The following is a 230,686-nucleotide window of genomic DNA, read 5'->3' as shown; positions in this document are numbered from 1 at the left end:
CAAGTAGTTTTCGCTGCTCCCGCCTCAAACGATTCCTTGTGCCCGGCCATGACGACCGGAGTTCTCTCAGGACAACAGGGCCTACTTCTTGCCGGCAATCTCCCGCAGATACTCTCCGTAGTCGTTCTTGTACTGTCCGGCCAGCCGTTCTAGCTGGTGCGCGTCGATATATCCCCTGGCAAAGGCTATCTCCTCGATACAGGCGATCCGAAACCCCTGACGGTCCTGAATGGCCTGGACAAAGGTGCCTGCCTGCTGCAGGGATTCATGGGTCCCGGCATCAAGCCAGGCAAAGCCGCGGCCAAGCAGACGAACCGTCAATTGGCCCCGCTCCAGATAGGCCTTGTTCACATCAGTGATCTCAAGTTCTCCACGGGCCGAAGGCTTGAGAGCCTTGGCAACGGACACGACCTCATTGTCGTAGAAATAGATTCCGGGGACAGCATACTTGGACCTGGGGTGCTCGGGTTTTTCCTCAATACCCAGGACCACGCCCTGTTCATCGAACTCCACAACGCCATACCGGGAAGGATCCTTGACCGGATACCCAAAGATGATTCCCCCCTGTTCGAGCCGGGAGCTTTCGCCAAGAATGCTTGAAAGTTCATCTCCATAAAGGATGTTATCGCCCAGAACCAGACAGACATTGTCCTGGCCAATGAAATCCTGCCCGAGGATAAAGGCCTGGGCCAAACCTTCGGGCCGTGGCTGTTCAAGATATGACAGGGAAATGCCCAGGGCCGAGCCGTCGCCCAGAAGCTCTTTGAACAACCCCAGATCCCTGGGAGTGGAAATGATCAGGATATCCCTGATACCCGCCAACAGAAGTACGGACAAGGGATAATAGATCATGGGTTTGTCGTAGACCGGAAGCAATTGCTTGCTCACGGACAGGGTCAGGGGGTAGAGCCGTGTGCCGGAACCGCCGGCAAGAATAATTCCTTTCATCGCGTACCATATCCCGTTTGAGGTGTCGCCGCCCAGTGTAACCTGCAGGCTGTTTCAGGCGGGTGCGTTTGAGCTGTCAACAGACAGATATCTATTCTTAATGAGGGGGAAAATGATGGTGCGGACATTCTGCAACCCCTTCATGGCTGCGGGTTGCGGCCTGACCGTCTTCGAATCCCGCGCCCCAGGCATGACAACGTGCCCACATCGTCCATATGTAATGACAACGGTCGCGCCATCTGGTAGGCACCCTGTCTAGCTTCTAACATGCAAACATGCAACGCACGCGGGTATGGCATGAACCCTCTTTTCTTTCTTCCCTTTGCCCTGCTGATGTTCGTTCTGTTCATCATCCTGCTTGTCTTTCTTTTCGCCTTTATCCAGATCGGGGCCATTTCCGTGGCCTTTGCCAAACTGGGCCTGTCATCGGGGCAGGTTTTTCTACTCCTTGTGGGTTCTTTGCTGGGCAGTGCCATCAATATTCCCTTGTATCGCCGGCCCTTGCCCATCAACCTAGACGACGGGTTCCTGGAGATGGACTTTCACGGCATCTGGAGGCATTATCGAAAATTCAGTGCCCGCCCCATGGGGCGCATCACGGAACAGGTCATTGCCATCAATTTTGGTGGCGGGGTGATCCCCTGCTTCCTGTCCATGTACTTTCTGGTTCAAATCGGTCCGTCCCTGGGCATGGCCCTGGCCTTTGGCGTGGTCACCCTGACTGTCTACAGGCTGGCCCGTCCGGTCCCCGGGCTGGGCATTGGCATCCCTTTTCTGATCCCGCCGCTTCTGACCGTCCTGGCCACCTGGATACTGGCGCCCCCCGGTCAGGAAGCGCAGGTGGCCTATGTTGCTGGCAGTCTGGGCACCCTGTTCGGGGCGGATATTCTCCACCTGATGCGTGACAAGAGCATGAACCGCCTCCAGGCTCCCATGCTGTCCATTGGCGGAGCCGGAACCTTTGACGGCATTTTTCTCACGGGAATTCTGGCCGTACTGCTTGCCTAACCTTCACCTTTCCGACAACCCATGCGAACAACCCTTGTGGAACCACCTTTTTCGACCTGCCAAGGCACGCCCCAGAGGCTCCTTCTTGCCGAAGAACCTCTGGATCACCCCGGACCGACCCTTCTGGGCACCCGCGAGATACACCGCATGCGGGCAGGCGATCTTCTCGGTCGGGACACGTCTCCCCTGTTGCAGGCCGTTGCCCGGATATGGAACCCCACCCCTGACGGCAGGAGCGTTGCCGCCTGGATCATGCAATGCCTGGAACATACCCTGCCACGGGACGAAGCTCTGCACTGGCTTCCACGCGCCCGCTCCCTGGCCTGGATCACCCTGAGCGACAAGGGATCACAAGGCAAACGGGAAGATGCCAGCGGTCCGATCATCGAAGACCAGGTGCGGGAAACCATGGAACTCTCCCTGGCCAGGGGCTTTCTGATTCCGGATTCCCCAACCCGGCTCAGGGCGTTGTTGACCGATCTGGCCCTGTTTCAGGGCTTTGATCTCATCCTGACGACCGGTGGTACAGGAGTCGGTCCCAGGGACATCACCCCGGAAACAACCCTTGCCGTCATCGATAAACGTCTGCCGGGATTCGAGCATGCCATGACTGCAGCGTCCCTGGCCAAAACGCCCATGGGGGTGATCTCCAGGGCCGTGGCAGGAACCCTGGGCTCCTCCCTGATCATCAACCTCCCGGGAAGCCCCAAGGCCGTCCGGGAAAATCTGGCCGCAATCCTGCCGGCCATCGGCCATACCCTGGACAAGCTTCAAGGTGATCCCCGTGATTGCGCTTCGCTGTTTGCCTCATAATTCTGTGCTGCGGATTCAAATCTTCAAGCATTATGGGCTCGCCAGATCACGCAACCCTATTCTATACAAAAAGCAGATTCTTACCATCTTTGTAGGACCAATCCATGGATAGTCCCCAGCACTTGTTTCCTCCGGTCCCACCCGCCATCAAGGGTTCTCCCTTTGACATGGCCTTTGTCATTGATCGACAAGGGATCTGTCTTGACATTCTGGCCCTGGATCCGGATCTCGTCTTACAAAAAACCTTCACCAAAGGCACGAGCCTTGCCGAAGTTCTCCCCCCTCAGATAGGCCAACTCCTTCCGGAGATGATCCAACAATCCCTTACCAAAAATATCCCGCATCGTGTAGAATTTCCCCTAACCCATGCGGCCACAGGGAGTGAACATTGGTTTGTGGCTCGCTGCCTGCTTCTGCCATGTTCCGTCCATGCGAAACCTCGATTCCTCTGGTACGGCCGGGACAACACCGCTCATAAAATTCGAGAAACCGAACTGACCATGTACCGGGATCATCTCGAAGAGATGGTAAAACTCCGAACCCAAGAACAACGTAGAACCAATGAAGAACTCAGAAAGGAAATCGATCGGCACAAGCTAACCTCAAAAGCCCTTACACTGGCTCGAGAACGCTATGACCTGGCAATTCGGGGGGCCAAGGACGGCATTTGGGACTGGGATTTAACCAATGACTCGGTGTATCTTTCTCCCCAATGGAAAGAATCCCTGGGATTTGCCGATCATGAAATTTCCAATGATATCTGGGAGTGGGCCACGCGGATTCAAAAGGATGACTACGAAAAGATGCTCGAAAACTTTGGCCGAATCCTGCGCAGCAATGAATCCAACTTTGCCAACGAGTACCGGATGTACCACAAGGACGGGTCCATCCGTTGGATTTATATCAAGGGCGCCGTGCTCAGGGACAGTGAGGGGAAAGCCGTCCGGATGGCCGGGACGTGTACGGATATCACCGGGCGCAAACATGCCGAAAACATTTCCAGCATGCTTTTGCAAATAGCCAATGCCATCAACACCACTGTTGATTTGGAGGAACTCTACGCCTCCATCCACAAGATCCTGCTCACCTTTATAGAGGCTAAAAATTTCTGCATCGCCCTGGTGGACCCCAAAAAAGACAGACTGGTTTTCCCGTATTTCCGGGACGAGATCGAGCAGCAGTTCACGGAACTAGAACATTTCAGCGCCAATACCCAGGGCGGGATCGTCAAGGTTGTCAAATCGGGCAGGACCCTTGTTCTGACCACCAAGCACCAGATAGATTCCCATGGCATCGGCATGCCCGCCAAGATTTGGATCGGGGTACCCCTCAAATCCAGGGACAAGGTCATCGGGGCTATGGCCGTCCAACATTATATCTGGCCCGACCACGACACCGCTCAGGACGTGCAGATCCTCGAAGCCGTGTCCTCCCAGATCGCTCTGGCCATTGAACGCAAGGCCAATGAAAAGCTGCTCTCCCATCTGGCCATGCACGATTCCCTGACCCATCTCCCCAACCGAATTCTGCTCAGGGAACGGGTTGGACAAGCCCTGCGCCGAGTCCAGCGGAACAAGGATTATCATTTTGCCTTGGCCATGATTGATCTGGACCGATTCAAGTTTGTCAATGATTGCCATGGGCATCACGTGGGTGATGCCCTCCTGCAGAAAATGGCCACCCGCATTCACCGCTCGCTCAGATCCATTGATACTCTGGCCCGCCTCGGTGGAGATGAATTCGCCATCTTGTTCGAAGAAATCGGGACCTCCCACAAGCTTATCCATAAAATAAAAAAAATTCAGGCAATCATCCAGAAACCTTTCTCCATCAAAGGATATGATGTCCAGATCGACTCGAGCATTGGATTAATCCTCAAGACGGGCTCCTACAGCACGGTGGACGACCTGCTCAGAGATGCGGATACGGCCATGTACCAGGCCAAGAGCATGGGGCCGGGCAAAATCCGAGTGTTCAGCAAGAGCATGCACCGTCAGAACATGATCACCATGAGTCTCGAACAGGATTTGCGTCAGGCCTTAACCAGGGACGAATTTTTCTTGGAGTACCAGCCGGTGGTCAACTTCGTGACCATGGACGTGGAAGGGTTCGAGGCCCTGCTTCGCTGGAGACATCCCACCCGGGGACTCATCTCCCCGAACCAGTTCATTCCCATTGCCGAAGACACCGGACTGATCCGGGAGATCGGCCTTTGGGCCATGGAGCAGGCCTGCTCGACCCTGGCCACATGGCACCGGGAGATCCCGTCATCACGTCGCATGACCATGGCCGTAAATCTTTCTGCCAAACAATTGAACGTGCTTGGTCTTTCCAAAAAAATCAGGCAGATCATGGACGCCAGCGGGATTACGCCTTCGGTCTTGAACATTGAGATCACGGAAACCGCGATCATGGAAGCTCCCAAATCAGCCCTGGCAGCCCTCAAGCAGATCAAGGCCCTGGGCGTGGGCGTGGCCCTGGACGATTTTGGTACGGGCTATTCGTCCCTGTCCTATCTGCACAATTTCCCCACAGATACCATCAAGATCGACAGATCCTTTGTCGCTGCGATTCAGAATGATGAAGAAAGCCTTGAAATCGTCCGGGCCATTGTCATCCTTGGCAACAGCCTGAGCCTCAAGGTCATTGCCGAAGGAATCGAGACATGGAAACAGTATGAAACCCTAAAGAACATGGGCTGCGATCAGGCCCAGGGATTCTTATTCTCCCATCCCCTGGGCGAGACCATTTGTCGAGAACTTCTCGAACATCCGGAAACAATCCCGTGGAAACACGCCATTCCGCATCTTGATCCGTAAACATACCACCCCAACATCAAGCCAAGGGATTGTCGGCTCGTAGGCGCTTGTCTTTTTGCACCCCTGTCTTGCAAAGCCCGCTGTTCCCACGCCACGGCCCCATTTCCAAAGACACAACCAACACTTTATGTTCAGAAAAAAATACGCATACAACCGGTACATTAATCCCCCAAAGCGATCCAAACGGGCTTTCCTGCTCCCCATAGCCATACTCGGTGCGGGAGCGCTCATTTGTGGCCTTTTTTTCACCCAGCAACCCGGAGAAACAACCCCGTTCGCATCGCACGGGACAACAACGGCAAATGATCTCCCTTCCCCCAAAGGGATGGAGGCCTCAAACCCCACACTCTCCCTTGTCACTCCTGCCCCCCAACCGCAGCAGATCACCTCAAAAGTTGTCAAAGGAGACACCATCAGCGGCATCCTTGCCTCCTACCTGACCCCTCCGGACATTCTCCAGCTGAGCCACGTCTGTCAGCCCGTGTTTCCTCTTTCCGACATTCGCCCGGGTCACCCCTATGTTCTGGTTCTTGAAAACAAGATCCTGACCAGGTTCGAATACGAGATCAACGAAGAACAGAAACTCGTCGTCACCTGTAACCCGAACGGCTTTACCGCCACCAAGCAAGATATTGTCTATGAGATCAAGCGGGAGGTCGTGCAGGGAAGTATTGATTCAAACCTTTCTCTGGCACTGGAGAAACTGGGCCAGGGTCCCGGCCTTGCCGTGATGATGGAAGACATTCTGGGCTGGGACGTGGATTTTGGCAGGGATATTCGCCAAGGAGACCGGTTCAGACTTCTGGTGGAAAAACGGTATCGCAAGGGTCAACCCGCTGGATACGGCCATATCTTGGCCATAGATTTTCACAATCAAGATACAACTATCAGGGCATTCCGCTTTACGGACAGCAAGGGCAGAACCTCATATTTTGATGAAACAGGGCAGTCCATGCGCAAGGCCTTTTTAAAGGCGCCCCTCTCCTTCACCCGGATATCATCCGGGTATGCCAACCGACGATTTCATCCCATCTTGAAACGGTGGCGGCCCCACCACGGCGTGGACTATGCCGCTCCCAGGGGCACACCTATCCGCAGTGTCGGGGACGGCGTAGTGGTGACCAAAGCCTATGACAAGGCAGCAGGACGATACATCAAAATCCGCCATGCCCGAGGCTACGAAACCGTGTACAATCACATGAGCCGATTTGCCCGGTCCATCCGCAAGGGGGTTCGCGTGAAACAGGGGCAGGTCATCGGGTACGTGGGGTCCACAGGGTATGCCACGGGCCCGCATCTTGATTTCCGGGTCAAGCGCCACGGATCCTATATCAATCCCCTGCGCATGAAATCGCCTCCCACCAACCCGGTCCCCCCCCAGGACATGGCCCGATTCAAAAATGAAGTGACCTTGCTGGCAAAAGCAATGAACGCGCCCCGACTTGAGGACAGGAACCCCAAGGACAGGATCATGGAAGCCGGGGCCAAGGGGGATGCGCCTCCCAAGGGATGAACAAGCCTCATGGAATCAAGGGACCAAAGCGCGGTTGCGCTCCCGTCCCCCAAAACGATTCACAACTCAACGTCCTCGTGCTTGGAGCTGCTGGATCACCTGCCGGGTCAAGGCGTCCACGGCGTTGACAATCTCCCGGATATGGACGTGTTGTGCCTGATCCACATGGATGCCGCAGGACACACTGACCCGCACGTTCAGGGCCGAAGCCATATCCCTGGCCACGGTCCTGGCCAGCTCATCCTCCTTGTGCCCGGTCACGGCCAAAACGGAAACCGTTGCACTGGTCACCCTGTTGTCCCGAAGGCTTGGCCGGGGTTCGGCCAGGGCAACGGCCCCGATATGCGGCCTGTGACCTCCAAAAACGGCCACGCACAAATCTGTTCCCATGGGTACAACCGCAAGACGGATCAAGGTCCCGGCGGCCTCACTGAGCAATTCAATCATGGTTGTCTGTTCCTGCAGGTTTGCAACGAGAAAACACCATGCCCGCCCTGTTGCCCTTGTTGTTGTAGGCAGCCCCGAAAACATGTCGTTGCACTGATCGGACGCAGGGCGTGGACGACAAATTTTTGTTATACGATTATATCCCGACCATAGATAGACGGGGACAAAGACGTTGTCCATGCAAGACATCCCGTCGTGTCCATCAGTCCATCCCAATGACGGACATTTTCGAGCAAAGATCCCCCCATCTGGATGACGATGGTACAGTGACCACCAACTCCGGCTCCACCTCGGTTTCTGCCGATGTTCATGTCAGTCCCAAGACAGCTTCCCAGCTTCCGGATGCCTTCGTAGGCCAAGAACAAGGCTTCCGAAGCAAACACCTGAAGGGTGACGAGGCTCTAAAAACCGAGCCAGACAACGCTCTTCCGATCTGGATATCGCCCTTCAGGACAAGTTCCAGTCCGTAAACTCAACGCCACTTTTTGTAACAAAAAAACCCGCCAAGGCGGGTTTTTTTCTGGTCACAGACAACTGCAATTCCGTGCATCATCCTCCAAACCATCCTGAAGGCAGAATCTCGAGGGCCTTGGAGTATTCGTTACGCAGCTGCTCCAGCTTGGAACCGATGACTTTTTCCTGATCCACGGTTGACGGACACGCCTCAAGCATCTGGTCCTTGATGGATTCAAGCTCACCCACCGTGGAAGTGATCATGTCCAGGGTGTGCTGCATCTTGGACATATCGTCACCCGAAAGCTTGTCGGCGGCAACGAGGATATCGTACAGCTGGGCCTTCCAGGCATTGAGTTCCATTTCAAGGCCTTTGCAATACCGCTTTACCGCATCCTGCTTCCCCGCATCAGTTGCACATCCCTCAATCCCACTGCAGCTCGGGCACGGTCCCGGATAATCCATGTTCGCCATAGTCTCCTCCGATGCTTGTTTACGGTTGAGGGGAAGGGAGTGTTTCCCCTGCCCCACGAAATACATGTTCCATACAATGGACAGATTCTTCCTTGGATAGCATCATGAAAACACAATATCAACCCGCATCTTCATTTTTTTGCGATCCCTTTCCAAACCGATCATCGGTTGCTGACAATCTTGACAACCCGGTATAAGACACCATCCAATGCCCCAACTATCAACAAACAAGCAACATTTCCAAGGACAACAATCCCTTGGGGTGCCGGGAAGTTCACGCATCCCGGAGATTTGCACCCATCAGCTGTTTGCCAGAACCTGAACCTGTTCGATCGTCACCCTTTTATTTTCCTGTTTGACTGGAATCTTACATCAATGTAAATTGAGGTATTTTCCAATTTTGTTTTCTCATACGCGTGCATCACGTTCACCTCCAACACCACAAGGACCCTTGTTCATGAATCAGAAGAAAAAATCCAATGATGTCCTCGGCACCACCAACCGTGGCAACCCTGCCGAATCCGGTCTTTGTACCCTGTGTCGGGCCGACTGCCAGGGAAAATGCGAAACATGGCTGTCCAGTCTCGTGGGTCGCAAGCTGCTGTATCCTCGCGATTTCGGAAGCGTCACCGCAGGCAGCGACAACACCACCCATGTAGGCGTGTCCTACAACTCCCTGCGCATCCAGGGGTACAACTACGGGGCAAAGGGCATGCATGCCGGTCTGTCCACCAATCCGGACGACTGCATCTTCCCCAATGTCAGTCTGGAATCCTCCTTTGGCGCGGAGGTAAAAACCAAGGTCAAAATTCCGCTGATGACCGGAGCCCTGGGATCCACCTTTGTGGCGGAACGGTACTGGGAATCCTTTGCCACAGGCTGCGCCCTGGTGGGTATTCCCATTGTTGTTGGCGAAAACGTGGTCGGCGTGGACCGCAAAGCCGAATTCAAAAATGGCAAAATTACCAAGTCCCCGGAACTGGATCGCCGCATTGATACATATACCCGTTATTACAATGGCTACGGGGCAATCATCGTTCAGATGAACGTCGAGGACACTCAAAACGGTGTGGCCGAATACATTATTGACAAATATGGCAATGACGTCATCATCGAACTCAAATGGGGCCAGGGCGCCAAGGATATTGGCGGTGAAATCGAGGTCAGCAGCCTGGATTATGCCCTGTTTCTCAAAAAGCGCGGCTATCTTCTGGACCCTGATCCTGAAAACCCGGAAGTGCAAAAAGCCTTTGAGATGAAGTCCATCCGCTCCTTTGCCCGCCATTCCCGCCTTGGGTACACCAGCATCTCGTCCCACGAGCAGGTCCGGGAAGATTTCATGAACGCAGTGGCCTATCTGCGCAAACTCGGATTCCAACGCATTTCCCTGAAAACCGGCTCCTATGGCATGGAAGCCCTGGCCATGGCCATCAAGTTCGCCACGGACGCCAAGCTTGATCTTTTGACCATGGACGGTTCCGGTGGCGGTACGGGCATGTCCCCCTGGAACATGATGCAGACCTGGGGAGTTCCCTCCATCCTGCTCCACTCCAAGGCCCATGAATACGCCTCCATCCTGGCGGCCAAGGGCGAAAAGGTCGTGGACATGGCCTTTGCCGGCGGGTTTGCCCGCGAAGACCAGATTTTCAAGGGGTTGGCCCTGGGGGCGCCGTTTACCAAAATGATCTGCATGGGCAGGGCCCTGATGATTCCCGGATTTTTGGGTTCAAACATTGAAGGGGCCCTGCATCACGAACGCAGGGAAGCGGTCAAGGGCAACTGGACCAAGCTGCCCACCTCGGTGAACAAACTGGGCAACAGCCCGGAACAAATTTTTGCCGGATACTACGACGTGGCCAAAATCGTGGGCAAGGACGAGATGGCCAAAATTCCTTTTGGCGCCATCGCCATGTATACCTTGGCGGACAAACTGAGTGCCGGTCTGCAGCAGCTCATGGCCGGGGCCCGGAAATTTTCCATGTCCGAACTTTCCCGCGAGGATCTGTGCTCTGCCAACCGGGAAACCGAAAAAGAGACCGGGATTCCCTTTATTACCGACGTGCATGACGATATCGCCAAGAAGATTCTCAACAGCTAGCGATTCATCACGTCCTGGTTGATAAAAAGCCCTCTGGTGCGGAACCTGTCCGCATCAGAGGGCTTTTTCATATAAGGGCCTGTTGTACATCAGAACAACCGGCCAAAAGGCTGCACCCATAGACAATGGCTATGGGTGCAGCTCCAAACAATCATAACTTTGCATGCGACAAAGCCTGCAACCTGATCTATGGACATGGCATGGTTTTTCTGCAGCCATCAACCACACCTATCGCCCAGACAACCTCCCGGGGCAACCTGACCTTCGAGTCGGTCAACGATCAGGGTTCGGCCCTGCTCAACGAAGATCACCTTCTCATTGGCACGCACACCTTCGGGGTCTTTGACGGCGCATCCAGCCTGACTCCGGGTCGATTCCACGGCATGACCGGGGCCTGGTGGGCCTCTTTTCTGGCATGGTCGGTCTTTGCTCATGAAAAGGAGATGTCGCTGACGGAAACGGCTCGACAGGCCAACATGAAAATCCGGCAAGCCATGATCGCCCATAACGTTCCCTGTGACCAGAAACTTGAGTGCTGGTCCACCAGCGCAGCGGTTTTCAGGGTCAAAAACCAACGCCTTGAATGGGTACAGATCGGCGACAGCCTTGTGGGGATGATCCACGAAAACGGACATGCCGAACTCCTCACCCCTTATCACAACCACGATCGCGAAACCCTTGACCACATGAGCCGTCTCGCAGCTCAAGGAGTCGACAATGTGTGCCAGGCGGCCATGCCTGTCATCAAAAAGGTCCGCCAAGGGATGAACAAAGAATACGGGGTATTGAACGGCGAGCAGGCCGCCCTTGACTTTCTTCACGCGGGCGTTGTCCCTGCCAGGGGAATACGACACGTTATCGCCCTGACCGACGGCATGTTTCCCCCGTCACAAGATCCCGGAAACCGTTTCGATTTTACCGCCTTTGCCAGCCAATTCCGGGAACAGGGGCTGACCGGGATTCTCCAGGATATCCGTGCCCGCGAACAAGCTGATCCCCAATGCCGACTCTTTCCCCGTTTCAAGCAGCATGACGACGCCACGGCCGTGGCCGTTACCCTTGGCAAGTCATGAGGCCTGGAGCGCCTGGGATATTTTGCCATCACGGCTATGGAAACGAAGCATGTGAGCACAGCGTGCTTCCCGGTATCCGGTGAACATGCCAGCACGTGGAGGCTGTCCGGTTACAATCTACCTCCCCGACCCATTGACAGGAGTACGTTTGCAAGCGCCGTTATCAGACTTCATTACCCGCTGATACACGGCATTGATCCGCTCAAACACGCCTGACCAGGTGAACCGTTCGAGCAGTTTCCGAGCCTCGCCACATGCCTGGACATCATACCCGGCCCGCACCACAGCCATCTGATGGTCCAAGGCCCTGACCAACGCCTGAACAAAATCTTCTTCATGCTCAGGGTACGGGCTATCCACTGACTGCATCCGGGGAAGGGGAACACGACGGATGACCTGGGGGGGCAGTTCTTTGAAAATTTCTGCAATCCCGGGCAGATCGGTCGCCACCAGAGAGCATCCGCTCGCAAGGGCCTCCAGAAGAACCAGAGGAAGCCCCTCAAAAAACGAGGGCAGGACAAACATGTGCGAGCGCCCCAGCAGCCCGGCCAGTTGCTGCTGACTCAGGGCTCCATGCATGACAACCCTGTCACCCAGAGACGCGGCCAGGGCCTGAATATCCTGTTCCTCCTGCCCGCATCCGCTCCCGGCCACATGGAGCACAAAATCATGGTCCAGCCTCCTGCAGGCACGAAGCAACCAGGGAACACCCTTGGCCCGGCTCAACTTGCCGGCATAGACCATGTGTACGGGCGGAGGCCTGAATCTTTGGGAAGAGGGAACAAACAGCGTTTCCTTGAAGCCCGCTCCGGTAACAGCCACCTTGTCCCTGTCCAGACCGTACAGACGGACAATGGTCTCTTTTTGTTCGCAACTCAGGGCCATGACCGCGGCAAGTCCTGCACACCCGGCCCGGACACGATCCCGAAGATGGGGGCATTGCCTGAACTGCCGAAGATCCGAACCATGGCAGGACGCCACCACGGGAATATCCGGGAACATCCGACAGGCCAGGGCCGTGAGCAGCCAGAGATGATTGGCATGAATGATATCAGGAGCATGTTTTTCCACAGCTTTTTGCAGAATTTGTTCAAAACATTGTTCGTATCGTGCAATCTGAGGGGCACCAAGGTCGGAAAAACAGGTGCTGGTGTACGGCATAACGTCACTCATGCCCACAATGGGAAAAGATATATCCTGTTCAAAACGAACAGCCAGGATATCCACAGCACACAATTCCCGCACTGTTTCAGGCACGCAATAGCTTTGGGGGATGCCTGCCACAAGGGCATTGGAGTAGCCGTGTTCAACCGCCTTGGCCATGACGGCCTGCACATACACCCCGCTTCCGGTGGAATCAGGTCGTTGACTTAAAAGATGTAGTATATTCATGGGATGCACAACAATGGGGTTGGTGGAATGGCTTTTGTGCCTTGTTCCACTAATGCCATGCCCTTCAAAGAGCAATCAGGAGAACCCTAATGATCCGCATTGACATTCCCGGGGACAGCCCCCTTGAACTTGAACACCTGGTGCTTGATTTCAACGGCACCCTGGCCCTGGATGGGCAGCTCCTCCCCGGCGTGCTGGAACGACTGCAAACCCTTGCTGGGGATCTTGCCATCCACATTGTCACGGCCGACACCTTTGGCAATGTGGCCAAGATGTTTGCTGCAACCGACCTGGATATCATTGTTCTCGGGCCCCAGGACCAGGACCTGGCCAAAAAGCAGGTGATACACGATCTCGGACCAACCGCATGCGTGGCCGTGGGGAACGGCAGAAACGACGTGTTCATGCTCCAGGAAGCGGCATTGGGTATCGGACTCATCCAGGGAGAAGGTGCCCATGCCGGCATTGTGCGTACAGCCCATGTGATCTGTACCAGCATTCTGGACGGTCTGGACCTTTTGACCCACCCCCTGCGGCTGGCAGCAACCTTGCGACATTAACAAGGAGGAACAGTCTCTCTCCTCCCCGAAGCCATTACCGACAACCCCAACAATCAGGAGATATCAATGGGTAAATATGATGCCATGTGGGAAAAACTGAACATCGACCTGCCCGCCCACGAGGGACTCATGGAGGTGCTGGGCAAATTTTACGGGGACATTTATCTCTCCCAGCAGGGGCGCCTCCAGGGCATGGAATACCTGGATCTGGTCCTTTCGGAAATCCATGGCCTTCGGGTCAAAGAACTTCAGGAAGCCAAACAACTCCAGGGACGCAAGGTCATCGGCACCTTTTGCGTGTTCGTGCCTGAAGAGCTGACCATTGCGGCCAACGCCATCCAGATCGGTCTGTGTTCCGGCGCGGATGCGGGCAAGGAACAGGTGGAAAAGCTCATCCCCAGAAACACCTGTGCCCTGATCAAGTCGTTCATGGGCTTCAAGCTGGCCAGACTGTGCCCCTTCACGGAATCCTGCGACCTCATCGTGGGAGAGACCACCTGCGACGGCAAGAAAAAGGCCTATGAGACCTTCGGGAAGATCGCGCCCATGTATGTCATGGAAGTGCCCCAGCGCAAAAGTGAACAGGACCGGGCTCTCTGGAAGGCAGAAATTCTCCGGTATAAGGAAACCCTGGAAAAGTTGACCGGCAATACCATTACTGCCCAAAGCCTGAAAAAGGCCATTGTCATCGTCAACAACAAAAGAAAGGCCATCCAGCGGTTGAACAAGCTCCGTGTTGCCGATCCTGTTCCCATTTCAGGACGTGACGCATTGCTCATCAACCAGGTGGGTTTTTACGACGACCCGGAACGATTCACCAACCAGGTCAATCTCCTGTGCGATCAGTTGGAAGAAAAAATCGCCCGGGGCGAAGGCGTTGCACCCCAGGGAACCCCCCGACTGCTCATGTCCGGTTGCCCCATGGCCGTGCCCAATTGGAAACTTCCTTACGTCACCGAGAGCTCCGGAGCCGTCATTGTGGGAGAGGAATCCTGCGTGGGAACCCGCAACATCCGGGATCTGGTGGATGAATCAGGCCAGACCCTGGACGAAATGATCGACGCCCTCACTGACCGATACCTGAAAATCGACTGCGCCTGTTTCACCCCCAACAGCGAACGGGTGGACAATATCCTGAACCTGGCCAAAGAGACCAGGGCCGACGGCGTCCTCCAATACACTCTCTTGTTCTGTCAGCCCTATGCCCAGGAAAACTTCCGCGTGGAAAAAAGCCTGCAAGATGCAGAAATCCCCTCCATGGTCATTGAAACCGATTATGGCATGGAAGACGTGGAGCAGCTCAAGACACGCATCGAGGCCTTTGTGGAAATGGTCAAATAAAAAAGGAAACAGTGCGCAGTTGGCAGTGTGCAGATAAAACCACCTGTAATACATCGATATACGTACACATTCACTGACTATATAATCAACAGCTGTAATCAAAACGGAAATTTTTTATCTGCGCACTGCGTACTGTGTCCTGTGCACTTTACTGTTCACTGTGCCCTGTGTACTCTGTCATGGCTGCTTTCCGCTCCCTACAACCACCAACAGTGATACCAACATGACCCTCATAGCAGGAATCGATATAGGCTCCCGATCCATTGAAGCCGTTGTTCTTGATGGCGATACGGTTGTTTTTTCCAAAAAAATGCCCACAACCTTTGATCCCCTGCAACAATGCCGGGAGCTCTTCAAGGAAATCAACGCGCCCCATGTGGTGGCCACGGGCTACGGCCGCAATCTCCTGGCCGAATCAGGTCTGCACCCGGACGTTCAGACCGTTACGGAAATTCAGGCCTATGCCCTGGGGGCCAGGGCGGTACATCCCGAGGCGCGGACCATTCTGGATATCGGCGGCCAGGATACCAAGGCCATCTCTCTGCTGGCCAACGGCAAGACCGCCAAGTTCGAGATGAACGACCGCTGCGCTGCCGGCACGGGCAAATTCCTGGAATTCATGGCCACGGCCCTGCAGATCCCCATTGAGGAATTCGGGGATTTTGCCCTGCAGGCCACCCACTGCCCCACCATCAACAGCATGTGCACGGTCTTTGCTGAAACCGAGGCCGTCTCCCTCATGGCCCGTGGCGAATCCCCGGCCAATATCGCCCTGGGACTGCACCAATCCATTGTCAACCGGACCAAATCCATGCTCACCCGTGTGGGCATCACGCCTTCCCTCGTCTTTGCCGGGGGAGTGGCCAGAAATCCGTGCGTGGTCAAAAACCTCGAAAAAGAGCTGGGGATACAGATCGTCATCCCGGACAATCCGGACATGGTCGGCGCCCGGGGGGCTGCCCAATGGGGGAGGAAACACTTCAATGCATAAACCCAAATCCTTTGACACTCTTGCCACCTACAAATCCCGAAGCCTTCCCCTCATTGACGAGGCCAAAGAGCACGGGACCAAAATAGGCGGTCTTTTTTGTGTATATGCACCCACAGAACTCATGTATGCTGCGGGAGTCATTCCTGTGGGATTGTGCGGCAAGAATCAGGATCCCATCCCTGCAGCCGAACGGAATCTGCCCGCCAACCTCTGTCCGCTGATCAAGTCCAGCTACGGATACGGCATCACCCATTCCTGCCCCTTTTTCGCGGCGTCCGACTTTATCGTGGGTGAGACCACCTGCGACGGCAAAAAAAAGATGTACGAGCTGCTGGCCCGGATCAAGCCCGTACATCTCATGCATCTGCCATATACCCAACACGCTGCATCATCCCTGGATTTCTGGACAGGGGAGCTGCACAGATTCGCAACCTTCCTGGAACAGGAAACCGGCAACAAGATCACCCCCCACAAGCTCCGGCAGGAAATCCAGCTGCACAACCAGGTAAGAAAGCAGCTCTTGCGCATCACGGCCACAGGCAAGGCTCCAGTTCCGCCCCTTTCCGGCCTGGACATGCTCAGCGTCACGGAAACCAAAAGCTTTGTGGTGGACATGCAGGACTATCTGACCCTGCTGACCGCGCTGGCCGATGACCTGGAAGCCCTGGTTGCCTCCCGGCAACCGGATTCAAAGCCCGGGCCGCGCATCCTGTACACGGGCTGTCCCACAGGCAAGGGGTCGGAAAAAGTGCTTAAAATCCTTGAGGAATGTGGCGCTACCGTGGCCGTGCAGGAACATTGCTCCAGCCTCAAGGATTTCAATCTGCTGGTGGACCAAGACGAGCCTGATCTGTACAGGACACTGGCCAAAAGATATCTGGACACCCCGTGTTCCTGCATGACCCCCAACACGGGAAGGCTTGATCTCATCAGTGAACTCATCAATGATTATTCCATTGACGGGGTGGTGGATCTCACCTGGCAATGCTGCCATACCTATAATGTGGAATCCTTTTCCCTGCGGGAGCATGTGGAACAAAAGCACCAGCTCCCCTTTCTGCATATTGAGACAGACTATGCCCAGTCAGATACGGAACAGCTCAGAACCCGGATTGAGGCGTTTCTGGAAATGCTTTGACCACCCCTCTGCATACCGATTGAACAAAACAAAGGCCTGCAAACAAGATATCTTCCTGTTTGCAGGCCCTTGTTTTTAACATGCCTATTGTATCCTGATAAACCCATGGACATGAAGTCCTTTCTTGCCCCGTTCACCCCCTAACGACTTCCTGTTCCAGCATGTCCAAAATGCTTGCAGCCATGCGCCCGTATTCGGGCATGGCACGATCCCGTGGCCTTGCCATCTCCACCTGGATCTCCTTTTTGAAGCGTCCCGGACGAGCGGACATGACCATGATACGATCAGCCAGATAAATGGCTTCGTCCACGCTGTGGGTGACAAAAAGGATGGTCGTCCGTTTATGCTCCCAAATCCGCAACAATTCCTTTTGGAGCAAAATTCTGGTATGCGCATCCAGAGCCCCGAAAGGTTCATCCATGAGCAAAACATCCGGCTCGGTGGCCAGGGCTCGAGCAATGGCCACACGCTGGCGCATACCTCCGGAAAGCTCATAAGGAAAAGCATCGGCAAATCCCTCCATGCCGATAAGACGCAGATATTCCTGCCCGATACTGCGGCGCTCTCCCTCAGATATGCCGCGAAATTCCAACCCCAAAGTGACATTGTCCATGACGGTACGCCATGGGAACAGGGAATATTCCTGAAAGACCATGCCCACATCACGGTGAGGTCTGGTCAGCACTTGTCCCTGAAACGTTGCACTGCCAAAAGAGGCCTGTTCAAGTCCTGCCAAAATCCGCAAAAGCGTTGATTTACCGCATCCCGAAGGCCCCACAATACATAAAAAATCATTGTGAAAGACCTTGAAGTCCACACGATCCAACGCACGAACGGACTCACCGCGTTCGGTAATAAACTCTTTACGCAATCCAGCAACTTCTATCACTGCATCCCTCATCTCAAATCCTTGATCCGGACGCCAGTAAGGGCTCCCATAAGATTTTTTAAATACCTTGTATTCCATGACATTGTTACCATGAAGCACATACATCTACGAACAAATGCCAATACGTCTCTAGTTATCTATTCAAACGCTGCCACTTGAATTTTTTCACTTCAAAATAGCGAAACAAGGCATCCATGATGGCTCCCACCAAACCTATGGCCACCATCCCGGCAATGACGATATCCGTTGAGGCTACAGTATAGGCATGAGTGATGAGATAACCGATTCCTGCAAGAGACCCGGGAAGCATTTCCGCGGAAACCAGACACATCCAGGCAATTCCCAGACCGATACGCATACCGTTGACAATGGCGGGCATGGCTGCGGGCAAAAGCACCTTGAAAAAGATGGTTCGCTCTCCGGCACCAAGCATCCTGGCAGAGTCGATAAAAACTCTGTTCACATTTTTTACACCATGAATGGCACTGGTCAGGATGGGGAAAAAAGCGCCTATAAAAATAATGAACACCATGGAATATTTAAAATTGGACAAATAGATGAACCATTGGCCATCTTCCACACCAAACATATCGGCCAAGCTGGCTACCCCAAACCAGGCCATGACCAGGGGAACCCACGCCAATGGGGGAATGGGACGAAACATGTTCAAAAAATCACTGAAGAGGGTATGGGCTACAGAGGAGTATCCCATGGCAATACCCAAGGGTATGGCTATAACCGCGGCCAGGATATACCCGATCAAAACCCTGAGCAACGACACCAGGACGTTGCTCACCAACGATCCCATGGAAATCAGGTCCTGATGAGGCTGAATCAGCAGATCAAGCACTGCGTCCACCGAAGGCATGATAACCTGATTATCCACCCGGCCGGCAATCCAGGACCATAAGAGGAGAAAAAGTAACGGCGTTGTCAGGGAAAGAGAAAATCTGGAAACGAGTTTATGCATAACAGTCCCACTGTTCTTCATGTTTGAACCCCGGTCTCTGTCAGACCGGGGTTCAGAGAGTGCCTGCTAATGGAGAAACCTGAAATCATAAAGAAGCGGTTTGACCTCATCCAGGGTCTTCCCCTTGAGCCGTCCCTTGAACTTGTCCATGCTGTTCAAAATATCCAGATATACGGCTTCACCATGCATCCAGTTATCTGACGGTTCTGTGGTATAGATGATAGTCGAATTTTCAATGGCCTTGGCGGGAACACCAATCCACTTGGAAACAATTTCGCTCTGTTCGGCTGTATGGGTATTGCTCCACTCACCACACTTGGTCATCAATTCTAGCATTTTTTCAACAACTTCAGGGTGATCATCGATAACACTCTGACGTGCGGCCATGACGCAACAGGGAAAATTGTGCCATTCTCCGGCCGGGGGAAGATCCCGCAGGTCAAGGGCGATATGACCGACGTTCTTGAGCTCGGCGACCTCGGGATGGGGAGCTGGACCGACCCAGGCATCCACCTGATGACCCACTAGCGCAGGGATCAGATTGGATGTGGATTTGAGATCCACCAAAAGGACGTCTGCATCAAAATCCGTGGCATCCTGAGTTACCTTAAGACCAACCTTGTTCAGGGCACCTTCTATAACAATACGCGGAGCACTTGTTGGTGAATGATAGCCGATCTTGACGGGCCGCTTGGATGCTTTGATATACGCAAGGACATCATCCCAGCCATTCACGGAGCTCCCCTGGGGAAACACCAAACCCATACCATCTACATGAAGAGGGCATACCATCTTGATATTGCTCCCCTTGTCGATTCCTGACATAATGGCCGTACCGGAAGCCAAAGCCATATCCATCCGGTTCATAGCAAAGAGGGTCGTTGTTTCAGAACCACTCTTGGCTACAATGATATTCAATGTAGCCAATTGTGTATCTCCGTCCATCAGTGCATATTTCATCTTTTCCACAACAGGTTTGAGATAAACCCCAAAATTCTTAAAAGCCTCTCCCTTGGCCATAGCCACCACCAAGGGGGTATGATGGGTGGTAAAAATATACCCCATATTATAAATCGGAGTTTTTTTACTGGCTACGGCCGCTGAATGCATCGACACAACAAGGCCGAAAACAAAGCAAACAATGAAACTCAAACTTTTGAGGCTTCCTTCACGCATAAATTTCTCCCATTTGGTTAAACAACTACACGACATCAAATCTATAAAATATTATAATACAATGACTAACCAGAAATATGTCAAATTGCATATCTAAATATCTTAAAAAGCGATCCATCATGTTTTTCTATCAAACATGAATAAAATGTGATGACAACATGCAAAACCAACACAAAAATCAGGTCATTTGATGCCAGAAAACAAAAGCATGTACTCTACTGTCAATGACCACATCAATTAACTTCAACACCATATTGCTCCATGACAAACAACTTGAGCATAAAAACATCATACCCATAAAAAACTATTTTTATTTTGCGTAAAACTTACTCCAATCACACTTTTTTTTCATTTACAAACCCACAACAGCACAGAGCTGAAGGTTCAAGGAGAATACAACCATGTACTTCCCCCCCCCTCTCTCACGCAGGGATTTTCTCAAAATATCGGCCCTGTCCCTTGTGGGCCTGACCGCGGGATGCGCGGCCAATCCGGTCACAGGGGAATCCCAGTTCATGCTTGTTTCACGAGATCAGGAAATCAGCATCGACAAGCAGCAGTCGCCGTACCAATTTTCCGCTGACTACGGGGCCGTACAGGATCAGGCGCTGAGTCAATACGTAACAGAGGTGGGCATGAGTCTGGCCACCAAAACCCATCGTCCCGACATGCCCTATTCCTTTCGGCCCCTCAACGCCGTCTACGTGAATGCCTACGCCTTTCCTGGCGGCAGCATCGGACTCACCAGGGCCATCATGCTCCAACTGGACAACGAAGCAGAACTGGCCGCCCTGCTGGGCCATGAACTGGGGCACGTCAACGCCAGGCACACGGCCGCACGCATGAGCAAGGGGCAACTGACATCCCTGGTTGTGGGGCTGGGAGCAGCCGTGGCCGGTACGGTAAGTGAAAACATGGGGGATATTGCCGCAGGGCTGGGCAACCTTGGAACAGGAGCATTGCTGGCTCGCTACAGCCGGGAAGACGAACGTCAGGCCGACGATCTGGGCATGCTCTACATGATGCGGGCAGGTTATGATACCGAGGGCATGGTGGGACTCATGGACATGCTCAATGAACAGCACCAGGCAAACCCCAGCGCTCTGGAACTCATGTTCGCCACCCACCCCATGTCCAGCGAGCGGCTGGCAACGGCAAGACAAGCAGCAGCAGGCAAGTACGCCACCTCAAGTGAATACCGGCTCAATCGGGAACGGTATCTGGATAACACCGCATCCCTCAGGCGCATCAAGCCGGCCATCCAGGAAATGCAAAAGGGATCGGACTTCATGGGGAAAAAAGATTATGCTCAGGCCGCCAAGCATTTTGAAGCCGCTCTGAAGCATACGCCCAATGACTATGCCGGACTTCTGCTTTTGGCCAAATGCAGGCTGGTACAGAAAAATTATGCGGAGGCAGCCCGTCGGGCGACCCGGGCCCAGGCCGTATATCCCCAGGAGCCCCAGGCACTCCAGGTGGCCGGCATGGCCCAGCTCGGCACCCGGGAATACGACAAGGCCCTGAAAAACTTCACGGCCTATGACAAACAACTTCCCGGCAATCCGTACACATCTTTTTACAAGGGCCTGGCCCTGGAAAAAATGGGCCACCGCCAGGATGCGGCCAAGCAGTACTACCAATTTCTGCAGTCGGTAAACCAGGGTGAGCAGGCCAAGTATGCCTACACCCGACTCAAGGAATGGGGGTATGTGCAGTAAAATACAACCATCCCATCCTGTCTAACGACAACTTCTCGGCCAAAAGTCTGGGTCAATTTCAACAGAGGATTCTGACCTCTTTACATGGCCACGACAACCCGGTCTTTTCACCGTCATATCCAACGGAGAAGAGACCGGTTTTTTATGCAATGTATCTTGTCTAAATACGTTGTACTCATACCGGACAGTGAACACATGCACCCACTACAAAATAAATCAAAAAATATCTGTTTCTTTCATATTCTTGTTCATACATACAATATAATTGTTAGACATAAATACATCATAATACTATATAACGATTCAAAATTCATTTTCAATCACAATACATGCCATGACCAAATTGACCATAACATCAAGGATTGTGGCAGGAGCTGAGCATCAAGTTACGTTCTTCTAAAATATCAAGTGGATAAATCAATTTTGACATCTTTATGGAAAACCTTTGGGAAAAAACCAAATTTTTCTTGCAAAAATTAACAATTCTTTATATCGGCTCAAATTATTTATACTTATTAATGGACCTTAATCAGTGTGAAAGTACACATCAGGACTAAGACCGTGCAGGTTGCCTGCAATTTTCCATGAACAGTTGGCCTTTATGTATGTCAAAACGGTAGGATAAAAAGGAGGAAAAGATGGGAGAGTGGAGACGTTGGCTGATGGTTTTCATAATTTCTGGAGCATTGGGCTGGCCCGGGGTCTCACTGGGGGACTCCATTATAGGGCTCGATATCAGCGGGAATTCCACATACACGGTTTACAAAGATATACAGGTGACAAACACTAACACTAACACTACGCCCACCACAATTGGAATATATAGTAAAGATTCTCTCGAAAAATTGGATAAATTGGATATCCAGGGTGCAACCGTCAAGGCAACGGGAATAACGGATAATATTTATGGTGTATCTATTGAAAACGATGTCGAATCCTTCTCCAACTCAGGAACCATCTCTGCTACCGCAAACGTTGGGGACGCAGCAGGGGACAACTCTGAAGCAGATATAAATGACATTTATGGGGTATATTTTGATGAAGAAGTCGCATCTTTCATAAACTCAGGAACCATCTCAGCTACCGCAAACATTGGGGACGCTTCTGGGGATGGTGCAAAGACACATGCAAAGTACATTTATGGTGTGAATGCTTATTCAGGACATATCGAGTCATTCACCAACTCCAACAACATTATCACCAATGTTGAAATAGGAAGCGCAACAGGAGATGATACAAACGCCACTATAGAGTATATTGGCGGCGTTTCAGGAAAAATTGATCAGATTCATAACTCTGGAAACATTTATGTTACTGCAACTGCAGGCGATAGTGTTGGAGAAAATGCTTCCGTCGATCTCCTTGGTATAACAGGAATCGTTACTTATGATGGCGATAACCGAACAATCACAAATGACGGCAATATCTCGATTCAGGTCAAAGCAGGCAAAGGCTCTACCACCAGAGGGGTGATCGGCATCTTGGATAGTCGCAGCCAAGACACCATAATCAACAACACCGGAACCATTTTTGTTGATGCCCCCTATGGAAATGGAATTGCAGCCATTGCTCTCTATAATGCCACAAATGCCATCATCTCAAGCCCCGGTAAAATATATACCACAAACGGCGGCAGGGCTCTTTATGTTCTTAATGAATCTTCAGTAAAATTTTCAAACGCTTTTTCCGTGCCTCTTTACGGGAATCCTGAAGGCGCAGACTACAAAAGCCCCATATATGTTTCCCAAGGTTCCACTCTTGATCTCAATAATGCGGCATTACGCGTTGCCATTACCCCTGGCGAGAGCATAGTATTTGACACCCCGTATCGCATCATTGAAGAGAAGGAAGAGGATTTGGTCATACCATCTGACTGGGTGTCTTCAGGAGCCCAAGAGGAAAAGGGTATTGGCGATATCATTTCACAGTTCGGCAAGTTGGAAAAAGGGTTCACCAACCCCGATATCACGGTTTCCTGGTCCGGCAAGGATAAAGGAAAAAATGCCACAGTATCCTTTGGATATGAACCAAAGGAAAGTACTGCTGCCCTGAGCCTTAGGGCAGCACACCAGGCGGTTGGACAGGGAATCACCATGATCCAGAACCGCATCATTTCCCAAGTGCTGGCGTCCAACCTGAACTCCGAAGAAGAAGCAACCTTGCTGGCCGATTCCGGCACCATTGCAACCGATGCAGGCTTTACTTCTGTGCGACCTGACCAAAAAAGCAATAATACACTGTTCCTCCGCCCCTACCTGACAACGGTGAATCATCCTTCGGACGGCGGTATGGGATATGACGGCACCACCACTGGTCTGGTTCTGGGCTATGACTGGAATTTCAATCCGGATTTCACCCTGGGAGTTCACGGCGGCATCGCCCAAAGCAATGTCGACTTCAAGGGAACCGGGTACAGTGACAATTCCGACGACCAGAATATTTATTCTCTGGGAGCCCACGGTTCATACAATTACGAAGCCTGGCATGTAGATGTCACCTCGACCCTGTACACGGTCCGCCATGAATACGACGGACTCACCGGAGCCAACCTGGAAATACCCGAAGAAGACGACTATACCAGTTACGGCGCTGAAACCCAGATCATGGCCGGCTATCTCTTCACCTTCGGCAATCTGGCTGTGATGCCCGAACTAGGGCTTGGCCACTCCTGGGCACAATGTGACAGCCACACCTCTGATGCCGACAACTCCGACTGGAACACCCACTACGGCTCCTACGATGATCACGTTTTCAGGTCCATCCTGGGGGTCAACCTCATGGGCACCTGGGAAATGGGCGGTGCGCGCGTAACCCCGTCCCTAGGCCTTCGCTGGGAACAGGCCCTCACGGACAACGACATCGAGGTCAGCCAGTCCCTGCCCAATACCGGAAGCGTCAAGGTCAGCGACAACGTCTCGGATTCATCCTACATCGCCGACGCCTCCCTCACCTTTGCCAAGGACAATGTCAGCATGGAACTGGGATGCACCACCCAGTACAACGACGACTTCACGGCCAACGGGGCGTGGATCAATTTCAAATGGGGATTCTGATCCCTTCCATCTGAACTACTACATCTGAACACACATACCCAATCGGCCCTTTCTCCGTAACATATAACGGAGAAAGGGCCGATTTGATTCGCGGTCAGAATACCTGGTTGTCCTGATGTTCATTGATTGATGCAAAACAGGCCGCACTGTTTTTTCTCCGGAGAGAACAGGCAAGGAGTGACCTTCCGTAATTTCGTGCAGTCAAGATGATTATGCCGAAGGGTTTGTTCGTACAGGCAAAACTGTCCTCAAGGTCTTTGAACGGAGCCAGGAGAAGGGCGATGTTGCCTTGGCTTCAGAAAGCGTCCCCCATGCTCCTGCGTTCTGCTTGGCATTACCCGTTTGAAACGGCAAGGCACCTCAAATACTTCTTCTTGTGCATTGAACCCAATCCATCAGGATACGCAATTATTTGAAAAAAAACATATTTATCCGAAAACGATAAAAAGATATTTAAGCTTCATTAAATTATTTTCTAGACGGCACGTGTCTCATATGATAAAAATAGAACAATTTTTTAACAAGTTAGGATATCTTCGTCCTTTGTGGCCCTGTCTCTTACGAAAACAATACCTTTCATTCATCAAACATGGCAGTTCCTGCCCCATATTGCATGGCGGTTAACATTTCAAAAGGAGAAAAACCATGAAAAAAGATCAAACACCGGACCAAAAACCAGAAGCAGCTCCTCATACCGAAAAAACAGTACACAATGAACAATCCGCACGCACTTTGCCTGCCCCAGAGACAGTCAATGCCATCATCAGAAACAGGGTGCACAGCTCTCTGGCCATCGCCCTTGTTCCTGTCCCTGCTTTCGACATGGCCGCACTGGCAGCCTTGCAATTGGAAATGATCTACAAACTCGCCAAGGCCTATGACATTCCCTTCCAGGCCCAGTGGGGCAAACAGATCACCATTGCCCTGGTCGGCGGCATCCTGCCCAGTCTGCTCACCCCAAAACTTTCCGATCTGGCGCGCTACATCCCCATTATAGGCCCCGGTCTGGGGCTGGCGACCCTTCCCCTGGCCAATGCGGCAGCAACCTATGCGGTGGGCAAAAGCTTTGCCGATCATTTTGCCACGGGCCAAGGGCTGGACAAAGCCAGCATGAACAAGATCAGCGACTCCATCAAAGCTGGTTACGAAACCAGTAAAAAGACCGTCAGCGGATGGATCGGAAAAGGCAAGGCGCCCACGGAAACAACCGTCGAAACTCCAGCTTCCTAAATAGCTCGTCGTATGAGGCCACAGGATAATCACCTCTCCTCGTGGCCTTTTTTTGTCATGCAAGGAGATATGACAAGCAGAGATATCAACATGTACAAAAACCTCATAATCAACCTTGGCATGTTGTTTTTGCTCGTCATTCCTTGCGTCTGTCATGGTGATTCCACCTACGCGGCCACTGCGCAAGCTGAAGATCTGCTCTTACTCATCCAGAACAATCATTTTACGTCCACAGGCATCAGCAGCAATGTGGGGCTGAACCTGGGAAACAACGATCCTCCCACTATCTCCGGCATGGGGGTTGACCAGGACGGAACATTCCGTATCGGCAGTCAATCCAAGATGTTCGTTGGCAGCGCCATCCTGCTCATGGTTGATAAAGGGTACTTCAGCCTGACCGACACCCTGGGCGATCTGCAAAAGAAATATGACGTGGATCTGGGCGTCTCGGAACTGCCCGACGGGGCAGAATCCATCACCGTGGAACAATTGCTAAACATGAGTTCGCAGGTCCCCAACTACATGGGTAGCACACGTTCCGGATCCACCTCCACCCTTTGGGACGAATGGATCGCAGCCGATTATGGATCTCTGTCCCCTGAAGTCACTCACACCGAACTGGCCGCACTGGGTTTGTCCAACTATCCGGAGGTAGCCAGCTCTCCCTGGGAAGGCACCTATTCCAACACCAATGCAGTGATTCTCTCCCTTATCGGCGAGGCTGCCTATGCAGCCAAAACCAACACCAACGCAACCATTGCCGATATCCTTAACGAACTGGTCTTTACCCCTGCCGAAATGAACGCTACCTACCTGGCCATGGACTCAAACGCCACAGATATCATCGGTTCGGAAGCCGGGAAAGAGATCACGGAAATGGACCCAACCATCCCCTGGGCCTCAGGGGCCGTGGTTTCCACAGTTGAAGACCAGCTCAAATGGATACAGATACTGCAGACCAACACCCTTTCCAACGGCACATCATTCCTCCCGGAGGAACTGTTCGCGGCCCGCACCGATCTGGCCAATAGCACGCTCATCAGCATGGGCGGCATCCCCTTATGGTACGGCTATAATGTTTTCACACTGGACTTCACCGGCAGCGGCGTCCCCCTGTCCCTGATCGGTCACGGGGGCAGCATCGCGGGATACAGTTCTTTTTCCGCCTGGTATCAGCAACTGAACTTGGGATTGGTGGTCAACGTGCCCAGCCTGACTACCATTGATAAAAACGGCGTCTATACCATCACGCCGTGCGAAATCCTGCTCATGGATCTCATCCGAGGCATGGAACGTTTGTACCGATCTGACGGAAGTCTCAACGCTAACCTGTCCGGTGTATCTGCAGGTACCTACGGCGGGTATACATCCTTTGACTCCATTATCACCAATGCGACCAACAGCACCTCGTTTCTGGTGGAAGCCAGCGGACGGACCACCTCCTATCTGGATCTGACTCTCATAGATGTAATCGGCAATCCCATCGTCACGACCATTGACCCCACCCTCACCTATTACACCAACAGCACTGGCACGGCCGCAGTGGTCCTGACCAGTGGTGTCAACGGCACCGTGGCCGACAATGCCCGCGCTGAAGCCTATGGCCCGGAAACATCTGTCTTCTCCATCCAATCCGGAGCAAGCCTTGATCTGTATGGCGAGGTAGGCGCGTACGGCGACGCGGCTTCAGCCATTGTGGTTCAAAACCAGGCTAGCCTGAACACGGCAGAAGACTCCCTGGCGTATATGCAGGGGGGAAACGGCAGTGCCATTTCCGTGGAATCCGGAGCAGACACGGTCACCATTGGTGGGACTGCTGCGGTTTTGGGACCGTCTGCAGCACTTCGCGTGGACAACAGCACGGTCACGGTTACCGATACAGGCAAGCTTGCCGCTGTAACCACTTCCCGTTCAATGAATGCAACCTTTCACACCGTCAGCGAAGATACCCATGCGGTCTATGGCGCTGTTCTGGAAAATAACGCCGTCCTTGATCTCTACGGAACAACGCAGGCCACTGCCGTGTATGCCTGGGACGGGGAAACCATCACACAAGGCGAGTACATTTCCGATGCCTCGGACATGCCCGGTGTCCTTGCCGTCGGCGTCAGCATGCAGAATTCCACAGCCAACATATACGGACTGGTCAGCAGCACGGGTTATGGCGTAGAGATGCGCGACGGTTCTTCCAACACGCTCAACATTAATGGCGGCGCTGTTGCAGGCACACTCTATTCAATCAAGGGTGGCAGCGGCGACGATACGGTTCTCCTGTCCAATGGAGGGTTGCTCGACGGCAATATTGACCTGGGAGGGGGAAACAACAGTCTAACGGTCTCTGACGGTTATCTCATCCTGGATCTGGACGAAGGCGCAGGCATTGCCAATGCCGATACCTTGGAGTTCTCCTCAACAATATGGATCGACCCGGGCCTGTCCGGTGTGTTGGGGGATGCCAACTACACCCTTGCTTCCGGCGTGACCACATATGCGGGGTCCGCAGTCATCCTCAACGACATGAATCCCATCACCTTCAGTCTGTCCCATGACGGCACGGATGTGCGGTTGTACAGCAGCCGTGATTGGACCTATTATGCCGACAATATAAGCAATAATGACCTGGGATCGACCCTGGACACCATGGCGGCAGCAGCGGTGCAGAATACTCTGTCTCCCACCGGCACATCCCTGATTGCAGCTTTGGACAGATCAGATACCCCGGCTGGGGCTGCAGCCCAACTGCAGCCGCATACCACCAACGGTCTGGCCCTGGCCCTGGTGCGTCAGACTCCTGACGTGCACCGCGCCCTCCAACACCAGTACCACATCCCCACCCGGGAGGAGCGGGGCTGGTTCGCTTTTGGCAGACTCCACGGTCATTTCGGCCACCAGAATGGCAACGGCGAAGCAGCTGACGGCTATGACATCTACGGGAACGGCATGGCCCTGGGCGGAGGGAGAAACTTCAGTCCCCATCTGCAGTTTGGTCTCTTCCTGGACTACGGCACGGAGACACAGGATTTTTCTTCCACCGGCGACATGGACGACACCATCCTGCGCATGGGTCCCTTCATGCGTTGGTCCTCCGGGACAACAACATGGAGTACGGCCATATCCGTGGCTACCCATGACGTGTCCTCCACCCGCAACGTGCCTTGGCTGAACGAAAGCAATGATGCGGACTTCAACATGCGCGATGCCATGGTCTCCACATCGCTTGCGCACAGTTTCCATGTGGGGAATCTCGAACTCGAACCCCTGGTTGAAGGCGTATTCATGATTCTGGACAGCGATTCCTACAAAGAGGACGGCGGCATCAGTGCGTTGAGCGTGGACAGCCAGCAAAGCAAGTATCTGGCTTCAACAGCCGGACTCCAGCTGAGCCGAACGTTTCACCTTGGTACTGCCACACTCACTCCCAGGCTGGGCATGGCCTGGTGGCATCAATGGCTGAACAGACCCGACATAAACGCTGCTTTTCGCAGCGATCCAGCCTACTCCTTCAGCACCACAGGGGCCAAAACCGATCAGGACCTGTTACGCCTCAACGCAGACCTGGATCTGGAAATAAACTCCGGCTTGCACTTCAAGGTAAAATACTCCCGTTACAATGGAGCCTCCATGTATGACAATAATGTCCTTGCGCTGTCGTTTGACTTTGCATTCTGATGCTTCTTTCCTGCCATAAACAGGGAAAGAGCCTGAGGCACATTCATCCCATCCAACTCCATAGACATTAAGGTACGGCAATCAATGGAAGACCCGATTCAAACGATTATTTCCCTGGCCCACACCACCCTGGGCCTCAAACCTGAAGAACTGGATACTGAAACCAATATTCTCGAACTGGGTCTCGATTCCCTGATGATCATCAAACTGGCCCAGGAAATAGAAAGGCGTTTCGGCGTTGCCCTTGAAGCACGCTGGTTCCTGACAACCATGCCTTCCCTGACCGATTTGGCCAACCATGTCATGGAATTGCGCTCCAATGATGCCGTGCCCATGGCCAAAGCAGAAAAAGCGCCGCCGGATACCTCCGCCAAACAAGCTCCCCTTCCGGCAATGGATCCCCCTCCCAAGGCCATCTCTTCTCCTGCCAGCACAAATCTGCACCCGTTATTTGCAGCTCAGCTCCAGAGCATGCAGGAGCTTTTTGCCCAGCAGTTAAACGCACTCCATCCTTCCTCATCACCATCCTCTCCTCCAACGGCAGAACCCGCTTCCCCTTCATCTCCGGCCCCCCAGAAACAGGTCCGGCTGAAACGCAACATCCGCGGTTTCGTGTTTGAACCTGCCCCCCTTTCGGAACAACAGGCAGCCTTTGTCTCTGGCCTGGTACAAAGGCATGCCCAGCGGACGCAAAAGTCCAGATCCCTGGGGCGACACTCCGCAGTCCTGGCCGACTGGAAATCCTCCCTGTCCTTCCGTCCTGAGCTGCATGACATTGCCTATCCCATTGTTGCCGACAGCACATGGGGCGGGCGTTTTCGCGATGTGGACGGCAACGAGTACATCGACATAGCCGTGGGCATGGGAGTGCATTTTCTCGGACACAATCCCCCGTATGTGGTGGAGGCCTTGCGCAACCGCCTGGGACGCGGTTTCGGCCTCGGACCGCAATGTGATCTGACGTCCAAGGCTGCAGAACGTATCAGCCGATTGACCGGCATGGAACGGGTCTCATTCTGCAACACCGGCACCGAAGCGGTTATGTTCGCCATTCGCCTTGCCCGGGCCAAGACGGAACGTCCCCTCATCGCCCTGTTCAACGGCTCCTATCACGGCACCTTTGACGGCATACTTGCAGCTTCGGAAAACGGCGGCACCGGCACCTACTCACCAGGAACACCTCTGGCCATGGTCCAGGACGTGCTCGTTCTGGACTACAACAGCGATACGGCCTTTACCCTGCTGGAAGAACGCTGGCAGGACGTTGCCGCAGTACTTGTTGAACCGGTGCAGAGCCGCAAACCCAACCTGCAGCCACAGACCTTTCTGCGCCGGTTGCGGCGCTTCACCCGGGAAAAAGGTATCTGTCTCATCTTTGACGAAGTCGTCAACGGATTCCGTTGCGCTCCTGGCGGAGCCCAGGAGCATTTCGATATACGCGCGGATCTGGCTTTGTACGGCAAGGTGGTGGGCGGAGGCCTCCACGTGGGTGTTGTTGCCGGCAGTAAAGAATATATCGACTATATCGACGGCGGATTTTTAGGAAAAGACAACCACCCGGCCAAGAACAAAACCATTGTTTTCGGAGGAACCTTCTGCCGCCACCCTCTGAGCATGGAAGGAGTCTGCGCCGCCACCGGCTATCTTTTGGAACAGGGGCCGTCTCTTCAAAAACGGGTTTCTGATCAGACCAATCTCCTGGCTGATCGCCTCAACCTCTGGTTCCAGAACAACCAGGTGCCCCTGCGCATGAGAAACTTTGGCCCCCAGTTCATTTTCGAAGGCTTTGGTCCGTACAGCGCCCTTGCCAACCCCATAGAACTGACCCTTTTCTACCTGCTGCTCATGGAACGCGGCATTTACACATGGGAACGACGCACCTGCGGTCTGAGCACCGAGCACACCGACGAAGACATCCGTCAGATTGAAACAGCAGTACGGGAAAGTGTTCAGGCCTTACGCCATGGCGGATTCACCTTCAAACTGGACCACGGCACCCCTGACATCTTCACTCCCATGTCCCCCACAGAAGAGCGTCTGTATGCCATCTTCCAGCGCGAACACGGCCAGGATGCCTACCACCTGCCCTTGGCCTGGAAAATCCAGGAAACCCAACAGCCCCTGGACGTGGAGCAGCTGGAAATCAGCCTGGGACAATGTATCCTCCGCCACGAGGCCCTGCGATCAAGTTTCCACCATATTGATGAACACCTGGTACGCAAGGTCGTGGACGAACCAGCCTTTGCCCTGGAACGCATACATGCAGGTGAACGTACGGTTGAAGAGATCCTAAGCGATTTTATCCGTCCCTTCGACCTGGAACGTGCTCCCCTTATGCGCGCAGGACTGGCAACCCTTGCCGACGGATCACATGTATTCATGCTTGATCTGCTGCATATCGTTGCCGACGGGACCTCACTGGGCATCCTGCTCGATGACCTGAACGCACTCATGAACGGCCATGCCCCCATTGAAAAACCCGTGTCTCTGCGGGATATTCCTCATGTTGCAGACCAGGATCGTGCAGCAGAGGACACACAGTTCTGGGTGCAGCGTCTGCAGGATCTATCCCCGCGGAACATCCCGTTGGACTTCCCGTCTCGCAGCGGTTCTCCTGTGGGGCGGCAGGAATGGATAACCCTGGATGCTGAACTGACCGCCCAGGCGTACCGTGCCTGCCGTACCTACAGCGTGACCATGAATATGTTCCTCAACGCTATATACACCCTCTTCCTGCACAAAATCACCGATGGGACCCGCTTTTGTGTAGGCATGGCCGATGGCGGACGTCACGACGAGATCATGGACCGGGTTGTGGGCATGTTTGTCAACACCGTACCTCAGGACTTCAGGATACAACCCGAGTGGACGCTTCCTCACTTTATGCAGCAGATCCGCCTGGCCTGTGCCGAGTCCATGGCCAGAAACCGAGCGCCCTACAGCGAAATAGTCAAAGGATTGGATCGGTCCCCGGCAGCAACCATGCTCAGTTACGAAAAGGCCGACCAGCGACGTCCCACCTGGCCCGGTCTTTCCTTCACGCCTCTTGTGCCGCCGGGCCGCGGTGCCATGTACGATTTTGCCCTTGATATAGTGGAAATGGACGGTGTTCTGCACTGCAACCTGCTTTCCTCCGAGGCCCTGCGCCCTGAAACAGCCCGCTGTTTCGGGCAATGCTTTGCCCATCTGGTCAAGGAGGTTGCCCGACTGGCCACAGATCCATCGGTTACGTTACGTTCGGTTTCAGCATTGCCTCCGGTCCAGGCCCAAAAGGTATTGCATGACTGGCAGGGAAAGGATGTGCCCTTTGACCTGAGCCATACCATTGTGCACCTTTGCAACGAAGCCGCCCAACGCTACGCAGACAGGACCGCACTGGTCTTCCGGGACCATCATATCAGTTACGCCGAGCTGGATCGCTCCAGCACCATGCTGGCAAAACACCTGGTCTCCCTTGGTGCCGGACCAGAGCAGATGGTGGCCATCCGTCTGGATCGCTGCCTGGAATTTGTGATCGCCATGATGGGCGTCATGAAGGCCGGGGCCGCTTTTGTGCCACTGGCCCCGGACGCACCCACCCAACGCATCAGATTCCAGCTTGACGATACAAACCCCTGCGCCCTGATCAGCACGGCTGATCTCCGTCCCACAGAAGAATACTTTTCCGGCCCGTGGATTGATGCGGCCACATTACGCCATCTGCCCCCCCAGGACTCCCTGCCAGAGCCGCCAGCACCAGGCCCAAAGGATCTGGCCTATGTCATCTATACGTCGGGCAGCACCGGACAGCCCAAGGGCGTCATGGTTGAACATGGCAGTCTGACCAATCTCTGCCAGTGGTTTACGCGTCATTACGCCATCACGCATAACGACCGAACCACGGCGTTTGCCCCGTTCATCTTTGATGCCTCCATCTGGGAATTTTTGCCCATGCTCATGCAGGGTGCCACAGTTCACATTCTTGACGATCAAACGCGCCACGATCTTCCCCGCATGGAAGACTACCTGCGTCGTGAGCGCATTACAGTAGCCTACTTTCTGTCTCAGGTTGCCGAAATGATCGATGGCGCGAGCCTGCCGGATCTGCGCCTCATGCTCTCGGGGGGTGAAACCCTCCACATGGCCCGGCCTCAAGGGAATTACCGACATTGTAATTCGTACGGGCCCACAGAATGCACTGTCACGACAACCAGTTTTGACCTGGACGGCACGTGGCCCGTACCCATTGGTCAACTTGTGGACAATACCCGGGCCTTGATTCTTGACATCGACGGCAACCCGCGTCCTGTGGGAGTACCCGGAGAGCTCCACCTGGCCGGGGTGCAGGTGGCCCGGGGATACCTGAATCGTCCGGACCTGACTGCCTCTGCATTCCTGCCCAACCCCCTGGCCCCTCAGGATTCGCCCTACGCACGCATGTACCGTACCGGTGACATCTGCCGCTGGCTCCCCGACGGCAATATCCAATTCTTGCGCAGGGCCGACAGTCAACTCAAAATCCGCGGGCACCGCATTGAACCCCTTGAAATCGAAAAGGCTCTTCTCGATTGTCCCGGCGTGCGTCAGGCCGCAGTCATTGCCTGTGAAGAACATGGAGTACATCACCTCCATGGCTATGTGGTGACAAATGATGCGACCCTGTCCATGAACGACCTGCAGACAATGCTGGCCCAACGTCTGCCCGCCTACATGGTTCCGGATCGTCTCATGGCCCTGGAGAAGATGCCGGTCAACGCCAGCGGCAAGGTGGATAAACAATCCCTCCCGGCCATCCCCAAAAATGCAGATCGCCCCTTTACTCCTCCCCGGACAAGGGAAGAACGCCTCCTCGCCGAAATCTGGTCGGAACAACTCCATGTACCCCAAGTCGGCCGTGAGGACAGTTTCATTGATCTGGGAGGTGACTCCATCAAGGCCCTCATGATCACATCACGCATCCGGGCCAAAGGCTACTCTCTGGACGCCAGTGATCTCCTGCGCGGCACAACCATCGCCTCCCTGGCCCCCCGGATGACCGCGGTCAACACGCAGGCGGGGGCCGGTACGGAACAACCAGACCCCAAGGTTCCCGCAAGCGATCTGACGTATCTGGAATCACTGTTTGGTGAGCGCATGCAGCGAGTGTACAATCTGGCCCCCCTGCAGCAGGCCATGCTCTTTCACGCCCGGTTGCATCCGCACTCCCATGCGTACATGGAACAGAATCTTCTGCTCCTCCGCGGAGAACTCCGACCGGACCAGTTGCACCAGAGAATAAAGAGCCTGCTATCCAGACACGACATATTCCGTACAGCCTTTGTCCATCATGGCGTATCCAGGCCCTGGCAGGTGGTCCTTGGCACAGTGGACATGGACACCATCCTGACCAGAGAAGACATGAGTTCCCTGTCCACAAAAGACCGGCAGCAACACATGGCCAGCCTCATGCGCAAAGAACGCGCCCGTGGGTTCGATCTGGAACATCCGCCCCTGATCCGTTTCACCCTGGCGCGCATCAGCGACCAGGAGCACCTGTTGTTGTTCACGGTGCACCACATCATCCTTGATGGCTGGAGCGTAGGCATCCTCTTCAACGAATTGTTCCCCCAAACACCCCCGGTGGAACATCCCCTGCAGTTCAATGCATTCATAGACTGGTTGAACGCCCAGGACCAAAAGACATCGCTGCATTGGTGGAAAACGCATCTTCAGGGAGCCCAGCCGTCCCAACTGCCCGGATACCATGCATCCACAGGTGATGTGCAGAACCGGCGTCAAGCCTTGGAACTGGACCATGATCTCCAGTCCCGCCTGCACGCACTATGCGCACGCTCCAATGTCACCCTCAACGTACTGCTGCAGGCGGCATGGGCCCTGTTGCTGAGCATCTCCCTTAGGCGCAAAGATGTTGTTTTTGGCGAAGTGGTTTCGTGCCGCTCCCCGGAGCTGGACGGGGTGGAAAATCTCATCGGGCTGTGTTCCAACACCGTGCCCGTACGCCTGCATTGCGATCCTGCCCTGAGCTTTCTTGATCTTGCACACCAGTTGCAGGATACGGCCATTGAGGCACGCAGGCACGCATACTGCGCCCTGGCAGACATTCTCTCTGCCTCGGGGTTGCATCAGGACCTGCTGACGCATTTCTTTGTACTGGAAAACCATCCCCGCCCCCATGTGGCCCAAGGAATCCAGGGCGAGGTGATCGAGGAATTCAGTCAGACCAACTTCGATTTTGCCGTGGTCTGGGAACCTCAGGACCGCCTGGCAGGCATGCTGGTTTACAACGGGGCCTGTTTTGACGAGTGGCGTATCCGATCTCTGGCCCATGCCTACGTGACCGTGCTCGAAAACATCAGCCGCACCCCGGACATGCTGTTGGGGGACGTCTGTCTGGTTTCCCCAAGCATGCAGGACATGATCCTGAACCATTTCCGGGCACCCGAGGTGAGCTATCCTCCGGTCACGGTGGTTGAATTATTCCGCCAGAAGGCTGCCAGCCAACCCCAGGCAACCGCGCTCGTCTTTGGCCACAAGCACCTGACCTATAAAGAGCTGGATCAGCACAGCGATGCCCTGGCAACACGCCTGCGTGATGCAGGCGCCGGCCCGGAACAGGTGGTGGCCGTGCTTCTCCACAGAGGACTCGCCTTTCCCGTGTCCCTGCTGGCAGTGCTCAAGGCTGGAGGGGCTTTTCTGCCCCTGGCCGTGGACGCCCCCCGACAACGCCTGCAGTTTCAGCTTGAAGACTCCGGTGCCGTGGCGCTCATCAGCGAAACCGAGCTGATCTCCTCCCTGGATACCCAACTGCCCTGCTTTGATGTGAACAAGGCACAGTTGTTTACCAGCAAAGCAGCCCCCCTTCCTGCGCCCCGAATCACGGATCTGGCCTATGTCATCTATACCTCAGGCACTACCGGACTGCCCAAAGGGGTTGCGGTTGAACACCGCAGCCTGACCAACCAGACCCTGTGGACCGCACGTCATTATGCCCTGAATCCCGATTCACGCCTGACCCATTTTGCCGCACACGCCTTTGACGTCTCCATCTGGGAAATCTTCCCCGGCCTCACGGCCGGGGCCACACTGTATATACTTGACGAGGACCTGCGGCATGATCTCCGTGCCCTGACCCGTTATCTGCGTCATAACGGTATCACCGACACGTGGATGCCCCCACACATGGCAACCCTCTTTCTCAAGGAAGGATCTGCTGTTGATAGTCTGAAAACCCTGACCGCCGGTGGTGACGTTTTCACGCCCCGGGATAATCCTCCCTTCAGCCTGTTGAACAACTACGGCCCCACAGAATGCACCATCACCTCCACCAGCTGTCGGGATGCCGGTCAGGCCAATCCGCGCTCCATTGGCAAACCCGTGCACAATACAGACATGTTCATTCTGGATGAGCACGACCATCTCCTGCCCGTTGGTATCCCCGGAGAATTGTGCATCACAGGTATTCAGGTGGCCCGCGGGTATCTGAACCGGCCCGATCTGACCGAAACCGTGTTTGTCCCCAACCCCTATGCCACAGGCCCCGACACCCAAAGGATGTACCGCACCGGAGACCTTTGCTGCTGGCAACCCGACGGCAGCATCGAATTCTTGGGCCGTATTGATGCGCAGCTCAAGATCCGGGGGCACCGCATCGAACCGGGGGAAATCGAATCAACCCTCCAGACGCATCCCCTTGTGGAGCAATGCGTCCTCCGGGTCCATCAGGGACAATTGTGTGCCTATGTTCTGCCCAAAAATAAGGCCGAACTTGATCAGGAGACCATAGCCTCCTTTGCAAGGGAACAACTCCCTCCCTACATGGTTCCGGAACATGTCATCTTTCTCGATTCCCTGCCTTTGACCGTCAGCGGCAAGATCAACACCAAAGCCCTGCCCGCGCCCGAGATGCTTCAGGCAGTATTCAAAGCGCCTGAAAATGAGGCCCAGAAAAATCTCTGCGACGTACTGGCCGAGGTGCTGGACCTGGAACGAGTAGGACTTGACGACGACTTCTTTCAACTTGGCGGTGATTCCATCAAAGCCCTGATGGTTGCCTCACGCCTATGGAGCCGGGGCTACCACTTGGAGCTCAAAGAACTTTATGCACGCACCGATCTGGCCACAGTGGCCAAAAGCATGCATCCCGCGGCTGCAGACAAGGCAGACCTGAACACCACATGGCATGATCCGACCGTACAGACAGCCACCCGCGAACATCTGTCAAAGCGTGTGCCCAACATCACCACCATATGCCGTCTTACCCCCATGCAGACGGCCATGCTTGCTGCGGCCCAACGCGATCCCGGGGCTTATATCATTGACAACTGGGCAGAAATACAAGGGAAGCTGGATCCGACAGCTCTGCAAAACCGCTGGCAGGAGATCACCCGACGCCATGACGCCCTGCGCACCATTTTTGTTCATGATGAACACCAGCCCTGGCAGGTGGTACTGGACAACAAAGCATCGTTCTTTCGCTACCAGGATCTGCGCAACCTGCCTCAAAGCGCCCAGGAAGCAGCCATCCGGAAAGCCCAGGCAGACATGCCCGTGCCTAGGCTGGACAGGGATCCTCTGGTCCGCATCCTGCTTTTCCGTCTCGAATCCCAACGATTCCGAATGCTTTTGTCCTGGCATCATATTGTTATGGACGGCTGGAGCCTCGGCCAGGTGCTTGGGGAACTCTTTGCCCCGGAAACACCGGAAAAACCGCCGGTGTCCTTCCTGGCACACATCCGTGAACTGACCCGTCAGGATCCCCTTGAAAACCTGAAATGGTGGCAGGAAACATTGAGGGAGTTGTCATCACCGGCTCTGCTTCCGCGCCGAAGTGTGGACAATCAGCTTCAGACAACCGAGACGGGCCCGGCACAACTTCCCTTCCAGCTCACCCGCCAGGTGGAGCAGGGTCTGCGTTCCCTGGCATCCAAGCACGGTCTGACCCTGAACACGCTGCTCCAGGCGGCCTGGGCCATTGTCCTTGCCCGTCATGCAGACCAAGACGACGTCCTTTTCGGCAACGTCATCTCGGGCCGTCCGGCCACCATCCCCAACGTGGAAGAGCTTGTGGGACTCTGCGTACAAACAGTACCGGTCCGGGCGGTCTATACACCGCAACAACCCTTTATAGATTTCGCCTCCTCCATACAGGACTGGAATCTGCAGGCCGAGGCCCATGCACATTGTCCCATGGCCCAGCTCAACGAACTTACCGGCGAGGCCATGCATCAGCTCTTTGTTCTCGAAAACCAGCCCCCGGTCAGAACACCCGATGCATTGACCATCACCCCTCTGCACAGTTCCGGGTATACTGACGTGGAATTTGCCGTTGAATGGACTGATGCAGACCGTCTGAGCTGTACCTTTCACTACGACACGGCCAGCTTTGAAACGTGGCGAGTGGAGGCCCTTCGCGAACACTACCTGACTCTGCTGGAAGGGGCCGTCCAGACGCCCGATGCGGCCATTTCCACCCTGCCCATGCTCACTGCGGCAGAAAAACGTCGTCTTCTGGTCCACTGCAATCGCACGGATCGAACCTTCGAGACAGACAGTACCGTGGTTGATCTGTTCCGCGCCGTTGCCCGACAGAACCCCGGGAAGACAGCCCTTGTGTGCGCAGAGGGTACCTGTTCCTATGGCGAACTTGATGCTCGTACCGATGCTCTGGCCGCCCGTCTGGCCGCCCAGGGGGTCACCACCGAGACCATGGTGGGGATCCTCATGCCGCGCAATGAAGATTTCGTCATAGCGGCTCTGGGCATCATGAAAGCCGGCGCAGCCTATCTTCCCCTTGATCCTTCCTGGCCTGCAGAACGTCTGGAATTTATTGCACAGGACGCAGGGCTTTCCATCCTTGTGGACACTCAGGCAACGCGCCATCTGCTCACCCTGGCCTCAGTAACGCGAGTGGACCTTGCCAACCTGCAGGAACATGCGTCCCCTGTTCCTTCGGCACCCCGGCCACAGCATCTGGCCTATGTCATCTATACTTCGGGCTCCACGGGTCAGCCCAAAGGGGTACTTCTGGAGCATGCCGGCCTGGTCAACCTGTGCCGCTGGCAGCATACGGATTTTCCCCTCACCGCAACCGATGTGTGCACGACCTATGCGCCATGGACATTTGACGCTTCTGTGTATGAAATCTTTCCGGCCCTGACCGCCGGAGCGACCCTGCATATCATTCCCGAACCCCTGCGGCTGGATATCGAAGCCCTGCGCGACTATTTTCATGCACACGGCATTTCAGTGTCCTTTCTGCCCCCCCAGGTGGGCCATCAGGTTCTGGACGGCCATGAGTTTCCCGACCTGCGTGTGGTCACCCTGGCAGGCGACAAACCAGGCCCCCTGACTCCACGTTCCTACCAGCTGCGCAACTGCTACGGCCCAACGGAATTCACGGTGTGTGCCACGAGCTGGCCCGTGACCACGTCACGCACCAGCCCCCCCATCGGCACCCCCATTGCCAATACCCGATGTCATATCCTTGGCCGACATGGCCAGTTGCAGCCCTTTGGCGCTCCCGGAGAGCTGCATCTGTCCGGTATCCAGATCGCCAGAGGCTATCTCAACCGACCAGAGCAGACAGCCCGGGCCTTTGTGGCCAATCCCTTTGCCCAAGAAGGACCCCACGCCCGCATGTACCGCACCGGGGACATCTGCCGCCTCATGCCCGACGGCAACCTCGACTTCATCGGCCGCATGGACGGACAGGTCAAACTGCGGGGACAACGTCTGGAGCTGGGAGAAATCGAATCCGCACTCCTGGCCCATGACAGCGTGGACAACGCTGTGGCCGTACTGCATGAAGATGGAGAAAAAAACCTGCTGACAGCGTATGTCACGCCGAGGATGGAGGATACGGAGTTTCTGCTTGATTGGCTGACAACACGGCTGCCGCGCTGGATGGTCCCGGGACGCATCTGCTCCCTGCAGCATCTGCCACTCACAGCCAACGGCAAAATCGACCATGCGGCACTTCCTGCACCACAGGAAGAAGCAGCCCCAGCCCCATCGCAGCCACGCACGGAACAGGAAAAGACGGTGGCTGCAATTTGGAGGGAGGTACTCGATGTTGCCTCTCCCGGCAGGGAGGACAACTTTTTTGCCCTGGGCGGCGATTCCATCAAAGCCATGATGGTGGTCTCCCGCCTGCGGGCCCGGGGATATCAGCTGACATCGCAACTTCTGTTCAATCATCCAAGACTGTGCCAGGTGGCCGCCAAACTGCAGAAATCCCGCACAACAGAGCCACCAGTCCCTGTCAGTCCCACACCGCAACCACCCGAGCGGGATCTGCACATTCTTGGTCAACGTTTTGGGAAACGCCTGCTGGCAGTGCATCCATTGACCCCCATGCAGGAAGGTCTGCTCTACCATCACACCCGCGAGCCCGAATCAGCAACCTACATAGAGCAGAGCAATCTGGACCTGCGCGGCCCCCTGGATATCGAGGCATTACGAACTCGGTTGGCTGGGTGTGTACAGCGCCATGCCATGTTGCGCACACTTTTTGCGTGGAAAGGGCTGAGCAGCCCCTGGCTCATTGAAGTATCTGATGCAGGTGTTGTCCTTGAAGAAGAAGATCTGCAGGACCTGCCAGAAGATAAGCAGCTCGAGCGCATGGAAGAGCTGCAGCGTTCGGTGCGCGAGCACGGCCTTGACCTGGAAGAGGGACCGCTTTTTCGCCTGATTCTCTGTGTGCTGGGACCCAATCACCATGCCCTGCTGGTTTCTTTCCAGCATAGTATCCTCGACGGCTGGAGCATGGGTATCCTGGCCTCGGAATTATTCAGCGCCGAGCCTCCTGCTCCCACCGCGCCCTTCAGTACCTACATACACTGGCTGGCTTCACAGGATCACGCTGCTGCACAAGCCTTCTGGCGCCAATGGCTGCAGGGGGCCGAATCCACGGATCTGCCCGGACACCGCATCAAGGCACAGGGTCCCTATGACGGCCAAACCATTCCCCTTCATTGCGGGTCTGACCTGTCCCGCAAACTGACCGCCTTGGCAGGGGACTGCCAGGTCACCATAAACACCGTGCTGCAGACCGCCTGGGCCCTGGTTCTCAGTAGAGCGGTCAATAATGACGACGTGGTTTTCGGCACAGTGCTCTCGGGACGCAATATTGATCTGCCCCACGTGGAAAACATGGTCGGATTGTTTGTCAACACCGTACCCATGCGCATTACATTCCCGGACAACCAGCCCCTGCGCCAGGTATTGACCCGGGTACAGGCAGACATGCTTCGCATGGAACCCCATGCCCATATTCCCCTGGCCCATATTCAGCAGCTTACTCCTCTGGGCAATGGCCTTATCAACCACCTGTTTGTCTTTGAAAATCTGCCGTCATCACATCCTGACCAGGCCCTTGGCATAACCACATCCGGGGGATTCAACCAGACCAACTACGATCTGGCTCTGGTCTTTGAACAGGGACAGGAACTCAACGGACGTCTGCAATTTAACGCCACGGCCCTGGACACATGGCTGGTGCAGGATCTGGGCAATCATTTTCTGCACGTACTACACCAGATGGCAGACAATCCGGACATCATTCCATCAGCGCTGAGCCTTTGTGTTCCAGCAACAATCTCCCCCATGGCGGTTTCTTCCAAAGATACGACAGTGGTGGATCTGTTCCGCAGCAGCGTGGCCCGTCACGGCCAAAACATTGCTGTGGTCTGTGGGGACAACAGCCTGACCTATGAGGAACTGGACACACGAAGCGATGCTCTGGCTCACAAACTGCGCGAACTGGGTGCCGGTCCGGAACGCACCATCGCCATACTCCTGCCCCGCTCGGCAGAGTACATGGTGGCCCTGCTGGCCATCCTCAAATCAGGTAGTGCCTATGTGACTCTGGATCCGGCATATCCCCAAGACCGAATGACCCATATCCTTTCGGACGCTGCTCCCTGTGTTCTCATCAGTGACCCCTCCATGGCGGAACTGGCAACCGCCTTTGACGGACCGCGTCTTGATGTCCGCACATCATACACGCCCACATCCAAGAGTCTGCCCGCGCCACATCCGGAAAGTCTTGCCTATGTGGTCTACACTTCGGGCACCACAGGCCAACCCAAGGGGGTCATGATCGAACACCGGAGTCTGGCCAATTTCTGCACCTGGCATATCCAGGCCTATGAGGTCACTCCCGAGGATCGTGCCGGTCTTGTCTTCAGTTTTGCCTTTGATGCGGCGGCCTGGGGCATTTTCCCGATCCTTGCGGCAGGCGCAACCATAGATGTGCTTGACGACCCCCATCGTACCAGCCTGCAGCGCATGCATACCCACTTTGATACCCATGGGATCACCCTGGCCAACATTCCCACCGTGCTGGCCGAGCAGTTCCAGACATTGGCTCCTCCACGATCCCTGCGACTGCTGGCCACCGGAGGAGACGCCCTGCGCACCTTTCGCCCCCAGCCCTACAAACTGTACAACGAATACGGGCCCAGTGAAGCAACCATCATGGCCACGCACCATCTGGTGCAGGAGGAAAACAAACCCATCCCCATCGGCCGATTCGTGGCCGGCACCCAATGTCTCATTCTGGATCGCCATGGTCATCTCCAGCCCGACGGCCTGCCCGGAGAACTGCATCTGTCGGGAAAGGCCCTGGCCCGCGGCTACCGCAACCAGCCGGATCAGACGACCCATGCTTTCGTCCCCAACCCCTTTGCCAGGGACAAGGAGGGGGAATACGCCCGCATGTACCGTACCGGGGACCTTTGCCGTCGTCTTCCCGACGGCACCATGGAATTTCTGGGAAGAATCGACAATCAGCTCAGTATCCGCGGTTTCCGTATCGAACCGGCGGAAATCGAGCAGATTCTGCTGGCCCGGCCGGAGATCCGTTCGGCAGCCGTCCTGGCCCGACCGGATGCCAACGGTGATGTTGTACTCTGCGCCTATGTTGTGGCCGAAAAATGGGACGAAACCGCATTGCGGGCTCTGCTGCGTCGCAAACTGCCCGCATATATGATCCCTGCCCTATTCATTCGCATGGAAGCCTTGCCCCTGAATACCAACGGAAAAATCGACCAGGCAGCCCTGCCTGAACTCGTCCGGCCACAGCATACCGAGGGTGAACCGCCATCAACAGCCCTGGAGTTGGCCCTGGCCCGTATCTGGCTGGATGTGCTGGGCATGGACACGGTTTTCCTGGATGACGATTTTTTTGAAATGGGCGGGGATTCCCTCAAGGCCATGCGCCTGATTGCCCACGTGGAAACCAATCTGAACTGCAGTATACCCATTTCCGAACTCATGAACGGCGTGACCATACGCACCTTGGCCCGTCGTATACGCGACCTACAGGAAGGTGAGGAAGAGAAACAGCCATTTCTCATACCCGTGCGCGAAGGCAGCGGATGTCCCCTTGTCCTGGTCCATACGACCGGTGGGTCTGTGCGCTGCTATCACCATCTGATCAATGCCCTGCCCAAGGAACGGCCTGTTTTTGTCCTCCCTCCCTTCGGCATTGATCATGGCCAGCAACCGGACACGCAGCTGGAAAAGGTGGCTGCACGCTATGTGCCGAGCCTGATCCAACGGTTTCCCAGGGGAGATTTCCTGTTGGTGGGCCTGTGCATGGCCGGCATGACCGCCTGGGAAATTGCCCGCCAGTTGCTCGAGGCCGACTGCCCGGTACGCGGCGTGATCTCCTTGAACACCCGAGACCATCTGCTGGACGATGACCTTGGAAACCCCGTCCCCAGAGACCAGATTCCTCAGGAAGTGCCTGAACAGGCCATTGCTGTCGGACTGGAAGCCCTGACCGGTTATGAAGATGGTGCTCCATCCGTGCCATCAATGAAGCGCCTGCATGCCTTTCTTCAGGCCCAGCTTCTGGCGTGGGCCCATTATGAACCTCAGCCCCTGCCCATACCCATGACATGTATCCGTCCCAAGGATCCGGTGAACGGCTCCTACCAGTCCTTTGAGACCCGCCCCCTGGGCTGGGAAAATCTGGCCCTGGGCGGCATGGAGGAACGTTACTGCCCGGGCAACCACTTTTCCATGCTCAAGGATCCACATGTAAGAAGCCTGGCGGCCATCATCGAGGAGATTGCAGCGGCTCCCCGACCAAGCATCCAGAACGTTCCCCTCACTCCGATCCAGCGGTGGCTCTTTTCCCTGGACATGAATCACGCACAGTTTTTTCAATCCGTGATTCTGCGCACGGATCGTTGCCGACCGGCCACCGTATACAAAAAAGCACTTGCCGAACTCAGCCGACGCCACGACATGCTGCGTGCTGTCTATCCCCTGGAAAAGGGTCAGCGGCAACAACATATCCTTACCAGCGGTCACAACAGGTTTGGTCTGCGAACCTGTACTGCGGACGAGTTGCAACAGGTGGCTGCCGACATTGCCCACAACCTGGACCTGGCCAGGGGGCCTTTGGCCTGGGCTGTTCTGGTCCCAGGCCGGAAAGACAAGGAACCGGACCGGTTGGCCCTCATCATCCATCACCTTGTTGTGGACGGAGTGTCCTGGCACCTCATCCTGGGCGATCTGGCTGCAGCCCTGCACTGTGTGGACCACGATCTTCCCGTGGAACTTCCCAGTGCCCCCCTGGCTCAGCATGGTTCCTTTGCCCAATGGGCCGCACGCCTGATCAAGCATGCACAGAGTCCGGAGGTACAGCAGCAAAGGGATTTCTGGAAAAAACAGCTCGCGTCCAGACCCTCAGGGATACCTGTACAGGGCACCGTTGAGACACGACGCAGTTGCGAACTCATCACCAGAGATCTGATTCTGGACAAAAAAAATACCCGGCTTCTTTTGGGCCCATGCCACAAGGCCTATGATACCAATATCAATGATCTGCTGCTCACGGCTTTGCTGCTGGCCGTGAAATCACAAAGCGGCACCCGGAAACTCCTGGTGGATCTGGAAGGCCACGGACGCCAGGAATTGTTTGAAAATCTTTCCCTTGGGGGCATTGTGGGCTGGTTCACCACGGTGCATCCAACAGTGCTGTGCGCGGCCACGGATATCCCTGCCACCATCCGCTCCGTGCACCGTTCCCTCCGTGCTGTTCCGTCCAAGGGGCTGGGCTTCGGGGTCTTACGGTATCTAGCCGAAATTGAAGCATTGCAGGACTACGAAGCCGACGTCCTGTTCAACTATCTGGGCGACGTCTCAGGCAGCACCAGCGGCCCGTTCACTCTGGAAGAACTTGGATTTTCCAGTGATGTTGACAACGATTTTCCCCAACAGGCCAAACTGGCAGTGACCGGTCTGGTCCAGGACCATCGGCTCAGACTCAACGTGGATGCACATCCTGCCGAGTTCTCTCCCCGGTATCTGGAAGATCTGCTTGAAAAGATGCAAACATATCTTCATGAAATCATCGCTCTTTGCACCCCGGGAAGAACCGCATGAAGACCACCTCCCTGCTCCTGGCTGCACCTGTCGAGCACATGGACAGGGTAGACGAAACCACGTTCCTCTCCCTGATCCCGGACGCCGACAGCCGTTTTATCCGTCGCAACCGGCGCAGGAGTGATCGGTTGCAACGGATGCTGGCCAGGCTGCTCGTGGCTTACGGCATGCAATATCTTGAGGGATGGAACATGGACAGGGGATTGGCCGCGTTGGGTCATGAGTCCAAGGGCAGACCAATACTTGCGGGCAGTGGGCGGCCCATCAGTCTCAGTCATTCCGGCCGCTGGGCGGTCTGTGCCATAGGCAGTGCCGACCAGTCGTGTATCGGCGTGGATGTGGAAAAGGTACGCCCGCTGCAAGTGGAAGAATTTGCCATTGCCTTCACCCCAACGGAACTGCAGGTCATCCGCCAACAGCCAGATCCCGCATCGGATCTCATCAGACGCTGGACCATCAAGGAAGCCATTCTCAAGGCCCTGGGCACGGGCTTGCTGACCAACCCCCTGGACATGGAGACACTCACATGTCCCCTGACAGCCAAAAATCTGTCCTGGTTCTGGCGCCATTATCCATTGGAAAAGGGATACTGGCTGACAGTGGGCACACCGCCGCCCCCATCAGTCATGCCCTTGCTTCTGCCCACAGCCGAGGACCTGGTTTCGGGCATAAAAAAACCTCCAGGCCACACGGCTTGAAGGTTTGTCCGGGTATCTGGCGCGGCTGGACAAAAGGACAACATGGATCAAAAACCAGGCAGCCTCCGGATGGGTCCCTGCATTGTTCATGACTCCCGGGGATCATATGCGGCAGAACAATTCCCATGCCCTGAAACATATTGTCCAAGGGTGTTTTTCAGAACCGTCTCCACTCCGGATGGCCGTTCCAGAACATGAAAATGCCCTCCCGGCAGGACTGATGAAACAAAATCTTCCGTGGTATAACGCCTCCAAACCAGAACGTCAGCCTCATCAACAATATCCCTGTCACCACACACGACGGTCATGGGCACGTCCACGGCCTCACAAGGCGAGGGAGACCAGTCCAAAACGGCCTTCAGATCGGTGCGCAAAATGGGAACAAACAAGGTCATCAACTCGCGACTGGCAACAATCTGATCCTGTATCCCACCGAAATAGCCGGCGCTTTTTACCCACAACTCCTCATCGGGAAGAAAGGGCAACTGGGGCGCAATATGGTGACGTCCCGGCGTACAGGTACTGGAAATAATCACGTGCTGCGGCATCATGCGTGCCGTTTCCTGCAAGGCCGTGGTCAATGCATAGGCCAGGATACCGCCCATGCTGTGGCCGAACAACGCATAATCGTTCTTGTTGCCGTCGACATAGGCCTCCACCTGACACTGCAAATCGGCAACCATATCCGGGATATTGTCCAACAGGGCCTCGCCCATGCGCTGGCCGTGCCCGGGCAGATCCAGAGGTACGAGTTGTACCCGGGATGACAAATTCGGGAAAAGCGCCGGATACATGGAAGCACTTCCGCCTGCATGACCAAGCAAAAACAGGGTGATCATGCCCCTTTTTCTCCATCAGAACCGGCACCCAAAAACTCCTGCTGCATCTGGCAGACCTGCCGGAATGTTTCCTGTTGCAGCAAGGCCAGTTGCGCAGACACATCTCCCCCTCCATGTCCAGCCATCTTTTCAGGGCTGAAGGAAGAATCCGGCATGATCGGCCCTTTGTTTCCAGGTGCCCTGGGCACGGGATGCTGCACAAAATCAGGCAGCAGGTGTTCCCGTTCAAAAGGATAAACCGGCATGGCTTCAGGTCGCAGCACACCGTCAGCCTCCCAGCCCCAATCCGGTTCACAGCCCATGACATAAAGGCGGGCCAGACTCTGAGCCAGAGGTTGCATCACCGCGCCGGGATTCTGGGAAAAAAGCCATATGCCATCTTCCCGGCACTGACGACCGTATGAGGTCAGAATCGGGCTGGCACCAAGCTCGATGTAGACATCCTCCCGGGCGTGGAGCATGGCATCAAGAAAACGTACGGGCCTGCGCGTCTGGCGACAAAAATAATCCGCCCAGTCCGTATCTGCAGACAGATACTCGCCACTGCACCCCGAGAGCATGCGCAACCTGGGCGCAGAAAAGGTTTTGCCGCGCAAAAAGGTTCGGAAATCATCAAGCATGGGTTCGATCATGGGGCTGTGAAATGCCAGGGACACGGGAAGAGGCCGACTCTCCAGACCGCGTTTGCGCAGACTCTGCACGGCATCATCCACCTGGCCCTGTTCTCCGGCAATGGTCACGGTCGCAGGGCCATTGACCGCTGCCAGGGACACCCCGGGAAACGTGCTCAGGACGTCGGCCACTTCGCTTTCGCTCCCCAGAACGGCTGCCATGGCTCCCTGGTCACGGATGGAAGCTGCCAGCTCACCACGGGTCAGGGTTATGTCCAGACCCGTCTCCAAGTCCAACACCCCTGCAATATGAGCGGCTGCATATTCTCCGATACTGTGTCCGAAAACAGCGTCAGGCTGCACGCCACATTCCCGCCAGAGAGCGGCCAGAGCCGCCTGATGGGCATAAATGGCCGGCTGAACACAACGGATATCCTGGAGTCGGGGATCGTTCTCGGCAAACATGACCTCCAGCAGGGAATACCCCAGACGCGGCGCAGCCAGCTCATCACACCGCTCCAGCACTTGGCGAAAAACCGGAAACAAGGCGGCCAGCTCCCGGCCCATGCCGCCCTGTTGCGAGCCCTGACCACTGCACAGAAACAGGATGCCGGGCCTGGTTTTTCCCTGCCTTCCCCGAACAACACACCGCTTTTTCTTGCCGGCAACAAAGGCGCGCAGACCGGTCAAGGCTTCTTGTGCATCAGCCGCAACCAGGGCCAGGCGTTCCGGTTCCTGGGGCCGCGCAGCAGCAGCCGTGCACATGGCCGAAAAATCCTCCCCCTGTTCCAGCAGCCGTGCACAACCAGCAGCCAGACGACTCAGACCGGCAGCAGAGCGCGCGGACAAGGGCAGTACCCGGTAATCCGGCTCTGCCCTCGTGGTCCCGGCCTTGTCAGACACGGGCTCCGGCGGCTGAGCCACCAAAAGATGTACAAGAGTTCCTGTGATCCCGAAGCTGTCAATACCGGCGATGCGCCGTTCATACCCTTCAGGCCAGGGCCGGGTCTCTGCCACAACCTGGACGGGCAGTTGATCCCACACCAGCAAACCGTTCAGCGGGGTGCAATGCAGACTGGCGGGTATCACGCCGTCGCGTACCGCAAGTACGGCCTTGATCAGTCCGGCCATGCCCGCTGCTGCTTCCAGGTGGGCGATATTGCTTTTGACCGACCCGATAAGGAGTTTGTTCTTGCGTGATCCATAAACCCGGGCCAGGCTCTCCACCTCAATGGGATCTCCCACAGGGGTGCCTGTTCCATGTGTTTCCACAAACCCCACCTGGGCAGGCTGTATGCCCGCATTGGCCAGGGCCCGCGAGATAACGTGCCGTTGCCCGGCCGCACTGGGGACGGTGAATCCCGCACTCCTGCCGTCCGAGCCCACAGCTCCGCCCAGAATCACGGCATGGATGCGATGCCCCTGACGCTGGGCATCGGATAATCGCTCCAGCACAAGAACGCCGCCGCCCTCACCTCGGCCAAAGCCGTTTGCGCTGTTTCCAAAGGCCTTGCACCGTCCGTCGGGCGCCAGGGAATGCATGGCGTTCAACCAATGACTGGGCGTGGGCCCCAGCAGCAGATTGACCGATCCAACCATGGCCAGCGTACATTCACCGGCCCGCAGACTGTTCACGGCATTCATCACGGCAAGCAGGGCAGTGGAACACGCCGATTCCACGGCCTGGCAGGGCCCGTTCCAATCGTAAAAATAGGAAATGCGTCCGGCCTGGGCACTGTTCATGTTCCCGGTCATGACATAGGGATCATCTGCGGAATTGCGGTCCGTACCCAACTGGTCGAAAAGGTACTCCGTGCCGGTCTTGCCTGTGAAAACGCCAACGTCCTCACCGGCCAGAGCCGACGGCAGCAAGCCAGCATCCAGCAGGGCCTGCCATGACAATTCCAGCAACAGACGGTGCTGAGGGTCATTCATGGCCGCTTCCGCAGGGATCTGTCCGAAAAGCTCCCGGTCAAAGGCAAAAAGATCATGTTTGAGCAGGGCCGCATACTCAAGGCCGGGTACACGCGGAGCTGCGTCTTGGTCATGACGGCTTTGCCACAATGCTGCACGCTCTTCGGGCACCCGGACAACCGCATCGTATCCGGAACGCAGCAGATGGCCAAAGAGGTCCGGCGTGTCCGCATCCCGGTGGGCATCACCAGGAAAAAGGCAGGACATGCCTATGATGGCCACGGGTTCATGCATGGTCTGCACCTCTCCCTGCAGCTCATGAATGAGATCCCGCGCCCTGCGTAATGCAGTCTTGTACTGCTCTTCCCGTGCACGATCCATCAATCTTCCCCCAGCAAACTGTCAATGTCGTTCAGCAAGGCCTGCCGGTCCCGGTCGGCAAAATGGTCCACGTTTGCGATTTCCACGGGTATCTGCTCCTCTGTTTCCGAACCGTTGCTCCCCCTCAGCCATCCCGCTATCTTTTCCAGGGTCGGATATTCAAAAATCAGGGATACGGGTATGGTCCGACCCAGCTCCCGACCGATAATGTTACGGAATTCCACGGCCAGGAGGGAATCAAACCCCTGCTCCAGCAAGGGCACCTCCACGGCCAGATGGGCAGGATCGCTAACCCCGATCAACCGGCAGGCCACAAGGCGCAAACCTTCCAGCAGGCTCGCCGCATCGGTCGCATCGCCCAATACAGCCTCAACGTTTTGCATGTCATCCTGGTGCAACCATTGGGTGGATATCAGGGACGCGAAATAGCCGTTCGAACCCTGTTGCAGGGATTCAGACCGGGCCTGTGCAAAACGTTTCCAGTCCATATGCATGACCCCAAAACACGGTGCCAGGGGAGATGCGGCCTGAAATGCTGCCAGAGCATCGTCAGCTTGCAGGGAAACAATGCCCTGACGTTCCAGATGCGCCCCTCGGCGCTTGGTTGCCACGGCCATGCCTCCCTCGGCCCATGGCCCCCAGCACACACTGTTACCCGCCAATCCCTGCTGCTGGCGCCACCAGGCAAACACGTTGAAAAAAAGATTGGCCGCATTATAGTTGCTTTGTCCCTGAGCTCCGAGCAGGGTTCCGGCCGAGGAATAGAGAACAAAATGCTGCAGTTCATCATCCCTTGTGGCCAGGTGCAGATTAACGGCTCCGGTAATTTTGGGCTCCATGACCTTGTGCATACGCTTTGGGGTCATCTCCATGATCACTCCGTCATCCAGAAGACCGGCCGCATGATAGACTCCACGCAGGGGGGGAGCCTCCTGTCGCAAACCGGTCAAGGCCGCCTCAACCTGCAGCACATCGGTCACGTCCACCTGCAGATCAAAAACACGCACCCCCTTTTGACGCAGATCCTCCAGGGCCTGACGCCCGGATTCCGAACGGATTCCTGAACGGGACATCAGGGCCACGGCCTCGGCGCCCTTGTCCCCAAGCCACCGTGCCAGATGCAGCCCAAGGGAACCGGATCCGCCACTGATCACATGCGTTCCGGACAACGGGACGGCATCTGCCTGACGGTCCGACTTGAGGTGTACCAATGACTGGGCATATACACGACCATGACGTACAGCCCGGTGATCCTGCACTGATTCGGCCTGACACAGCCTGGCACAGAGCTGCATGTCCTCGTCGCTCCACGCCGTACCGGGCATGTCCACACAACCACCCCAGAGATCCGGATGCTCCAGGGCGAAACTGCCTCCAACACCCCACAATCCTGCCCCGGATGGCTGCACTTCATCGTCTTCCAGCACCTTCATCACCCCGCTGGTGATCACATGCACGCGCAATCCAAAGGATACGGCCTGCTGCAACGCAACCAGCATATCCTGACAGACCCGTATTTCCCCTGCGGCCAGATCATCCACGTCGGAACAAGGACCATGTACCAGCAGCAGATGACCGCCTGAAGTATCCACATCAGCCAGGGCCCGGGCCAATTCCCTGCCTGATGTCGGCAGAACATGGGCGCCAAGGACCTCGGCCAGACGAGCCCCTGTTTCAGCTCGGCCCAGCGATGCCACATACACCTGCCCGGAACCGGCCTTTGGCAGCTGCGCGTCATCCCATTGCTGCACATAAACCTGTTGCAGGGGATCACTGTGCATCTGGCGGTACAGGGTGGCCCTATCGGTCATGCGGAACACGAATCCGGACAGCTCCATGACCACCTGTCCCTTGTCATCCATGGCAAGAGTACCGCCCTCCAGGGTTGCATCTCCGGATCCCCGTCTGGCCCGGGCATGGCACCACAAGGCCTCGGGTACCGGTCGCCACAGGCTCAACCGTTCCACATGCAGCGGGATGAGCAAGGCCTCCTCGGTCATCATGGTATCGGCCAGTTCGTGGAAAAAAGGCGGCAGGATGGTCTGCAGCACGGCATCCAGAGCTCCGGGGTAGATCACATGCCCGGCCTCGCCGGGATCGCCACGCCGGGCCTGTACCCGGCACATGGACTCGCCATCCCGGACCGAAATATCTTCGATACGCTGAAAACCGGGCCCCACTTCATATCCCTGTCCCAGGAAACGGTCATAAAAGGCGGTTTTGGTTTCCCGATGCGCGAACAACTGCCCTGGTTTGCGCACGGGAACGGATTCCGGTCCCGGCTGGAAAATCACCGTGCCGGTACAATGGGTCAGCCAGTCTTCCTCCCCCTGTCGGCTCACAAGACGAAACCGGCTCTCGGAAGCCTGCGGGGTCTCGATAATCACCTGCACGTGCCGGGTCTGCCCCGGTTCCACCACCAGCGGGCTGAGAAAATCCACGTTGCCCAGCTGACAGCATTCCGTGCCCCTCAATTCCCGCACTGCGGCCAGGATCATGGCCATGTGACCGGCAGCAGGACTGATGGCCTTGCCGAAAATGACATGTTCCTGCACGAATCCGGGACCGGTCTCGGAAAAATCCATGACAAAGACAGCGCTATCCCCCAACGCCGGGCTGTCCAGACGGTGGCCCGGCACGTGGTCACTCCGGACAAACCCCGACGGCGGATCCACCTGCACATCCATCCAATGCTGTTGACGCTGCCAGGGATATCCGGGCAGGGGCACATATTGGTCAGGAAACGAGGCAAACACTTCATCCCAGTTCAGGACCACACCCTCACCATACAGACTGGCCATGGCCCCGAACAGGGACCTCAATCCGTCCTGCTTGGGGCTTAAGGTAGGGAAACACTGCAACGTGAGGCCACATTGCCAGACCAGTCCGGACAATGCCGTGGATGGACCGGCCTCAACGGCCAGAGAACACTGCTCGCTCATGGTCTGCACGGCGCTGAAAAACCGAACCGGCGCGACAATCTGATCACGCCAATAGGTCCAACGTGTCAGTTCGAGGGAAGCCATCTGCCCGCTGACCGTGGAAATCATGTCCATGCGTGTTGGCCGGGCCAGCTCCACCTCCTGCAGCGGACCTTCAAAGGCCTTGGCTGCTTTGTCCATATCCGGTGAATGAAAGGCATGGGATACACGCAGTTCCCGATACGCCACACCGCGATCTTTCAGATCCTTGAGAAAGGCAGCCAGGGCGGCCTGGGGCCCGGAAACCGTCAGGCTTACAGGAGCATTGATCGCTGCAATACAGATCTGCGGGTGCCCGGCCAGCAATCCGGCCACCTCATCCTCGGAGGCAAAGACCGCGGCCATACCTCCTGACGGAGCCTGGGCCATGCACCGTCCCCGATGAAGTGCCAAAACAAGCATGTCTTCCAGGCGCATCACCCCGGAGGCCACAGCGGCCGGGTATTCACCAATGCTGTGCCCGGCCACATAATCAAAACCCAGGCCAAAAGATTCCCACAAACGCCAGAGAGCATACGACACCGAGGCTATAACCGGCTGGGCATACTCCGTACGAGCCAGCTCCTCTGCCGACATGCCGCCATAGATCGCCTGCAGCAAATCAAAATCATGGGCTTGAAGAAGAAGGTCACATTCCTCCAGTGCCTTGCGAAAGACCGGATACATGGCAAACAGGGAGCGTCCCATGTCCGGATACTGCGAACCCTGCCCGGTAAACAGCAACCCCATTGTCTCGGGTTGTGCTGCTGCCCGCACAGGCATGGCCGTTCGCAACTGTTCCGCCACCTCGCCGGGGGTACTGCCCACAACGGCCACCCGCCAGGCAAAATGGTGCCTCCGGCACGCGGCACTGCGGCACAGGGCCGCCAGGTGATGCGGCGTCATATCCTGTACCTCAAGGGCGGTTGCCTGGGCCAGATCCCGCAGGGCTTCCTCTGTCTTGGCTGAAAGCAGGAGCAGAAAGGCCGATGGCTCCTGTGTGGATTCCTCAACCGCAGGCTCCACATATTCCTCGATAATGGCGTGACCATTGACCCCGGAAAAACCAAAAGAACTCATCCCGGCACGGCGCGGATGTTCACCCTCCCAGGGCTGTAATGTCCGCGGTGCCTCCACGCCCCGTCCCTGCCAGTCAAAGCGGGTATTGGGAGTCTTGATATGAATATTTGCCGGGAGAGCCCCATGCTCCAGGCACAACATGAGCTTGGCCAGGGAGGCAAGGGCGGAAACCGGCTCCAGATGCCCGATATTGGCCTTGACAGATCCTATGCGCAGCAGCGTGCCCGGACTGGGCCGATAGGCATCCGCAAGGGCCTCGAGCTCAATGGCATCGCCAAGAGCCGTGCCCGTACCATGGGCCTCCACATAGCTGACATCTTCGGGCCGCAGGGCGGCATCACGCAACGCCTGGGCAATGACCTTCTGCTGTGACAAACCATTGGGGGACGTCAGACCATTGCTCTTGCCATCCTGATTCAGGGCCGTACCCCGGACCAGTCCCAGAATACGATCCTTGTCCCTCTGGGCATCCCTCAACCGCTTCAAAAGCACGACCACGGCACCCTCTCCCCGGCCATAACCATCTGCGCTGTCATCAAAGGCCTTGCTTCGTCCGTCCGGACTGATAGCCCCGAGTTTACTGAAGCAAATGTGCAGATCCGGCGTGAGCATCAGGGTCACCCCCCCCACCAGGGCCATGTCGGATTCACCCTGACGCAGACTCCGGCAGGCAGCATGCAGGGCAACCATACTCGAAGAACAGGCCGTATCAACGGAAAAGCAGGGTCCTTCAAAACCGTAATAATAGGAAACTCTGCCACAGGCTCCGCTCAGCGTCGTGCCGGTGAGGGAATAGGCGTCAATGCGTTCCCGCACATAGGATTCACGGTGGGCGTGGCTGTACTCGTTGTTGGTCATACCCACAAACACGCCAACATTCTTGCCGCGCCAGGCAAAGGGATCGATACCTGCGTGCTCAAAAGCTTCCCAGCTTACCTCAAGAAGCAGACGCTGCTGCGGATCAAGCTGGGCCGCCTCACGGGAGGATATATTGAAAAAATGTGCGTCAAAATCCTGGAGACGGGGACTGGGAGCTGTCAGAAAAGCGGCCTCACAGGTGTACATCTTGCCCGGAGCGTTACGATCCGGGTCATAGTACCGCTCCCGATCCCACCGATCCTGCGGCACCGGAATAACCGCATCCTTGCCGTCAACCAGGAAACGCCAATACTCATCCATGGAATTGATCCCGCCGGGCAGACGGCAGCCCACACCCACAACGGCCAGCGGTTCTTCCAGATGCTTACAGCTGACGGACTCGCCGGACCCGGTTGCAACGTCATCACCAAGACATGACAGATGATCGGCCAACCGGGTGATGTCGGGATGGTTGAACACCGTGGAAACCGGCAGCGCAAGTCCCAGTGATTGGCCCAGGCCGGAACAGAAACGCACTGCCAGCAATGACGTCAGACCATGGGTACGGAAGGGCTCGTCATCGCCCATCTCGCACTCCGGCAGCACCTGTTTCAGCTCTTGGCGGATCAGTTTTTTCAACTCGCTGCGACGCCGCCTCCGGGATTTGTCTGCCGCCTGTCCCAAATGGGCATCAGAGATACCGGAACATGCCGATGGTGCCTCTTTCCAGCCCTTCAGGATGTCCGTGGCTTGCTGCAATGTCTGGCTGGCGTCCGTATTCCGGCACATGGTTCCCGTGCTTTCCACCCTGTGACCCATGGCGGATGCGGTCTCGGCCATGGAATCCTGCAACACGGCATGGGGAGCGATTTCCACAAAACAGGCAGCGCCCCTATCCAGGGCACAACGCATGGCAGCCTCGAAACGCACCGGTTCACCAATGTGCCGACACCAATAGGCCGCATCAAAATCTCCGGGCCGGGCAACTTTGCCGTGCAGCGAGGACAGGATGGGAATACGGGCTGGTTGCGGGGTGAGCGTGGCCAAAGACTCGGCAAACTCTTTTAGATGTGCTTCAATGACCTTACTGTGAAAGGGAACATCCACGGCAAGCATGCGGAAAAAGACATGGGCAGGACAGGCATCCCCCAATGCCTGCAACGCTTTCGGGTCCCCACTGCACACGGTTCCCGACGGGGCATTGATGGCCGCAATCTGCACACGATCGTTATACGGCTGAATCATGCGCTCCACATTGTCAGCAGGCAGTCCCACAAAAGCCATCCGCCCTTGACCGCTGACCCGGACCAGCAACTGACTGTGCGCCAGAGCCACCCTGGCCGCATCGGTTGTCGAAAGCACCCCTGCAGCCCAGGCCGCAGTGACTTCGCCCCCGCTGTGCCCCATGATCATATCCGGCTCAAAACCACTCTCCTGCAACGCACGAAACAGGCCGCACTCCACAGCCAGTACACAGGGATGGCCCATATGGGCAGGTCGGATGTCACCGGATTGTGTGTAGAGCATCTGTTCCACAGACCAGCCGGCCATGGGGGCAAAGGCCTGGTCAAATTCACGAAATCCTGCGGCAAATGCGCCCCCCTGAACCATGAGTTCGCGGCCCATCCCCGGCCACTGGGTTCCAATACCGGAAAAAACAGCAACGTATCTCGTCATGAACAACCTCTTGGGAATCCATCTAAACGTCCAGATATTCTGAAAAGCCGGACCGGCCTGTACCTTGTCCCGGCAGGAACCATGCTTCGTTCCTGACCACTTTTTTGTAACCTGCATATGTGCAGGTTACACACCTCATGCGATTTCGGTTCCTTTTCATGCATTCCGCCTGCAGACCATTGGTCTTTGAGGGATCGCTATGATGTGTTCTTCTGTTCTGCCCCCGTGGCAGTCGATCGTTTCCAGCTCATGACAACCTTGAAAAACCAGGGCACAAACAGGGGCGAAATAACCGTGGCGGCTATCATCCCCCCGATAACGCTGCTTCCCAGCACATGTCTGCTCCCCGAACCGGCCCCCGATGAGATGACCAGGGGCACACACCCCAGGATAAAGGCCAGAGAGGTCATCACAATGGGCCGAAATCGCAGTTGTGCCGCTTCCAGGGCCGCCTGGGCCGGAGAACGCCCGGCCGCACATTGAGCAGCCGCAAACTCCACAATAAGAATGGCATTCTTGGCCGCGAGACCGATAAGGGTGACCATGGCCACCTGCACATAGATATCGTTGGCATACCCCACCGCAAAAATCGTCACCAGGGCCCCGAAAAGGGCAAAGGGGACAGCCAGAATAACTGCAGCAGGCAGGGTCCAGCTCTCGTACTGGGCAGCCAGGATGAGAAAAACCAGCCCCAACCCCAAGACAAGGGCCCGGTAATTGGTGCCGCCGCTGGCCTTTTCCTGAAAGGAAGACCCGCTCCAGCCAAGGGAATATCCCGGGGGAAGCTCGGTCCGCACCAGCTCTTCCAGAGCCTTCATGGCCTGGAGATTACTGTATCCGGGAGCGGCCTGCCCCGAAATGCGGGCCGCCGGAAGACCATTGAAGCGTTCCAGGGCAAAGGCCCCGCTGGTAGGCATGGTGGAAACCAGATTGTCCAGGGGGATCATGGCGCCCCTGCGGCTGCGCACGAAAATGGACTCCAGATCCTCGGGACTTGTGCGAAACCGGGATTCCGCCTGCATGTACACCTTGAAGGCCCGGCCATACAGGGTAAAATCGTTGATGTACGTCCCGGCCAGCGTGGCACTCAGGGTCTGGTAAACATCCGCCACGGATACATCCATGAGCTTGGCCTTTTCCACGTCAAGGGCGAGAAAGACCTTGGGGGTTCCCAGATTCAGACCGCTCCCCACCCCCTTGAACTCGGGCCTGGCAGCAGCGGCCGCAGAAAGTTTCGCTGCCTGGGCCGCCATCTCCTCAATGGATGCCCCCGAGGTATTTTGCAGAAATCCTTCCAGCCCGCCCACGGTGCTCAACCCCACGATGGGCGGAGGGTTGAAGGCCGCGAGCATGCCGTCGGTCACCCCGATGCCAAAAATCCTGCCTGCAATGGCCGAAGAGGACTGATCCGGAGTCCTCCGCTCTTCCCAGGGGCGGAGCATGACAAAGGCAGCCCCCGCATTGCCCACGGTGCCCCGTCCGCCAAGGAGATCCATACCCGCGATGGTCAGCACGGCATCCACCGAAGGATCCTTGAGCATGGTCGAAGACAGCCTATCCAGGGCTGCATCCGTACGGGGCATGGTGGCTCCCTCAGGAAGCATGGCCACGGCAATGACGTAGCCCTGGTCCTCGTCCGGCGCCAGGCCTTGGGGTACGCTTTGGAACAGTTCCCACATGCCCCAGCCCAGAAGACACAGGAGCACCACTCCCAGCAGAGAAAAACGCAGGAGAAGACGAACTCCTGCCAGATAAACGCTGGTCAGCCCGTCAAAAATCCGGTTGAACATGCGTGTGAACCATCTCTCGCGTCCATGGCCCGGCCTGAGAAGCCAGGCACACATGACCGGGGTCAGGGTCAGGGCCACAATGCCGGAAATGGTCACTGACAGGGCAATGGTGATCCCGAATTGCCGGAACATCTCTCCGGTCATCCCTCCCATGAAGGAAACCGGCACAAATACGGAACAAAGGACCAGGACAATGGCGATGACCGGCCCGGTCACCTCCCGCATGGCCTTGGACGTGGCCTCCCGGGGGGACAATTGCTCGTCACGCATGATCCGCTCCACATTTTCCAGGACCACGATGGCGTCATCCACCACGATGCCTATGGCCAGCACCATGCCGAACAAGGTCAGGGTATTGATGGAGAACCCCAATGCATACATGCCGGCAAAGGTTCCCACAATGGCCACGGGCACGGCAATGCAGGGGATGAGGGTTGCGCGAAGATTCTGCAGAAAAATGAAGATGACCAGGGCCACAAGGATCATGGCCTCAAAGAGGGTATGCACCACCTCCTCAATGGAAATACGCACAAAGGTGGTCACATTGTAGGGAATGGCGTATTCCACACCAGGAGGAAAATCCCGACTCAGTTCCTCCATGGAGGCTCTGATGTCCTGGGCGGTCTGCAGGGCGTTGGCTCCCGGGGTGAGGGTAATACTGATTCCGGCAACAGGTTGGCCGTTCAGCTTGCTGCGCACCCCGTAATCAGCGGCACCAAGTTCAATGCGCGCAACGTCCCGCAACCGCATGATCCCCTTTGTTTCATCCACCCGGACAATGATGTCCCCGAATTCCTCCTGGGTGGCCATGCGTCCCTGCGTACTCACCAGCCAGGTTGTTTTCAGATCATCCGGAGCTGGTTGCAGGCCCATGGTCCCGGCAGCATACTGGGCATTCTGCTCGCGGATTGCCCTGGCAATATCCTGGGGGGTCAACCCGAAAGCGGCCAGCTTGGCCGGATCGAACCAGATGCGCATGGAATATTCCTCGGCAATGAGAGACGCCGCCGAGGCCACACCGGGCACGCGCTTGAGGCGATCGATCACGTTCAACGCCGCATAATTGTTCAAAAACAGGCTGTCATAACGACCATCAGGGCTGGACAGGGTGATAATCATCAAAAAAGATCCCGAACCCGAGGTCACGCTGACCCCCAGACGGCGGACCTCTTCAGGTAATCCTGCCTGGGCGGTCTGGATCAGATTGCTGACCCGATTGCTGGCCACCTCGGGATCGGTTCCCAGGGCAAAGGTCACTGTCATGGACATGACCCCGCTGGCCGAGGAGGTGGACTGGACATACAAAAGATCCTTGGCACCGTTGACCGCCTGTTCCAGAGGAGCCGCCACGGTCTGGGAAATGACCTCGGGACTGGCACCCGGATAGATGGCCGTGACAGATACGGTGGGAGGCACCAGGTCCGGATACTGGGCCACGGGCAGACGCTGCAGGGCCAGGGAGCCCATGATGACAATGAGCAGAGAGATTACCATGGCCAGTACCGGACGACGTAAAAAAAAGAACTCTCCCATACCCTTATACCTTTGTTCCGGTTGTTCCCGACTGGTCTGCAGGGTTGGCCATGCGGGGATTCACCTTCATGCCGGGGCCCACCTTTCTCACCCCTTCCACAATGATTCGTTCATCTCCCTCGAGTCCCGACGCCACCAGCACCAATCGGCCCACCCGTGCCAGGATTTCAATGGGCTTAAACCTTGTGGTGTCGTCCGGGGCAACGACAATAACCATGGCAGAGTCACGTCCCTGCAGCACGGCCTGCTCGGGAACGGCAAGGGCATTGATGAAGGTCAGAATATCCAGGGTAACCCGGACCACCTGCCCGGGCAGCAGCGTTTTTTCAGGATTGGGAAAGCTCGCCTTGGCGATCATGCATCCGGTTTCGCGGCTGATGACCGGATTGCCGAAAACCATATTGCCCGCATGAGGATAGGGATGTTCCTCATCAATGAAAAGATGGGCAGAGATGGGCGTATTCATGACAGCACGTCCATCGGCCAGATACCCCTGAATACGGCGCACCTGCGTATCTGAAACCGGAAAGACCACCTGGACGGTATCCACATCATGGATGGTGGTCAGCAGACTCTGCGATGATCCAGCCTGGATGAGACTGCCCACATTGTGGCGGGCCATGCTCGCGAATCCGTCAATGGGAGCCTTGACACGGGTCAAATCAAGATTGATGCGTGCTGCCCGCAGGGCTGCTTCAGCCTCGGCAAGGCCCGCCCGGGACGACTCGTATTCCGTTTGCACGGCATCCAGATCCCGCTGACTGATGGAATTTCTTTCGGCCAAAGGCAGAGCCCGGTCCAGATCCCGCTTGGCCCTGGCCAACCGCGCCCTGATGCTTGCCACCCTGGCAGCCGCCTGATCCACCACCGCCTGGTACGAAGAGGGATCAATCTCAAAAAGCACATCCCCGGCCTTGACCTTCTTGCCTTCGTCATACAACCGTTTTTCAAGAATTCCAGTAACCTGGGCCCGAACCTCTGCCGAGCGTATTCCTTCCACGTGACCCGTGAAGGTTCGCTGCAATGGAATGTCAGCGGGCGTCACCTTGTCCACCAGCACCATGGGAGCGGGGGGGATTGCCCCCTTCTTGGACGTCTTGTTTTCATTCTCGGGCAGGCAACTCCACAATGAAGTCAGAAGAAGTCCCAAAAGAATGACTGCAACCAATTGTAATCCAGAAAAAAACTTCATTGCGAACCCCCATTGGCACGTTCACCCGTTGTCATGGATTGCGTTGAAGAAGATGCCGCCTCCCCGGTCCAACCACCGCCAAGGGCCAGGCAGACATCCACCATGGCGTTCAATTGTTGAGTGCGGGTGCGCGCCCAGGCAAGCTGGGCCGCAAAATGGGAGCGGTCGGCATCCAGGACATCCAGAAAATTGGAATAGCCGTTGCGATAGCGGTCATCAGCCTTGATCACCGCCTCCTTGAGATCTTTCACCTGACGTTCCAGAGCATCTGATGCCTCGGCCAGCCGGGCCTGCCGGTTCAATGCGTCACGAATATCTCTGAACGCCGACTGCACGGCCTTGTCATAGTCTGCAGCAGCCTCACGGCATTTGGCCTCGGCCATCTGTTCACGGAACCTCGTCCTCCAGAAATCAAGGGGAAGGTGGATGGACAGGCCGTAGGTCCAGCTTTCTGCGCCACTTTGGGTGAGATCACCGGCATACATGGCCGCCAGACCCGACTGACCGGTCAGGGAAATGGAAGGAAAATAATCGGCTCGAACAACCCCCACATCAAAATGAGCTGCCTGCAGAAGCTGCTCGGCAGAGCGGAGATCGGGACGACGCATCAGCAGTTCGGAAGGCAGGCCGTCCGGAAGGACAGGCACGACAGGAAGGAGATCAAGAGAGGTGGACGTGTTTACCGAGTCGGAGAAAATCGCGGAAGGAGAACGTCCCAGCAGGAGGAGCAGTGCACTGTGTGCCGAATCGGCATCCATGCGGGCCACAGCCAGGGTATACCGGGCATCCTCTACCTCGCTTTTGGCCCGCAGAAGATCCGTTTTGCTGTAAAAGCCAAATTTTTCATTCACTTCATAGAATTCAAAAGCCTGCAGACGCTGTTCAAGGGTCTTTTCTGCTATGCGGATCTGAAACTCGGCACTGAGCAGGGCAAAATATGCCTTGACCGTGGTACCGGCTATGAGCAGGCGTATGGCCTCAACATCGGCCGCGGTTGCCAGGAAAGCGGCCTGCCCGCTCTGGAGCGCATTACGGTATTTCCCCCAGAAATCGAGTTCCCAGGCAGCTCCGACATAGATATCATGGTTGCTGTATTCTTCAGATCCTGGGGGAGGAGCGCCATAAATGCGGGTCGATGTCCAGGTCTGGCTGCCGCTGCCGTCCAGAGACGGGGTAGGAGCAAGATCGGATCGGCTCAGGCCCACGGCAGCCGCTGCCTGCTCCAACCGGGCAAAGGATGTGGCAAGGTCAAGGTTGTGCTCCAGAGCCCTCTCCACCAGGCCATTGAGCACAGGATCATTGAACCGTTGCCACCACTGCTCTTCAAGCCGTGTTCCTGCCCGATTCTCCCAGGAAACCGGAATATCCTGTACAGGACGATGATACGAAGGCGACAAAGAACATCCGGCAAGAAGAATGAACGCAATCCATAAGCAGTTCTTCACGGCAACTCCCGTTCTGTCATACGACACTTTGGACCTTACATGCATGATGTTCTACGGTACAGTACTCGTAACTTGTTTTACACCGGCAACGTAACCATTTATCAATAAAAATAAATTGATATGATCACAGCAGAGATGGCTGGCCACTTTCGCCTTCAAACATTACGCATGGTTCTGGCCACGTGGTCCCAACCTGTTCCATCTGCGGGATCCCCGTGAAAAAGAGACATCATTCTTGCTTCACAGCCACAGATACCGAGAAAATGGGGCTGGCATGCCCAAAAAAGGTATGGTATGTAATACGTTAGACAAAATGTTACACAGAACATCCAATCCTCCCACCCTATGGAATCCCCATGAAGATAGCCATCTGTGCAAAACACGACCTGGCCGGCAATCTGGCCTTGAACATTCTGGTTCGAGCCCTGGCCCCGCATCACCAAATCCATGTCATTTTGTCCGACTATGTCCTCAAGGCTGAACGGGAAACCCCCTCGGCAGCCACGCTGCTCACCTACGAACGTGATTTTCCCCTGGAAACTTTCTACCCCTTTCTGGAACAGCATGTTCCCGTGGGAAGCGGTGCCCTTTGCCTGACACCTGCAGGGCTTTCATCCATGTTTCAGCTTCCGGTGCACCACTGGGGTCGAGCCCGTTCCAGAGAGGTCATAGATGCAATGCAACGTCTGGCTCCGGATCTGATTCTCTCCTGCCGCTACGACTACATCTTTCCCGAAGAAATCCTTGAAATCCCCCCTTTGGGCGCCTACGGCATGCACCCGGGCAGGCTCCCTCAAATCCAGGGATTGTGTGCCCCTTTCTGGGCCATGCTCCAGGAGCATGACCGTTCGGGATGCACCCTTTTTCAGATTGACAAGGGCATTGACAGCGGCCCCGTGGTTGAAATCGGATGGACCCCTGTCAACTACTCCCGCTCCCTGTTGTGGAACTTTGTACACACATACTTTGCAGGAGTTGCTACGTTCCTGCGTCACCTGCCTACCCTCATCCAGGGCGACCACCTGCAGACACATCCTCAGGACCCATCCGCCCGGCGATACTACAGCTATCCCACGGAAGCTGATTTCAGACGATTCCGGGAAAAGGGAAACGCCATTGTTACCTCGGAAGATTATCAGGAAATGCTCTCCTGGTACCTTCCCGGAGGCATGCAGGATCCTCTCATGTCTGAAATCAAACGCCTTTGTCCCCTGACGGACTGTTGAGCCGCCACAAACACATGAATGCCACAGCCAGCACGCAGCCCCCGACTCCCACCCATAGCAATATGGCCGACACGCCAAAATGCGCCAGGGCGACCCCAAAAAGAATCGGCCCCAGTACCTGACCAACGCGCTCCAGGGTCCTGTAGATGCCGGCGGTCTTGCCCCGCCCCAGACGCTGTGCCGAGGGCAAGGCAACAATGCAAAGCATGGTCGAGGGAGCGGCCAGGCATTGAGCCATACCGCTGAGGATCACGGCAAAGACAACAACGACCATCTGGGATGACAACCCCGCAATGACCATGGATGCCCCTGAAAGCAGACCCGTGAGCATGGCAAAAAATGCCTTTTTGCGGGATCGATCCAGAAGACGGCCCCAAAGAGGTCCCGCAGTGATAAAACACAGGCCGTAAACCATGAAAAAACGCCCGATATCTCCTTGTGTTGCCTGGTTTTCGGCAAGCATCAGAGGAAGCATGTAATACAAAAATCCGGTCAGACATAAGGCAACAGGAAAACCTATGAAGACCAGCAAAAATTGCATGCGGGGATCTTTGAGAAACGCCCAGACCAGGGCCGCCTCGCTCCCTTCTTTTCGGCTTGGCTCCTGAAAAGACGGGTCAGGAGTATGCGCTTTGGATCTGTTCAGGACCAAGGCGAAAATGGAAAAAGGCACCAGCACGGCAGCAACAAGCAAGACGGTCTCAAATCCCAGACGTTCAGCCAGCAGAGCCCCGGCGGCTGATCCGCAGATACTGCCCGCAAAAATGCCAGCAAAGACTCCGGCCAAGCCAGCCCCGGAATTTTTATTATCAAGCGTGCCTATCTGGGCGGCCATCAAAACCAGACCAAACCCGAAACCGGAAATACCGCGCCCGGCGATAAAACCCGGCAGCGAGGAGGCTGTCCCGGCCACAACAAGGCCAAGGGAGGCAACTGCTGCCCCCAGAATGAAACCACGCCGCCATCCGAATCGTTCGGAAAGGATCCCTCCCAAAAGCAGGGCCACCCCGGCGCAGATCATCTCGGCTGAAATGGGCATTCCCTGCAATACCTCCCGGGAAATCCCCCACATGGGGGCAGGGAGTTCGCGGGCCATGAGAGGGATAAAGGAAATGCACATGTCATAGCCCAAAAAGAACAGGAACCCTGCAGCACGCAGGGTCACCAGCATCTCGTTGTGCAAAACAGGGGCTTCCTGTTCCTTTTCCGTAAAAATGGCTTGGGCCATGCGCACGGACAGCATGCGCAAAAGGCGGGCAAGCTCCATCAGAAAAAGCAGACTGATCACCAGGGAGGTGGTCAGATCAATGGCCAGGGAACGGACCTTGCCAGCCAGGTAGCCGGTATCCGGATACAGACGGATATTCATGACCCCCAGCCGCTGACGAAAACGGCTGGGCCAATAGGCATCAATGGACGTCTCCACATATTCCGCCCCCCCGTCCAATTGCCCTGCAGAGGCCAGCACATGGCCCTCCGGCAGGACCAATGCAGCCCCGCTCAGTTCCGGATGCATGGCAACGATACGATCAAGCAGGGCACCCGAATCCTTGAAGGAACGCACATCCACGCCCTTGTGGACCATGTATTCGAAATCACGCTCTATGTAATGGGCCGTGAATCCGGCCTTGTCCCGGAGGGTCTGCTCCATAAACGAATGAAACAAGGTCAGCATGGCCCCGGAGTACGCCAACTGCGTGCCGCCGATGAGCACAATCAACAGAATGGAAAGGGATCTGGAAAATCGGGCACGGGCCTGAGGAGTCGCCGTCATCATGCCGATCCAACCAGCCAAGGCAACACAGATCATCACGCAGGAAACACCCAGGAGCAGCAGGGCCCAGCGCATGAAGCCCCGGGTCACGGAACCGAGTCTTTCTCTGGAGATTTCCAGAGCTATACCTCCCACCAGCCCATCCTTATGCCGGAGGGGCACAAGGATGCGATAGGTTGCAGGTCCCGCCCAGGAATCCCGGAGCATCAGGGAGGGGTCATCCAGCACTGAACGATCAAAGGTCTGCCGGGTGGATGACACTTCGGACTCCGACGATCTTCCCTTCTCGGTCTTTCTTTTCTGCAGGTCGGTTTCCTGAGGAACCGCATAAAGCAGGTTACCCTGGGAATCCTCGATTTCCACGCGCACAATCCCTTCTGCACCGTCACGCAGGTCATGCAGCAGATCGGTCATGCCCGTATATCTTTCCAAAGGCTTAAAGCGTAATCCCCGTTCAATGGTCAGAGCCAGATGCTCCCCGGCACTCCGATACCCGGCAAGAAGAGAACGGGTGGCCAGCCGATCCAGGGTGGATACGGACAAGAGGGCATTAAACCCCATGGTCAGCACGAAAACCAGGGTGGAAAGAATGCCTATGGAAAGACGCAGGGAAACAAGGGGATTGCCTTTTTTCATCAGAGGTCAGTTCTCCTCGGGTAATACGGCCGGACGCCTTTGTTCAATATTTCGGCAGAAACCACGAGCACGTCCAAGGGGAACTGAAAATCGTTTGCTGACGCGTTGTACCTGAAGATACGTGACGCGCACTCTCATGGGACCCAAAACACCCCACGGCAACTCCAGGGGGAAAAGGAGAGGCCGTTTGTTGGCGCCCCAAAAGGCTGTAGCCATGACATGATGGAGACAAGGGAAGAAGCAAGCCAACAGCCTGGCGCAACCCTGTCCCGTAAAAGGAAAAAGGAAAGTGGCCCGCACATGGAGGGAAAGATACAAAGCCTCTGTCCATAACACCCCAAACGTTATGAATGCTCCGAACACGAAAGATGGTCCCGGTCCTTTTGGGAGGAAGCTGCGTCCTTTTTGGGCTGAGCAGCCAGAACAAGCAGGAAGCCCACAGGAGGGGTCAAGAGCATGCTGGCGAAAAAATTCCCCCAGAAGCCAAACCGGCAATTACGCCCCAGGTAGCCGACAAACAGGCTTCCCAAGAAAATCAGAAAAGATAGTTGCATCTCCTTATCCCCCTGCTGATCATTCTATAAAAGAGTATTGGACTCAAAGACATTGCATACGTCAGCACCCTGCTCCATCATTTTTCAGAAGTATCTCCCAGGACGGTTTTTTCCGGATTGAGCAGGGTTGCATCAAGCTGTTTGAGAAAATCAGCAAATTGTGCCTTGCGATCCTTCCATCCCGTGTCGCCACCCTTTTCACGCATGGCAGGGTCTTCGGCAGGACCGGTGACCGGAGCAGCTTGCTTGGCAGATGCGTTGGACACATTCTGAAGCGTGGCGTTTTCCCCATCCACTGGTTTTGACGCATCCTGTGCATTGAGGATGATGGGCAGCCCATCCTTGCCGCCTCCCACCACCACGATCTTGGCGTTTTGCGATGCAGCCAGGTTCTGGGTGGCACGGATGCCCTCGAAGCGCAGATAATTATCCGTCATATTTTCGTTGACCAACCGCTGATAGTACCGGATGCCCTGAGCCTCGATGGCCTTGCGCTTGGCCTCTTCCCGGGCTTCAAGCAAAAGATAGTGATAACGCAGATATTTTTGTTCCGTTACCAGCTTATCCTCTATGGCCTTGCTCAGTATTTCAGGCAGCACGATTTTTCTGACCACAAAACAGTGCACGAGAATGGGTATGCGCCCCATTTCTTCGGCAGCATCAACCAGCATCTTGTCCTGGAGTTCCTGCCTGGCCGAGGAGTACAAATCGTCGGGACGATAGCTGCCCACAGTCTGCCTCACGGCCGAGGTCATGATGGGCAGGACGACCTTGCGCTTATATTCCGGGCCGATCTGCTGATGCAAAAGGGGCAGGCTGTCGCGCACCAGCTGATATCGCAACGAGGCCTCCACTTTCACGGTCAGACCATCTACGGTCAGGACGTCCACCTCCTGGGTTTCCTCCTGAATGCGGACATCATAAATAAACAGGATGTTCCATGGGGCGATGAGGTGCAGCCCTTCCTGATAGGTTCTGTCCAACTGGGTTCCCCCGCCAAACCGGGAATACAGAACGCCCAATTCACCAGGACGGACGGAAATGACCATTTGCGGCCAAAGAAACACAAGTATAAGCGTGAATGCCAAACCAAAAACAATACAATGCGTTCTGTATTTGCTTAATTTTCGACGTATGCACAAAAGTTTTTTATTCATTAGTGAAATCGATATTGTTGTTGTATATAAGATTCTCCACCACGCCAAAATTTATCAAGCATATGATCTATGCATTGTTTTTCAAAAACAACACATCTTTCTACGTCATTTCCAGTCTGGCCAACACACATACTGTACATTACAGGACATATATTTATTTTTTTAACAAAATTTCCCATGTCAGGATGAGACTGAATATCTTTTCTTGCCTGTTCTACCAAATCTTTAACATAGGAATTGTTGCAAGTCCGTATTCTCTTCGTATAATCATAATTTGTTTTATAACACTCGAGACGTTCATGAATAATAGCAACATGCTCTTTTGAGCTTACAACAGATGGGAGAGTCTTGTTGACTTCTTCATACAATGCCCGCACCATTTCAATATTTGTTTTCGGTTCCAGGGAATGATATCCTTTTGTCCCCAAAATAACCGCTCCGACGACCAGAAAAATGCAAACAAAAAAAATTCTCATGACTTTTCCTTGTCGTGGCCGTTTTCAGTAAAGACACCGTCTCGCATGCACAAAACACGATCGGCTACATGAAAATACCTGTCATCGTGGGAGATGGCCAAAATGGTTTTCCCTTTGCGTTGCAGATCCGGCAACAGGGATTCATAAAAAAAGTTTCGAAATCCCGGATCGAAATCCGCTGCAACTTCATCAAACAGATACACATCCCGATCTTCCAACAAGGCACAGGCAAGGGCCAGACGTTTTCGCTGGCCAGCAGAAAGTTCCAGGGTGGAAAAAGAGCCGTCCTGGTTCACAGAGACTTTGGATTCGATGCGCATCAGTCGCAGAACATCTTCAACTTGATCTGCTGGGGCATGCACGCCCAAGGGAGTGCGAAAAAGATGAAATTCCGAGGGCAGAACCGCGAACAGATTACGATATACTTCCATACCCCAATCCGCCAGGGGCCGGTCATTGCAGAAAAACATGCCTGATTGAGCCGCATACAACCCGGAAAGCACGTTCATGAAGGTGGATTTACCTGATCCATTCCCCCCCCGGATGAAAACCAGTTCTCCACGCCGCAGCACAAATTCATCCACGTGAATGCCAAAAACGCGCATTCCCTGCTTGTCAAAATAATCAAACCGAACATCACGAAGGCACAGGGACTCGAAAGGGGGGACTACAGGATCCTTGTGCTGCCAATGGGTAGCTATCCCCTTGATCTCAAATTCCTCGGCCATGGAATCCAGGCGCTGTTCCAAAGAGGTCAGATCCTGCAGGTTCATTTCCACCTTGGTCAAAAGGGGAACAAATCCCACCAGACTCATCATGGGACTCAAACTGAACATGCTCAGTACCAGAATGGTTGAGGTGGCAGTGACATCAAGGCCCAGAAAGCCCGGCATCAAAAAAAGAATAAGTCCCAAAATCAGCAGATTGAAAACCGCAAAAAACGAAATGGCCAGGGCATGGCGTCGCTCCGTTGCCTTGCGGGCCGCTGCTGCCCGCCCCAGACCGGGCATGACATAGTTGGCAAAAAGATCCGAAGTCTTGGGCTTGTGTTGCTTCAGCTGACGAAATCCATCCTGCAAATCCAGCAGACTGGCTGAAAAATCCGTTTCAGCACTCCCGGCCGTTTCCATGAAGGCGTAGACCCCGTGAACAAGACGCAGAAAGATCACCAATCCCAGACACAAAAACACAATAACAACAAGGGCGCCGGGTACGGATACCGTGAACATCTTGAGAAAGGACACCAGAATCATAATGGTGCTTGCAGCTGACGCCATGAGCATCCGGGTGGCCTCCACCACCATTTCGCGCTCATCCACCAGAGCGGACTGTACCCAGCCCTTGTCCAGTTTGTCATACTCCTTCAACGAAATGCCGCGAAGTTTGGTGGCCACACGCATTCGCCACTCCATGACGCCCCGGAGTGCGATCAAAGCGGCGTGCTCCGTCATATACCTGAAAAGATAGTAAAAAATACCCAGACACACCAGAAATGCCAAAAAGGTATGAAAGCGGATCCCTGTGTCACAAAGCTGTTCCAGCCCCTGCAACACGGTGAAAACAGCCAATCCCTGCATCAGGCCTGCTGCAAGACAGGCAGCAACGAGTTTGGTTCCTTCAGGACCGGACCGGGATCTGAGCAGAGTGAAAAAATACGAATTCTTGATGTCCAACATGGATTTCATATGAGTCGTCTTGTCAATAATGTCATGAACACCGCCCTGCTCCTCAAAACACTTGCACAATTCTCATGCAGCTACAGAGTACACGATAGTCATGCAGCATGCTCCTCCCCGACCGTGACACGTACCATACATGGGACGAACATGCTTTTTTTCTGACGAGCCCCGTTTGTTCCGGATCATGATCCGGGGCAAACGGGGCTGAAAACCTTGAGCATACCAACCGATCAAAGGGTAGCAGCTTCACCAGCGGCATCGTCCTTTTTCGGTTTCATTTTGGCAGCAATATCCTTCCCTTCTTCCACCTTGGTCTTGAAATAGGATTTGGCGTTCTGGGCATCAAAATCAAGCAGGGTGCCTCCGTGCCTGAAATGACGATCAAAAACCGAACCAATGGCATAGGTAACCCCGCCCCCAACGATACAAACGGTGGCGGCTCCTGCAGTACTGCCCACAACAGGAAGGCTTTTGAAAAGGGAAGCAAAAAAAGGCACTGACGCCACGGAAACAACGCCGCCGCACAGAGACGAAATAATGGATTTGGCCCGTTCCTTTTTGAATTCCACGCCATAGGCCTTGGCCAATGCATGGATCAATTCCAACTGAACAGCAGTCAATGCGGCAAGATCCACCAGCGGGACAGGAACAAATCCCACGCCAACGGCCGCGTACACACGTTTGCGGATAATGGCGTCAATCTCGTCTTCAGAGGGTAATACGCGAGCCTCGTGGTCTTGCGTATTTTCCGCCATATTCTCCACCGGCTGTTCCTTCAATGCGTCATTCCCTGTCTCGGCTTTTTTTTTGGCCATTTGATCCTCCTTGTGTTCAAATTTGTTTCAACGATTTGCCTGACCCTATTTTTCCATATGGACATCACGCACAGCAGTGAGGCTGGAATCGAATATTTCATCGGCGGTAATAAGCAACACCCGCGGCACATCAAGATGCATGGACTCTGCCGTGTCCAGGTTCAGTGTAATTTTCGGATGATACTCTCCCTGGACCAGAGGCGTGTCTTCGGGAAGAAGTCCCAGCAGATGACCGATTCTGTCGGCATAAAACTCTGCCAACTGAATATAGTCGAGGGTGGAGAGTCCCATGAGCGCCCCATGGCGCACCTGCACGCTTCCGTCACGGGCAAAGGTCCAGATGCCGTGCTCATGCAAGAGATCAAGTATGGGTTTGGGGTTTGCATGGGTCCAGTCAAAGCAATTCAAAGCGGAAATATAGAAAGCATCAATGTCCTTTTTGAGCAAGGTGTTGACGCCGGCGGCACAGGACTGCACGCTTTCTTCCTTGTCGAGATCCGCATACTCCACAAGGGTGAAACCATATTCCCGAGCAACCTCCCGGGCCTCGTTGAGGTTAGAATAGGAACGCCCCTCCGGAGAATCATGATACATGATTCCCAGCCTCTTGAACGGCAATGCCTGATAAAAAAGCACAAAAACTTTGCGCCACTTGTCCTTTATGTAGTACAGCGTCAGGTTTGCCGGTCCCTTGCCTGTTTCCGCATCAACAATACCCGAACCAACAGGGTCGGCCACGTCAATGGAAACAATGGGCGTCTTGCCGTTGTTTTCAGCCAGCAGGGCCTGGGTCGCCACGGTACCCATGCTGATGATGAGATCCACCGAGGGGTCATTCATCAATTTTCTGGCTTCAGCACGGTATACATCCTCCGTAGCGACCCATCCGGGACTGATGACAAGACGTTCCGGGAACGCCAGGTGATCAAGGATGCCGCGTTGACCAAGAGCCTCAACAACATGATCCTGTATAATGGCGAATTCCCAATAGGGACCAGCTTCAAAATAGGCGATGTTTCTTGCTTTCGGGGTGACATCCGAAGGTTGAGATGTGGGGGCTGCAGGCGCTGAGGAACTATTGGCGGCCAGGCAGGGGGAACAGATTCCCCAGCACAGGAAAAAAAATGAGCAGTAAGCTAAAATGCGCATTGAAGACGGGACTCCTGAAGGGTGCGAACGTACAGACGGCATGAAACACGCGCATCCGGGGGAAAAGGGCTTCTGTCGCAACTGGTTTGTACTGTATCACAATGCTGTATGCTCTGGGTGGCGTCTTGAACTGTGGTCCCAATGCCAACTAATCAAAAGGCTGCACTATAAAGAGCAAGACACTTTCTTCGCATTCGACTCACGGCTGTGGGCATGACCTGCTTTCATAATGCCCATATGCCTAGGCGTTCTTGGATAAAAGGAAGTGATGGCTCCGTGACTGCTCGTCTCGCCCAATACCACAGAAAGATCTGTTGCCGCAGTGTGAGCAGATGTTACTGCCAGACAATCGCAGCATCTATTTATGACGAATTCTATCTATCCTTTTTTTATAACAAAAATCAAAAACAGGCCAAAAAAAAATAGTCTAGAAAAAAATCAGCATGTGTATAACACTTGTTGCAATATATTTTTCAACCCATATTTGCAAGAGTTTAATAAATTTAAACTCTTCGATGTTTGACGCGGGATTCAGAAAGCACTCCCGATCTGAATCAAAAATAGATGCTTGCAACTGCAAACCTTTATCCAGGCAAAAATCATCCTGATGGGTGGTGACGCACGACCCATCATCCAAACCGTTACTTTAATCAGCAAACATGACCCCCTTCCCATGGTGCTCAGCCTTGATAACACGTTGATAAACCATGAGCTGTTTCTGATCATGAAATCTCCATGGTTCCTGACCCTATTTGCGTTACAAACGCTATCCATGTCTCCTGGATGCTGCACCACCCAGTACAACGACGACTTCACGGCCAACGGGGCGTGGATCAAATTCAGATGGGGATTCTGATTCCTTTCATCTGAACACACATACCAAACCGGCTCTTTCTCCGTTATATTCTACGGAGAAAGGGCCGGTTTTTTTATAAAATGCAACCGAGTACGACCAGCAAGGTTTACCCCAGATCGTACATTTGCAGCATCAGATCCGTTCGGGTCACCTTGCCCACCACCTTGCCCTCCCGAACAACGGGCAGCATGGGCACACCCGTGTTGGAAAACAGCCGCAGGGCCTCCTGGATGCCCTGATCCGGTCCGATGGTTTGGATATTTCTGCGCATGAACGCCTTGACCGGAGAGGCACATTGTGACGGCCGTTTGACCTTGCTCATCTCCACCGGGCCCAGAAGGCCCAGGCATGCACCGTTTTCCACCACCAGGGCAGCATGCAAAGGTTCCTGGTCCAAAACCATGCGTGCTTCCTCAAGTTTCATGGACGGGGTCAACCAGTTGCCCGCACCGGACATGATCTTTGCAACAGTCACCTGGGGCTTGTCCATTTCCCTGACCAGATCGCACACCTGAGCGTACAAGGCATCCACATCCCCTGACTTGACCATGGCCGAACCGGCGGCCGGGTGCCCTCCTCCGCCCAGGATACGGATAACCGAACCCACATCCAGATCCCGATGTCCTGACCTGGCAATGACAATGCACGATTGATCATCCAGCCTGAAAACGCCAAACACCCCGTCCACCCCCTTGATCTCCTTGTACTTGGTGACCACCGGAGCGAGCATGGCCGAACCGCATTCCTGATCAACAAGGCACACGGCCACGTCGAACCCGGACACGGAAACGACCTCGTCTCTGGCCAGCATACTGGTCAGAATGTCGGTCTGGCCGTTATCAAACGAAGACGAAAGATAAGCTGTGGCCACGTTCAGATCCGCCCCGTTTTCCAGGAGAAATCCGGTCATGGCCGCGTCCCTGGGGGTTGCCGAAGGATAGGAAAGTCTGCCTGTGTCATCGTAAATCCCGAGCAGAAACAAGGTGGCGTGCATGGGTGAAAAGGCGCAATCCCGGGCCTTCATCTCCTCCACCATCTGGGTCACATTGGCCCCGAGTTCATGGCGACGCATGCGTTCGGTCTCTATATTTGCTCCCTGCATGTGATGATCCCACACATGGATCTTTACGCCATCCCTGTCCTTCAGCTCGGTCATCCGCTCCAGCCGTCCCCAATTGTTGGCGTCCACAACCACAAGCTCCTTCACCCCTTCGAGATCAAACCCCTTGCGCGGAACAATATGAAAAAGGTCCTGATGCAGGGATAAAAAGGCCTTCACATTAGACCGTATCTGGCTGGGCAGGATGCCGATGGTTCCGGGATACAGAAAGGTGGCCGCCACCATGGAGGCCAGGGCATCGAAATCTGTATTGGTATGGGTGGTGACAATGCGCATGAAAGCGGTCTCCTTGAAAAAGGGGGGGCTGGTGAATGACCTTCGTCATTCACTCACGACACGGATGCCGGTCTGTTCAGGCCTATGCAAAATATTGCGATGAGCTGCGTACTCAAGGAACGTCTGAGCATCCACGAACCCGGTATCATACCGTTTTTTTACACTCTGTTCCAGAACATGGTACCTGTCACCGCCCCTGGCCATATAACTGTTTACGGCCACGCGGTAGATCCTGTCCGCATCAAGGGGCTGCCAGACGCCATCGGCGTCCCTGATCTCCATGTCCGTGACCCGACTTCCCTTGGAAGCCCCCGGATGCAGCAAAAAACGAGCATGACTCGGATAGGGAAAAGCCCCTGCATTGCCATGCAGGGCCGCGTCCACCCCCTGTTCAATGGCCAGGTGCACCTCTCGACCGGAAAGCTCCAACACCACCAACGTATTGCCAAAAGGCAACAGGGTGTAGACATGGCCCACGGTCAGCCCGCCTTCATGCAGGGAGGTCCTTACCCCGCCGGCGTTTTGCAGGGCCAGATCCGCACGCAGCCCGTGGGCATTGGCCTTCCAGAGCAGGGAATCGGCAACCAGCGGGGCCACAAGACTGCCGTTGGGACAATCATCCCGTTTGCCGTATCGGTCGAAACCGGGAACGCGAACATGGTCAAGATCTTCGGCCACGCGGGCGACCACTTCGGTGGCCATCTCTTTTACCCCCTCGGCATAAGGAGCGATCAGGGCGGCCATGGTCTGGTCAGGTTCAACAACAGCCATTCCCGCAGTGTCGTTGATCGCGTCCAGAATCATCTTGTGCGCCTTTCCCGTCATCATGATTTTTTTCCCGGAACCATCCTTGCGCTTGAACCTGTCTCCCAACACGATGACAGGATCAGCCTCCCACGCCTCAATCACCCCCTCGCCATTGAACTTCACACCAAGGGTTCCCAGCTCACGGGCCTTGGCCCAGGCCTGGACAATGTACACGGGCGAGCCATCCGGGGAGGTGACCCTGGTGGGGTAAGGTCCGTCAACCGTCATGCCGAGGTCCCTGTTTTCCCCTAGCAGGGAATGGGAGTGACCACCCACAATGAGATCAATCCCGTCCACACCCCTGGCAAGGGCCATGTCCTGTTCATAGCCCAGATGGGTCAAGGCAATGATCTTGTTTACCCCCTGGCCCTTGAGCTCGGTGATCATGTTTCTGGCCGTTGCGGCCACGTCATCGAATTGTACCGTCTCCCCCGGACTGGATACAAAAGCGGTCTCCGGGGTGGTCAACCCGATGATCCCTACCTGATGCCCCCCAAGGGTCTTGATCACGTAGGGCCTGATCTTCCCCTGAAGCCGCGGCTCACCCGAAACATCGACATTGGCACCAAGCAAGGGGAAATCCGCCTTGTCTGCCCACCGAGCCAGAAGTTGGGGCCCCTTGTCAAACTCATGGTTGCCCACGGCCATGGCATCCACACCCAGCAGATTAAGGGCGGCCACGTCCGCATCGCCCTGATACCGGGTAAAGAACAAGGTTCCCTGGACCGCATCCCCGGCATGAAGCAGGAGCGTATGAGCATGCTGGGAACGGATCTGCTCAACCCGGGTCCTGATGCGGGCCAGACCGCCCATGTCCACAGAGGTCTTCACGCCATCCAGCAGAATGGACTGATCCTCAAGAGACGTGAGATGAGAATGGGTGTCGTTAAGATGCATGATGGTGAGAGGAAATCGACTGCCGGGCAAGGAGGCTTCTCCACCGGAGAAAGATGATGTCAGGGTTGGCGAGGCATTCTCAAGGGAAGAGGAGGAAAGCTGACATCCCAGAAAGAAGACAGAAACAAGGCATACGACCAGCAAAGACAACCGTCTGACCAACATGATCACTCCAACGTCAATAATTCAATGCATTTTGAAAAAAAGGTTCCGCTTTATCCCAACACGAGTACATGATACCCAACCACAATCTTTACGTTGCAAGCCTTCCCGGCGATGAGATCACAACCACCCGAAAAGGCGATCAGGTTGTTCTCACACCTGCCGTGCCCACGTGGGATAGTTTTTTCCATTCACTTGAGGAGTTTTCCGAAGATTTTCTGGAAGAGGGTCGGGCGCAGCCCGTCGTGCAGAAAAGACGATTCGATCAGTCATAATGATACCGACAGGAGATGATGACCAGATCACCGTTGTCCACACAATAGATCAAACGGTTGCTTTCATCGATCCGCCGGGACCAGAAACCGGCCAGGTTCTCCCTGAGGGGTTCGGGTTTGCCGAGCTTGATTTGTCCTGTTTATTGCACAACTACAGTTTCTATCCCGACTCATGGCAAGAAGCTATCTTCCCTGCTTACCTATCCTGATTTTCACCCTCCGGCCCGACGCAGCCCGTCCAGAAAACGCGAACGCAGGGCCTCACTCATGAGTGCCTTTTTCACCGGAGAAAGCCGCAAAAACGCTCCCACCAGCCCGCGCATGAACCCCTGGGTCCGACTGTTGGGATTGTCGAACAGCAGATTCTGCAATGTCCCCCGCTCCAGACTCTGGAGGATGACCCGTTCCATGGAATCCTCGGGATGAAAGACCTTCCGGGTCCGCTCATCCAGACGCATGGCCTTGGTGGGGCATTTCAGTCCGCACACCCCGCAGCCCAGGCAATAGTCCTCATTGACCACGGGTTTCTTGCGCGGCCGTTCCCCAGCTTGAGCCGGAACCTCCACCAGGGTGATGGCATCAATGGGGCAGGCCCGGACGCATTGACCGCAGCCGTTGCACAGGTCCTCGTCGCACCGGGCCATAAAGCTGGATGAGACCAGAATGCCGGAATACCCGGTTTCCCTGATCCCCCGAAGCAGATTGCAGCAGCACGAGCAGCAATGGCAGATAAATCCTGCGTCCTGCCTGACATTGTCCGTGGACAGGACAAATCCCATGTCCCTGGACCTTGCCGTGATGTCCTCCATCTCCTCCCTGGAAATGGACCGGGCAAACCCGTTTCTGATGAGAAACTCGGCTCCTGACCCCATGGAGGTACAGGTTTCCAGGGGCACGTCACACGGTCGTCCTCCCAGATGCTCCTTTTCATGGCGGCAGGAACAGATGCCCACGGCAAAGGAGGTCTGGGCGTCCATGAGGGCCTGGGCCTTTTCATAATCCAGGATCTCCACATGATCGCCCAAAGTCTGTTCATGGGGCAGGGCACGCATGATGGAAACCTGCTGCTCATCCCCGAAATTGGCATCAAAAAACCCGGAGCTGCCAAACATGTAGGCATGGAAAAGTTCGGCCCATTTTTTGGGAGACAACTCCCCCTTGGTGCGCATCATGGTGAATTCGAAAAACCCGATAACAAGGGGGCTCACCATGTACACATATTCGCCTCCCTCCCAGATATCACAGACTAGTCCCTTGTGGCACAGGGATTCCAGACGTTTCTGCAGGGAAAGAAGCTCCATGCCCATGATCTTCTGCAGCCGTTCCAACGACGAAGGCCGATAGGGCATGCGCACAATAAAATCCGCTTCTTCCTTGGTGTACAATGCCTGCAAAAGGTCCCGCAACGCCGGATTCCACGGGGTGCGCACCGTGGTGTTATCGATTTTTTCGCCCAGCTGGCGATAGATGTCCTTGGCTATGATATGGCCCATGGGGGCTCCTGGTTATTGATTGCCAATGCGACGCGTCCTGACCAAGAAAAAAAAGTTTCTTTTCACAGCATGCCAGAGACCAAACAGCCCAAGACAACATGGCCGTTGCTGATTGTGCACGATTTCCCCAGCCTTGGGTGCACCATCCCTAATCCATCTTGGCCAGGCAGTCACCATCTTCCGGCCACAGAAAATACTTATCCCCCCAAAACACAAACAAGGCCCCTGCACGATACAGGGGCCTTGTGGTGCCGGAGATGCGGCCTCCTCCGGCACAAAGGTAAGGAGGTATGCGGATTGGTATGTTCGAGAAATCAGCCCATGGCGGTCGGGCCTTCTTCTTCGGTACGGATGCGGATGGCCTGCTCCAGATCCTGGACAAAAATAACTCCATCCCCTTCGGCACCCGTTTGAGCGCCCTGTTTGATAGCGGCCAGGGCAGCGTCCAGAAAATCATCGTTCAAGCCGATTTCCAGACGAATTTTCTTCAGGAGATTCACCTCCATGACCACTCCGCGGTAGGTTTCGGTAAAACCCTTTTGACGGCCGCTGCCCAGGCTGTTGGTCACGGACATGTTATAGATTTTCCTTTCATACAGGGCCTGCTTGACGGCGTTGAGCCGTTCGGGCCGGATATAGGCAATGACGAGTTTCATAATGTGTCTTTCTCCTTGATCTTGGCGTCGTTATTCATATGGCAGGTATCTGTGGCCATATCCCTATTCGGTGGTAAAGATCTGGAAGCCGTTGTAGGACTCCATGCCGTGTTCGGTAATATCCAGTCCCTTGAGCTCTTCGGTTTCACTGACCCTGATGCCGCAGACAGCCTTGATAACCTTGAAGAGAACCAGACCGGTGCCAAACGCCCAGGCAAAAACAACGGCTATGCCCACAAGCTGGACCAGCAAAAGGCTGATGCCGCCGCCATAGAACAGGCCGACCTGATCCCCGTATCCCGGGGCCGCGAACAGACCAACCACCAGGGTACCAAAGGCACCGCAAACGCCGTGCACGGAAACCGCGCCAACAGGATCATCAATGTGCAGAACCTTGTCGATGAACTCCACAGACAGGACCACCAGAAAGCCCGCCATAAGCCCGATGAGAATGGACCCGGAAGGAGCGACCTCGTAACATCCGGCCGTGATTCCCACCAGTCCGGCGAGCACGCCATTCAAGGTCATGGAGGTGTCAGGCTTGCCAAACTTGATCCAGGCCATGATCATGGCACCAATGGCACCGGCACAAGCGGCCAGGGACGTGTTGACGGCGATGTACCCGATGGTTCCATCGGCCGTGGTGGTGCTGCCGGCATTGAAACCGAACCACCCGAACCAGAGGATAAACACGCCCAGTGCGGCCAGAGGGATGTTATGCCCGGGAATGGCTTTGGCCTTACCGTCCGGAGAATATTTGCCAATGCGGGGACCAAGGACAATGGCTCCGGCAAGGGCTATCCAGCCTCCCACCGAGTGGACAACCGTGGAGCCGGCAAAATCGGTGAATCCCATGCCTTCAAGCCAGCCGGCACCGGAATCCCCAAGCCACAGGCTGCCCCAGCACCAATGGCCGGAAATGGGATAAATGATGGTGGAAAGGACCAGACTGACAATGAGATACGAGCCGAACTTGGTTCGCTCAGCAACTCCGCCCGACACAATGGTGGCGGCAGTGGCGCAAAATACCGACTGAAAGAACCAGAATGTCAGGGTCCATTGTCCATCCGGAGTTGCCGGAGTGACCCCTGAAAGACCAAAACCACTGGCTCCGAAAACACCCCCCACATCCAGACCGAACATCAGGGCAAAGCCCACAAATAAAAAGGCTATGGAGCCCACACCAAAATCCATGACATTTTTCATGAGAATGTTCCCGGCATTCTTGGCCCGGGTAAAGCCGGTCTCCACCATGGCAAATCCGGCCTGCATGAACATGACCAGAAAAGCGGCCATCAGTGTCCACAAGATATTGGCATTGCCCTGGGAAAGGGATTCCGATTCAGCAAGGGCTGCCGTGGGAAGAACGGCGCACACCAGGGCACCCGTAAGCCACATTGTGTTGAAAACTGTTCTGAAAGATGACCTCCTGCACGACCACGACATAAAAAAACCTCCCTTGTTGCAATTGGTTGGAAAACATTGTTGTTCCCCACAAACAGCAAGAGAGGTGCCATATTCTTAATGTATTGATATAACTAATTAAAAAATATATTTCCCACAAAACGCACTTTACTTTGAACAATTTTGTTATTTTTAGAACATCCAAGGGACATGGCCTCGTTCACATACACAATTATGAAAACTATATTCACATGGAACAACAACCGAGTCCATAATCATAATATTCATTATGTTTCAGCAAGTTATAATCACAGCACCGTTGAACTCCAGCCGGCAGCACCTTTTCCTTTAGTTCTTATCATATTGTAATAAATAATATTTAACAATATTGACATTTTAGCCAGATTCCAGGTTCCTGCTCCACCTGGGTGGAGCCCAAACGACAAAAGCCCCTGCAAGCAGGGGCTTTTGCAATACCGCACAAACAACCTTTTCTATCTGTACGGCGAATCATCCGCCTTGATCACCCAGCCACAGGCAAAAATGGCCACGGCAAAAAAACGGTCGCACGCCCTGATAATCCGTTCGAGAACATGTTCCTCGAGCCGGTGGAACAGACGCGGTGACGGCTTGGGAACAAAACTTTGGGAATTCCGTTCGTTCCAGGTACAGAAATAGGGATCGCCGGCCCCCAATGTTACAGCGCTTCCCTTGAACATATTGCATGCCTCCTTGAGTGGTTCCTTGACAGTCTTCCTGAGTCCGCCTTGCCCAAGAAGGCAAGAAAAGGCAATGGAAATTTCATGAAAGTTCCTGTCGTTATTATCCCCTAAAATAACAAGGGGATTTCAATCATCTTCCTTGAGCGGCGCCCAGCTGACCTGCTTTTCCCGACCCATCCAGAAGAGCACCGCCCTTCCGGCCTGTCGGACCTCCAGGGAGTACACGCCTGAGATGGGCATTCTGAGCCAGGTCATTTCGCGTTCACCCAAACGATCCATGAGCCCCTCCCTGAAGGCCTCGATGGTATCCAGGGCATCGTCCTGTGCCAGAGACGGCTCCTCGTCCCCAAGAGGGATCTCGGGATGCTGAACCAACTCGATATCAAGGATCCCTTCATGGGTGAAGCCTCGGATATCCAGGAGCCGATTGTTCACGATGCGGGAGGAAAGGATGATAAATGGTTGCAGACAACCAGGACAGGACATGGGACGCTCCTTGAATGATCTTGAAAAATGGTAATCCGGTCCAAAACCATCCATTGCCGTAGCATCTTCCATACCATGGCACGGTCTGTCTGTGAGCAGGCAGCGCCCCTCAAATCAGTGGCTGTCATTTCAGCATGTTACACCCAGGAAACACTTCGGACCCGATAAGTTCTTTGCCAAGCCCTTGATTGTCTTACCTTTTGGGGTTTCCAAAAAGTAATCCTTTGCAGGCAGCAACCTGCAAAGGATGTAATGGTCAAGCGTACACAAAGGGCCTTATCCCTTTATCCCTTGTAGCCGATGGCCCGTAAAAACTCCTTGCGCGCGGCAATGTCTTTTTCGGTCTCAATGCCCTTGGAGGCGAACCCATCCACAACACCCAGAACTCCTCGGCCCTGCGTGGTCTGGGCAATGATAACCTCAACAGGATTGGCCGTGGCGCAGAACACGCGACAGACCTCGTTGACGTTCTTGACGGCATTGAGCACGTTGAGGGGGAACAAATCCTTCATGAGGATGATGAACACATGTCCGGCAGCCAGGGCATAGGCATTTTTCTTGGCCAGCTCCACGAGTTCCGGATCGGTTCCCGAGTACCGGACCAGACAGTCCTGGGAGGCCTCGCAAAAGGCGATCCCGAACTTGGCCATGGGCACGGCATTGACCATGGCTTCGTGCAGATCTTCCACCGTCTTGATGAAATGGGATTGACCAAGGATACAATTCATGTCCTGGGGTTTTTCAAGGGGTACGGTCAATAGTTCCATGTGTTTCTCCTTTGAGCCGACTTGTTTCGATTATGTGGATACCAAAGGCATGATTCTGCCTGTTGACGTTCGATACTGGTACAACTTGGCTTCCCAGTCCAGAGGGCAGGGCAGGTTACGCGCGAAAAACTCCAAGGGATCGGTCCGGATGGTCGCGGCCGGATGGTCCAGGTGCACACCGTACAGCTCCCCCCAGGATGTGGAATAGAGAATATCCGCACCTGCCACCGCACCCTCGTCTGCCTCGGGCCCCTTTTGCAGGAAACAAAGCACCTTTTTTATCCGCTTTTCTTCCAGCAGCTCTTCCTGCTTGACACGAAACACATCTTCGGGCGGGAAGGTTTCCAACACCCCCTGCAGGGCCCCCTGCAAAAAAGATACGGACAGGGGGGCCAAGGTCGGATTACCGCTCACCTCCACACCGGGCCTGAATAATTTGTTGACCGCAAGCCAGGCAACCAGCCTAAAGGGGTTGTGATCCCTGCGAACCACTTCGAGACTCTCCAGAATCCTAGGTTGGTGCTCTCTGCGGGCCTTGGCCGCGTACACATGCTTCCCGTCGGACGTTTTCTCGCCATACAAATAGATTTCCCGGTAGTCCGTATCCTTTTCCATCAAGAACATCCGGCGCACCTTGCCTGGTTCCCGACCAAAATACGACAAAATGGTTCTCCCGAGCATGGTCATCTCTTCGGGACGGATGGCAACATCCTTCCCCCTGGCTGAAACTTTGCCTTGAATCCGTTTGTATGCCCTGATCATGAATGAGCTCATGGCCTCGCCCCTTTCAAGGGTCTTGGCCATGCTCCACCGTTTACCCAGGGCCGCGATCTTGTCCCTGGAAATGCGGGAAGACGGACCATACAGGGAAAGCAGGCTTTGCTCTTCACGCCGACGGGGGTAACCACATGAAAGATCCATTTCCTCCATCCGGATCTTGGACTGAAAACTTTCCTTGAGCAGGGTGCACCCTTCACGATCTCCCAATCGGCTGTAAAATAGTACAAGCTCGTGATAGAGCAGGCCATAGGGATCGATCTGGGAAACCTCCTGCTTCCCGTGCAGGAGATTGCCCTTGATGGCCTCCGAAAGCATGTTGTGCAACGACGCCCCTTGGACAGCGTATTTTTCGAGCAATCCCAGCTTGAGCAGGGCCTTATAGGGATTGCGCGCCGAACCCACGATTTGCCACAGAGAAGCCCCGAAAAACTCTTCCTGGGGAATGGCGCTGATCTCCCCAAGATCACAACTGCGCGCATCCCTTTCAGGACAAAGCACACATCCTTCCTGGACGCGGCTCGTCCAACAGGGAATCGCCCACCATGCGGGAGGGCGTCCCCCAAGAAACAAGGCGGTACGGTAAAACTCCTCTTTGAGAAGCAAGGCCTGAGCCGATCCCGAGCCTTCCCTGGACAACATGCCGAAATGGTTAGACCTGATGGCATCCAGGGTCATGACAAAAAAATGTAGCTCCAGGTCATACTCTTCCCTGGCCCACCGAGAAAGCGCCTCACATTTCATGTCCACCCGGGAACGCATGACCGTATCCGTTTGCGAATCAGCAAGACACACCCAAACGTCTACATCGGAGTTGCTGTTCTGGGCCACCGTGCCCAGACTGCCCAGGGTATAGACAGCAGCAATACGAACAATGGTAGTGTGTTCGTCAGGCAGCGAACGTTCGCTGATGGACGGAAAAAGCTTGTCCAATATACATAACTGAGAATAGTCGGGCGTAAACCCATCAATGGTGCACCTGGGTATCCCCTGCAGCCCCATGTATTCTTCGAAGTTTGACGAACACAACAAACAGGGAAGCACTCGAAAAAAATCATCCCGGCCAGACGCAAACTTTTCGCTGGCCAGGTTCATACGCCGCCTGTTGTTGTGCAACATGGTTTGCTCGGTTGTCCGTACAACCTGCTCGTAACGCCAGGCCACAAGAACATCCTGCACCCATTTCGAATCAAGACTCTCAGGCAAGGCATCATGCTTCCCGGTCTCAAAACAGACATCCCAGAAAAGGGAATCCAGCCAAGAAGCATAGAAAACCGGCTCCAGGGAATCCAGCCCTTCAAACCAGCAGGAAGTTAACCGGGTGTCATCCACCCTGGCATTGCGCATGAGCAATCCCAAAAAATGAGTCCTCTCCAACCTACAGGCAACAAGCTCCACCCCATGCCACTCTGCCCGGCTCATCCACGCGTCCTCCACCATTGTACCGATGATCCTGACGGAAGACAGGGTGCATGTATCCCAGCAAACCCGTCTAACAAGGCACATGTCCACGGCGCCGCGTTCCAACGAGCACGTACGCAAGGCAACCTGATCGATCATGCCCCCCTGCAACCGGTGACGGGAGAAAGAACACGCATCAAACAAAAACCGGGAAACTTCCACATCCTCCAGAAAGCAGCCCTGCATAGAGATTTCATGCATGGCCCCTTGATTGAACATACATCTGGAAAAGGTGCATTCTTTGAAGATGCATGCCCTCAAATGGATTGCGGTAAAAGTGCATTCCAGAAAACGGACTTTTTCGAAAACCGTATGGGTGAAAGAGCACGCATCAAACACCACATTGCGTATCGTGCAAGAAGAAATAACCCGGTCGTGGAGATGGTCTTGCTTGAAATGACGATCTGTCAGCCCGTCATAGGGATGCAAAGCTTCTTCAAGCAGCGTATTCCTGGGGGTAAACAGATGGAACAGGCTTTGCCAGCGCCCTTTCTTGCATTCCGATGAGTCAGGACCGCAAAACGTCGGTTGCGACGGGACCTGTCTCCAATGCGAACACTCCCGGGCATAGTCAGCAACAACATGGCAATCATCCTGGTTTGCTTCTGGCCACACCGTTGCCGAACACATTTTAGCCATACCATCAGGATCAATGCGACAAAGTCCTGCAAGAAGGGCCCGGTTTACAGCAGGCGAATTACTATGAACCTGTTTGGGAGTGCTGCCCATGGCCCATGGGCTGGGGACAAAAAAAGCAAAATGCTCAAGGAGTGGTGCCAATTCAGGTCTTTTGTGAGCAAGAAGGCGCAAGACATCACGGGTCTTGGGCCACTTCACGAGAAGCAGACAACGAACCACCGCACACACAGTCGCCGCGTCCAACACTATTAGCTGGGGCACAAGACGTCTGCCCAAGGCAGACGCCTGATCCCGGCAAAGCTCGGCAGCAGTCCTGCAAAATCGGATACGCCTGTCTGCAGAAAGGGCCTGAAGATGATCGGCAAGCATCAGGACAAACAAAGGTTCACCCAGGGCATGCACGGCGAACACTCCATCCTCTTGAACCCCAGCATCCCGAAAGCTTTGCAGAAACGTTTCAAACCAGGGTGCAAACCCGCCACCTAGAAGATGTTGCAGGAGAAGGAAAGCCAACCGAGTGCCCTCCCGACCCATGCGCACACAAAAAGCATAGATAATTTCAGGATCAAAACCGCTTGAGCGTTTGAGTTGCCCTTCGGCCCACGTGCGCAAAAAGCCCTTGCACGTGCACGGCTCCAACAAGGCTTGATGCACCATACATAATGTTTCCAATGTGTTGAACCGTTCAAGAAGGGCGACGACCTCGTTTTCACTCCATGAGGGCCGGGAAAGGATATGCAGAGCCATCGCCCTTCCCGGGCCCCCAAAATGAAGTAATCCATGCGCGCACGACACGGCCAGGGGGCATTGAGCCGTCCTGGACGCCAACCTAAACAAAAACGTCCGCACTTCAGCCCAGGCGTTGCTTTCGGTATCTTCAGCCACGCTCGTGTCGTATTCCTTCACGATCTTGGTGATGATCTTGGGGAGGTCATCCCAGCGCGTATAGTCTCCACTTGCAAAGAGAGAGCGCAGTTTACCTGCCCACAAAGCGGCTGCATCGGGTTGGCTATTCATGGGGTCTCAACGAGGTGAAAAAGCTGTCAGGGACGCGAAGAGATGCTGTATTTCTTGAGCTTATACTGCAAAAGGCTTTTTGAAATACCCAAAAGTTCCGCGGCCTTGACCTTGATAAACCGGCTTTGAACCAGAGCCCTGCGGATAAGAGCGGCCTCGATCTTTTCCATGGTCCGGGCCAGATCCAATTCCGAAGGCAGCAGATCCACAGCACTCTTGAACTGGGTTTCCTCATCCCTGATCTCGGCAGGCAGATCATCTGGTTCAATGGTTTCATGAGGAGAGAGTACCACGCTCCGTTCGATGACATTTTGGAGTTGGCGGACATTGCCTGGCCACTCATAAGCGGTCAAAGCCTGCAACGCCTTGGTGGACAGGGTCTTGTCGGGCAACTCGTTTTCCCTGGCATATCGAAGCAGAAACTGGGCGGCCAGCAGGGGAATGTCCTCCCTGCGCTCGCGCAGGGGGGGGACGTGGATGTGGACCACGTTGAGACGATAAAAGAGATCCTCTCGGAATCGCCCTTGTTCGACCTCGGCCTTGAGATCTCTGTTGGTGGCGCAGATGAGCCTGAAGTCCACCTCAATGGGCGTGGTCCCTCCCACCCGTTCGATGACCCGTTCCTGAAGGACGCGCAGCAACTTGACCTGCAACTCCGCAGAAAGTTCGCCGATCTCGTCAAGAAACAGGGTTCCGCCATGGGCCTGTTCGAACCGCCCCCGCTTTCTGGCCACGGCTCCGGTAAAGGAACCCTTTTCATGCCCAAAAAGCTCACTTTCCAATACCCCGGGATTCAATGACATGCAGTTCACGGAAATGAACGGATTGTCCCGTCTGTCCGATGAAGCATGAATACCCCGAGCAACGAGTTCCTTGCCCGTGCCCGACTCCCCCGTGACAAGGACCGAACTCTTGGAGCCCGCCACCCTGTCCATGAGAGCCAGGACCTCCATGATGGCCTTGGACTGGCCCAGGATGTGATGTTTGCCAAACTGCTGGGTGATGGACTGGCGTAAAAGGCGATTCTTCTGTTCGGCCCGGGCCAATTTCATGGCCTTGTTCACCGACAGCAACAGGTCTTCATTGGAAAAAGGCTTTGTGATATAATCAAAGGCTCCGCATTTCATGGCCTCCACGGCATTGTCGATACTCCCAAAGGCGGTCATGATGAGTACGGGAATATGCGGATAATCCCTTTTGACCCGGTCAAGGACCTCTTCACCGCTCATCCCGGGCATTTTCATGTCCGTAACCAGGACGTCCACCTCGGACTCGTCCAGAAAAGTCATTCCCAAACGGGGATCATCTAGGGCGGTTACCGCATACCCTTCATCCTCGAGAATGGCCTGAAGAACAAGCAGATAATTCTTTTCATCGTCCAGGATCAGAATGTTTCCGGAGATGTTTTCCTCGTATTCCATGTCTTCCTCATTCATTCATTCTCAAATTACCGGAACGTTCTGTTGACAGGCGTTCAAGCCAATGCATCCGGCCGGACAAAAACGATACGAACCACGCCTCCGCCTTCCGGGGCATTGTCCAATTCCAGTCGGGCCCCATGGGACTGCAAAATGGTGGACACAATGGACAACCCCAGACCGGTTCCGAAATCCTTGGTGGTATAAAAGGGCTCCAGATACTTCTCGAGCATGTCCGCATCAAATCCCGAACCGGTATCACAGATTTCCAGAATCACCTCCCGGCCCAGCTCAAAGGCGGTGATCCGGATGGTTCCCGGCCCGTCCATGGCCTGGGTGGCATTGATGACCAGGTTGTACACGGCCCGGTACAAAAGATCGTTGTCTCCCTGGATCAGGGTCTTGGCCGGACAATCCCGGACAATGGCAATCTGGCGGGCCTCGAGATCATTCTCCAGAAAGGCCAGAACATGATCAACAATGCGGCACAGATCCAGAACAGCCCTGTTGGGAGTTTTGGGCCGGGCATAGTCCAGAAAATCGTTCACGATCCGGCCCAGCCGCTCGGCCTCGTCCAGCACCGCCTGGATGATCCCGGCCCGGGAGTCCTTTTCCTTGCGGGCCCTTTTGAGCAGCAATTCTGCACTGCTGCGGATGATTCCCAAGGGATTGCGGATCTCATGGGCAATGGAAGCGACCATACGGCCCATGGAAGCCAGTTTTTCGTTCTGGTGCAGTTCGTCTTCCAGTTTTTTCTTTTCCCGCATGCGCTCGGCAAAAATTCTGTCGGCCCGGATGATCAGCACCCACAGCAGAAAAAAAAGAACCAGAAAGGACAAAAACGTGGTTACGATGATCAGCCGCTGAAAATGAATGACCTGCTCGTAATCCTCGGTGATGTCCTGGGTGAAGACCAGAACCCCCATGAGGGGCCCGGCTTCGCTCAGCCGTCCCAGTTTCCGCTCGGCCCGCAGCGGATACGTGGTTCTGAGGACAAAAGACCTGGCCGGAGGATCCAGGGTGAACAGGGCATGCCAGTTGGACAAACGGCTGAGAAGCTCGAAATTGAACCGCTGCTTTTCAATGGCCTCCTGAACCTGACGTCCGCCTATCTCCTGCTTTTCCAGTGCTCCCTCCTTCATGCTGTAGGCGATCCGGCTGGAGGTATCGTAAATGCGCACATCAAGAACATGAAAGCTGTGAATGGTCGAGATAACCACCTGATCCAACCGCTTGTACTGGGCCTTTTGCTTCAGCTGAACCCGGCCAAACCCCAAAACCGTGGGCAGGGTGAAGCGCTGGTAGATCTGATGATTCAGGTTCTCGGCCAGAAGCAGGGCAAAGTCCTTTTTTTTCTGCAAAACCATGTTGCGGGCATAATTTGCCAAAAAAACGGACAAAAAAAGACTGAACCCCAGGATCAAGATGAGCGATCCCCACGAAAGAAACTTGACGATCTGAAAGGGATGGGCCGGATCCGGCCGAAGTGGGTTGGGCAAAAAAACTCCTTGTGGCTGCAAACACAATTGTGGGCAATCAATACATTGCGCGGTCCCGAGGCTTCCTTTCGGCTGATGGTCTTTCAGGCAACCAACCTCCCGCACGGTTTGCCAGGCGGGCTGTCCCGACCATCACTCCAGCCAGGGATCATCCTTTTCGACGCAATTTCTTCCAATAATTGATCAGCCCGTTGGTCGAACTGTCATGGACCATGACGGGTTCATCCTGCACCAGCTCGGGAAGGATTCTGCCTGCCAGCTCCTTGCCCAGTTCCACGCCCATCTGGTCAAAGGAATTGATCCCCCAGATCCATCCCTGAACAAAGATCTTGTGTTCGTACAAGGCGATGAGACTGCCCAGGGTTTGGGGATCAAGCCGTTCGAACAGAAGGGAATTGCTCGGCCGGTTGCCCGGAAAAACCTTGTGCGGTGCAAGCTTTTCAATCTCAAGGGGAGACAGCCCCTGGGAAGCCAGTTCCGCCTTGGCCTCGTCAAGGGTTCTGCCACGCATGAGGGCCTCGGTCTGGGCAAAAAAATTGGCCAGCAACTTTTCATGATGATCCCCAAGGGGATGCAGGGAATGGGCAGGGGCCAGAAAGTCACAGGGTACCAGGGTCGTTCCCTGGTGCAAAAGCTGGTAAAAGGCATGCTGTCCGTTGGTCCCTGGCTCCCCCCACAGGATCGGACCGGTCTGGCTGGCAACCCGCTCTCCCTCACGGGTCACGGACTTGCCGTTACTCTCCATGTCTGCCTGCTGCAAATAGGCGGGAAAGCGTTCCAGGTACTGGTCATAGGGAAGAATGGCCTGGGACTGGGCACCCATGAAATTACGGTACCAGATACCCAATAAACCCATGATCACCGGAACATTGTCCACCAGGGCCGCAGTACGGAAATGCTCGTCAATTTCATACGCCCCCTGGAGCAATTCCTCGAATCCATCCATGCCAATGGACAGAGCAATGGACAGGCCAATGGCCGACCACAGGGAGTATCGTCCGCCGACCCAATCCCAGAACACGAACATGTTGTCGGGATCAATGCCAAAGTCCTGTACGCCTTGCTGGTTGGTGGACATGGCCACAAAATGCCTGGCAACAGCCTGGGTATCTCCTGCGTGATCGAGCAACCAGTTCCGGGCGGACCAGGCATTGGTCATGGTCTCCTGGGTGGTGAAGGTCTTGGAGGCCACCAGAAACAGGGTGGTCTCCGGAGAAAGGTCCTGCAGGGTTGTGGCCAGATGGGTCCCGTCCACATTGGACACAAAATGAAAACGCATCCTCGGGTGGGAGTAATGAGCCAAGGCCATGGTCGCCATCTTCGGACCGAGATCCGACCCGCCAATGCCGATATTGACCACATCGGTGATTGCCTTCCCCGTATAGCCCGTCCATACACCTTCCCGGACCATTTGGGTAAAATCGCGCATCTTCTCCCAAACGGCCCGGACATCAACCATCACATCGCGGCCATCAAGGACCACCGGTCTGTCCGAGCGGTTGCGCAAGGCCGTGTGCAGAACAGCCCGGTTCTCGGTCACATTGATCCGCTCGCCCGCGAACATGGCCGCGATCCCCTCATCCACCCCGCGTTCCTTGGCCAGGGCCAAGAGGAGGTCCATGGTCGTATCCGTGATCCTGTTCTTGGAAAAATCGAACAAAATGGACCCGACCCGCCGGGAAAACATGCCAAACCTGTCCGGATCTTCATCAAACAGGGTCCGCATGTGCACGTGCTTCATGTCTTGGGCGTGAGCCTTCAGGGCCGTCCAGGCGGGAGTCTGCTCCGTATTCCTTGTCATGATCGCTCCTTGGAAAGTGCGCAGCGTACCCGGGGGGCATTATGCGCAGTTGTTGAGATCATCCTGAAATCTGTACAAAGATACCAGAAGACTACCCCAAATACGTCAAGGGGAAAACCCTTTCATCCACCCGTCCTCCCGGAAGCCTTCAGCAGGCGCCTGCGGCTTACCCCAGGGAGGTCAGAACATCGCGGATTTTGTCCAGGGCCAACAAAATGGTTGCTTCGTCCAGGGCGTAGGAAATGCGCACGCACCGGTCGTCCCCAAAGGCGGCTCCCGGAACCAGCGCAACACCGGCCTTTTCCAGGATGTACGCACAAAGGGCCGTGGAATCCCTGACTTCATCGTTATAATAATGATCCACCTTGGGGAAAAGATAAAACGCCCCCACCGGGGCCGGGCAGACCACATGCGGCCAGGACCGGACATGTTCAAGGGCCATGTTCCGCCGGACGGCAAAGGCCTCGCGCATCATGACAACGGGCTCCCAGGGTCCGGTCAAGGCAGCCAGTGCTGCCTTTTGGGCAATGGAGCAGATGTTGGAAGTACACTGGCTCTGGATCTTGGACAGGGCCTTGATCAGGGAATCTCCTGCAAGGGTGTACCCGATCCGCCACCCGGTCATGGCAAAACTCTTGGCCAGTCCATTGACCACGGCAAAGCGTTCGGGATGTTTTTCCCACCAGGTGGACAGGGAAACCGGTTTGCCCGGAGCATACACCAGCTGGTCGTAAATCTCGTCGGAGATGACAAAAATATCATGATCCACGGCCCACTGGGCGATTTCGTCCACCCGCTCCCTGGGATAATGACATCCCGTGGGGTTGGACGGGGTGTTGAGCACAAGCATCCGGGTGGCATCGGTTCTATGGGCTTCCAGGGCCTCCACGGACACCAGAAAATCCTCATCCGGCTCTGTGGGCACGATGACCGATCTTCCCTGGGCAAGCTGGATCATGGCCGGATAACTGACCCAATAGGGAGCAGGAAGAAGCACCTCGTCACCCGGATCAAGCAGGCATTGGAAAAGATTGAACAGAGACTGTTTGCCCCCGTTGGTCACCACAACGTTGTCAGCCCCGGCGTTTACATTGTAAAATCGTTTGAAATACCCGGCCACAGCCGTCCTGAGTTCCTGGATACCGGGAACAGCCGTATACCTGGTGAATCCCTGATCAATGGCCGCATGGGCGGCTGCGCAGACATGATCCGGGGTGGAAAAATCGGGTTGCCCCACAGCCAGGCTGATGACCTCTTTTCCCTGGTCCCGGAGTTTCTGGGTCAAAGCGTTCATGGCCAGTGTGGCCGAGGGCTGGATCTGGTTGATCCGTTGTGAAAGTCGCATGGTCTCTCCTTCTCACCTTGTAACACCATCTGTTGTCCACCAACAGACGTGAATCTGGAACAAAAAAGACCTCAAGAGTCTTCCTGGAGAAGGCTCTTGAGGTCTTGCAATTCGGTTTGTATCTCCTGCAGAAGGGCGGACAAGCTGGAATGATCCTGCAAACGCCTGCGGGCGCCTTCAATGGTCAGCTTGTCTTCATACAGCAGTTTCTTGATACGGTTGAGCAGATCAATATGCTCCTGCGTGTAATACCTCTGGCCGCTGGGTTTGCGACAGGGAACGAGCTGGGGGAATTCGGTCTCCCAGAATCTGAGCACATGCGGTTCCACCCCGACAGCCTTGGCTGCCTGACCAATCTTGTACGTCGTTGGCAAGGGTTCGGACATGCGACCTCGATCAATGATTAGCTCCCCTGGCCCCTGTTACGGGAACCTGACTTCCAGCTTGTTCAGCAGTTCTTGTCCTATGCGTGTATGCACCTTGTCAACTTCCTTGTCCTTCAGGGTCTTGGACATGCTCCTGTAGGTCACGCGCAGACTGACATGGTTTTCCTTTGCGCCTTCTTCAGGGGTGTAGATGTCCAGCAGAACAACATCCTCCACCAGGGGTTCCTTGCGCGCCAGGATGACCTCGGCAATCCGGCCAAAAGGCAGGGTCTTGGGGGCAATAATGGTGATGTCACGCCGAACCGCCGGGAATTTGGCAATGGGACTGAACGTGCACGTCGACCGGGCGGTCAGGTCCATGATCGTTTCCAGATCCATGTCGGCAAACCAGACCCGGTGACTGGCATTGTACCCATCAGCCAGAGCCGGCTTGAGCATGCCGATCAGACCGATAAAGGTTTCTCCGGCCAGAACCCGGACACAGGGCTGCAAATAGGGGTGCTCTTCGGCCAAAGCAAAGGACAGGGTTCCGATACCCAGATGCCCTGTCAGGCTCTCGACCAGCCCCTTGATGTCACTGTAGTCAACATCACCTGCGGCAAAGGGATAACGCTGGGGTTCACGGGATCCGTACACCAGAAGCCCCAGACGGTTGGTCTCCTTGGTCATGGTATCCGAAGTCGGATCCTGCACAAAGACCTGGGCCACCTCAAAGAGCCTGAGACGGGTAGCGCCCTGGCCCAGGTTGTGTTTCAGCGAGTTGAACAGCCCCGGAGCGATCTGGGATCTCAGAACATTGAGCTCTTCGTTCAGGGGATTGAGGATCTCGACTCGCCCTTCCATGGGGATGGCCAGGCGATCCATGTCCTTGGTGGCGACAAAACTGTAATTGACGGCTTCATGAAGACCGCATCCCATGGCCCAGGCCTTGATCCGGCTGTTAAAGGCAAACAGGGGATCTTCATTGAGCATGGCGTCCAGATTCTTGGTGATCCTGGGGAGACGGACCGGCAGGCGGTCCATGCCGTACACCCTGGCCACCTCTTCGATCAGATCGGCCTCACGCTCGAGATCAAGGCGGTAACTGGGCGGTGTCACCTGGTAGCCGTCACTGGCCTTGGCAAGCTCGCAGCCAAGGGAGGTGAGCACCTTTTCACAATACCCCTCTTCCACGTCCAGGGCCAAAAGCCGGGTGGCCTTGGCAGGGCGGAACACAATGGACGGGGGTGAGTAGGGCCTGGGAACTGATCCGGCCACACCCTTGGCGATCTGGCCACCGCAACAGGAGACAATGAGATCTGCGGCCCGATCCAGGGCCAGACGTGAACCCACCTGATCGACACCGCGTTCGAACCTGAAGGAGGCATCGCTGCCAAGGGCCAGTCGTCTGGCTGTCTTGCGGATGGTGCCGGGATGGAAAACAGCGCTTTCAAGCAGGACTTCGGTGGATGCTTCGGAAATTTCGGAATTGGCCCCACCCATGACACCGGCCAGGGCAACGGGACGCTCACCGTCCCAGATGAGCAGGTCCGAAGACAACAGCTTGCGCTCCTTGTTGTCCAACGTGGTGAAAACCATACCTTCTCGGGCCGGGGCGACCCGGATCTTGCCACCTCGAATCAGGGAGCGGTCAAAGGCGTGCAAGGGCTGACCCAGCTCCATGAGCACGTAATTGGTCACGTCCACAACCGCGCTGATGGGGCGAAGGCCCACGGCCAGAAGACGGTAGCGCATCCAGTCCGGGCTCTGAACATTGGAAACGCCCTGAATAATGCGGGCAAGATAGGACGGACACAGGCTGGCCTGATCAATCTGTACGGAAACCATGTCCTGGCAGGAAGGTCCGGTTTCCACACACTCCACCCTGGGCATGGTCAGGGGCAGATTGTAGGCGGCTGCGATTTCCCGGGCATATCCCAGAACACTCAAGCAATCCCCGCGGTTGGGGGTGATGTCGATATCCAGGACACTGGTTTCCAGGCCCAGGGCATCAATGAGCTTGGTTCCGGGCGCCAGGGAGTCGTCAAGAACCATGATCCCGCTGTGGTCGTTGCCAAGTTCGAGTTCCATGGCCGAGCAGATCATCCCCCGGGAGGGCATGCCCCGAAGTTTGGCCTTCTTGATCTTCATGCCGTTGGGCATGATTGTTCCCACCGGAGCCACGGCAACCTTCTGCCCTTGCGCCACGTTGGGAGCACCACAGACAATGTCAAGAAGTTCCCCGGCATCCACATCCACCTTGCACACATGCAGGTGGTCGGATTCCGGATGCGCCTCGCATTGGACCACATGACCGACAATAATGGAGTCCAGATGGGCAAAGGGATGGGATATCTCGTCAACTTCCAGACCGAGCATGGTCAAGCGATCGGCCAACTCGTCCAGATCCCCTTCATAGGGGGTAAAATCTCGTAGCCAGTTCAGACTGAGCAGCATGCGAAAAATCTCTGTTTGTTATGTAAATCTGCGCTTCCGGAAGGTCCGGAATGACGCGAAAAAGGGCGAAAGCATACTCGGGGAGTACACCCGGGTTACACGAACTGTCCCAGGAATCGGACATCGTTTTCAAAAAACATGCGCAGATCACCAATCCCGTACTTGAGCATGGCGATGCGCTCGATCCCCAACCCGAAGGCAAAGCCCTGATAGACCTCGGGATCATACCCCACGTTGGTAAAAACCGCTGGATCCACCATCCCGCATCCAAGGATCTCCACCCAGCCGCTTTCCTTGCAAACCCGGCAGGGCTTGCCGTCCACGCGACCCGTGCCGTTGCACATGACGCAGCTCATGTCCACTTCGGCGCTGGGCTCGGTAAAGGGGAAAAAGCTGGGGCGAAAACGCATCTTCACGTCCGCGCCAAAGGTGGTCCGGATAAAGGCATTCAGGGTACCGCGAAGATCGGCCATGGTCACGTCCCGGTCCACCAGAAGGCCCTCGATCTGATGAAACATGGGGGTATGGGTCAGGTCGGAATCCCGCCGATAGACCTTTCCAGGAGCAATGATGGCCACAGGCGGTTTCTGCCGTTCCATGGTCCGGACCTGCAGGGGCGAGGTCTGGGTACGCATGAGGATCTTGTCCGTGATGTACAGGGTATCCTGCATGTCCCTGGCCGGATGGTCCGGCGGCAGGTTCAAGGCCTCGAAATTGTAGAAGTCGTTTTCCACTTCAGGTCCGGAAACCACCTCGAAACCCAGGCCCGTAAAGGTCTTGCAGATGTCGTTCATCACCAGGGTGATGGGATGCAGCGAACCCTGGTCAGGAGTGCGTCCGGGAATGGTCGGATCAAACCCGGCCAGGGATTCCCGCTCCTGAGCCTGTTCGAGTTCCTGCTTTCTGGTCTCCCAAAGCTGCATCATCCCGGTCTTGACCCGGTTGGCGGCCTTGCCCACTTCGGGACGCTCTTCTGTAGGCAATGCTCCCACCTGGGGCATAAGCCCGGCCAGAGCGCCCTTGCGTCCCAAAAACCTAACCCGGATCGCTTCCAGGTCTTCCAAAGAAGAAACCTGGCCGAGGGCCTTTTCAAGCTCCCCGACCAGGCTCTCCAACATTTCGATCAATGCTTGTCTTGTCACGCTAATTCACTTTTGCTTTGGCCATTTCAGCCAACTTGGCGAAGGATCCCTTATCGTTGACGGCCATATCGGCCAGCATCTTTCTGTTCAGTCCGACCTCGGCCTCGGAGAGACCGTGCATGAACCGGCTGTAGGAAATGCCGTGTTCCTTGCAGGCTGCGCTGATGCGAAGAATCCAGAGCTTGCGGAATTCGCGCTTTCTCTGTTTGCGGTCACGGTAGGAGTAGACAAGAGCCCGCTCAACCGTTTCCCGCGCGGTACGATACAGCTTGCTTCGGGCTCCGCGGTAGCCCTTGGCCATCTTCAAATATTTCTTGTGCCGCCTGTTTGCGGCCTTGCCTCTTTTAACACGCATGGTAAAGCCACTCCTTTAGAAAATAGTGGGGACGAGCCGTTTGACGGATTTGAGCGTGCTCTTGTCCATGGTAGTGGACTGACGCAGTCTTCGTTTCCGTTTGGCGTTCTTCTTGGTCAAAATGTGCTGGCTATTGCTCCGGTTCCGCTTGACCTTGCCGGTGCCGGTCGTGGTGAACCGTTTGGCAGCACTCTTGTTGGTTTTCAGCTTAGGCATACAACCCTCCTGTAATGAACTCATTATATATCGAAAAAACGGATGCTTGTAACGGGAAGGTACACCCGCTTTCATGATTATCTTTTCAAAAAAGGCACAACCCCGCCCCGCAACCAGATCCATGTGTCCTGCCGGATAGTCCGGGGACAAAAAGAAAGCGCACAGCCTGGAAACGCAGAGGAGTCTCTTATTTGGTTTTGGGCAACGGCGTCAAGAGCAGATGCATGGACCGCCCTTCGGACCTGGGGGCCTGCTCCACCTTGGCGATATCCTTGACCAGCTCGGTAACCCGCTGCAGCAGGGCATAGCCACGATCCTTGTGGGCCATTTCCCGACCACGGAAAAAGATGCTTACCTTGCACCGGTTTCCTTCATCAATAAACCTGCGGATATGCCGAACCTTGGTCTCAAGGTCATGATCGTCGGTCTTGGGACGAAACTTGATTTCCTTGAGCTGGATGGTGGTCTGCTTTTTCCGGGCAAGTTGCTGCTGCTTTTTCTGCTGATACTGATACTTCCCGTAATCCATGATCTTGCACACCGGCGGGCGTGCATTGGGAGCCACTTCCACAAGATCGAGCCCCTGTTCTTCAGCCGTTTGCAACGCCTGATGCGTGGGCATGACGCCAAGCTGGGTTCCGTCATCGGTCACTACCCGTACTTCACGAACTCGAATCTGCCTATTCCTTCGGGCCTTAGTAGATTGTATAGCTCATTCCTCCCTTTTTGAACGGCTCCAAGGTATCGGCCGTTACCAATTCAATGACTTCCTCCAGGGGCATGGCCCCCAGATTCTTACCATTTCTCAGCCGGACGCTGACAAGACCCTGTTCGATCTCTTTTTCGCCAACAACCAGCATATATGGAATCTTGGCCATCTGGGCCTCGCGGACCTTGTAGCCAAGTTTCTCGTTACGCAGATCGGCCTCCACACGGATGCCGCCTTGCTTGAGAATGGAGAGCACCTTGCTGGCATACTCGTTGTGCATCTCGGTCACGGTGAGAATCCGTGCCTGCACCGGGGCCAGCCACACGGGAAAGGCTCCCGCGTAATGCTCGATGAGGATGCCCAGAAACCGCTCCACCGCACCGAGAATGACCCGATGCAACATGACCGGCCTGTGCCGTGCACCATCCTCACCTATATAGACCAGATCGAAACGCTCTGGCAAGGTGAAATCGCATTGAATGGTTGCGCACTGCCATTCACGTCCCAGGGCGTCCTTGACCTTGACGTCAATCTTGGGCCCGTAAAAGGCTCCGTCTCCGGCGTTGATTTCATACTCCAGGCCGGAACTTTCCAGCGCCTGCTGCAGGGCCCCGGTAGCCCGATCCCAATCCTCGTCCGTGCCAATGGATTTTTCCGGCCGGGTACTGATCTCCATGGAATATTCGAACCCGAACAATTCCATGACATCCTGAACAAAGGCAATGACTCCCTTGATCTCGTCCTGCAACTGATCGGGACGGCACAGGATATGGGCATCATCCTGGGTGAATTCGCGAACCCGGAGCAGACCGTGGAGCACCCCGGATTTTTCATGGCGGTGCACGTTGCCCAGCTCGAAATACCTGATAGGCAGATCCCGATAGCTGCGGATCTGGGACTTGTAGATGAGCATGTGGGACAGACAGTTCATGGGTTTGACCCCATAGGCCTGGCCGTCAATCTCCGTGAAATACATGTTTTCACGGTAGTTGTCGTAATGCCCTGATTTCTCCCACAACTCCCGACGAAGAATGATCGGCCCCTGCACAATGTCATAGCCGCGGCGCAAATGCTCCTTGCGCTCAAAGTCTTCGAGAATGGTCCGGACAAGGGCTCCCTTGGGATGCCAGATGGGCATGCCCGGAGCCGCCTCATCGGAAAAGCTGAACAGATCAAGCTGAGTGCCCAGCTTGCGATGGTCCCGCTTCTTGGCCTCTTCGATCAGATGGAGATGCTTTTTGAGATCCTTGGCCGTTGCAAAGGCGGTCCCGTAAATGCGCTGGAGCATGGGCTTGTTTTCGTCGCCCCGCCAATAGGCCCCGGCCACTGAAGTCAGTTTGAAGGCCCGGATGAACCCGGTAGAGGGCACATGGGGACCACGGCACAAATCCGTAAAATTTCCGTGTGTGTACAAAGAAACCGTTTCTTCGCCCAGATCGTCAATGATCTCAACCTTATAGGTCTCGCCCATGCCCAAAAACAATTTCTTGGCTGCATCAGCGGACATTTCAGTACGCTGAAACGGCTTGTTCGCCTGGATGGACTCGGTCATCTTGGCCTCGATGGCCGCAAGATCATCGGGCGTAAAGGACCGCTCATAATCAAAATCGTAGTAAAAACCGTTTTCCACAGACGGACCGATGGTCACCTTGGCAGAAGGAAACAGTTCCTTGACCGCCTCGGCCATGACATGAGCAGCGCTGTGCCTGATCACCTCAAGCCCGGCTTCGCTGTCCAGAAAAACCGGTTCCATTTCCCTGCATCCGGAAGGAACTTCACGGCCGAGATCCAGCAACGCGCCATCGCACAGACAGGCCACTGTAGACTTGAGCTTTTTTCCGGAAAGCACCTGTGCCAAAACGTCCTTGCAGGTCTGACCCGCCAGGACATCTCTTTCCTCGCCGTTGATCTTGATCATGTTCGCCGTCCAATGCTTCAAAGCTTAAAACAAGTTAGGGAGGCGTTAGCCTCCCTAATCGTCGATTTCTTACTTGGTAGGCGCGAGGAGGGTTGAACTCCTGACCCCTTGCACGTCAAGCAAGTGCTCTCCCACTGAGCTACGCGCCTACGCGTTGCGTGAAGAGGCTTTTTCCAGAAAGCCGTTCCCTTGTCAAGCAGGATTTGTCATTTTTCTGTTTTTCCTGTGACCGGGTTTACGAAACAGCAGAAAGAGGTTTTTCCGCCAGCGTTTGCATTATCTGATTGACCACTTTGTCAACGGCCCGTTGAACCACGAGGGTACAGTGATTGGCAAAGGTCATGGCATCTTCAACCTCGATGAGGATGATCCTCAAATCCCTGGGCATCTCTTGGGCAAAGAGCTCATACCCGGCCTTGAGAGTACCACCCAGCGTGGTCGCATGCGATCCGATCAGGGCCTGGTCGGTAAAAATATCATCGACAGCAAGGTCAAGAACTGTTCCCGGCTCATTGCCTAGCTGACAGCCATCCACGATAAAGGCCCTTTCATATCCCAGTACCTTGTCCAGGATCTCGAAACCAACGGTATACAGAATTTCCACGTCAACATCGCGATTCAGAGCACCTATGCGTTCCACGACCTCAAGTCCTGCCCGATCGTCCTTGAGCAGCGGATTGCCGATCCCCACCACAACCGTTCCGGCCTGTTGCGCAGCTCCGGACCCATCATCCATCTTCATGCAGGAAAACCTCCCTCTATCCAGCCGGCATCGGTCCGGCACGGTCACCAAAAGACAGCACGGTCCCAAACACGGGACCGTGCTGAGGGGATATCAACGGACAGCAATCAGAAGTTACGCATTTCTTTACGCAGCTTGCCTTCGCAATCCCGGATTTCAATCTTCAATGGCACACCACCGTTGACCGTATGCGTGGCACAGGCCAGACACAGATCATAAGGCCGAAAAGCCATTTCCACATAATTGAGCAGTTTTTCGTCCACATTGCCATCGTGGATAAAATGCCTGGCCGCCTTTTTCACTGCCAGGTTGATGGGACCATTATTATGGGTCGTGGCCACGATGAGATTGGCATCGGTGACAACGCCCTTGTCGTCCGTCTGATAGTGGTGAATCAGGGTTCCGCGTGGAGCCTCGATGATGCCCACGCCTTCACCGGTGATGTTGTAGTCCTGATTGACCGTATTGGGATCGGTGATGGCCGGATCATTGGCCAACGCTTTTATATGTTCGGCCGCATTGAGCAGTTCGATGGCCCGGGCCCAGTGGTAGGCCTGGATGTAATGGACTGGCCTGGCCCCGAAGGTGGCATGAAACTTTTCAAAGGCCTCCTGGGCCAAAGGGGTGTCCATGCCGCTGGCAACATTGAATCGGGCCAGGGGGCCGACACAATACATGTTGGTGCCTTCGCCTTCCACTATACCCTTCCATCCGCCAAGTTTCTTCTGGTAGGGGAATTTGAGATACGACCATGGCTGAACCCGTTCGGAAATAAAATCGAGATATTCCTTACCCTGAAACCTCCCGATCTCTTCTCCGTTCAATCCAACGACCTTCTGGGTCCCGTCATAATAGGTGATCCTGTCCTGATCATCCACGCTGCCCATGTAGTTCACAGGAATCTTGTACATGTCTCCGGTGACCAAATCCATGTACTTCTCGTTCTTGAGAACCACATCGTCGAAAATCTTCAGGGTCAGCTGGCCGAAATCAATGAGTTCGTCGGCCCAGGTATCGATCTGCTTGCGCTCTTCCTCGGTGAGCCGTTTGGACCATCCACCAGGCAGTGCGGCAACCGGATGGTTGGGCTTACCGCCCAGCATCTCGAAAATCTTGACAGCCAGCCCACGTTTTTTGAGCACGTCGCGGCCGATCTCGGCTCCAACCTTGCCGATAAGTCCGATAATATTCCGTTCGGCCGGTGAGGCCTCGGGTCCCACCACGAAATCGGGAAATCCCAGGGCATAGAGAATGACCGCATGGTCTTCAATGTAATGAGCGTTGAAAAACATCTCGCGCAGCTTGCGTCCGGTGGGTGTGGGCTCCACACCGAAAACCTGGTCCGAGGCCTTCATGGACGCAGTAAAATGCACCCCACGGCACACCCCGCAGATGGTGGAAACCGTGCGAGGGACTTCTTCAAGAGGCATGCCCTGGAGAAATTTCTCATAGCCGCGGAACTCGACCACCTGAAAGAAGGCGTCGTCCACGTTGCCCGCATCGTCAAGGAATATGGCAATCTTGCCATGTCCTTCCAATCGGGTGATGGGATTTATCTCTATTTTTTTCACGCAAATCCTCCTCAGCGATTCACTGAGTGTTGATCAAGAAGATTACAAAATTCTAAGATTTCAAAAATTGCAGACAAGGGAGTCGGGATATCCTTCGAATGAAACCTCCCGGCCCTTCATATTTTCCAACATCTTCAATTTCTTCAATCTCACAAATATCTCAACCATCGTGTTCAACAAGAAAGGCGCTACGCCTTGCTCTTGAGCCGACTGGCCGGAAGCGAATACCTGTACACGAGTTTGGAAAGGGTGGGGAATTTTTCCATCAACTCATCCACGGCCTCCTGACTGCCCAAAATGGATCCAATGGCACTGACGGCCTTGGCCCCGTAATCCGTGATTCCGGGAATAGGTCCGCCGCAGCCGCGACAGGGCATATTCACATTGAGGCATGATGCCCCGCAATCACCCTGGGTGATGGGTCCCAGGCAGAGATAGCCGTGCTGAAGCAGACACCCCTTTTCCTCGGGATGACCGTCAACCGTTCGTTTGACGTGCTCCACAGGCACTCGCTCCATGTTCTCGTTGGCAGGATTGCGCTTGCACACATCACAGACCGCTTTGCCGCTGGTGAGCCAGGATCCTTTAGGAGGCAGATTTCCGGAAATGATCAGCTCTACGGCCTTGGCCACGAACTCGTGATGCGGAGGACATCCGCCCACAAAATAATCCACATCCACCAGATCCTGGATAGTTCTGACCTTGTCCTGGAAAGCGGGAAGAGTCAGGTTATACTTGCCATCCAGGAGATATTCCGGCTGAGGATAAACATCCTCGGGATTTTCCGTACTAAAGGTATCCTTGTAAGCCTGCTGAAACAGCTCCCCTGTGGGATGGACATTGGCCATGCCGGGAATGCCTCCCAGGGCGGCACAGGCACCAAAGGCCACAAGAACCTTGGACTTGGCCCGCAGAACCTTGACCATGTGCTCGTGCTCGCTCAAGCGAACCATGCCGTCCACAAAGGCCAGGTCTATGGAGTTGTCCTCCATGGCTTCTAGATCTTTGTATTTCACGTCAGCCACAGTGGGAGCCCAGAAGACCACCTCAATATGTTCCAGTGCCCCGAGGAGGTTTTCAGAGAGGTCAACCATGGCCATCTCGCACCCGGCGCATCCGCCTGTGAGCAGAAAACCGAATTTTATCTTGTCCGCCATATTACTTGCCCTCCTTGACCGGATTGGGACCGAGCTTTTTGAGCTGCTCCGTATACTCGGTCATGACCTCGGCAAACTTCTTGCCCTCGGCACCGGAAATCCATTCCCAACGGAATCGTTCCTTTTCAAAACCAAATTCCTGAATCAGCTTACTGATGAGTTGCATCCGCCGATCAGTCTTGTAGTTGCCTTCCTTGTAGTGACAGTCGCCAAAATGACACCCGCCGATAAACACGCCGTCTGCCCCTTTGGACAGGGCATCCAACACATATTCAGGTTCCACGCGCCCCGAACAGGGGACCTTGATGAGCTTGACCGTAGGCGGATACTTGCAGCGCAAATTTCCGGCCAGATCAGCGCCCGCATAGGTGCACCACTGACAGGCGAATCCGACAATGTTCGGACTAAATTCCATTATTGAACCTCCTCTTGAACCTTGCGGTTGTCGTTGCAGATCTCGGCGATAATCGCATCCCGCGATGTTTTGCTGATGGCCGCCACTTCCTTGGGATCAAAGCCCATGGCCAAAGCCAGAAGCTGGGTGTAGTAGAAAACCGGAATCTCGTAATCGATCAGTCCACGTTCCCGGAACGTCTTCTGGGCACCGTCCATCTGCAGATAACACGAGGAACAGGTGGTCACGATCATATCGGGATCAGCCTCTTCCTTGATGGAATCGAACTTACGCTTGAGCAGCTCAAAAGACTTTTCCTGATCCGTACTGCGCATGGCACCCATGCCGCAGCAATCGGACAGGCGGCTGTAGTCTACCACTTCCGCTCCCAACGCCTGACACAACTCCACCAACTGCGTGGGGAAGAAAGGATTCTCCTCTTTCACCTCCATTACATCCGTAGGCCACAGAATGTGGCATCCGGGCTGGACAGCGATCTTGAGCCCCTTGAGGGAATATTTCACATGGGAAGCAATGGCTTCGGTCCCAATGATATCATGGAGCACATGGGCCACATGATAAACCTTGGATGTTCCCGTATAGGTCCTGCCAATGGAGGCCAGCCTTTTATTGACAGTGTCCTTTTTGCCGGGCTTGTGATCCATCATGTGCTTGGCCTCGCTGAGCACGCCAAAGCAGCTGTTGCATCCGGTCATCACGTCCACGCCTTTGTCTTCGCCCAGAATGATGTTCCTGGAAGAAATGGCCAACCAGGTATCCAGGTCAAAAGACGGTGCAGTGCCCCAGGCCGGACAGCACGTGGCTCCCTGGAGATCCACCGGTTCAATGCCCAAAGCGGGAAACACCTTGCGCATGGACTGCTCGATGTCCGGGGCCTTGAAGGGGATGTTGCATCCCAGATAAAGTCCGTATTTGTGCATGTTCCATTGCTCCTTGTTCTTAAAAGATGCCCAGGTCGGCCATGGGGCTTTCATCCAGCAATGTCTGGATTTCTTTCTGGGCCGCCTTGTTTTGCAGCGCCGTGGGCGGCACCGGGTTAAGACCCACCTTTTCCCGGTTGGCTGCCGTGGCATCGGTGGTCACGGCATGGCCGGTTTCGTACAAACTCATCTGCGGTCCAAAGGCCGATGCGGACATGGCCAGCTCGCCAGCCTGGTATCTGCGGTAGGCAAAAACCACTTCCTGGGGACGCACCCCCTGGGGACAGACTTCGGTGCACCGGTTGCAGGACTGACAGCCCCAAGTGGAGACCTCTTCAATGGTCTCTTCAAGCTGTCCGTTGAGAATTTTGCGGATGAGCAACCGGCAGAGAACAGGAAAACCGGCCTTGACCCCGGGACAGACAGCGGAACAGGCCCCGCACTGGACACAATTCCTGATACCGTCTCCTCCCAGATCCACGATGGTCTGGACGGCTTCTTTGATTTTGTCTTGATCTATCTTGATGGCAGGCATGAATGATCTCCTCTAGGCGGTGAGTGCCGCGATCTGCGAGAATATCTGATCCTCGGTATAGCCGTGCAGGACAATGGCGCCCGACGGGCAGGCCGCCGTGCACACGCCGCAACCGTGACACTGGGTGATATCGATCTGAGCCCTGGGTCGATCCCCATAGGGCTTGAGGGTTATGGCATCATAGGGACACAGGGGAACGCAGATGCCGCAACCGCTGCATTTTTCGGGATGGACCTCGGAAATGATGGGTTCGATCTTCACCTTGCCCTGAGCCAGCGGAACCGCAGCAGCGGCTGCCGCCCCCTTGGCCTGGGAAACCGTATCCGGAATATCCTTGGGTCCCTGACAGCAACCGGCCACAAAAAGGCCTTCCACCGATGTCTCCACCGGACCAAGCTTGGGATGAAGCTCACGGAAAAAATGGGCCCCGCAGAACTGCAACCCTGTCACCTGTGCCACCTTTCTGGCGTCTTCATTACTTTCAATAGCCGTAGCCAGAACGACCAGGTCCGACTCGTATTCCATGGGAGTACCGCTTTCCATGTCGTAGGCCAGGACTCTGAGCTTGTCGTCGGGCAGCATTTCCACCCCTCCGACCTTGCCCTTAAAAATGTTGATCCCCATCTTGCGAGCGCCCACATAGTACTCGTCGTAATCCTTGCCTGCGCAACGCACGTCAATGAAATGCATATTGATATTCAGATCGGGATACTTTTCCTTGAGAAGTCTGGCCTGCTTGATCATATACATGCAGCAGACCCGGGAACAGTAGGTATGATACCGCTCATCCCGGGATCCCACGCAGGAGACAAAGGTCAAGGTCTTGGGCTTGACCTGGTCTGAAGGACGCAGCAGCTTGCCTCCGGTGGGTCCCGTGGCCGAAATGATCCGTTCCAGCTGCAGGGCGGTAATCACATTGGGGGACTGGGGCGCGTATTCCTTGAACGACTCCTTTCCCATGACCTTGTATCCCGTGGCCACCACAATGGTTCCGATTTTCAACTCAATGAGTTCACCCTCGGGATTCAATGGAAGAGAACGATTAATGGCATCGGCCGGACAGGCCTTTTCACACGGAGCGAGCATGGGCTTGCCGGTTTTTTTGCTGATCTTGGGCTCGGTGCCGATCTTACGGCCCGCGCAGTTGATGCAATGCTCCATGTCAATGACCGCTTTCTTGGGAACGGCCTGGGGAAAATGAATATAGGCAGCACCCCTCTCATTCAGCCCACAGTTGAACTCATCGGGGACCTTGGCCGGGCAGGCTTCGGCACAGGCACCGCAGCCCGTGCACTTGTTCCAGTCGATGTAGGTCTGCTTCCTGCGAACCTTGACCGTAAAGTTACCGATATACCCGTCTACCGACTCCACTTCGGAATAGGTCAGCAGTTCAATGTTGGGATGGTTGCCGGCATCCACCATGACCGGCGTAAGGATGCAAGCGGAGCAGTCATTGGTGGGAAAGGTTTTGTCCAGCTGGGCCATGACCCCGCCGATGGAGGGCTGTTTTTCCACGAGATAGGTTTTATACCCCATACCGCCCAATTCCAGGGCAGAGAATATACCGCCCACTCCTCCACCGATGACCAGAGCCGTAGGCTCCACATCCACGAACTTGTCTTCCAGGGGTTTGAGGTGCGTGGCTTTGGCCACGGCACTGGATACGATCTTCTTGGCCTTTTCCGTGGCCCCTGCATGATCCTGCCCATGGACCCAGGAATCCTGATCCCTGATATTGGCCATTTCGAACAGATACTTGTTCAGGCCTGCGGCTTCACAGGCAGCCCTGAAAATGGGTTCATGGGTCCTTGGCGTACACGCGGCCACAACCACCCTGTCCACCAATCCGTCCCTGATGTCCTGCTTGATCATTTCCTGGCCCGTATCCGAACACATGAACAGGCTACGCCGGGCAAGGGCCACCCCAGGGAGGGTTTCAGCAAAGGCGCGAACCGCCTCCACATCAACCACTCCGGCGATGTTCGTGCCACAGTGGCACACATACACCCCAACTTTGACCATTGAGTCCTCCTTAGTATGTTGAAGATCTTCACCATGATGTCCCACGGTAGTGTCTCACACCAGCAAACACTCTACCGCACACTCCCAATGGAGCCGGACATGGCAAGAGATGGCACCTTGTTTTCCTGCCCATTGGCATGATAACAAAGATCACATGAACAAATGAGCCTTCCAAAAACGTATTGCAGATTGGTTGTAATGTGACGACCTGATACTTCTCACACAATCAGATTATAAACGGCCATGAAGTTCAAGATGGTGACGTCCAGACAATTTTTCACCATGCGCTCGCAGAGACACCAAGAAGCATTGCTTTATGCCAAGGCCAAAACCACAAAAACATCCAGAATTATCCAAGCACAACAACGATGGGCAAAGCAAGTCAACATGCGTAGTGCCCAACGTATAAACCATAAAATACAGCATATACCTTGAATTATGTTTTTCATCTCACCATAGATTGTTGCCAAAAAAATTGTCAAATAGGATTTATCCCCCATACAAACATGATCATATTTGAAAACACGATACATTTATTTTATCTATATTCATTTTTATTCGCATCAAAAATGTCTATGCACCTATAGATTGCCCATGGCCTTGCTTCTCAGAGATGCACAAGAGTTGAAAATGATATTTCTAAAGGGGGCGACAGATAAGGTTTGCAAACAGACATCTTTGGGATATTTGTCGGGCCATGGACAACGAACGATTCACCCGACAAATCGATTTCCTTCTGGAATTGGACAAGCTCAAGGATGTCAGACGGCAGTCGCGGATCAGGCCCAGCCTGCGGCGGGAAAATTCGGCCGAGCACAGCTGGCATATTGCCCTGATGGCCCTGGTGCTGGGACAGGATTACGGGGAGGATGTGGATCTTTTCCGCGTGGTGACCATGCTTCTTCTCCACGATATCGTGGAGATCGACGCGGGCGACACCTATGCCTACGATCCGGAGGGATACAAGGACAAGGAAGCGCGGGAACAAGCAGCGGCCGAACGGATTTTCGGCCTGCTTCCCCACGATCAGACCCAGGCGTTACGCAACCTGTGGGAAGAATTCGAACAGGGCCAGACCCGTGAAGCCAGATTCGCCCATTCCATGGACCGGCTCATGCCCCTGCTGCACAATTATTATTCCCAAGGAACAACCTGGAAGACCCATGGAACCCTGAAAAGCCAGGTCCAGAAGCGCATGGCCAAGATCAGGGAAGCCTCACCGGAACTCTGGCAATTTGCCGAGGATATTATTGACAAGGCGGTACGCCAGGGATTTTTGGCCGAGGGCTGACCACGTTTGCGGCATGCGCTGCCGCAAACGTGACGATATGCTGAAGATACGGAGGTTCACGCGATGAATAAGGAAAGAATCGGCTGGATCGGAACCGGGGTCATGGGCGAACCCATGTGCGCCCACCTGATGGAAGCCGGATACCCCATGCGGGTGTACAACCGAACCCGGGAAAAAGCCGCCACCCTGATCGCCCGTGGAGCTGTCTGGTGTGATTCCCCGGCAGAGCTGGCCTGTGAATGCGATATGGTTTTCTCCATTGTCGGCTTTCCCGAGGATGTAGCCGGCGTGATTCTGGGAGAAAACGGGGTATTGTCCACCCTGCCCCAGGGAGGGATCATCGTGGACATGACCACATCACGACCATCATTGGCCAAGGCCATTTATGACGAGGCAGCCCAACGGAACATCGCGGCCCTGGATGCCCCAGTTTCCGGTGGCGACCTGGGCGCGCGCCAGGGAACCCTGGCCATCATGGTGGGGGGAGATCAGGCCGCCTTTGACCGGGTCCTGCCCTTGTTGCACATCATGGGTAAGACCATTGCCCTCATGGGCGGTCCCGGATGTGGCCAGCACACCAAGATGACCAACCAGATCCTCATTGCCGGAACCATGATCGGCGTGGTAGAATCCTTGCTGTACGCCCAAAAAGCCGGTATGAACATGGACGAGGTCATCGACATCATCGGAAGCGGCGCCGCCTCCTCATGGTCCATCAACAACCTGGGACGCAGAATCGCCAAACAGGATTTTGAGCCCGGTTTTTTCATCAAGCATTTTATAAAGGATATGGGCATTGCCCTGGATGAATGCCAGGCCATGAACATCAATCTGCCCGGCCTTTCCCTGGTCCATGACTTCTACAAGACCGCAGCCGACCAGGGCATGGAGCACAAGGGCACCCAGGCTTTGTTCAAGGTCCTTGAGGCCATGCAGAACCGATAAGCAGCATGACCCTCCTGTCTTGAAAAGACGCAACAAATCTTATGGAGTATATGCTATGGAAGTAACACCTGAGATCATGACCTCCCTTATGACATTTGCCCAGCAGCACCCGGAAGAGCTGAACAAGGTTATTGCTATTATTCAGGCCCAGGGAGACCCGCTGGAAAAACTTTTGGATGCCGTAAATACCATTTTCCAGGAGATAGATTCCTAATTATGCGGTGAGGGGTGCCCCTATCTGCCCTCTTTCACCACCACGCCAACAGGAGGAGAGCTCATGGCTGCAGATCGCTCAACAGACATTGCCCAGACGTTTCGCGATATCAACCGGACCAGAAGGGACATTTACAAAAAGTATCAGGATTTTTCCAGGGAGCTCAAAAAAAGTTCCTCCCTGGATGACAAGGTGCAGCATCTGATCTTACTGTCCAACGCCATCATTTCCCAATGTGACATGTGTATCGCCCTGCACGTTCAGGGGGCAGCCACCAGTGGCGCAACCAAGGATGAAATCATTGATGCCGCCTGGCTGGCCGTGGCCATGGGAGGAAGCCCCAAAATGATGTATCTGCGATATGTATACGACGAAATCGCAGCCATTTTTGACGAGGACGAGTAGCAGGCAACACGCTTGGCCCCGCCGGCAGATATGACAGAAGCGCCCGGCATCCGTCTTCCGGATGCCGGGCGCTTCTATAAGGTAACGTAAAGAAGGTGCCTACCACGCAGGAATGGGCTCCTGGGGTTCGGTCAAGAGAAAGGACCCTTCCTGGATCCATTGCTTGAGCATGCGGGCGACTTCCAGTGATTTGGTATGGCTGGTCACGGGAACGGTCGGTACGCGCTTGCCGTTGATATCCACAAAGCCGCTCTTGAGCTCGGCAAAGGTGGCGTGCTTCAGGATATTGCCGTTGGCCCGGGGATAGTCATAGCCGTAGTCGACAATGGGCATGTGGATATTCTCGTCCCCGACTCCCGTGTACCACGCCATGTCCTCATTGAGGATGGGAATGGGAATGCCCAGGCCAATGGCCATGGAAACCCCATAGCCCACAATGCTGACCCCGCGCAAAAACTCCGGCTTCATCTGCTTGAGATCCCCCTTGACCATGAGGGTCCCCGCACCGGTCAGGGGAATGCCCCGTTCGTTGCGCTGGGGATCAGGGACATGCTGGGTTCCCGGGCCCAGCACATACCCGACACCGCCTCCCAGAAAGATCCTGGTTCCAAGACCAATGGTTTTGAAATAGGGATCATTGAACAAGGGACTCAAGGCACCGGCCGTGGCAAAATTGGCGTTTCCAAAATGAGACTTGAGGGGTCCCATGTAGGTGTACTTGACCTTGTCCGTGCTGTTCACCGCACAATTGTAGTTCTGATAGCCATTGCGCGGATTGAGCAAAACCGCATCCCGCAGATCGTTCAAGGTGATATCCCGTTCAAGGCGTGTTCGGGGATAACAATCCGTGCCATAGGCCTCTGCCTTGAGATGCACGGACTTGCCCCTGACTAGGTCCTCGATGACATGGGCCCCGCCATACTTGAACGTTCCCGGATACACCTTGTTCAGCGGATCGTCTTCACTGGGTTCGGTTGCGCCAAGATAGGAATCCACGGCAGCCAGCCCGGCAAAACAGGGAACCCCGTTGAGCCAAACCCTTGAAGTCTTGATGGTCGGCGGACGTTGACCAATATTGAACAGCAGCCCCGAGGAGCACATGGGAGAAAAGGTGCCGGTAGCCACAACATCAACCTTTTTTGCAGCCTTGACCTTGCCTTCGGTCCGAACTAGTTTTGTCATTTCCTGCGCATCAAGGACCACGGCTTTGCCGGCTTTGATCTTTTTATTGATTTCCGTGATGGTCTTGGTAACTATGAATTCTTTTCCCATGTGTCATTCCTCCTCGTAAACAACGTTCGATTCGAACCTACAACAATCCGGCTACACGGGCAACCATTTGCTCAAAAACCCTTTTGCATGCTTTTGTGGTGATTTTTTCCGTAATGGTAAAGGAAATACGTCGAATCCTGAAGCAGAAATTCGAAGAGGAAGAACTCAAACGCTGGTTTGATCCTCTTGATATTTCTTTAAACGACTCACAAGTGGACGTGAGCTTTCCTCACACATTTTTTATGAACATGTTCATCAAAACATACAAGCACCATTTCGAGGATGCAGTTTCAAAATGTTTTGATAACAAAGGAAATATAAGATATTGCGTTTCAAATCGTAATAACAAAAATAAAAATCAATTCATACAACAAAAAATAACAACCGATAATACAAAAAACAATACAAGCAGTGATGTAGATTTTACATCATTCATAGTGAATCATAAAAATTATTTTCCTTTTGCGTCTGCCCAAGAGATTGTATCAAAAAAGGAAACCGTCTATAATCCCTTTGTGCTTTACGGAAAAAGCGGTTCCGGAAAAACCCACCTCTGCAAAGCCATACTCAATGCGTTGCAGAAAAGGAGTCCAGCAAAGACGCTTTTTTGGGGTACCCTTTCCCAGCTTCACAAACAGGTCAGCGCCCCCTTTGGCATGCAGAAAATACTCGATGCCGAGGCCCTGATTATTGATGATTTCCAAGAATTGGAGTCGGTTATCAATTTTCAATACGATTTTTTATCCATATTCAACGCCTTTCACGATGCCAACAAGCAGATCATTCTGGCCACCAGCAAGCGCATCCAGGAAATGAGCCTTTTGGAACCCGGCCTCAAATCCCGTCTGGGATGGGGGTTGATGGTGACCCTCAAGCGTCCGGATCTTGATGTCCGCTTGCAGTTCATCCGTCAAACCTGTGAACAGCGTCACATTGATCTCAGTGCCGAACAAATGCTCACCCTGGCCCAGCATTTTTCGGACTTTCGCAGCTTGCAAGGGTGTCTGCTGAAGATTCTGGCCTTCCAGAATCTCATTTCGCCCCAGATGGCGCAAGAAGATTTCATCAATATTCTCAAAGGACTTGATGCTCAGGCCAATACGGAACTCACCCATGAAATGATCATCGCGGTGGTTGCCGACCATCTGGGAGTACCCAGCTCGAAAATGCTGTCCTCCACCCGCAAACACGACATTGTCCTTGCGAGGCAGGCAGCCATGTACCTGTGCCGGAAACTGCTCAACTACTCCTTTCCCCATATCGGGAGTATCTTTGGCGGCAAGGATCACAGCACGGTCATTTATGCCTGCCGAAAAATGGAATCACTGCGGGCGGCAAAGCCCGAAATGCGACACCAGCTCGATACATTGAGCAAAAAATGCCGGGAAACCCAGCAAAACCGTGCTGGTCATCCCGACCAGAATCATCTTTTCCAGACCACATGAACAAGCAGCATCTCAACCGTTCGTAAGTATTCTTGTACCGGGGTACGATAGCCAAGCCCACGACCACGTAAGGAGTTCATCATGAAATGCCAGGTTCTCAAGGAAGATATTGTCGAAGGCGTCCAGCTGGCCGCCAACATCATTCCTGCCAAAACCGGAACCGCCTATTTGCGGACCATCTGGCTGGAAACCCGGGAAAACACCCTCACCATCATGGCCACTGATTCGAACATCGAATTCACCGGCACCTATCCGGCCCAGACCCTGGAAGCCGGTCGGGTTGGTATCCATGGCAAAAAATTCAGTGATCTCATCCGCAAGCTTCCTCCCGGGGAACTGACTTTTGAAGCCGATCCTGACGGCCCGACCATCCTGATCCATCAAGGTAAGAAAAAATACAAACTTCCCCTGAATAATCCGTCCTGGTTCCAGGAATTCCAGGCCATGCCCGAAGAAATCGGAGGCACCTGGTCGGGCGAACTCCTGCAACGAGTCATCGACAAAATTGCCTTTTGCATCAACGACGAAGAGGATACCGGGGCCATGAACTGTATCAAATTCACGCCCCTTGTCGAAGGCGTTGTGGAGGTGTGCGGCATGAACGGGCATCAATTCGGCATGATCCGGTTCACAACTCCCGACATCCATGTATCTTTGGGTACAGAAGGAGTCCTCATCGCCAAAAAGGATTTAAATGAGATAGCCAAATGGCTCCGACCCGAGGACATTGCCGTGAGCCTGGGGGCAAAACGGATGTTTTTGCGCTCGGCCAAGGGCCATGAACTCATGAGCGTGCCCCGCAGAACGCATGAATTTCCCGACTACCGCAATTTCATCGATAGTTACGAAAGTTTGTTTCAAAGTACCCTGGAAGTTGACAAATACGAGCTCACCGACGCCCTGGAGCGCATCAGTCTGTTCAATACCCAATCGAGTAAATCCACCTATCTCCACTTCAATCCAACAGAGCTGGGCCTGTCATGTCATGGGCAAGAATTTGGCGAAGGATCGGAAATCATTGCCGCCCAATTCCAGGGCAATCTGGACATGATAGCCATACCCACCCGAATCCTTCTGGAAATCCTGTCTCATTTCACGTCAACCAAAATCACTTTCCGGCTGGCTGGCCCTCTTGATCCGTGCAAAATCACCGGTCAAGACGATCCCGATTATTTCGTGATCACCATGCCCGTGGAAATCACCGAGGATACCTATTACACGGAAGAAGAGGACGCCTAGACGATATGACGCATGGCCCTTTTCCGTGTTGCATCACCCTCCCGGAATCACCTGAACCTACGAGTAAGAAAACGCATGAACACACCCGAAACGACTGACTACAACGCAGGCAGCATCACTATTCTGGAAGGACTGTCCGCCGTCCGCAAACGTCCTGCCATGTATATCGGCAGCACGGATACCCATGGACTGCACCATCTGGTCTACGAGGTCATCGACAATTCCATTGACGAGACCATGGCTGGATATTGCAACCGCATCAAGGTTCGCGTCCATCTGGATAACAGCGTGACCATCTCCGATAACGGGCGGGGTATCCCCGTGGATATTCACCCCAAAGAAAAGATTCCAGCGGTCCAGGTGGTCATGACCGTGCTCCATGCCGGCGGCAAGTTCGACAACGACAGCTACAAGGTTTCCGGCGGGCTTCACGGGGTGGGTGTTTCCGTGGTCAACGCCCTTTCCGAAACCCTGGAGGTGACCATCCACCGCAACGGTCAGAAATACCGACAGCAGTACAAAAAGGGCGTCCCTGTTTCCGAACTCACCGTTGTGGGCACCACCGACAGGACAGGAACAACCATCAAGTTCCGGCCTGACGAAGAAATTTTCGAAGACCTGAACTTTCAGTACGAGGTCCTGGCCAAACGTTTTCAGGAGCTGGCCTATCTGAACAAAGGTGTGGCCATTGAATTCACGGATGAAAAAACCCAGACCAGCCAGACATTCCATGACGAGGGGGGCATTGTCTCCTTTGTGCGGGACACCAATGAAACCAAGGGATTTCATCCCATTATCTACGGGAAGGGTGAAGTGGACAACGTGTTCGTGGAATTCGCCATGCAGTATTCCACCGGTTACAAGGAAAACATGTTCACCTTTGCCAACAACATCAGGACCAAGGAAGGCGGGACCCATTTGCAGGGGTTTCGTTCAGCCCTGACCAGGGCGGTAAACACCTATATCCAGAACACCGACCTGCCCAAGAAATTCAAGGAAAAACTCTCGGGTGATGATGTACGCGAAGGACTGACCACGGTCATCAACGTGCGTATTCCCGATCCGCAATTTGAAGGGCAGACCAAAACCAAACTCGGCAACAGCGAAGTGGTCGGGTATGTGGCCGGCATCGTGTACGAGCAGCTTTCCACCTTTTTTGCCGAACATCCCAAGGAAACCAAACAGATTCTGGAAAAAGTCGTGGATGCCTCCAGGGCAAGGCAGGCCGCCCGCAGGGCAAGAGAAATGGTGCGGCGCAAGGGGGCCCTCGGGGATCACTCCCTGCCGGGCAAACTGGCAGATTGTCAGAGTCGCAAACCCGAGGAAAGCGAGGTGTTCATTGTCGAGGGCGATTCTGCAGGCGGTTCGGCCAAGCAGGGCAGGGATTCCAAATTCCAGGCCATTCTCCCCTTGCGCGGTAAGATCTTAAATGTGGAAAAGACCCGATTCGACAAAATGCTCCAAAACAAGGAAATCAAGGCCCTGATCACAGCCATGGGAGCAGGCATCGGGGAAGACGCCATCAACCTGGACAAGCTGCGCTATCACAAAATCATCATCATGACCGATGCCGATGTTGATGGAGCCCATATCAGGACCCTGCTTCTGACCTTTTTCTTCAGACAGTATCAGGAGCTCATCAACCAAGGGCATATTTACATTGCCCAGCCCCCCCTGTACCGTGTCAGCAAGGGAAAATTCGAACAGTACATCACCTATGAGGAAGAAATGGACCGGTTTCTCATTGACCGGATCAGTTCCCAGGAAACCGTGAAAACCGAACAGGAAACATTGCTCACTGGTGACGAGCTCAAGGAATTGTTGACGACCATCACCAGAATCCGCGACAATCTTGCGGATATTGACAACATAGGCATCGACACAACCCTGTCCCGCCACCTGTTTTCCTTTGACACCAAACTCTCGCCCGACAGTTTTCATAACGGCGAGGTGGCAAAACTTCAGGAGTACATGGCCTCGTGGGGATATACCCTGGACATTTCACGGGAGATCCTGGACAGCGAAGAGGATGAAGAACCCAGAATATTCCTCCATTTTACCGACGCCAACGAGCATATCGTGCGTATCGGTGCCGAGTTCTTCAATTCAAAACTCTACAAGACCACCTATGGACTGTACCAGTCGGTGCGGGCAAAAAGTCCGGGATGTTCGTTTACCATTCTTGATGCCGACAATGAAAAGGGCATACCGGTCAAGAGTCCTTTTGAGCTGTTGTCCCTGATCATGGAAAAAGCGAAAAAAGGGCTGCATATCCAGCGGTACAAAGGTCTTGGTGAAATGAATCCCGAACAGCTCTGGGAAACAACCATGAACCCGGAAACACGGAATCTTCTTCGGGTAACCATTGCCGATGCGGCCGAAGCTGACGAGCTTTTTGTCAAACTCATGGGTGACAAGGTCGAACCCCGACGGGACTTCATCGTCAAAAACGCCCTCTCGGTCACGGATCTGGACATATAACTTCACCACCGCCCCGAATCGAGCCATTGAATCATCCATCCCCGAACAAGAAAGGGGGCACATCTTGCAAGCGAGGAAAACGTGTTAAACGATGTCAGTATAGAGAAAGAAATCAAAAAATCTTACCTGGAATATTCCCTGAGCGTCATTGTGGGACGAGCCATTCCGGACGTGCGCGACGGTCTCAAGCCGGTCCACCGCAGAATTCTCTATGCCATGCACGAGCTTGGCAACACCTACAACCGGCCGTACAAAAAATCGGCCCGTGTTGTTGGTGACGTCATTGGTAAGTACCATCCCCATGGTGATTCAGCGGTTTACGACGCCCTGGTCCGCATGGCCCAGGATTTCAACATGCGCGATCCCCTGGTGGATGGGCAGGGCAACTTCGGCTCCATTGACGGCGACTCGGCCGCAGCCATGAGGTATACCGAGGCACGCATGTCCCGGCTGGCCGGAGAGTTTCTTGCGGACATCGAAAAGAACACGGTCACGTTCAGGCCCAATTACGACAACAGCCTTCAGGAACCCGAAGTCCTGCCGACCAAGGTGCCCAATCTGCTCATCAATGGATCTTCGGGAATCGCCGTGGGCATGGCCACCAATATCCCCCCCCACAATCTGGTGGAAATCGTGGACGGCGTGCTGCTGGTTCTGGACGAGCCCGAAACCAGCATGAGCGATCTGATTCGCGTGGTCAAAGCACCGGACTTTCCCACGGGCGGGCTTCTCTACGGCCGGGACGGCATTGCCGAGGCCTACAGAACCGGCAGGGGCAGTGTAAAAATACGGGGTCGCGTTCAGGTAGAAGAACGCAAAAACGGCCTTGAATCCATTGTTATCACGGAAATTCCCTACGCTCTGAACAAATCCAAACTGGTGGAAAAAATCGCTGCCCTGGTCAATGAAAACAAGCTGGAAGGCATCAGCGATCTGCGGGACGAATCCAACCTGGGCGGCATCCGCATTGTCATTGATCTGAAAAAGACAGCCTACGCAGATGTCATCATCAACAAGCTTTACAAGTATACGGCATTGCAAACCAGCTTCGGCATCAACATGCTCGCCGTGGTCAACAACCGGCCCCAGCTCCTGAATCTCAAGCAGATACTGGAATACTTCATCGACTTCCGCAAAGAAGTCATTGTTCGTCGATCACGGTTTGACCTGGCCAAGGCGGAACACCGGGCCCATATCCTGGAAGGATTGCGCATCGCCCTGGACAATATTGACGAGGTGGTAACCATTATTCGCGCTTCGAGCACGCCCACCGAAGCCAAGATGCGTCTGGGCGAACGGTTCGAGCTTTCCGACATCCAGAGTCAGGCCATATTGGACATGCGGCTGCAACGCCTGACCAATATGGAGCGGGAAAAACTCATTGCCGAATATACCGAACTGCTCAAACGCATCGAGTTTTTACGCAGCATCATTGAAAACCCTGAAGTCCTCAAAGGCGTCATCCGTGACGAGCTGCTCGCCCTCAAGGAGACGTTCGGCACCCCTCGGCGCTCGGAAATCATGGCCCACGACCCCGACAGCATTGATATCGAGGATATCGTGCCCGACGACGACATGGTCATCACCCTTTCCAACAAGGGGTATATCAAGCGTACCGGCCTGCACAACTACCAGCAGCAAAAACGTGGCGGTGTGGGCATTGCCGGGGCCTTTTCCACGGACAAGGATTTCATCTCCCAACTGCTGACCACGAGCAATCATCAATACCTGAATTTGTTCACCAACACGGGCCGCATGTTCCAGATCAAGGTGCATGAAGTCCCGGAAGGCGGCAGAACGGCCAAGGGCATTCACGTGGCCAACCTGCTTTCCCTGGGTGAAAACGAACGGGTGGCCACGGCCATGACCTATCGGGAATTTCCCGAAAACAAGTACTTTTTGTTCATCACCCGCAACGGCATTGTCAAAAGATCGGCCATGGACCTGTACAAGAATGTCCGCAGCCAAGGGCTCATAGCCGTGGGGCTCAAGGAAGATGATGAGCTTTTGGCCGTCAGGGAAGTTGCCCAGCAGGACGAAATCATCCTGGTAACCAAGAACGGATTTTCCATCCGGTTTGACTGTTCCGAGGTCCGTTCCATGGGACGGAGCGCGGCCGGGGTCAAGGGAATTACCCTCAGACCAGGCGACACGGTTGTTGCCGGGGTCATCCTGTCCGAGACCGGCAAGCGGGAGCTTCTGACCATTGCGGAAAACGGCTACGGCAAAAGAACCCATGTGGACCAGTTCCGCAACCAGTCCCGCGGGGGCAAGGGAATCATCAACATGCGCATCACCCCCAAGACCGGGCCTGTTGTCAGCGCCCTCATGGTGGACAATGAAGACGAAGCCATCCTCCTGACTTCCGGCAACAAGATCATCCGCATAGGCATCAATGACATTTCCCTGGTTGGCCGGGCAACCCAGGGCGTACGGTTGGTCCGCATGGGTGACAATCAGACCCTTATCTGTTGCGATCTGGTGGAAAGGGACGAGGATCGCGATACCTCCCGTTGATCAGTGAACACCCTCTTGACTACATACACCAGAGCAACCATCAGTGCCGCCCAGGGCCTGATGGTTGTTCTGGTTTTCATGTTCCTTGTGGTCTTCCTCCAGGGATGTCAGGAAGGCGACGCAGGCCACCCCTTCCTGACCCAGGGAGAGCAGGCCATGAGCCAGGGTAGATTTCAGGAAGCCACCACGGCCTACCAGAACTATCTCCAAAAATATCCACAGGGAAAGGAACGCTGGACGGCATGGCAGCGACTGGTGACCATCAGCCGCGACATCCTCAAGGATGCGGATACGGCCAGCAAACTGCTGGCCAGCATGTATCTTGAATTTGGAGAGGATCCCCTTCGCGCGGTTGCCATTCTCCTCCAACAGGCCGCCCTTCAGGCAGAACAGGGAGATACGGAAACCGCCCTGGCCACCCTGGAAAAGGGACTATCTCTGCCCCATCTTCCGCCGGAACAACAATGGGAACTCATCTCTGCCCAAGGCAAAACAGCCTTTCAGGCCCAACGTTTTGACCGCGCACACAGCTGTCTTGTCAAAGCCCTTCCCCTGGCTCCTGACCAGCCAAGCTATCTGAAAACAGCCCATCTTGCCGGTCTCGCTCTGGTGTGCATGGATGAGTACGACAAGGCCGAACAATTCCTTGCCACCGTGTATGCCGATGCCGCTTCCGGTCCCTTGCGCGCCAGAATCGGCATGACCCGCATTGACATTGCCGAACACCAGGGCCGCCTGAACGATGCGTTGCACCTGCTCCAGGAGATCAAACCCGATTATCCCAACCCCAGGGCCCTTGAAATCCGTGAACGTGCCCTGACCGCCCCCGCATCCTGAAGACCCCATGCAGCCTTTTCGAACCGCATGGGCCCGCCTCAGAGCATAACACGGGGGTTTGTTTCCTTGTCCTTGAGTTGTTCCTGATCAATACCATCGGCTCAACCCTGCTCCACGAAGATCAGTCTTTTTCTTCCTCAACACCGCGTTTGGGAACTCCTCTTCCCGTAACCAGCCAATCCACGGAAAAACCGGTTTCCAGCCCCACCTGGATCATCCAGTCAGCCGGAATCTTCTGATTCTTGAGGGCGTTGGATATGGACGTCGGACTGACATGCAAAAATGCGGCAAGCCCCTTGTTGGTGGTTGTGCCCGTTGCCTCCTTGAGACGTGCAAGCACCTTGTCCGGCCGTCTGAGATCACCCAGATGCGAAATGTCGCGAACCACCACATAAATCCTGCCCTCGGGAAAGTAGGCATCACAATACACGCCCCGAACCTCCATAAGAGCATAGTCCCTGGATGCCCGCTTGACCCGGAATTCACCCTGCTGAGGGGTCTTGGTCTGCACGATGCGCCGGATGAACCCCTGGGCCCTCTCCAGATCCTGGGGATGGATGATCTCGAAAACGATCTTCAGGTCCAGGTGGCGATACCGATCACTGTCCACCTGCGTGACCCCCGGGCGCAGGACCCGACCACGCCGACGAATGATCCGACACTGGGTATCCAGCACAAAAACAGCCTCATTGGCCGAGCTTATGTCGTCCAGGTAGCTGTTTTCCTTGGCAACCTGCAGGGATATGTCCTGGTAGATCCCCAGCAGCCCAATAACCTCCTTGTGGGTATCGTCAAAAAGAGGCGTATGAATGGCCCGGTACCAGATGCCGGGATTGGAGAAATGGGCAAGCATGGGAAGAATGATCTCCCTGCGCTCCTCAAAAACCGTTGTGGCGGTATAAATGAATCCCCGGGCCCTGGATTCGGGCATGAAATCAAAAAGCGTTCTTCCCACACAATCATCCTGTGTCTGGACGCCAATGAAGCGGCAAAACGCATCATTGGCGCAGACAATGGCGTGGTCACATCCCGCAACCCAGGCAATATCGGGCAACGCATTGATGATCTTGCTGAAGTCATGGATGAGCTTGCGGGTATAGGTAACATCACGCTGGACAAAATAGCCAACAACAACAGGTTTGCCCTGTCTGCTGACAAGATGGGAATTGAACCGGAAGGTTCTGGGTGTCCCGTCCTTGCAACGCAGGGTCACCTGACCGTTGACAATCTCTCCCTTGCTCTTGAGACGGCGTAAAATGCGCTGCTTGTCCCCGGGATTGAAATAAAAATCCGAGGTACCCATGGCCATGACTTCTTTGCGGGTGTATCCGCACATGGCGCAAATGCCCGGATGAATATCAATGATCTCTCCATCCATGCCAATGAGGTAGTTCATCTCTTCCTTGTATTCGAGATGCTCCCCCAGCCTTCCTTCCAGCTTGCCCAGGGCCAGCACAAAATGCTCCCGGCCTTCCCGTGTGTACACCTCCTGAACCCGCCAATGCATGAGCGTCCGGCCGAGCTTGGTATTTCCAGGAGTCCTGCATTGCAGCCGATAATCACCCAGGTGGGTGTCATTGAACAGTTTGTCCACCATGTCCCGGGCCTGGTCCACTTCCAGGGGGTCGAGAAATTCATAGATCAACCTGCCCACTGCCTGATCCGGCGTGATCCCGGACAGGGAACTCAGGGTGGGATTGATGTACAAAATACTCCCCTGTCGATCGAAAATGAGCCCGCAATCGCTGCTTCGGGCCAGGGCTTCGGTATAAAAGGAAAAGGCGTTCATGATGTTTCAAGGGTAAAGGATGAAAAAGTGCACAACAGTAGGCAGTGCTCAGTGCGCAGTGCGCAGTACGCAGGGAGGAAGTCGGTCAGATAAACGCGAGCTTCGAGAACTGACGTTATCCCGGCCAAGGACGAAATCTTGGGCGGGATAGGACTATTTATTGCCACACCCCGCCCGGTTTTGCCATTGAGCTAATCCCATCTGTGTACTGCGCACTGAGCACTGCCTACTATTTTGTGCCCTGCGTACTTTTTCCCTATTTCACCATCCGTGAAAGGATCAAGGAAATATTCATTAAAAATGAAAATTTCATCAAGAAAAATTCATTGAACTTAAATTTTTTTATGATACAAGCCCTTATTTCTTTCTTTACACAATCATCCCACAAGGAGTTGAGAATGAGTTGCAGGTGGCAAACTTGGGTGGCCATGGTCCTTTTCATACTGACCGCACCACATCTGGCCGGGGCCGCCGGATACGGCATTTACGAATGGGGTGCCAGGGGCCAGGCCCTTGGCGGCGCCATGACCGCACGGGGAGAGGACCCGTCCACCGTGGTCTACAATCCGGCCGGTATGACCCAGTTGCCAGGCACCCAGATGAGTGCCGGCATGACCATCATCCGGCCCTCGGGCACGGTCAACCCCGACGACTCTTCCCTGCCGGGCGGTGAAGGTGTGGACAACACCTGGGTCATCCCCAATGCCTATATCACCACCCAGCTGGGTGAACGGTACTGGTTCGGCGTGGGCTTGTATTCACGCACCGGGCTGGGCACGGAATACCGCAGCGATGAAGACTGGTTCGGCCGGTACAGCGCCCTGTACGCGGGTATCAAGCAGGTTTCCCTGACCCCCAACATGGCCATCAAACTCACGGACAGCCTGTCCATGGCCGTGGGCCTGGAAGTGGCCTATATTGAAGTCAATCTGCAGAACATGATAGATGCTGACCCAAATCAAGGACACTCAGGTGATTATGATGTCAAACAAAAACTGACAGGTGGTGACCCCGGGTACGGCTTCAACCTGGCCCTGCATTACAAGCCTTTGGACTGGCTCTCTTTTGGGGCCTCCTATCGCAGCGAAATTGATGTGACCATGCATGGCGATGCCGACTTCAGCAATATAGGACAAACAGCAAAAACACTAAATTTGGCACAACAATACAGCAAGGTACAAGGAACGTCGTTCACCGCCACAGAACCCTTGCCAGCCATGCTTTCCCTGGGAATCATGGTCAAGCCCGTGGACAAATTGAGCATTTCCTTTGATGTCCTGCGCACCTACTGGCACGCCTACAATGAATTGAAAATCGAATACGACGATTCGACTTCTTTGGGAAAAGATGAAGCTACTAGCCCCAAAAAATGGAAAGACGTGAACCGCTACCAGGTCGGTGTTGAGTACGCCCTGTTGGACTGGATGGATCTCCGTCTTGGGTATGTGTACGACGAATCCCCGGTGGATCCGGACCATGCCGAATATCAGATTCCCTCCAACGACCGCCAGATCTACAGCATTGGTTCGGGTTTTCACTGGGACGCCTGGACCATTGACGTGGCCTACAGCTATCTGACCGTCAAGGAACGGAATTTCAATGACAGCGAGGCATCAGGCGTGGAAGACAGCACCTTTGAAGACGGAGACTCCCACCTCTTTGCCCTCAACGTAGGCTACCGTTTCTAGTTCCCATTCCTTTCTCTCCGGCCAGGACCATGCGTATCCTTCAGATCACGATGGTCCTGGCCATCCCCTTGCCAAACCGCCCCTTACTGCCATCTCCCCAAAAAATTCCTTGCTTGCCGCACAAGTTGTTTTTAGAGTGGAAAATTATGGTTTGTCCCAAAGGAATCTCTTAAAGGTTCAAAAAGCCGACCAGGGCGGGGTACGCAGATCAATGCAATGGAATCACAAGGACTTGCTCGACATAGACCAACTGAACCGGGAGGAGATCGGGTATGTTTTCCAGGTTGCCGACCGGTTTGTGGAAGTGAACAAGCGACCGGTGAAAAAGGTGCCGGTCCTCAAGGGCAAATCAGTTGTCCTTTTTTTTGCCGAACCATCCACCCGCACCAAAACCTCCTTTGACATCGCTGGCAAACGCCTTTCCGCAGACACCTTTTCCCTGACCAAAACAGGCAGTTCCCTGCAAAAGGGAGAAACCCTCAAGGACACGGCCCTGACCCTGCAGGCCATGTCCCCGGATGCCATTGTTCTTCGTCACTGGTCCAGTGGAGCTGCCTCGTTTCTGGCACAGCGCCTGGAATGCTCCATCATCAACGCCGGGGACGGCCGCCACGCTCATCCCTCCCAGGCCCTGTTGGACGGGTTCACCCTGCGTCAGGTGTGGGGAGACGACTTTGGCGGCAAAACAGTGCTCATCCTTGGGGACATTGCCCACAGCCGCGTGGCCCGATCTGACATCCGTCTGCTGACCATGCTCGGGGCCAAGGTAAGATTGTGCGCACCGCGCACCCTGCTTCCCAGTGGTGTGCGCACCTGGCCCGTTACCGTAGGCCACGACCTTGCCAAGGCCTGTCGGGGTGTGGACGCCATCATCTGTCTGCGTCTGCAACTGGAACGCCAGAAGGCCGGTCTGCTGCCGGACCTGCGCGAATACGCCAAGACCTATGGCCTGAACGATTCTCATCTGGAAAAGGCCGCACCAGACGTGCGCATCATGCATCCCGGTCCCATCAATCGCGGCATTGAAATTTCCTCGGCCCTTGCCGACGCCCCTGGCAGCCTTGTTCTGGATCAGGTGACCTCGGGAGTGGCCGTACGCATGGCCCTTTTGTACCTGTATCTGACGCGGACCATCTCCGTATAGACATCCAGGGAGCACACCTTTCATCCACGCTTCAACACATCTGGCACCAACAAAAAGGTAAAACCCATGGCAGCACCCCAATCCATTCTCCGCAATGTCATCTGGCTCGATCAGCCCATGGATCTCTTGATCGACCAGGGAACCATCATGGGGCTCGTTCCGGTTGATCAGGGCCGGGAAATCACCCCGCTGGAACGCGACATGGACGGTCAGGGAGCCTGGCTCCTCCCCAGTCTCATTGATGCCCACGTTCACTTGCGCGAACCCGGGCAGGAGTACAAGGAAACCATTGCAACCGGGCTGCAGGCCGCTCTGGGAGGCGGTTTCGGTCAGGTCATGTGCATGGCCAACACCGACCCGGTCAATGATCACGCCCAGGTCACGGAATATATCCTTGAAACCGCCATGAAGACCCATCCCATGGGTCCCCGGGTTCGTCCTGTGGGCGCCTTGACCAAGGGACTGGCAGGCAAGGAACTCGCCCCCATGGCCGAACTGGCCAGGGCCGGGTGCGTGGCCTTTTCCAATGACGGCGTTCCCGTGGGGGACAACGACCTCTTCCGCAGATCCATGGAATATGCCGCTGATCTCGGCCTCAAGGTCATTGATCACTGCGAGGATCCCACCCTGTCGGGCCACGGCGTGATGAACGAAGGGGTGCTTTCCGGTCAATTGGGCCTCAAGGGAAGCCCCTGGGTGGCCGAAACCCTGCACGTGGCCCGGGACATCATGCTGGCCGAATATCTGAACATCCCGGTGCATCTGGCCCATATCAGCTGCAAGGAATCTGTCGAACAGATCCTTGTGGCCAAGGAAAAGGGGCTTCCGGTGACAGCGGAAACCTGTGCCCATTACCTTGTATGGGATGAAACCATGGTCCAGGGTTACAACTTTCTGGCCAAGGTGCACCCTCCCCTGCGCACCCGGGAAGATGTCATGGCCCTTCGCCGGGCCGTCAAGGAAGGGGTCATCGACATTCTGGTCACGGACCATGCCCCCCATGCCGACTTTGAAAAGGAAACCACCATGGATGAGGCCCCCAACGGCATTTCCGGACTGGACACGGCCCTTTCCCTGTACGCCTCCCTGGTCCGGGACAAGGTGCTGACCCGGGAGGACATTGTCACCCGCTGTGCCCTGCGCCCTGCCGAGATCTTCAACCTGGAGGTCAACCGGTTTGCTCCTGGAAACCGGGCCGACTTCGTTCTTTTCGATCCCGACCACGCCTGGATTGTTGAGCCTTCCACCATGCTCTCCAAGGGTAAAAACACCCCTTGCATGGGTACGACTCTTCTGGGTAAAGTCATTGCACATTATCTGAAAGGACAACTCGCCTATACCCTTTGAAACAGATCCATCAGTCACCCTACGCGACCATGCGTTCAGCCATCGGACAAGGAGATATCTCGATGCAGCCTATCAAAGACGCGGCTTCCATATGTAAAACAATCATGAGAAACGGGTTTGATGCCTACATCATCAACCTTCCCCTGCAGCAAAAGGTTCTTGAACTGGGAACAAGTCGGGAAATCGATATCTGCACGGACATGGATTTCGACAATTTGAGCAAGCTCTTCCCGGACATCTGCAAGGCCGATGATGCCATCCGCAAGGGCGTCCTCACCCAGAACGGGGTAACCTTTTCCTTTTACCAGGGTGATGTGGGCAAAGGCTCCTACATTGATGCCAGCGTGACCAGACTGACGCCAAGACTGGTCAGGGAGCTGGGTGACCAGGAAGGACTGTTCCTGGACGGTGCCTGCCCCACCATTCCCCAGACCAAGGATGTCTATGACGGGTTCGAAGATTTTTCCTCAGGCGAAATCAAACTGGTGGGCCTTCCCGATGAAACCCTGAAAAGGGACTACCTGCTGGCCATTCGGGCCTTGCGCTTTTCCGCCAACTACAACCTGCCCATTGAGACCAACACCTGGCTTTCCCTGCTCCGCTCGGCCCGCAGGGTGGCCGATTATGTGCGCATCTCCGACATCATGGATGAATGGCGCAAGGTTGAAGCGGAAAACATGTACAAGTTTGTCCAATACCTTTTGGATACCATGATCATCCCCGGGATCATTCCCGAACTCATGCCCCTTACCCGCATCCATCTGCCTGCGGAAAACGGAGATAGCCAGGAAAGCCTCTGGGATCACATGATCGCCACCATGCGCCACTACCCCGAAGAGCTGCCCTATGACTGGTACGGGACCCTGGCGTGCATGTTTCTGGACATTGGCAAGGTCTACACCGGCGAATCATTCAATGGCAAACTGTTCTTTTTCCAGCATCATCAGGTGGGGGCCAAGGTAACCCGCAAAATCCTCAGGCGTCTCGGGTTCGACCCCGAGGACATTGATCTCATCTGCCATCTGGTGAAACACCACATGCGCTTTCATTTCATGCTCAATGACAAGGGCATCCGACGATTCAAGGGCCTTGACGAATACCCCCGGCTCATTGAACTGGCCCGGGCCGAGGTCAAGGCGAGCAACGGCACATACACCGAATTCAACCACAACATGAAGATGCTTGAACGGGCCGATATTGACGAAGACATGCTCGAACCCCTGCTCAACGGACAGAAAATCATGGAACTGGCCAAGATCCATCCCGGTCCCATGGTCGGACTGATTCGTGAGGCCCTGCTCCAGGCCCAGATTTCCGGTGATGTGAGCAATGTGGAAGAAGCCAAACAATTCGTGCTGGACTACAAGGAAAAGGAGAAGATCCAATAGACAACATCCTGGATCTCACGCTGGCGGAACTCGAAGACCGCCTGACCCGAATGGGCGAACCCAAATTCAGGGCATCACAGGTCTGGGCCTGGCTGTGGCGGCATGGATGCCGGGATTTTTCGGCAATGACCAATGTGGCCAAATCCCTGCGCGAACGCTTGGCCGCCACCTGGGTCATTGCCTGGCCCCGAATACATACCCTCCAGGAAAGCACGGACACCACGGTCAAGCTCCTGCTCCAATATGCGGACGGGGCCCTTGTGGAAACCGTACTCATCCCGGAAAAGGACCGGTTCACCCAGTGCCTTTCCACCCAGGTGGGCTGTGCCATGGGGTGCACCTTTTGCAGTACCGGAAAAATGGGCTTTTTGCGCAACCTGACCGGCGGGGAAATCGCCATGCAGGTGCTGGTGGCCAGGGACTTGCTGGGCCAACAGGGCAAGGGGGACCGATTGACCAATTTGGTGTTCATGGGCATGGGCGAACCCCTCATGAATTGGCCCGAGGTCAAGCGATCCATGGAAATTCTGCACAGCGAACACGGGCTGAACTTTTCCCGGCGCAAAATCACCCTGTCCACCTGCGGGATCAAAAAAGGACTTCAGGAATTTGCCAAGCATGGTCTGGCCCTGCCGGCCATTTCCCTGCACGCCCCGACCCAGGAACTCAGGAAACAGATCATGCCCGGGGCGGCCCGACTTCCCCTGGACGAACTCATGGCCCTGCTGGAATCCTATCCCCTGCAACCCAGGGAACGGGTGACCATTGAATACATCCTCCTGGGCGGGGTCAACGATACGCCCCAGCACGCCAGACAGCTCGTCAAACTGTTGGCCCGTCTCAAGTGCAAGGTGAATCTTATCGCCTTTAATCCAGGACCGGGCATCCCGTACAAGAGTCCAACCAGGGAAGCCGTGCTCGCCTTTGAACAAATTCTCTGGGACAAGGGCATGACCTGCATCCTGCGCAAGAGCAAAGGCCAGGATATTGCTGCGGCCTGCGGTCAGCTACGGGCCAAAGCGGACCGTTCCGGCTCCTGAAACCGGAGACCCGTTGTCAGTCAACCCGCCCTGTGCGGGTTTTCATACGCTCTCGGCCTGCAATGCGGGCCGACCTGCTTTTCAACCTCAACCCCAAGTGGAGTGAACAAGCGTGTTGCAACCTGATTTCAAGAAAGGAAACGGAATGGTGCCGGCCATTGCCCAGGATGCCAAAACGGGCAAGGTACTCATGATGGCCTACATGGATGAAGAGGCATGGGAACAAACTCTGGCAACGGGTGAGGCCCATTACCATAGCCGCAGCCGGAACGCCCTGTGGCATAAAGGTGAATCTTCAGGTCATGTGCAAAAGGTCCATGCCGTTCGCCTGGATTGTGATCAGGACACCGTACTTCTGCTTGTGGAACAAAAGGGCGGAGCCGCCTGTCACCTGGGGTATGAAAGCTGTTTTTTCCAGGAGCTCTCGGATCTCCAGAATGGTTCATGGACAACATGTTGTGAAAAAGTATTCGATCCCAAGGAGGTTTACAAATAAATGAGCGAAGAAACCAAGAATATCCTCAAACTCGGAATCCCCAAGGGATCCCTGGAAGAAGCCACCAAGAAACTTTTTGCCAAGGCCGGATGGAAACTCACATCCCACCACCGCAACTATTTTCCGGACATCAATGACAAAAACATGAAGTGCAGCCTGTGTCGGGCCCAGGAAATGGCCAGATACGTGGCCTCGGGCGTTCTGGACGTCGGCCTGACCGGCAAGGACTGGATTCTGGAAAACGAGGCCGACGTGGTGGTGGTCTCCGACCTGATCTATTCCAAGGTCAGCGCCAAACCGGCCCGGTGGGTTCTGGCCGTTGCCGGTGACTCTCCCTACAAACGTCCCGAAGACCTGGCCGGGAAAAAGATTGCCACCGAATTTGTGACCTACACCAAAAAGTACTTTAAAAACGCCGGTATACCGGTAACCGTTGACTATTCGTGGGGGGCCACCGAAGCCAAGGTGGTGGAGGGCCTGGCCGACGCCATTGTGGAAATCACGGAGACCGGTACCACCATCAAGGCCCATGGACTTCGGATCATTGCGGAAATTCTGCAGACCAACACCCAGCTCATTGCCAACAAGGAAGCCTGGCAAGATCCCTGGAAACGGGCCAAAATCGAAAACATGAACACCCTTCTCCAGGGGGCCCTGCGCGCGGAAAAACTGGTGGCCCTGAAGATGAACGCACCTGCAGGGAGCATGGACGCCATCATGGAGATCCTTCCCAGCATGACTTCCCCGACCATCGCCCATCTATATAATTCCGACTGGCTGTCCATTGAGGTGGTCGTGGATAGCAGCCATGTCCGGGATCTCATTCCCCGCCTCCAGGAGGCAGGGGCCGAGGCCATCATTGAATATGCCCTGAACAAGGTTGTATAAAAAAACGCGCAGTGCACAGAACGCAGTGTGCAGTTCAAGTCAAAACGGCTCCACTTAATAACAGCATGATCTGATATCCTTTGGTGTTGCGGCATCCACATGGATGCCGCAACACACTATGCACCTTCAACCCAGGATGGGACCGACCATGCACACCAACTCCCAGCACCATTTTGTACGGCCATCCGAATCTACCCCTGCATGGGTCACCACCATTCCAAGATCTTATATCATATCTCTTTTTGCAGCCCTTTTTTTTCTCTCCGCATGCGCTCACCATGCTGATCCAGCATTCACGGATCAGCCCCACATGAGCCCCGAGGAAATCGCCATCCAGCTGGACCTGGCTGAAAGCTATATCCGGGGAGGCAAAAACCGCCCGGCCCTGGAAAAACTCCTTGTGATCCAGGAAGAAGCTTCTGACAATCCCCGGGTGTTTTTCGATCTGGGTCATGTGTACAGCCTTATGGGCGATTTTTCCATGGCCCAGACCAGTTTTGAACGTGCCGTGCATCTGGAACCCCGATTTGGCGACGCCTGGAACTACCTGGGTCAGGTTTACGCGGCCCAGGGCGACCATGACGCGGCCCTCAAGGCCTACACCAAGGCACTTGAAATCCCCAACTATCTGCGCAAGGAATTTCCCGCCTACAACATGGCCGACATGTACGCCAAGCAGGGCGATCTGGCCAAGGCCGAAACTTATGCTCGCATGGCCGTGGACAAAAACTGGCGGTACATCCCGGCCTACCTCCTGCTGGGAAAGATCCTCATTGATCAGGACCGCATTCAGGATGCCCAGAAATGGCTGGAGCAAGGGGCTGAATCCGATCTGGAAAACACGGCCATCATGCTCGCTGTGGGCGAAAACCTCATCCGCTTGGACCGACTTGCCGAGGCCCGCCAATGGTTTGAGCGGGTCATAGAAACCAACCCATCTTCCGATGATGCCCTCATGGCCCACAATTACCTGGAATCCATCCGCTGATTCCGGGAACATCCCTCATATTCTGGGCATCAACCCCTGGGTTTACGACTTTGCGGCCTACAACCTGTGGTCGCGGCCCATGGGTCTTCTGGCTTGTCTGGACATGCTCAGGAGATCTGGAAGTTCCATCAGCCTCCTGGACTGTATGGATCCCACGTGGAAAGGTATTTCCTGGCCCCGACAAAACAGGTTCGGCCGGGGACATTATCCCAAGCAGCCCCTTGCCAAACCCCATGCCCTGCGCACCATTGCCCGCCAATACGGCAGGTATGGTCTGCCCTTTGATCTGGTCAGGGGAGCCCTTGCCAACCTGTCCCCCAAGCCCGATGCCATCCTGATCACCTCGGTGATGACCTATTGGTATCCGGGCGTGACCGCCATGATCCGTCTTGTTCGTCAAACCATGCCCAGGGTCCCCATCATCCTGGGCGGGACGTATGCATCTCTGTGTCCGGAGCATGCCCACACCCAGGAAGCCGACCTGCTCATCAAGGGCCCCCTGGAACGGGAAGACAACTGGCAGAGGTTCTGGAACCTTCTGGGGACCACACCGCCCATTCTTCCCCATGGCGCAGGCATGACCTCAGCCCTGGATCTGTATTCCCGGCCGCTGTTTGCCCCCATTCTTGGTTCACGAGGGTGCCCCTTTCACTGTGAATACTGTGCAAGCAACCAGCTCTATCCCCAATTTCGTCAGGGAGACTTCACAACCATCAAGGCCGGGATCATGAGCCAGCTGGCCCGTGGTGTCCGCGATTTCGCCTTTTACGACGATGCCTTGCTGGTCCAGCCTGAAACATGGCTCTGGCCCCTGCTTGACTGGCTGGCCTCGCTGGATACGCCCATCCGTCTGCACACGCCCAACGCCATGCATATCCGTTATCTGACCCCGGATGTTTGTGCCCGGTTCAAGCGGGCCGGCATGACCACCATCCGTCTGGGCCTGGAAACAGCTGATTTTGGTCACCGCCATGACGCCAAACTTACCCGGGAGGAATGGGAACAGGGTATCCGTACTCTGGTTGCCGCCGGATTCGACCACAAGGACATGGCCTGTTACATCCTCTTTGGCCTGCCCGACCAGGAGGAAACCGAAGTCATTGCCACCATCAACCAGGTCAAAAAATGGGGTATCCGACCAGAACTGGCCCACTACACACCCATTCCCGGCAGCAGACTCTTTGACCGCGCCTGCCAAGTATCTCCCTTTCCCTTGACTAAGGAACCTCTGACCCAGAACAATTCCATATGGCCATGCGTTCCCGGAGGATTTTCCTGGGACAAGGTCACCTGGTGGAAACAACTCACCGGGTGAACCATTATCATGTGGCCCATGGCCATTCTCCTGCAACATCTTACCCTGAGGCACCCATGACCTTCACATCCCTTGAACAACTTCCCCTTGCTGAACATGAGTTCAGAATCCGTCGGCTCAAGGAACTTCTGATCCGCACCATCCCCCAGGCATCGGGTATACTCGTTTTCGCCCGACTCAATATCTATTACCTGACCGGATCATGGGTAAACGGTCTGGTCTGGATACCCAGGGACGGGGAGCCTGTCCTGCTGTGCCGCAAGGGAATCGACCGGGCCCGACTGGATTCGCCCATGACCAACATGGGAGAATACCGCTCCTTTGGCCAGCTTCAAGATATTTTGCAGGACTTTGAAGCGCCCATGGGAAGCACGGTCGCCGTGGATATGACCGGTTTGCCCTGGTCCTTGGGGCGATCCCTGCAAAAACACCTGGGCACAACAACCCTTGTTCCCGGTGATCATGTTCTGGCAAAAACCCGGGCGATCAAGTCACCATGGGAACTGACAAAAATGCGCAGGGCCGGTGAAATTCACAACCATTGTCTGTGCCATATCCTGCCCCATCATCTTCGTCCGGGCATGAATGAACGGGAGATCAGCCTGAAAATCTGGGAGGTTTTCATGGAACATGGTCATTGCGGGATGATGCGCATGGAACATTTTGGGGAAGAGATATTTCTCGGCCATGTGGCCGCCGGAGACAGCGGCAATTATCCCAGCGTGTTCAATGGTCCCGTGGGCCTTCGGGGCGTGCATCCGGTCATTCCCCACATGGGAGATGCCGGCACCGTGTGGCACAAACATCAGCCCCTGACGCTGGACTGCGGTTTCTGCCTGGACGGCTATCATTCAGACAAAACCCAGATATATTGGGACAGAAATGCCATCATCCCGGATCAAGCCCGAAAGGCCCAGGATTTCTGTCTGGAGATCCAGACCTGGATCGCGGAACGATTGCGCCCGGGCGCCATTCCCAGCCAGCTCTTCACAACATGCTGGCAAAAGGCCCGCAACCTGGGTCACATGGAGGGATTCATGGGTCTTGGGGGCAACAAGGTCCGGTTTATCGGTCACGGCATTGGGCTGGCCATTGACGAATACCCGGTCATTGCCCAAGGCTTTGACGAGCCCCTTGAAGAGGGCATGACCATGGCCCTTGAACCCAAGATCGGCATCCCGGGTCTGGGAATGGTCGGGGTTGAAAACACCTTTGAGATCACCCCAGACGGAGGAAAATGCCTGACCGGGCGTATTTTCGATCCCATCATGATCTAACCGAAAAAGGCTCTTATCATCTTTTTTTCTTTTTTTTAAAATAATGCTTGACTTGTTTCGCGTTCTCGTGGAGACATTGTTCTTGCAGCAAACAATCGTCATGGTGACGGTTGGGTTTCGTTACAGAAGGAAAGCTCCATTTCTCATAGTGGCTCCACCTGATGTTAGAAACAGATGCACCCAGTACAATTTTTTACAAGGAGTAGCCACAATGGCAGATGGAACAGTAAAATGGTTTAATGACAGCAAGGGTTTCGGCTTCATCGAGCAGGACGGTGGTCCTGACGTATTCGTTCACTATTCCGCTATCAACAGCGGTGGTTTCAAGTCCCTCAAGGAAGGCGAGAGGGTCACTTTTGAAATCGAACAGGGTCCCAAGGGCCCGGCAGCCGCAAACGTCACTATCGTCTAGCTGTCAGCAAGCACTGTGACCTCAAAGGGCGTCTCTTCATCAGAAGAGGCGCCCTTTTTCATGTTTATTTGATTGCTTTGCCAAGACGGGATCTTCATCCCAGCCAGCCTGCCTGATCAAAAAGGCGATTTGGTCACGAACTCCATGGCCTCACCTGTCTTGGGATGGGTAAAACAGAGATAGCCCGCATGAAGCTTGAGCTGCCCCGGCCCCGTGCCTGTCCCGTACAGGCGGTCCCCAACCAGGGGACAGCCAAGCCCTAGGGGATGGGCACTGTGCACGCGAAGCTGATGGGTTCTTCCGGTGAGCAGAACAAACTCGACCCGGGTTTTGCCATGTTCAACTCCAAGCCTTTGCCATCGGGTCAGAGCCCGCTTGCCGTGGATGGGATCATAGACCTGATACGGCCGGTTGAACCGGTCCATGCGCAGGGGAAGATCAATCATGCCTTCGGGCTTGTGCACCAGGCCATCCAGAAGGCCCACGTATTTCTTGCCCACTTTCCGTTGCTGAAACTGGGCGCAAAGCTCCCGGTTGGCCCTGGCCGTTATACCCAGAACCATGAGCCCGGAGGTGTCCATGTCCAGCCGGTGGACCGAAGGGAAACGGCGTGACTGAGGGAACATCTCCCGGACACGGCTGACCACGCAGTCCTGGTTTTCCACACCCTTGCCCGGCACGGAAAGCAGACCGCTTGGCTTGTTGACCACAACAATCTTTTGGTCGGCATAAACAATGTCCAATCCCTGAGGAATGTGCATCAAGAGACTCCTGAGATGATTTGGTACCATGCAAGCCGAAGCATTCCGGATGCATGCGTTCTTCAACCCACCTTAGCGGTCAGATGACCCGAACCGGGCAAAAGTAAACAAAAAGGCCCTTACGGAATGTTCCATAAGGGCCTTGGAGCCAGATGGTGCCGAAGGGGAGACTCGAACTCCCACGGGCGTGAACCCACTAGACCCTGAACCTAGCGTGTCTACCAATTCCACCACTTCGGCATCAACGAAGAGGCTTCTTATCCAGAACCGGATTCCTTGGCAAGCGTTTTTTCGCGTCTGGTGCAAATTTGTGTCTTGTGGCTCACTTGAACCCTGGTCCTTTTTGGGATAGATCCTGTGCTTCATTTTTGTTCGAGGAGGCTCAAGGATTCATGATCATATGCCACACAGCTGAAGAGATAGCTCCCAGGATTTCCGGTTCCTGCGTGACCATCGGGAACTTCGACGGGGTCCATCTCGGCCATCGAACCCTTCTCGAGAAAACCGTTTCCCAGGCCCAGGCCATTGGTTTGTCCAGTGTTGCCGTGACCTTTGAGCCACACCCCCTGCGTCTGTTCACGGGCAATTCCACTCCGCCCCTCATCACCCTGCTGGACCAGAAATTGGAACTTCTGGCTGGCATACATCTCGATTACACCTTGTGCCTGGAATTCAATCACCATCTGGCAGCCATGGCTCCGGAGCAATTTGTCTCCCAGTATCTGGTGGAGACCCTGAAAACCCGCAAACTGATCATCGGGTATGATTACGCCTTTGGTAAAGGCAGGGCCGGAAATTACAAGCTCCTGAGCAGATTGGGCCGTGTTTACGGCTTTGAGGTCGAACAGCTCAATCCCGTGCTCGTGGACGGAGTCATTGTCAGCTCAACCCGCATCAGGGATCTTATCGAGGCCGGTCAGGTCTGGGAGGCCCGTCCCCTTTTGGGCCGTTTCTACCGCGTGGCCGGCACGGTCATCCATGGCATGAAGCGGGGAGGTCCCATGCTCGGATTCCCCACGGCCAACATCCATCTCACCGACGAACTCTTTCCCAAAACCGGGGTATATGCCGTCTGGGCCGAAGTGCAGGACATGGTCCTGCCTGCAGTCGCCAATATCGGATTCAACCCGACATTCGGCAATGAGATTCTTTCGGTGGAGGTCCATATTATGGATTTCAAGGGTGACCTCTACGATCAGGATATTCTCGTCCATTTTGTCCAGCGTCTCAGGTCGGAAAAAAAATTCGCTGGCCTGGACCAACTCAAGGCCCAGATCGGCAAGGACAAGGATATCGCCCGAACCATTCTCGCCTCACCCGAAGCCCGTCTCGCATAAGCCTTCACATCCAACCAACCTGTCATGTCTCCTTTTGTTGTTCTGAAACCATTTGCAAAAATCTGGAACGAAGCCGTCCGGACCTATACGTCCATCACCAACGCCCGATGGCTCATCCTCGGGGTGCTTGTGGGGATGGTCTCCGGAATCGGCGCCATCATCTTTTTTTCCTCCATTGAAGGTATCAAATTTCTTCTTTTGCACCAGGCTGCCGGGCTCAATCTGCCGGCTCCTGCTGGCGAGGAAATTTTTCACGCTCCAAGCGGAAGCGTTTACCGTCCCTGGCTCATCCCGGTATTTACCACCCTGGTGGGCCTGCTTTCAGGCTGGCTGACCTGGAAATATCTCCCTGATACCCGGTACAGCGGGACCGACGGCACTGACGCGATGATCAAGAATTTCCATCAGCAGTCCGGTCTCATGCGGCCCATTGTTCCCCTGCTCAAGGCCGGCATCGCTGTTCTGAACATCGCCACAGGCGGCAGTGCAGGACGAGAAGGTCCCATTTCCCTGCTCGGTGCAGGATGCGGATCGTGGATTGCCCAGAAGATCAATCTTTCGGCCAAGGAACGCAGGATTCTCCTTCTGGCTGGTGCGGCAGGCGGTTTGGGAGCCATTTTCCGGGCCCCTCTGGGCGGGGCATTGACCGCCGTGGAAGTCATCTACCGTGAAGATTTCGAAGCCGAGGCCATTCTTCCGGCAGTCATCTCCTCGGTGGTCTCCTATTCCCTGTTCACCCTGGTCTTTGGCTCGGAGCCCATCTTCGGCATTCCCCATTTCACCTTTAACGATCCCAGGGAACTGCCCTTTTACGCCATCCTGGCCGTGGCATGTGCTGCATCCGGCTGGTTCTGGATCAAGACCTTCACCACGGTAAAATACAAGATTTTCTGGCCCATGACCGACAAACTCGGATTTGTCTGGACCATGGGTATTGCTGGTCTGCTCATGGGGCTTATCGGATGGGCCTTTCCCCAGCTTTTGTGCGGCGGGTATGGCTGGCTCGAACTGGCCATCCTGGGCAAGCTGACCGTGGGAACCATGCTGGCCATCGTTGTGGGCAAGGCCATTGCAACGGCCATCGTCCTGGGATCGGGAATCAGCGGCGGCATGTTTGCCCCGGCATTGTTTGCTGGCGGTCTGACAGGCGGGATGGTCGGATTCACGGCTCATGCCTATTTCCCAACCATTGTCACCCAGCCAGGGGCCTACGTGCTCGTGGGCATGGCCTCGTTTTTTGCCGGGGTTGCCAACGCTCCCATCGGCCCTCTGATCATGGTTTGCGAACTGACCAAGGGCTATGGCCTGCTGGCACCGCTCATGCTTGGCTCAGCCATCTGCATTGTCCTGGCCAGAAATTTCTCCCTGTACGAAAATCAGGTGGACAATAAATTCGAGTCTCCGGCGCATATCCAGGACGCCACCATCAATCTGCTGGAAGACCTGCAGGTCAAGGACTTTTACAAACCAGGCCTGGTGACCACCCTGGAAGAGGGCACCTCCTTTTGCGCCATCACGGACATCATTGCCAATACCAATGAATTCTATTTTCCCGTGCGCAATGCCGAAGACAGAATCACCGGCATTCTGCCGGTCCAAAACCTGCGCAAGGTCATGTTCGAGGACTGTTTATCGGATCTCCTGGTGGCCAAGGACGTGGCCGGCAAACCCGTTACCCTGCACACGGACGATGATCTGTACACAGCCCTCATGCGGTTCGTGGATTCGGGCTACGGACAGATCCCGGTCATCGACCATGACGACCCCACCAGAATCTTGGGCCAGCTGGCCAGAGAGGACGTGTTTGCGGCCTATGCCAGGACGCTTAAGGAAATAAGTGAAAAAGAATAAAAAAGTGCGCAGTACACAGGGCACAGTACGCAGTGAAGAAAAACACCATCATGCGCACTGCCTCATGCGTACTGCGCACTTAAAAACCATCATGCATCGAACACGTCTGACTATTATCCATAATGACATAGTTTTTTTACGAAATAATAATAAAATAACAAATAAGTGCACAGGTCACAATGGGCAGTAAACAAAAACGCCACCATGAACTCTGCGCACTGCCTCCTGAGTACTGCGCACTTAAAAGAATTCGCCTGACCATTGCCTACGAAGGCACTGATTTTTGCGGGTGGCAGATCCAGAAAGGCCAGCCGAGCATTCAGGAATGCCTGGAAACGCATCTTTCCGTTCTCTGTGGCCGCCCCACCCGGATCTTCGGCTCAGGACGGACCGATTCCGGGGTCCATGCCCTGGGACAGGTGGCCCATGTGGATATTCTCGCAGATCGAACCCACATTCCCTGGCATAAGGCCCTTAATGCCATGCTCCCCCGGTCTGTGCGGATTCTTGAGGTTGCCAACGTGGGCTTTGATTTCCATGCCCGGTATTCCTGCCTTTCCAAGACCTATTCCTACACCATGTGGACCAACCCGGACTATGTGCTGCCCCAGCGCAGGCGCTACGTGTGGGATACCGGTCCCCTGGATTTTCAGGCCATGGACAGGGCTGCCGCGTATCTCGTTGGGCAGCACGACTTCAAGAGCTTTCAGAATCTGGGCACGGACGTTCAGTCCACCATCCGCACCATAACCCGCATAGAGAGATCTTCGGGAATCACCGACCACGAACAGGTATGGACCTTTTCGGCCAATGGATTTCTCAAACAGATGGTCAGAAACATGGTCGGCCTGCTCTATCAGGTTGGACGCGGCAAGCTGTCTCCCGAGCAGGCCAAGGAAATACTGGAAGCTCGGGATCGCTCCCTGGCTCCGGCTACGGCACCGGCCAAGGGCCTCTGCCTGGAATATGTGGAATATCCCCAGGACAAAAAATAGCCTGCCTGTTCAGGAGATCACCTCCAATTCCACCCGGTTGCCAGGCTTTAGATGCAACGCCCTGGCCGCACTGCTCTGGCACATACAGAGTTCGTAAACACCCTGACTACCTGCAAGAATGCCTGTTTGCCCGGGCTGCAAATCATTGTAGGTCGCAACCGGGATCACCCCCTCTCCCCATGGATGCCCTTTCAGGACCCGTACCTTTCCCAATACTCCTTCCCACTGGTTGATGCACAGACCAAGCAGACAATTGCCAAACCCGTCCACATGCAGAACATGGGTCCATATCCTGTTTCCCTGTCTTCCTGAATCGGCCCATGTCGAGCGCTCAAGCGATGCTGGCGGTATCTCTTCCCCCAGGGTTTCCAGCCTTTCACCATTGATTACCCTGGCCGCCAAGGGGGCAAATACGTCCCTGCCATGAAAAGTCCGGCTTGTGGCAGCCTGGTCAACATGAGCAGCAAAAACCCTGACTCCCCGGCCATCCTCGGGCAACAGCAAACCGGTCAGGCCATTGTCCGGAGCAATGATGATCCTGTTGTGGTAGGCAACAAGAACAATCCGCCTGGTTGTGCCCACCCCGGGATCAACCACCGCAACAATCACGCTGCCCTGGGGAAAATAAGCAAATCCGGACCAGAGGAAAAATCCGGCCTGCACTATGTCAAACGGCCTGACATGATGGGTGTAATCCACAATATGCGCTTTCGGAGCATGACTCAGGATAACCGCCTTCATCTGGGCCACATAGGGATCACGAATCCCGAAATCCGTGAGGAGAAAAACCAAAGGCGCTTCACGCATCACATGTTTGTACGCCATGCCATCATCCCTTTTGCATCCTTGTTGACAACAATTGTCTGCTCTTTCGGATCCACATACGAACATGCTGCTCCAGGATCTTTTAACAGATGGAAAACTGAGATGCCATGCCTGCGCATACAGATTCCAGCCATCCGACCACGCTCCTGGCATGAGAAGTCGGCACAACGTGTTGCACCATCAATCCGACAAATAATATTCCACAGTGGAAACCACACGGACCCGCTTGATATGCGGGTTGTTCCTGTCCCTTGGGGTAATGGAGAACTGCCCCTGTGAAGCCCGTTTGATCTTGCCCAAACGGCTTTTGGAGTCCTCGGCAAACTTGAGGGCCACTTCCCGGGCCTTGGTAGTGGCTTCCTTGATCATGTCGGGCTTGACCTGATTCAATTGGGTAAAAAGATACTCGGTCTGATAGTCATACCCCCCGCCGGTGAACGCGATCCCCTGTTTTCCCAGTTCTCCCAGTTGGGTCATGAGGGACCGGACCAGGGGGACATCACGGGAGTATACGGTCACGTTCTGCACGGCAGTGTACCGAAAGGGAGCCTGCCTGGAATCACTGTAACTTTGTGCCGATTTGTCGGTGATGGAGGGTGCGGACAGGGAAATATCACCGGCCTTGACCCCCTTGTTCTCCAAAAAACGGGTGATCTTGGCTGTGCCTGCTTCCAGAGATTCGTACAGTTCTTCCAGGTTGTTGCTCGCCTCGGTAAACTGGATGGGCCAGATAACCACATCGGCCTTGTATTCCCGCTCGGAAAGTCCCTTGACCCGGACCGTGCGCTCCAATTCCTTGACTTGCAGGGCCGCATTCCCAAGAACATATCCCAAACCGCACAAACCGATGATCAGACATACGCCCAGAACCAACGCGCTTCCATGATCCTTGTTTTCCATGCTCTTCTCCTTCAAGTATATGGCGCCACGGATGCCACCTGATCCCTGCATCAGGTGGTAAACATGTACAGACTTGGTCGTGAAGACAGGGCCGGACACGAATGCAGATAGTTTCTGATGTTTTCCCGCACCGCATCCAGGCTGTTCCCTTTCCACAGCCGGGGCCAGATGGTATGGCCATACACGAAATTGGCGGCCAGATATTGGGAATATTTCTTGAAATAGCGCAATCCCATATCCTCTCCAAAATGGGTTTCCAGCAGGTCCACAAGGTTGAGGGCGGCCTGGTAAAAAATATCATCATCCGGTTCAAGCCTTCCGGTCCACTGGGCAAAGATCCACGGCCGGGCAATGGCCATTCGACCCAGGGCCACACCGTCACATCCTGTTTGTTCCACCATCTTCCGGCAATCTTCAAGGGTAAACACATTGCCGTTGCCCAGAACAGGAATGGACACGGCCTGCTTGACACGACCGATATACTCCCACTTTGGGGGACGTGAGCGTCTGTCCGGAGCCACTCGGGGATGAAAGGTCAGACAATCAGCTCCGGCATCCTCAAACCTTTTGGCCATGTCCACGGCAAAATCCGGGTCATCCTTCCAGCCGGTTCTGTACTTCACACATACGGGAATGGACACGGCCCTTTTGACCTCACGCACCATGGCAACGGCCACATCCGGATGATTGAGCAGGTCTGCACCGCACCCGTGCTTGCATATCCCGGATACGGAACAGCCCATGTTCATGTCCACACCGAAAAATCCTTCCTTCTGGATGCGCTGGGCAGCCAAAACCATGTCCTGGGGATCTGAACCGAAAATCTGACAGACCAGATGCGGCAATTCACTTGTTCGCCATCGAAAACAGGGAGAAACATCGGGATTGGCCGTAGGCAGGGCCCGGGCACTGCACATTTCCGAGAACAGTAGACCGTATCCGCCGTACCCGGCCACAAGTTCGCGAAAGGCCACATGCCCGAGCTTGGACATGGGAGCCAGGACCAAACGGCCGTGAACGGTCTTGTGGCCGATGGTCCAATCAGAACGCAGCCATTGTACAAACCGGGCACTCATGACGTTTCCATGGATCGGTAGGTTTCGCGCTTGGGAAGTGCGGTCTTGTGACCATCTTCATCAATCCGGACAAAGGTGACATGGGTGGAAAAAACAAGTTCCTCCTGCATGGCTCCGGGACTGTCCGCATGGACCTCCACCGCATAGGTCACCGAGGTATTGCCCTGTTTCCAGGGAAGAATGGAAAATCGGAGAATGGAACCGTTTTTCACCTGTTTGGAAAAAACAATCCGATCCATGCCCCGGGTCACCAGGGTACACCCGGGAAAATCACGAGCCGCCACGAGCCATGCATACTCGTCAACCCACTTGAGCATGCTCCCCCCGAACAGGTAACCGTGGTGATTGAGATGTTCGGGCCTGACCATGGTGAATGTGTTCATAGTGCCTCCTGCAAACGTTCATCCATCAGCAGAAATTACCCGGTTCAGCTGTTGGGATCAAATGGGTGTTTTTTTCATATATCACATTATTTCAATAGATTAAAAACTTAAGAACAATCTGTGGATTATTTTATTCCTTGTGTGTTCCAATATGTCGCTTGAATGCACATCCTGCCCCCACCTGTTCATTCGTTCCTTGATCGTTGCTAAAAAATACCATAAAAAAATATTTGATTCAAACAAGTTATCGAACTTAGGAACAAACCTACACCCCCTATTATTTCTTATTATCAAAAAACTTCTTTTATAATAACAACACAACAACCTGTTCCCGAATAGCAAACTCCCTTTCAACACAAGGAAACCATCATGGCCAGTAACGTCATCTTCTGGAATCTGGCAACCAGCCGAAAAATGCCTTTCCACCTCAGAATGAAAAAGCTGCTCAAAACAGCAGGCCTGGGCAAACACATTGACCCGGGGAGTCTCACCGCCCTGAAGATGCATTTTGGCGAAGCCGGAACAACGGGGTTCATATCCCCTCTTATGGTGGCTCCTCTGGTCGAATTCATTCGCAAGGCAGGCGGCATCCCCTTTCTGACAGATACCAACACCCTGTACACGGGAGAACGAGGCGAATCCGTGTCCCATCACCTTCGGGCGGAAAAACACGGTTTCACGCCCCATGTGACAGGAGCACCCGTCATTATTGCTGATGGTCTGAAAAGCAATAATGAACGGGAGGTCCCCTGCCCGGGCGTTCATTTTGACACCTGTTTTCTGGCCGGTGACATTGTTGACGCGGACATGCTTGTGACCCTGAACCATTTCAAGGGACATGATCTGGCTGGGTTCGGCGGAGCCATCAAAAATCTGGGCATGGGATGTGCCACCCGCAAGGGAAAGATGCAGCAGCATTGCGGCATGGGACCCCTGGTAAACACCGATCATTGCACGGGATGCAAGGCATGCGTTTCGGTCTGTCAACCCGGGGCCCTGCAGGTGCTGGAAAACGGCAAAATCGCCCTGGATCCGGAAAAATGCGTGGGGTGTGCTGCGTGCCTTGCTGCATGCCGGCATCAGGGTTTGACCGTAAACTGGAAGGTGGATGTTCGCGTGTTTCTCGAACGCATGGCCGAATACGCAGCCGCTGTGGTGGCAACCCACAAACGCCCCTGCTTGCATGTCAGTTTCATCACCCATGTTTCACCGGGATGTGATTGCACTGGATTTTCCGACGCCTCCATCTGTCCGGATCTGGGTGTGGCTGTTTCCTATGATCCCGTTGCCCTGGACCAGGCCTGTCTGGACCTGGTCAATCAGGCCCCCTGTCTGCATCCAAGCCGACTGCCTGCAGACATCCTTCCTGGAGAGGACAAGTTCGCTGCCATTCATCCCCATGCCGACGGAACGCATGTGCTCGAACACGCCCAGAGCCTGGGCATGGGGACGCGACAGTATGAGCTGATCAGAATCTGAGGAGGTTGAACTGCTGGACAAGCCGGCCCTTCTTTGGTTATTGATGCAACTTCTTTTTCAAGAAAATACCTTCAGGAGGCTTACATACCATGGCTCACAAGAAAATCGAACGTAAAAAGGAACTTGATCGACGTCGTCAGCGCAGGGAAAAACGTCTCAAGCAGCGCATCAAGGAAGCCAAGGAGGCTGCCGGCAAATAAAGAAGGGACGATTCAGTATGTCCGGGGACAGGAACATGCGTAGAGACCAGGTAGGCATCATTGTTATGCACGAATCGCCCAAGGGTTTTTGTCCCGAAATACATACTGTCATTTCTGATATATACCCTTTCTGTTTTCATTTGTTTTGTGCCCCATGCAGGGCAGGGCAGCTTCGGCTGCCTTTTTTTTGCAGTCATGAAAGTTGAGCCGGCCACGGCTCACCAACCTACGGAACCATCATGATAGAGAGATATAGTCGCCAAGAAATGGCTTCCCTGTGGACTTTGGAAAACAAATTCAGGGTCTGGCTGGAAGTCGAGCTGGCCATATGCGAAGCCTGGACACGTCTTGGACGTATTCCCCAACAGGAAATGCAGGTCATCCGCGACAAGGCGGATTTTGACGTGAATCGGATTCTGGAGCTGGAACAGATCACCAAGCACGATGTGATCGCCTTTTTGACCGCTGTGGAAGAAAAGGTCGGACCTGCCTCCCGGTTCATTCATCTGGGGTGTACCTCCTCGGATATTGTGGATACGGCCAACGGGATTCTTCTGGTTCGGGCCGGTGAACAGATCGCCCGTGATCTGGACATGATCCTTGCCACCCTGAAAAAAAAGGCCATGGACAACAAGGGACGCATGGTCATGGGCCGAACACACGGCATCCATGCCGAACCTACCAGTTTTGGTTTGAAAATGGCGGGTTTTTACGCCGAGTTCAAACGCCATCAAAAACGGTGGAAGGCTGCCCTCGAGAATATCCAGGTGGGCAAGATTTCCGGAGCCGTAGGAACCTATGCCCAGCTCGACCCCCAGGTGGAAGCCATTGCCTGCGATCTTCTCGGGTTGCATGTGGATCCCGTGTCCACGCAGATCATCCAGCGTGATCGTTACGCCCAGTACTTCACCTCCCTGGCTCTCATTGCCGGTGGCATCGAACGACTGTGCATCGAGCTCAGACATCTGCAGCGCACAGAAGTTTTGGAGGTTGAGGAAGGATTTTCCAAGGGACAGAAAGGGTCTTCGGCCATGCCCCACAAGAAGAATCCCATTTCCGCGGAAAACCTGTGCGGACTGGCCCGTCTCGTTCGCAGCAACAGTGTCAGTGCCATGGAGAACACCGGACTGTGGCACGAGCGGGATATCAGCCATTCTTCTGTAGAACGGGTCATCATGCCCGATTCAACCATTCTTATCGATTATATGCTCCACCGGCTGAACACGCTGGTCACCAATCTGCGGATCATTCCCGAAAATATGGAGCGCAATCTTCATGGCTCCTTTGACATCTATTTTTCCCAGCGGGTCTTGCTGGCTTTGGTGGATGCCGGCCTGGAACGACAAAAAGGGTACGAAATGGTCCAGAAACTGGCCATGCATTGCTGGCAGAACAAGATCTCTTTCCCCCAGACCGTCCGCAATGACCCGGCCATGAAGGAACTCCTTTCTGCCGAGGTCATGGACAGGGTTTTTGATCCTTCCTATTACCTGCGCCATGAAGACATGATTTTTTCCCGGGTGTTTGATGCTTCAAGCCACTAACTTCTCGAGTACATGATGACCCATACCAATACGTCCATGCGTACCCGTCTGGCTGAGCTCCTTCTGGAAAAATCCTATTTGGAGGGTTCCTTTGTGCTCACCTCGGGCCAGCAAAGCGACTATTATTTTGACTGCAAGCAGACCGCCCTGCATCCAGAGGGGGGCTGGCTCATCGGCAACCTGTGCCTGGATATCATTGCCAGACATGGAGGGATCCAGGGAGTTGGTGGAATGACCCTTGGGGCCGATCCCCTGGTGTCTGCGGTCAGTGTTCTTTCCCAGGTAAGAAACATGCCCCTGCCGGGATTTATTGTGCGCAAGACCTCCAAGGGACACGGCACCAACCAGTACCTGGAGGGATTGAAGAATTTTTCTCCGGGTGACCAGGTGTGCATGCTTGAGGATGTGGTCACCACTGGGGGAAGTCTGATCACCGCGTGCAAACGTGTAGAGGATGCGGGGCTCAAGGTTGCCCAGGTCATCTGTGTTCTGGATCGCGAACAAGGAGGAGCCGATGCCCTTGCCCTGGAAGGATACACCCTTGAGGCTCTGTTCACTCGTGCCTCCCTTCTCCAGGAAGGCCATTTCGCCTAACGCCATGACTCCACAACCCTTTTTGGCGCATTGTATATACGAGGAATACTGCAGTCATGATTGAAACACGTTGTCATACAAGCATGTTCTTTATTGTCGGGATGTGTATGTTGGTCGTGTTTGGCAACGCGCATCCAACCTGGGCCCTGAGTTGGCCCATGAGTTCCCATGGTCCTGATTCCCTGTTTGCCATTGATAAAAGTAAGCAGGTTTTGTTGTATTTTCGGAAAAACAATGTTTCCCAACAGCTCGATTTGGTGAAAAAAATCCCTTGCGCAACAGGTAAGGTCAATGGTGACAAGTTTCGCGAGGGAGACATGAAAACCCCCGAAGGAATCTATTTCATCCAGGGGAAAAAGGAGCAGGGACTCAATTTCGGCCTGTATGGGGATCTCGCCTTTGTGCTCAATTTCCCCAATCCTGTTGATCAGGCCAAGGGAAAGACCGGGCACGGCATATGGCTGCATGGTCGGGGCAAACCCATCAAGCCTCACGAGACAAGAGGGTGTGTTGCCCTTAACAACCATGACATCAAAACCTTCCAGTCGGAAGTTCAGATCAATACAACACCGGTCATTATCGGTCATACCATATCCCTGAACAATGATGTGCCGGCACACGAGAGCATCAGTGAACAATTGATACAGGCCACCACCACCTGGGCCCAGGCATGGGATAACAAAGCATCTCGTTTTTTTTCGTTTTATGATCCCCATTTTTTTTCCAAGAGCTTTTTTGAACATAAGCAGGGATTGTTTCAAAGATATGCGTGGATTGATGTCGTGATCGACGACATAAAATGTATTGAAGGTCAAGAATATTGTGTAACGTATTTCAAACAGTTGTATAAGGCTCCGGGCTTTACATCAGAAGGCATCAAGCGGTTGTATTGGAAGGCTGATGATGCGGGAGGATGGAAAATTATCGGGAGTGAATGGTTCAGCACTCCTACTGGGTTGGAAAATGTATATGTGAACAAGATAACCACCCAGATTGTTGAGTGGGTTGAGTATTGGAAAAGATCATGGGAACAAGGCAATATTGAAGAGTATATGACCTGTTATACCCATAATGCCGTACAAGGCGGTATCCACGGGAAACGGTCGATTGCTGAACACAAGAACAATCTCATCAAGCAGGGAAAAAAGCCGACCAGGATTCTCATGGAAAATCCGGTTGTGCGTCTGCAAAACGATGGTGCTCGTGTTCGATTTACCCAATATTACCAAGCTGAAAATGGCTATGCCGACAAGGGGATCAAAACGCTTGTCCTGAAGCGAATAGACGAAAATCATTGGCGTATCATTTCTGAAACATGGAAGAGACTGGATCCATGAATGACAAAAATTTAATAAGTATTCTCGTTATGCGTGACGACAAGGATGTATACCGCGTGAGGATGCATCCTTGGTGTGTCAAGGCCTTAATATATGGAACCATACTCGTTGGATTGTGTGCAGTTCTCGGCGGGTATGGTGTTTTTTATTTTTGGAATGAAAATAAACAACTCGATATTGATCTGCAAAATATGCAAAATACCTTGCTTGATAATAATATGGAGTTGAAACGTCTTCGTAATATTGAAAAGATGCAGCAATATGATGTTAATGGTAGTGCTGCTCTTGATACGAAAATTATAGAGATAAAGAATAATAATACAGACAAGTCGTATATTAATCTTAATGATATTTTTGGATCTATAGATAAAAATGTTTTGATTGCTAGTAATGTTCAGGCAAAATTTATAAAAAAATTTATAAATTTATCTTTTGATATTAATAAACGTAATTTTGAAGATAATGGAGTTGTTAATGGAAATGTTGTAATTCATATTGTTTCATCTTCTGGCGATGTTGTTGACGTAGAAACACGAAGTGATATGTTTTTTGAGCTTAGAAGGATGAAACAATACAATGTACGTATTCCTATTCCAAAACAACTTGTGAAGAATGATATTTTTGGTATTCGCATTACAATTAATCAATCACCAGGTAAAACGGTGTTTCGTGAAACATATTTGTTGTCAAATATTCTTTTGTAGTTTGATTTTGCTGTGCTCTGTTCCTGCAATGTCTCATGAAGGTGAATCAGGGCATAGGCAATTTGTTTTTTTCAAGGATACCCAATATCCTCTCCGGGTTCATTTTATACAAGGAGACAAGCCCGGACCAACAATTATGATTCAAGGGGGCATCCAGGGTGATGAGGATGCAGGATTTATTGCCGGGCAGATCCTGAGTCGAACCAAGGTGCACGCCGGCAATCTCATTGTCGTTCCCAGGGCTGATGTTCCTTCCATCAACATGCACCAACGCCAATGCAATGTTGATCTCAATCGCCGTTTTGATCGCGATTATGATAGGTATTTCGAAGACCGCCTGGCTCGGGTTATCAAATTTCTCATCGGCAAGTGTGATGGCTTCATTCATCTGCACGAAGGAAGCGGCTTTTATCATCCCACCCCCATTGACCGTTTGCGCGGTCCCCATCGTTTCGGACAGTCGGTCATTATTGATACGGCTGTTTTCAAGGACCAGCTCTATCTGGCTGACATGGCCCACAAGGTTCTGGAACGGGTCAACAGAAACCTTGTTCCCAGCAAATGGGCATTCAGACTGTTCAATACCCAGACGTTCTCTCCGCGTACCAGCTACCCCGAGCAGCAAAAGTCACTGAGTTTTTATGCGGTCAAGCAATTGCACATTCCGGCAGTGGCTGTTGAGGTGAGCAAGAACATTCTTGACCTTGACTGGAAGGTTCGACGGCAGATCGAGGTGGTCAAGGCGTTTTTGGATGAATTCGGTGTATCCTGCACCATCCCGGATATAGGACCTGACGAGATTGCAACATGGCATGATCCCCTGCATAATGTGCGTATCAATGGACAACCTGTTGGTAATGGTCACATAACTCTGCATGCCTATACACCTCTTTCCGTTTCCCTGTTTGGATCAGAAAAGTATGATGGATCCAGGGAGTATGCTGTTTATACATCAAGAAGACGGGATTACAATATTCTTGGCATGGAATTCCTCCCGCTTGATCCCTTTCAATATTTACTGTTTGCCGTGGATGGGAAAATTGTCAGAAAAATTCCCATTCAGTGGAAGGGAACGTGGTCCAAGAACCAGGCAGCCGTTCATCCCATTTTTATTTATTCACTCAATAACAACATACATTGCAGACCTTCCGGAACCATTGTTGATGTTTTTGAAGGAGATCAGCTTATCATGGAAGGAATCTGGAATGGCAGGAAAAATGAAATTCTGAACGTCAAGGGATTTGTATCTGAAAAACATGGGAATAGTGGTCAGGACGTAGAAAATCCCGTGCTGATCAGAAAATCCAATTTTCTGGGGAAATATCTACGCGAGGAAGCCGATGGATGCTGGCTCTTCCGGGTTGTCCGAGAAACGCCTGGATCACCTCGAAATGTCTTACATTTCAGAGTTCATCCTTGCGTTGTCAAAGCTATTGAACTAGTGAATGCAGTATCCGAAAAAACCGTTATTTCATTGGCTGATACATCCATTGTCATGCCGCCGGGATCATATCGGATCAGCGATATCTGGACACCGCGGGATGTTTCAGACGCCATGATTCTTGTGGATGACTGGCCCGTGTCGTTCAATGAGTTCATGACCTGGCAGCCGGGTGAATCACATGTTCTTCGTATGTACACAGCAAGGGATTTCAAACATCTTCATGACATACGGATTCATGTGGCTGACACCCTGGCTGCTGAAGCGACAGCTGTTTTGCCATAGTAGCCTTACCCATCCATGCCTGATGGGGGTTGAATCAGGAAAATGGCGCATGGAGAATGGCATGATCCTTCCTGTTCACCCAAACAACGAGGTTGGAAAAAAATGTCTTTTTTTGTAGCCTTTCCCATCCGACTCTTGGCCCATAACAAAAATGTGTTTGATATCTGTGTACATCGGAAGATCAATATTGAAATAGGCCTGGATGCCAAAACCTTGGATAGCCTTGATGTTGGCTACCATCAGTTTTTGTCAGGCGAATTCCAAAAGGCCGGCATTGACTGCGCTGTGCATCTTCCCTTTATGGATCTCCATCCGGGCAGCCCTGATGCTGCCATACGCAAGGCATCGTGCAAACGGCTGCAGGACTCCCTTCAAATAGCCCGTTTGTACAATCCGGTTCATCTGATTGCGCATACAGGCTATCAGGAACATTATGCCGATTGTTTTTCCGAATGGTCATCTTGGGCTCTGGAATCATGGCGATCCATCCTGCATGCCTGGCAGGATCATCCCCAGGTCTTCTTTGAAAACGTGTATTGCCGGGAACCAGGTGTCATGCATGATTTTCTTTCGGAAATTCATGCCGAAACATGTGGTTTTTGCTTGGATGTTGGGCATTGGTACTCGTTTGCACGCGGGGCCAACAGCAAAAATTTCGGACTGTGGCTTCAAAAACTCGGCTCCTTTCTTGGCCATGTGCATTTGCATGACAATAGCGGATTAAGGGATCTTCATCTGGGGCTTGGCAACGGATCCGTGCCCTGGAACGAGGTCTTTGCCACCCTGGAGCTCATGGAGCTTGTGCCTACCATTACTCTTGAACCCCATTCTGCCAAGGATCTCCAGGACAGTTTGGTTTTCATGCTTGAGCATTTTGCGTGGTTTGCCCGGCTTGGAGTGAGCAAAACCTATCTCGAGGATATCCTGTCCATTCCCTTTGACGATTCTTTCTGAACATCCATTCTTGAGATGTGTTGCCTATCATTGGATTTTTTACCTCTCGGAGGTTGTTGTGAACATTGGTTGCCCATCGGAAATAAAGAATCATGAATATCGGGTCGGTCTCACCCCGGCATCGGTCCATACCTATGTGGACAATGGCCATGCGGTTTTCATCCAGAAAGGGGCGGGACAAGGCTCGGACATTGCCGATGAGGAGTATATTCAGGCCGGAGCAACCATTGTACCCACGGCAGCCGATGTCTGGGAACAGTCCGACATGATCGTCAAGGTCAAGGAACCCCTGCCTGCTGAATATCCCCTCATGCGTCCAGGCCAGCTCGTTTACACATATTTTCATTTTGCAGCCAGCCACAAGCTGACCAGGGCGTGCATGGACAGTAAGATCACGGCCCTGGCGTATGAAACCGTTCAGGAAGACAATGGTCTGCTTCCCCTGCTCAAACCTATGAGCGAAGTGGCTGGCCGTATGGCACCTCTCATGGGGGCCTTTTATCTGGGGCGTCCCAAGGGAGGAAGAGGAGTTCTACCCACAGGGGTTCCCGGGGTTCTTCCCGCCAATGTTGTTGTCATTGGCGGAGGTACCGTGGGGGCCAATGCAGCCCGTGTGGCCGCCGGTCTGGGCGCACGGGTGACCATATTGGATATCAATCATGCCACGTTGGAACATCTGGGAAACATCATGCCGGCCAATGTATTTCCGGTGTACAGTGATCACATCAACCTCAAGCGGACCCTTGAACGGGCCGATCTGGTCATTGGTGCGGTGCTCATTCCCGGGGCCAAGGCTCCCAGACTGGTAACCCGTTCCCTGCTTCGTTCCATGCGTCCGGGCGCTGTTATTGTCGATGTGGCCATTGATCAGGGGGGATGCACGGAAACATCCGTTCCAACCACTCATGATGATCCTGTTTTCGAAGAAGAGGGCATTGTCCACTATTGTGTGAGCAACATGCCTGGTGCTTACGCCCGGACGTCCACCTTTGCCTTGAACAACGCCACCATCAGATACGGCTTGCAACTGGCCAACAAGGGAGTTGAAAAGGCCTGCACCGAGAGCAGAGCCCTGATGCGTGGACTGAATATTTACAAGGGTACCCTGACCTGTGAACCGGTTGCCGAGGCCTTTGCCATGCAGAAGGCCTGCCGCCTTGCCGGTGACCTTTTCTAGCGTCTTGCCAGCGTCTTGCCGGTTGGGTCATGGCGTCAACTGTCAGCGCGGCGGTCTTCAAAGACAGTCGCGCTGATTCTGTTTGCAAACTGTTTCCCGGCCAGATGTGCAACGGTCCGATACGCCAGTTGAGAGGCAGGGGCTTTTGATCCCGCATTGCGGGTGCGATTGGGCTTTTTCATTTTCAACCTGTAAGCATGATTGTCATGAATCCCTTTTTGTTGTTGGTGCTCATCTTTCTGACCCTTGCCTGGGTTCTTGATCTCGTTCTGGAAAACAGGAATCTGTCCTGTCTTTCTTCGGCCATTCCCGATGCATTCACGGATGTCCTTGATGCCAAGGCCTACGCCCGATCCCAGGACTACACACGTGTCCGATCCCGATTTTCCATGGTCAAGGGAACCTTTGAGTACCTGCTTGTGGTCATGTTCATCTCCCTTGGAGGCATTGGCTTGCTGGATGGTTGGGTGCGATCCCTGGGTTTTTCCCCCCTTGTGGTCGGACTGGTGTATTTTGGTATTCTCGGTCTGGCATCGGATCTGCTGTCCATTCCGTTTGACCTCTACCTGACCTTTTCGCTGGAGGAACGGTTCGGATTCAACACCACGACCATGCGCACCTTCTGGTCGGATCGACTCAAGGGCTATGCATTGACCATGGTTTTGGGAGGTGTCTTGCTGGGAGTCGTGCTCTGGTTGTTCATGCGCACGGACCATCAGGCCTGGATCTGGTGTTGGGGATGTACTACCCTGTTCATGATTACCATACATTATGGCGCTCCCCGATTCATTTTACCTCTTTTCAATGATTTTACCCCGCTTAAGGAGGGAGAGCTCAGGGATGCGGTCACGCAATTTGCCGAACGGGTCGGATTCAGGCTTGCCGGTATTGTTGTCATGGACGGATCCAGACGGTCCTCCAAGTCCAATGCCTTTTTCACCGGATTTGGATCCAGAAAACAGATAGCCCTGTTTGATACCCTTATTGAAAGACGCACTGTCAGGGAGCTGGTGGCCATTTTGGCCCATGAGGTCGGGCATTATAAGTGCAAACATATCATCAAGGGATTGATCATGGGCATTGCCAAGACAGGAGTCGTGTTCTGGCTCATGGCCCAGGTCATGGGCGCAAGGGAATTGTCCGCGGCCTTTGGTGTTGAAGTTCCTTCGGTGCACACGGGATTGGTCATTTTCGCCCTGTTGTATACCCCCCTGTCTCTGGTCCTTGGACCGGTAAGCAATTTTTTTTCCCGGAAACATGAATGGGAGGCGGACAGATTCGCGGCCCTTCATATTGATGATCCTGAAGATTTGGTAACGGCCCTGAAAAAACTTGCTGCAGATAATCTGTCCAATCTCACCCCACACCCCTGGTATGTGGCGTTGCGGTATTCCCATCCTCCGGTGGTTGAACGGATCAGGGCAATCCGGAGGCTTGCCCGGGCGGGTGGATTCCATGAAGCACCGTGAACTGCTGAGGGAACAGGACAGATTGCAGCCATTAGCCATTGCCACGCGCAACTTCGCGGGATATTGCTGGAGCCATGTTTGTCGGGCTTTGTCACTACCACAGGGAGCGCCGGGGTGCGCAGGGAGCAAGAATGAGAAGGAACAGTCTGCTGATTGGCATGGGTCTGGTGGGCAAGGTTTCACAGATACATGAGTTTATCCAGCGCTTGGACGATCACGCCCTGCAGGAACTGTTTCCGGAAGTCTTCCTGACAGGGGTTGTGGTTTCCGAGCAGGATACGGATGCCGCCTTGATCCGTGATCAGGGCATTGCCATCAGTCATGATGTTCCTGCCCTGCTGGCTCATCGGCCCGATACGAAGATGCTGGTGGTTCTCGAGGATGACCCTGATTTGCTTGCCCGTCTTCGTAAAAGGATTCCCGCAACGCTGTCCTTGGTCGATGCCAGGACCGTATCCATTCTCAGGGATTTTGTGACCAGGGAAACATATTGCCCATCCTGCCAGAATGATCTGTCCACGGCCAGGTCCATGTTGAGAACCCTGCTGGACGAAGTGGCCGATGACATCCTGTTTGTTGATACCGATGGCAATATTCTTGATGTGAACAAAAACGTGTGTGAGCGCCTTGGGCAACCGCGTTCGTTCTTTCTGGGTAAACCCAGAAGAATGGCCTGGGATCAGCATACCCTCTCATGGGATGAACAGGATATCGATCCCTTTGAACAGGCTTTGCGGACTTCCACCAAAAGCGAAGGCATGCATGTGCGCATTGATCGTCAGGGCAAGCTCACCTATTTCCGGATTTATGTGTACCCCATTTTGGACGACCAATCCCGTGTGACGTCGCTTTTGGAGATGCGTCGGGACATTTCCAGACGGACGCATATGGAAAAGCAGCTGCAACAGTCCGAAAAAATGGCGGCCCTGGGAGAACTGGCCGCATATATTGCCCATGAAATCCGTAATCCCCTGGTATCCATTGGCGGGTTTGCCGGATCCTTGCTCAAGATGGAGGAGCTTTCACCGGCTGCGCTTCAGAAGGTACAGATCATCTTGGACGAATCCAAACGGCTGGACACCATTCTTCGGGGTATTCTCAATTTTGCCCGGCCCACACCCCATGAACACGGCATGGTCGAGGTGAACAAGATTGTTGAAGAGACCATGCAGGTCATGGGCATGGGGTGCGAGAAGCAGGGCGTTCATCTCAAGCTGCATCTGACCAGAAATCTTCCTCCGGTGCATGGACGGGCCGAAGCCATCAAACAGAGCCTGATCAATGTGGTCAAAAACGGTATTGAAAGTATGGGCAAGGGCGGAGAGCTCAGCGTGACCACCCGTGATCAGGGTGCATATGTGAGTATCGAGGTGGTGGACACAGGTACGGGGATCGACACAAGACATATGGAAGACATTTTCAACCCCTTTTTCAGTACCAAGAAGAACGGTTCGGGTTTGGGACTGGCCATGACCAAGAAGGTCATCGAGGAGATAGGGGGCCGTATCGAGGTGACCAGTACCAAGGGACAGGGAACCATGGTAACCCTGCTGCTCAAAAAGAACAATGCAGCAAAGTGACTGCGCTGGATACACCTGGTGCTGTCATTGCGTGGTTGTTTCCCGAACCGTACTCCTGTGCAGCGGGTATGCATGAATGACTCGATATTTCATCATATTGCATGGATGATGTATAACCATAGAAACAGATAAGGACGAGTTGATGAGCACCATTGTACTTGCCACGGGCAATCAGGGTAAAATTGCGGAATTCAGATCCATGTTCAAGGAACTCATGCCGGATATCACCATCTGTGGATTGCGGGATTTTCCCCAGATCGGCGAAATCGAGGAGACCGGAACCACCTTTGAGGAGAACGCACGCATCAAGGCCGAGACCGTTGCCCGACTGACCGGGCACGTGGCTGTTGCTGATGATTCCGGCCTGGAAGTGGATGCCCTGGACGGCCGTCCCGGCGTGTATTCGGCAAGATATTCAGGGCCTGATGCAACCGATGAACGCAATTATCGCAAACTTCTCGATGAGTTGAAAGATATTCCCACCAGCAAACGAACCACCCGTTTTGTGTGTGTCATAACGGCCTATGCGCCCAATGGAGAGATGCTGGTCAGCCGAGGTACCTGGGAGGGAAGGATCACCACGTCTCCCATGGGTGATAACGGTTTTGGTTATGATCCGGTGTTTTGGGATGATGCGGCCAGCATGACTTCGGCCCAGATGGACCGGGCCATGAAGAACAGTCGCAGCCACAGGGGCAAGGCCCTGCAATCTTTGCTTGAACAATGGCCGCTTTTTTGGGAAAGGGTCTGAAATAATATGGTGAAGAGCATTTTTTTGCATCTGCCTTTTCGGGGATAAACAAGGAGCGTAATACATGTGCGGGATCATCGGATATGCGGGTCACAGGCCTGCCTTGCCCATCATTGTGGAAGGACTCAAAAGCCTTGAATACCGGGGGTATGACTCGGCCGGCATCGCCTACATGAAAAAGGATCGGATCAATGTGGTTCGTTCCGAAGGTAAATTGAGTGTCCTGGAAAAAAAGCTGGAAAGGATCAACGCCCTTTCGGCCACCTATGGCATTGGTCATACCCGTTGGGCCACCCATGGACTGCCCACGGAGAAAAACGCCCATCCGCACATTGATGACCAGGGCCGCCTTGCCCTGGTCCACAACGGGATCATTGAAAATTATCAGGAACTCAAGGATGCCTTGCAAAAGGAAGGTCACAAATTCTGGTCAGATACGGATACCGAGGTGCTGGCCTATCTCATCTCCAAGGGTGCCCGGCTCAAGGATTCCATCCCCGAGGCCATTTCCTGGGCCCTGAAACAGGTGGATGGCTCCTATGCCTTTGCCCTCATTGATCTGGAAAATCCCGGCAAGATCTGGGCGGCGCGCAATGCAAGTCCTCTGCTCCTTGGTCTGGGAGCGGGCGAGAATTTTGTGGCCTCGGATATTCCGGCCTTTCTGCCCTACACCCGGGAGGTCATCTTTCTCGAAGACAACCAGATGGTGGAGATGGATGCCAATTCCTGGAAACTTTATGACGTGGAGACCCTGGAACCCCTGAGCAAGAAAAACCAGCACATTGCTTGGGATCTGCAGGCTGCTCAGAAATCCGGGTACAAGCATTTCATGCTCAAGGAAATCTTTGAGCAGCCCCAGGTCATCCGGGACTGTTTGGCCGGTCGTGTGGACGAGCGCAAACAGACTTTGGATATCCCGGAACTGAAAACCATGGACGTGCCCAAAAGGTTGAGCATTGTGGCCTGCGGGACATCCTATCATGCCGGCCTGTGGGCCAAGTATATCATTGAGTCGTGGGCCAGGATCCCCGTACAGGTGGAGATTGCCTCGGAATTTCGTTACCGGAGTCTGGTCCTGGACAAGGATGACCTAGTCCTGGCCATCAGCCAGTCGGGAGAGACGGCCGATACCTTGGCGGGTATGCGCATTGTCCGTGAAAAGGGGGTTCCCGTACTGGGACTGTGCAATGTGGTCGGATCCTCCGTGGCCAGGGAGTCGGATGCGGTCATTTATACCCAGGCAGGTCCCGAGATCAGTGTGGCCTCCACCAAGGCCATGTGCAGCCAGCTGGTCCTGCTGACCCTTTTGGCCTATTACTGGGGGGAGAAGAAAGGGACCTTGCGTCAGGAAGTCAGGGATACGATTCTGCCCGGTCTTCTTGCCCTGCCCAAGCAGCTCAAGGAAGAGCTGCCCATGATCCGCAAAAAGGCCAAAAAGCTGGCCAGGGAATATGCCTGGGCCAAAAGTTTTTTCTATCTCGGCCGGGGCATCAATTTTCCCCTGGCCCTGGAAGGGGCCCTCAAGCTCAAGGAAATTTCCTATATCCATGCCGAAGGGTATGCTTCCGGCGAAATGAAGCACGGACCCATTGCCCTTATCGAACCGGATTTTCCCACCTTTGCCCTGGCCCTGGACGATTTTCTCCTGCCCAAGGTCAAGTCCAATCTCAAGGAAGTACAGGCCCGCGGTGGCAGGATCATCGCCCTGACCCACAAGGGAGCCAATATCCAGGAAGAGGACACCTGGGTCATCCCGCGGGTAAGGGGACCGCTGGGCAGTTTTTTCGTGCTCCCGGCGTTGCAGCTCTTTGCCTATGAAATGGCCGTCTACCTGGGCAAGGATGTGGATCAACCCAGAAATCTGGCCAAGAGTGTGACCGTGGAATAGCTTGAAAAGGGATATCTGATATCATTCATGCCATGAACAAAAAGAAGTGCCTTTTCTATCAAAGTAGAAAAGGCACTTCTTTTGTATTCTACTGGACTCGACTTTCACGCTTAACCACATAAAAAACGGTAAAAATACAAGTGTATCAAAGTATTATAACTTTAATCCTTGTAAGACCCCATTTTCCATTTTGTACCCCATGGCAGCGGGTCCGGGGCAGCAAAGTGCCTTGATAGATGGGAGGAGGATCACCCGTCAGTGGTCTGGCGGGACAGGGAGCAGGATACAGGCGAGGAACTCACGCCTCAACAATTCCGGTCACTGGTCGACCAGTACACCTATTGATCCATGTAGTCACTTCGGACATATTCGAAAATAGCCCTGGTCTTTTTGCCGTAGAGTTGCAGGGCATCCCAGTCCGGCTGCCGGGGCACCCTTTGCATGATCATGCCGTCAGACCCGAACCAGCAGGGAAGCAGGCCGCCAAAAAAGTACCCCCGCTGGCGCAGGATGGTGACAGCCTCTGCAACACCGGGATCGCCCAGATTCAAGTATACCTGCATCAGACCGCCGGGACCGAATGTGGATTCGCCCTTTTCAATGATCCCTGCGAAGTCGGTCCCGGTTTTTTTCACAGTCAGTCGGACCAGTTTGGAATCTGCAAGCACAAAATCCTGCTTGTCGGTCTTTCCGGACAGTGCCCGACCCTTCATATGCTCCCGGACAAGTCCGAGCCCGGCGTAAAGAGACTGTATGAATGGAGCATACTCGTCAGGAAGGCAGACGGAACAGACCGATTTCTCCCTGACCAGAAACATGAGTGTCAGGGAGACGTTGCAAGCGAAGCCGCCCTCATTTTTTGTAGGCTCCTGCGGGCATGCATTCCAGCTCCAGTCCGGTGGGCACCATCCCCTGCTGCAGGGCAAGCCGCTGTGACACTCGATGGTTGCACACTGTTTCGCTAAAGAGCACCTGCAACCCGAAACGTTTCGGACAGTTGCCTCCAGCTACCTGGCTCAAGTCAACGGCAAGATGGCTGTTACGGTAGGATTTGAGAATCATGAGCTCACCGATCTCGTGCACTTTCGGATTGGGCGCATGGCGAAAGAGACCAACCAGCCCCACCACTTCACCCTTGGGCGTTCGTGCAACAATGGTGTACTGATCATTGGTGGCGTTAGGTGTAGACATGATCGATGGGGAATGAATCTTCATGGATTGCCAGATAGGCAAGGGAAATGCCCAACGCATCGCTCGGACGGAACATGTCGATCTCCACATCCTGTCCCGGTTCGATATCCTGTCGAGCCTCAATAAGGGATTTGATGCGTTTTTCTCTGTTCATTAAGTGTCTTTTGCGATGATTTTCTTGTCACGCAGCTCGTTGTAAAGAGCCTGGGCATAGACGGTATGGCCCTCTGCATTGAAGTGCACGATATCAATAAACATTTGGTAACGTCGGGGATGTTTCCAGATGTACGGAGCCAGGCGCAGTACGGGCAATCCCTCAGGGACGGCAAATCTGTCCACGGCAAAGTCCTGGAGAGCGAACTGGATTGTGCTCCATTTGTCGATGTAAAATCGCCAGTTGGACTGAATAGCCGAGAGCTTGGCCTCATCCTCGGGGTTGACCTCGGCTTCATAACTGAAAACGTAGTCGAACATGGCCACATCTGCCCCCCTTTCTCGTGCATAAGCGGTCATCCGCCTGAGGAGATGCAGGGATTCTTCAAACACTCGTTCCTGTTGGAAACCGGGTTTGCTGGCAAAGGCCTTTTGTCTTTCGTCACTCTTCATCCATTTTTTCCGCAGGGCAGTACCAAGGCAGGTTTGGTCAAGCGCTTTCTGGTACCACGGCTTGTGACTTTGAAGCTTGTGAATAAACGCCATGGGCCAGGGAGTGCCTGGCTCCCAGTCCTTTCCGTTGACAACGGCGATGGAAAGATCGTTCATATTGGGCCGGATCAGCAGAATATCGCCAGGACCGATGGGAAGCGCGGTCACTGCCTCTGCAGTCTGCTGGCCGTTGTAGCCGATGATGGATGCATTCATGACCTGATAGTCATACCCTGCCTCGTCCAGCCTGTTTTGCAGGACGTTCAACCACAAGTGCTGTTCTTCAGGCAATTTGGCGCCAAACAGTTCCGATTCCCCGGCAACCCAGATCTTGCGTTTCCCGGGTTGTGGTTCAGGTCCGCGCTGTCCCAGGCTGTTGATATGGACCTGCTTTGATGCGTACCCCTGTTTGAGTCTCCAGTGAAGCGGCGGACCGCATTCATCGATGAACTCGTTATATGGATACTCACCGACCTTTTTGGGTTCAAACGGAATGGAGTGTTTCTTGAGATAGTCCTTCCTGGCCTTGATCTCAGCCAGGACAATGAGCAGGATGATCAATGCAAAGGAGAACATATCAGACCTTGGTTGAGGTTGGAGAATTATTATCCTGTACACCGGCACAGGTATCAGCCTGTTCGTTGTGGGCAAGTAGCACAGAAGGAAGCACAGCACACAGCAGGCAACAGACGTTCATATCGGCGCGGAGGTAGGCGGCAACCACCCTGATGTTGCATTGCATACGGCCCCGGGAAACATCGACCGGCGCAGTATGCTTTATTCATTCACCCCGCTGATGACCTGCAAAACCGGTGCTGAGGTCAATGACTGTCCAGTTCTCCTGTCTGGCGGAGACCTTCATACAGGAGTATGGACGCGCAATTGGCCAGGTTGATGGATCTTACCTGCCCCCAGATGGGGATGCGCACAAGATAATCCGCCTGGTCCATGATTTCACCAGGTAGTCCCCGGGTTTCAGGACCCAGAACAATGATGTCCTTTGTGTGAAAGGAAAAGGTATGATGGGGTTGTCCCTTGCGGGCGCTGGTCATGATCAGGCGCACACACGGGTCCAGGGATGCGGTGAACGAGGACCAGTTCTTCCACACACGAACGTCCACATGGGGCCAGTAATCCAGGCCCGCCCGTTTCAGGTATCGGTCGTCCAGGCTGAAGCCCAGAGGTTCGATAAGATTGAGGGGCGTGGTCACGGCGGCGCAGAGACGGGCTATGGTTCCCGTATTGGGAGGGATTTCCGGTTCGTACAGGGCTATCTGCATAAGGGTTGCTCTTTGGAGTCAAACTTTATATCCAGCGCTGTGGACGAAAACAGGGAGCCCAAACAGAAGCACCCTGATCCACCGGGGTATAAAAAAAGGCCCTGGAAAGAACCAGGGCCTTGCTCGTTGTATGTGGTGGGCGGTCGGAGATTTGAACTCCGGACTTCCACCGTGTGAAGATGGCACTCTCACCGCTGAGTTAACCGCCCGAACAGGGACGTTTTCTAGAAAAAAAGATCTTGCAAGGCAAGTTCTTTTTTTCTGATATCTTTCAAACATTGTATTATGGATCCGGAAGGTACCCTGTTGTTCCCGGATTCTTTCCCAAACACGACCCCACAAGGAAGACGCATGAATATTCTCGTAACCGGTGGATGTGGCTTTATTGGTTCCAATTTTATCCATTATCTTTTTGACACCAGGGACGATGTACTCGTCGTCAATGTGGACAAGCTGACCTATGCCGGCAACCTCCAGAATTTGGCCTCCATTGAAAAAAAACATGGTGGGAGCAGATATGTTTTTGTTCACGGGGACATCAATGATGCCTCCTTGATCATGAAAACAATGCGTGCTCACCAGATTGACGCGGTGGTCAATTTTGCAGCCGAATCCCATGTGGACCGGTCCATCAACGATCCCTCTCCCTTTGTCACCACCAATATCAACGGTACCCAGACCCTTCTCGAAGCGGCCCGCCAGCTGGATATTCCCAGATTCGTTCAGATATCAACGGACGAAGTCTATGGTTCCCTGGGACCTGAAGGGCTGTTTTCCGAAACCACTCCCCTGGCACCCAACAGTCCCTATTCGGCATCCAAGGCTTCGGCCGATCTGCTGGCCCGGGCCTATCACAAGACCTACGGCATGCCCGTTGTCATTACCCGGTGCTCCAACAATTACGGTCCGTACCAGTTTCCTGAAAAACTCATTCCCCTTGTTTTTACCAGGGCCATGCAGGACGAATCCATCCCGGTGTACGGGGACGGCCTTAATGTGCGCGATTGGATTTATGTGCGCGATCATTGCAAGGGTGTGGCCATGGCCCTGGAAAAGGGCCAGCCTGGTCAGGTGTACAATTTCGGTGGTCATGCCGAGATGGCCAACATCAACATCATCAAGATCATTCTCCGGGAACTGGGCAAATCCGAGTCCCTGATCACCTTTGTCAAGGATCGTCCGGGTCACGACCGCCGTTATGCCATGGATTTTTCCCTGGCTACCAGGGAACTGGGCTGGACTCCTGATCATGATTTTGCCTCGGGGATCAGGGAGACCATTGCCTGGTACACCTCCAACATGAAATGGCTTCGTGATGTACAGTCCGGCGAATACCGGACATTCATGAACGAGTGGTACAGCGAAAGAAAGTAAACATGTGCGCAGTAAAAAATGCCAGCATCTTCAACCACCACTGCGTTTCATCCGTCCTCTTGGTTCGCTTCCTCAACCCTTAACAATTACAAGATAACCACATGGAACAATACATAAAAACAGGCCTGGTCGGCGCAACCGGCTATACAGGTATGGAATTGGCCCGGCTCATGATCGGTCATCCCGTTTTCAAACTGGTTCTGGCCACTTCGCGCAAGGAGGCCGGCAAGACGCTGGTGGATATTTTTCCCCATCTGCAGGCCACAATTCTGGCTGATGTTCCCCTTGTTTCGCCGGATCCGGATGTTCTGGCCAAAGAGTGCGATCTGGTTTTTCTGGCCGTGCCCCACGGAACAGCCATGAACATTGCTGCCGAACTTCTGGCCCGCAAGGTCAGAGTGATCGACCTGAGTGCGGATTTTCGTCTGCATGATGCCGGGGTCTATGAAGCCTGGTACAATGTCACCCATACCCAGCAGCAGCTTCTGTCCCAGGCGGTTTACGGCCTGCCTGAACTCTATGCCCAGGACATTGCCCATGCCGAGCTCATTGCCAATCCCGGTTGCTATCCCACTTCTGCCATCCTGGGCCTGTACCCTGCCTTGCAACAGGGGCTCATCAAGACCGAGGACATTGTGGTGGACAGCAAGTCAGGGGCAACCGGTGCCGGACGCAAGGCCAGTGTTTCTTCCCTGTTTTGCGAAGTGAATGAAAATTTCAGGGCCTACAATCTGGGCCAGCATCGGCATACGCCCGAGATTGAACAAGAGGTTTCCGTGGCTGCCAGCACCCCGGTGACCCTGTCCTTTAACACCCACCTGGTGCCCATTGACCGGGGCATTCTTTCCACCATCTATACACGTCTTAACCAACCGGCCACGTTAACGGCTGTGCATGATCTGTTCACCCGTTTTTATGCCCACAAATCATGGGTCCGGGTTCTGCCCCAGGGCGCATTGCCCCAGACCAAATGGGTGCGGGGAACCATGTTCTGTGACATCGGCCTGGCTGTTGATCCCCGAACCGATCGGCTGATCATTGTCACGGCCATTGACAATCTGTGCCGGGGAGCATCAGGTCAGGCCCTGGCCAATGCCAATATCATGTTTGGGTTGGACCAGACTCTGGGGCTTCATGGGGGAACATTGATCCCGTAACCATTTTGCATGAATTGCCATGAAAAAAGGCTGCCGGAAATATTCCGACAGCCTTTTTCTCTTGTTTGGGTAAGGGGTGCGCCTCAAGGACGATTATATCCCTGGAAAACAGGTGCTCTCAAGGCTTCTCCCATTTTCTTTTTGGGTTGCAGGCATATTGTCTGATTGCCCCAGACGTCCCGGTGTAATGCTGGAAAGCTTATGATGCCCGTCTTGAGCGTCGTGGTGTCCGTTGTCCCTGTCTGGATCGGGGGCTGGCCGGTGCGATCCTGCTGGTTTGTGATCGTGGACGTCTTGATCTGGTTTGTTGTCCTCGGGGGGCAGGCCGGGCTGCTGCACCCGTGGCGTTTTTGGCCTCTTCGCTGTGAAAGGGATGATCCATGACCACAGGCACGCTCTTTCGCAGCAATCGTTCGATACTGCGCAGATAATCACGCTCAGGGGCACTGCAAAAGGAAATGGCCATGCCTTGGGCACCGGCTCTGGCAGTCCGTCCGATGCGGTGGACATAGGTTTCGGGTTCCACGGGAAGATCATAGTTGATCACATGGGTGATCCCGTCCACGTCAATGCCCCGGGCCGCGATATCCGTGGCCACGAGCACGCGGATTTTGCCCTTTTTGTACGCATTCAAGGCCTGTGTACGGGCATTCTGGCTCTTGTTGCCGTGGATGGCTGCTGCAGAGACCCCGGCACTGGTCAGTTTGGCAACCACTCGGTTGGCCATGTGTTTCATCTGTGTGAACACGATGACCTTTTTGAAGGAGGCATCCTGCATGAGCCGGTTGAGCAGAGTCGGTTTGGCGTTTTTGTCCACAAAATAGAGTTTCTGTACAATCCGTTCCACAGCGGGTTGTTCCGGAGCAATGTTCACCCGTGCAGGATTGGTCACCAGGGTGGTGGCCAGATCCATGATCTGTTTTTCCATGGTTGCGGAAAAGAACAGAGATTGTCTTTTGACGGGCAGTTGGGCAATGACTCTGCGGATATCCGGGAGAAATCCCATGTCCAGCATCCGGTCGGCCTCGTCCAGCACAAAGATTTCAATACGGCTCAGGTCAATGTACCCCTGGCCCATGAGATCCAGAAGTCTGCCCGGCGTTGCCACGAGAATGTCCAGGCCGCGTTTCAGTGCCTTGACCTGGGGATTTTGGCTCACACCGCCAAAGATGACCGTGTGATGGATGCGCATGTATTTGCTGTAATCCTGGATGGAGGCGTCGATCTGTGCGGCCAGTTCACGGGTGGGCGCAAGAACAAGCACCCTGGGGTTGCCGGGAATGCGTTTTTTCGGGTTGGTAAAGAGATACTCCAAAATGGGCAGACTGAAGGCGGCTGTCTTGCCGGTTCCGGTCTGGGCGCATCCGATAATGTCCTGACCCTTGGTCAGAAAGGGAATGGCCTGTTCCTGAATGGGGGTTGGATGCGAGTATCCCTTGTCGGCTACAGCCTTTTGGAGTTCCGGGATGAGCCGGGCGAAAACCCCTTTTGGGTCCGGTTGTGTCTGGCCTGCTTTCTGGCTGTTGCGGGGCTGACGGATTTGCGAATGAGTTGCGGTGCGGGTGGTACGTTGGGTCAACATATAATGGATGATATCCTTACCGGCGTGTTGTTCCATTTTCCTGCCTGCCGGTGAGGAAAAGAAAATACGGATGTCGTGTCCCTGAAGGGAGACATCTCCTTGCGTGCACTGTCCTGATAAACCTGCAATTCAAAAAAGATGAAGAGGGGATCTGGCAAGACGGAAAAACGGTATCGCGGGGAGATAACAAGGATCGCTGCATCAAAAGATGAAGGGATGCCGACTCCGCATCTTGGTACACGGATGCTCCCACAAAAAAAGGGTCATCAGTTGGTCCTGATAACCCTTTGGTGTATGCAAGTGGTTCCGGAGTCGCTTCAAAGAGATGTATGTGAAAGTACTGGGTTGGTCAAGGGGAAAAGAGGCGTGGCAGCAAGAAACAGGGTTACACTGCCCCAGGCATGGGAAATACATGTCCAGGACAATGTTCCTGGGGTCCGGATTGGGTTGATCATCCTCTGGTTCTGGAACAATCAACCCCATCCGGAATCATGATCACGTATTCCGGAGCCCCTTGGCTATGCGGTCCCCGATATGTTTGTCTATGTTGTGCCAGTAGTCCAGGGCGCGCTGGAGAACCGGTTCCCTCACGCCCCCCTTGAGATGGCCGATCACGTTGGCCACCAGCCTGTCTCGTTGGGCATCGTCCATAACTTCCCGCACCAGGGTTCCGGCCTGGCCGAAGTCGTCATCATCTTTGCGCAGGGTATAGGCGGTGCGCATGAACTCGCCGTCAGCACTCCATACGGCCTGTTCGGGATAGCGCTGGGGATCCGCCTTGGGTCCTCCCTTGGAGTTGGGTTTGTACACGGGATCAGACACATTGATCATGCGCATGGCCCCACCCTTTGCGTAGCTGTGCACGGGCGATTTGGGCCGGTTCACCGGGATGTGTTTGTAGTTGACCCCCAAACGGGCCCGATGGGCATCAGAATATGAAACCAGGCGGGCCAGAAGCATCCTGTCGGGACTTGGGCCGATACCGGGTACCATGTTGTTGGGTTCAAAGGCTGCCTGTTCGATTTCCGTGTGAAAGTCGCTGGGATTCCGGGTGAGCTGCAACCGTCCCACTTCATGGAGGGGATAGTCGCCATGGGGCCAGACCTTGGTCAGATCAAAGGGATTGAATCGATAGGTTGCGGCCTCGTCAAAGGGCATGATCTGGACTTTGAGGGTCCAGCTGGGATACTCGCCCCGGTTGATGGCCTCGGCAAGGTCGCGCCGGTGATAATCCGCATCCGTGCCTGCGATACGATCCCCCTCTTCCTGGGTGAGAAAGTCAATCCCCTGGTCGGTCTTGAAATGATACTTGACCCAGAAGCGTTCACCCTGGGCATTGATCCACATGTAGGTATGGCTTGAATACCCGTTCATGTGTCTGTAGCTCTTGGGGATGCCCCGATCGCTCATGAGAATGGTCACCTGGTGGGCGGATTCCGGACACAGGGTCCAGAAGTCCCATTGCATGTCGTTGTCACGAAGACCATTGTCGGCACGACGCTTCTGGGAATGAATGAAGTCCTGAAATTTCATGGGATCACGGATGAAGAACACCGGGGTGTTGTTCCCCACCATGTCGTAGTTGCCCTCCGTGGTGTAAAATTTGAGGGCAAACCCGCGCACATCCCGCCACGTGTCCGGGCTGCCGCTCTCCCCGGCCACAGTGGAAAATCGCGCCAGTACTTCGGTTTTAGTACCTGGCTGGAACACGGCCGCCTTGGTGTACGCACTCACGTCACTGGTCACCTCAAAGTGCCCGAATGCCCCTGAGCCCTTGGCATGGGGCTGGCGGTCCGGAATCATCTCCCGGTTGAAGTTGGCCATCTGTTCCATCAGGTAGTGATCATGGAGCAGGATGGGACCGTCGGGACCCACGGTAAGGGAAAATTCATCGCTGGATACGGGAATGCCAGCATCTGTGGTTGTGGGTTTGGGTTTGTCTGCCATAGGGGTACCTCCTTGTTGGTTGGAGAACGGGAATCAATGCTGCTGATATTCTGCCAGATGGTGGCATTGTGCCAGTCATGTATTTGACCATGACTATTTGAGACATGGATTCCTGCAAACATGGCACACGGAGCACAAAATATCCAGCACTATCTCCCCTATCAGCTCAAGTCTCCGGGAAATGTGCTTGACCTGGCATGAAAGTTCAGCCACCCAATCCTTCATTGACCCATTTCCCGTGTAGTTGTTCGGCCTGACCATTGAGGGGATGTGGGTTGGCTCTGTTTTGTTCACCCATGTTTCGGGATTTTCCATGACCTTTTTACGCATAACCCAGATCAAACTCCCCATTGATCATACCCAGGAAGATCTGCACAGGGCTGTGGCCCAGCGTCTGGGAATCAGCCCCTGTGGCATCAGGACCATGCAGGTGCGCAGGCAATCCATTGATGCCCGCAAGCGGGGGATGGTCTTTTTCGTCTATACCCTGGATGTGGAACTGGCTTCGGGCACAACGCCTTCCGGATCCTGCCCGTATACCCTATCTCCTCATCTGGAGTATACCCCTCCGCCACGTGTTGTGAAACCACCCTCGCCCCGTCCGGTGGTTGTTGGTGCGGGTCCGTGCGGGCTGTTTGCCGCACTCATTCTTGCCCGGGCCGGGTATTGTCCCCTGGTTCTTGACCGGGGAAAACCCGTGGATTTGCGGACCCGTGATGTGCAACGGTTCTGGGAGACCGGAATCCTGGATCCTGAAAGCAATGTTCAGTTTGGTGAAGGCGGGGCAGGAACCTTTTCCGACGGCAAGTTGAATACCGGAATCAAGGATCGGAACAACCGATGCCGAAAGGTTTTGACCGAGTTTGTGGCTGCTGGTGCTCCCGAGGATATCCTGTATGTGAGTCATCCCCATATTGGTACGGATCTGCTCGTCTCGGTTGTCCAAAATATCAGAGAGACGATCACTGCGTTGGGGGGAGAAGTCCGTTTTCAGGCTCAGGTGACCGGGCTGCGCCTCCAAAACGGACGATTGTGCGGGATAACCATTAATGACCATGAAGAAATGGATGTGAGGCACCTTGTCATGGCCATTGGTCATTCGGCCCGGGATACCTTTGCACTGCTCAAAGACGCTGGTGTTGCCCTGGCTCAAAAGCCCTTTTCCCTGGGATGTCGCATTGAACATCCCCAATCACTGGTGGACAGGGCCCTGTACGGACGGGATGCTGGTCATCCCCGACTGGGGCCGGCTCCGTACAAGTTGGTTCACCATGCCCGGGGAGGAAGATCTGCATACACCTTTTGCATGTGCCCCGGAGGACAGGTCATTGCCGCAGCCAGCGGGCCGGGAGAAGTGGTCACCAACGGCATGAGCCTTCGGGCCCGAAGCGGAAAAAACGCCAATGCCGCCCTGCTTGTGGGTATACAAACCTCGGATCTGCAGGGAGATGATCCCCTGGCCGGGGTGGCGTTTCAGCGTCAATGGGAAACCAGGGCCTTTGAACTGGGCGGAGCGGATTTTCATGCTCCGGCTCAATTGGTGGGTGATTTTCTTCAGGGGGTGGGCTCCAGGGTGTTGGGCGAGGTTCTGCCCAGCTATACCCCGGGAGTCAGACTGTGCGATTTGAGATCATGCCTGCCGGAGTATGTCCGGGCCACCATGCAGGAAGCCATTGTGGCCCTGGATGGCAAGCTCAAGGGGTTTGCCCTGCCTGATGCCGTGTTAACCGGCGTGGAGACTCGCAGCTCCTCGCCCGTGCGCATTCTGCGCGATGAACGTCTTGAATCCGTATCCGTCAAAGGGCTCTATCCTGCCGGAGAAGGTGCCGGGTACGCCGGGGGTATTACCTCGTCGGCCGTGGACGGCATCCGGGTTGCCGAGATGGTGGCCCGTAAGCTGAACCATGCACAGAATCATTAACGGCCAAAGGATTGCTCCGGGATTTTTTTGTCAACGGCCTCAATCCTTTTTTCCCTCTAATCCTCAACCACATTGTTCTCATGTTTATTCTTGAAGCTCCTTATGTTTCGGATTTTTTGAAGCAGACCATTGCGGACAGGAAGGCACCTGTTCTGGCCAATGAGATGGCCATACGCCATTTCGGGCCGGATGCGCCCTTTTTGTGTACGGACGATGATTTTGTTGCCCGATCAGGCCAGGGTCTTCCCGTGTATTCCAATTCTGAAAACGCCATTGACTGGATCAACACCCACCTTGGAACAACCGGGCTGCCCGACACCATCGGGGTGTTCAAGGACAAGATCCGTTTTCGCGAGCTTATCCGGGACATGCATCCGGGCTATGTGTTCAAGGGAGTGGATTTTGCCGAACTCGAACACCTTGACCCGTCGGCATTTCCCAAGCCGTTCATCATCAAGCCGGCTGTGGGGTTTTTCAGCCTGGGCGTGCACAAGGTGGATTCGGATGAGGACTGGCCTCGTGTTCTTGAAGCCATCACCAATGAGGTCTCACGCATACGATCTCAGTATCCTGACCAGGTTGTATGCCTTGACCGGTTCATCGTTGAGGAGTGCATTCAGGGAGAGGAGTTTGCGGTTGATGTCTATTTTGACCACAAGGGCGAACCCGTCATTTTGAACATTCTGGGACATCTTTTTGCCTCGGCTGATGATGTCAGCGACCGGGTTTACCTGACATCCCCCACCATCATCCGTACCTGGCTGGATCGGTTCACCGCATATCTGGGTGAAATGGGTTCCCGGGCGCATCTGAGCCATTTTCCGGCCCATGTGGAACTGCGTGTGGACAAGGAAGGCCATATCATTCCCATTGAGGTCAATCCCATGCGTTTTGCCGGATGGTGTGTGGCCGATCTGACCTTTCACGCCTGGGGATTCAATCCTTATACCTATTACCTTGACGGCAACAAGCCTGATTGGGAAAGCATTCTGGCCGAGCATGAGGGCCAGGCCGTTGGTGTGCTTGTGGCTGATGTGGCTGCAGATGTGGATTGTGCATCCATCACCCGGATAGATTACACTTCCCTTGCAGCCCGGTTTTCCAACCCGCTGGAACTTCGGCGGATTGATGTCCACGAGTATCCGGTGTTCGCCTTTCTCTTTGCCCGGGTTCCGGAGAATGATCTGAGGGAATTCAGGGAGCTGCTTCATTCTGACCTCAAGGAATTCCTGACCATCGCCCGTACCTGACTCTGGCCGTGTCCGTGTAGCTGACGACATCTGTCGAGGTTGCTGCAACGGGCGGTTATGGGCGCAGGACCTGTACAGGCAACCCCATGTACGGGTGGCCAAAAAAAATGAAAAAAGTTCTTGCCAATGGTTGGGTAAACCTATAGAAACTCTTTCTCTTGTTGCGGGGTGGAGCAGCATGGTAGCTCGTCGGGCTCATAACCCGAAGGTCGTAGGTTCAAATCCTGCCCCCGCTACCAATAATAACCAGAAGGGCCTTGGATGCATAATCCAGGGCCCTTTTTTCGTGAGTCAGATGTACTCCCCTTTTCCAGAAAACACAGCCAGGACAAGGCATATCAGGTAGCCATACGGATGAGCCTTGCTTCTGTTGCCTGCGTTTAAAACTCCTCGGCGTAGGAATTGTTTCATGGTTGCTTTTTTTTGTCGTCTTTTCTGTGCCCCCCTTTTCCGGGTTTTGATGGGTGGAGTGATGATCAGCTTTTCCGCCATTTTTGTGAGACTCACCCATGCGGAATCAGATGTTGCTGCATTTTACAGAACGTTTGTGGGTGGAATTTTTCTGGTTTTGGTATCAATGGCGCGCAAGGAATCATTGCGGATTTCAGGCAGAATTTTGCCCTGGGTCCTGAGTGCCGGGGTCTGTCTGGTTCTTGATCTTCTTTTCTGGCATCGATCCATTGCCCTTGTGGGGCCAGGTCTGGCTACCATTCTGATCAATTTTCAGGTTTTTGTCCTGGCTGCTGTGGGGTGGATGTTTTTTTCAGAAACTTTGCCCAAACGGCTTTTTATTGCCATTCCCTTGGCCCTGATGGGTCTGTGGCTCCTCGTGGGTGTTGATCTACACGTTCTTCCCCAGGAAATATTCCTTGGCATCGGGTTGGGACTTGGGGCGGCATTCTGGTTTGGCCTCTACACTTTGCAGGTGCGTATTTCCCAAAGTTTTCCCGAAGCTTCCGGAGGCGCTCCCAATGTGGCCATTATCTCTTTGACCTCAGCCGCCCTGCTGGCCTGCGTGTGTTGGATTCAGGGAGAGACTCTCGGGATTGCAACGGTTCAGGATGGGGTTTGGCTGATTTTGTATGGCCTGATTTCCCAAGGAGTTGGTTGGCTGCTTATTGCCACGGGATTGCCCCATATTCCCGCCTATGTGGCCGGGATGGCCATTTTGATTATGCCTACCTTGTCTTTTATTTGGGATATTCTTTTTTTTGCTCGGCCAACAGGTGCCACAGGCGTGCTGGGAGCAGTCCTTGCTCTGATCTCCATATGGATGGGGGTTAAAGCTCCTTGTCCTTCCGATCATACTAATACCGGCTGAGGAGTCTCCACGTACCGGCATTATCATTATGGTCATCCATTCAATGTACTTGGTTCTGGGTTTGGAACCTGCTGGCCGGGGTCGTTCTCAAGGGGCGGTTTGTGGGAGAGTCAGCAAGCCATGCAAAGGTTTTTTGGCGGGCAAGCATGTGTACCCCCTCATGGATCAGACAGATGATGATCCAGGCAAGAAGCATGGTCACCACGGTATGGCTGAGGTAGTGGGCACCTTTGAGCATTTGATACAGCCCCATGATCCAACCCATGACCAGACCAGTGGCCAAGCCGGCCAGTTTGTATGAACGTCTGTTGCATACGAAAAACAGGGCCATCATGGCAAAACCGCCTGAAGCGTGGCCTGCTGGATAACATTTACCCCTGTGCTTCGTGTGAAACCCTTCTGGATAGTGTTCAAATAATTTTACATAGGGATAAACACCGTCGTAGCGTTGGATCTGTTCGGGGCAATACATGTTGGTAACCTGTTTTATGCGGGCTATCAGAAAGGGCACGATGATCAATGCAAGAATAAAAATCAGCAATTCTTTTCTTTTTGATCGAAGATATTTTTTTTGAGATGAAAATATCAAACAAAGAATGCTTAAAATACCCATGGCAACAATGAATTTTTTTGATCCATTATAAAAGATGCTGCGTAATAATTCATTATGATTGCCGACCATCCATGTTCCTGTATCAAAATTGAAAAAATGATCCTGAACACGAATATCAATATTCGTGTATTCGAAAATGATCATTGCCATGATCAGGAGAATGACTGATCCCAATATATTTGCGTATATACTTTTTGTACTCATAGGTATAATGTATCGTAGCTATTGTGTTTGCACATATTGTTCTATTTCATATGTTGATTGAAAAAATGATTATTATGAATTGTCGTGCATATTTTTGATGATGTAATATGTGTCGTTTTTTGATGAGTTATTTGGTGCTGTGTTCGGTCATGGCAATGGGGTTACGGTTGTTCCATCTGTTGAGTCCATGTTTGTACAGATAGCTGGCACTCTGGTAGTATCCGATAGTGGTCTCTTTTTGTCGTGATGTCAGGGGAGCTGGAATAACAAAACTATCTTGCATGGTCTCTGTCTTGATATGATAACTGGTTATTTTTTTCTGGGGTTCCAGGATGGTGAGTGTTTGGTTTTCAATGAGCCCCAGTTTTTGGTAATTGCCGATGAACGCACGGGGGACAAATTCCTTGGACAGGATATCGCGACCAAAGAATTTGCTCGTATAGCTCCAGTTGAGCCTTCCCAACAGGGTGGGCATGAGATCTATCTGACTGGCCAGAGTGTCCACGTGCCCGGGAGTGATCAGCTTGGGTGCGTAGATGAATAACGGTATATGGTAGCGATGTACCGGCAGTTCAGATTTACCCGCGCTGTGGGCACAATGGTCTGCCACCACCACAAAAATGGTGTTGTCGAACCAGGGTTTTGTTCTGGCTTCCTTAAAAAATTGCTGCAGGGCGTAATCCGTATATTTGACCCCGCCGCTGCGGCCTTCATGGGAAGGAATATCTATTTTTCCGTCTGGGTAGGTAAAGGGACGGTGGTTGGATGTGGTCATGACAAATCCGAAAAACGGTTGGTCATGCTTGTAGGACGCATCAAACTCCCGAAGAGAACGCCGCAATATATCCTCGTCACATACCCCCCAGATATTGGCAAAGGTGATTTCTTCATCAGCCAGATCACTTCTGTCCACCACGTCAAATCCGTTGCTGCTGAAAAAGGCATTCATGTTATCAAAATAGCCGTATCCTCCATACAGGAACATGGTTTTGTAGCCCCGTTCTTTGAACAGAAATCCGGCAGAAAACATGTTTTCGCAGTCGGGACGTTTGACAATGGAACGCCCCGGTGTGGGCGGGACAGACAGGGTGACAGCCTCCATGCCCCGGACGGTTCGGGTCCCGGTGGCGTACAGCCGGGTAAACAAGAGACTGTCCTTGGCCAATTCATCCAGAAACGGGGTCAGCCTCCTGGTATTGCCAAAGGTTCCCAGATACTTGGCACTGAGGCTTTCAACCATGATTACAACCACGTTGGGTTTGTGTTCCTGTCCCTGATGTACAATGCGGCGGGTTATCATTCCGTCCTGGAAGTCCTGGGGTTTTCGCCCCATGGCCTTGTGCAGTGCGGCAAATCCCTTGGCAACGGGCATGGTGGCATACAGGGTCTCATAATCAAGCTGGTTATTGATGAAGGCTGAAAAAAGCTGGTACACGCCGTTTTTTGCCAGTTCGTTTTCATGCATGTTGTTGGACAAGGATGCCCATGAGGTATCAATCAACTGATAATTCAGGAACATGACCATACCCAGCAGCAGGCTGATCATGGTCCGTTTGATTAGAGGCAAAGTCGTTTGTTCCATTATGCCGATGTGGTGACGAAATACGGTCACAAGCACGGCCGCTACGGCAAAGATGCCAGTAAACAGGGCTGGAACCGGATAGGATTCCCAAATATTACCAATAACCTCGTTGGTATACACCAGATAGTCCACGGCAATGAAATTGAACCGGACGCCGAATTCGTCCCAGAACAGAAATTCCGCCACCCCATCAAACAGCAAGAGGGAAAAAATCACGAAAAAAAGGCCCAGCAGGATGCCGCGGTTTATTCGGGTATTGAACCATTGTCCGGGGAGGATGGTCAGATAAATCAGCAGGGGAAGGGACATGTAAAGGGATGCCACCAGATCGTACGCATAACCTGTGGCAAAAATACGTACCAGCGATCCTGGTGTATGGGGTATTTCAGGAAAAACAAGGACCGTGAAAACCAGTCGAACCACGAAGAACGTGGCAAGGCAGGCCAGCACGAAAAAAACAAACAGTCGGTATCGGCCAAGGCAATTATCACACGATTTCATAAGCATCCTTTGTACAAAAGAAGAAGTAGAGCCATTTTTTCCATGATCGGTCGCGTGTCTTCTTCCCGTTTGGGTGTGCAGTCATGCACCAGATGGTTTTGGCTGTGGGGAGAGAGTTTCATGCCGGTGGGTGGTGCTGACTGCTGCAACATGTCGGGTTGGCGTGTCCCTGTTTTCTGAGGGGCCTGGTGGGCGGACCGGTCCTTGGGGGTGTTGTCCTGGTGTCTGGAGTGAAACGCTCTTAGCAGGCTGGAAATGTCGTTGCGGGCAAGTTCATTGACCATATTGTTGTCGGAAATGGTGTAGCTGGTCGTGAAGGTCCACAGGACCGGCACCAGAAAAAGACCATATACGGCAAGAACGGCAAGGCGACAGGTGTAGCCGGCCGGGTGTTCAAAAGCCTGGTCCAGGCTGGGCCAGATTTTAACAAAAATTAAGGCGGCCAGCAGCATATCCGTGAATATGATCCATATGAGGGGATAGGATTTCCAGGCGCTGGTCAGAAGGTCACCGGGAGCAAGCAGATACCTGACGGCCACGTGATTGAAGCGGGCGTTGTATGTATGAAAAAAGAGGCCTTCCACTTCCACGAGAAAAAGCAGGCAGTAAAGGCTGCAAAAGACAAACAGGGCAAAGCCGATGCGCTGTCCCCTTGTGCGGGCCAGGGTGTCGGGCAGGAAGGTCAGATACAGGACCAATGGCATGAAAAGAATGGCAAGGGCCGCGCAATCATTGAGAACACCTGCCCCCAGAATGAAAACAAGGTCTGCCCCGCTCATGCCTCCTGAAGAACCTGAGAGTTTCCACAAGGCAAGACGAAGAAGCAGCGACATGGTGAGGTAGATGGCTGACAGGCCATAAAGAGGTCTGAATCGATCGGGTAGTGACATGGGGCCACGCGTTTTTTCATGGGACAAGGGTTGGCTGCCAATCCCTGCAGCAAAGAGACCTTTTCGGGATCTATCAAGGAGCGCGCCAAGAATTATTTGTCTTTGAAAACAAATAGTTATTTCTTTTTGAGGGCATGGTTTGTACAAATTTTTGTACAAATAGATGCGGGATATGGATGGATGTTCTGATTTTTGGACGTGGGGATGGGGGCAGGTCTGAATGATGTTTGGCCCTGTTTGGGCACAACACACGGGTGATGCTCGCGGAATGGTCTCAGAGGTTGTCGAGCATGCGCGATGTTTGCTGGGGAGAGTACGTCCGGGGGGCTGGGCACGGTCTGTTCTTGCTTATTCCAGGTGCAGTTTGCCGAGTTTGTATTGCAGATTGCTTCGGCTGATGCCCAGGCAGGCGGCTGCCCGGGCCTGGATGCCATGGCACTGGATCAGGGCCTGGCTGATGATCTCTTGTTCCATGCGTTCAAGATGTGCAGGTAGGGAAAAGTTGGGAGGGATCATGGTCATGCGTGAGGCAAGGTCCGGAGGATTTTCTCCGGCATATCGGATTTCCTCGGGCAGGGCATCGCGTTCAAGGATTGTCTTGGAACTGAACAGGATACCGCGTTCAATGGCGTTGCGCAGTTCCCGGATATTGCCCGGCCAGGTATAGCGTTCAAGGCAGCTCATGGCTTCCGGGGCAATCTTCTGCACCGGTCGATCAAGTTCCTTGGCCAGGCGTTTGAGAAAAAACAGGGCCAAAAGCGGGATATCTTCTGCCCGTTCCCGCAAGGGAGGAACGCGCAGTTCCACCACCCGGAGCCGGAAAAACAGATCCTGACGAAAGGTTTTTTCCTGGACCATGGTTGCCAGATCTCTGTTGGTGGCCGCCAGTATTCTGATATTGCTGGAGAGTTCTACGGTTCCCCCTACCCGGCGAAATTTTTTTTCCTGCACTAGGCGCAGCAGTTTGGCTTGAAAGGCAAGGGGGAGTTCTCCCACTTCGTCCAGAAACAGGGTTCCCCCGTCAGCGAGCTCGGCCAGACCTTTTTTGCGTTGGGCAGCACCGGTAAAGGCTCCACGCTCATGGCCGAAAATTTCGCTGTCCAGCAGGGTTTCGGTCAGGGCAGCGCAATTGACAGCCACCCATGCGTTGTGATGCCTGGGGCTGGCCTTGTGCAGGCTGCGAGCCACCAGTTCCTTGCCCACCCCTGTCTCTCCGGTGATCAGAACAGGCGAAGGGGCGTTGGCTACCAGGGCGATTTCCCTCATCAGTTTTTGATGGGCAGGTCCCTGGCCGATGATTTCCTGATCGTACCTGTTTTCCACCTGCATCTGCAGCGCCTGGATCTGGAGTTGACTGCGATACAGGGTGAGGGCCTGGTTAATGGTCACCAGGACCTTGTCATTGTCAAAAGGCTTGAGCAGGTAATCGTATACACCGTTTTTAATGGACTCCAGGGCCGTTTGTACCGTGGCAAAGGCGGTCATGATGATAAAGGGCATATCACCCATGTCTTCACGGACTTTCTGAAACAGGGCCAGACCGTCCATGCGGGGCATTTTCAAATCGGAAAGCACCAGGGAGATGGGTTCCCTGGCAAGGATATCCAGGGCTGCAAATGCGTTGTCCGCCGTGCTGACCGTGTATCCTTCGCGACGCAACAGCTGGCCAAGCACCACGCAATAGTTTTTTTCGTCATCAACAACCAGAATATGTGCTGGTGTCATTGAGCAGTCTCCGTGGGCAAAAGGATGCGGACACAGGTGCCTGCTGGGGACGTGTCCTTGATATCAATCCTGCCGTTGTGGGCCTGGATGTACTTGAAGGCATTGGCCAGTCCCAGCCCGGATCCCCTGGATTTTGTGGTGAAAAAGGGGGTGAAAATGGTTTCCCGGATTGCTTCGGGGATACCCGTGCCTTGATCCTGGATTCCAATGATGAGCTGGTTTGCAGAGTACGTGCAGGTGACTTCAATGGTATCTCCCGGTGAGGAGGCCTCTGCTGCGTTGAGGATCAGGTTCAAAAGCGTTTGTTCCATCAGATCGGGATCTATGCGTACCATCGGGAGGTCAGGCTGACAGTACAGGGCGAGTCGGATATCCTTGGTCTGGGGCAGGTTGCTGAAGCGGTCCAGGCAGGTGCGCAAAAATGTGTGCATCTGACAGGACTGAAACTGCGGGATTGTGGGTCGTCCAAAGGCCAGAAAATCATTGAGCAGGTTGTTGAGTCGGTGGGTTTCTTCCCCAATGACGTGCAATAATTCCTCGGCCTCGCTATCACTGGCTGCAACCTTATCTTCCAGCAATTGCGCTGATGAGGCCACAATGCCCAGAGGGTTTCTGATTTCATGGGCCACGCCTGCAGCCATTTCGCCAAGGGCGGCCAGGCGTTCCTGACGGTGGAGCTGTTCTTTGGCCTCGGCCAGCTGGTGCAGAGAGTTTCTCAGGGATTGCTGGCTTTCACGCAGGGATTGGTTGAGGGCGACCTGTTTGTGGAGTTGGTGGCGCATTGTTCTGGCCAGAAATTGAACCAGGACCGCCACCAGAAAAAAGACCAGGGCCGGGGTGATGAATTCCGGCAGATCTTCTCTGAGCTCTTCCGTGGGAAACTGATCCATGGGGATGAGGAGAAAATAGAGCATGGTGGCGCCCACGGTAACGAGCAGGGTCGGTTCCAGTTCCATGCGCATGGCCGCCGTCAGAATGGGGAGCAGAAATATGGCCCAAAAGGCACTTTCTTCCTGGGGTGTGGTGGTGCTCCAGACCATGAAAGCGCAGAGCACAAGAGATATACCCAGATGGATCGTGGCAATGGCAGGTGAACGAAAAAGGTCCCATGTTTGCTGGTGATTGGTGTAGAGATGGTAGCCGCCCAGCAGAAGGAAAGCCGTTCCCGCGATCCATGGATTGATACCCGGCGTGAAATGGATGATGCAGACCAGGAAGAGCATGACCAAAAGGATCATGCCCCAGTCGAAAAATTGTGCAAGTGAAGGGTGTTGCATACAAGATGATGGTGTTGGAAGGGTTTACGCCAAGGGAGCTTTTCCATTCCTACTTCAGCGTACGTAAAAGGCTTTGGATGACATTGCAATGGGCGTTTGGGGGTTCTTGGCCCTCCTGGACGGATAGGGACCGGCGCTCAGGTCAGGTTTCCTGTTGCATCAGATTCAGGAAAACATATCAATAGGTGCTGGAAACAGGAAACCTGACGTAACAAAGAGTAAAACGTAATCAGGGAGCAATGACATGTTTTCTTATACGGTGTTTGACACCTCTTTGTGCCGTATTGTTCTGGTGGGCAATGAGAACGGCCTGACCAATCTGCACATGGACACGGGTGAAGGCAGGCGTTCCCTTGTCATCAAGGACTCATGGACCAGGAGCCCCGGACTGTTCAGGGACATCCGGAAGCAGATTGAGGAATATCTGGAGGGGACGCGAAAGGTTTTTTCCGTTCCTTTGAATCCCCTTGGAACGCCTTTTCAGAAGAAGGTGTGGCAGGTCCTTGGCGACATACCCTATGGCGAGGTGCGCACCTACAAGGAGGTGGCCACGTCTCTGGGTAATCCCAATGGAGCGCGGGCTGTGGGCATGGCCGCGGCAAACAACCCCATTCCGGTCATCATCCCCTGCCACCGGGTCGTTGGCACCAATGGTTCCCTTACCGGGTTTGCCTTTGGACTTGGGATCAAGCAGGCTTTGCTTGATACGGAACAACAAGACCTTTGAATCGTGTCGCCTGTCCCCTTTGTTCCCGGCAAGCACGGTTGTAGAAGCTGCTCCCGGTATGCACGGGTAAATGATTCCTTTTCCCAAGGCCGCTGTTGCAACACAACGTTTCGTGATCAGTGTTGCCAACCGGGCAATGCAGGAGAATTTCTTGATGGTTGGTCACAAATAATGTATTAACTGCCCGGAACAATGTAGTTTCATTATATTATTCATGCCACCCCGTGCTGAAGTCCCCATTGCCTCCAACAGGAGGTGTTGTTGTTCCTGTCGAGGTATGGGGAGCCAGTCAAATCAGTCCTGCCAATTCATAGGAAAACGATCATGAGTAATCGAGAAACCCTTGCTCGGCGTATAGACATGGCTGCCGGGCGAACTCCCGTGGATACGCTCATCACGAACTGCAAGGTTGTTGATGTTTTTTCCCAAACCATTTTTGAGCGCCCTGTTGCCATTGGTGACGGCAAAATTGTTGGATTCGGTGAATACGAGGCCGGTAAAATCATCGATGTTGCCGGTGGATACGTTATGCCGGGCCTGATTGATGGTCATGTTCACATTGAATCTTCCCTGGTTTCTCCTGCCCAGTTCGCACGATGCGTTTTGCCCTACGGGACAACAACCATTATTGCAGATCCCCACGAAATCGCCAATGTATGCGGCCTTGAAGGCATCCGATACATGCTGGATGCGGCCAGGGACCTTCCGCTCAACGTTCGCATCATGCTTCCGTCCTGTGTACCGGCCACGCCCTTTGAACATGCAGGGGCAACACTTGACGCCAAAGAACTTGCAACCCTCATCGATCATGAAGGCGTGCACGGCCTTGCCGAAGTGATGAACTTCCCTGCTGTCGTCAACAGCGATCCGGCAATGCTGGATAAAATCTGCATGGCTTCTTCACGCGGGCGTGGCGTTGATGGACATAGCCCTGGATTGTCCGGGCGTGACCTCATTGCCTATGCAGCTTCCGGGATCAAAACCGACCACGAGTGTTCCACTGTGGAAGAAATGCACGAACGCATTCGCCTTGGCATGTACGTTCTCATTCGTGAAGGTTCCGCAACAAAGGACCTTCGTGCCCTGGTAAAAGGGCTTACAAATGCCAATTATCACCGCTGTGTCTTTTGCACTGACGATCGTGAACCAGCAGACATTCTTGCCAACGGCCATTTGAACAAGAGCCTCAGGATTGCCGTGGAAGAAGGCGTGGACGCACTTCAGGCCATCACCATCGGGACATTGAATGCTGCCACATGTTTTGGTCTCAAGGGCAAAGGGGGCATTGCGCCGGGGTATGACGCGGATATCATGGTTGTCCGGGATCTTGTGGACTTTGAAGTAAGCCACGTGTTCACCCGGGGCGAGCACATCGCTCAGGACGGCACCCTTCTTGTGGAGCCCAGGGAACTTGAGCGGCAGTCTGTTCGCAGCTCTGTGCATATCCCCCCTCTTTCTCTTGAGGATTTCAAACTCAAGGTTTCCGGCAGCAAGGTACGCACCATCCACGTTATTCCGGGAACGATCCTGACCGAGTCCGTCGTCAGAAACGTTGTTCTGGATGAGGAAGGGTGTTTTAACGCACAAGACAACGCAGGGCTTGCCAAAATTGCCGTGATTGAACGGCACAAGGCCATCGGCAACATCGGTCTTGGCATTTTTGAAAACTATCATATCCAAAACGGGGCCGTCGCAACGACCGTTGCCCACGATTCACACAACATCGTTGTGGCGGGCGACAACGATGCAGATATGCTCGTGGCCGTCAACGATCTCAAGGAAATGGGCGGCGGCATCACCCTTGTGCGTGAAGGCAAAGTGCTCGGCCACCTCCCGCTGCCCATTGCAGGCCTGATGTCCGACCAGCCGGCTCAAAAGGTTGCACAACAAATGAAAGAGCTGCTGGATCTTGCCCAAACATTGCATATCAACCCGGCATTACAGCCGTTTATGACCCTCAGTTTTATGAGTCTGCCTGTCATTCCGGCCTTGAAACTCACAGACTGCGGGCTCTTTGATGTAACCACGTTTTCCTTTGTGCCTGTTGCAGCCGACCGGGATTGATCTCCTTTTTCGTATCTCCAACAGGTCCGGTTTTATGCCATGCAAAAAAAAGCAGCCTGAGACGCATACGTCTCAGGCTGCTTTTTTTTGCATGGTCCTTGTCATTGCGTTGCAGGGGCGGGTTGCACTCCCCTGCCGCACTTGGCCGGATTCAGTTCGCATCCGGGCTTTCATGATGCCCGCAATCCACGTGATCACACACAATCTGTTGATCCTGAATCTTGCCTGCCAGCCACTGGGCCACCACGTCATCAATGGGTCCGGAACAGCCCCGTACAACCTGGATATGGTTGGCTTCCAGAAGATTGACGGCGCCCTGCCCCATGTTTCCGGCCAGCATGACAGAAACGCCCTTTTCCACAAGGGTGCTGACGATATTGGATTTACATCCACAGCCGGGAGGAGGGGTCACGGTTTCCCTTGCCACAATGTTTTGAGCATCATCCAGGGTCAAAATGGTGAAAAACTCACAATGACCAAAGTGACCGTCCACATGGGTTCCGTTTGATGGCAGTGCTATTTTCATGATCGTCCTTCCTGTAGCAAGATGTTGTTGGTTCTCGGATCAGGTGGAGTAAGGACGATATGTCTTCCTGTCAACGCCACCCGCGTTCTTTTTCAAGGCAACAACCTGTCGGATGCAATGGGCACAAACCGGTTCGTTCATATCATCTGTTACGGGTAACTCCTTGCTGCGGGGCATTGTTGATGAAGACTTTACTGGAGCATTGGTTGTTCAGGATCAGTTGATTCACCCCGGGGAGAAACGTCGTTTTGTCTGCCTCCAGGCCTTTTGGGCGATCAGGCACGCTGCTGGTCGCGTGAGGACCGGGGATTCACCCTGGCCCTGATCTTTCGGGGATCAGGCAGACTCATGGCCACGAGAGCAAAGAATACCGGCAAGTATGCAGCAGCAACCATGGCGAACCATATGCCATAGACGTCGGCAATTTTGCCAAGGAACGGTGTGGCAGCGCCTCCGATGGAGATGGCCACCCCGAGGGTAATACCCGAAGACAGCCCCACGCGATGGGGAAGATAGCTTTGCCCAAGGACAATGGAAGGGCTGAAGGTTGCGTACAGGAAGAATCCGATGGGGATCATCACCAGCAGGGCCATGTGGGCATTTTCAATGAAGATGAAAATGGGCAAAAACAATGTCAGTCCCAGAAATCCCATGATGATGACCCGTTTCTGACCCCATCTGTCTGCCAGGTTGCCGCCCGCCAGGTTGCCCATGATGCCGGAGACAGCGAAAAATGAAAGAGCCAGTGACCCTGCAACTTGTGACTGATTCAGGTGGCTTGCCCAATAGATAGGTATGAAGGTATTCAGCCCGAAAAAGATGATGGATCTCCCGATGATGACAACGGTCAATCGTAGAAACGCCCACCAGTCTTCTTGCTCTTGCCGGCTGCCGGGTACTTTGGGGGAGTGCTTCGTGACCTGTGTCAGTTGGCTGAATGCGGAATACTGGGTCGCCATAACCATGGCCATGATAGAAACAGGAACAATAAGGACGACTGTGCCGGGTAACCCCCATTGCATGAGTGCAGTGGTTATGAAAACAGGACCCACGGCAAAACCGATATTTCCGCCAACCCCGAAAATGCTCATGGCTGTATTTTTATGATTGCCCGCTGCAAAATGGACCAGCCTTGCCGCTTCGGGATGGTAGGCAGCAATGCCGATCCCACTTACAACGGCCAGCACCATGATGAGTTGGTATGTCGTGCAGAATCCGCTCATTCCAAGGCCGAGACCAGCGGTCATCAAGCCTGCGGACAGCAACCATGGTTTGGAAAATCTATCGGCAGCAAGGCCGAACAAGGGTTGAATAATACTTGAAGCCACATTGGCGGCAAAAACAATACTGGCCGCTGCCGTGTACGAGAGATCATACTCGGTGATAAAAAAGGGCAACAAGGCCGGTAACGCCCCCTGGTTGATATCCGTTACCAGGTGTCCCAGAGACAACATCCAGATGAATCGGTTTTTCATGACCTCTCCCCCTTACGTCATGATCGAGTCGGTTAGGGGGAAAGCTGACATGCAATCATGTTTTGAACTTTCGATATGAAGACAACAAATATCGCAAATGAGACAATCTCTGTTGCTTCCGATGCGACCCGGAGCTTCATGGCCCTTCCCCGTCCGGTTGTTGCTTTGGCAAAAGATTTTCCAGCCGGGCATGTTACATCGTTTCACCATCATGCACGCTCGCAGCTTCTCTATGCCTCTTCGGGCGTGATGACGGTGACGACAGATGACGGGATCTGGGTTGTTCCTCCTTTTCGGGCCATCTGGATTCCGGCCAGGATGCGGCATCAGCGACGGACATCTGGTCCCTTGTCCGTGAGGACGTTGTATATTGACCCCGATTATTCTTCCGGTTTTCCCCAAGGGTGCTGTGTTGTGGCCGTGTCTCCCCTGCTGAAAGAACTTATTTTGCATGTGGTCAGCATGCCGCAACCATATCCCCTTGGCGGGCCGGAAGAACGACTGGTAAAGGTACTTCTGGATCAGATTCATGCCGTGGATTTGAAATCGCTGCGTCTTCCCATTCCCAGGGATCTCCGGCTCAAAAAAATATTTTCCGCATTACTAAAACATCCTGGGGACAAAAAAACCTTGGATGAATGGGGAAGGATTGTGGGGGCTACCAGGCGTACTTTGACCCGACTTTTTCAATCGGAAACAGGTATGAGTTTTGGGCAGTGGAGACAGCAGATACGGATTTTGGAATCATTGCGACGGCTGGCAGAAAAGGAACCTGTCACTTCCGTTGCCATTGATCTGGGATATGAGAGTCCGAGTGCATTCATATCCATGTTCAAAAAGGCGCTCGGAAAAACCCCGGGTCATTATTTTGAGTACGGATGATGGTTCAAAAGGGGCTTGTTCCAAAAGAGGGTCGTCTGGCGGGACAGGGAGAAGGCTCGTCCTTGTTCCATGTCATGGAAGAGCTTGCTGTATGTGGTTTCCGGGCCCAGCCTGCACATTATACCCGGCTGCATCATATACCAGGGGCATCGTCTTTCAGGAGAAGGACGATGCCCCTGGATGTTTACGGGCCGGAAGGAATATGGGTTCCAGTCTTTTGGATTTTCCAGCACAACCGGGCCCTGCAGCGGTGTGCATGCTTACGCCTTGGGGTTATTTGGCAAAACGTTTGGTTATGGCTGGTGCTTCCTTTTCCTCGGAAAAGGGAGAGAGGGTACGCAGGTTTTCAATGAGAGACGGCATGGTCTGCAACACGAAATCAATATCTTCCTGGGTGGTGAATCGACTCAAGCTGAACCGGATGGATCCGTGGGCAAAGGTAAAGGGCACGTTCATGGCCATGAGCACGTGGGAAGGCTCCAGAGAGCCGGAGGTGCACGCCGATCCCGAACTGGCACAGATGCCGACCTGATCCATCATGAGCAGAATGGCCTCCCCTTCCACATATCCAAAGGAGATGTTGGTGGTGTTGGGCAGACGGTTCTCCGGGTCGCCGTTGACCCTGGTATGGGGAATGGCTTGCAAAATACCGGTTTCCAGTCGGTCGCGCAGGGCTTTCACCGTGGTGTTTTCCGCTTCCATGTTGGTTTGGGCCAGCTCGCATGCCTTGCCCAGAGCCACGATGCCGGTGGTGTTTTCTGTTCCTGCCCGTCGGCCGCGCTCCTGGTGGCCGCCGATGAGAAACGGATGAAAGGCAAGACCCTTGCGTACGTACAGGGCCCCTACTCCCTTGGGTGCATGGAGCTTGTGCCCGGAAAGGGAGAGCATGTCCACGGGGATTGCGGACAGATTGATATCCACCTTGCCCACGGCCTGCACAGCGTCCGTGTGGAAAATCACGCCGTTTTCCCGGGCAATATGAGCCATCTTTTCAATGGGATATATATTGCCGGTTTCATTGTTGGCCCACATGACGGACACAATGGCGGTGTCCGGACGGAAGGCTTGTTTGTATTCTTCAAGATCCAGCCTGCCGTGTTCATCCGTGGACAGATAGGTGACCTCGTATCCTTTCTTTTTCTCCAAGTGGGTGCACAGGCTCAAAATGGCCGGATGCTCCACGGCTGTGGTGATGATGTGTTTCTTTTCCGGGAAGGCTTCCAGGGCGGATCTGATGGCGGTATTATCGGACTCGGACCCGCAGGAGGTAAAGATGATCTCCCTGGCATCACACCCCAGGAAGTGGGCCACCTGGTCCCGGGCTTCCCTGATTTTTCCGCCCACCTGTCCGCCAAAGCGGTGCATGGAAGAGGGGTTGCCATAGAGTTCGGTGAAATAGGGCTTGATGGCTTCGAAAACCTTGGGGTCCACACGGGTGGTGGCGTTATTGTCCAGATATATGGTATGCATCTGTTTAGTCCTCCAGAATGACCTTGATGTCGGGATCGACTTTTTCCCTGAGTTTGGCTTCCACCAGATTTTCCAGGGTTGCCTTGCTGGACGGGCAGCTTGAGCACATGCCCGTGAATTTGACGGTGACCTGTTTTTTTTCAATGTCAATGAGTTGGATGTTGCCACCGTCAGCCTGGAGGATGGGACGGATGTCCTGGTCCATGACCGATTCAATGAGGTGCATGCGCTGGATGTTGGTCATGCCTTCAGCCGGAAAGGCCGGAGCCTTGCAGGGGGCGGGACAGGATGTTTCTCCCCGTGCCTGGCGCAGAAGCCGGGCAATCTCGTCGACACATTTGCCGCAGCCACCACCGGCCTTGGTGAAGTTGGTCACATCTTCCACGGTTTGCAGGTCGTTTTCCTTGATGGCCCGCAGGATTTCCTCGTCAAAAATACCAAAGCATTCACAGACAAGATTTCCTTCGTGGGAGTGCTCGGCCTTGGGGCCTGCTTCACCACGCATGTTCTTGATGGCCTGTTCCAGGGCTTCCTGGCCCATGACGGAACAATGCATTTTTTCCCGGGGCAGACCGCCCAGGTAATTGGCAATGTCCTTGTTGGTCAGCTTTTCCGCTTCTTCCACGGTTTTGCCGATGATCAGCTCGGTCAAGGCCGAACTGGAAGCAATGGCGCTGGCGCATCCAAAGGTTTTGAATTTGGCGTCGGTGATAATGCCGTCTTGTACCTTGATGTACAGAGTCAGGGCGTCACCGCAGGCCAGGGAACCCACTTCGCCGACACCGTCGGCGTCCTCAATGACTCCTGCGTTTCTGGGGTTGAAAAAATGGTCTTTGACTGCATCGGTATATTCCCACATAGACGTTCTCCTGGATGGGTGTGCATGAAAAAGTATGGCCGGGATTGGCGTTTCGTATTGGCATGTCTCTGCGTTTGTGCGGATTTCAAACGTCAGCTTGTTGGTCGGAGAGGTGGACAGGAAGGCATCGCAACGGTTCAGTGGGATGTATCCTTGATACCGGCAGAACGTGATGGGTTGTTCCCCATGGCGCAGCGGCAGGGTATGGTGTCTGATTTCTCCCGACAAGCAGGTTCATTTGAACGCATATTCAAATAAAAATGTATCCTGATGTCGTCAAGGGTGTTTTATCGCTTTTTGTTCAAAAAAACGGCAAGGGGTCCCCTGCCGGGCAGACCGCCATGTTCATGACGCGTACCTGCAAGGAGATATATGAAAAACAGATGCACATGGTGTGGTAGCGACCCGTTGTACGTGGCCTACCACGATACAGAATGGGGTGTTCCTCTTCATGATGACCGGCTTCTGTTCCAATTGTTGATTCTGGAAGGCGCTCAGGCAGGACTCAGCTGGCTGACCATCCTGAGACGTCGTGAGCAGTACATAAAAGCGTTTGAGGGGTTTGATTGCCAACGCATGGCCCGGTATACTCAGGCCGATGTACAACGTCTTCTCGCCGAACCCGGCATCATCCGCAATCGTCTCAAGATTACCTCGGCCATAAGGAACGCCCGGGCCGTTCTGGGCATCCAGGAACGATACGGCTCTCTGGATGCGTATCTCTGGCAGTACGTTGATGGTGAGCCCATTCAGAATCAGTGGACGTGTGTGGATGACGTGCCTGACCAAACCGATTTATCCCAGAGGATAAGCAGGGAAATGAACAAACTGGGGATTTGTTTTTTCGGGCCTGTCATCTGCTATGCATTCATGCAGGCGGTGGGCATGGTCAACGATCACACCGTGGATTGCTTCCGGCACCGGGAAATCGTGGCCTTGGCAACAAGCTGACCTGAGGGGATGCTGCAGCTGATTCCGGGGGACGACACGTCTTCCTGTTGCCTGTGTGTCCTGCGGTAAAGGCAAAAATCCTTGTCAATTGCAGATTGAATGAATATTCAACTTCCACCCGGTCAATAAACCTGTGCGAGATGGTGTCCTGCACAAGCAGATAAAGGAACAATCATGGCAAGAGCCCAATTTGACAGAGAAGAAGTCCTCGACAAGGTAATCGAACTGTTCTGGGAAAAGGGGTACAGCGGTTCTTCCATGCAGCAGGTAGTCAATGTCACCGGCCTCAAGCCTGGTTCCATCTACCTGTCTTTCACCAACAAGGAGGGGTTGTTCCGGGAAGCCCTGGAACGGTATGCCCGCAAGAGAAAGGAGCAGCTTCGTGCCGTATTGGATGGCGCACCAAGTGTAGGGGAAGGTATTTGTGCGGTTTTCGAGCAAATCGTTGGTGAAACCACTGCTGCCGACTATACCAGCTGTTTTCTCGTCAAGACCCAGCTCGAACTGGCTCATGAGAAAAGCGAGCTGCAAAGCTTGGCTGATGCCAAACTCAACGAGGTGGAGGCACTTTTTCGTACGTATCTGGAAAAGGAGTACTCCAGAGAGGTGAGCCGGGATCGCGCCACCAGCATCATGCTGCATATTTTTGGTGTACGGGTGTATGGTTACAGGCAGGATTCGGCCGAGCAGATCCGGCGGGGGTTGCGTCAGGGACTGCCCTGGTTGCCCTGGCCTGGCAAGGAATGATTCGAATTTTTCTCGTCGCACATGACACAAGCCATAACGCCCCTGTTCTGCCGGCAGAACAGGGGCGTTATGGCTTTGTGGGGATATCCGCGGGTTTTTTTCCTCAGTCTGAAACATTGACCCATGAATCAAAAAGGTCGTGTACCCACAATTTTCATGTCGGTCCGAGAGTTCCGTTCCCTCAACGTGAGGACCCGGCTGTGTTTTAGGTGTCAACTTCCGTGAATCCGGCCTTTTGCAGTTTGCGAAACACCGTGCTCCGGTTCAGGTCCAGGGCCTTGGCTGCCTTGGGAATGGATCCGTAGACCGAAACGGCGTTTTTGAGAATCTGGGTTTCGAATTCCGTGACAATGTCCTTGAAACTCTTGCCGCTGAAATCCTCCAGTCCCATGTTGAGGGCTCGGCATGTATTGTCCACCGTGCTTTTGGCCACCATGGCCGCCGGGAGATCTTCCACCTGAATCTTGTTGTTGTCACAGGTGACAACCAGGCTGTGGATCAGATTTTCCAGTTCACGCAGATTGCCGGGCCAGGCGTAGTTGAGCATGGTTTCTTCGGCCATGGAGGAAAGGGTGACCTGCCGTTTGTAGCGCCTGTTGAACTGTTTGATGAAAAAATAGATGAGCTCGAAAAGATCCTCTCCCCGTTCCCGCAAAGGGGGGATGTTGATGACCGCCACGCGCAGCCGGTAAAAGAGATCGCTTCTGAAGTTTCCCTTTTTCACTTCTTCGGCCAGGTTACGATTGGTGGCTGCAATGATCCGGACATTGATTTTTTTGGTGGTGGTGGCGCCTATCCGCTGGATGTCGCCGTCCTGCAGGACCCGAAGCAGCTTGCCCTGCATGGCCAGAGGCAGCTCGCCGATTTCGTCGAGAAACAGGGTTCCCTTGTCCGCCATTTCAAAGAGTCCCAGTTTGCCCCTGGAATCGGCTCCGGAAAAGGCCCCCGGAGCATAGCCAAAGAGTTCCGACTCGATGAGGTTTTCCGGGATACAGGTGCAATCGACCTTGAAGAATGATTTGTCCTTGCGCGGGCTGTTCCTGTGCAGTTCCTTGGCCATGACATCCTTGCCCACGCCGGTTTCGCCCAGATACAGGACCGTTGCATCAGTCTTGGCCACCTTGCGTACCTGTTTGAACAATTGCCGCATGATGGCGCTTTTGGGGGTCAGGTACAGGGACGAGTTGTCCTGCTTGATGGACATTTGAAAGGAATCAATGAGCTGGCGCTGGGCAGCTACCTGGTCCTTGAGCTGGGAGATGAGGGCAATATCCCGGACATAGGTGACCACCATTTCCACATCATCGTCATAGTCGAATATGGGATGGGCAATCAGGACCACCTTGCGTGTCTTGCGGTTGACCTGCACGGCTGTGACGGTTTTTTTCTTCTGAACGACCTCGGGGTTGAGGGCCAGGTCGAAAATCCCTGTTTCCACCAGCTCGGCAACATTTTTCCCCAGCAGATCCTCGGCTTTCAGCCCCGTGAGATTCTCGTACATGGAGTTCACCGCCAGGGTCACTCCGTTTTTATCCGTGATGTACAATCCGTCATTGAGCGTGTCGAACACATTGCACAGGTAGGTGGCAATGAGGCTTTTGCGTTCTTGAAGGATGTGGTGTCGATGTCTGTTGAGATTCAGATTCATTGAAACAGCTCCTTGGAAAGAGGCATGACCAGGGAAATGCCGGCAAACAAGAGGACGCCCAGCAGGAGTTTGCGGTTGGATGTGCGGAAGAACCGTCTGGAAAAGCGTATTCCCATGAGGCCTCCCACAAGAGATGCCGGACAGGCCAGGGCGAAGTTGAGCAGGGTCTGCCCGGTTTGCAATCCGGCCAATGTCTGCCCGGTGATAATGGCACTGCAGGTGATGATGAATGAAGCCCCGAGAAACCCCTTGGCCTCGTCGGCGCTCCAGCCGGAAAGGGTGGCAAAAATCGCCAGAGGTGGCCCGTTGAATCCAAAGGCCGTGCCCAAAAAGGTGGAGCAGATGCCCGTTGGTATGCCCCACACAGGGTAAACACCTTGGGGTTCCTTTTTCTCGAAAAACAGGGAGTACACCGCATAGGCGATGAGAAACATTCCCATCAACCTTTCCAGACTCTCGTCATGAAAGGACGTAACAAGGGCTATACCCCCAATGGCTCCCACCATTCCCCCCATCAGGACATAGAGCAGATGTTCCCAGCGAATGCTCTGCCGGTAGGTCCAGGCCAGTTGCATGTTCAGCACCAGAACGATCAGCGTGGAGCTGGGAACGGCCAGATTCAGGGGCATGAAATGAACCGCAATGGGCATGGCCACCATGGCCGCTCCCAGGCCCACAACATGATTCACAAACCCGGCAATGAACCAGGCGGCACAGAACACAAATAATCCCATGGCTATTTTCTCGCTGCAAAAAAGGGTTGCTTCGGTACGGGCGTGCGTGTCCGTGTGCTGGCCCCTTCTCAGCAGCAGGGCTGGCGTACTGCGGCACGTCGGTTTCTTGCCTGGGTCAGGCTGTCGAATCCCACTGTTTTGAGGGGAAGGGACATGCCGGGCTCATGGTCCCGGACAGGTGCAGGCAGGCGCGGCATGGAAACCGGATGGACCCGTAACGACCTTTTTGTCAGCAAAAAACAGGCCGGGATTGAGTGCTGCTTTTGGTATCAACCTTGCTATCGGGTGCAGCATTCAATGTGAAAACTTAACAGGAGATATTTCCATGAACGTCATTGATTTCAGATTCAGACCCCATACTCCGGAAGTGGTCAATGGTATTGCCAACAGCAAGATGTTCAAGGACCTTTGCGAGGCCATCCATTTTGAAAAATGCAAGCCCGAATCCTTTGACGCCATCATAAAGGGTATGGACGAGAATCATATCGTCAAGGCCGTTATCACGGGACGCGACTGCGAAAGCACATATGCCTCCATGGCCAATGGCAATGGCAGCCTGCTGGAATTCTGTGAGAAGTGCCCTGAAAAGTTTATTGGTTTCTGGGGTATTGACCCCCACAAGGGCATGGCCGCCATCCGTGATTTGGAGCAGGCCGTGACGCAACACGACGGCATTCAGGGAGCGGCCATTGATCCCTATCTGGCCAAGATCTATCCCAATGATGCCCGGTATTATCCCCTTTACGCCAAGTGCTGCGAGCTTGAGATCCCCGTCATCATGACCACGGGAACAGCCAGTTTTGTTCCGGGTGCGGTCATTGATCACGTTGCCCCGCGGTACATTGATTTTGTGGCCCGTGATTTCCCCGAGCTCAAGATCATCATGAGCCATGGTGGATATCCCTGGGTGGATGAGGCCATTATCGTTACCCAGCGTAACAAAAACGTATTCATTGAGATGTCCGAATACGAACTCTGGCCCCATGCAGAAGCCTACACCACGGCCGCCAACGAGCTCATTGCCGACAAGATGCTTTTTGCTTCGGCCCACCCCTTTATCGACTACCGCGAACAGCTTGAAAAATACGCCAATCTTCCCTTTGAAAACGAGGTGTACGAAAAGGTCATGTATGGCAATGCCGCCCGCATTCTCGGGATGTAGTTGCTGATTCTGTTGCCTGCACAATCCCCGGAAACCCTGTTTTTCGGGGATTTTTAATGTTATTCCAAGTGATTATTTTCTCAAGATGCTGTTTTGCATCAGGATGCAGATTTGCACCGCTACGCTATTTGTACGGCATATGGAAGCTTTGAGGGGAAACGTGATTTTTTGCACAAGTATTGGTGTTTTTTTGCACCAAATACGGCACCGTTTCTGTCTGTCCTGAAGGCTTCTGCTTCCCGAACAGGGACGGGCCTGGAGAGAACGGCAAAAAGTTTCATTTTACAGGAACCTGGAGATTGTACGTATCCGTGGTATGTCTCTTGCTGACCTTCGGGGCACCATGTCTCATCCGTAACTGAAACAATTCGAGGGGGACCGATGATTGATCGTAAAACGTGGCTCTATGGGGCCCTGCTTTTGGGCTGGGCAGTTATTGTGCTGGGTTTTCATGCCTATGCCGGGAAGAGTCGGACCGAGGTGGTGAAGATCCGGCTGGCCCATCCCATGGCACCGGGAAACAATGTGACCCTGGGGTATGAGAAATTCGCCGAACTGGTGAAGGAAAAGTCAAAAGGCAAGATCGTTGTCGAGGTGTATGGCAGTTGCATGCTTGGCTCCGACCGAGTGGGCATGGAATCCGCCCAGAGCGGTTCCCTGGAAATGGCCTCCAGCTCTTCGCCGAACATGGCCAACTTTTCCAATGACTTCATGATCTTTGATCTCCCCTATGTCACGGATATCAAATATCAGAAAAATCTCTATGATGCCTTGGATAACGGTCCTTTGGGTAAATATTTCGACAACCTGGCCGAAAAGATCAACCTTCGTCCGGTCATGTTCAGCGAATACGGGTACCGTAATTTCGTGACCACGGGGCGGCCCATTTCCACGGTTGATACGGTTGAGGGCCTCAAGGTCCGGGTGACCTCCTCGCCTGTGGAAATTGCCACGGCCGAGGCCCTGGGCATGAGTCCTACGCCGGTGGCCTGGGGTGAAACCTATACCGCCATGCAGCAGGGTACAGTGGACGGCGAAGGCAATACCTTTTCCCTGCTCTGCGATGCCAAGCATAACGAGGTCATCAAGTCGGCCATAGATTCCCGTCATAATTACAGCATGCATATGCTCATGGTGAACAACGAGTTCTGGAACAAGCTTGATGCCCGACAGCAGCGCATCATTTCCGAAGCCGCTCACGAGGCCCTTGTCTATCAGCGGGGAATAACAAAAACTCTGGAAGAGGTTGCCACCAAAAAATTTCAGGACCAGGGCATTGCCGTGCATTTCCTGACTCCCGAGGAACTCCAGGCCTTCAAGGACAAGACCCGCTCCGTCTGGGACAAGTACCGCAGTTCAATTCCCCAGGAGCTTTTCGATATGGTGGCCGCGACCCAGACGGACGACTATGTGGCTGTGGGAGATGCCGATTCCGGAACGAACAAGGGGCTCTACAACGCTGTAGCCACCTCCCTGTAATTTTCTAGTGAGATACGAGGAAACAACATGCTTGCACATATACTGGATCCCGCCCACAAAACCAGGGGCTTTTGGGGCTGGCTGGACGAAAATCTTGAAAAGCCCTTTCTGTTTGTCGGACTTCTGGCCATCATCTTCATCATCACCTGGCAGACCCTGTCCAGGTACATCCTTGCAAAACTCACCGGCAGTGCCAGTGCCGGGGCCTGGTCCGAAGAACTGGCCCGGTTCATCTTCATTTGGATTTCCTATCTGGCCATTCCCCTGGCCATCAAGAACCGGGAAAACATCCGGGTGGACATCCTTTTTGACCGTCTTTCCGAGCGGTGGCAGGGCATTTTCTGGATCGTCAATGATCTCTGCTTTCTGGTTCTGGCTGTGGCCGTGACCTTTCTGGGTGCCGACAAGCTCAGAATCCTCACCGACTATCCGCAGATCGCTCCTGGCCTGAATATCTCCTATGCCATTCCCTATGCCATTTTGCCCATAGGGTTTGCCCTCATGTGCCTGCGTCTGGGCCAGGATATCTACCAGCAATACCAAAAGACCGGCCTGAACGATTCCCTGCTTGCCGTGCTCATCACGGCCGTGCTCTTCACTCCTGTGCTCATTGGTGTGAAGTTCAGTGCGCCTGCCCTGCTTTTCGGCTACTTTTTGGTGTTCATTGCCATTGGTGTGCCCATCGGCATCAGCCTGGGGCTGGCCGCCCTGGTGACGGTAACTGTTTCGGGTACGCTTCCTGTGGCCTACATTGCCCAGACCGCGTTCACCTCCATTGACAGTTTTCCCATCATGGCCATTCCCTTTTTCATTGCTGCAGGTATCTTCATGGGTGCCGGAGGGTTATCCACCCGTCTTTTGAACCTGGCTGACGAGCTTCTTGGCCCCCTACCCGGAGGCATGGCCCTGGCAACCATTGCCACCTGCATGTTTTTTGCCGCCATTTCCGGTTCCGGACCAGCCACCGTGGCCGCCATTGGCTCCCTGACCATTCCGGCCATGATCGAACGCGGCTATGACAAGTTCTTTTCCTGTGCCGTTGTTGCCGCAGCCGGTGCCATCGGGGTCATGATTCCGCCCAGCAACCCCTTTGTCATCTACGGTGTTGCCGCCCAGGCCTCCATCGGCAACCTGTTCATCGCCGGTATCGTGCCCGGCCTCCTTACGGGCCTGGTGCTCATGGGCTTCAGCTATGTCTATTCCAAAAAGAAAGGCTGGATGGGTGAGGAAAAGGATCGTTCCATAAAGTCCGTGTTCAAGGCTTTCTGGAATGCCAAGCTGGCCCTTATGGTCCCGGTCATCGTGCTCGGGGGTATCTATGGTGGGTTGATGACCCCCACCGAGGCTGCAGCCGTGGCTGCATTCTACGGTCTGATTGTCGGGCTGTTCGTGTACAAGGGGCTCAATCGCCAGAATCTGGTCAAGACCTTCATGGATGTCTGCTCCACCTCGGCCATTGTCATCATCCTCATGGCCATGGCCAAGGTCTTCGGCAATGTCATGACCATTGAACAGATACCCACGGCCATTGCCAATTTCATCCTCGGCCTGACCAACAGCAAGATCGTCATTCTCCTGCTCATCAATGTGCTGCTGCTGTTCATCGGTACCTTTATGGAAGCCCTGGCCGCCATTGTCATTCTGGTGCCCATCCTGCTGCCCATCGTGCTCAAGGTCGGGGTTGACCCCATCCATTTCGGTATCATCATGGTCGTCAACCTGGCCATCGGGTTTGTCACCCCGCCGGTGGGCGTGAACCTGTTCGTGGCCGCTGGCGTTGCCCGGGTCAAACTGGGTGATATCTCCAAACAAATTGTGCCCATTCTGGCCCTGATGATTCTGGTCCTCTTGGCCATCACCTACATTCCCGCCATATCCCTGTGTCTGATTGACGGGTAGACTTCCCTCCCTGACACCCAAAGTCCCCGGCAGCCATGTGTTGCCGGGGACTTTTTTGGGGGGGCGCGGTCAAGACCTCATGAACGGGAATGGCCTCTGGAAGAAGTATGGTGCCATTTTGCATCGCCAAACAGACCGATGCAAAATGGCACCATTTTCGTTTTCCCCTTGTATGCTTTGCCACGCATCGATTGCCCACGGTTTTGATGCGTATCTGCACCAGGCAGCAGGTGGCCGTCCTTGCAGGCTGTTTTTGCACGCAGAGACAATAAGTTGTTTCATTTCAGCGTGTTGTACCTGTTTGTCTTTCTTGGCACAAGCTATGCTTTATGGGGACTAACTGGTCCGCAACAAGGACTGCAGCTTACTGACACACCAACATTCAATAGGAGACAGACGGATGGAATGCTGCCTTTCACACCAGGAACAGATGCTGGAGAACAAGATCAAAGGTCTTGATAATCCCTACCGTGAAACCCACAAACGCGTTTTCAAAATTCTTGAAACCATCGAAAACCAGACACCTTCCATTGATGTTGAACGTGCTCTGTACTTCACTCAATCAATGAAGGAAACCGAAGGCCAGCACCTGACCCTGCGTTGGGCCAAGGCCTTGTACAATATCGCCAAGAACATCACTGTGTATATTGATGACGATAACCTGCTCTGTGGTCGCGCCGGTGCCCAAGGTCGTTACGGCATCCTGTATCCCGAGTTGGATGGTGATTTTCTGGGCATGGCAGTCAAGGAATTGCCCAACCGGGAAAATTCTCCCTTTACCCTGACCCAGGAAGATGCCGATATCATCATCAATGAGATCGCTCCTTACTGGAAGGGCAAGACATATCATGAAGATCTGAACAAGGCCTTTGGGCCCGAGACCCATGCCCTGACCTATGACGATGCCGACGGTCTTCATTCCCGCTACATTGTCAACGAAACTTCTTCCTTTCGTTCCTGCCTCCAGTGGGTACACGATTACGAAGTCGTCCTGAAGCGTGGTTTCGGTGGCATCCGTGCAGAAATGCAGGAAAAGCTGGATGCCCTGGATCCCTTCTCTCCCAAGGACAACACCGAGAAGAAGCCCTTTATCGAAGCCATCATCACGGTTTGTGACGCCATTATCCTCTGGGCCAACCGCCATGCTGATCTGGCCGAGAAAAAGGCTGCCGAGGAAAAGGACGAAACCCGCAAGGCCGAGCTTCTGGAAATGGCCAGAATCTGCCGCAAGGTTCCCGAGCATCCTGCCGAGACCTTTCACGAGGCTGTCCAGTCCCAGTGGTTCACCCAGATGTTCTCCCGTCTGGAGCAGAAGACTGGAACCATTGTTTCCAACGGCCGCATGGATCAGTACTTCTACCCCTACTACAAAAAGGACGTGGAAGAAGGCCGCATGGACGAGATCAAGGCCATGGAACTGATCGAGTGCATGTTTGTAGGCATGGCCCAGTTCATTGATCTGTACATTTCTCCCCAGGGCGGTGACTTCAATGAAGGCTATGCCCATTGGGAAGCCGTGACCATTGGCGGCCAGACCAAGGATGGCCTGGATGCCACCAACGAACTTTCCTACCTGTTTCTGCGCTCCAAGCGTGAATTTCCGCACCATTATCCGGACCTGGCTGCCCGTATCCACGCCCGTGCGCCCCAGCGGTTTCTGGCCGAGATCGCCGAGACCATCAAGGAAGGTTCCGGTTTCCCCAAGCTGATCAACGACGAGGAAGTCATTCCCCTGCATCTGGCCAAGGGTGCCAAGTTCGAGGAGATCTACGACTACTCCATCTCCGGATGTGCCGAGATCCGCATGCCCAACCGCGACACCTACACCTCGGGTTGCCCGTACATCAACTTTGCCGCGGCCCTCGAGATGGTCATGTACAACGGCAAGATGCTCAAATACGGCGACGAGCAGCTTGCTCCGGCCACAGGCGATCCCTGCGAATTCAAGACCTTTGATGAATTCCTGAACGCCTACACCATTCAGCACAGAAATCTGCTCAAGCACGCCTTTGCCCAGCAAGCCCGGGTCATCGACCTGCGCAAGAATCATTTTGCCGCACCTCTGGCTGATGCCATGCACGCCCTTTGCCGCAAGCATTGTGTGGACATCCACCAGCCCGATGTGCCCGAAGGCATTGATCTTGGTTACTTTGAGGTCATTGGATACGGAACCGTCATCGACTCCCTGGCGGCCATCAAGAAGCTGGTTTTCGAGGACAAGAAGCTGACCATGAAGCAGGTCATTGAAGCCTGCAAGGCCGACTTCAAGGGTCATGAGGATGTGCAGGCCCTGCTCAAGACCGCTCCCTGCTATGGCAACAATGATCCTTATGCCGATGAGCTCGGTAAATATGTTGATGCCCTGAGCGTTGAATTTGCCGAGAAGTACCAGGATGAGCTGGGCGTGCATCTGGATGTCCGGTATGTGCCCTTTACCTCGCACGTTCCCTTTGGCCGTGTGGTCTCTGCCACTCCCAATGGCCGTGTAGCCTGGTACCCCCTGTCCGATGGTTCCTCGGCTTCCCATGGTGCCGACAAGAATGGTCCTACCGCCATCCTCATGTCCAACTACACCACCAAGAACTTCAACCATCGTGAACGGGCCGCCCGTCTGGTGAACATCAAGTTCACTCCCAAGTGTCTGGAAGGCGAGGAAGGTACCCAGAAGATGGTTGACTTCATCCGAGCCTACTGTGATCTGCGCCTGTGGCATATCCAGTTCAACGTGATCAATGCCGAGACCCTGATCAAGGCCCAGAAGAATCCCGAGCAGTACCGCAACCTGATTGTGCGTATTGCCGGCTATTCCGCCTACTTCTGCGACCTGTCCAAGGATCTCCAGGATGATCTGATCGCCCGTACCGCCCACGATGTCATGTAAGGTACCATTCAAAGGGGGCAGGGGCACATACCCTGCCCCCTTTCACTTTTTTCTCAGGGATAAGGGGAAATACAATGAGCTCGATTGTGGATAGAAAAACGACCGGGACCGTGTTCAGTGTTCAGAAATATTCTGTGCATGATGGACCGGGCATCAGAACTATTGTCTTCATGAAGGGATGTCCTCTTCATTGTGCCTGGTGTTCCAACCCCGAATCCCAGGATTTCAAACCCCAGCTGGCCTATAACCGGAACAACTGCATTGGAGCTGACAAGTGCCGGTTCTGTCTGGAACGCTGCACCAGCGGTGCCATCACCATGGCCGAAGACGGCAAGGTGGATATTGATCATGATCTGATCAAAAACGAATTGTTTTTGGCCGATGTCTGTCCTGGCAACGCCATCATTGTGTACGGCCAGGAGCAGAGCGTGGATACGGTGCTCAAGCGGGTTGAGGAAGACGAGCGTTTCTATGCCCGTTCCGGCGGGGGCATGACCCTTTCGGGAGGCGAACCCTTTGCCCAGCCCGAGTTTGCCCTTGCCCTTTTGCGGGAGGCCAAGCATCGACGGATCCACACGGCCGTTGAAACCTGCGGCCAGGCCCCCTGGGACGTGATTGAATCGTGCCTGCCCTATCTGGATCACATCCTTTTTGACATCAAATCCCTGGATGATGCCAAGCACAAGGAGAAAACCGGATGGAGCGGCAAGCAGATCCGGGACAATCTCAAGCGCATCAAGGAAGCCTATCCCAACAAGAAGATCAGGGTCCGCACTCCGGTTATTCCCGGCTTCAATGACACGGTGGAAGACATCCGGGCCATCATTGATTTTGTGGATGGTCTGCCAGGGGAAAAATGCGAGTATGAAGCCCTGCCCTTTCACCGCATGGGTCAGCCCAAGTACACCAACCTGGGCAAGGTCTATCCCTATGCCGATATCGTGAAGCTGGATGACGAGCTTGTGGTGGCCATCAAGGAGTTGGAAGAACGCTACAAGAACGGCATGTGGCATAAGGGAGATGACACCAGTGCCTGCTGATATGGCTAGTGTTTTGTATATACCGTCCTTTACCTGATGATTGCGTTATACGTACTGCATCTTCATACAGCAAAGCCCCTCTTGAACCTTCAAGAGGGGCTTTGCTGTATGTGCATGATGCCTGGCAGAAGCGGATGGTGGCACCGATCTGTCCGTGCATCACGGTTTGTTGTGATCGGTGTGTCTTGCTTATTTGAAGGAGGCCCGCAAGATGGCCTCGGCATCTGCATCCGACAGGGGAACCGGGTCCAGGGAGTAGAGAAAGCCCATGGTTGTACGTGCAATTTGAGCTGCTTGAGGAAGTTCATCCTCGGTGATGCCGAAATCGGACATCTTCAGATCGCGTACTCCGCAGGCCTCCTGAAGATTGATCAGAGCGTCCACGGCGTTGTCACTGCCCATGGCCGTGGCTATCTTCTGAAACTTTTCGGGAATCTTGTCGGCAAAGTGGCGGAAATAGGCTTCCGAGAGCATGATCAGGCCGGCCCCATGGGGGAGTTCGGGATGCAGGGCACTCAAGGCATGTTCCAGGGAATGCTCGGAAATACAGCTTGAAGTGGATTCAACCATGCCCGACAGGGTGTTGGCCAGGGCCACATACCCCCGGGCTTCCATGTCGCTGCCATCCTTGACCGCGCGGGGAAGATAGGTGGTCAACAGCCTGATGCTTTCCAGCGCATACAGATCGCTTATGGGATTGGCCACATTGGCCATGACCCCTTCGGCCGCATGGAAAAAGGCGTCAAAGCCCTGATAGGCGGTCAGGCGGGGGGGAACCGACACCATGAGTTCCGGATCCACAACCGCCAGAACTGGAAAGGTGCAGGAGGGATCGCCGAATCCGATCTTTTCGTGCTTGTTGGTGATAACGGTCCAGGGATCGACTTCGGTGCCGGTACCTGCGGTGGTGGTGATGGCCACAATGGGCAGGGCGCCGTTGGTAACGGGTTTGCCCCCGCCGCTGCCACCATGAATGTAGTCCCAGTAATCCCCGGGGTTCACGGTCATGATGGCTATGGATTTGGCCGCATCAATGGACGAACCGCCTCCCAGGCCAATGACGAAATCACATCCGTTTTCCCGGGCCATTGCAGCTCCTTCATTCACGTGTTCCTTGATGGGATTGGGCAGGATCTTGTTGAAGACCACGGATTCAATGCCCTGCTTGGCAAGGAGGTTCTGCACGCGTTCCAGGTACCCGAATTTGTGCATGGAGGTTCCGCTGGAAATGACTATCAGGGCCTTGGTGCCCGGCAGTTTTTCCGTGGCCAGCTGATTGAGTTTTCCGGGTCCAAAAAGAATTTTTGTGGGGATATAATAGTCGAATCCGTTCATGGTTTGACTCCTGTTGGTGGTTGGTGGTTCGTGTCTGTTCCGTCACTTCCCGGGCAGATGTCTTGGACGGTGTCTCTTCCTGTTCTGCCATGGAGGCGCGTATGCATTATACACACGAAATCGCCAAAAGCCAGAGGGATGACCGTATTGGGATGCATTTTTTGGTGGGCATGCAGCTTCGCATGGCCCAAAGGGTGGATGAAGTTCGACGTTTATTCGCAATCATCTGATTTGATGTTTTTTTATCACTGACACGGTCATTCCGTTGCGATCAACGCATCTTTCTGCATCGTTCTGGCGCGCAAGGGGCACAAACACCTTCTGAACTCTCCTGCAGGTGATTTGTCAGGCAGGTTCGCATCCATGATGAAACGGTTGTTCGGGCCGCCACAGGAATCGTTTGAGGTCGATCCGTCCGGTGGGGTCGAACACCACCCCTTCCCTTTCCAAAAATCGTTGCTGGTCCTTTTTTCCCTGAAATCGTCCCAGGGCAATGCGGCCTTCCCGATTGACCACCCGGTGCCAGGGCAGTTGTTCCCTTTGGGAGCAGGCATGAAGAATCCGTGCGACCTGTCTGGCTCCCCGGGGATTGCCGGCCATGGTCGCTATTTGTCCGTAGGTGGCCACCTTGCCGGGAGGGATGGCCCTGATGCACTGGATGGCTTTGGCGGTAAAGGGATGTTTGGTCATGGTGTCACAGGGGCTGGAGTGTGCGAGTGCACCTGATGGCAAGGCGTTTGGAACAAGACGGACGCGATCAGGCGAGTTCCTTGTCGGACGTGTCCGGATGCAAGGTCAAGCATCAAACAACGGCAAAAAAACGTGTCCCTCCCTTGACAGAATGGAAGTACCTTTTTAACCGTTTAGTTCAACCTTAAAGTTGAACCACATGGTTAATCATGCATCCCTTTACCCATCATTCTCCCAATGAACGCTCCATTCTTGAACCCGCAGCCAGGATATTCGCCCTTCGTGGCTACGCAGGTACGAGCATGGATGAGATCGCCCGGGCGGCCGGGGTGAACAAGGCCACCATCTACTATCGAATCGGCAACAAGGCCAGGGTCTACGAGCGCGTGCTGGTCGGATATTTCTGCCATATAGCCGAGGTTCTCGAACAACGGTTGCATGCAGTCCCCATTCCCCGGGATCGAGCACGGATTCTGGTGGAAACGTTGGCCGCCATCTTTGCCGAACATGGCGACATGCCTCCCCTTTTGCTGCACGAGCTGGCCTCGGGAGGAGAACACCTGTCACCCGATGTCCTTGCCGGGATTGCCCGGGTACTGCAAACAAGCCTGACCACCTTGTCCGCGCTTCCCATGGTGCAGCAGGGCGGTGTTTCGCCCCTGCTGGCGCATCTTATGATTATCGGCTCCCTGTTTTTCACGTCCCTTTCGGGATCTGTGGCCATGCGGCTGGCTGCCAACATCCCACAAGGAACCGAAAAGGACGTCTCCTTGGAGTTGATGAAGGATCTTCTTCTCGAACTTTTTGTGGATCGGGATGTTCCAAGCCGGAAGGAGGATTGACGTGTCCACACCCATCAAAATGGTGCTGATCATCCTTGTCCTTGGTCTTGCTGGGGGTGCAGGATGGTATGTTTTCGAACGAAAGGCCAACCCGCAAACCGAACTGGTGCTCAACGGCAATGTGGAGGTCACGGAATCGTCCCTGGGATTTCGCATCCCCGGTCGATTGATTGCCAGGTTCAAGGATGAGGGAGATCTGGTCAGTCAGGGCGAGCTTCTGGCCGAGCTTGATGACGGGGATGAAAAGACCGCCCTTGCCCGGGCCCTTGCCGAGAAAACCCGGGCCCAGGCTGCCCTTGACGATCTGTTGCAGGGCAATCGGAAGCAGCAGATCCGTGAGGCGGAACAAGCGGTTGCCAAGGCTCGGGCAGGGTTGAATCGGGCCACGGCCGACCTTGATCTGGCCCGGATGGATTTCAAGCGATTTCAGACCTTGTACAACGATGCCGTGATCAGCAAGCAGGAGTTTGACAGGGCCCGGACCGCGTTTGTCACGGCTCAGAAACGGGTGGACGAGTACAGGGCCAGCGTGCGCAGTGCCCGGGCCCATCTGGATCTTGTGCGCGAAGGATTTCGTTCCGGGGATATTGACAAGGCCAGGGCGGTGCTTGCTGCTGCCGAGCAGGAAGTCAAGCAGGCCCGGTTGCGGCTTTCGTATACCCGGTTGTACGCCCCGTTTGCCGGTACGGTGCTGACCAAGGTGGCCGAACCCGGGGAATATCTCGGAGCAGGGTCCGTGGTACTGACCATGGCTGATCTTTCCCGGGTCTTTGTGCGCGCCTTTGTGCCCGAACCCCAGCTGGTCCGGGTCAAGCAGGGAGATTCGGTCAAGGTGAGCGTGGACGGTCTTGGGGACACACGTTTCACGGGCCAGGTGGGGTTTATTGCCGACGAGGCCGAGTTTACGCCCAAGACAGTTCAGACTCCTGAGGAACGGATCAAACTGGTCTATCGGATCAAGGTGTATGTGGACAATCCCCAAGGACTCCTCAAGGCGGGCATGCCGGCCAGGGTCCACATCCCGCTCAATCCCGGGCAATGAGATGAACCCTTCCCTGCAACCTGCCATTGATGTCCGGAATCTGACCAAGACCTTTGGCCAGGTCCGGGCCGTGGACAACCTGAGTTTTACTATCATGCCCGGGGAGGTTTTCGGGCTGGTGGGGCCTGACGGGGCGGGCAAGACCACCACCCTGCGTCTGCTGGCAACCATCCTTGCCCAGGACGAGGGAACCGCCACGGTGGCCGGGTTTGATACCCAGGCCAGGCCTGACGCGGTCAAGGACCGGCTGGCCTACATGAGTCAGCGTTTTGGCCTGTATCCGGATCTTACGGTACAGGAAAATATTGATTTTTATGCTGATTTGTACGGAGAGCCCAAGCGGGGACGGGCAAAGCGCATCCACGAGCTCCTTGATTTCAGCAACATGACCCCGTTTACCAGGCGGCAGGCAGGCAACCTTTCCGGGGGGATGAAGCAGAAACTGCAACTGGTCTGCGCCCTTATTCACACGCCCAAGGTTCTTCTTCTGGACGAACCCACCAACGGGGTTGATCCTGTGAGCCGCCGGGATTTCTGGCGCATTTTGTACCGCCTCCTTGCCGATCAGGTGGCCATCCTTGTGTCCACTTCCTATCTGGACGAGGCCGAGCGCTGTTCGCGCATCGGCCTTCTGCATCACGGGTCGTTCATGGCCACGGGAACCCCGGGACAGGTGCGTTCCCTGCTCCCGGGCCATGTGGTGGCCGTGCGTTCGCCCAACGCCCGTGCGTTGCGCAATATCATGAAGGGTGTTCCCGGCATATCCGGGGTGGAGGTTTTTGGCGACCGTGTGCATGCGGTGTGCGCCAATGTACAGGAAACCGAAAAACGCATCCGTTCCCTCCTTGCCCGTGACCATATTCCCTTTGAGGACATTACCGAGCTCAGTCCGGGACTGGAAGACGTGTTCGTGGAACTGCTCAGGGGTGAGGGCACTTCCGGGGAGGCCGATGGCGAACGTATGCCGGGAGCGGCTCCTGATTCGCAGACACCCCAACCACCTGCGGTTTCCCCCACCAGCAAGGGGCTCCTTCAACATGAGCCCGCAGTGGTTGTTGACCATCTGACCCGGCGCTTCGGGACCTTTACTGCGGTCAACAACGTCAGCTTCACGGTTCCCCGGGGGGAGATCTTCGGCTTTCTTGGTCCCAATGGCGCTGGCAAATCCACCACCATCAAGATGCTCTGCGGCCTGCTTGTTCCCAGTTCGGGCACAGGCCGTGTTCTGGGACTGGATATTGCCCGGGATCCCGAAAAGATCAAAATGCACATCGGCTACATGAGTCAGAAGTTTTCCCTGTACGATGATCTTACTGTGGCGGAAAACATTGATTTTTACGGGGGAATCTACGGGCTTTCTGGCGATCATCTGGCCATGCGACGCAAGTGGGCCGTGAGCATGGCCGGGCTTGAAGGACGGGAAGCAAGTCTTACCGCAACCCTTGCGGCCGGGTGGAAGCAGCGTCTGGCCATGGCCTGTGCCGTGCTCCACGAGCCGCCCATTCTTTTTCTGGACGAACCTACCAGTGGCGTGGATCCCTTGTCCCGGCGCATGTTCTGGGATCTGATCACCTCCATGGCCGAGTCCGGGGTGACCGTGTTCGTGACCACCCATTACATGGAAGAGGCCGAGTATTGCGATCGCATCGCCCTCATTTACAAGGGGGCCATGATTGCTTTGGGCACTCCGGCTGAGCTCAAGACCGGACGGATGCACGACGTTCTTTTGCATCTGGCCTGTGAGAAACCCCAGGAGCTCATGGACGATCTGGCCAATCTGCCAACGGTTCGCGATGTGGCCCTGTTTGGTGCGGGGCTGCATCTGGTGGGCTGGGATGAACAGGCCATCAGACGTGACGTTGACGCTCTCATGACGCGTCAGCGTCACCTTGCATACTCCCTGGAACGGATCACCCCGTCCATGGAGGACGTGTTTGTTTCCCTTATCGAGGAGACGGACAGAAATCAGGAGCAGGGGACATGATCAGCATCTCCCGGTTGGCCGCTGTGGCGCGCAAGGAGTTTCTCCATGTGATCAGGGACTGGAGGAGTCTGGTCATGGCCGTGGCCATTCCCCTGCTGCTTATTCTTCTCTTTGGCTATGCCCTGTCTCTGGATCTGAAGAACGTGCCGACCATGGTCCTGGACCGTTCCCAAACACCCCAGAGCCGGGAATTCATCAGCCTGTTTCAGGGGTCACCCTATTTTGAGATCACCCGGTTTACGAACGATTACAAGGAGATGGAGCAAGGTTTGGACCGGGGGGACATTCTGGTTGGTCTGGTCATTCCCGATGATTTTGCCCGCTGTCTTCTTGCGGGAAAAGACACGTCCATCCAGGTGCTGGTGGACGGGAGTGATGCCAATTCGGCCCGGCTGGCCATGAATTACGTGTCCGCTATCGGGGCTTCCTTTTCCCTGCAGGTCAAGGCCATGAGGATGCAGGGCCGCCATATCAGCGGGAACAGCGCGTTGGTGGATCTTCGGCCAAGGACCCTGTACAATCAGGACCTGCGCAGTCAGAACGGGATCATTCCCGGGATTGTGGCCATTGTCATGGTGGTCATTGCGTCCATGCTCACTTCGGTGACCATTGCCCGGGAGTGGGAAACCGGGACCATGGAACAGCTCCTGGCTACACCCATTCGGGTTCCCGAGCTGCTTCTGGGCAAGGTTATTCCCTATTTTGTCATCGGCATGGTTGATGTGGCCCTTTCCGTGGGTCTCGGGTACGTGTTGTTTGACGTGCCCCTGCGGGGTTCCACGGGACTGGTTTTTGGTCTGGCCTCCATTTTTCTCATCGGTACCCTGTTTTACGGACTGATGATTTCCATTGTGACCAAATCCCAGGTGCTGGCCAATCAGATCGCCCTGCTCTCCAGCTTCATGCCCTCAATCATGCTTTCGGGGTTCATGTTCGCCATTGCGGACATGCCCTGGCTCATCCAGAAATTGAGTTACATCCTTCCCGCACGTTACCTCATCGCCATTCTCCGGGGGATCTATCTCAAGGGAATCGGTCTGGAAATCCTGTTGGTTAATGCGGTTCTTCTTGCCGTGTACATGGTGCTCATGATCGTATGGGCTCATGCAAAGATGCGCCTTGTCCTGGAGTGATCATGCGACGAATGAAGAACATGCTCGTCAAGGAATTTCTGCAGATGTTCAGGGATGTACGCATGCGGATGATCATCGTGGTGCTCCCCTGCATGCAGATGCTTGTTTTTGCCTTTGCCCTGACCACGGACGTCACTCGTATCGCCACGGCCGTTCTTGACGGGGACGAGAGCGTGCGTTCCCGGGAGCTTGTACGGGCGTTCACCTCTTCCAACCATTTCCGTGTCACAGCCAGACCAACGAGCCCGGAGGAGATGATCCGGTTGTTCGATCAGGGGCGCATCCGGGCCGGGATCCGCATCCTGCCGGGATTTGGCCAGAACATGGCCGCAGGAAGAACCGGCATGGTCCAGGTGCTGACAGACGGTTCGGATTCCAACACCGCCTCGGTGGTTGCCGGGTATGCCCGCAGCATTGTCGAGAGGTTCAACCAGCGTCTGAACGCGGCAAACAATCCGGATTCAGGAGCCGGCACCATCAGCTTGGCAACCAGGGCCTGGTACAACCCCAACATGGAGAGCACCTTCTATTTTGTACCCGGACTCATTGCGGTCATGCTGGCGGTGTCCGGAATCGTGCTTACGAGCATTGCCATTGTCCGGGAAAAGGAAATCGGCACCATCGACCAGATTATGGTCACCCCCATTGGCAAGCTGGAGTTCATCCTGGGCAAGTCCCTGCCCTATCTTTTGGTGGGCTACCTGCTCATGACGCTCATGTTCGGCATGGCCCATGTCATTTTCCAGGTGAACATCAAGGGAAGCATTCCCCTGCTCTACCTGATGACCGGGGTCTATCTGGCGGCCAACATCGGCATTGCCCTGTTCATCAGCACTTCGGCCCGAACCCAGCAGCAGGCCCTTTTGACCGGTTTCTTCGTGCTCATGCCCCTGGTGCTGTTAAGCGGGTTCATGTACCCGGTGCGTAACATGCCCGAGCCCGTTCAGTATCTGACCGTGATCAATCCCATGCGCTGGTATATGGAGATCCTGCGCGGGGTGGTCCTCAAGGGCGTGGGCATCCGCGAACTTGCCGGCCCCATTGCCTGGCAATGGGGGCTGGCCCTGTGTTTTCTCGGGTTGGCCCGGGTGCGGTTTTCCAAGACATTGGGATAGCGAGGAGAAATGATCCATGCACGCTGGGGGCACGAAGGTCGCCCGGGGAGAAACAGACCTTTTTGCACCAGCTTGTTCGGTCCTTTGCGGGCGCTTGCCAATATCAATCCGAAGTGTCCTTAATCTGCATGGTCCTTCTGGCCCAGTAGGCGGGTGATTCTGCAGGCGGCACAGGCCGCTCCAAAGCCGTTGTCGATATTGACCACGCTTATTCCGCTGGCACAGGAAGCAAGCATGCCCAACAGGGCGGCTAGTCCGGCAAAATGCGCGCCATACCCCACGGATGTGGGCACGGCAATGATGGGTTTGTCCACCAGTCCGCCAATGACACTGGCCAACGCCCCTTCCATGCCCGCGATGACAATGAGGACCGTGGCCTGGCGAAGATGTTCCATTTGATCAAAGAGACGGTGAATCCCGGCAACTCCCACATCCGAGACAATGGTTGCCGGGATGCCGAGCATCCGGCAGGTTGTCCGGGCCTCGTGGGCCACGCCCAGATCCGATGTTCCGGCGGTGACAATGACCGTCTTTCCCCTGCCGGGGGAAGGTTCCTCATGAACATGGGTCAGAGTCCGGCCCAGGGGATCGTAGCAGGCGTCAGGGAACAGGGAGAGGACGTGCTCGGCGGTTTTGGATGTAACCCGTGTGGCCAGGACATTGCCGTGAGCGCGCATGTGCCCGAAAATCTCCCCCACCTGCCTGGGGGTCTTGCCTTCGGCATAAATGACCTCGGGAAACCCGTTGCGAAGCTCCCTGTGCAGGTCGATCTTGGTGTGCCCGAGATCCTGAACCATCTGATTTCGGAGAACCTGCATGCCCTGCTCCACGTTCATGCGGCCGTCCCTGATTTGTTGGAGCAGCTCCCTGAGTTCCTGCTGGTCATTCATTATCCCTCTCCCGTGTTTGCTCTTTGGGCATGTTCATGCTTCCCCTTTGGTATCCCTCCATGTCGATGCAGACATGGTCATAGCCCAGGGCTTTCAGGTGTGTGTTGATCCGGTTTGTGGCATCAGCCCTGACCAGATCGCTGATCCGGGATTGATCCACCTCAATTCGGGCCAGGTTGCCGTGGGTGCGTACCCGGACCTCGGGAAATCCCTGGCGCGTCAAAAAATCCTCGGCCTGCTGGATCCTTGCGAGCTGCTTGGAATCCACGCGGACCCCAAAGGGTATTCTGGTCAACAGGCAGGCAAAGGCGGGTTTGTTCCAGGTGGGCAGCTCAAATGCCCTGGACAGGTCGCGGATGTCCGCCTTGTTCAGGCCGGCACACACAAGCGGACTGTGTATGTTGAGCTCCTGCAGGGCCAGCAGACCAGGTCGGTCATCCCCCAGATCGTCGGTGTTGGTTCCTTCCACAACATGTTTCATACCCTGGTCCCGGGCTGTTTTCTGGAGCAGGGAAAACAGCGTTTTCTTGCACGTATAGCAACGGTTTGAGGGGTTGTTGCGAATAGTTTCAGGGAAAGGCATGTGCAGAACCTGATGGCGCACCCGCATGGTTGCGGCCAGATTGACGGCCGCCGTGACTTCCCTGTCAGGAACATAGGGCGGGGCCAGGGTAACGGCCAGAATCTTGTGCCCCAGGGCCTGTTTGGCCGCATAAAGGAGCAGCGCACTGTCCACTCCTCCTGAAAAGGCCACTAGGACGGATCCGCCTTTTTGGAGTTCAGCCAGAAGACGGGCATACTTGTCCTGCAATCTCGGGCAAAGGGGCGGGTTGGCGATCATGAGTCCTGGTCCCTGTAAATTTCTCTGTAGACCTGGTCCAGGGAAATGTCGTTGTTTTGGGCGATGTTCCGGCAGTCCTCCAGTTCCGGTTTGGAGCGGATCACCTGTCTGTCCATGAGGGCGTTTTTCATGGTCACTGTGCCCCATCGGGTAACAAGGGGCTCAAAGGTTCTGGCCAGAGTCGATTTGGCAACAATCATGCTCCGGATGCCCAGGGTAGTGGTATGTTTGAACAGGAGTCGTTTGAACCGGTCTTCGTCTTCAAGGGAGCAGAGCACGCAGACATTGGTTCCGGGGCGGTTTTTTTTCATGAACACCGGGGTAAAATGCACATCCATGGGTTTGGCGGCAAGAAGCACGTCCATGGCCACACCCAGGGCCTCGGGGGTCATGTCGTCGATGGTGCATTCCAGCATGCAGGCCGCGCTGGTCTGCCAACCATCCGGCTCGTCCTGGACCGTTGCCAGATGGACACGAAGGATATTGGGGATGGTGGTATCCCGGTGTCCAATGCCGTATCCGGTTCGGGTCACCACCATTTCCGGGGTGCTGGTGAATCGGTTGACCAATGTTTTCAGGATGGCCGCGCCCGTGGGCGTGGTGGCCTCCTTGTTCACTCTTCCCCTGGATGTGGGACATCCTGTCAGGAGTTCAACTGTGGCAGGGGCCGGAACGGGCATGATCCCGTGGGCACAGTGAACAACGCCTCCCCCCAGTTCCACGGGTGAGGACCAGACCGCTTGTACGTCGAGAAAATGCCAGCAGATGGCCGCGCCCACCATGTCCACAATGGCATCGGTTGCGCCCACCTCGTGAAAATGAACATCCTGGATGGTGGTGTTGTGCACCTTGGCCTCGGCTCTGGCCAGATGGTCGAACATGGCCAGGCTGGTTTGCTTGACCTTTTCGTTGAGCGTGGAATGGTGGATAATGGTACGAATATCCCTGAGATTTCTGTGGGGCGGGTGTGCATCAGCAAGGTTCCGGTGGCCGTGTTCCTGATGGGTCAGGATTACGTCCACCCGGGTTCCGGAAATGTTCTTGCGCTTATCAGATTGTATTTCCAAACGAAATTCGTCATCAAGTCCCAGTTTGGAAAGTTCGCCTGCAAGCAGGTCCGGGTCCACGCCAAGATCTATCATGGCTCCCAGGTTCATGTCGCCGCTGATACCGGCAAAGCAGTCGTAATAAAGAATGTGCATGGTGTGCATTCCTTGAATGAAGAGTGGTTCTCGCGGGATCTGCGCAAACAGGTGGCAACACCCGTGTCCCCAGGCATGCCGCCTGTATTCAAAGCTGGCACGTGCCGGGAAAAACGGTTGGCCGGCAGCGGGCATGTTTCTGGGCGACCAGGGGATGATCACTGTTTTCCGGCGCATCCCCAGCAGGTGATCTTGGAATCATGCAGGATGTTCCTTGTCTGCCTGAGAGCATGCAAGATGATCATGGTTGCAACTTTTTATGCAACCATTTGTTTCTTATGAAAAATGCACACGGTCGTCGTGTGTGCCAGGCATCGACAAGAGGCTGGTTTCCCGGTAGCCAGAACTGTATTGCTTGAGACGAAGATACGCTTTCCATGATACATCTTGGAATGTACAACCGTTAGGTCCCTTTGGAGCTCAAATCAAGCAGAACCCGGGCGACGGGCGTGACTTTCCCGTTTCAGGTCTTATCGTATGCAGGAGTTGATTGGACTTGATCCTGCAATGATTCAACACCATGAGAAAAACCATGCAAAATTCCACGATCACGCTCAAGGCATTTTCTTTTTTGCAACCCATATTCCGGCAAAAGGGGCTTGAGGCTGATGGGAATGTGATCCCCCTGTGTTCCGGAGACACCATCCAGTCCGTTTTGGATCGCTTGGGCATTGATACATCCATGGTCGAAGGATGTTTTGTCAACGGCCTGGTTCATCCCATGCATACGGAGCTTAAACCAGGGGATCGGGTTGCCCTGATCCCTCCGGGTACGCCCGGACCATACAGATTTATTCTGGGCATCAGCAGCAAACGGGATGCCTTGCGCAACAGGTGCTGTGATTCATGCGCAGGTCAATAACACAAGCCTTTTGTGCATGAACTTGCGGCCCTGACTCTGTGCAAACAAAACCCCGGCAGCTTTTGAAGAGAGCTGCCGGGGTTTTGTTTTGCAGGCAACAACGGGTGTGTCCCTGTTGCGGTCATGCAGGCCGTCGACTGAAACCCTTTTGGGATCACGGCGACCGTGTCATCATCTTGTGGGGTTTACAGAGCCTGAAGGCATGAACGCGGTTTCCAGGACTTTTGTTGCTTCAAAGGGTACCCCCTCTGAATGATTTGTTTTACTGTTCCTCTTCGCGCAACTTGCCGGCAATGGCCTGGTAGTTGACGGACATGACCGGGCAATGGGCGCGCAAGGCCACTCTGACCACGGTGGAGCCCATGAAGGCCTCGTCCTCCGGGGCGTCACCCGAATGGTGGGCCATGATGATGAGATCCGCATGCTTCCACCGGGCGCATTTGATAATTTCCTGGTAGGGCGTGCCTTCCCAGGCCTGAGCCGTGAAAGAGTCCACCCCTGCCAGCCGGTTTGCGCACGTTTTTTCAATGCGTTTGACCGCTTCTTCGCATTCCTGTTCAATACTTTCCTGATCCTCGCGTATTCCCTGGTAGCCTCCCTTGACGTCCACCGCATGGAACACATGCAGTCCGGCCTTGTAGGTTCGGGCCATGCGCCGGGCAAATTGCAGGGCATGGCTGGCTGGCCGGGAAAAATCCGTGGCCACCACGATCTGCAGGGGATGGTCCTTGTGGAGAGGACGGGGGCGGGTGACAATGTATACCGGACAGCGGGCCTTTTGACTGACCTTTTCCAGGCAGCTTCCGGCCGCCCCCCAGATGGTGGATCGGCATTCAATATGCTCGGATGCGTGGGGACCCATGACAATGAGGTCAATTTTCTTTTTTCGGGCAAAGCGCAGGATTTCGTTATGGGGCAGTCCTGGCGTGACCTCAAAGGTGACGTCCTGAAGTCCATCCGTCATCTTGCGGTAATATTCCTCGAGATGGTTTTTCATTTTTTCCACCTCACCGCAGGGTACCAGATGACGAACCTGTCCCCAGCCGTACTCCACACCGCAGGCATGGAAGACATACAGCTTGGCTCCATTTTCCCGTGCCAGTTCAATGGCCTCCCGGGCAGCATAATCGCTTTCCGGAGAGGGGGTGACCGCCAGCAGAATCTTTTTGAAAAACATGGATCTTGCTCCTTGTTATACCGTGAATACGGACAGGGGACAGGGATGGTGCAACCAGGTTAGTTTTTCACATGACATCCACCACAGGTGAGGGGACCCTTGCCGGTTTCATCGTGGCAGGTGATGCACCGTTTGTGAAAGGCCCGCATGAGTCCGAGCTCCCCGCTTTCGGGCTGGGCCGGATGGCAGGATGAACAGGGCTCGTCTTCCGAGGTTTCCCCTTCCAGAAGTTTGCCGTCTTCATACACATGGTGGCAGACGGAACAGTCGTCAATCTCCGCCATTTCATTGTGCATGTCGTGGACAAAACGGACTGCTGGCCGTTGATGATGTTCAAAAGCGTCCGAACGTATCATGGTCATATCTTCCTGGGCCATGGCCATCCCCGGGAGAGCGAGTACGGCCAGCATCAGGACCATCATGGCCGCAGGAATCCATCCCAAGCCGTGTATGCGATCGGAATTGTTTGTCGTTCCCATGTGCATTTCCTATTTTTCCATGCATTCGTAAATGATATCAATGAGGAACATGAGTTTCATATCCAGTTTGTAGGTATGAATGATGTCCTCGAGTCCGCCGTGACAGTTGTGGCACGGGGCAATGCACACGGCCGCCCCGGTGTTTCGCAGCTGATCCGCCTTGACCCTGTTGCCCGTAACCCGGGTATTCTTGAACGGAGGACCGCAGTTGATCACCCCGCCTCCGGCCGAGCAGCAATAGTTGTGCTCCCTGTTGGGGGTCATTTCGATGAAATTGGGGCAAAAGGCACGGACAACCTCTCTGGCCTTTTCATGCAGCCCCCGACCACGCACAATGTTACAGGGATCATGCAGAGTCACGGGCTGGTCAAAGGTCTTGGCCACCTTGAGTTTACCCTGCTCCATGAGTTCCCAGTAAAATTCAAGGGCATGCATCACCCGAATGGGATGGGACCGCCACCCGAGCCACCTGTTGCCCATGTCGTAAACCGATCTGAAGGCATGACCGCATTCGCCCATGACGATCCGTTTGCACCGAAGATCCATGGCCGATTCAAAATGCTTCTGCTTGAGCCGCCCCATGATCTCGTAATCGCCGGAATACATGGCCATGTCGCTGTTGTCCCAGCCGGGCATGGAAGGCATGGTCCAGTCCTGACCCGTGACGTTCATGAGCACGGCGGCCTGATAGATGAGCTGGGTTCTGAACTTGGGTTCTGGCCCGATCACGGAATAGAAGATGTCGGCCCCGTTTTTATCCAAGGGGATGCGCAGGTCCGGGATCTCATCCCTGGCCTCTTCCTCCTGCCACTGCAGGCTGTCGATCCATTCGTCATCCTTGACCCACATCTGGTTCATGGTGGCGGCATGACTTTGGGCCGTATCCTGGAGATATTGGGGGGTGACCCCGAGTTTGTGGCAGATTCTGCGGACGATCTGCATCATGTACGCGGTATCAATGCCAAAGGGACAGTACTGGACGCACCGTTTGCACAGGTTGCATTCCGTGTATGCCAGCTGGGCCATCTGATAGACAAATTCCGGGCTGACCCGACCCTTTTTTTCCAGCAGGGGCCAGATGGTCTGGCTGACCTTGCCCACGGGTGAGTAGCTGGGGTCCTTGTCATGGGAATGGTAGAAATGACAGGCCTCGCTGCACAGACCGCAGCGGACGCATATTTCGCTGTAGGCCTGAAGCCGGGCTCCGGTTTCTCCCCGAAGGACCTGATTGACGACTTCTTGAATCCGTTCCGGGGTCAGGCGGTCCACTCCGGTCTGGATGCCCACGTCGTGGATTTTGCGTTGGGATATGTGTCCTATGGATGTCTTCATTGGTTCTCCTTCTTGCTTGCCTGTCATCTACCAGTCCTTGGCATGCCTGACGGCACCGAATTCCGAGCCCATGTAGGCCCTGGAAGCGAGTCCGAAGAGCATATGGCTGAGGCGGGTGAAGGGAATGGCCGCAAGCATGATCTCTCCTGATACAATGTGCAGGATGAGCATCAGGTCATAGTTCAGGATCTGGTGATAGGCCAAAATGCCGGTCAAAAACGGCAGGACCACAATGGCCAGGACCACCCAGTCCATGGTTCTGGTCACAAAACGGACCTCGGGACGCATGATTCTCCTTGCCCCGAAAAAACAGCAGGCAGCAACCACGGCCATGGCCAGGATATCGCCAAGCCATTCGGGCAGGGTCACAAAGGAGATGCCGAAGAACTGGTCCCACAACACCACGTGGGCCAGCAGAAAAATGGGAACCACGAACAACAGAATGTGGAACCCGAAGGTGGCCACGGTCATGGCCGGGTTGTTGCGCCAGTTGACCGTGCCAAACGGAGTGATCCAGTGCAGGATGGATCGCATGCCGTATTTGAAACTCATGTACTCGAAGACCACCGGGTCCTTTTTGCGTACCGAGCGATACATCAGGGCCAGACGAACCAGCGAGCCGCCCACAAACAGGGTCCAGGCGACCCAGGCCAGCGGGCCGACCACGAACTGATACACGCTATTCATGACTGCCTCCAACATCTTGCAGCTTGATCATTATTTGAAATCCTCCCTGCGCACCACCCGACGGAAATACGCATCATCCTTGATATATCTGAGCATGATCTTGTCCCCGTCCGGGCTGAACACGGGGTCCCATGCCTGGTCAAAGGATTCGCTCAGTTCCTTGCCGTCCAGCACAAAGGTGTACTTGCCGTTGCGTTCCACCTTGGCGACCAGGTGTTCCCCGTTGGGGCTGAATACGGCGGGCCAGACCATGGCGTAGCGTCCCGGCCATGCGGTATCGTCCGTGATGACGGTCCACTGGTTCTTGTCGTCCTTGGCCAGGGCTGCAGCCCGCTGTCCCTGGGGAGCAAGCACCAGATCCGTGACCACGGGAAAGCGGGTCTTCCATGCCTGGCCATCCCTGGCCAGGGTGAAGTGGCCGTATTGGGGCGCCACAATGGCCCAAAGGTTTTCTCTGTTGTGCGAGAACTGCTGGTGCCAGCATTGATCGAACACGGGTTCCCAGATGATTTCTCCGTTTCTGGCCATGCCCCATTTTCCCCGTTCCCGCACCGGGGCGACCACGGACTTGTCCTTGGGTGCGAACAAGGGCGTCCACACTCCGGCAAAGGCCCTGGACCAGGTCTGACTGTCAACAGCCACGGTGTAGTCGTAGAGGGAGGTTCGTACCTGTGCCGCAATCCGGCTGCCGTCAGGGCTGAATACCGGCGTCCACACATTGACGAATTCCCGTTCCCAGGGATCGCCGTCAACAGCAACCGTATAGCATCCTTTCTGATAGGCCAGGATATCGGCCTGGGCAAAACTTTTGGTCTGGACCACGGCCGCGGACCTGTCCCCCTTGTTGCTCAGGGCAAACTGATTGGCGTTTTCGAAAAACTTTTTCCAGGGTTTTCCGTCAATCACCATGCCGTACTCCATGTTCTGCTGTGCGGCAACGGCAATGGTTTTGCCGTCGGCACTGAACATGGACCCCCACAAAAATCCGTAGGTCTCTTCCCAGGTTTGACCATTGACGGCCACGGTCCATTCCCCATCCTGGGCCACCAGGGCCACAAGCCTTCCATCAGGACCGTATCCCAGGTGCCAGATCTTTTCATACGGAGGATCCCAGATATCTCCGGTCTCGCAAACGCTGAATTCGAACCCACCAACCTTGGCTACCATGGCGATTTTCTCGCCGTCCGGACTGGCCTGAAATTCTTCGATCCACTCGAACTGGGTGGAGCAGTAGGTGGTGCTGACGATTTTCTTTTCGCCCACATCCCAATCCCAGGACCCTTTTTCCTGAACCGGCTGGTTCGTTTTGGTTTTTTCCATAATCCTCTTCCGTCGTTCCTGAAGGTTGATACACTTATTTTGCTACTAGGCTACTACAATAATCTGGATTCTTCAATAGCATCCACTTACGAAAAGTCTTGGTGGACATCTGTGAAGACCATATCGCAACTGCGAAAAAAGTTCGCAGTATAGCGTCTTGTTCCCCTACTTGTTGTGATGATCCTTGGCCGTCTTGCGTGCAAGGGCCTCGTCAATATGCGCTGCAAGGGCCTCAAAGTTGTAGGGTTTGTTTACAAAGCCCATTACGCCGTGTGCATGAGGGTTCTGGGCGATGGGATGACCTGAATATCCCGAAGCGACCAGAATGCGGGTTGCAGGATCCTGATCAAGCATTCTGCTGATACATTGCTCACCGCTCATGCCCGGCATGCCCAGATCAATGATCACCAGGTCAATTGTATCCTTATGGGCGGCATGAATCCGCAGGGCATCTTCCCCGCTTGCCGCTGTCAATACCGTATGCCCTTTCTCCTCGAGAAATTCGAGGGTCAGCTCTCTGATCATCTCCTCATCGTCAACCAATAAAATAGTGATTGTTGCTGGCGGGGCATCCTGGATGGAGTCGACCGGCTGTTCCTGGCCCTTTGATTCCAATTCCAGGGCAGAGACACTTGGAAAATACAGATTTATGGTGGTTCCCTGGCCGACAATGCTTGTGCATTGAATGTGTCCGTTGTGTGCCTTAGTGATTCCGAACACCGACGAAAGTCCTAGGCCCGTGCCCTTGCCCACATCCTTGGTGGTGAAAAAGGGCTCGAAGATATGCTCGATAATCTCGGGCGGTATGCCGGGTCCATTGTCCTGAACCTGGATACGTACATATCGACCTGGTTCGAGGAGGCTTCCATCCATAGATTTGGTTTCGCGGATGTCCAGCAGGTCTGTTTGCAGGAGAATGCGACCACTCTGTTCCAAGGCATCGGAGGCGTTTTGAACCAGATTGAGCAGAATCTGTTCGATCTGTCCGGGATCAACCTTGACCAGACATTGTTTCCTAGCAAATCTGGTTTCCAGAGTGATCATCCTGGGAATCGTTCTTTGCAAAAGAGCCAATGCCCGGGTGATGATGTCGTGGACATCCACGACCTCGATTTGGGGCTCCATCTTTCGGCTGAAGGTCATCAGATGGCGGACCAGTTCCCGGGCCCTGTTCACACTGTACGCGGTATCTCGGAGGTAGCCGCTGAGCTCCTCGTTCTGCCGGGTCTTTTTTTGGAGAAAATAAAGATTCCCCGAAATAGTTTGCAGCAGGTTGTTGAAATCATGGGCGATGCCATTGGCCAATGTGCCCACGGCTTCCATCTTTCGTGCATGGGCAAGTTCCTGCTCCAGGCGCTTGCGCTCGCGCTCTGCTTCCCTGATGGCCGAGACGTCAAGAAGTGAAATAATGCACCGCTTTCTGTTGGGAATGGAGCCGACAGAGAAGACCACATCTTTGGTTTTGCCATCCCGGGTGCGAACCTGTGCTTCTTTTTTGACGGGCTCTTCGTCTCCCAGCAAACATGCCTGAACAATCTGTTGCAGATTGGCGTCCGGCATGAGGCCAGTGATGTGTTTGCCCCGCAACATGTTGGGGTGGTCATAACCAACTGTTTGCAGACACTTCTGATTGGCCATGACGATTTTCCCTTCTTCATCCAGCAGCATCATGCAGGTTGCGGCGTTATGAAAGACGCGTCGGTAATTGCCCTCACTTGCAACCAGGGCTTTTTCGATGCGCTTGCGTCGTGTGAGTTCCTTGTGAAGGGTTTTGGTCTTTTCCCTGACCTGACGTTTGAGCGTGTAGGACCAGGCAATGACGATGAACAATGTGATCCCGAAAGGCACAAGGATCCACACCAGTATTTTGATAACCCTTTGGCGAATGTCTTTGTGGGTATATGGTGAGAACCAGCGATCGTGAATGAGAGCGAATTCTCCATTTTCTTTGAGGAGTTGGAGTCCTTCGTTGAGTTGTGAACGCAGGAGCTCATCCCCTTTTCTCACCGCAAAACAATATTTTCTGGGGAGGATGGATTGGCCGACTGCCTTGATATTGTCGAACCCCAGCTTCTCCATGAAATATATACCCTGAATTCTGGCGATCAGTGCGCAGTCAATCCTGTTAGCGGCAAGACTTGCAAGAACCTGTTCCTGATCGTCGTAGGCGACCACGGCTGAAGAAAGTCCGTTTTGAAGAACATAATCGTGCATGATGTCCCCCTTCTGGGCCCCGATGGTCTTGTCAATGAGGTCATTGATGCCCGTGATGGAGGACGTCTTGGGGACAAAAATAGAGTGGGAGATAATATTGTGATAGGTCGTGAAGTCGATATTCTGCTCCCGTCTGCCTGAGTAGAACATCCCGGTAATACCCTGGATGGTTCCGTTTTCCAGTTGGGCACGAACTTCGCTCCAGGGGCCCAGGGTGATGCGGCAGTCAATGCCCATGATCTGGCAAACCCTTTTCAGAAGTTCGACGTCAAACCCTGTTGGGTTGCCGTTTTCATCCAAATATTCATAGGGAGGATAATCCCGGTCTCCGCGAAAATGGAGAACCTTGTTCGGTTGCGCGGACATGGCTCTGACAGGCACTAACAGCAAGGCCATCAAAAGAGCGCTTTGCACGTAGCGTGAGCAAAAAATATGGGTAAAAATGGTGAACGTGCGTTCCTTCAATGGCAAACATCCTCAAGGGCTGAATGAATATCCTGGAAATGAAATGTAAAGCCTGCCTGACAGAGACGTGACGGCACACAGCGTTGGCTGGCCAGCATGGCTTGGGCCACCTGCCCATAGATCATCTTGAGGGCAAACGCAGGGATCCGCATGAACGTGGGCCGATGAAGAACCTTCCCGAGAATGGCAGTGAACCGTTTGTTGGTCACGGGATGGGGAGAGGTCATGGTACAGGGTCCCTGCATGGAGGCATTGTCCACGCAAAAGGCAATGGCCCTGCACAGATCATGAATGTGTATCCAGCTCATCCATTGTCTGCCGTTTCCCAAGATACCGCCCAATCCTGCCCTGAACACGGGAAGCATGGGCGCGAGCAGACCGCCGTTTTTGCCGATGACCGGGGCAAAGCGTCCGATGATTACCCGGTGTCCCTGGGCCTGGGCGCCTTCTGCTTCATGCTGCCAGGCCTGGCAGATGGTTGCCAGGAAATCCCTGCCCGGCAGGGCGTCATCCTCAAGCAGGCTGTTGCCGCCCTCGGCAAAATATCCCACGGCATTGGCGCACAGAAAAATTTTCGGCTGGGCCCCGGCAAGGGCCTGGACCACCATGCGCGTGGACAGAATCCGCGTGTCGTGGATTGCTTGCTGCCGTGCGGGGGTCCAGCGCTGGATGATCGGATTGCCAACCAGATTGACGATCGCGTCCACGTTGCTGTCCCGAAGGTGCTGCTGCCATGCTCCCGGAGCAAGAGGGTCCCCGTACACGATGTCCGTGTTGTCCAGGGAATCGGGATGGGACGTGGTGCCCGAACGGACCATTGCGGTCACCTCATGTCCCTCGGATACGAGAAACTTTGCGAGATGGCTGCCAATATATCCGGTACTCCCGAGAATGAAATAGCGCATGGATCGCCCCCTGATTCCTGTCAATTGGGGACAAGGTGCCACACCACGGGAAATATTGCAAAGAAAGATGCGTGTGTTGTGTACCGTGTCGATTCCCGGTCACTGCATCAGGCCCGGGGTGCATACAGACTAAATCATGGTACTCATACACACCCAGTGGCTTTCTGTCCCTTTTGTGCATGATTTCCCATGAGTGCGCATAGTTGTGTCATAATGCCGGTCCGGGTTGTCTGGTTACCGGTCCTTGAGGAACATGTCCCTGTTGAGCCGGCCATATGCGTCAAAGCTTTTCAGGGCGGAGACCATGATTGTCAGGAAACTGGACAGGGAGGAGGTGAGGAAAATGGCCACCATGATCATCAATTGATACTTGATGGCCACGGCCGGGGATGACCCGCCGAGAATCTGGCCGGTCATCATGCCGGGCAGGGCCACCAGCCCCATGGTGGAGACCGAGGCCAGCTGCGGGCCAAAGGCCGCTCTGCAGGCTTCGCGGACAAAGGGCCTGATGGCTTCCCCCTGGGTCGCCCCCATGGAGACATAGGCCATGTATTCGTCCTCCCGTCTGATGAGCAGGTCATAGAAGCGGTCCAGGGCGACCACATTGGTGCGAAGGATATTGCCAAAAATCATCCCGGCCAGGGGGATCAGGTACCGGGCCGAAAAAAGAACCTGTTTGTCCAGAACGATCAAAAAGCTGGCCAGGATGGCCATGGCCAGCAGCGCATAGCACGGATAGGTTGCCGTGATGAACCGGGGAAAGGAAAGGCCGCTTTGGCGGAGGATGGCTCCGTTGGCCACAAGGACCATGAGCATGATCCAGAGGATGTTCACGATCATGCTGTCCCACGCGAAAATATATTCCAGATAGACCGCCACCAGGGACAGCTGAATGATCATCCGGGTGAATCCGATGATCATCTGCCGGGTCAGGCGCAGATTCAGGTAGCGAAACAAAAGCCCGGGGATGATCAGCAGAACAAAGAAACATGCCAGATGGATCACGGAAATGTTCATGGCCGCATTCATGATGCGCCTCCTTGTTCGTGCATCTGTCCGTTCTGGAGGGTGAATATTCTGGTCGCGTGTTGCGCCCATTCCCTGTTGTGGGAAACGGCAATGATTGTTTGTTCTTCGGATGTTGTGAACAGATCAATGACCCGGAAGATGTTGGCCTGGTCCAGGCTCGAGGTGACCTCGTCCAGGAGGTAGATGTCCCGCCTGAGGAGCAGTGCTTGAGCAATGGTTATCCGTTGCTGTTCCCCGCCAGAAAGGGAGTGATATGTCCCGGCCATGATTTCCGGACCGAATCCCAGGGCGGTCAGAACCGCTAACCATTTGTCTTTGGGCGGTTTTTTCTCCCTGTTGTGCCGGAACGAAAAGGGGAGCTCGAGGTATTCTCTGACTGTTCCCTCGAAAAGCAGGGGCTTTTGGCCGATGTAGGCAAAATGGTTTCTGAAAGTCTTTATGGATCGGGCATCAATGCTCTGGCCATCCAGCAGGATGGTTCCGGTACATCCTTTTGCAAAACCGAGAATCGCCTTGAGCAGGGTTGATTTGCCGCTCCCCGAGGGACCCTGAATGAGGATCTTGTCGCCCTTGCACACCTTGAGATGAATGTTGTCCAGGATGTTTCTGCCGTCTTTTTGGATGGTTATGTTCTGCAATTGCAAATGTTCCATGGATGGCCCTGCGTGTGAAATGAACGTGTTGTGGTGTTGGGAACAGTGAAGATATGGGACGGATCCGGTTCTGATCAAAAAAACATTGCCAAGCAAGTATTACGAATTTAAAAAAGGTGTTCCTTACCAACGGGTTTACACCTCAACCCCAACCAGGAGCGTGTATCATGAGCGGTTGTACCCTGACGCAGGAACAAATAAAAGCGACCCAGGCATTCCACGGGCATTGGTGCCCGGGACTGGCTCTGGGCCTGCGGGTTGCCGAACTGGGGCTCAAGGAATTTGGCAGCGCCCATGACGAGGATATTGTCTGCGTCACGGAAACAGACATGTGTGCGGTGGATGCCATTCAATTCCTCATGAGTTGCACCTTTGGCAAGGGAAACCTGATCCACCGGGATTGGGGGAAGGCAGCATTTACCTTTTACAACCGGGATACGGGCAAGGGAATGCGTGTGGCCGTCAAGGAAGAGTTCTGGGGGCGGGAGATGTCCAGGGAGGATCGTATCCAGGATATCATGACGGCTTCTTTCAAGACCCTGTTTGCCGTTACAGACCCCCTCTATCCGGTCCCGTCCAGGGCTCATCGATTGGAAAGTCTGGTGTGTGAAAAGTGCGGTGAAAAGACCATGGAATCCAGAACACGCAGATTTGGGGGAAAGATTTTGTGTATTCCTTGCTTTACCCAATTGGAACAACGTTGATGGCTCTTCATGTCACAGACTGTACAAGCAATAAGGCCCTGTTCCCGCGTCCGGGGAACAGGGCCTTTGCTTTACAGGTTTTACAGGGGACACACACTGGCATACTAGAAGGTGTACCCTATTGTCATGCCGACCATATGACAGTGGGCATTTTTAAACGTTGCTTCCTGTTTTTGCGAAATTCCGTAGTCCTTAGACAACACCACTTCGATATCGACATCCTTGTCCTGCGAAAAAAGATATCCATAGGACAGATCAAGGGTAACGTTCCCCCAGTGCATGCCCGTACCAACACTGAAAATGTGACGATCGGTCAGGGGGATCATGTAGTCATAATGGGCGTCGTTGATGGGAGATTGGTCGTAAACATAACCGCACCGCAGGTCGAGCCAGTCGTTATAGGCATATTCAAGGCCCACCTGGAATCGCCACACGTCTTTCCAGTTTTTTTCTTCTTTCTGAGTAGTCAATGTATCGTAGGCAAACCGTATGTCTTTGTACGCAGACCACTGGGTAAATATGCCATCCACTTCGAGATTCAATTTTTCATTAAGTTGAAAAGCCAGTCCCAGGGACCATGACGCAGGCAGGTTTAGATAGCCTACCACACTTTGGTCATATAGCCCTTTTGAATTATTGCTAAAATCTACATCCCCTTCAACATGAGGATGAATTTCGCTACGATATGTCAAACCTGCGGAAAACCATTTCACGGGTTTGTAATGTATACCCAGATTATACCCAGGGGCCCAGCAATCGCCAGCCAAGTCGGCATCAATATCCTTAGCTCCGGTATAAATTTTCCGTTTGATTTCAATATCCAGGTACATGGCCTCGATGCCGGCAGCAACAGACCATTGCTCATTGATTTTATAGGCAATGCTCGGGTTGATGGAATAGGTGGCAACCCCGGCATAATACTCGGCATATCTTCCGGCCCAATTGGAATCATACTCCGATGCCAGGCCGAAGCGGGTGAAAGCGCCAAGGCCGAACCAGAATTTATCGTTCATCTGCCATGTGAGGTACGCATGGGGGGCTATCCCGTCGAGACCCAGATCATGAGTATCCCACGATCCGGATTCTCCCCCGTCGGTCTCAACTTCAACGGTTGCCGAGGGCATGAGCGCTGTAAACCCGCCCATGACCTGCACGCCTGGTAACTGGGTAATCCCGGCCGGGTTGTAGGCCACGGCAGAGGGGTCATCCGCTTTGCCGATCATGGCCCCGCCCAGGGCGTTGCCCCGTGCGCTCCATTCATAAATGCCGAATCCCGCTCCAAAAGCCGAGTCCACAAGCATGAGCAGGCAGACCAGAGGTAATCCCACCCGTTTCCATAGCTGTATGCGCATCACTCCTCCTTCTTGGGTTGTCATCATGAGTGTTCTTCAGCTGGCCATCCCGATCGGGCAGTTTCAGGAGGGAAACCATGGGTAACCTCAAGATGAAATCGACCTTACTGAATACTTACTTAATAAAGTTAAACGTGCGCCTACAGAAAAAGTCCGACATGGTCAACATCCTTTTTTGATATGAAAATTTTCATTTTTGCAGGCCTTGGGTCCTGATTGACCGCCTCTTGATTTTATTGATATTGAGCCACAACTGGCAAATATTGAATGAATGCATAATATATGCGCGCAAAGATGACATATGTGTTTGTTCGCATTATATCATGAACTGATCAGAGGCATGGGTATGTGGGATTACTTGGGAGGAGATGGTGAAAAAGACCGCCAAAAATGATATTTTTGATGCAGCGGCCCGCCTTTTGGGACAATTGGGATACGCGGAAACAACCTACAAGAAGGTCGCCAAAGAGGCCGGAGTGACCGAAGGGCTCATTGCCCACCATTTCGGGAGCAAGGAGAAACTGTTCATTCAGGTGGAGCGGACCATTCTCCGGGACCTTCATGACAAGCTTGAGGAAAGTCTGTTCTATTCATCAGATGGTCTGGGCGCGGTGACCAATTTCATCAAATGTTTTCTCAAATATTCCGTGGACAACAAGGAATGGTTCACCACCCTGTTGCGGTGTTCTCCCTTTATTCTGGAGGCCGGTCCCAAGGAGAACAAGGCCATCACCATCGAGTGCGAACGCATCTTTCGGCTGCTCAAGGATGCCGTGACCAAGGGCCTTGAGGATAAGACCATCAAGGACTGCGACCCGCACATGACCACGTACATCCTTTTTTCCACCATGATCGGTGCTACCCGCGCCAACAACATCCGCCTGAACACCCCTGCTGATTTTTATCCTGAAATAGTTGCCTTTTTCCGTAATACCCTGGCTGCCACATAGGCATGGAACCTTGGAGGGAAAAGCTGCCTGCCCGCAGGGGGGCGGCTTTTTCATTGGGTTTTGTGTAAACTTCCGGGAGTATCTGCCGGTATTGCCAGGATCGGGTGGCGAGCCCGGGCATTTGTGGCTGTATGGAAAAAGGGGGTCTTGCAGGGCCCGGGGGCATGTTTTTCCCTTTTGCCTGGGTATTGCTGACTGATCAATTGACGAAAAAGCATTCTTAAACCCCCTCGGCAAAATTTTAAAGTTTTTGTAACTAGCCTTTTTTTATGTTTTTATATATTTTTATGTGAATTTAGTCACATTGTTTTGAACACTCTTTGCTTCCGTAAGGTCTCCTGACCCGGTGAAAATTCTTTTTTTCCCATTTTTGCCGGTCCTTCACCTCCTGCATATTAGCATTCCTGTCACTGACAGGCGTATACAACATTCCTGGTGTTGTTTGATCCATTCAACAGGGCAAGCCGACCTTTAGCCGATTAAATCTGTTCTTTTTGTTTTTCCCCCCTAAGGCTAGGGCGCACGTTGTCTCTCACCTTCAGCCACAGGAGAATGAACCATATGGTTTTCAGTTGGTTTCATCTGGGCCTGATCATCCTGATTCTTGCGGGCGTTCTTTTTGCCGTGGGGGCGCTCATCGTTCCGACGATCCTTGCGCCCAAGGCGCGGGGCGGGGCCATATCCATGCCCTACGAGTGTGGCATGCCTCCCCAGGGGAGCGCATGGGGGAGTTTCAACATCAACTATTATTTTTACGCCCTCATTTTTATCGCCTTTGATGTTGATGTGCTCTATCTTTTTCCCGTGGCTGTCATCTATCCCCGTACTGTTGGCTGGATTCCCTTTGTGGAGATCCTGCTTTTTCTGTCCGTCCTTGGGGCGGCCATTCTCTATTTTTACAGGAAAGGTGTCTTTACATGGCCCCGAAAGATCAAAGCATAGGTCCGCTGACCTCTTCGGTCGAACCGGAACTGATCCCCTTTGCCCTGCCCAAGAAGGTTCTCAACGTCTGCAGGGCCATGTCCCTGTGGCCCATGACCTTTGGGTTGGCCTGTTGCGCCATCGAAATGATGTCAGCGGGCATGTCCCGGTTCGACATCTCCCGTTTTGGTGCCGAGGTGTTTCGTCCCTCGCCCAGACAGGCTGATCTGATGATCGTTGCCGGCACGATTACCAGGAAGATGGCCCCGGCGATCATCAAGCTCTATGAGCAGATGCCCGCGCCCAGATATGTCATTGCCATGGGCAATTGCGCCATTTCGGGCGGTCCCTTTGTCTTCAAGGACAATTACTCGGTCATCGAGGGGATGGACAGGATCGTTCCGGTTGATGTGTATGTGCCTGGTTGTCCGCCTCGTCCCGAGGGGCTCCTTGAGGGATTGTTCAAACTTCAGGAAAAAATCACCGGAAAGCGCTGGTGGCCCATGCCCGAGGAAGTGAAATTATGAAAGATTGGATACCCGCACACTGGCTCAAGGAGATTGAACCCTTTGGTCTGGCCTCGTGTGCCAACGAGGCTACGGGAACGACCTGGAATTTGTTCCTGCAGCATGAGCGACTGCGTGAGGCAGCCGCCTCTTTGGACAAGGCGGGATATTTTCTGGAAGACATCACCGGAATGGACGGCAAGGAAGGGTTTGAGGTTATCTACCATTTTACCCGGTACGACAAACCGTTTCGGGTGACGTTGCGCACCCTGGCGGTGCATGAGGACCCGGTCCTTCCCACCATCAGCGACATCTTTCCGGGAGCGGACTGGCACGAACGGGAATGCTACGACTTTTTCGGCATCCATTTCACAGGGCATCCCAATCTGATTCCACTGCTTCTTCCGGACAATTTCGGATTTCATCCCCTGATCAAGGACGAGAAAAAAAGGGCTTCGCTGTTCGATTCCCTTTCCAAGTGCCAGACCATCGGCATGAAGGTCCCCTGTGCCGCAAACCCGGACGATTCCGGCGACAAGGAGTAGCCGACCGTTATGACCTTCAATCTGGACGGAGATTTCTACTCCCAGAATTTTCAGCAGGGTCCCACCGAGAATTCCATGATTCTCAATCTGGGACCCCAGCATCCTTCCACCCACGGCGTGCTCCGCGTGCTCGTGGAACTGGACGGTGAGTACATTACCCGCTCTGAGCCCGTACTGGGCTATCTGCACCGGATGCACGAAAAGATGGGCGAAACCAAGACCTACAACCAGTTTTTGCCGAACATGGGGCGCGTGGATTACCTGCATGCCCTGGCCTGGAACTGGGCCTATGTGGGCGCGGTGGAGAAGCTTATGGGCATCGAGGTCCCCGAGCGGGCCGAATTTGTCCGGATCATTTCCTGTGAACTGAACCGGATCATCTCTCATCTGCTGTGGTGGGGGGCTTATGTCATGGATCTGGGTGCTTTTACGCCCATCCTGTACGCCTTTGAAGATCGGGAACGGGCCCAGGATCTGCTGCAGCGCATAACAGGGTCTCGCCTGACCTACAGCTCGTTTCGCATTGGCGGGGTCGCCCACGATGTGGACGATGAGTTCGTTGAGGGGCTCAGGGCCTTTTGCGCGCGCATGCCCCAGCGTCTTGCCATGTACAAGGACCTTGTCACGGACAATTTCATTCTCAGGAAACGGTGTGAGGAAATCGGCGAGATTCCCGTTGATATGGCCAGGAAATACGGGGCCACCGGACCGGTGCTGCGCGGATCAGGTGTGGCCTATGATGTCCGCAGGGCTGAGCCCTATTCCATCTATGACCGATTCGATTTTGCCATCCCCACCCGGGATACCAAGGACGCCATGGCCAGATACCTTGTTCGACTGGACGAGATCACCCAGTCCTTGGCCATCATCACCCAGGCCCTGGATCAGCTTCCCGAAGGAAAGATACGGGCCAAGGTGCCCAAGGTCATCAAGCCGCCCAAGGGCGAGACCTATTTCGCTGTGGAAGGAGCCCGGGGCAAGATTGGCATTTTCCTGGTCAGTGACGGGACGACCGTGCCTTACCGGATCAAGCTCCGTTCACCTTCGTTTTCCAATTTGAGTCTGTTTTCCGAGTGCGCCAAGGGAACTCTGTTGGCTGATGCCATTTCCATCCTCGGCAGCCTGGACCTTGTCATCCCGGAGATTGACCGATGATACCAACCATCCCCGCGGAACTGTTGCGGCTTCTTATTTTCACCGTGGCCATTTTGGCCTTTGTCTCCCTGAACGCCCTGATTCTGGTCTGGCTGGAGCGTAAACTGGCCGGTCATTTCCAGGTTCGTCCCGGTCCTTTTGAAGTCGGTCCCCATGGTCTGCTGCAGACGTTGTGTGACGGACTCAAGCTCATGGGCAAACAGCTCGTGGCTCCTGCTGCTGCGGATAAACGGCTGTTCTGGCTGGCTCCCATCCTGGCCTTTGCGCCCGTGTTTCTTTGTTTTCTGCCCATTCCGTTCGGCCCCACGCTTTTGGGCATGGAATTCGAGATCGGGGTGGTTCTCATTTTGGCCTTTACCGGACTCAGCGTGCTGGCAACCATCCTGGCCGGATGGGGGTCCAACAACAAGTTTTCCCTTCTTGGCGCCTCCCGGGCTGTTTCCCAGGCCGTTGCCTATGAAGTTCCCCTGCTCATTACCGTCCTCGGTATTGTCATGTATTCGGGATCCCTTAATTTTTCAGAGATCGTCGCCATGCAGGGCAGTTGGCCGTGGCAGTGGAATATCATGCTCCAGCCTCTTGGGTTTTTCATTTTCTTTATCTGCTCTCTGGCGGAGTGCAACCGCGCTCCGTTCGACTTGCCCGAGGCTGAAAGTGAACTTACGGCAGGATTTCATACGGAATATTCGAGCATGGGATTCGGACTGTTCTTTTTTGCCGAATACACGAATATGGTCATTGTCAGCAGTGTGGGCACGGCGCTGTTTCTGGGCGGATGGCATGGTCCCTTTGTTGACGGCTGGTGGTGGTTCGCAGCCAAGGTCTATTTCCTGATTTTTGTCATGATGTGGATGCGTTGGACATTTCCCCGGGTCAGGTTCGACCAGCTCCTCAATTTGAGCTGGAAATGGCTCATCCCCCTGGCCCTGATCAATATTTTTTACGTGGCGGTACTGGTCAAAATCTGATTGTGATCGACGCGGGTGTGGGGAACTTTGGGACCACACAATAACGGTTTTCGCCAGAATGACGTACAAATACAACCCGAAAAGCGAAACGACATGACATTTTTCGAAGACATACGCCAAGCGATCAAGGGACTCTACTCCCTGGTCATCGGCCTTAGGATCACGGGGCGTGCCCTGCTGACCAAAACCGAGACCGTGCATTATCCCCGGCAGACCGTGGACAATATTGATACCTATCACGGACATATCGAGTTTGTGCCAACAGATGCCCCGGACCATTATTCCAAGTGCATCGCCTGCGGTACCTGTGCCCGCAACTGCCCCTCGGGGTGCATCACGGTGGAAAAGGCGGTCCTGCCGCCTGAAATAGGCGAGGACGGCAAGCCGCAAAAACCCAAAAAGGCCAAGTATCCGTCGTTGTTCCATCTGGATTACAACTATTGCAGCCTGTGCGGCCATTGCGTGGAAAATTGTCCCACCAACGCGCTGAGGTTTTCCACTGATGTGTATCTGGCCGGATTTTCCCGGGAAGATTTCGAGTACGACCTGATCGAACGGTCGCGCAAAGCCCTTGAAGACAAGGAGTGATATTCATGGAGAAGATGGCTTATATCGCCTTTGGGTTCTACACCATCCTCTGTCTGGGCGGGGCGCTTTGGGCGGTGACCATTCCCAGTCTGGTGCGGGCCTTTACCGGGCTTGTCATTTCCCTGTTCGGCGTGGCGGGTCTGTATTTTCTGTTGGCCGCTCCCTTCATCGGGTTGATGCAGATCCTCATTTATGTGGGTGCGGTGGCCGTGCTCATCTTTTTCGCCATCGTCATTACCGGGGCTTCGCGAGAAGCCAGGAATCGCAGCCAGACTTCCAAGAAGAAGCGGGTTCTGGCCGTGCTGGCAGGATTTGTTCCTGCCTCGTTTCTGGCCATGACGGTGATCAAGTACTCCATCGTCACCACCAATAATGCATCCCCTGTGGCGGTTGCAGACCTTGGCCGGGCCTTGCTTGGTCCCTATGGTCTGGCCTTTGAACTCATCTCCGTGGTCCTGTTTGCGGCCATGGCTGGCGCCATTCTGCTCGGATTCAAGAGGAGACAATGAACCTATTTATCATGTACCAGCTCATTGCCCTGGGCATGCTCGCCCTGGGCTTGTACGGCCTGCTCCTGCGTCGCCGTCTCATCGGCATGCTCATCGGTGTGGAGCTCATGCTCAACGGTGCGGGGCTTTCCATTGTGGCAACCTCTCAGCTGACACCGGCCTCGGCGCAGCTGGGACAACTCGGCGCCCTGCTGATCATGGGATTGGCTGCGGCAGAAGCGACCCTGGTTCTGGCCATCGTCATTGTCATCTACCGCCGTTTCGGAACCATTGAGGAACAGAAAATTTCCACGCTCAAAGGATGATCCATGTCTGATATCGTTACCAGTTTCCGCCTCGTCGTTCCCTTGGGGATCACCCTTGTGGCCCCTGTTCTGATCTGGCTTACGGGCAAGGACCCGAACAAGCGCGAGGCCGTGTCCTTTGGTGCGGCCATCCTGACGCTGCTTTCGGTTTTGTCCCTGTTTCCGCCGGTTCTTTCGGGCAAGATCCTTGTCCTCAATCTGTTTCATCTCCTGCCCGGCATTGACGTGAAACTCTGTGCCGACGGGTTGACCTTGATTTTTGCCTTTGTGGCCTCGTTTTTGTGGATTCTGGCCACCAGCTACAACATCGGGTACATGCGCTCCCTCAAGGAACACGCCCAGACACGTTACTATTTCTGTTTTGCCGTGGCCATCTTTGGCGCGGTGGGCGTTGCCATGAGCGCCAATATCTTCACCTTGTACCTGTTCTACGAGATCATCACCATCTTTACCTACCCACTTGTTGCCCACCACCAGGATGCCGAAGGGTATGCTGGCGGCCGCAAGTACATCGTCTATCTCATGGGAACCTCGAAGCTCTTTTTGCTTCCCGCCATGATCCTGACCTATGTTCTGGCCGGTACCCTTGATTTTCATCTGGGGGACATGGTGCAGGGCATTTTTCCGGCTGACGCTGATCCGGTCCTGGTCACCATCACCTATGTCCTCTACATTCTGGGCATTGCCAAGGCAGCGATCATGCCCCTGCACAACTGGCTTCCCTCGGCCATGGTTGCCCCGACCCCTGTCTCGGCCCTTTTGCACGCAGTGGCCGTGGTCAAGGCCGGTGTCTTTTCCATCAGCCGGGTCATCCTGTCCGGATTCGGCGTGGAGCTGCTCAACGATCTGCACTTAGGTCTTCCCCTTGCCTATGCGGCCGCATTCACCATTGTGGTGGCCTCCATCATCGCTCTGACCAAGGATGATCTCAAGGCACGGCTGGCCTATTCAACGGTCAGTCAGCTTTCCTACATCATCATCGGTGTGGCCATGCTCACCCCGGTGGCGGTTCAGGGGGGGCTCATTCATATTGCCAACCACGCCTTTTCCAAGATTACCCTGTTTTTTGCGGCCGGTGCCATCTTTGTTTCCTGCAATCTCAGAAGCATCCGGCTCATGTCCGGGATCGGGCGCAAGATGCCCTGGACTTTTGGGGCCTTTGCCGTGGCCTCCTTGAGCATGATCGGCATTCCCCCGGTGTGCGGGTTCGTGACCAAATGGTTTCTGGTCAATGGCGCCGTGCAGATCCATCAGGTCATTCTGCTGGTCTGTCTTTTGGCCAGTACCCTGCTCAATGCCGCCTATTTCGGGCCTGTGGTGTACAAGGCCTTTTTTGGCAAGCCGGTATATGCCGAACTCCCCTTTGCCTATGAAGGGGTCAAGGAAGCCCCCTTGTGCATGGTTATTCCCTTGTGCATTACCGCGGCCATCTCCGTTATCATCGGCATCTATCCGGAACCGGTCATTCAGTTGATCCAGATTTTCCGGGGCATGTAGCGTTGTTGCACCTGGACACTCGGATATCTAGCATCCTGTTCGAAAACATCGAGGAAACGGAATCGTCATGAGCCTTACCACTTCACTTTCGCGCTTGCTCGTCAAGGCCAGGGACAATGCCCCCTTCTGGAAAAAAGCGTTGTTCGCGGCCCTGGGCCTTCTGGTCGTGATCAATGTTTTTCTTCATCCCCACCACGCCCATTTTGCCTTGGAAACCAAGGTCGGATTCTGGGCCCTTTTTGGTGTCGTGGTCAGCGTGGCCATGGTTCTGGTACTCAAGAAAATCATTTACCCCCTGATCAACAAACCCGAGGCGTTCTATGACCGGTCTGAGTAATTTTTTGCATCCGGCCCTGGGATTTTTTGTCCTGGCCGTCATTCTTCCTTTTGCCCGGAACAACAAGGCCTGGCGCTGGCTTTTGCCCATCCCCGGTCTGGTAGCCATTGCCGCTGTCCTGTCCATGCATCAGGGAACGTACGGATTCATGAGCTGGCTGGGCATGGACATGGTTTTTGGCCGCGTGGACAAGCTTTCCATCA

The 230,686-nt window shown here is 54.4% G+C and carries 176 protein-coding genes and 4 tRNA genes (1 of these 180 cut by a window edge); 89 read left to right on the top strand and 91 right to left on the bottom strand.

Annotated elements, in window-relative coordinates:
• Positions 1–81 precede the first annotated feature (81 nt).
• On the bottom strand, positions 82–948 hold the full coding sequence (gene rfbA, locus DPF_RS06875; protein ID WP_069858340.1) for a glucose-1-phosphate thymidylyltransferase RfbA: 867 nt from the start codon (positions 946–948) through the stop codon (positions 82–84).
• Between the two features lie 297 nt (positions 949–1,245).
• On the opposite strand from rfbA, the gene DPF_RS06870 reads away from it, so the two are divergent.
• The 4 genes from DPF_RS06870 to DPF_RS06855 all read left to right on the top strand — a co-directional run bounded on the left by DPF_RS06870 (position 1,246) and on the right by DPF_RS06855 (position 7,101).
• A complete protein-coding gene (locus DPF_RS06870; RefSeq protein WP_069858338.1) occupies positions 1,246–1,956 on the top strand; it encodes a DUF1614 domain-containing protein in 711 nt (236 codons plus the stop codon).
• A 21-nt stretch (positions 1,957–1,977) separates the two neighbouring features.
• The gene (locus DPF_RS06865) at positions 1,978–2,769 is read left to right on the top strand and encodes a MogA/MoaB family molybdenum cofactor biosynthesis protein (protein WP_083254531.1); all 792 of its coding nucleotides are present in this window, start codon (positions 1,978–1,980) and stop codon (positions 2,767–2,769) included.
• Positions 2,770–2,873: 104 nt separating this feature from the next.
• Positions 2,874–5,588, top strand: coding sequence for an EAL domain-containing protein (locus tag DPF_RS06860; RefSeq protein WP_069858337.1), 2,715 nt, complete (start codon positions 2,874–2,876; stop codon positions 5,586–5,588).
• 127 nt (positions 5,589–5,715) lie between these two features.
• Entirely contained in the window at positions 5,716–7,101 is a 1,386-nt protein-coding gene (locus tag DPF_RS06855) for a M23 family metallopeptidase (protein WP_069858335.1), read from the top strand.
• A gap of 66 nt (positions 7,102–7,167) precedes the next feature.
• Here the strand turns inward: DPF_RS06855 and lpdD are convergent, their stop codons facing one another.
• Together lpdD and DPF_RS06840 are read right to left on the bottom strand one after the other, a co-directional pair.
• Positions 7,168–7,548: a prenylated flavin chaperone LpdD gene (lpdD, locus tag DPF_RS06850; RefSeq protein WP_069858333.1), complete on the bottom strand. Its 381-nt coding sequence runs from the start codon at positions 7,546–7,548 to the stop codon at positions 7,168–7,170.
• 549 nt (positions 7,549–8,097) lie between these two features.
• On the bottom strand, positions 8,098–8,475 hold the full coding sequence (locus DPF_RS06840; RefSeq protein ID WP_069858806.1) for a hypothetical protein: 378 nt from the start codon (positions 8,473–8,475) through the stop codon (positions 8,098–8,100).
• 457 nt (positions 8,476–8,932) lie between these two features.
• Here DPF_RS06840 and DPF_RS06835 point away from each other — a divergent pair, with 457 nt between their 5' ends.
• Both DPF_RS06835 and DPF_RS06830 read left to right on the top strand, forming a co-directional pair.
• Complete coding sequence (locus DPF_RS06835; protein WP_069858329.1) at positions 8,933–10,573, top strand: glutamate synthase-related protein; 1,641 nt, start codon at positions 8,933–8,935, stop codon at positions 10,571–10,573.
• 200 nt (positions 10,574–10,773) lie between these two features.
• On the top strand, positions 10,774–11,646 hold the full coding sequence (locus DPF_RS06830; RefSeq protein ID WP_176724194.1) for a protein phosphatase 2C domain-containing protein: 873 nt from the start codon (positions 10,774–10,776) through the stop codon (positions 11,644–11,646).
• A 117-nt stretch (positions 11,647–11,763) separates the two neighbouring features.
• Here DPF_RS06830 and DPF_RS06825 read toward each other — a convergent pair whose 3' ends face one another.
• Positions 11,764–13,038, bottom strand: coding sequence for a glycosyltransferase (locus DPF_RS06825; protein WP_069858802.1), 1,275 nt, complete (start codon positions 13,036–13,038; stop codon positions 11,764–11,766).
• Positions 13,039–13,127: 89 nt separating this feature from the next.
• Here DPF_RS06825 and DPF_RS06820 point away from each other — a divergent pair, with 89 nt between their 5' ends.
• The 4 genes from DPF_RS06820 to DPF_RS06805 all read left to right on the top strand — a co-directional run bounded on the left by DPF_RS06820 (position 13,128) and on the right by DPF_RS06805 (position 17,068).
• Entirely contained in the window at positions 13,128–13,598 is a 471-nt protein-coding gene (locus tag DPF_RS06820; protein ID WP_069858327.1) for an HAD family hydrolase, read from the top strand.
• A gap of 66 nt (positions 13,599–13,664) precedes the next feature.
• Entirely contained in the window at positions 13,665–14,939 is a 1,275-nt protein-coding gene (locus tag DPF_RS06815; protein WP_069858325.1) for a double-cubane-cluster-containing anaerobic reductase, read from the top strand.
• 223 nt (positions 14,940–15,162) lie between these two features.
• Positions 15,163–15,930 carry an acyl-CoA dehydratase activase gene (locus DPF_RS06810; RefSeq protein ID WP_069858324.1) on the top strand — a complete coding sequence of 256 codons (768 nt, stop codon included), beginning with the start codon at positions 15,163–15,165 and terminating at the stop codon, positions 15,928–15,930.
• Positions 15,923–17,068, top strand: a complete 1,146-nt coding sequence (locus tag DPF_RS06805; protein WP_069858321.1) for a double-cubane-cluster-containing anaerobic reductase — start codon at positions 15,923–15,925, stop codon at positions 17,066–17,068. Before DPF_RS06810 ends, DPF_RS06805 begins: the two co-directional genes overlap by 8 nt.
• A gap of 133 nt (positions 17,069–17,201) precedes the next feature.
• Here the strand turns inward: DPF_RS06805 and DPF_RS06800 are convergent, their stop codons facing one another.
• From DPF_RS06800 to DPF_RS06790, 3 genes are all read right to left on the bottom strand, one after another.
• Entirely contained in the window at positions 17,202–17,969 is a 768-nt protein-coding gene (locus DPF_RS06800; RefSeq protein WP_069858318.1) for an ABC transporter ATP-binding protein, read from the bottom strand.
• Between the two features lie 121 nt (positions 17,970–18,090).
• A complete protein-coding gene (locus DPF_RS06795; RefSeq protein ID WP_069858316.1) occupies positions 18,091–18,927 on the bottom strand; it encodes an ABC transporter permease in 837 nt (278 codons plus the stop codon).
• 66 nt (positions 18,928–18,993) lie between these two features.
• The gene (locus tag DPF_RS06790; RefSeq protein ID WP_231702145.1) at positions 18,994–19,992 is read right to left on the bottom strand and encodes an ABC transporter substrate-binding protein; all 999 of its coding nucleotides are present in this window, start codon (positions 19,990–19,992) and stop codon (positions 18,994–18,996) included.
• Between the two features lie 512 nt (positions 19,993–20,504).
• On the opposite strand from DPF_RS06790, the gene DPF_RS06785 reads away from it, so the two are divergent.
• From DPF_RS06785 to DPF_RS06755, 6 genes are all read left to right on the top strand, one after another.
• Positions 20,505–21,821 (top strand): M48 family metalloprotease, encoded by a 1,317-nt coding sequence (locus tag DPF_RS06785; protein ID WP_069858311.1) that lies wholly within the window; start codon positions 20,505–20,507, stop codon positions 21,819–21,821.
• A gap of 638 nt (positions 21,822–22,459) precedes the next feature.
• Positions 22,460–24,874, top strand: coding sequence for an autotransporter family protein (locus DPF_RS06780; RefSeq protein ID WP_083254528.1), 2,415 nt, complete (start codon positions 22,460–22,462; stop codon positions 24,872–24,874).
• 645 nt (positions 24,875–25,519) lie between these two features.
• Positions 25,520–26,104 carry a YcjF family protein gene (locus DPF_RS06770; RefSeq protein WP_069858305.1) on the top strand — a complete coding sequence of 195 codons (585 nt, stop codon included), beginning with the start codon at positions 25,520–25,522 and terminating at the stop codon, positions 26,102–26,104.
• 90 nt (positions 26,105–26,194) lie between these two features.
• Entirely contained in the window at positions 26,195–29,773 is a 3,579-nt protein-coding gene (locus DPF_RS06765) for an autotransporter domain-containing protein (protein ID WP_218069964.1), read from the top strand.
• Positions 29,774–29,857: 84 nt separating this feature from the next.
• Positions 29,858–46,150, top strand: a complete 16,293-nt coding sequence (locus DPF_RS06760; protein WP_069858301.1) for a non-ribosomal peptide synthetase — start codon at positions 29,858–29,860, stop codon at positions 46,148–46,150.
• Positions 46,147–46,848 carry a 4'-phosphopantetheinyl transferase family protein gene (locus DPF_RS06755; protein ID WP_069858299.1) on the top strand — a complete coding sequence of 234 codons (702 nt, stop codon included), beginning with the start codon at positions 46,147–46,149 and terminating at the stop codon, positions 46,846–46,848. The genes DPF_RS06760 and DPF_RS06755 overlap by 4 nt, the downstream gene beginning before the upstream one ends.
• A gap of 86 nt (positions 46,849–46,934) precedes the next feature.
• On the opposite strand, the gene DPF_RS06750 is transcribed toward DPF_RS06755, so the two are convergent.
• The 6 genes from DPF_RS06750 to DPF_RS06725 all read right to left on the bottom strand — a co-directional run bounded on the left by DPF_RS06750 (position 46,935) and on the right by DPF_RS06725 (position 63,128).
• Entirely contained in the window at positions 46,935–47,687 is a 753-nt protein-coding gene (locus DPF_RS06750) for a thioesterase II family protein (RefSeq protein WP_069858297.1), read from the bottom strand.
• A complete protein-coding gene (locus DPF_RS06745; RefSeq protein WP_069858296.1) occupies positions 47,684–50,593 on the bottom strand; it encodes a type I polyketide synthase in 2,910 nt (969 codons plus the stop codon). Before DPF_RS06745 ends, DPF_RS06750 begins: the two co-directional genes overlap by 4 nt.
• Positions 50,593–57,168, bottom strand: coding sequence for a type I polyketide synthase (locus DPF_RS06740; protein WP_176724193.1), 6,576 nt, complete (start codon positions 57,166–57,168; stop codon positions 50,593–50,595). The genes DPF_RS06745 and DPF_RS06740 overlap by 1 nt, the downstream gene beginning before the upstream one ends.
• 197 nt (positions 57,169–57,365) lie before the next feature.
• Positions 57,366–60,491, bottom strand: coding sequence for an efflux RND transporter permease subunit (locus tag DPF_RS06735; protein ID WP_069858292.1), 3,126 nt, complete (start codon positions 60,489–60,491; stop codon positions 57,366–57,368).
• 4 nt (positions 60,492–60,495) lie between these two features.
• On the bottom strand, positions 60,496–61,683 hold the full coding sequence (locus tag DPF_RS06730; RefSeq protein ID WP_069858290.1) for an efflux RND transporter periplasmic adaptor subunit: 1,188 nt from the start codon (positions 61,681–61,683) through the stop codon (positions 60,496–60,498).
• A complete protein-coding gene (locus DPF_RS06725) occupies positions 61,680–63,128 on the bottom strand; it encodes an efflux transporter outer membrane subunit (RefSeq protein WP_069858288.1) in 1,449 nt (482 codons plus the stop codon). Before DPF_RS06725 ends, DPF_RS06730 begins: the two co-directional genes overlap by 4 nt.
• 356 nt (positions 63,129–63,484) lie before the next feature.
• On the opposite strand from DPF_RS06725, the gene DPF_RS06720 reads away from it, so the two are divergent.
• Entirely contained in the window at positions 63,485–64,354 is an 870-nt protein-coding gene (locus DPF_RS06720; RefSeq protein WP_069858286.1) for a formyltransferase family protein, read from the top strand.
• On the opposite strand, the gene DPF_RS06715 is transcribed toward DPF_RS06720, so the two are convergent.
• The 17 genes from DPF_RS06715 to DPF_RS06625 form a co-directional block, all read right to left on the bottom strand.
• A complete protein-coding gene (locus DPF_RS06715) occupies positions 64,323–66,764 on the bottom strand; it encodes an MFS transporter (RefSeq protein ID WP_069858284.1) in 2,442 nt (813 codons plus the stop codon). The two genes, DPF_RS06720 and DPF_RS06715, sit on opposite strands and share 32 nt — an antisense overlap.
• A gap of 344 nt (positions 66,765–67,108) precedes the next feature.
• On the bottom strand, positions 67,109–67,318 hold the full coding sequence (locus DPF_RS06710) for a hypothetical protein (protein WP_069858282.1): 210 nt from the start codon (positions 67,316–67,318) through the stop codon (positions 67,109–67,111).
• A 77-nt stretch (positions 67,319–67,395) separates the two neighbouring features.
• Entirely contained in the window at positions 67,396–68,367 is a 972-nt protein-coding gene (locus DPF_RS06705) for a prohibitin family protein (RefSeq protein WP_069858280.1), read from the bottom strand.
• A gap of 107 nt (positions 68,368–68,474) precedes the next feature.
• The gene (locus DPF_RS06700; protein ID WP_069858278.1) at positions 68,475–68,951 is read right to left on the bottom strand and encodes a hypothetical protein; all 477 of its coding nucleotides are present in this window, start codon (positions 68,949–68,951) and stop codon (positions 68,475–68,477) included.
• Positions 68,948–70,636, bottom strand: coding sequence for an ATP-binding cassette domain-containing protein (locus DPF_RS06695; RefSeq protein WP_141721077.1), 1,689 nt, complete (start codon positions 70,634–70,636; stop codon positions 68,948–68,950). The genes DPF_RS06700 and DPF_RS06695 overlap by 4 nt, the downstream gene beginning before the upstream one ends.
• Positions 70,637–70,860: 224 nt before the next feature.
• Positions 70,861–71,445 (bottom strand): YcjF family protein, encoded by a 585-nt coding sequence (locus DPF_RS06690; protein WP_069858274.1) that lies wholly within the window; start codon positions 71,443–71,445, stop codon positions 70,861–70,863.
• 45 nt (positions 71,446–71,490) lie between these two features.
• Positions 71,491–72,594: an ABC transporter substrate binding protein gene (locus DPF_RS06685; RefSeq protein ID WP_069858272.1), complete on the bottom strand. Its 1,104-nt coding sequence runs from the start codon at positions 72,592–72,594 to the stop codon at positions 71,491–71,493.
• A 962-nt stretch (positions 72,595–73,556) separates the two neighbouring features.
• Positions 73,557–74,846, bottom strand: coding sequence for a CBS domain-containing protein (locus DPF_RS06675; RefSeq protein WP_069858268.1), 1,290 nt, complete (start codon positions 74,844–74,846; stop codon positions 73,557–73,559).
• A 45-nt stretch (positions 74,847–74,891) separates the two neighbouring features.
• Positions 74,892–76,580, bottom strand: coding sequence for a bifunctional metallophosphatase/5'-nucleotidase (locus DPF_RS06670; protein ID WP_176724192.1), 1,689 nt, complete (start codon positions 76,578–76,580; stop codon positions 74,892–74,894).
• A gap of 397 nt (positions 76,581–76,977) precedes the next feature.
• Complete coding sequence (locus DPF_RS13720; RefSeq protein WP_083254558.1) at positions 76,978–77,118, bottom strand: Txe/YoeB family addiction module toxin; 141 nt, start codon at positions 77,116–77,118, stop codon at positions 76,978–76,980.
• A gap of 81 nt (positions 77,119–77,199) precedes the next feature.
• A complete protein-coding gene (locus DPF_RS06655) occupies positions 77,200–78,480 on the bottom strand; it encodes a 4Fe-4S binding protein (RefSeq protein WP_069858260.1) in 1,281 nt (426 codons plus the stop codon).
• Positions 78,481–78,794: 314 nt separating this feature from the next.
• Positions 78,795–79,136 carry a P-II family nitrogen regulator gene (locus DPF_RS06650; RefSeq protein WP_069858258.1) on the bottom strand — a complete coding sequence of 114 codons (342 nt, stop codon included), beginning with the start codon at positions 79,134–79,136 and terminating at the stop codon, positions 78,795–78,797.
• Between the two features lie 63 nt (positions 79,137–79,199).
• Positions 79,200–80,534, bottom strand: coding sequence for an ammonium transporter (locus DPF_RS06645; protein ID WP_069858256.1), 1,335 nt, complete (start codon positions 80,532–80,534; stop codon positions 79,200–79,202).
• Between the two features lie 500 nt (positions 80,535–81,034).
• Entirely contained in the window at positions 81,035–81,259 is a 225-nt protein-coding gene (locus tag DPF_RS06640) for a hypothetical protein (protein ID WP_069858254.1), read from the bottom strand.
• Positions 81,260–81,388: 129 nt separating this feature from the next.
• The gene (locus DPF_RS06635) at positions 81,389–81,748 is read right to left on the bottom strand and encodes a hypothetical protein (protein ID WP_069858252.1); all 360 of its coding nucleotides are present in this window, start codon (positions 81,746–81,748) and stop codon (positions 81,389–81,391) included.
• 284 nt (positions 81,749–82,032) lie between these two features.
• The gene (locus DPF_RS06630; RefSeq protein WP_069858250.1) at positions 82,033–82,515 is read right to left on the bottom strand and encodes an adenosine-specific kinase; all 483 of its coding nucleotides are present in this window, start codon (positions 82,513–82,515) and stop codon (positions 82,033–82,035) included.
• A 30-nt stretch (positions 82,516–82,545) separates the two neighbouring features.
• Positions 82,546–84,954 carry a class I adenylate cyclase domain-containing protein gene (locus tag DPF_RS06625; protein WP_369689588.1) on the bottom strand — a complete coding sequence of 803 codons (2,409 nt, stop codon included), beginning with the start codon at positions 84,952–84,954 and terminating at the stop codon, positions 82,546–82,548.
• Between the two features lie 6 nt (positions 84,955–84,960).
• Between DPF_RS06625 and DPF_RS14480 the strand changes: the two genes are divergently transcribed.
• Positions 84,961–85,260, top strand: a complete 300-nt coding sequence (locus DPF_RS14480; protein WP_439951201.1) for a hypothetical protein — start codon at positions 84,961–84,963, stop codon at positions 85,258–85,260.
• A gap of 1,175 nt (positions 85,261–86,435) precedes the next feature.
• On the opposite strand, the gene DPF_RS06620 is transcribed toward DPF_RS14480, so the two are convergent.
• From DPF_RS06620 to DPF_RS06530, 19 genes are all read right to left on the bottom strand, one after another.
• Positions 86,436–87,845, bottom strand: a complete 1,410-nt coding sequence (locus DPF_RS06620) for a sigma-54-dependent transcriptional regulator (RefSeq protein ID WP_083254521.1) — start codon at positions 87,843–87,845, stop codon at positions 86,436–86,438.
• A gap of 38 nt (positions 87,846–87,883) precedes the next feature.
• Positions 87,884–89,326 carry a sensor histidine kinase gene (locus DPF_RS06615; RefSeq protein WP_069858244.1) on the bottom strand — a complete coding sequence of 481 codons (1,443 nt, stop codon included), beginning with the start codon at positions 89,324–89,326 and terminating at the stop codon, positions 87,884–87,886.
• Positions 89,327–89,474: 148 nt separating this feature from the next.
• The gene (gene pgi / locus DPF_RS06610) at positions 89,475–91,127 is read right to left on the bottom strand and encodes a glucose-6-phosphate isomerase (RefSeq protein ID WP_069858242.1); all 1,653 of its coding nucleotides are present in this window, start codon (positions 91,125–91,127) and stop codon (positions 89,475–89,477) included.
• A 166-nt stretch (positions 91,128–91,293) separates the two neighbouring features.
• On the bottom strand, positions 91,294–92,472 hold the full coding sequence (locus DPF_RS06605) for a pyridoxal phosphate-dependent aminotransferase (protein WP_069858240.1): 1,179 nt from the start codon (positions 92,470–92,472) through the stop codon (positions 91,294–91,296).
• 71 nt (positions 92,473–92,543) lie between these two features.
• On the bottom strand, positions 92,544–92,858 hold the full coding sequence (locus tag DPF_RS06600) for a MerR family transcriptional regulator (RefSeq protein ID WP_069858238.1): 315 nt from the start codon (positions 92,856–92,858) through the stop codon (positions 92,544–92,546).
• Positions 92,859–92,894: 36 nt separating this feature from the next.
• On the bottom strand, positions 92,895–95,294 hold the full coding sequence (gene pheT, locus DPF_RS06595; RefSeq protein ID WP_069858236.1) for a phenylalanine--tRNA ligase subunit beta: 2,400 nt from the start codon (positions 95,292–95,294) through the stop codon (positions 92,895–92,897).
• Positions 95,295–95,389: 95 nt separating this feature from the next.
• Positions 95,390–96,412, bottom strand: a complete 1,023-nt coding sequence (pheS, locus tag DPF_RS06590) for a phenylalanine--tRNA ligase subunit alpha (protein ID WP_069858233.1) — start codon at positions 96,410–96,412, stop codon at positions 95,390–95,392.
• A gap of 25 nt (positions 96,413–96,437) precedes the next feature.
• Positions 96,438–96,791, bottom strand: a complete 354-nt coding sequence (gene rplT, locus DPF_RS06585) for a 50S ribosomal protein L20 (protein ID WP_069858231.1) — start codon at positions 96,789–96,791, stop codon at positions 96,438–96,440.
• Positions 96,792–96,806: 15 nt separating this feature from the next.
• A complete protein-coding gene (gene rpmI / locus DPF_RS06580) occupies positions 96,807–97,007 on the bottom strand; it encodes a 50S ribosomal protein L35 (protein WP_069858229.1) in 201 nt (66 codons plus the stop codon).
• 187 nt (positions 97,008–97,194) lie between these two features.
• A complete protein-coding gene (gene infC / locus DPF_RS06575; protein ID WP_069858227.1) occupies positions 97,195–97,716 on the bottom strand; it encodes a translation initiation factor IF-3 in 522 nt (173 codons plus the stop codon).
• The gene (thrS, locus tag DPF_RS06570; RefSeq protein ID WP_069858225.1) at positions 97,703–99,634 is read right to left on the bottom strand and encodes a threonine--tRNA ligase; all 1,932 of its coding nucleotides are present in this window, start codon (positions 99,632–99,634) and stop codon (positions 97,703–97,705) included. The genes infC and thrS overlap by 14 nt, the downstream gene beginning before the upstream one ends.
• Before the next feature lie 74 nt (positions 99,635–99,708).
• Positions 99,709–99,783: transfer RNA gene (locus DPF_RS06565), tRNA-Val, on the bottom strand.
• Positions 99,784–99,869: 86 nt separating this feature from the next.
• Positions 99,870–100,376, bottom strand: a complete 507-nt coding sequence (locus tag DPF_RS06560) for a hydrogenase maturation protease (RefSeq protein WP_231702143.1) — start codon at positions 100,374–100,376, stop codon at positions 99,870–99,872.
• A gap of 107 nt (positions 100,377–100,483) precedes the next feature.
• Positions 100,484–101,947 (bottom strand): Ni/Fe hydrogenase subunit alpha, encoded by a 1,464-nt coding sequence (locus tag DPF_RS06555; RefSeq protein WP_069858222.1) that lies wholly within the window; start codon positions 101,945–101,947, stop codon positions 100,484–100,486.
• A gap of 188 nt (positions 101,948–102,135) precedes the next feature.
• Positions 102,136–103,104, bottom strand: a complete 969-nt coding sequence (locus DPF_RS06550; RefSeq protein ID WP_069858220.1) for an NADH-quinone oxidoreductase subunit B family protein — start codon at positions 103,102–103,104, stop codon at positions 102,136–102,138.
• A 1-nt stretch (position 103,105) separates the two neighbouring features.
• Positions 103,106–103,519, bottom strand: a complete 414-nt coding sequence (locus DPF_RS06545; protein ID WP_069858218.1) for a hydrogenase iron-sulfur subunit — start codon at positions 103,517–103,519, stop codon at positions 103,106–103,108.
• On the bottom strand, positions 103,519–104,439 hold the full coding sequence (locus DPF_RS06540) for a CoB--CoM heterodisulfide reductase iron-sulfur subunit B family protein (protein WP_069858216.1): 921 nt from the start codon (positions 104,437–104,439) through the stop codon (positions 103,519–103,521). Before DPF_RS06540 ends, DPF_RS06545 begins: the two co-directional genes overlap by 1 nt.
• 19 nt (positions 104,440–104,458) lie before the next feature.
• A complete protein-coding gene (locus tag DPF_RS06535; RefSeq protein WP_069858214.1) occupies positions 104,459–104,974 on the bottom strand; it encodes a 4Fe-4S dicluster domain-containing protein in 516 nt (171 codons plus the stop codon).
• Between the two features lie 12 nt (positions 104,975–104,986).
• Complete coding sequence (locus DPF_RS06530; RefSeq protein WP_069858212.1) at positions 104,987–106,996, bottom strand: CoB--CoM heterodisulfide reductase iron-sulfur subunit A family protein; 2,010 nt, start codon at positions 106,994–106,996, stop codon at positions 104,987–104,989.
• Positions 106,997–107,693: 697 nt separating this feature from the next.
• On the opposite strand from DPF_RS06530, the gene DPF_RS06525 reads away from it, so the two are divergent.
• The 4 genes from DPF_RS06525 to DPF_RS06515 all read left to right on the top strand — a co-directional run bounded on the left by DPF_RS06525 (position 107,694) and on the right by DPF_RS06515 (position 109,851).
• Positions 107,694–108,287, top strand: a complete 594-nt coding sequence (locus DPF_RS06525; RefSeq protein WP_069858210.1) for an HD domain-containing protein — start codon at positions 107,694–107,696, stop codon at positions 108,285–108,287.
• Positions 108,288–108,350: 63 nt separating this feature from the next.
• Positions 108,351–109,232, top strand: coding sequence for an NAD(P)-dependent oxidoreductase (locus tag DPF_RS06520; protein WP_069858208.1), 882 nt, complete (start codon positions 108,351–108,353; stop codon positions 109,230–109,232).
• A gap of 55 nt (positions 109,233–109,287) precedes the next feature.
• A complete protein-coding gene (locus tag DPF_RS14030; protein WP_176724191.1) occupies positions 109,288–109,446 on the top strand; it encodes a hypothetical protein in 159 nt (52 codons plus the stop codon).
• 63 nt (positions 109,447–109,509) lie between these two features.
• Positions 109,510–109,851: a carboxymuconolactone decarboxylase family protein gene (locus DPF_RS06515; RefSeq protein ID WP_083254520.1), complete on the top strand. Its 342-nt coding sequence runs from the start codon at positions 109,510–109,512 to the stop codon at positions 109,849–109,851.
• Positions 109,852–109,950: 99 nt separating this feature from the next.
• On the opposite strand, the gene DPF_RS06510 is transcribed toward DPF_RS06515, so the two are convergent.
• Positions 109,951–111,123: a homocysteine biosynthesis protein gene (locus DPF_RS06510; protein WP_069858206.1), complete on the bottom strand. Its 1,173-nt coding sequence runs from the start codon at positions 111,121–111,123 to the stop codon at positions 109,951–109,953.
• Between the two features lie 113 nt (positions 111,124–111,236).
• Here DPF_RS06510 and DPF_RS06505 point away from each other — a divergent pair, with 113 nt between their 5' ends.
• The 5 genes from DPF_RS06505 to DPF_RS06485 all read left to right on the top strand — a co-directional run bounded on the left by DPF_RS06505 (position 111,237) and on the right by DPF_RS06485 (position 119,642).
• The gene (locus tag DPF_RS06505; protein WP_141721076.1) at positions 111,237–112,568 is read left to right on the top strand and encodes a helix-turn-helix domain-containing protein; all 1,332 of its coding nucleotides are present in this window, start codon (positions 111,237–111,239) and stop codon (positions 112,566–112,568) included.
• 81 nt (positions 112,569–112,649) lie between these two features.
• Positions 112,650–113,807, top strand: coding sequence for a DNA polymerase III subunit beta (gene dnaN / locus DPF_RS06500; RefSeq protein ID WP_069858202.1), 1,158 nt, complete (start codon positions 112,650–112,652; stop codon positions 113,805–113,807).
• Positions 113,808–113,882: 75 nt separating this feature from the next.
• On the top strand, positions 113,883–116,288 hold the full coding sequence (gyrB, locus tag DPF_RS06495) for a DNA topoisomerase (ATP-hydrolyzing) subunit B (RefSeq protein WP_069858200.1): 2,406 nt from the start codon (positions 113,883–113,885) through the stop codon (positions 116,286–116,288).
• 81 nt (positions 116,289–116,369) lie between these two features.
• Positions 116,370–118,805, top strand: coding sequence for a DNA gyrase subunit A (gyrA, locus tag DPF_RS06490; RefSeq protein WP_069858199.1), 2,436 nt, complete (start codon positions 116,370–116,372; stop codon positions 118,803–118,805).
• A 15-nt stretch (positions 118,806–118,820) separates the two neighbouring features.
• Positions 118,821–119,642 carry a tetratricopeptide repeat protein gene (locus tag DPF_RS06485; RefSeq protein ID WP_141721075.1) on the top strand — a complete coding sequence of 274 codons (822 nt, stop codon included), beginning with the start codon at positions 118,821–118,823 and terminating at the stop codon, positions 119,640–119,642.
• Positions 119,643–119,763: 121 nt separating this feature from the next.
• Here the strand turns inward: DPF_RS06485 and DPF_RS06480 are convergent, their stop codons facing one another.
• Positions 119,764–121,431 carry a PAS domain S-box protein gene (locus DPF_RS06480; RefSeq protein WP_069858197.1) on the bottom strand — a complete coding sequence of 556 codons (1,668 nt, stop codon included), beginning with the start codon at positions 121,429–121,431 and terminating at the stop codon, positions 119,764–119,766.
• A 398-nt stretch (positions 121,432–121,829) separates the two neighbouring features.
• Here DPF_RS06480 and DPF_RS06475 point away from each other — a divergent pair, with 398 nt between their 5' ends.
• From DPF_RS06475 to DPF_RS06425, 11 genes are all read left to right on the top strand, one after another.
• Positions 121,830–123,119 carry an OmpP1/FadL family transporter gene (locus tag DPF_RS06475; protein ID WP_069858196.1) on the top strand — a complete coding sequence of 430 codons (1,290 nt, stop codon included), beginning with the start codon at positions 121,830–121,832 and terminating at the stop codon, positions 123,117–123,119.
• Between the two features lie 211 nt (positions 123,120–123,330).
• Positions 123,331–124,263, top strand: a complete 933-nt coding sequence (locus DPF_RS06470; protein WP_069858195.1) for an aspartate carbamoyltransferase catalytic subunit — start codon at positions 123,331–123,333, stop codon at positions 124,261–124,263.
• Between the two features lie 66 nt (positions 124,264–124,329).
• Positions 124,330–125,610: a dihydroorotase gene (locus DPF_RS06465; protein ID WP_069858193.1), complete on the top strand. Its 1,281-nt coding sequence runs from the start codon at positions 124,330–124,332 to the stop codon at positions 125,608–125,610.
• Between the two features lie 62 nt (positions 125,611–125,672).
• Entirely contained in the window at positions 125,673–126,998 is a 1,326-nt protein-coding gene (locus DPF_RS06460; protein ID WP_069858191.1) for an HD domain-containing protein, read from the top strand.
• Positions 126,995–128,038 carry a dual-specificity RNA methyltransferase RlmN gene (rlmN, locus tag DPF_RS06455; RefSeq protein WP_069858190.1) on the top strand — a complete coding sequence of 348 codons (1,044 nt, stop codon included), beginning with the start codon at positions 126,995–126,997 and terminating at the stop codon, positions 128,036–128,038. Before DPF_RS06460 ends, rlmN begins: the two co-directional genes overlap by 4 nt.
• Before the next feature lie 112 nt (positions 128,039–128,150).
• Positions 128,151–128,534, top strand: coding sequence for a phosphoribosyl-AMP cyclohydrolase (gene hisI, locus DPF_RS06450; RefSeq protein ID WP_083254517.1), 384 nt, complete (start codon positions 128,151–128,153; stop codon positions 128,532–128,534).
• Positions 128,535–129,422, top strand: coding sequence for an ATP phosphoribosyltransferase (hisG, locus tag DPF_RS06445; RefSeq protein WP_069858185.1), 888 nt, complete (start codon positions 128,535–128,537; stop codon positions 129,420–129,422).
• A gap of 310 nt (positions 129,423–129,732) precedes the next feature.
• The gene (locus DPF_RS06440) at positions 129,733–130,410 is read left to right on the top strand and encodes a tetratricopeptide repeat protein (RefSeq protein WP_176724190.1); all 678 of its coding nucleotides are present in this window, start codon (positions 129,733–129,735) and stop codon (positions 130,408–130,410) included.
• The gene (locus tag DPF_RS06435) at positions 130,367–131,725 is read left to right on the top strand and encodes a B12-binding domain-containing radical SAM protein (RefSeq protein ID WP_069858181.1); all 1,359 of its coding nucleotides are present in this window, start codon (positions 130,367–130,369) and stop codon (positions 131,723–131,725) included. Before DPF_RS06440 ends, DPF_RS06435 begins: the two co-directional genes overlap by 44 nt.
• Positions 131,726–131,781: 56 nt before the next feature.
• Positions 131,782–133,002: a M24 family metallopeptidase gene (locus tag DPF_RS06430; protein WP_069858796.1), complete on the top strand. Its 1,221-nt coding sequence runs from the start codon at positions 131,782–131,784 to the stop codon at positions 133,000–133,002.
• A 211-nt stretch (positions 133,003–133,213) separates the two neighbouring features.
• Positions 133,214–133,414 carry a cold-shock protein gene (locus tag DPF_RS06425; protein WP_069858179.1) on the top strand — a complete coding sequence of 67 codons (201 nt, stop codon included), beginning with the start codon at positions 133,214–133,216 and terminating at the stop codon, positions 133,412–133,414.
• A 116-nt stretch (positions 133,415–133,530) separates the two neighbouring features.
• On the opposite strand, the gene DPF_RS06420 is transcribed toward DPF_RS06425, so the two are convergent.
• Positions 133,531–134,175: an RluA family pseudouridine synthase gene (locus DPF_RS06420; protein ID WP_069858176.1), complete on the bottom strand. Its 645-nt coding sequence runs from the start codon at positions 134,173–134,175 to the stop codon at positions 133,531–133,533.
• Positions 134,176–134,328: 153 nt separating this feature from the next.
• Positions 134,329–134,415, bottom strand: a tRNA-Leu gene (locus tag DPF_RS06415).
• Between the two features lie 152 nt (positions 134,416–134,567).
• On the opposite strand from DPF_RS06415, the gene DPF_RS06410 reads away from it, so the two are divergent.
• From DPF_RS06410 to truA, 3 genes are all read left to right on the top strand, one after another.
• The gene (locus DPF_RS06410; protein ID WP_069858174.1) at positions 134,568–135,512 is read left to right on the top strand and encodes a bifunctional riboflavin kinase/FAD synthetase; all 945 of its coding nucleotides are present in this window, start codon (positions 134,568–134,570) and stop codon (positions 135,510–135,512) included.
• A gap of 24 nt (positions 135,513–135,536) precedes the next feature.
• Positions 135,537–137,363 (top strand): chloride channel protein, encoded by a 1,827-nt coding sequence (locus tag DPF_RS06405; protein ID WP_069858172.1) that lies wholly within the window; start codon positions 135,537–135,539, stop codon positions 137,361–137,363.
• A gap of 179 nt (positions 137,364–137,542) precedes the next feature.
• Positions 137,543–138,358, top strand: a complete 816-nt coding sequence (truA, locus tag DPF_RS06400) for a tRNA pseudouridine(38-40) synthase TruA (RefSeq protein ID WP_069858170.1) — start codon at positions 137,543–137,545, stop codon at positions 138,356–138,358.
• 9 nt (positions 138,359–138,367) lie between these two features.
• Here the strand turns inward: truA and DPF_RS06395 are convergent, their stop codons facing one another.
• The 4 genes from DPF_RS06395 to DPF_RS06380 form a co-directional block, all read right to left on the bottom strand.
• The gene (locus DPF_RS06395) at positions 138,368–139,183 is read right to left on the bottom strand and encodes an SAM hydrolase/SAM-dependent halogenase family protein (protein ID WP_176724189.1); all 816 of its coding nucleotides are present in this window, start codon (positions 139,181–139,183) and stop codon (positions 138,368–138,370) included.
• Between the two features lie 180 nt (positions 139,184–139,363).
• The gene (locus tag DPF_RS06390; protein ID WP_069858168.1) at positions 139,364–140,083 is read right to left on the bottom strand and encodes an SIMPL domain-containing protein; all 720 of its coding nucleotides are present in this window, start codon (positions 140,081–140,083) and stop codon (positions 139,364–139,366) included.
• Positions 140,084–140,133: 50 nt separating this feature from the next.
• A complete protein-coding gene (locus DPF_RS06385) occupies positions 140,134–141,159 on the bottom strand; it encodes a tRNA dihydrouridine synthase (RefSeq protein WP_069858166.1) in 1,026 nt (341 codons plus the stop codon).
• Positions 141,156–141,542 (bottom strand): acyl-CoA thioesterase, encoded by a 387-nt coding sequence (locus DPF_RS06380; protein ID WP_069858164.1) that lies wholly within the window; start codon positions 141,540–141,542, stop codon positions 141,156–141,158. Before DPF_RS06380 ends, DPF_RS06385 begins: the two co-directional genes overlap by 4 nt.
• Before the next feature lie 369 nt (positions 141,543–141,911).
• Between DPF_RS06380 and DPF_RS06375 the strand changes: the two genes are divergently transcribed.
• The 12 genes from DPF_RS06375 to glmS all read left to right on the top strand — a co-directional run bounded on the left by DPF_RS06375 (position 141,912) and on the right by glmS (position 156,945).
• On the top strand, positions 141,912–143,021 hold the full coding sequence (locus DPF_RS06375) for a DUF362 domain-containing protein (protein WP_069858162.1): 1,110 nt from the start codon (positions 141,912–141,914) through the stop codon (positions 143,019–143,021).
• 439 nt (positions 143,022–143,460) lie between these two features.
• A complete protein-coding gene (purB, locus tag DPF_RS06370; RefSeq protein WP_069858160.1) occupies positions 143,461–144,765 on the top strand; it encodes an adenylosuccinate lyase in 1,305 nt (434 codons plus the stop codon).
• Positions 144,766–144,780: 15 nt separating this feature from the next.
• Positions 144,781–145,359, top strand: a complete 579-nt coding sequence (pyrE, locus tag DPF_RS06365; protein ID WP_231702142.1) for an orotate phosphoribosyltransferase — start codon at positions 144,781–144,783, stop codon at positions 145,357–145,359.
• 56 nt (positions 145,360–145,415) lie between these two features.
• The gene (locus tag DPF_RS06360) at positions 145,416–146,696 is read left to right on the top strand and encodes a L,D-transpeptidase family protein (RefSeq protein ID WP_069858156.1); all 1,281 of its coding nucleotides are present in this window, start codon (positions 145,416–145,418) and stop codon (positions 146,694–146,696) included.
• Entirely contained in the window at positions 146,693–147,400 is a 708-nt protein-coding gene (locus tag DPF_RS06355) for a hypothetical protein (protein ID WP_069858153.1), read from the top strand. Before DPF_RS06360 ends, DPF_RS06355 begins: the two co-directional genes overlap by 4 nt.
• Entirely contained in the window at positions 147,309–149,126 is a 1,818-nt protein-coding gene (locus DPF_RS06350; protein WP_083254514.1) for a M99 family carboxypeptidase catalytic domain-containing protein, read from the top strand. Before DPF_RS06355 ends, DPF_RS06350 begins: the two co-directional genes overlap by 92 nt.
• 102 nt (positions 149,127–149,228) lie before the next feature.
• A complete protein-coding gene (locus DPF_RS06345; protein WP_069858149.1) occupies positions 149,229–150,080 on the top strand; it encodes a sugar phosphate isomerase/epimerase family protein in 852 nt (283 codons plus the stop codon).
• A 58-nt stretch (positions 150,081–150,138) separates the two neighbouring features.
• Positions 150,139–151,257 (top strand): alanine dehydrogenase, encoded by a 1,119-nt coding sequence (gene ald, locus DPF_RS06340; RefSeq protein ID WP_069858792.1) that lies wholly within the window; start codon positions 150,139–150,141, stop codon positions 151,255–151,257.
• 206 nt (positions 151,258–151,463) lie between these two features.
• Positions 151,464–152,726 carry a M48 family metallopeptidase gene (locus DPF_RS06335; RefSeq protein WP_069858147.1) on the top strand — a complete coding sequence of 421 codons (1,263 nt, stop codon included), beginning with the start codon at positions 151,464–151,466 and terminating at the stop codon, positions 152,724–152,726.
• A 131-nt stretch (positions 152,727–152,857) separates the two neighbouring features.
• Positions 152,858–154,306, top strand: a complete 1,449-nt coding sequence (locus tag DPF_RS06330; RefSeq protein ID WP_069858145.1) for a two-component system sensor histidine kinase NtrB — start codon at positions 152,858–152,860, stop codon at positions 154,304–154,306.
• A 142-nt stretch (positions 154,307–154,448) separates the two neighbouring features.
• On the top strand, positions 154,449–155,057 hold the full coding sequence (locus DPF_RS06325; protein ID WP_069858143.1) for an XTP/dITP diphosphatase: 609 nt from the start codon (positions 154,449–154,451) through the stop codon (positions 155,055–155,057).
• A 64-nt stretch (positions 155,058–155,121) separates the two neighbouring features.
• Positions 155,122–156,945 (top strand): glutamine--fructose-6-phosphate transaminase (isomerizing), encoded by a 1,824-nt coding sequence (gene glmS / locus DPF_RS06320; RefSeq protein WP_069858141.1) that lies wholly within the window; start codon positions 155,122–155,124, stop codon positions 156,943–156,945.
• A 338-nt stretch (positions 156,946–157,283) separates the two neighbouring features.
• On the opposite strand, the gene DPF_RS06315 is transcribed toward glmS, so the two are convergent.
• The 6 genes from DPF_RS06315 to DPF_RS06295 form a co-directional block, all read right to left on the bottom strand.
• A complete protein-coding gene (locus DPF_RS06315; protein WP_141721073.1) occupies positions 157,284–157,658 on the bottom strand; it encodes a hypothetical protein in 375 nt (124 codons plus the stop codon).
• A 139-nt stretch (positions 157,659–157,797) separates the two neighbouring features.
• The gene (locus DPF_RS06310) at positions 157,798–158,136 is read right to left on the bottom strand and encodes a GNAT family N-acetyltransferase (RefSeq protein ID WP_141721072.1); all 339 of its coding nucleotides are present in this window, start codon (positions 158,134–158,136) and stop codon (positions 157,798–157,800) included.
• On the bottom strand, positions 158,123–158,290 hold the full coding sequence (locus DPF_RS14025) for a hypothetical protein (protein WP_176724187.1): 168 nt from the start codon (positions 158,288–158,290) through the stop codon (positions 158,123–158,125). Before DPF_RS14025 ends, DPF_RS06310 begins: the two co-directional genes overlap by 14 nt.
• Complete coding sequence (locus tag DPF_RS06305; protein ID WP_069858135.1) at positions 158,290–159,357, bottom strand: SGNH/GDSL hydrolase family protein; 1,068 nt, start codon at positions 159,355–159,357, stop codon at positions 158,290–158,292. Before DPF_RS06305 ends, DPF_RS14025 begins: the two co-directional genes overlap by 1 nt.
• Before the next feature lie 245 nt (positions 159,358–159,602).
• Positions 159,603–160,061, bottom strand: coding sequence for a tRNA (cytidine(34)-2'-O)-methyltransferase (locus tag DPF_RS06300; protein ID WP_069858133.1), 459 nt, complete (start codon positions 160,059–160,061; stop codon positions 159,603–159,605).
• A gap of 133 nt (positions 160,062–160,194) precedes the next feature.
• Positions 160,195–160,270: transfer RNA gene (locus DPF_RS06295), tRNA-Val, on the bottom strand.
• 142 nt (positions 160,271–160,412) lie between these two features.
• Between DPF_RS06295 and rfbB the strand changes: the two genes are divergently transcribed.
• Both rfbB and argC read left to right on the top strand, forming a co-directional pair.
• Positions 160,413–161,435, top strand: coding sequence for a dTDP-glucose 4,6-dehydratase (gene rfbB, locus DPF_RS06290; protein WP_069858131.1), 1,023 nt, complete (start codon positions 160,413–160,415; stop codon positions 161,433–161,435).
• Between the two features lie 101 nt (positions 161,436–161,536).
• Complete coding sequence (argC, locus tag DPF_RS06285) at positions 161,537–162,592, top strand: N-acetyl-gamma-glutamyl-phosphate reductase (RefSeq protein ID WP_069858129.1); 1,056 nt, start codon at positions 161,537–161,539, stop codon at positions 162,590–162,592.
• 199 nt (positions 162,593–162,791) lie between these two features.
• On the opposite strand, the gene DPF_RS06280 is transcribed toward argC, so the two are convergent.
• Together DPF_RS06280 and DPF_RS06270 are read right to left on the bottom strand one after the other, a co-directional pair.
• Complete coding sequence (locus DPF_RS06280; protein WP_083254556.1) at positions 162,792–164,174, bottom strand: DEAD/DEAH box helicase; 1,383 nt, start codon at positions 164,172–164,174, stop codon at positions 162,792–162,794.
• Between the two features lie 495 nt (positions 164,175–164,669).
• Positions 164,670–166,121 carry a catalase gene (locus DPF_RS06270; protein ID WP_069858125.1) on the bottom strand — a complete coding sequence of 484 codons (1,452 nt, stop codon included), beginning with the start codon at positions 166,119–166,121 and terminating at the stop codon, positions 164,670–164,672.
• Positions 166,122–166,434: 313 nt separating this feature from the next.
• Between DPF_RS06270 and DPF_RS06265 the strand changes: the two genes are divergently transcribed.
• The 4 genes from DPF_RS06265 (at position 166,435) to DPF_RS06250 (ending at position 170,613) form a co-directional block, all read left to right on the top strand.
• Entirely contained in the window at positions 166,435–168,042 is a 1,608-nt protein-coding gene (locus DPF_RS06265; protein ID WP_069858788.1) for an NAD(P)/FAD-dependent oxidoreductase, read from the top strand.
• Positions 168,043–168,122: 80 nt separating this feature from the next.
• On the top strand, positions 168,123–169,292 hold the full coding sequence (locus tag DPF_RS06260; RefSeq protein ID WP_069858786.1) for an ATP-grasp domain-containing protein: 1,170 nt from the start codon (positions 168,123–168,125) through the stop codon (positions 169,290–169,292).
• Positions 169,293–169,454: 162 nt separating this feature from the next.
• Positions 169,455–169,531: transfer RNA gene (locus DPF_RS06255), tRNA-Met, on the top strand.
• Between the two features lie 170 nt (positions 169,532–169,701).
• Positions 169,702–170,613: a DMT family transporter gene (locus DPF_RS06250; protein ID WP_069858123.1), complete on the top strand. Its 912-nt coding sequence runs from the start codon at positions 169,702–169,704 to the stop codon at positions 170,611–170,613.
• 40 nt (positions 170,614–170,653) lie between these two features.
• Here the strand turns inward: DPF_RS06250 and DPF_RS06245 are convergent, their stop codons facing one another.
• The 5 genes from DPF_RS06245 to DPF_RS06225 all read right to left on the bottom strand — a co-directional run bounded on the left by DPF_RS06245 (position 170,654) and on the right by DPF_RS06225 (position 177,405).
• Positions 170,654–171,430 (bottom strand): phosphatase PAP2 family protein, encoded by a 777-nt coding sequence (locus tag DPF_RS06245; protein ID WP_083254510.1) that lies wholly within the window; start codon positions 171,428–171,430, stop codon positions 170,654–170,656.
• Between the two features lie 127 nt (positions 171,431–171,557).
• The gene (locus DPF_RS06240; protein WP_176724185.1) at positions 171,558–173,513 is read right to left on the bottom strand and encodes an LTA synthase family protein; all 1,956 of its coding nucleotides are present in this window, start codon (positions 173,511–173,513) and stop codon (positions 171,558–171,560) included.
• Positions 173,510–174,403, bottom strand: coding sequence for an LTA synthase family protein (locus DPF_RS06235; RefSeq protein WP_141721071.1), 894 nt, complete (start codon positions 174,401–174,403; stop codon positions 173,510–173,512). The genes DPF_RS06240 and DPF_RS06235 overlap by 4 nt, the downstream gene beginning before the upstream one ends.
• 348 nt (positions 174,404–174,751) lie before the next feature.
• Positions 174,752–176,128: a sigma-54-dependent transcriptional regulator gene (locus DPF_RS06230; RefSeq protein WP_069858117.1), complete on the bottom strand. Its 1,377-nt coding sequence runs from the start codon at positions 176,126–176,128 to the stop codon at positions 174,752–174,754.
• Complete coding sequence (locus DPF_RS06225; protein ID WP_083254509.1) at positions 176,125–177,405, bottom strand: ATP-binding protein; 1,281 nt, start codon at positions 177,403–177,405, stop codon at positions 176,125–176,127. Before DPF_RS06225 ends, DPF_RS06230 begins: the two co-directional genes overlap by 4 nt.
• A gap of 244 nt (positions 177,406–177,649) precedes the next feature.
• Between DPF_RS06225 and DPF_RS06220 the strand changes: the two genes are divergently transcribed.
• Both DPF_RS06220 and ade read left to right on the top strand, forming a co-directional pair.
• Positions 177,650–178,132 (top strand): methylated-DNA--[protein]-cysteine S-methyltransferase, encoded by a 483-nt coding sequence (locus tag DPF_RS06220; RefSeq protein WP_069858115.1) that lies wholly within the window; start codon positions 177,650–177,652, stop codon positions 178,130–178,132.
• Between the two features lie 324 nt (positions 178,133–178,456).
• Complete coding sequence (gene ade, locus DPF_RS06215; protein ID WP_069858113.1) at positions 178,457–180,196, top strand: adenine deaminase; 1,740 nt, start codon at positions 178,457–178,459, stop codon at positions 180,194–180,196.
• Between the two features lie 151 nt (positions 180,197–180,347).
• Here ade and DPF_RS06210 read toward each other — a convergent pair whose 3' ends face one another.
• Both DPF_RS06210 and DPF_RS06205 read right to left on the bottom strand, forming a co-directional pair.
• Complete coding sequence (locus DPF_RS06210) at positions 180,348–180,722, bottom strand: NifB/NifX family molybdenum-iron cluster-binding protein (RefSeq protein WP_069858111.1); 375 nt, start codon at positions 180,720–180,722, stop codon at positions 180,348–180,350.
• Positions 180,723–180,997: 275 nt separating this feature from the next.
• Positions 180,998–182,197, bottom strand: a complete 1,200-nt coding sequence (locus DPF_RS06205; protein ID WP_069858109.1) for an MFS transporter — start codon at positions 182,195–182,197, stop codon at positions 180,998–181,000.
• Positions 182,198–182,335: 138 nt separating this feature from the next.
• Between DPF_RS06205 and DPF_RS06200 the strand changes: the two genes are divergently transcribed.
• Positions 182,336–183,079, top strand: coding sequence for an AraC family transcriptional regulator (locus DPF_RS06200; RefSeq protein WP_069858107.1), 744 nt, complete (start codon positions 182,336–182,338; stop codon positions 183,077–183,079).
• Between the two features lie 273 nt (positions 183,080–183,352).
• Here the strand turns inward: DPF_RS06200 and nifS are convergent, their stop codons facing one another.
• Together nifS and nifU are read right to left on the bottom strand one after the other, a co-directional pair.
• The gene (gene nifS / locus DPF_RS06195; protein ID WP_069858105.1) at positions 183,353–184,549 is read right to left on the bottom strand and encodes a cysteine desulfurase NifS; all 1,197 of its coding nucleotides are present in this window, start codon (positions 184,547–184,549) and stop codon (positions 183,353–183,355) included.
• A 4-nt stretch (positions 184,550–184,553) separates the two neighbouring features.
• Complete coding sequence (gene nifU / locus DPF_RS06190) at positions 184,554–185,408, bottom strand: Fe-S cluster assembly protein NifU (protein WP_069858104.1); 855 nt, start codon at positions 185,406–185,408, stop codon at positions 184,554–184,556.
• A gap of 372 nt (positions 185,409–185,780) precedes the next feature.
• On the opposite strand from nifU, the gene DPF_RS06180 reads away from it, so the two are divergent.
• Together DPF_RS06180 and DPF_RS06175 are read left to right on the top strand one after the other, a co-directional pair.
• The gene (locus tag DPF_RS06180; protein WP_069858101.1) at positions 185,781–186,359 is read left to right on the top strand and encodes a DNA-3-methyladenine glycosylase I; all 579 of its coding nucleotides are present in this window, start codon (positions 185,781–185,783) and stop codon (positions 186,357–186,359) included.
• A 174-nt stretch (positions 186,360–186,533) separates the two neighbouring features.
• On the top strand, positions 186,534–187,106 hold the full coding sequence (locus tag DPF_RS06175; RefSeq protein WP_069858099.1) for a TetR/AcrR family transcriptional regulator: 573 nt from the start codon (positions 186,534–186,536) through the stop codon (positions 187,104–187,106).
• A 205-nt stretch (positions 187,107–187,311) separates the two neighbouring features.
• On the opposite strand, the gene DPF_RS06170 is transcribed toward DPF_RS06175, so the two are convergent.
• On the bottom strand, positions 187,312–188,754 hold the full coding sequence (locus DPF_RS06170; RefSeq protein WP_083254508.1) for a sigma-54 interaction domain-containing protein: 1,443 nt from the start codon (positions 188,752–188,754) through the stop codon (positions 187,312–187,314).
• Positions 188,751–189,488: a sulfite exporter TauE/SafE family protein gene (locus tag DPF_RS06165; RefSeq protein WP_069858096.1), complete on the bottom strand. Its 738-nt coding sequence runs from the start codon at positions 189,486–189,488 to the stop codon at positions 188,751–188,753. The genes DPF_RS06170 and DPF_RS06165 overlap by 4 nt, the downstream gene beginning before the upstream one ends.
• Before the next feature lie 325 nt (positions 189,489–189,813).
• Here DPF_RS06165 and DPF_RS06160 point away from each other — a divergent pair, with 325 nt between their 5' ends.
• The 5 genes from DPF_RS06160 to hpsH all read left to right on the top strand — a co-directional run bounded on the left by DPF_RS06160 (position 189,814) and on the right by hpsH (position 197,949).
• Positions 189,814–190,650, top strand: a complete 837-nt coding sequence (locus DPF_RS06160; protein ID WP_069858094.1) for an amidohydrolase family protein — start codon at positions 189,814–189,816, stop codon at positions 190,648–190,650.
• A gap of 381 nt (positions 190,651–191,031) precedes the next feature.
• The gene (locus DPF_RS06155) at positions 191,032–192,129 is read left to right on the top strand and encodes a TRAP transporter substrate-binding protein (protein WP_083254507.1); all 1,098 of its coding nucleotides are present in this window, start codon (positions 191,032–191,034) and stop codon (positions 192,127–192,129) included.
• A 27-nt stretch (positions 192,130–192,156) separates the two neighbouring features.
• Complete coding sequence (locus DPF_RS06150; protein WP_069858092.1) at positions 192,157–194,028, top strand: TRAP transporter large permease; 1,872 nt, start codon at positions 192,157–192,159, stop codon at positions 194,026–194,028.
• Positions 194,029–194,428: 400 nt separating this feature from the next.
• Positions 194,429–196,909 (top strand): (2S)-3-sulfopropanediol dehydratase, encoded by a 2,481-nt coding sequence (gene hpsG, locus DPF_RS06145; RefSeq protein WP_069858090.1) that lies wholly within the window; start codon positions 194,429–194,431, stop codon positions 196,907–196,909.
• A gap of 74 nt (positions 196,910–196,983) precedes the next feature.
• Positions 196,984–197,949 (top strand): (2S)-3-sulfopropanediol dehydratase activating enzyme, encoded by a 966-nt coding sequence (gene hpsH / locus DPF_RS06140; RefSeq protein WP_069858088.1) that lies wholly within the window; start codon positions 196,984–196,986, stop codon positions 197,947–197,949.
• Between the two features lie 189 nt (positions 197,950–198,138).
• Here hpsH and DPF_RS06135 read toward each other — a convergent pair whose 3' ends face one another.
• On the bottom strand, positions 198,139–199,284 hold the full coding sequence (locus tag DPF_RS06135) for an iron-containing alcohol dehydrogenase (RefSeq protein WP_069858086.1): 1,146 nt from the start codon (positions 199,282–199,284) through the stop codon (positions 198,139–198,141).
• Between the two features lie 101 nt (positions 199,285–199,385).
• Between DPF_RS06135 and DPF_RS14370 the strand changes: the two genes are divergently transcribed.
• Positions 199,386–199,514: a hypothetical protein gene (locus DPF_RS14370; protein ID WP_269433410.1), complete on the top strand. Its 129-nt coding sequence runs from the start codon at positions 199,386–199,388 to the stop codon at positions 199,512–199,514.
• A 115-nt stretch (positions 199,515–199,629) separates the two neighbouring features.
• On the opposite strand, the gene DPF_RS06130 is transcribed toward DPF_RS14370, so the two are convergent.
• A complete protein-coding gene (locus tag DPF_RS06130) occupies positions 199,630–199,974 on the bottom strand; it encodes an MGMT family protein (protein WP_069858084.1) in 345 nt (114 codons plus the stop codon).
• A gap of 209 nt (positions 199,975–200,183) precedes the next feature.
• Here DPF_RS06130 and DPF_RS06125 point away from each other — a divergent pair, with 209 nt between their 5' ends.
• Genes DPF_RS06125 through DPF_RS06105 form a run of 5 tightly spaced genes read left to right on the top strand, consistent with a single transcriptional unit; the run spans position 200,184 to position 206,090 of the window.
• Complete coding sequence (locus tag DPF_RS06125) at positions 200,184–200,816, top strand: TetR/AcrR family transcriptional regulator (protein ID WP_069858082.1); 633 nt, start codon at positions 200,184–200,186, stop codon at positions 200,814–200,816.
• A gap of 1 nt (position 200,817) precedes the next feature.
• Complete coding sequence (locus tag DPF_RS06120; RefSeq protein WP_176724184.1) at positions 200,818–201,858, top strand: HlyD family secretion protein; 1,041 nt, start codon at positions 200,818–200,820, stop codon at positions 201,856–201,858.
• A 1-nt stretch (position 201,859) separates the two neighbouring features.
• A complete protein-coding gene (locus tag DPF_RS06115; RefSeq protein ID WP_069858078.1) occupies positions 201,860–203,842 on the top strand; it encodes an ATP-binding cassette domain-containing protein in 1,983 nt (660 codons plus the stop codon).
• A complete protein-coding gene (locus DPF_RS06110) occupies positions 203,839–204,975 on the top strand; it encodes an ABC transporter permease (protein WP_069858076.1) in 1,137 nt (378 codons plus the stop codon). The genes DPF_RS06115 and DPF_RS06110 overlap by 4 nt, the downstream gene beginning before the upstream one ends.
• Positions 204,976–204,977: 2 nt before the next feature.
• A complete protein-coding gene (locus DPF_RS06105; protein WP_176724183.1) occupies positions 204,978–206,090 on the top strand; it encodes an ABC transporter permease in 1,113 nt (370 codons plus the stop codon).
• A 119-nt stretch (positions 206,091–206,209) separates the two neighbouring features.
• On the opposite strand, the gene larB is transcribed toward DPF_RS06105, so the two are convergent.
• From larB to larC, 3 genes are read right to left on the bottom strand one after another with little or no spacing between them, the layout of a single operon-like run.
• Positions 206,210–206,980, bottom strand: a complete 771-nt coding sequence (gene larB, locus DPF_RS06100; protein ID WP_069858074.1) for a nickel pincer cofactor biosynthesis protein LarB — start codon at positions 206,978–206,980, stop codon at positions 206,210–206,212.
• Positions 206,973–207,821 carry an ATP-dependent sacrificial sulfur transferase LarE gene (larE, locus tag DPF_RS06095; protein WP_069858071.1) on the bottom strand — a complete coding sequence of 283 codons (849 nt, stop codon included), beginning with the start codon at positions 207,819–207,821 and terminating at the stop codon, positions 206,973–206,975. The genes larB and larE overlap by 8 nt, the downstream gene beginning before the upstream one ends.
• Entirely contained in the window at positions 207,818–209,023 is a 1,206-nt protein-coding gene (gene larC / locus DPF_RS06090; protein WP_069858069.1) for a nickel pincer cofactor biosynthesis protein LarC, read from the bottom strand. The genes larE and larC overlap by 4 nt, the downstream gene beginning before the upstream one ends.
• A 532-nt stretch (positions 209,024–209,555) precedes the next feature.
• Between larC and DPF_RS06085 the strand changes: the two genes are divergently transcribed.
• Positions 209,556–209,885 (top strand): MoaD/ThiS family protein, encoded by a 330-nt coding sequence (locus DPF_RS06085; RefSeq protein WP_069858781.1) that lies wholly within the window; start codon positions 209,556–209,558, stop codon positions 209,883–209,885.
• 262 nt (positions 209,886–210,147) lie between these two features.
• Here DPF_RS06085 and DPF_RS06080 read toward each other — a convergent pair whose 3' ends face one another.
• The 9 genes from DPF_RS06080 to DPF_RS06040 all read right to left on the bottom strand — a co-directional run bounded on the left by DPF_RS06080 (position 210,148) and on the right by DPF_RS06040 (position 220,146).
• Positions 210,148–211,062, bottom strand: coding sequence for a universal stress protein (locus tag DPF_RS06080; RefSeq protein ID WP_069858067.1), 915 nt, complete (start codon positions 211,060–211,062; stop codon positions 210,148–210,150).
• 59 nt (positions 211,063–211,121) lie between these two features.
• On the bottom strand, positions 211,122–211,541 hold the full coding sequence (gene tmcA, locus DPF_RS06075) for an acidic tetraheme cytochrome c3 TmcA (RefSeq protein ID WP_176724182.1): 420 nt from the start codon (positions 211,539–211,541) through the stop codon (positions 211,122–211,124).
• 9 nt (positions 211,542–211,550) lie between these two features.
• Positions 211,551–212,873, bottom strand: a complete 1,323-nt coding sequence (tmcB, locus tag DPF_RS06070; protein WP_176724181.1) for an electron transfer complex ferredoxin TmcB — start codon at positions 212,871–212,873, stop codon at positions 211,551–211,553.
• 27 nt (positions 212,874–212,900) lie between these two features.
• Positions 212,901–213,560 (bottom strand): TmcC family electron transfer complex membrane anchor subunit, encoded by a 660-nt coding sequence (gene tmcC / locus DPF_RS06065; protein ID WP_069858775.1) that lies wholly within the window; start codon positions 213,558–213,560, stop codon positions 212,901–212,903.
• Positions 213,561–213,590: 30 nt separating this feature from the next.
• A complete protein-coding gene (gene tmcD / locus DPF_RS06060; RefSeq protein ID WP_069858065.1) occupies positions 213,591–214,880 on the bottom strand; it encodes an electron transfer complex subunit TmcD in 1,290 nt (429 codons plus the stop codon).
• Positions 214,881–215,045: 165 nt separating this feature from the next.
• Positions 215,046–217,559 (bottom strand): transporter substrate-binding domain-containing protein, encoded by a 2,514-nt coding sequence (locus DPF_RS06055; RefSeq protein ID WP_069858063.1) that lies wholly within the window; start codon positions 217,557–217,559, stop codon positions 215,046–215,048.
• Positions 217,556–218,464 (bottom strand): TIGR01777 family oxidoreductase, encoded by a 909-nt coding sequence (locus tag DPF_RS06050; protein ID WP_069858061.1) that lies wholly within the window; start codon positions 218,462–218,464, stop codon positions 217,556–217,558. The genes DPF_RS06055 and DPF_RS06050 overlap by 4 nt, the downstream gene beginning before the upstream one ends.
• A gap of 234 nt (positions 218,465–218,698) precedes the next feature.
• Positions 218,699–219,493, bottom strand: a complete 795-nt coding sequence (locus DPF_RS06045; RefSeq protein ID WP_069858059.1) for an ABC transporter permease — start codon at positions 219,491–219,493, stop codon at positions 218,699–218,701.
• Positions 219,490–220,146 carry an ABC transporter ATP-binding protein gene (locus DPF_RS06040; RefSeq protein ID WP_141721070.1) on the bottom strand — a complete coding sequence of 219 codons (657 nt, stop codon included), beginning with the start codon at positions 220,144–220,146 and terminating at the stop codon, positions 219,490–219,492. Before DPF_RS06040 ends, DPF_RS06045 begins: the two co-directional genes overlap by 4 nt.
• 167 nt (positions 220,147–220,313) lie before the next feature.
• Here DPF_RS06040 and DPF_RS06035 point away from each other — a divergent pair, with 167 nt between their 5' ends.
• Positions 220,314–220,850, top strand: coding sequence for an FmdE family protein (locus DPF_RS06035; RefSeq protein WP_069858055.1), 537 nt, complete (start codon positions 220,314–220,316; stop codon positions 220,848–220,850).
• Between the two features lie 104 nt (positions 220,851–220,954).
• Here DPF_RS06035 and DPF_RS06030 read toward each other — a convergent pair whose 3' ends face one another.
• Positions 220,955–222,202 carry an OmpP1/FadL family transporter gene (locus tag DPF_RS06030; protein WP_176724180.1) on the bottom strand — a complete coding sequence of 416 codons (1,248 nt, stop codon included), beginning with the start codon at positions 222,200–222,202 and terminating at the stop codon, positions 220,955–220,957.
• A 368-nt stretch (positions 222,203–222,570) separates the two neighbouring features.
• Between DPF_RS06030 and DPF_RS06025 the strand changes: the two genes are divergently transcribed.
• The 12 genes from DPF_RS06025 to DPF_RS05970 all read left to right on the top strand — a co-directional run.
• A complete protein-coding gene (locus DPF_RS06025; protein ID WP_069858053.1) occupies positions 222,571–223,152 on the top strand; it encodes a TetR/AcrR family transcriptional regulator in 582 nt (193 codons plus the stop codon).
• 561 nt (positions 223,153–223,713) lie between these two features.
• Complete coding sequence (locus DPF_RS06020; protein ID WP_069858050.1) at positions 223,714–224,094, top strand: NADH-quinone oxidoreductase subunit A; 381 nt, start codon at positions 223,714–223,716, stop codon at positions 224,092–224,094.
• Positions 224,070–224,600 carry an NADH-quinone oxidoreductase subunit B gene (locus DPF_RS06015; RefSeq protein WP_069858048.1) on the top strand — a complete coding sequence of 177 codons (531 nt, stop codon included), beginning with the start codon at positions 224,070–224,072 and terminating at the stop codon, positions 224,598–224,600. The genes DPF_RS06020 and DPF_RS06015 overlap by 25 nt, the downstream gene beginning before the upstream one ends.
• Positions 224,597–225,124 (top strand): NADH-quinone oxidoreductase subunit C, encoded by a 528-nt coding sequence (locus DPF_RS06010; protein WP_069858046.1) that lies wholly within the window; start codon positions 224,597–224,599, stop codon positions 225,122–225,124. Before DPF_RS06015 ends, DPF_RS06010 begins: the two co-directional genes overlap by 4 nt.
• A gap of 9 nt (positions 225,125–225,133) precedes the next feature.
• On the top strand, positions 225,134–226,279 hold the full coding sequence (locus tag DPF_RS06005) for an NADH-quinone oxidoreductase subunit D (RefSeq protein ID WP_069858044.1): 1,146 nt from the start codon (positions 225,134–225,136) through the stop codon (positions 226,277–226,279).
• Positions 226,276–227,247 carry an NADH-quinone oxidoreductase subunit NuoH gene (nuoH, locus tag DPF_RS06000; protein WP_069858043.1) on the top strand — a complete coding sequence of 324 codons (972 nt, stop codon included), beginning with the start codon at positions 226,276–226,278 and terminating at the stop codon, positions 227,245–227,247. Before DPF_RS06005 ends, nuoH begins: the two co-directional genes overlap by 4 nt.
• A 93-nt stretch (positions 227,248–227,340) precedes the next feature.
• A complete protein-coding gene (locus tag DPF_RS05995) occupies positions 227,341–227,835 on the top strand; it encodes a 4Fe-4S binding protein (protein ID WP_069858041.1) in 495 nt (164 codons plus the stop codon).
• A gap of 5 nt (positions 227,836–227,840) precedes the next feature.
• A complete protein-coding gene (locus tag DPF_RS05990; protein ID WP_069858039.1) occupies positions 227,841–228,344 on the top strand; it encodes an NADH-quinone oxidoreductase subunit J family protein in 504 nt (167 codons plus the stop codon).
• Positions 228,341–228,649, top strand: a complete 309-nt coding sequence (gene nuoK, locus DPF_RS05985) for an NADH-quinone oxidoreductase subunit NuoK (RefSeq protein WP_069858037.1) — start codon at positions 228,341–228,343, stop codon at positions 228,647–228,649. The genes DPF_RS05990 and nuoK overlap by 4 nt, the downstream gene beginning before the upstream one ends.
• A gap of 3 nt (positions 228,650–228,652) precedes the next feature.
• Positions 228,653–230,146: a monovalent cation/H+ antiporter subunit D family protein gene (locus DPF_RS05980; RefSeq protein ID WP_069858035.1), complete on the top strand. Its 1,494-nt coding sequence runs from the start codon at positions 228,653–228,655 to the stop codon at positions 230,144–230,146.
• A gap of 67 nt (positions 230,147–230,213) precedes the next feature.
• On the top strand, positions 230,214–230,483 hold the full coding sequence (locus DPF_RS05975) for a hypothetical protein (protein ID WP_069858033.1): 270 nt from the start codon (positions 230,214–230,216) through the stop codon (positions 230,481–230,483).
• Positions 230,467–230,686 carry the 5' end (the start) of a Na(+)/H(+) antiporter subunit D gene (locus DPF_RS05970; protein ID WP_069858031.1) on the top strand. It continues 1,556 nt past the right edge of the window, so 220 of the gene's 1,776 nt are visible here — the first part of the coding sequence; its start codon is at positions 230,467–230,469; its stop codon lies off the right edge, out of view. Before DPF_RS05975 ends, DPF_RS05970 begins: the two co-directional genes overlap by 17 nt.

This window comes from Desulfoplanes formicivorans (genome assembly GCF_001748225.1).
Classification (GTDB): Bacteria; Desulfobacterota; Desulfovibrionia; order Desulfovibrionales; family Desulfomicrobiaceae; genus Desulfoplanes; species Desulfoplanes formicivorans.
Note: the sequence above shows the minus strand (reverse complement) of the source record. Positions and strands in the feature narration are given on the sequence as shown.

Bases quoted from the DNA above. Each gene is read 5' to 3' on its own strand.
- rfbA (WP_069858340.1), bottom strand. From the start codon at position 948: ATGAAAGGAATTATTCTTGCCGGCGGTTCCGGCACACGGCTCTACCCC.
- DPF_RS06870 (WP_069858338.1), top strand. From the start codon at position 1,246: ATGAACCCTCTTTTCTTTCTTCCCTTTGCCCTGCTGATGTTCGTTCTG.
- DPF_RS06865 (WP_083254531.1), top strand. From the start codon at position 1,978: ATGCGAACAACCCTTGTGGAACCACCTTTTTCGACCTGCCAAGGCACG.
- DPF_RS06860 (WP_069858337.1), top strand. From the start codon at position 2,874: ATGGATAGTCCCCAGCACTTGTTTCCTCCGGTCCCACCCGCCATCAAG.
- DPF_RS06855 (WP_069858335.1), top strand. From the start codon at position 5,716: ATGTTCAGAAAAAAATACGCATACAACCGGTACATTAATCCCCCAAAG.
- lpdD (WP_069858333.1), bottom strand. From the start codon at position 7,548: ATGATTGAATTGCTCAGTGAGGCCGCCGGGACCTTGATCCGTCTTGCG.
- DPF_RS06840 (WP_069858806.1), bottom strand. From the start codon at position 8,475: ATGGCGAACATGGATTATCCGGGACCGTGCCCGAGCTGCAGTGGGATT.
- DPF_RS06835 (WP_069858329.1), top strand. From the start codon at position 8,933: ATGAATCAGAAGAAAAAATCCAATGATGTCCTCGGCACCACCAACCGT.
- DPF_RS06830 (WP_176724194.1), top strand. From the start codon at position 10,774: ATGGTTTTTCTGCAGCCATCAACCACACCTATCGCCCAGACAACCTCC.
- DPF_RS06825 (WP_069858802.1), bottom strand. From the start codon at position 13,038: ATGAATATACTACATCTTTTAAGTCAACGACCTGATTCCACCGGAAGC.
- DPF_RS06820 (WP_069858327.1), top strand. From the start codon at position 13,128: ATGATCCGCATTGACATTCCCGGGGACAGCCCCCTTGAACTTGAACAC.
- DPF_RS06815 (WP_069858325.1), top strand. From the start codon at position 13,665: ATGGGTAAATATGATGCCATGTGGGAAAAACTGAACATCGACCTGCCC.
- DPF_RS06810 (WP_069858324.1), top strand. From the start codon at position 15,163: ATGACCCTCATAGCAGGAATCGATATAGGCTCCCGATCCATTGAAGCC.
- DPF_RS06805 (WP_069858321.1), top strand. From the start codon at position 15,923: ATGCATAAACCCAAATCCTTTGACACTCTTGCCACCTACAAATCCCGA.
- DPF_RS06800 (WP_069858318.1), bottom strand. From the start codon at position 17,969: ATGAGGGATGCAGTGATAGAAGTTGCTGGATTGCGTAAAGAGTTTATT.
- DPF_RS06795 (WP_069858316.1), bottom strand. From the start codon at position 18,927: ATGCATAAACTCGTTTCCAGATTTTCTCTTTCCCTGACAACGCCGTTA.
- DPF_RS06790 (WP_231702145.1), bottom strand. From the start codon at position 19,992: ATGGGGTATATTTTTACCACCCATCATACCCCCTTGGTGGTGGCTATG.
- DPF_RS06785 (WP_069858311.1), top strand. From the start codon at position 20,505: ATGTACTTCCCCCCCCCTCTCTCACGCAGGGATTTTCTCAAAATATCG.
- DPF_RS06780 (WP_083254528.1), top strand. From the start codon at position 22,460: ATGGGAGAGTGGAGACGTTGGCTGATGGTTTTCATAATTTCTGGAGCA.
- DPF_RS06770 (WP_069858305.1), top strand. From the start codon at position 25,520: ATGAAAAAAGATCAAACACCGGACCAAAAACCAGAAGCAGCTCCTCAT.
- DPF_RS06765 (WP_218069964.1), top strand. From the start codon at position 26,195: ATGTACAAAAACCTCATAATCAACCTTGGCATGTTGTTTTTGCTCGTC.
- DPF_RS06760 (WP_069858301.1), top strand. From the start codon at position 29,858: ATGGAAGACCCGATTCAAACGATTATTTCCCTGGCCCACACCACCCTG.
- DPF_RS06755 (WP_069858299.1), top strand. From the start codon at position 46,147: ATGAAGACCACCTCCCTGCTCCTGGCTGCACCTGTCGAGCACATGGAC.
- DPF_RS06750 (WP_069858297.1), bottom strand. From the start codon at position 47,687: ATGATCACCCTGTTTTTGCTTGGTCATGCAGGCGGAAGTGCTTCCATG.
- DPF_RS06745 (WP_069858296.1), bottom strand. From the start codon at position 50,593: ATGGATCGTGCACGGGAAGAGCAGTACAAGACTGCATTACGCAGGGCG.
- DPF_RS06740 (WP_176724193.1), bottom strand. From the start codon at position 57,168: ATGACGAGATACGTTGCTGTTTTTTCCGGTATTGGAACCCAGTGGCCG.
- DPF_RS06735 (WP_069858292.1), bottom strand. From the start codon at position 60,491: ATGGGAGAGTTCTTTTTTTTACGTCGTCCGGTACTGGCCATGGTAATC.
- DPF_RS06730 (WP_069858290.1), bottom strand. From the start codon at position 61,683: ATGAAGTTTTTTTCTGGATTACAATTGGTTGCAGTCATTCTTTTGGGA.
- DPF_RS06720 (WP_069858286.1), top strand. From the start codon at position 63,485: ATGAAGATAGCCATCTGTGCAAAACACGACCTGGCCGGCAATCTGGCC.
- DPF_RS06715 (WP_069858284.1), bottom strand. From the start codon at position 66,764: ATGAAAAAAGGCAATCCCCTTGTTTCCCTGCGTCTTTCCATAGGCATT.
- DPF_RS06710 (WP_069858282.1), bottom strand. From the start codon at position 67,318: ATGCAACTATCTTTTCTGATTTTCTTGGGAAGCCTGTTTGTCGGCTAC.
- DPF_RS06705 (WP_069858280.1), bottom strand. From the start codon at position 68,367: ATGGTCATTTCCGTCCGTCCTGGTGAATTGGGCGTTCTGTATTCCCGG.
- DPF_RS06700 (WP_069858278.1), bottom strand. From the start codon at position 68,951: ATGAGAATTTTTTTTGTTTGCATTTTTCTGGTCGTCGGAGCGGTTATT.
- DPF_RS06695 (WP_141721077.1), bottom strand. From the start codon at position 70,636: ATGAAATCCATGTTGGACATCAAGAATTCGTATTTTTTCACTCTGCTC.
- DPF_RS06690 (WP_069858274.1), bottom strand. From the start codon at position 71,445: ATGGCCAAAAAAAAAGCCGAGACAGGGAATGACGCATTGAAGGAACAG.
- DPF_RS06685 (WP_069858272.1), bottom strand. From the start codon at position 72,594: ATGCGCATTTTAGCTTACTGCTCATTTTTTTTCCTGTGCTGGGGAATC.
- DPF_RS06675 (WP_069858268.1), bottom strand. From the start codon at position 74,846: ATGCGCATTGTCACCACCCATACCAATACAGATTTCGATGCCCTGGCC.
- DPF_RS06655 (WP_069858260.1), bottom strand. From the start codon at position 78,480: ATGGGCCATATCATAGCCAAGGACATCTATCGCCAGCTGGGCGAAAAA.
- DPF_RS06650 (WP_069858258.1), bottom strand. From the start codon at position 79,136: ATGAAACTCGTCATTGCCTATATCCGGCCCGAACGGCTCAACGCCGTC.
- DPF_RS06645 (WP_069858256.1), bottom strand. From the start codon at position 80,534: ATGTGGCTTACGGGTGCCCTGGTGTGCGCCGTTCTTCCCACGGCAGCC.
- DPF_RS06640 (WP_069858254.1), bottom strand. From the start codon at position 81,259: ATGTTCAAGGGAAGCGCTGTAACATTGGGGGCCGGCGATCCCTATTTC.
- DPF_RS06635 (WP_069858252.1), bottom strand. From the start codon at position 81,748: ATGTCCTGTCCTGGTTGTCTGCAACCATTTATCATCCTTTCCTCCCGC.
- DPF_RS06630 (WP_069858250.1), bottom strand. From the start codon at position 82,515: ATGGAACTATTGACCGTACCCCTTGAAAAACCCCAGGACATGAATTGT.
- DPF_RS06625 (WP_369689588.1), bottom strand. From the start codon at position 84,954: ATGCATGAAATCTCTATGCAGGGCTGCTTTCTGGAGGATGTGGAAGTT.
- DPF_RS06620 (WP_083254521.1), bottom strand. From the start codon at position 87,845: ATGAATGAGGAAGACATGGAATACGAGGAAAACATCTCCGGAAACATT.
- pgi (WP_069858242.1), bottom strand. From the start codon at position 91,127: ATGACAAGGAATACGGAGCAGACTCCCGCCTGGACGGCCCTGAAGGCT.
- DPF_RS06605 (WP_069858240.1), bottom strand. From the start codon at position 92,472: ATGCGACTTTCACAACGGATCAACCAGATCCAGCCCTCGGCCACACTG.
- DPF_RS06600 (WP_069858238.1), bottom strand. From the start codon at position 92,858: ATGTCCGAACCCTTGCCAACGACGTACAAGATTGGTCAGGCAGCCAAG.
- pheT (WP_069858236.1), bottom strand. From the start codon at position 95,294: ATGCTGCTCAGTCTGAACTGGCTACGAGATTTTACCCCCTATGAAGGG.
- pheS (WP_069858233.1), bottom strand. From the start codon at position 96,412: ATGTTGGAGAGCCTGGTCGGGGAGCTTGAAAAGGCCCTCGGCCAGGTT.
- rplT (WP_069858231.1), bottom strand. From the start codon at position 96,791: ATGCGTGTTAAAAGAGGCAAGGCCGCAAACAGGCGGCACAAGAAATAT.
- rpmI (WP_069858229.1), bottom strand. From the start codon at position 97,007: ATGCCTAAGCTGAAAACCAACAAGAGTGCTGCCAAACGGTTCACCACG.
- thrS (WP_069858225.1), bottom strand. From the start codon at position 99,634: ATGATCAAGATCAACGGCGAGGAAAGAGATGTCCTGGCGGGTCAGACC.
- DPF_RS06560 (WP_231702143.1), bottom strand. From the start codon at position 100,376: ATGAAGATGGATGATGGGTCCGGAGCTGCGCAACAGGCCGGAACGGTT.
- DPF_RS06550 (WP_069858220.1), bottom strand. From the start codon at position 103,104: ATGGCGGACAAGATAAAATTCGGTTTTCTGCTCACAGGCGGATGCGCC.
- DPF_RS06545 (WP_069858218.1), bottom strand. From the start codon at position 103,519: ATGGAATTTAGTCCGAACATTGTCGGATTCGCCTGTCAGTGGTGCACC.
- DPF_RS06540 (WP_069858216.1), bottom strand. From the start codon at position 104,439: ATGCACAAATACGGACTTTATCTGGGATGCAACATCCCCTTCAAGGCC.
- DPF_RS06535 (WP_069858214.1), bottom strand. From the start codon at position 104,974: ATGCCTGCCATCAAGATAGATCAAGACAAAATCAAAGAAGCCGTCCAG.
- DPF_RS06530 (WP_069858212.1), bottom strand. From the start codon at position 106,996: ATGGTCAAAGTTGGGGTGTATGTGTGCCACTGTGGCACGAACATCGCC.
- DPF_RS06525 (WP_069858210.1), top strand. From the start codon at position 107,694: ATGGACAACGAACGATTCACCCGACAAATCGATTTCCTTCTGGAATTG.
- DPF_RS06520 (WP_069858208.1), top strand. From the start codon at position 108,351: ATGAATAAGGAAAGAATCGGCTGGATCGGAACCGGGGTCATGGGCGAA.
- DPF_RS14030 (WP_176724191.1), top strand. From the start codon at position 109,288: ATGGAAGTAACACCTGAGATCATGACCTCCCTTATGACATTTGCCCAG.
- DPF_RS06515 (WP_083254520.1), top strand. From the start codon at position 109,510: ATGGCTGCAGATCGCTCAACAGACATTGCCCAGACGTTTCGCGATATC.
- DPF_RS06510 (WP_069858206.1), bottom strand. From the start codon at position 111,123: ATGGGAAAAGAATTCATAGTTACCAAGACCATCACGGAAATCAATAAA.
- DPF_RS06505 (WP_141721076.1), top strand. From the start codon at position 111,237: ATGGTAAAGGAAATACGTCGAATCCTGAAGCAGAAATTCGAAGAGGAA.
- dnaN (WP_069858202.1), top strand. From the start codon at position 112,650: ATGAAATGCCAGGTTCTCAAGGAAGATATTGTCGAAGGCGTCCAGCTG.
- gyrB (WP_069858200.1), top strand. From the start codon at position 113,883: ATGAACACACCCGAAACGACTGACTACAACGCAGGCAGCATCACTATT.
- DPF_RS06480 (WP_069858197.1), bottom strand. From the start codon at position 121,431: ATGAACGCCTTTTCCTTTTATACCGAAGCCCTGGCCCGAAGCAGCGAT.
- DPF_RS06475 (WP_069858196.1), top strand. From the start codon at position 121,830: ATGAGTTGCAGGTGGCAAACTTGGGTGGCCATGGTCCTTTTCATACTG.
- DPF_RS06470 (WP_069858195.1), top strand. From the start codon at position 123,331: ATGCAATGGAATCACAAGGACTTGCTCGACATAGACCAACTGAACCGG.
- DPF_RS06465 (WP_069858193.1), top strand. From the start codon at position 124,330: ATGGCAGCACCCCAATCCATTCTCCGCAATGTCATCTGGCTCGATCAG.
- DPF_RS06460 (WP_069858191.1), top strand. From the start codon at position 125,673: ATGCAGCCTATCAAAGACGCGGCTTCCATATGTAAAACAATCATGAGA.
- hisG (WP_069858185.1), top strand. From the start codon at position 128,535: ATGAGCGAAGAAACCAAGAATATCCTCAAACTCGGAATCCCCAAGGGA.
- DPF_RS06440 (WP_176724190.1), top strand. From the start codon at position 129,733: ATGAGCCCCGAGGAAATCGCCATCCAGCTGGACCTGGCTGAAAGCTAT.
- DPF_RS06435 (WP_069858181.1), top strand. From the start codon at position 130,367: ATGATGCCCTCATGGCCCACAATTACCTGGAATCCATCCGCTGATTCC.
- DPF_RS06430 (WP_069858796.1), top strand. From the start codon at position 131,782: ATGACCTTCACATCCCTTGAACAACTTCCCCTTGCTGAACATGAGTTC.
- DPF_RS06425 (WP_069858179.1), top strand. From the start codon at position 133,214: ATGGCAGATGGAACAGTAAAATGGTTTAATGACAGCAAGGGTTTCGGC.
- DPF_RS06420 (WP_069858176.1), bottom strand. From the start codon at position 134,175: ATGCACATTCCTCAGGGATTGGACATTGTTTATGCCGACCAAAAGATT.
- DPF_RS06410 (WP_069858174.1), top strand. From the start codon at position 134,568: ATGATCATATGCCACACAGCTGAAGAGATAGCTCCCAGGATTTCCGGT.
- DPF_RS06405 (WP_069858172.1), top strand. From the start codon at position 135,537: ATGTCTCCTTTTGTTGTTCTGAAACCATTTGCAAAAATCTGGAACGAA.
- truA (WP_069858170.1), top strand. From the start codon at position 137,543: ATGGGCAGTAAACAAAAACGCCACCATGAACTCTGCGCACTGCCTCCT.
- DPF_RS06395 (WP_176724189.1), bottom strand. From the start codon at position 139,183: ATGGCGTACAAACATGTGATGCGTGAAGCGCCTTTGGTTTTTCTCCTC.
- DPF_RS06390 (WP_069858168.1), bottom strand. From the start codon at position 140,083: ATGGAAAACAAGGATCATGGAAGCGCGTTGGTTCTGGGCGTATGTCTG.
- DPF_RS06385 (WP_069858166.1), bottom strand. From the start codon at position 141,159: ATGAGTGCCCGGTTTGTACAATGGCTGCGTTCTGATTGGACCATCGGC.
- DPF_RS06380 (WP_069858164.1), bottom strand. From the start codon at position 141,542: ATGAACACATTCACCATGGTCAGGCCCGAACATCTCAATCACCACGGT.
- DPF_RS06375 (WP_069858162.1), top strand. From the start codon at position 141,912: ATGGCCAGTAACGTCATCTTCTGGAATCTGGCAACCAGCCGAAAAATG.
- purB (WP_069858160.1), top strand. From the start codon at position 143,461: ATGATAGAGAGATATAGTCGCCAAGAAATGGCTTCCCTGTGGACTTTG.
- pyrE (WP_231702142.1), top strand. From the start codon at position 144,781: ATGACCCATACCAATACGTCCATGCGTACCCGTCTGGCTGAGCTCCTT.
- DPF_RS06360 (WP_069858156.1), top strand. From the start codon at position 145,416: ATGATTGAAACACGTTGTCATACAAGCATGTTCTTTATTGTCGGGATG.
- DPF_RS06355 (WP_069858153.1), top strand. From the start codon at position 146,693: ATGAATGACAAAAATTTAATAAGTATTCTCGTTATGCGTGACGACAAG.
- DPF_RS06350 (WP_083254514.1), top strand. From the start codon at position 147,309: ATGATATTTTTGGTATTCGCATTACAATTAATCAATCACCAGGTAAAA.
- DPF_RS06345 (WP_069858149.1), top strand. From the start codon at position 149,229: ATGTCTTTTTTTGTAGCCTTTCCCATCCGACTCTTGGCCCATAACAAA.
- DPF_RS06335 (WP_069858147.1), top strand. From the start codon at position 151,464: ATGAATCCCTTTTTGTTGTTGGTGCTCATCTTTCTGACCCTTGCCTGG.
- DPF_RS06330 (WP_069858145.1), top strand. From the start codon at position 152,858: ATGAGAAGGAACAGTCTGCTGATTGGCATGGGTCTGGTGGGCAAGGTT.
- DPF_RS06325 (WP_069858143.1), top strand. From the start codon at position 154,449: ATGAGCACCATTGTACTTGCCACGGGCAATCAGGGTAAAATTGCGGAA.
- glmS (WP_069858141.1), top strand. From the start codon at position 155,122: ATGTGCGGGATCATCGGATATGCGGGTCACAGGCCTGCCTTGCCCATC.
- DPF_RS06315 (WP_141721073.1), bottom strand. From the start codon at position 157,658: ATGAAGGGTCGGGCACTGTCCGGAAAGACCGACAAGCAGGATTTTGTG.
- DPF_RS06310 (WP_141721072.1), bottom strand. From the start codon at position 158,136: ATGTCTACACCTAACGCCACCAATGATCAGTACACCATTGTTGCACGA.
- DPF_RS14025 (WP_176724187.1), bottom strand. From the start codon at position 158,290: ATGAACAGAGAAAAACGCATCAAATCCCTTATTGAGGCTCGACAGGAT.
- DPF_RS06305 (WP_069858135.1), bottom strand. From the start codon at position 159,357: ATGTTCTCCTTTGCATTGATCATCCTGCTCATTGTCCTGGCTGAGATC.
- DPF_RS06300 (WP_069858133.1), bottom strand. From the start codon at position 160,061: ATGCAGATAGCCCTGTACGAACCGGAAATCCCTCCCAATACGGGAACC.
- rfbB (WP_069858131.1), top strand. From the start codon at position 160,413: ATGAATATTCTCGTAACCGGTGGATGTGGCTTTATTGGTTCCAATTTT.
- argC (WP_069858129.1), top strand. From the start codon at position 161,537: ATGGAACAATACATAAAAACAGGCCTGGTCGGCGCAACCGGCTATACA.
- DPF_RS06280 (WP_083254556.1), bottom strand. From the start codon at position 164,174: ATGTTGACCCAACGTACCACCCGCACCGCAACTCATTCGCAAATCCGT.
- DPF_RS06270 (WP_069858125.1), bottom strand. From the start codon at position 166,121: ATGGCAGACAAACCCAAACCCACAACCACAGATGCTGGCATTCCCGTA.
- DPF_RS06265 (WP_069858788.1), top strand. From the start codon at position 166,435: ATGACCTTTTTACGCATAACCCAGATCAAACTCCCCATTGATCATACC.
- DPF_RS06260 (WP_069858786.1), top strand. From the start codon at position 168,123: ATGTTTATTCTTGAAGCTCCTTATGTTTCGGATTTTTTGAAGCAGACC.
- DPF_RS06250 (WP_069858123.1), top strand. From the start codon at position 169,702: ATGGTTGCTTTTTTTTGTCGTCTTTTCTGTGCCCCCCTTTTCCGGGTT.
- DPF_RS06245 (WP_083254510.1), bottom strand. From the start codon at position 171,430: ATGAGTACAAAAAGTATATACGCAAATATATTGGGATCAGTCATTCTC.
- DPF_RS06240 (WP_176724185.1), bottom strand. From the start codon at position 173,513: ATGAAATCGTGTGATAATTGCCTTGGCCGATACCGACTGTTTGTTTTT.
- DPF_RS06235 (WP_141721071.1), bottom strand. From the start codon at position 174,403: ATGTCACTACCCGATCGATTCAGACCTCTTTATGGCCTGTCAGCCATC.
- DPF_RS06230 (WP_069858117.1), bottom strand. From the start codon at position 176,128: ATGACACCAGCACATATTCTGGTTGTTGATGACGAAAAAAACTATTGC.
- DPF_RS06225 (WP_083254509.1), bottom strand. From the start codon at position 177,405: ATGCAACACCCTTCACTTGCACAATTTTTCGACTGGGGCATGATCCTT.
- DPF_RS06220 (WP_069858115.1), top strand. From the start codon at position 177,650: ATGTTTTCTTATACGGTGTTTGACACCTCTTTGTGCCGTATTGTTCTG.
- ade (WP_069858113.1), top strand. From the start codon at position 178,457: ATGAGTAATCGAGAAACCCTTGCTCGGCGTATAGACATGGCTGCCGGG.
- DPF_RS06210 (WP_069858111.1), bottom strand. From the start codon at position 180,722: ATGAAAATAGCACTGCCATCAAACGGAACCCATGTGGACGGTCACTTT.
- DPF_RS06205 (WP_069858109.1), bottom strand. From the start codon at position 182,197: ATGAAAAACCGATTCATCTGGATGTTGTCTCTGGGACACCTGGTAACG.
- DPF_RS06200 (WP_069858107.1), top strand. From the start codon at position 182,336: ATGGCCCTTCCCCGTCCGGTTGTTGCTTTGGCAAAAGATTTTCCAGCC.
- nifS (WP_069858105.1), bottom strand. From the start codon at position 184,549: ATGCATACCATATATCTGGACAATAACGCCACCACCCGTGTGGACCCC.
- nifU (WP_069858104.1), bottom strand. From the start codon at position 185,408: ATGTGGGAATATACCGATGCAGTCAAAGACCATTTTTTCAACCCCAGA.
- DPF_RS06180 (WP_069858101.1), top strand. From the start codon at position 185,781: ATGAAAAACAGATGCACATGGTGTGGTAGCGACCCGTTGTACGTGGCC.
- DPF_RS06175 (WP_069858099.1), top strand. From the start codon at position 186,534: ATGGCAAGAGCCCAATTTGACAGAGAAGAAGTCCTCGACAAGGTAATC.
- DPF_RS06170 (WP_083254508.1), bottom strand. From the start codon at position 188,754: ATGAATCTGAATCTCAACAGACATCGACACCACATCCTTCAAGAACGC.
- DPF_RS06165 (WP_069858096.1), bottom strand. From the start codon at position 189,488: ATGGGATTATTTGTGTTCTGTGCCGCCTGGTTCATTGCCGGGTTTGTG.
- DPF_RS06160 (WP_069858094.1), top strand. From the start codon at position 189,814: ATGAACGTCATTGATTTCAGATTCAGACCCCATACTCCGGAAGTGGTC.
- DPF_RS06155 (WP_083254507.1), top strand. From the start codon at position 191,032: ATGATTGATCGTAAAACGTGGCTCTATGGGGCCCTGCTTTTGGGCTGG.
- DPF_RS06150 (WP_069858092.1), top strand. From the start codon at position 192,157: ATGCTTGCACATATACTGGATCCCGCCCACAAAACCAGGGGCTTTTGG.
- hpsG (WP_069858090.1), top strand. From the start codon at position 194,429: ATGGAATGCTGCCTTTCACACCAGGAACAGATGCTGGAGAACAAGATC.
- hpsH (WP_069858088.1), top strand. From the start codon at position 196,984: ATGAGCTCGATTGTGGATAGAAAAACGACCGGGACCGTGTTCAGTGTT.
- DPF_RS06135 (WP_069858086.1), bottom strand. From the start codon at position 199,284: ATGAACGGATTCGACTATTATATCCCCACAAAAATTCTTTTTGGACCC.
- DPF_RS14370 (WP_269433410.1), top strand. From the start codon at position 199,386: ATGCATTATACACACGAAATCGCCAAAAGCCAGAGGGATGACCGTATT.
- DPF_RS06130 (WP_069858084.1), bottom strand. From the start codon at position 199,974: ATGACCAAACATCCCTTTACCGCCAAAGCCATCCAGTGCATCAGGGCC.
- DPF_RS06125 (WP_069858082.1), top strand. From the start codon at position 200,184: ATGCATCCCTTTACCCATCATTCTCCCAATGAACGCTCCATTCTTGAA.
- DPF_RS06115 (WP_069858078.1), top strand. From the start codon at position 201,860: ATGAACCCTTCCCTGCAACCTGCCATTGATGTCCGGAATCTGACCAAG.
- DPF_RS06110 (WP_069858076.1), top strand. From the start codon at position 203,839: ATGATCAGCATCTCCCGGTTGGCCGCTGTGGCGCGCAAGGAGTTTCTC.
- DPF_RS06105 (WP_176724183.1), top strand. From the start codon at position 204,978: ATGCGACGAATGAAGAACATGCTCGTCAAGGAATTTCTGCAGATGTTC.
- larB (WP_069858074.1), bottom strand. From the start codon at position 206,980: ATGAATGACCAGCAGGAACTCAGGGAGCTGCTCCAACAAATCAGGGAC.
- larE (WP_069858071.1), bottom strand. From the start codon at position 207,821: ATGATCGCCAACCCGCCCCTTTGCCCGAGATTGCAGGACAAGTATGCC.
- larC (WP_069858069.1), bottom strand. From the start codon at position 209,023: ATGCACATTCTTTATTACGACTGCTTTGCCGGTATCAGCGGCGACATG.
- DPF_RS06085 (WP_069858781.1), top strand. From the start codon at position 209,556: ATGCAAAATTCCACGATCACGCTCAAGGCATTTTCTTTTTTGCAACCC.
- DPF_RS06080 (WP_069858067.1), bottom strand. From the start codon at position 211,062: ATGTTTTTCAAAAAGATTCTGCTGGCGGTCACCCCCTCTCCGGAAAGC.
- tmcA (WP_176724182.1), bottom strand. From the start codon at position 211,541: ATGGGAACGACAAACAATTCCGATCGCATACACGGCTTGGGATGGATT.
- tmcB (WP_176724181.1), bottom strand. From the start codon at position 212,873: ATGAAGACATCCATAGGACACATATCCCAACGCAAAATCCACGACGTG.
- tmcC (WP_069858775.1), bottom strand. From the start codon at position 213,560: ATGAATAGCGTGTATCAGTTCGTGGTCGGCCCGCTGGCCTGGGTCGCC.
- tmcD (WP_069858065.1), bottom strand. From the start codon at position 214,880: ATGGAAAAAACCAAAACGAACCAGCCGGTTCAGGAAAAAGGGTCCTGG.
- DPF_RS06050 (WP_069858061.1), bottom strand. From the start codon at position 218,464: ATGCGCTATTTCATTCTCGGGAGTACCGGATATATTGGCAGCCATCTC.
- DPF_RS06045 (WP_069858059.1), bottom strand. From the start codon at position 219,493: ATGAATGCGGCCATGAACATTTCCGTGATCCATCTGGCATGTTTCTTT.
- DPF_RS06040 (WP_141721070.1), bottom strand. From the start codon at position 220,146: ATGGAACATTTGCAATTGCAGAACATAACCATCCAAAAAGACGGCAGA.
- DPF_RS06035 (WP_069858055.1), top strand. From the start codon at position 220,314: ATGAGCGGTTGTACCCTGACGCAGGAACAAATAAAAGCGACCCAGGCA.
- DPF_RS06030 (WP_176724180.1), bottom strand. From the start codon at position 222,202: ATGCGCATACAGCTATGGAAACGGGTGGGATTACCTCTGGTCTGCCTG.
- DPF_RS06025 (WP_069858053.1), top strand. From the start codon at position 222,571: ATGGTGAAAAAGACCGCCAAAAATGATATTTTTGATGCAGCGGCCCGC.
- DPF_RS06020 (WP_069858050.1), top strand. From the start codon at position 223,714: ATGGTTTTCAGTTGGTTTCATCTGGGCCTGATCATCCTGATTCTTGCG.
- DPF_RS06015 (WP_069858048.1), top strand. From the start codon at position 224,070: ATGGCCCCGAAAGATCAAAGCATAGGTCCGCTGACCTCTTCGGTCGAA.
- DPF_RS06010 (WP_069858046.1), top strand. From the start codon at position 224,597: ATGAAAGATTGGATACCCGCACACTGGCTCAAGGAGATTGAACCCTTT.
- DPF_RS06005 (WP_069858044.1), top strand. From the start codon at position 225,134: ATGACCTTCAATCTGGACGGAGATTTCTACTCCCAGAATTTTCAGCAG.
- nuoH (WP_069858043.1), top strand. From the start codon at position 226,276: ATGATACCAACCATCCCCGCGGAACTGTTGCGGCTTCTTATTTTCACC.
- DPF_RS05995 (WP_069858041.1), top strand. From the start codon at position 227,341: ATGACATTTTTCGAAGACATACGCCAAGCGATCAAGGGACTCTACTCC.
- DPF_RS05990 (WP_069858039.1), top strand. From the start codon at position 227,841: ATGGAGAAGATGGCTTATATCGCCTTTGGGTTCTACACCATCCTCTGT.
- nuoK (WP_069858037.1), top strand. From the start codon at position 228,341: ATGAACCTATTTATCATGTACCAGCTCATTGCCCTGGGCATGCTCGCC.
- DPF_RS05980 (WP_069858035.1), top strand. From the start codon at position 228,653: ATGTCTGATATCGTTACCAGTTTCCGCCTCGTCGTTCCCTTGGGGATC.
- DPF_RS05975 (WP_069858033.1), top strand. From the start codon at position 230,214: ATGAGCCTTACCACTTCACTTTCGCGCTTGCTCGTCAAGGCCAGGGAC.